Below are 170,545 nucleotides of genomic sequence, written 5' to 3'. Positions count from 1 at the left end.
TGCCGTCCTGACCCTGCAACATGACGCCGTGGATGGGGTGCGCGTGCGGCGATTGGCGCTGGAGGCTCGCCCGTAGCACGCATCACCACGGCTGCTCATGCCGCGGCCGCGCCGATCATCAGGCGGCGGATTCGGCGCTGGGCGTCTCCAGCTCGTCGAAAGCGCGCATCAGATCGGTATGGCTGATGATGCCGACCAGGCGGCCGTGTTCCATCACCGGTATCGGGTTGGCGTTTTTTTCCACCATCAGGGTGGCCACCTCTTCCAGGTCAGTATCGGGATGGCAGGTCTTGACCGGCGTTGACATGATGTCGCGCGCGGTGGTGCCCAGGATGCGGCGCACCATCTCCTGATACTCACGTTGACCACCGAGCGGAATTTGGGCGTCAAGCAAGGGGAGGTAGCGCGGGTAGTGCGGCCGGGCATGGCGGGCAATCAGGTCAACTTCTTTGACAATGCCTACGAGCGTGTCCCCCTCGAAGACCGGAACACCGCTGATGGCCAGGGTGCGCAGGATGCGCGCAATATCGGCGATGGGCGTGCTCGCCTGAACAATGACAACATTGGTTGTCATAACGTCGCGGGCTTGCATGATGTCCTCCTTGTGTGTGGTTGTTGCATCTATCAGACCGCGATTCACTATGAGTATGATACCAATCAATTGTGATTTGTGCAAGGTCACTGGGCGAGGCGCGGCGCTCTACTGCAAGCGGGCACAAATTGCGCCTGTTTCCTTGGGCGGAGCAGTGGGGCCTATTCCCGCTTGCAGTCTATTTGCAGGCGGCTTGACAAAAGGCGTATCGGCGGGTACGATGAACGCGAAGGAAACACCGATGCGACGAACAGGACTTTGGATGGCTTGCCTGCTGGCTCTGTTGCTGGCCGGCTGTGCCAATGAGCAAAAGACAGCTACCCCGGACCCCGCGCCGACGCTGACGCTGACACCGGCGCCAACGGCCACGCTCAGCGCGGCCGCGGCGCAGGAGAACCTGGCGCTGACTCCTGCACTGGAGCTGGCGCCCGATGTCGAGGCGGCGATGGCGGCCATGGATCGCCTGGCGAGCTATCGCACCTACACCCGCTACGATTTCAGCGAGAAAGCCAGCGCCAGCGCGGTCGCTTCCGGCACGATCAGCATCACGGTGGAGTATGTGCGCCAACCGCAGGAAGCGCAGCGAATTTTGATGGAAGGCACCGGGCAGGGCGCCGAGGATGGCGCGGCAGGGCGGATGGAGACCATCCGCATTGGCGACACCACCTGGACCAACCTGGGTGACGACAACTGGATTCAGACCAGTGAGGAGGCAGGCACGCCTTTTCAGTCGGCCGGCCTCATCTACGACACACCGGAGCTGTTGGTCAGCATCAGCGCGGCGCGCCGTCTGGGCAGCGAGATCATCAACGGCCTGGAAACGGAGCATTATGCGTTCGACAAGCGCCAGTTGAACATTGTCAACGTCGGCGACATGGATGAGGCCCGCGGCGAGTTTTGGATCGCGGCCGACGGTGGCTTCATCGTGCGCTATCGCCTGGAAGCGCATGGCCGTGATATCGAGCTGAGCGAAGGCCAGCGCGGTGAAGGCGCCATTGCGCTGGCCTTCGATGTGCTGGCAAGCAACCGGCCGCTCACTATCGTACCGCCGCCAGTGGAACTGGGGCCGCCGGGCTTTACCGCCGGCGGGTTTCCCCTGCCACCCGGTACCCGCACCACCTTGACCAGCCGCAACTTTTCTTCGTTCCTTGCCAACCAGTCACCCGCCGATGTAGTGGCCTTCTACAAGGACAAGCTGCCGGTCACAGGCTGGAGCCTGCTGCCCGCTGAGGGATTTGCCTCCGGCGAGATCACCAGTTTGGTGTATCAAAAGGGCAGCGACAAGATTGCCATCAGTATCACGATTGATCAGGACAGCGGTCAGACGCAGATCCTGGTCTCGGTTGAAGCCGCGCCGTAGCGGCGTTCTGCCAGCAGGCGCTAATGACTTGCAAAAGTTGCGCTTGCCTGGTAAAGTATCCGACAAAGGAGGTCGGTCGTGCCAATGATGTCACCGCGCCGCACCAAACATCGCGTCCCTCTCGGGTCGAGCCGCTGCGCATCCCAGCCTGCAGGCTGCCAGTATCGTGCTGGCGGCGCTCATTTTGGAATTAATGTCGTGTTTCGGCTTGAACGATAGAGGAGACGCAAATGACAACTCAGACACAAGATTCGACAACGATGGCGCCCGCGCGAGAGTATCCGCATGTGTTGCCGGGGCCGCAGTCAGCTATGTTTGTGGCGCGCGACCATATGGCGCTGTCGCCATCATACACCCGATCCTACCCCTTCGTCATTGATCACGGTCGCGGGGCCGAGGTGTGGGATGTAGACGGCAACCGTTTCATTGATTTCAACGCCGGTATTGCCGTGAACGCCACGGGCCATTGTCACCCAAAGGTGGTGGAGGCAATCAAGGCGCAGGCGGACAAGTTCCTGCACTATTCGGGCACCGATTTCTATTACCCTGTGCAGATTGAACTGGCTGAGAAGCTGACGCAGTTGGTGCCGATTGCAGAGCCTTCACTGGTGTTCTTTACGAACTCCGGCGCGGAGGCGGTGGAAGCGGCCCTCAAGTTGGCGCGTTACACCACCGGCCGCCAACGCTTTCTGGCGTTTCGCGGCGCGTTTCACGGCCGCACGATGGGGGCGTTGTCATTGACCGCCTCGAAGTACGTGCAGCGTCGGGGCTTTGCGCCCCTGATGCCGGGCGTGGAGCATGTGGATTACGGTTACTGCTATCGCTGCCCGGTCAACTTGACCTATCCGGGCTGCGGTATCGAGTGTGTGCGGCGCATTGAAACTGAGGTTTTCCGCACGAATGTGCCACCGCAAGAGGTGGCCGCCATTTTCATGGAGCCGGTGCAGGGCGAGGGCGGCTATGTGGTTCCGCCGCTGGAATGGATGCAGGCGCTGCGCGCGCTGTGTGACAAATACGGCATCCTTCTGGTGGCCGATGAGGTGCAGAGCGGTTTTGGACGCACGGGCAAGATGTTCGCCATGGAGCATTTTGGCGTGGAGCCTGACATCATCTGCCTGGCGAAGGGGATCGCCAGCGGATTGCCGTTGGGAGCCATGGTGGCGCGCAAGCGCCTGATGACCTGGCCGCCGGGGGCACATGCCAGCACGTTTGGCGGCAACCCCCTGTCGTGCGCGGCGGCCCTGGCCACGATTCAGTTGATCGAAGATGAGTTCATGGAGAATAGCCGCGTGCAGGGCGAGTACCTGAAGGCGCGTCTGCAGGAGATGGCCGGGCGTCATCCGACGATCGGGGATGTGCGTGGCCTGGGCTTGATGGTGGGCGCAGAACTGGTCAACGATAAGCTCACTAAGGAGCGCTTCGGAGAACTGCGCAACGAGTTGGTAGATCAGTGTTACTTCCATGGTCTGCTCATCCTCGGCTGTGGCCCCAACACGATTCGCTTTGCGCCGCCGCTGATGATCCCGCGTGACCTGATTGATGAGGGTCTGATCATCTTCGAGCGGGTGTTGAGCGAACTCGAGGAAGTGCATGAATTGGCGTGACGCCGATATACTGCAAGCGGGCACGAATTGCGCCTGTTTCCGTAGGCGGAAAAGTGAAGTCTATTCCCGCTTGCAGCATAGTAAGAGTTCGTAGAAATATGACGTTGCAGAGTGCGAGCGAATCAAGAAAGGACGGACTGAATGAACCATAATCACGATCACGATCACGACCACGATCACGATCACGACCAGGACGACGAGGGTATGGAGATCATCGTGCTAAGCGATGAGGACGGCAATGAACAGGAATTTGTCCTGGTGGAGGTCATCACGGTGGCCGGCAGCGACTATGCGGTGCTGACACCGCTGGATGACGACGAAGCCGATGATGAGGAAGAGGAAGACGACGAGGACAAGGACGAAGACGAGGACTCGGAGACGCCTTTGATGATTCTACGCATCGAAAAAGAGGGCGACGAAGAGGTTCTGGTCGAGATCGAAGACGAAGCGGAGTTCGAACAGGTGGTGGCGGCCTGGGAAGAAAAGGCTGAGTAGGATCAGAGCATACACCGGGTTTCGGGCAGAGACCCGGTGTGTGCTTTTTCATCACCGCTCGCCGTGGACAGCCATGCCCTTGAGAATTTTCGAAGGAGAACCTTTCATGCAGGAACCCATACAGAATCGGTCGCAGGATCATCAATTCATGTCCGCCATCGCGTCGGCGCCGCACGCAGGTGGTCGCCTGCGCAGAGAGGTCAGAGGGGTTAATTTAACTGCCATGACCCTCATCGCCGGGTTGTTTCTGCTGCTGACGGGGCGACCCGTGGCCGCACAGGTCGCGCCAGGCGGCTGCCGGGAGCTTGTGGTCAATGGGGGTTTCGAGGCAGCTACCCTGGCTCCCTGGCAGGAATCCTCGGCGGCAGGTTTTCCATTGCTCGATGGCTTTTTTGTTCACAGCGGCAGTCAAAGCGCCTGGTTGGGCGGATACACGAACGCCAGCGACTACCTGACGCAGACGCTGACGTTGCCGGCCGGCGCCACCCAGGCCGCGCTGCAACTGTGGGTGCAGATTGACACCACGGAAGCGAACAATGCCGCGGCCCTTGACATCTTCACTGTGGAGATCAAGGACGCGGCGGGTAATCTGCTGGGCACTGTGGCCAGCCTGAGCAACCAGGACCACAGCGCGGCCTGGAGCCTGCGCACCTACAATGTGCTGGCGTATGCGGGTCAGACTGTGCAGTTGGTCCTGCACGGCGCCGGCAGCGTGGATAACAACGTCACCGATTTTCATGTGGACGACATCAGCCTGGCCGTGTGCGCCGCCGATCAGAAGGTTTTCCTGCCGTGGCTGCGCAAGTAAGAGGGCGCCAGCGAATCCAACAGTCGCCGTGATCGAGGATCGCCCGGCGCCGGGCGATTTCGGCACGCCTCTGCTGCCAATGAAAAACCAATGAAAAAGACGCCGGGTGAATCACCCGGCGTCTTTTTCATTTTTTCTTCTTATACTGGCTGGGGGATAGGGACTCGAACCCCAACACGCAGATCCAGAATCTGCTGTCCTGCCAATTAGACGATCCCCCATTGCGATAGCAGCGAGAGAATTTTAGCACAAGGGCCGTGCTGTGACAAATCTACGGGGCGCGTGAACCAGATCCTGGCCGATCAGGCAAAGCGCCCCAGGAACGCTTCACAGACGGTGACGAACTGAATGGGGGTCTCCTGCATCGGATAGTGGCCGGAGTTGGACATGACGTGCAGCTCGGCGTTGGGCAGCCACTGCATGACGGTAGCCTGCACGAACGCGGTCGGCACGCCACCATCATACTCGCCGGTCATGGCCAGAAATGGCGTCTGGCAGCCAGGCATGTCCGCAGCAAAATCCTCGCCTGCCCACATCGTGAAGTAGTCGCGGAAGGCCTCTGGCGTGGTCGTGCGCAGCGACTCGCGAATCATGTATTGTTCCCAGACCGGCGTATTGCGGTTGCCGGTGGTGACCATGCAGATGATGCCGCGGTTGGCGGGGATTTCCCAGGCGGTGGAGAAGAGCTGGTGACCGCCCGCGTCCAGTTCGATGTGACAGGCAGGCACGGGGCAGACGCCCACGACCGCCTTGAGGCGATCGCCATGATGGGCGCACAGGTACTGCGCCACTTTGCCCATCATCGAATGACCGATGAAATGGAACTTGTCCCAGCCCAGCGCCGCGGCCAGGGCGACGACATCGCCCGCCACTTCCGCGTTGGTGTGCTGGCCGGCGATGTCCATCGAACCGCCGTAGCCGCGCGGGTCGGCGAAGCAATAGGTGAACTTGTCCTGATCCAGCAGATGCTGAATCGGTTGGAATACGCCGCGATCGCCGAGCCAGCCACCCAAAACGATGACTTTTTCGGCGCCGCTGCCGATCACTTCGTGTGCGAGAATCGCTGCTGTGGTCATGTTGAAACTCCTGATAGAAAATAGTTCAAGGCGGCCAATTTCGCCAGCGCCACGTCGAGGCGACGCAGGACGGTGGTTGCGCCCAGCGCCTTCATGCTGGTGAACAGCGGCGGCGTCACCGGTTTGCCGCTGATGGCGATGCGCAGAATGCCAAACAACTGCCCGGCGCTGAGGTGCAGGGTTTCTGCCAGGCCGCGCAGGGTGGATTCGACATGCTCTGGGTCCTGCAGGTCGCCCAGGCTGACGAGCGCGGCGCGTGTGGCGCTGAGCGCCTGCTGCGAAGCGGCCGCGTCGAGCTTCTTAGCGATGAGCAGTTTGCTGTCGTAAGCGGGCAGCGCTTCGATCAGAGCAAAGTCCAGCATAGCGGCAGCCTCAGAGAGCGTCTTGATGCGCTCCTGCACATCCACCAGCAGGATGTCGAGCACGGGGTTTTCGGCCAACGTCGCGGCATCCAGGTTGAGCGCCGCGGCCAGGAAGGGAATCAAGCGGCGCTTGAGTTCGGCCGGCGCCAGGTTGCGCACGTAGACGCCGTTGAGCCACTCCAGCTTGCCATAGGGCAGCGCGGCCGGCGCGGCGTTGATGCCGGTCAGATCAAAGCCGGCGATGGCTTCCTCTTTGGTGAAGACCTCGCGGTCGCCGCCCATGGACCAGCCAACGTTGGTGAGCAGGTTGAAGACGGCTTCGGGCAGGTAGCCTTCGCTGCGCAGCTCTTCGACGAAGACCGGGTATTCCTTATCGCCCACGCGCACCTTGCGTTTGCTCATCTTGCCCTTGCCGCTGGGGTCGAGAATGACCGGCAGATGGGCCATGACCGGGATTTCCCAGCCAAAGGCCTGGTAGAGCAGGACGTGGCGCGGGGAGGACGCGATCCACTCATCCGCGCGCAGGATGTGGCTGATTTCCATGAAGTGGTCGTCCACCACCACCGCCAGGTGATAGGTGGGCAGGCCATCGGACTTGAGTAGCACCACGTCATCCAGGGTGCTGTTGCTGAAGATCATCTCGCCGCGCACGGCATCGTGAACCGCGGTGTCGCCTGTCCGCGGCGTGGCGAAGCGCACGATGAAGGGCGCGCCCGCGGCCTCGATGGCGCTCCGTTCGGCCGCGCTGAGGTGGCGGCAGTGGCGATCATAGCCGGGCGGTTGCTTGTTGGCTGTCTGCTCGGCGCGCATCGCTTCCAGGCGTTCCGCGCTGCAATAACAGTGGTAGGCGTGCCCGTTGTCCACCAGCCAGTTGGCCCACTGCTGATAGAGAGCGGCGCGTTCGGTCTGCGTGTAGGGGCCATAGGGGCCGCCCACATCGGGGCCTTCATCCCAATCGAGGCCGAGCCAGCGCAGGTTGGTCATCAGGTCTTGCACCGAATCGGCCACGAAGCGCTTCTGGTCGGTGTCCTCGATGCGCAGCAAGAACTGGCCGCCGTGGTGGCGGGCAAAGAGATAGTTGAACAGCGCCGAGCGGGCGCCGCCGATATGTAAATAGCCGGTGGGGCTGGGGGCAAAACGCACACGAACAGCACGATCGGTCATACAGAACATTCCTCCCTGAGAAATCAGAAAGCGATTGTAGCATAGACAAGGCCCGTGGCAAGTTTTTGATGCTGCCGGGGCGTTTCTATCTCAACACTCCATCCCCCCTTGACCTTGCCCGTTTGCCCGGCCTCGTTTACAATGAAAGTGCAACACTGTTCAGGCATCCTGCGCCGACTACAGCCGCCGAATGAATTCGGGGCGCAAGGGCGTGCCGCCGCAAGGTCGGCCTGCGCCGACCAGGATTGCGTCCACGCAGGTGGACGCCCGGCCGTCACGCCCATCAGGTGCGATTTCAGTGGCTTGCTTGCGACGGCGCACCGCCTGAGCAGTTGCTGGTCGTGAACCTAGCTGACGGAGAACTGTTATGCAAAACCTGTCTCACCTGCTGGCCGGAATTCCCCTTCGGCCACGGTTGCCATTTCGGATAAGGCACGGGCGCTTGAAGGCGCAGGGCCGCGATATCATCGCGCTGGCCGGCGGCGATCCTGATTTCAAGACGCCGCAGCACATCATTGACGCCGCGGTCAAGGCGATGAACGCCGGCGACACCAACTACCCGCCCGCGCAGGGTAAACCCAAGCTGCTGGAAGCCATCGCGGCCAAGCTGGAACGCGAGAACCGCGTCAAGGTCAACCCCGGCCAGATCATCGTCACCCCCGGCGGCAAATGGGCGCTCTATCTCGCCATCGCTGCCCTGGTCAACCCCGGCGATGAGATCATGATCCTGGAACCGGCCTGGGTCAGCTATGATCCCATTGTCACCGTCAACGGCGCGGCGCCGGTGCATGTCAGCCTGCCCAGCGACCAGAATTTCCTGGTGACAGAAGAGATTCTGCGCCGGCACCTGTCGCCCAGGACCAAAGCGATCATGGTCAACAGCCCCAGCAACCCGACCGGCCGGGTGCTGACACGGCCCGAAATTGACGCCATCGTCGCGGTGGCGAACGCGGCCGATCTCTATGTCATCAGCGATGAGATTTATGAGTACCTGCTGTTCGACGGCGCGCTGCATTACTCATTGGCGGCTGAGCCGGGCATGGCCGCGCGCACGATCACGGTCAACGGCTTCAGCAAGGCCTTGCCATGACCGGCTGGCGCCTGGGCTGGCTGGCGCGCCGCAGCCCATCGTCAAGCTGGCGATGAAATTGCAGACGCACAGCGTCACGTCCGCGGCCTCGTTTGTCATGGCCGCGGGGATCGCGGCGCTCAACGGCCCGCAGGACTGTATCCAGGAAATGGTTGCCTCCTATGCCGCGCGCCGGCGCTTCATGCTGGACGCGCTGGAGGAGATTCCAGGCATCGCGTGCGCTCCCATCGAAGGCGCGTTCTACCTGTTTCCCACCTTCCCAAACACCGCTCTGAACAGCGCAGGTGGCCGATGCCCTGCTGGAAAAGGCCGATATCGCCTGCACCCCGGCATCGAGTTCGGCGCCGGCGAAGGGCATGTGCGCTTCAGCATCGCCACCGCCATGAGCGACCTGGAACGCGGTGGAACGGTTGGCGCGTGGCGCCGGGGCTGTAGGTTGAGGAGATTCGGGCAGATTGCACAAAGGAGCGGGGCGCCGGTTTGGATAGTTCTGTTGTGAATGCACAAATGGTCGAAAACAGCTTTTGTACAGGCTGAACGTGGCAAGTTGGCCCGTGACTGTGATAACCCTCCTGCGTTGTGCGTGAACACGCACCTGATTCGCAGGGAGGATTTTTGTGCGATGAAAGAGAAACTGTTTCGTTTTGGGGTGCGCGTATCCGCGCTCCTGGCCACTCTGGGGGTTTTTAGCATGCTGGCGCCCCGTGTCTTTGCCGGCGATGGCATTGATCCGCTCAATGATCCTGCGATCGGCCTCAATGTGATGTGGATGCTGATCGCCGGTTTCCTGGTCTTCTTCATGCAGGCCGGCTTTGCCCTGGTGGAGGCTGGTTTCACCCGCGCCAAAAATGTGGCGCACACGATGATGATGAACATCATGGTGTTCTGCATCGGCGCCCTGGGCTACTGGCTGACCGGCTTCGCCTTACAGTTTGGCGCGGTCAACTTCACCTATCCGGCCGTCGGCGCGGCGGCCGCCTGGGCGCACTCCCCCACAACCCTGGGCGACATGGCGGGCCTGTTGGGCACGCCGCTGCTGCGCTTCGGCCAGGTGGGCCTGCTGGGCGGCAGCGGTTTCATGCTCATGGGCGTCGGCGCCAACGTGGCCGTGCTCTCCTTCTTCCTCTTCCAGATGGTCTTCATGGACACCGCGGCCACCATCCCCACTGGCTCGATGGCCGAACGCCTGAAGTTCAGCGGTTTCGTCCTGATGAGCCTCTGGGTCAGCATGTTCATCTATCCGCTGGTCGGCGGCTGGGTGTGGGGCGGCGGCTGGCTGCAAAACCTGGGCCGCTTTGCCGGGCTGGGCAACGGCGCGGTGGATTTCGCCGGCTCTGGCGTGGTTCACATGATCGGGGGCACTCTGGCGCTGGTGGGCGCGATCGTCATCGGCCCGCGCATCGGCCGCTTCAACAAGGATGGCAGCGCCAACGCCATGCCGGGTCACAACATTCCAATGGGGATCCTGGGCACGATCATCCTTTTCTTCGGCTGGTTTGGCTTCAACCCCGGCTCATCGCTGGCCTTCATGGGCGCAGGCCGCGTGCTGGCGGTCAACGCGGCGATCAACACCCTGCTGGCCGGCGCGGCCGGTGGCGTAGCCGCCATGACCCTGATGTGGCTGGTGGGGCCAAGCAAGAAGCCAGATCCGGGTCTCTCGGTCAACGGTGTCCTGGCCGGCCTGGTTGCCATCACGGCATCGTGCGCCTTCGTTGACTCACCGGCCGCCGTGTTGATCGGCCTCATCGCCGGTGTGCTGGTGTGCGCTGTGACCTTCGGCCTGGAGAAGCTGCAGATTGATGATCCGGTGGGCGCTGTGCCCGTCCACTTTGCCAACGGCCTGTGGGGCGTGCTGGCGGTGGGCATTTTCGCCAATGGCAACCCTTTCACCGATGGCTGGAACGGCGTGGCCGGCCCAGTGCGCGGTCTCCTCTACGGCAGCTCAAGCCAGATAGTGGCGCAGGGGTTGGAAGCGGTCTCGGTGATTGTGGTTGTGGGCGGGCTGTCCTACGCCTTCTTCAAGGTGTTGAACGCGCTCAAGCTGCTGCGCAGCGAGCCGGCGCATGAGCTGCACGGTCTTGACCTGCCGGAGATGGGCGTGCCCGGCTACACCAACGTGGACGTACTGATGCCTGGCGGCAACTTCCGCACCCCGCGGCCCGCCATCCGCCCGGCCGGCGGCCTGGCAGGCAAGTAGGCTGAGCGCCATATCCAGCGGCTGGCGCGGGGCGCAGGCAAAGAGCAAAGGACAGACTGATGACAAAGAAAATCGAAGCGATCATTCGCGAAGAAGCACTGAACGATGTCATGGACGCGCTGCGCGCGATCGGCATCATGGGCATGAACGTCATCGAGGTGCGCGGGCATGGTCGCCAGGGCGGCATTGAGCTTTCCTGGCGCGGCACCTCCTACCACATGGACTTGCTGCCCAAGGCGCAGGTCAACATCGTGCTGAGCGATCACAACGTGGAGAAGACCATCGAAGCGATCATGGCCGCGGCCCGTACCGGCAAGGAGGGCGACGGACTGATCTTCATCTATCCGGTGGATGACGTGGTGCGCATCCGCACCGGCGAGCGCGGGCGCGAGGCGCTGATGTATCCAGATGACATTGACACCCGCCGCGGCGTCAGGAACGGTCGCTAAGCAGCCTGACGGCGCAGCCAGAAGCTGGACAGGATTTACAGGATGAACAGGATGCCGCGGTTCATCCCGTGAATCCTGTCTTTTTGTCCGGATTCCCGAAGCCGGGCGCAGACCGGCCTTTGCTTTGCCGTTGACCTCATGCTATACTGCAAGCGGGGATAGACTTCACTTTTTGGAGAGATTTTCTTGATGACGCGGCCTTTGATTTTGCTGACTAACGATGATGGGATTCATTCGCCGGGCCTGATGGCGGCGATCGAGGCGGTGCATGATCTGGCCGATTTGGTGGTGGTGGCGCCGAAGGATCAGCAAAGCGCCATGGGGCGCAGCCTGCCTGGCGGCATCAGCGGCGCCATTTTTGTGGAAGAGCTGCGTCTGAACGGCGACCGTCTGCCGGCCTACTCAGTGCCTGGCTCTCCGGCTCAGGCGGTCCTCTATGGCCTGCACGAAGTCTGCCGCCAGCAGCGGCCGGACCTGGTCCTCTCCGGCATCAACTATGGCGAAAACCTGGGCACCAGCGTGATGGTTTCGGGCACGGTGGGAGCGGCTTTGCAGGCGGCGGATATGGGCGTGCCCGCGCTGGCAATTTCGCTGGAGACCGATCCCGCCTACCATGCTCGTTTCGGTTACGACGTTGATTGGCGCACGGCGGTGCATTTTACCCGCTGGTTGGCAGGCTTGGCGCTCTCCCAGCCCTTCCCGCCTGACGTGGATGTGCTCAAGATGGACATTCCCGCAGCCGCCACGCCGCAGACGCCCTGGCGTCTGACGCGGCAGTCGCGCTTGCCCTATTACGAGACGATCCCGAGTGATCGCCTGCGCTTCGAGGACGAGGTGCGTTTGCCCTATCAGATCAAGATTGACCGGGCGCGCCTGGAGTCCGACTCCGACATCTACGCGCTGCGGTGGATCACATCGTGTCGGTGACACCGCTCAGCCTTGACATGAGCTCACGCACCCTGCTCAGCCAGTTCGCGGCACAGCTAGGGTCGTAGCATGCGCCGCGCATAGCGCCCCGCCCAGGCGCGCAGCGGGCGCATGCGGGTGATCAGCCGGGGAGGCGCCGCGACCGGCCGCATTTGCCCCTGCGCCTGGTATCCCGCATCGAAGGCCAGGCCAGCCACATCATCGGCCGCCTGCGCGCGTCCCAATGCTCGCGCCGCGTCGGTGTAGCGTCGCCACTCCTGCGGGTCCTGCACCAACCAGCGCCTGAGCGTGCGCACAACCTCGGCCGAGGTCGGCGCCCACACGCCGGCGCCATGCTCCACCACATGCTCCACATTGCCGGTCTCCTGGCCCTGAATTGCGCTGTGCAGAATGATTGGCAGCCCCGCGGCCAGCGCCTCGCTCACCGAAAGGCCGCCGGCTTTGGTCAAGACGATGTCCGAGGCATGCATCAGCGTGGGCACCTCGCGCGTAAAGCCGTAGATGTGGGTGGGATTGCGCCAGGCCACAGCGCGCAGATGCTCTTCCAATTCTTCGTTACGACCGACGACCACAACCAACTGCGCAGGCAGGCAGGCTGCATCAATTGCAGCCGCCAGGTCGGCCACATGACCGATGCCCGCGCCGCCGCTCATCAGCAGAATGGCCGGCGTATCGGCCTCCCAACCCAACTCCGCTCGCAACGTGCTGGCCGGGGCCGTCGGTTGACCAAAGCGCCGATCCACAGGGATGCCGGCGACCACGATATGCGCGTCGTCCATGCCGCAGGTGAGGGCTTTGCGCCGCACGACCTCCGACGGCACCACGCAAAGCGTATCGTGCGGCGAGAACCAAACCGCATGGACGGTGGAACCGAGGTCGGTGATGACGGTGATATGTGGAATCGGGCGGCCCAGGCGGGCGCTGGCCGCGGCCACCGCTTCGCTGTAGAGCATGTACACCGAAACGACCACATCGGGCTGCCAACGCACCAGGAGCCGCGTCATGGTGCGCGTCAGCAGCAAGCGCGCAGACAGGCCAAACAGCGCAGCCGACAGCGGCGAATCGGTCGCCTCGTGCTGTAACTGGTAGAGAGTGGGCGTGGCTTGCACCTGGTTGAGGTAATTTTCCTCGGCCAAACGGAACGCCATCGGTGCATGAGGCTCGTGCAGCGGATTGACAATCGCAGTGACGACACGGTCGCCATAGCGAGCGCGCAACGCTCCATCCAGCGCGTTAGCGGCGCTGCGGTGCCCCGCGCCTGCATCCGCGGTCAAGATGAGAATCCGTACCGATTGCGATTCAGTCATAGTTACCTGCCCGTGACGATGCTCAACACGAAATCGAGTTTGATGGCAGTGTTATCCCACGGGGTCGAAAATTTGTCAAGCAGCAGGGCGGAGATTGGAGATTGGAGATCGGAGATTGGAGATCGGAGATTGGAGATTGGAGATTGGAGATTGGAGATCGCCTGGTGGTGGGTGAACTTGGCAGCAGGGGATGCCATGTGCTATGATTGGCCCTATGATGAAAGACCTTGTTTGGACATGCAGGCCCCCGATCGTGGACGATCGGGCTACGAAATGAAAGCCTCCGGCCTGGCGCCGCGACGATGATTGCCGGTATGGTGCTGGCGGCCGGGCGTTCCTCGCGCATGGGCCGGCTCAAGCCACTGCTGCCGTGGGGCCAGAAAACGGTCATCGAGCAGGTGGTGACCACCCTGCTGACCGCGTCATTGGCGGATCTGCTGGTGGTGACCGGGTACGAGCATGAGGCGCTGGCGGCCGTGCTGCAAGGCTATCCGCTACGTGTCGTTTTCAACCCCGATCACGCCGCCGGCGAGATGATTTCATCCATCCAGGTGGGGCTGCGCGCCCTGGGGCCAACGGTGAACGCGGCGCTGATTGCGGTGGGGGATCAGCCGCGCATCCAGGCGGGCACCATCGCCGCCGTGATGGCGGCCTGGCGCGATGGCCCGCCGCAGCGCATCATCATCCCCAGCTACCGGATGCGGCGCGGGCATCCCATCTGTTTACCGCGTGCGGTATGGCCGGCCGTGCTGGCGCTGAGCTGGCAAGACAGCCTGCGCTCCCTCTGGACCTCGCTGGCTGGACAGATCGAGCATATCACGTTGGACAGCCCGACGATTTTGAGCGACATGGATACCCCGGACGATTATCTGCGGGAGGTAGGCGCAAGCGTAACCGATGGACACGATTTATCACCGACTGAACGACCTGCTTGACCAGGGCGAAACCGTGGCCCTGGCGACCATCACCGAGGTGCGGGGATCGGTGCCGCGTGAGGTGGGGGCCAAGATGATTGTTCATCCGCTGGGCCAGCACGTGGGCACGATTGGCGGCGGCTGCGGCGAGGCCGATGTCATCCGCGCGGCGCTGGATGTGATCCAAACCGGCGAACCGCAGAATATCCATGTGGATCTGACCGAGGACATCTCCATGCAGAGCCTGGGCGTCTGCGGCGGCATCATGAATGTCTTCATTGAACGTTGGGGCCAATGACCGATCCGATTCTCACGGCACTGCTTGCCTCTCTCGACGACAAACGCGGCGTGGCCCTTGTCACCGTGATCGCTGCGGCCGGGCCGTACCAGGCCAGCCAGGGGCGCCGGGCATTGGTCTGGCGAGATCAACCACCGCTGGGCGACCTGGGCCTGGGTGAGCTGGACGCGCGCGTCCTGACTGATGCGGCCGCGGTGCTGAGCGGCAAGCAGCATCGCACCCTGGATTACAGCCAGGAGATGGGCGCGACGCTGCGTGTCTTCGTGGAGGTGCAGCGCCAGCCGCCGCATCTGGTCATCGTGGGCGCGGGCCACATCGCCGTGCCGCTGGCCAGCCTGGGGAGTTTGTGCGGATTCACCGTCACTGTGCTGGACGACCGGCCGCAGTTTGCCAACCGTCAGCGTTTTGCGCAGGCCGATCAGGTTCTGGCCGCGCCGCTGCGCGAGACGGTGCATGCCATGCTGACCGACGGCCGCCTGGACAAGGACTCCTACATCGTCCTGGTCACGCGCGGCCATCAGTACGACATTGATTGCCTGCTCGAAGTACTGGACGCGCCGCTGGCCTACATCGGCATGATCGGTTCGCAGCGTCGGGTGAGCGCCGTCTTCCAGCTTCTCAACCAGGAGCAGGGCATCCCGCCAGAGAAATTCAGCCGTATCTACGCGCCCATCGGCCTGGACATTGGCGCGCGCACCCCTGCGGAAATTGCCGTCTGCATCATGGCCGAAATGATCAACGTCCTGCGCAGCGGGCCCGCGCGTTCATTGGCCGCTGCCCGCCGCGTCCGGGACGAGCAGCGCCTCCTGCGGGTGACTGTCTGAACGGCGCCAGCCTGCGCATTCAGCAATTCAGCAGCCAATATTTTGCCGCTTGACAAACCGCCGCGCGCGTGCTATGCTGTGATTAGCCACAAGCTTGCCCCCCGCCTTTCGATCCGCCTCCCGATTTCGGAAGTCCTCGGCGAGAAACCGCTCCCGGCTGCCCCGAGACATCCTTCAGCAGTCAGGAACTGTCCCTGACCCCATCCGTTTCGATCGCTGCACGAAAGGAGTCCGTTGTCATGTTGCGCTGGTGTTCTGCTCTCTCTTTTCTCTCTTCTATTTTCTCTTTTCTATCTTCACCACACCTTCCTGTCTCGCGACTGACGGCGCGTCCGCTGCTGGTCGTCCATCTGCTGGTGGTTTGCAGCCTGCTGTTCTCAGCCGTGGCTGCTGCTACCCCCCCCCCCACCCCCAGATAAATACCGCTACTAAACCCATGTCCCCTGATCCCAATTTCGATCTCATTTCCGATCCCGATGCGACGCCCGCCTGCGGTCGTGCAGTTGACGCTGGCCGCGGCGCGGCAGGTCGAGCCGGCGGGGGTGGTCACCTACACCGTGGTCATCACCAACACCCTGGCCGACCGCGGCTTGAGCGGGCTGGTGGTGAGCGATACCCTGCCGCTGGAACTGGCCTACTGGCCGGCCGGGGAGAGTGAGTTCAGCTACCTGGAGGCCGAACGCCGGCTGGAGTGGGCCATCGGCCAACTGGCCGCGGGCGCCACGCTGACCGGCACGTTCCAGGCGCAGGCGCTGGGCGCGGTCAACGGGCAGGTCATCACGAACACGGTCGCCATCGTGGGCGAGGAGGTGGGCGCAGGGGTGGCGGCCAGTGCGGCGATCACGATCACCGCGGCGCCCTGCCTGGGCGAGGACTGTGCGCCAACGCCGACGGCCGAGCCGCCGACGGCCACGCCGACGGTCGAGCCGCCGCCCTGCCAGGACGAGGAGTGTACGCCAACGCCGACGGCCGAGCCGCCGACCGCCACACCGACGGCGACGGTCGAGCCGCCGCTTTGCCAGGACGAGGAGTGTACGCCAACGCCGACGGCGACTTGGACACCGACGGCCACACCGACGCCGACGGCCACACCGCCGACCAGGGGCCGGTTGAAAGAGGTGTGGCAGGCCAAGACCTGCGATAGCGCCAACCAGGCCGACTGGGCGCGGCCGGCGCTCTACAGCTACGATCTCTACGGCAACCGCACCGGCGAGACCAACGCGGCCGGCGCGACGGCGACCACAGCGTACGATGCGACCTTCAAGACGTACCCGGTGACCCAGACGACCACCCCCGGCGCGGGCGGCGGCGCAACCCTGATGACGAGCAACACCTATTACGGCGTGAGCGGGGCCGAGGCGAACGGCAGCGGGTTGGCGGGCCAGTTGCAGCGCAGCACCGACGCCAACAGCGCAGCGATCCGTCTGACGTATGACGTGTTCGGCCGCGTGACCGAAATCCGCAAGCCGGGCGCGGGGTGGGCGAACCCGGCCACCGAGAAGTACGCCTACACTGACAGCCCTGCGCCGCTGGCGGTCAGACACAGTTTGCGCGACGATCAGAACGGCGACGCGTCGGGCACAGTGACCTACCTGGACGATTGGGCATTTTACGACGGCCTGGGGCAGGTCATCCAGACGCAGCAGGAGGCCGCGTCCGACAGCCAGAGCATCGTGGCCAGCACGCAGTATCACCCGTTGGGCGGGGTCAAGCAACAGAACGTCCCCTATTTCTATGCGGCCGCCGGCGGCGCGTATCGGCCGCCGGACTGGGGCCAGGCCAAGACGCAGACGACCTATGATGCGCTGGGCCGGCCGCTGGTGGTCACGCAGCCTGACAGCTCGACCACCGAGACCCGCTACGCAGTCGAATACAACCCGGCCGACCCGGATTTCAGCGCCCCGCGGCCTGTGGTCTACACCATCGACGCCAACCGGCGCTTCGTGCGTCGTGCGTCCGACGTGTTCGGCAACCTGCGCAGCGTTTCGGAGAGCACCGGTTCGTGGCCGGCTGGCCAGGCCAATCCCACCTGGGGCAGCGAATACCGCACGCGCTACAGCTACGACGTGGCCGGCCGGCTGCTGACGGTGCAGGATCACGCCAGCAACCAGACGACGCTGACCCACGACCTGTTGGGCCGCAAGACGAGCATGAACGATCCGGACATGGGCGCGTGGCAGTATCGCTACGATGCGGTGGGCAACCTGGTTCCCAATCCAGAAAATCCGCAGAATCTGAATCGTTACAGTTATGCCCTGAATAATTCTATCAGGTTCAGCGACCCCAGCGGACACGCAGCGGTATGTGGTACAAGCGTAGATGGTGGTTGTGGTACCATGCCGCTAATTGTACGATCTTTGCCTGCCACTGGCGATTTGATTCTATTACTGGTTGTCGCTTTTGTGTTTACCACTATTGGTGCGATAGGCGCTGGAAGCAATTTGAGCTATATTGTGGCATCGAGACGCTGGGAACAAGAGCATGGCAAACCGATACTTGTCAAGAAAAACATGACTTCGTCATGATGCTCTTTGCTGTGAACCGATTACCTGATAGCGCCCGAAATCGGTGATGATCACGCGGCTATTACGGACGGAAGTTGCGCAATCAGCCGGGATTTCGACCACGAATCGCCATGAAAAGCCCCTGGAATTCGTGAAAATTCGTGCCATTCGTGCCATTCGTGCCATTCGTGGCTGATTCTGCCCTGCAACGGCAACATGACCGGGCGCACGGTGGGCGGCGTGACCTACACCCTGGTCTACGATGCGGAGAACCGGCTGCAGCCGGTAAAGCAGGGAAGCACGGCGCTGGCCAGCTACACCCATGACGCGGACGGCAACCGGGTCAAGGCGGTGATGGGGAGCAGCACGACGGGCGGATTTTTGCCACGAATTGCACGAATTGCCACGAAGGCAGAAGCTCAATTCGTGCAAATTAGTGAAATTCGTGGCAGGGAAATCTGGTCGGACTTTTGCCACGAATTGCACGAATTGACACGAAGACAGAAGCTCGATTCGTGTAAATGAGTGAAATTCGTGGCAGGGAATTGAGGCCCATCGAGACCGACGCGCATCGCCGAGATTCGCTCATGCCCCCAGTCCGCTTCAGCGGACTTCCCATAACAGCCTGAACTTCAGTTCAAGGCTTGGCTTTGACGAATTGCCCGGCCTCAGGTACAATAGTCCGGCGCCTGCTTACAGGCGCCTTTATTTGCGCGGTATGAAGAATGCATCCACATCAAGCGCCAGCGCAGACAACGCCGATGGTGCAAGAAACGAAATGATTAACGAAAAATACGTGGCAAGACGTTCATCGTAAGATAGTAAAGTAAGATAGTAAAAAGGAGATCGTAGAATCGTGGCTCAAATTTCATTAGCGGCGCAGCAGCGCGACCCATCTGCCCATGTCAACCAACTGCGCCAGCAGGGCCTGGTGCCTGCGGTAATGTACGGACACAATATCCCGGCCGAATCCATTCAGATCGAACGGATCAGCCTCGATAAGGCGGTCAAGCAGGGCGCTCTGACCCACCTGACCACGCTCGATCTGGGCACCCGCCAGGTGGCCGTGCTTATCAAGGAACTGCAGCGCCATCCTGTCAAGCGCAATCCATTGCACGTGGACTTCTACCAGGTCTCCATGACGGAAGTGATTGAGATTGCGGTGCCGATCAGGCTGGTTGGCGCACTACAATCTAGCCTGGGCAGTGATTATGTGCTGGTGCATAACCTGGAGGCCGTCATGGTCTCCTGTCTGCCCAGCAACATTCCCAATGCGCTGACGATTGACATCAGCCAACTCACAGCCGAGCACCACATCCTGCACGCCAGAGACCTCGTCATTCCGGCCAACGTTAAATTGGCAATCTCGGCTGACGATGCCGTGGTGATGGTCAGCCGTACCCGCGCCGCCGTCTCTGAAGATACCGGTGAGGCCGCCACGACGAGCACGGCTGCCGAACCGGAAGTCGTGATCAAGGGCAAGGCCGCCAAGGGCGAAGAACTCCCGCCCGAGGATACGAAGAGGAAGTAAGCAACCTCGCTGCTTGTTGGCCGATTCTGCTTATGCTGAAACCGGGTTTCATCACTGAAACCCGGTTTCTTAGTGCTTTTTTATGTTAGAATTCAGCCTTTTGTGCGCGTGAAGTCCACGCTCGACACGACCGCAAGGATCAATGCAACAAAGCGCCGGGTCATGCGACTGCGCGTGGCGCGCGCTGTCAGGAGAACCAGATCATGGCTCATGACAAATTGATTGTTCGCGGAGCACGCGAACACAACCTGAAGAACATCACCGTCGAGTTGCCGCGCGACCAGCTGGTGGTCATCACCGGCCTCTCCGGTTCGGGCAAGTCGTCGTTAGCCTTCGATACGATCTATGCCGAAGGCCAGCGCCGCTACGTCGAGTCCTTGTCGGCCTACGCACGCCAGTTCCTGAGCGTGATGGAAAAGCCTGACGTGGACCACATCGAGGGCCTCAGTCCGGCCATTTCGATTGACCAGAAGGGCGCCAGCCGCAACCCGCGCTCCACCGTGGGCACCACCACCGAGATCTACGACTATTTGCGCCTGCTCTATGCCCGCGTGGGCACACCGCACTGCCCCAACTGCGGCCGCGAGATTGCCCAGCAGAGCGCTCAACAGATTGTGGACTCGATCCTGGAGATGCCAGCCGGCAGCCGTATCCTGATCCTGGCGCCGTTGATCCAGGCGCGCAAGGGCGAGCACAAAGGCATCTTCGAGGATGTGCGCAAGGCCGGCTTCGTACGCGTGCGCGTCAACGGCGAGGTGCATGATGTGGATGAGGAGATCGAGCTCGATCGCTACAAGAATCACACCATCGAAGCGGTGGTGGATCGCCTGGTAGTGGTGAAGGACGGCGAGGGCGCGCTCGATCTTAGCCGCCTGACCGACTCGGTGGAGACCGCGCTGCGTCTGGGCGGCGGCGCCATCCTGGTCAGCGATGTCAGTCAGCGGGACGCGGCTGCGACCGATCGCCTCTACTCCGAGCATTTTGCCTGCGTCCACTGCGGCATCAGCCTGCCGGAGATCGAGCCGCGCACCTTTTCGTTCAACTCACCGCACGGCGCCTGCCAGACCTGCAGCGGCTTGGGCGTGCAGATGGAGTTCGACCCTGAGATGATCGCGTCGAATCCTGATCTGTCGCTGGCAGAGGGCGCGCTCAATGTCAGCGGCTGGGGCAAGCAAGGGCAAAAGGACGAGGAGAATCACTATCGCCAGCTCCTGCGCGCCCTGTGCGCCAAGCACCATATCCCCTTCACGGTTGCGTGGAAGGAATTGAGCAACCGCCAGCGCGAGATCATCCTCTTTGGCGCCGGCCAGGCGGAGTCGGTTGCGATTACGTACCACAACACCGCCGGCCAATTGCGCACCTACGAAACGACTTACGAGGCGGTCATCCCGCACTTGCAGCGGCGCTACCGTGAATCCACCTCTGACTATATCCGCTCCGAGATGGAAGAATTGATGACCTCGCGCCCGTGCCCGGTCTGCGGCGGCAAGCGCCTGCGCCCCGAAGCCCTGGCCGTGACGATCATCAATCAGAACATTGATGTGGTGACGCAGTTCTCAGTGATCGAAGCCCTGGAATGGGTGCGCCTGCTGCAAGGAGAGACGGCGCCGGTCATCACGGTCGCGGCCAATGGCCGCGACGGCGCGCCCGAGAGCCAGCGCGTGGCGAAGTATGGCGATGCCCTGGAGGTGCCTGCGGCCTCACCGCTGACGCAGCGCCAGTGGACCATCGCGCGCCAGATTCTGAAGGAGATTCGCGCCCGGCTCGGCTTCATGGCCGATGTGGGCCTGAACTACCTGTCGCTCAAGCGCGGCACCGCCACGCTGTCTGGCGGCGAGGCGCAGCGCATCCGCCTGGCCACGCAGATCGGCTCGCAGTTGATGGGCGTGCTCTACATCCTGGACGAGCCGTCCATTGGCCTGCATCAGCGCGACAACGCGCGCCTGATTCGCACGCTGATTGCCATGCGCGACCTGGGCAACACCGTGCTGGTGGTTGAGCATGATGAAGAAACGATGCGCGCGGCCGATTGGATCGTGGATATGGGGCCAGGCGCGGGCGAGCACGGCGGTCAGGTGGTCTGCTCCGCGCCGCGCGATCGCTTCATCGAGTGTCCCGACTCGTTGACGGCCCGCTATCTGCGCGGCGAAGAGCGGATCGAGGTGCCGACCAAGCGCCGCGACGGCAACGGCAAGACCCTGCTCATCAAACACGCCACGGAGAACAACCTGCAAGGCGTGGATGTGCGCATTCCCCTGGGCAAGTTCATCTGTGTGACCGGCGTCTCCGGCTCCGGCAAGTCGAGCCTGGTGATCGAGGTGCTCTACAAGCGCCTGGCGCAGAGCCTCTACCGGGCCAAGGACAAGCCGGGCGCGCATGAGACGATCCTGGGCATCGAGCAGTTGGACAAGGTGATTGACATTGACCAGAGCGCGATCGGACGCACGCCGCGCTCCAATCCGGCCACCTATACCGCTCTCTTCGGCCCGCTGCGCGATCTCTTTGCCCGCCTGCCGGACGCCAAACTGCGCGGTTATGGGCCGGGGCGCTTCTCGTTCAATGTCAAGGGCGGGCGCTGTGAGGCCTGCCAGGGCGATGGCACCATTCGCATCGAGATGCAGTTCCTGCCCGATGTTTGGGTGCCATGCGAAGTGTGCCACGGCAAGCGCTACAACCGGGATACGCTGCAAATTTTGTACAAGGGCAAATCCATCGCCGACACGCTCGACATGACGGTGGAAGAGGCGCACGAGTTCTTCAACAACATCCCGGCCATTCGCAACAAGCTCAAGACCCTGGAAGCGGTGGGTCTGGGCTATATCCGCCTGGGGCAGGCAGCCACCACCTTGAGCGGCGGCGAGGCGCAGCGCATCAAGCTGAGCAAGGAGCTGAGCCGTCGCGACACCGGCGATACGCTCTACATCCTGGACGAACCGACGACCGGCCTGCACTTCGCGGACACGCGGCGCCTGCTGCAGGTGCTGCACGACTTGGCCGACCGCGGCAACACCCTGGTGGTCATCGAGCATAACCTGGATGTCATCAAGTCGGCCGACTGGGTGATTGACATGGGGCCGGAGGGCGGCAACGGCGGCGGCCGCATCATCGCCGAGGGACGCCCGGAAGAGGTGGCGCAGGTGTCGGCCTCCTACACCGGCCAGTTCTTGCAGCATGTCTTGCCGCAGATCGGGCGCCTGCCAGTCTCGGCAGCGTTCGACCCGTCCACCCCTGTGAACTAGCCGCTCCTCGGAGGCCGCTGATGGCGCTGTTTCGTGCTCTGACGCACCGATCGTTTGCCCTCCTCTGGGTCGGGCAGACGATCTCGCGCGTCGGCGATCATCTCTATCAGGTGGCACTGGCATGGTGGGTGCTGGAAAAGACCGGCTCCGCGCTGGCGATGGGCACCGTGCTGACCTTTTCGATGGTGCCGATGCTGCTCTTCGTCCTCATCGGCGGCGTGGCGGTGGATCGCCTGCCGCGGGTGCGCCTGCTGCTGATCTCTGACCTGGGCCGGGGCATCGCGGCGGCGGGCGTGGCATGGCTGGCCCTCAGCGGGCGCCTGGAAATCTGGCACATCTACGGGGCCAGCCTGCTCTTCGGCCTGGCCGACGCCTTCTTTCAACCGGCGTATCTGGCCCTGGTACCGGAGTTGACCCCGGTCAGCGCGCTGACCAGCGCCAATTCACTGACCAGCCTCAGCATGCAGGCCGGCCGCATCGTGGGGCCGGCCCTGGGCGCGGCTCTTGTGGGCCTGGGTGGCACCACGCTGGCCTTTGCCGGCAATGCGCTCTCGTTTTTTGCCGCAGCGCTTTTGGTGCTGCCGCTCCTGCGCCTGTCCACCGCGCCTGCGCCGTCTGCGTCCCAGGGCGTGCATGGGATCGGGCGCGATCTGCGCGAAGGGCTGGCGGTGGTCGCCGGCAGTCCCATTCTGTGGGTGACAATCCTCTTGTTTTCCCTGACCAACATCACGCTGGCCGGGCCGTTTGCGGTGGCGCTACCTTTCCTGGTCAAAGATCACCTGCACGGTGATGTGCGCACCCTGGGCCTGCTTTATGCTGTCTTTCCCATCGGCTATGTCCTCGGCGGGCTGTGGATGGGGCGTTACCCGCGCTTACGTTGGCGCGGTTTGGTGTCCTACGGCGGCGCCATCGTGGCGGGCCTGGGGCTGGCCGTGCTGGGCGCCAACGTGCCGCTGGTCGTCATCTTGCTGGCGGCCCTCATCAACGGCGCGGCGCTGGAGGTCTTTGGCCTGATCTGGACGAACATCCTGCAAACTGTGGTGCCGGGCGACAAGCTGGGCCGTGTGGCGAGCTTTGACATGCTCGGCTCCTTCATGCTGCTGCCGATTGGCTACGGACTGACCGGCTGGGCCACCGAGGCGCTGGGGCCGGCCCTCGTTTTCATCGCTGGCGGTCTGTTGACGGCATTGATTACCGCGCTCGGCCTGTTGCATCCCGCGGTGCGCCGTTTCGATTGAGTGCGACCTCACCCCCTTCTCCTCTCCGCAGAGCGGAGAGGAGAAGGGGCAGGGGATGAGGTGAGGTCACTGGCAGGCGCCGTAGGCGAGTGAGGTCACGAGTTTTCCGTCCGCGCTGAGCAGGTCGGCGCGATCGCCGCCGTTGTTCCAAACGGTATCTTCTGTCCATTTGAGATCGGTCGGCGGTTTGTTCAGCGCCTGCGGGCCGCTGTGGATGCGCACGCTGGCGCCAGACGCCAGGGTTAGATCAGCCGGAAGAACAAAGACCTGCTCAGGGATCAAGCGACAAGGAGTGCCGCCGTAGCTCTGCAAACGCCAGCCGGCCAGTGACTGCGGCGCGGTACTCTGGTTCGTCACTGTGACCACCTCATCGTCGCCGGCGTACATCATGCCGGTGATGGCGATCGAGCTATTGACGCTGCGCGTGGCCGCCGGCGCCGGGGTGGGCGTACGCGTCAGGGCAGTGGCGGCAAGTGTCGGCCGTGCAGTAGGCGTGCGCGCCACGGTCGTGGCTGACAGCGGCGGCCGTTTGATGTCACCAGCGCAGGTTTGCGGTGACCAGAGGCCACGCCCTTGCTCTTGCGCCAGCTGCTGCGCCTCACGAAAGACACGATTCAGAGAATAGGGCCGGTCCCTGTAGTAGGTGTACTCCAGCGCAAAGCCCTGCGCAATCGCCTCCAGATTGAACAGACGGCCATCGCTCAGCCACACATAACGCAGCCAGCGCCCGTACTGATCTTTGTCGTCCTGCTGCGGGTCATCCTGCAGATAAACGGTTGCGCCGGCGAGAAGGCGCTTGGCGTTGGCCGAAGCCTCATTGCCGAAGCACTGCGCCGTCCGATAGGGTCCCACCACTTCAGGCGTGTTGATGCCCAACAGGCGCACGCTGACCGTCTGACTGTCAATGCGTACATCAATGGTGTCGCCATCAATCACGCTCAGCACCTTCCCTTGCGGCAGGTTGAGTGGCTGGTCAGGATAGTTGGGCAGGCGCAGCGGCGTTGGCGTGACCACGCTTATCGTCGCGGTTGGCTGCCTCGTTGGCGTCCGCGTGACCACGCTCACCGTCGCTGCCAGCGACGCCGTTGGCGTTGGCAATCCCTTGGGGGCCGGGGTGCGCGCCTGACAGGCGCTGAGCGCCACAATCAACACCACCGGCGCCCATCGCCGCACAAAACCGATCAAATCCACAACCAAACTCCTATCTGTTCTTTGCAGAGATTAGAGATCAGAGAATAGAGACCAGGTTTGTGGAAAAAGGGAGTTGTGTGAACTGGAGTTTCAGGTCGCCAGTCTTCAATCTCCGGTCTCCAATCTCCGGTCTCCGCTCCCTGCCACGAATTTCACCAATTTCCACGAATCTCCAATCTCCGGTCTCAAATCTCCGCTCCCTGCCACGAATTTCACCAATCTCCACGAATCTCCGGTCTCCGGTCTCCAATCTCCGGTCTCCAATCTCCAACCCCAGCAGCCTCTCCTTTCTCCACAACCCCCAACGAAATCCCCCCAGGCCGCCATCGCTGCGCTGCGCCCGGTGACAGGGAATGACCAGTGAAACTGGATTTGTGGCGCAGGCGTGCCCCACTGCGCGGGCGCCATTCTTCATCTGCAATGCGCTGGCGATCTCGCCATAGCTCGAAGTGGCGCCGTAAGGAATCGCCTGCAGCGCCCGCCAGACGCGCCATTGAAAGGGCGTGCCGGGGATGTCGAGCGGCAGGGCGATGTCTTGCACGGCGCCGGTCAGGAAGGCGACCAGGGTTTGCGACCAGGCTTCCAGGGTATCTGTGGCCGGTGACAGGGTGGCCGTGGGATACTCTGCCTGCAACGCGGCAAGCAGGGTGGCGTCATGAGCGCCGAGGGCGACGAAACTCAGACCGTTGCTCGTGCCGGCCGTCAACAGCCGCCCCAGGGGTGAATCTACACAGTTCCAGGCCAAATTCATGGAATGAACCGACTGCCTTTCAGTTGACTGATTCGGGTCCGAAAACAGATGATAGCCTGGCATGCGCGGCTAGTCAAGTTCATCTTCTTCCAAAATCATTCCGAGGGCGTGGCGGTTGCACGCAAGGTGCTTTGACATGTGTGTGCTGTGCGCTACAATAGAGGCGCCCGGCGACTGCAAGTCGCTGCAACGGCTGCGAAGCCCACCAATTTGATAACTCAGTATAACCTGCGTGGGCTGTTGCCCCAAGTCGGGACACGAGGAGACTTTCTACAGTATGACCATGGGCGTGAGCGATTTGTTGGCACACATTCCGTCCGCCGGCTGTGCGGCGCCTGGCCTTGCGGGTCAGGCCGGCTGCGCAGCGCGCCCTGCGGCAGGGGCATCCCTGGTTGTTCGAGCAAGCGGTGATCCAGCAGCCGGACACGCCGGGAAATCCAGGCGATCTGGCTGTCATCTTCGACGATCAGCGGCGCTTCCTCGCCATCGGCCTCTATGACCCCACCTCGCTGATTCGGGTGCGTATTTTGCAGCGCGGCGCACCGGCCACGATCAATCAAACCTGGTTTGCTGCCCAGTTGGCCGCGGCCGCGGCCCGCCGCGCCGCCTTGCCCGGTCAGGGCACCACCGGCTATCGGCTGCTGCACGGCGAGAACGATGGCCTGCCCGGCCTGGTCATTGACCGTTACGACGCGGTTCTGGTGCTGAAGATCTACACCCTGGCCTGGATTCCCCACCTGACGACTGTGCTTGCCGCGCTGGCGGAGGTCATCCCGGCGCAGGCCGTGGTGTTGCGCCTCAGCCGCGATCTGCAACGCCAACCGGTGTGGCTGCACGGCCTGGCTGATGGCATGACCCTGGCCGGCGATCTGCCCGATGCGGCTGTACGCTTTCATGAGAATGGACTGTGCTTCGAGGCCGATGTGCTGCGCGGCCAGAAGACCGGCTTCTTCTTCGATCAACGCGAAAACCGGGCACGCGTCGCCACGCTGGCCGCGGATCGCCGCACGCTGAACGTCTTTGCCTACACCGGCGGTTTTTCGCTCTACGCCGCGTCCGGCGGCGCGCCGGAGGTGCTGAGCCTGGACCTCAGCGCGCCGGCCCTGGCCGCGGCCGTGCGCAACTTCGAGTTGAACCGGCATCTGCCGGCCGTGGCCGCGGCGACGCACACCGTGCTGGCGGCCGACGCGTTCGATGCCCTGGCCGCGCTACGGGAACGCGGGCAGCGTTTCGACCTGGTGATCGTGGACCCACCGGCCCTGGCGAAGCAGGAGAGTGAGGTGAACGGGGCCTTGCGTGCCTATCGGCGCTTGACCCACCTGGCCCTGGGGGTGCTGGAGCCCGCGGGCACGCTGGTCATGGCCTCGTGCTCCAGCCGGGTCAGCGCCGCGGACTTCTACGCAACCGTGGAGCCGGCCGCGGTCGAAGCTGGTCGTCCACTGCAACCCTTTGCGCATTCCGGTCACGCCGTGGACCACCCCATCGGCTTCGCAGAGGGCGCGTATCTCAAATGCCTGTTTGCCACGGTGCGGTGAGCCCGAGGCATGCCGGCTTTTCTCCAAACGTAGATGCACTTCCGTAGCTCCTCGCGCCCGTGTTCACCCATCTGCTGACTGCTGTTGCCTTTGCCGTTGGGTAATATCAGGATCTGATGGATGCCAAAATCCAGTTTTTCCGCAATGGCGGAAAGTATCATGTCCACGGCGATGCTGGCGCCCGCATATCTGACGTTGTCATTGACCATGAACAAGGCGCCACCGGGCTTCAGCACGCGTGAACACTCAGCAATAATACAGGCCATCTCGTAGAAATAGCCCCTGACCATGCGTGGAATGCCGTTGTTGTTCAGCAGGCCGCGCGCTTTCTGATCTTCAAGGTATTCCAGAATGGCTTGCAGGAGTTCCGTGCCATCGGCGGCAGCAACAGCCGCCGTCCAGCCCGGGTTCATCGCCAGCAAGTCCTTGGCTCGGTTTTCGACGGTGCAGCTCAACATCTCCTGGCGCAAATGAGATAGCTGCTTTTCATCCGTTCCCAGTAATGCCAACTCCAATGCATAGGTGCGCGTGTAGTCATACCGGTTGCAGTAAGGCGGAGATGTCATGATCGCATCGTAAACGCCCCGGCCAAGGGTGGGCATCACGTGCAAACATGAGCCATCGTATAGGTGAATTCCACCTTGCGCCGTTGTGGTTGGGAAAAAACTCATTTGCGCTGTGACCGGCTGCAGGTCCTCAACCATCTCGTTGATTTTTTCGGCAATCGCCTGGTCAAAACTCAGGATGATGCCTTTGTCGAATGGCTTTGCGCCCTGCTTGCGGCCGGAACGATAGTCCCAGCGCAAATACTGCCCGTCTTTGCGCGTATAGCTAATGGCTTCGAGGATGCACAGTAAGGCGAAGCGTAGAACAGTTTGCACCTGAGGGTTTTCGCACCGGCTGACGGCAAGGTATTTTTCAATAGCTGTCTTGGTGCTATCTGGATAAGCCCCTTTTGTAATCCGCAATTCGGGTAAAGGCGTGTGGTTTGCGTTCGCTTGCCAAACGCGATCTGTCACCCACCGGCGCAATGTCTCGAAATCCTCCGGTGTAAAATCGGCTTCCAGCAAAGTCTTGGTGGCAATAATCTGCTGACCGATGGGCAGAAGTTCAATGCCCTCTGAATCAAGCCCGAGCGCGCTGGCTGCAAACAGCGTAGTGCCGCTGCCCGCAAAGGGATCGAGGATTTTTCCCTGCATGACGCCGTATTTCTGAAACAGGTATTCGACCAAAGCGGCTGAGAACGCCTCTTTGTACTTGTACCAGCGATACACCGGGCGCGTCTTATTGGCCTGAAAACTAACCAACGCGCGCGTGAGTGCCGGCTGAACCTGAAACTTCTGCCTGAAATGGTGCTCCAACTCGTGATCGAGCCGTGCAATGTCGTCCAGGATGATCGTCATGTTTGCTGTCTGATGTGGGCTTTCTTTGTTCATTGCCAAGTTGCTTTGTCAGTTGAATCCATGTACCCAGAGTATACCACACGATCTGCCTGTCAAACCATTGCGCTCCGTCGTTCTGATTGAAAACGATCATTTGACAACGGCCATGTTGTCTGGTACACTAGATTTAGTCTTGACTAAAATTAGTTTTTGCTAATGAGAAACTATGGAGGAACCTATGTCTGAACCGGCGAGAGCCTTGTTGTTTGCCGCCGTTCTGATGGCGCTGGCGTCGGGCTTGTTGTGGCCGCAGCATGGTCTGATCAGCCGCTGGCGGCAGGCACGTCGCGCCACGACGCGCGTCTTGACCGAAGATGCCCTGAAGCATTTGCACTGGTGTGCAGTCAACCAGCAGCAGCCCACCATTCACAGCCTGGCGGGCGTCCTGCAAATCTCCGAAAACCGCACCGCCGACCTGTTGACGGCGATGCAGAATCGCAACCTGCTGGAGGTGCGGCCTGACGGCCTGCAGTTGACCACCGCCGGCATGGAGTACGCGCTGCACATGGTGCGCGCCCACCGTTTGTGGGAGCGCTATCTGGCCGATGAAACCGGCTACCAGCCGTTGGCCTGGCATGAGCTGGCCGACCAGATGGAACACCGCCTGACGCCGGCCGCGGCCAACGCGTTGGCCGCCACCCTCGGCAATCCAACCTACGACCCGCACGGCGATCCGATTCCGAGCGCCGAAGGTGATGTGCTGGTCAATCGCAGTCAACCGCTGACCGCGATGCAGCCGCAGCAGGCCGTGCGCATCGTACACCTGGAAGACGAACCGGCTGTGGTCTATGCGCAGTTGGTGGCCGAAGGCTTCTACCCCGGCATGGAGGCTCAAATTCTGGAAATGACGCCGCAGCGCGTGCGTCTGTGGGCCGACGGCAATGAGCACATCCTGGCGCCCATCGTGGCGGCCAACATCAATGTGCGGCCGCTGGAGGTGGCGCTGACTGCCGCGGTCGAACCAACCCTGGCCGATCTCAAGCCTGGCGAGCAGGGCCGCGTGGTGCGCATCTCCGCACGCTGCCGCGGGGCCGAACGCCGGCGCTTCCTTGACCTGGGCATCCTGCCCGGCACCTTGATCGGGGCCGAGATGCGCAGCCTGAGCGGCGACCCCACCGCGTATCGCATTCGTGAGGCGCTGATTGCGCTGCGTCGTGAACAGGCCGCGCTGATTGCCATCAGCCCGGCCGCGGAGGCCACACTATGAGTGAATCGTCCAACTATCGCCCCACGCCCATCCCGCCCATGCCGGCCGCCCACGCCAGTTGTGAGGCGTGCCCTGTGCATAACGCGGCCAATCTGCTCAAACTGGGCGTGGACATGACCAATTGGGATTTCGTCGTCGCCCTGGCGGGCAATCCCAATGTGGGTAAAAGCACCGTTTTCAATGCCTTGACCGGCTTGCGTCAGCACACCGGCAACTGGCCTGGCAAAACCGTGACGCGCGCGGAGGGCGGCTTCGATTACGGCGGGCAACGCTTCAAGCTGGTAGACCTGCCCGGCGCCTATTCGCTGCTGGCCACGAGCCTGGATGAAGAAGTGGCGCGCGACTTTATCCTCTTTGGACAGCCGGACGTGACCCTGGTGGTCGCGGATGCCAGCCGCCTGGAGCGAAACCTGAACCTGGTGCTGCAAGTGCTGGAGATTACCGATCGGGTGGTGGTCTGCCTCAACCTGATAGATGAGGCGCAGCGGCACGGGGTCAGCGTGGACGCCCGTCACCTGGCGCGACGGCTGGGAGTGCCGGTGGTGCCCACGACTGCCCGTTATGGCAAGGGTCTGCAAGACCTGCTGCAGGCCATGAGTGAGGTGGCGACAGGACGCACCGTTTGCCGACCCCATCGCATCACAACCGAGCCTGCAGAGCTGAAAAATGCGGTGGACGCGCTCGTCGCGCAGATTCACACCCTCTACCCGGCCCTGCCCAATGCACGTTGGGTGGCGAGGCGCCTGCTCGATGGCGATGAGCGCATCATCCAGGCCCTGCGTCGCGGTGAGTTGGGCGATTTGACCCGCACCGAGGCCGAAGCCATGACCGGTAACCTGCAATTACGCCTGGAGGCCGCATGAACAGCACGATGCAACTGACAGCCGAAGAGATCATTGCCAATGCCAATCGGCTGCGCTGGCAGATTGGGAGTGATTTTCACGAGAGGGTTGTGGAGGCCACGTTCACCGAGGCTGCCAACCTGGCCGATAGTGTCGTGACGCGGCCGGACCGGCAGGCGCGCCCCACCCTGGACAAGACGATTGACCGCCTGGTCACCAGTCGCATGTGGGGTCTACCCATCATGTTCTTGCTTTTTGCACTGGTTTTTTGGATCACGATCACCGGCGCGAACGTCCCTTCCAAGATGCTCGATTCGCTCCTCATCGGCCAGGTCTACCCCTGGCTGCACCAGGTGGCCGATGCCATTCGCCTGCCGTGGTGGCTCAGCGGGCTGCTGCTGGACGGCATGTACCTGGCGACGGCCTGGGTAGTCGCGGTGATGCTGCCGCCGATGGCGATTTTCTTCCCGCTCTTCACCCTGCTGGAGGATTTTGGCTATCTGCCGCGCGTGGCGTTCAACCTGGACAACATCTTCAAGAAATCGGGCGCGCACGGCAAACAGGCGCTGAGCATGATGATGGGCTTTGGCTGCAACGCGGCCGGCGTCGTCGCCACTCGCATCATTGACAGCCCCCGCGAGCGCCTGATCGCCATGCTGACCAACAACTTCGCCCTGTGCAACGGTCGTTGGCCCACGCAAATCCTCATCGCCACCGTCTTCATCGGCGCGCTGGTGCCCGCCTATCTCGGCGGCATCATCTCTGCGCTGGCGGTGATGGCAGTCGCCACCCTGGGTGTTCTGTTCACGTTTGTAGCGTCGTGGAGCCTCTCGCGCACCGTGCTCAAGGGCCAGGTCTCCACCTTCAGCCTGGAGCTGGCGCCCTATCGCCCGCCGCGTATCCTGCAAACGCTGTACACTTCGATGATTGACCGCACGATGTCGGTGCTGTGGCGCGCGGTCGTCTTCGCCATGCCGGCCGGCGCGGTCATCTGGCTGGTGTCGAACATCCACCTCGGCCAGCCCAGCCTGGCCGAGCACCTGGTCAACCTGCTGAATCCGCTCGGGCTGCTCCTGGGCCTCAACGGCGTCATCATGCTGGCCTATATCGTCGCCATTCCGGCCAATGAGATCGTCGTGCCCACCATTCTGATGCTGACCGTCCTGGTCACCGGCATGACCGGCGCAGGGCAGGGCGCAGGCGTCATGTTCCAGACCGACACGGTGGAGTCAACCGCTGCGCTTTTCCAGGCCGGCGGCTGGACCCTGCTCACCGCGGTCAACCTGATGCTTTTTAGCCTGCTGCACAACCCGTGCAGCACAACCATCTATACGATCTACAAGGAATCGGGCAGCGTCAAATGGACCGTCATCGCTTCGCTGCTGCCGCTGGCCATGGGCTTTGGCGTGACCTTCCTGGTCGCTCAGGTCTGGCGTTTGCTGGGCGGAGGATAAGCCGGGAAAGACTCATGGCGGGCGGATGTACAACTCGGCGCCGCCCGCCATGGTGTCCTGTTGAGCGTAATTGTGCTGTTTGGCGTAATCGCGCAGCGACGCGTCCAGGTCGCCCTCGAAGCCAACCAGGATCGCGACCGGGGGATCAGCGTCCAGCAGCTCATGCACCGTCTGCGGGGAGGCGCCGACGAAACGTTGGCGCTGGGCCGGCGTGAGCAGATCGCCCACGCGAAACAAGAACGGCCCGGTAGCCAACTGCGGATAGATCGGCAGATTGGCTTCGATGACGTAGACGGGCGACAGGGTAGCTATCTTGCCGGTTGGGCCAACGCCAGCCGTTTCCAGGGCCTGGCGTATGCTCATGGCGACTTGGTGTACGTAGACACCGCTCCAGGTCTGAGGATCAAGCAGGCGCGTGATTGACCGCTGCAAGCCAGGTCCGCTGAAGGCAACAGACACCAGCACCAGCATGGGCAGCAGGACGCGGCGCCAACGGAAGTCAGCGGCGGCGTGTGGCGCCCAGGCGTAGATCAGGAGCAGAAACAGGCAACTGACGGGTAGCGCAAAATATTGAAAGAAAGAGGGCGCCGGCGCCAGCGCCGTCGGCACGGCCACCAGGAATAGTAGCATTGCCAGCAGCGCGCCCGACGGCAGGCGTCTGCCGGTTGGTCGTTGGCCGGCAAAGCGGCCGAGCGAGAGTCCGATTGCCAGCAAAACCCCCGCGATCAAGATCAGGTTATCGGTGCGTGTCAGAATCTGGCGGGCGAAGTCCAGCCTGGCCGCAACCGACATGGCTCCGGCATAACCCGTCAGCAGGCGCCACTGTGTGTTGAGCGCATGGTAGCCCAGGTTGTTGAAGAGAAACCGATCCCAATCGAAAAGGTAGCCCACCAACGGCAGCAAGCCGAGCGCAAGGCCGCCCATGAACGGCGCCAGGCCGTGTGTGAGCCGGTATCTGAGCGCGGCGGCCGGCGTGCCATTTTCCACCGGCAGCCGGCTCATGGCGATCAGGAATGGCACGACGGTCGGCGCGTAGGTCAGCTTGCTGCCGATGGCTAATGCCAGGCAAAAGCCGGAGAGCGCCAGACCGAGGGATTTGACCCGCGCCTGGTCGGTTGACACGAGAAAAGCGTAGAAGCTGAGCAGTGACAGGGCCAGCGGCGCGATGTAGTTGGACACCTCCGCGGCCGGCCCGATGATGGTCATGTTCAACAGGAACAGGGCGACGATGCCGAGCGCCGGCGCAAGCTGCCCCAGGACACGGCGGCCGATCAGAAACAGGGTCGCGGCCGACAGGCCCAGGAAGAAACAACTGACCACCTTGCCGGCGAGCAGATAGTAAGCCTGGATGGGCAGCCACTGCAAGAGCTTGCCATACAACAGGGGCAGATAGGGCATCTGCAGATAGGCGAAATCGCGGTAGATGACCTTGTTCTGCGCCACCTGGACGCCGGCCGCGAGGTACATGTGCTCGTTATGGTCGAACACGGTCAGGATGACGCCGATGGCGCCGGCAAACGCCACCGCGACGCACAGGGCCATGCCCCAGATCAACAGACGACTGCCCTTCACATCATCCTCTTCGCCGCGGTCACCGCGGCCCAATTCCGCAGGATGCCATGACGGCCCGCACCGGGTTCGGAATGTGTCATAACCACGTTACCAGCCAGCCTCTTTGAGAATAGATCGCCGCGCCCCGCCTGACGGTTTAGCGCTGGCCCATCATAAACCGTTTGCCGCGCAATGCCAAATGGGAAGATCAAGATTGCGAACGCAGATATGCTGCAAGCTGTGCGCGTCCATTATTGATGACTTTAGCGTTTCGTTGTATGATGCAAGCCGAGCAACCTCTGTGACCCAACCCTGCCTGCAACAGGGACACTCTGTGCGATGGTGCATAAGGAGCGAACAATGCGTGTGCGCAAACTTTTTTCTTTGACCGTTCTCCTGGTTCTGTTGACCGCCCTGACCGGCGCGGCCGGCGGGGCGCCGTTGGCCGGGGTCTGCATCCCTGGCGGCGCCTACGACCCCGCCTGTGATGTGGACCATGACGGCGATGTAGACATCTTCGATGTCCAACTGACCGCTGGCCATTGGAGTCAGAATGGCGTCTATGTGAGCGACAACAATCACAACCATCTGGGGCAAACCTGGACCGGCGCGGACAATCCCATCACGATTCAAGGATCATTTGCCGGGCCTGCCCTGACCGTGAACAACAGCGCTGGCCTTGGCCTGCGCGTGGGAACGGGCGGCCTCAACGTGAGTTCGGCCGTTGACGACGGCGTATTGGTGGGCACAGTCGGCGGCGATGGCGTTTACATCTATTCTGCCGGTGAGAACGGCGTGCGTATCAGTTCGGCGGGCGGCTACGGCTTGATCGTTGGCCATACCGCGTACGATGGTGTGTTCATCGTCTCGGCGGACAGCACTGGCCTGAATGTGCAATTGGCGGAAACCGGGGCCTATGTCGCGTCGGCCGGTTGGAACGGCATGGTGGTAGAGGCAGCCGGCGGCGACGGCATGCGGGTTGTGTCGGCGACCTATAATGGCGTCTACGCCAATACGACGCAGGCCAGTGGTGAATGGGGCTTCTACACGCCGGATAAGATTCATGGCAGTAACGTGCTCCTGGAGTCCGTCTCGCTGGTGGCGCAGGTGAGCGGCGCCGAAAGCCTGACGGCTGGCGACCTGGTGATGGCGGCCGGGATAGCCGACCCGCTGCCGGGCAGCACGGTGCATCTACCCCAGGTGAAGCGCGCGGCCGGCGCCCCTGGCGGCGTGATCGGGGTTGTGGAAGGGCGCCTGGCCCTGACATCCCGCCCCAGACCGGCGTCCGCGCTGGGCGAAAGCGCGGCGCAGGCGTCCGAACTGCATCGCGCCGAAGGGCCGGCTCAGCCGGGCGACTATGTGGCGCTGACGGTGGCAGGCGCGGCGCGGGTGAGGGTTTCGGCTGCGGATGGCCCGGTGACGGTGGGTCAACGGCTGACCGCCGCGGACCTGGCCGGCCACGCGCGCGCCCTGCGCACCCGCACCCTCGACGGTATGATCGTTAGCGAGGGCGCGCCCGTCATTGGGACGGCGCTGGAGCCGCTGGCCGCCGGCGAAGGGTTGATCTGGGTGCTGGTCAACGTGCAATAGGCCCTCTTGTCAGCGGCGCCAGATTGTGATACTATGGGCATCGTCGAAAGGAGTACGAGCGATGAACGCAACCCAGGCAAGTCCTCAGAACCTGACATCTCAATATCTGCAGCGCCTGGCTGAACTCTATCAATCAGGTCCGACAAGCCTGGTGTTGGAGCGCGGCCTGCGTAAACTCCTGGATTATGAGGCCGAGGAGAATCGCCGGTTATTGATCCAACTGACATCTGACTTGCGTGCGTTCGAGGAAGAGCATCATCTCACTTCTTCGACATTCTACCATCGTTACATGACCGGCCAGACTGATGATCGCATGGACTTCGTTGAGTGGGCATCGCTGGTGCAGATGGCGGAGAATGCAAAGCGTCGCCTGAACATCTTGGGCCAACCGGTCCCCGCATGAGTCCGGCCGAATACCTTGTCGCCTTCAAGGAATACATCCTGGGCGATAGCCGTGTTGAACGCTTTTCCGTCATACGCGAGCGTGTGAGCGTCGCGGATGCCCACTTGCGAGCCACTGTGGTATTTGCCGATCGCAGCCAACTTGAGTTCTCCGAGTATGTCCAGCGCACGCCCGACGGGCGACTTGAGGTGGTGACCTACAGCTACCATTGGGCCAGTCAGGAAGACCATCTCATTCGTCGTTGGGATAATACGCCACACTACCCCGATCTACCCGGATTTCCCCATCACATCCATGATGGCGCGGACAACTCGGTGGCACCAGGACGTGCCCTGAATATCCTGGATGTGCTTGCGGAGATATTGGACCATATGTGATCCTAAAGTTGTCGGTACTGCTCCAGCCTGAGATACGCCTGTTGGGACAAACGGCGATCACAGTGCGCCCGCGAGCCAAAAGTTAGTACCAGTGAGCTTCAGCCCCTCGCTGGCCCCCCAGGCGTAGCCGTCTGGCTAGCGGCCTCAGGCTGTTGATATAATACGCAACGCTGAGCTACCACAGGCAGCACTGAAAGGAGAGAACTACTATTCACACCGGCTGCAAGTCTCGTTGACCCACGCAGATCGCCATCCATTGGCATCCGTTTTCCTCTGTCAGATGAGCCGGCATCTACGCCGGCTTCCGCCCATCGGTTGCACCACGCTCAACTGATCATTCAGGCAACAGTCCCGATCTCGGGCGGCCAAGGCCGGCCGGGCAGTCAGCTGCATCTGGCTCGTTCTGGCGACGACGCCTCCCCGTCCCGATCATAGGTGGTCTGGGCCGGCCGGGTCAACCCGCCGACATCAGGCGACCGCCTGCGCGCGTTCTTAAGGGCGCGGCCTTTGGCGAGCCAGATTCCGGCCGGCAATGAACGGCAACCCAGGTTGGGGGCGCGCCACGCGCAGGCGGCGCCCTTAGCGGATTCTGCCGGCCAAACAACCATCCTGCGCCACGAAAAAGAAGGAACAAATCATGAACGCTCGTAGACTCTTCTCCCTGATTCTCGTCCTGACCCTGCTGTCCACCCTGACCGGTACGACCAGCAGTGCGCCGCTGGCTGGGCCCTGTGTCCCTGGCGCAGCCTACGATCCGGCTTGCGACGCCAACCAGGATGGTACCATCACCGTAAACGACATCCAGCTCACCGCCGGCCACTGGAACCAGACCGGCACCTTTGTCAGTGACAGTAACCACACCCACCTGGGCCAGACCTGGACGGGCGCGAACAACCCGATCAAGATCCAAGGAGCATTCGGCGCGCCCGACTTTGCACCGCTGGTGTTGAGCAACAGTACCGGTACGGGCTTGCGTATCACCTCGGCTACGAACAATGGCGTGCAGGTGGACTCGGCGGGGGACGCTGGCGTGCAGGTGAGCTCGGCGGGCATCAATGGCGTGGCTGTGTTATTGGCGGGTAGCAGCGGCGTCTACGTGGAGTCGGTGGCAAGCACCGGCGTGTATGTGGACTCGGCGGGCGATGACGGTATATACGTGCGCGCGGCGGGTAGTCCGACTACCCAGTTCTCTTCCGGGAACAACAACGGCTTCGAGGTGGCGGGGGCCCAGGGTGATGGACTGTATGTAGGCCGGGCTGACCACTACGGCGTGTACGTGGCCTCGGCGGGCTGGGACGGCGTGCAAGCACAATCGGCGTCCGCAGGGCATTTCGGCGGGCACTTCCTCAACCAGGTGAACGGCGGGGGCGGCGTCCGCGCGGAAGGCGGCAGCAATGAGGCGCCGGACCTGGTCTTGGGTGGGTTGGGCGCCGAGGATGATGGCCGTATCTACTCAGAGCCGAGCCTGTCCGGCAGCGACATTCTGTTGTACAGCAACGATGTGGTGCAGATTGACCTGGATGAGGACAACAACAGTACGAGCGCGTTCAATATTCGCAACGGCGCAAACACAGTCGTCTGGACGGTGAGCGAAACAGGCCTGGCGGTGGCAGGTGGCGTCAGTGCGACGGCGGTCACGACCGGCGAGCACGACCAACGGCTGCTCTACGCCGTTCATAGCCCGCAGCCCTGGTTTGAGGATTTTGGCTCAGGTCAACTCGTGGACGGCGAGGCCGTGGTGTTGCTTGAACCGATCTACGCAGCGACGATTGAGACCACCCCATCCTATCATGTCTTTCTGACGCCCTTGGGTGACTGTGCGTTGTATGTGGCCGATAAGACGCCGGCGGCGTTCACCGTGCGCGCCGTGGATGACAAGCCGTGCGCGGTCGCCTTCGATTATCGGATCGTGGCGCTACGCAAGGGGTCGGCGGGTCAGCGCCTGGAGGCATTTGCTGCGCCGGCGGACTGACGAAAAACGTCGCGGCTGTCATTCGGAAGGCCGCATGGCCTGGGTGCTGGTCAATGTGCAGTAAGCAGCACGAAGACACGAAACCCTGACCCGATCGTCCACAAGACCATCCTGCGCAATGATCCATAAGGAGCAAACCATGAACGCACGTAAACTCTTCTCACTCGCCCTCGTCCTGCCCCTGCTGGCCACCCTGACCGGTGCCGCCGGCAGCGCACCGCTGGCCGGCCCCTGCATCCCCGGTGCCGCCTACGATCCGGCCTGCGATGCCAACCAGGACGGTACCATTACCGTGAACGACATCCAACTGACCGCCGGCCACTGGAGCCAGAGCGGCGCCTATGTCAGCGACAACAACCACAACCATCTGGGTCAGACGTGGACGGGAATGGACAATCCGCTCAAGATCCAGGGTTCATACGGCGCGCCGGATTTTGCTCCGCTGGTGTTGAACAACTCAACTGGTGTGGGTCTTCGCATTGCCGCCGCTGACAGCGCCATCTTCATCGACTCGACGGGCTACCACGGGCTATGGGTATACTCGGCGGCCCACGATGGCCTGCGAGTGAGCACAGCCGGCACAGATGGTGTACACGTTGATTCAGCGGGCGGCACCGGTTTATTCGTGGCCACAGCCGCCGTCCACGGCGTGGATGTGGCCGGTAACCTCTACGCCGGCGTGTTTGCCGGCAACATCTATGTCGGCGGCAACTGCGTCGGCTGTCTGCAGGCCAACTTCGCTGTCAATGTCGGGGATCGTGCCCTGCAACCCGGCGACGTGGTGAGCATCCAGGCCGTCACGCCCACCGACTTCGACACCGGGCCAGCCCTATGGCAGGTGGTTCAGGCTCAGCCGGGCCAAGCCATTGTCGGCGTGGTAGCCGGGCGGGCTGAGCTTGTCACCGAAATAGAGCATCGGCCCACCGAAACCGGCAAACGCCTGGTGCCACGTGACGGTGCAGCGCAGCGAGGTGAGTACGTCACTGTCGTCTACAGCGGGCCGATGCAGGTGAGGATTGCGCCGGGTGAGAGCGCCATCGCCGCCGGGACGCGCCTGACCGCAGCAGCCGGTGGCCGGGTGCGGCCGCTCCAGACCCGCACCGTCGAGGGCATGGTAGTCACCGAGGGAACTCCCGTTATCGGGACGGCGCTGGAGTCTCTGGCGGCTGGCGAGGGGTTGATCTGGGTGCTGGTCAACCCGCAATAGTCATCACGAAGACGTGAAGGTGACGAAGGCACGAAGGGCATTGGGCGGATTCGTGTCTTCGTGCCAGTCTTCATGGATGGCAGGTGATGACGGTGTCGCCCACGCAATGCTGAATGCTGATCAAGGCTCCAGAATCAGACTTTCGCCGAGCGCCTCCAAGTCAGCCACGAACTTTTGTGGCGGCGGTGCCTGAATCCAGCGCACCAGTTCCCAGTCCGCGACGGTCACCGAGGAGAGAATACGTGCGATATCGAGCACGAAGATGCCGGCGGCCTTGCTGCCTGCATTCTCAATGGCATCTACCAGCGAAAGACCCATTTGGCAGCAGAATCCCCAGATGTCCGCCAGGTCCTTGGGTTCTTCACGATCGACCACGGCGGTGATCTTGTTCGCCAGGATGTTCTCGGCGCTGTCCAGGCGTCCCAGTTGCGGGTGCTGTCGAATAAGACCTGTATGCGCAGGGACATCGTTGATGAGTTCGATTTTCAGTGTCGCATCTGGCCGGAGAACACTGAGACGTGTGAAACGCTGCTCGCGCAGCGTAACGCTAACTTGCCAGGCTGGTTGTGTTAGCAATGCCTGGATCACGCGCGCTGACCACAGACCAAAGCGCTCGTCGTCGTTGACGAAGAGATCAAGATCGTCCGAAAATCGGTGATGGAGGTAGCCGCGCGAGGCCGCGGTACCACCACTGAGATAGAAGCCGGTGTCCAGCCCAGTGGTGAGCCGTAAGACTTCGTTCTGCAACGGATAGAGGTGTTCGAAGTAGAAGGTGCTGTTTTCAGAAGCCACGGTTCATCATTGGAGCAGATCTGGGTGCTTGTGCAGCAGCCAATTGGCTAGAAAATCGAACGCACGCTGGCGCGTCTGCGCGCGAATACGTTGACGCCAGGCCGGCCATCCCTCCACAAATGGCCCAAACCCTAATAGCTGCACGACTTCTGCGTAGGAGGCATATTCAAGCAGGCGTACGGCAGCCCAGTCGCGATCGAGCCGACCCAGCGTCAATTCACCTGCGAGCAGCGCACGGAATTGCGCCTCATCAATATCATAATCCCAGAGATACGGTAAACGTGTGGTCATAGGCTGATTTTACTGCCTTCTAGCAACCCTGGCAAGAAAGGTCGCAGCCGAAAGACCGCTTTCACCCTCCAGAACATCCTCACGTTGACGCGCGCGCTGTCGTGTGCTACAATTCTCCAGTTAATTTGTGCATTACTTGTACCACACTTGAGCTAGGAGAACACACGTGAACACTCGCAGACTACTCGCGCTGACCCTGATCTTTGGGTTGCTCGCTTCTACCGCGGCGGCGGCACCCCTGGCCGGCCCCTGCGTGCCCGGGGCTGCCTACAACGCCGCGTGCGACGCGAACCAGGACGGACAGATTACCGTAACCGATATCCAACTCACTGCCGGCCACTGGAACCAGAACGGCGTCTTCGTCAGCGACAACAACCACAACCACCTGGGGCAGACGTGGACGGGCAGTAACAACCCGCTCACGATCCAAGGGGCCTTTGGTGCGCCGAGTTACGCGGTCATGACGCTGAACAACAGCGTCGGCCATGGCCTCGCCATCAATTCGGTGGCGATTGACGGCATCTACGTGGGCAGTGCGGGCTACTACGGGATGGTCGTGAACGCCGCGGGTCAAGACGGTGTCTATGTGGGCGCCGCGGGTAGTCCATCATCCGCTGTGGCCTCAGCGTCATCGAACGGCTTCGAGGTCGCGGGCGCCCAGGGTGACGGATTGTACGTCGGCCGAACGGATCGTCATGGCGTGAATGTGACCTCGGCCGGCGAGTATGGTTTTTACGTGGGTTCGGCCTTCCTTACTGGCCTGTATGTAAACTCAGCCGGCTCATCGGGCGTGGTTGTGCATCAGGCGAATGTAGGTTTCGTCGCGGCTACGAATGTCAACACGGGTGCTTGGCTTTCGACGAACAACGACGCTGTTTACGTCGCACACGCAGGAAATGACGGGATAGATGTGTATGATGCGGCCTACAATGGCATCAACGCCTACGGTGCTCAATATGCCGGTTACTTTTCGGGCAACATCAACGTCACCGGCAACTGCGTCGGCTGCCTGCAGGCCAACTTCGCCGTCAACGCCGGGGATCGTCCCCTGCAGCCCGGCGACGTCGTGAGCATCCAGACCGTCACGCCTACCGATTTCGACACCGGGCCGACCCTGTGGCAGGTGGTTCAAACTCAATCAGGCCAGGCCGTCGTCGGCGTAGTGGCCGGCCGCGCTGAGCTGGTCACCGATGAAGACCACCGACCCACCGAAACCGGGAAACGATTGGTGCCACGCGAGGGTGCGGCCGAGCCGGGCGAGTACGTCACGATCGTCTACAGTGGGCCGATGCAGGTGAGGATTGCACCGGGCGAGAGCGCCATCGCCGCCGGGACGCGTTTGACCGCGGCCGCCGGTGGCCGGGTGCGACCGCTGGGCACGATCAAGGTGCAACTGGCCGGCGACGCAGGCACGGCCGACCTTCCTGAGAATGCACCGTTTCTCGGCGTGGCGTTGGAAGCCGCCAAGGATGGCCTGGTCTGGGTGTTGGTCAATCCGCAGTAGTTAGCACGAAGGCGCGAAGGTGGCGAAGACACGAATGGCGTTTGTGCGCATTCGTGTCTTCGCGCCTTCCCTGCGCAGGGGTGTTACAGGTCAGACGTACGATTCATAAATTGGGTCGTACATCTGGGCACGGACGGCCTTGAGTAAATCGTCCGGTTCGGGGATGGTAGCCAGGTGATTGTCATAGGCTACGCGCGCCACGGCCGCGCCGATATGGGCGGACACCTGGCGAATCTGGTCGAGCGCCGGGTAGATGCGCCCCAGCGCCAGGTCGCCCTCGCTCACCAGGCCGGCCAGGGTCTTGGCGGCCGCGTAGAACATCTCGTCGGTGATGCGCGTGGCGCCACAGGCGATGACCCCAGGCCAACGCCGGGGAAGATGTAGGCGTTGTTGCCCTGCCCGGGCACGAAGGTCTGGCCCGCAACCGTCACCGGGTCAAACGGGCTGCCGCTGGCAAACACGGCGCGGCCGTCCGTCCATGTGTAAGCTTGTTCGGCGGTACATTCCGCCTTCGACGTGGGGTTGGAGAGGGCAAAGATGATTGGCCGTTGATTGATGCGTGCCATCGTCTCGACGATCGGCCGCGTGAAGGTGCTGCCAACGCCGGACACGCCGATCAGCGCGGTGGGCCTGAACGCTTCCACGGCCGCTTGCAGATCGGGTATGAACGCATGATCGTGTGCGAATGGGCGTTTGTGCTCCGCCAGGTCGCCACGCGACGCGACGACCAATCCTTTGGAATCCACAAACCAGCAGCAGCGCCGGGCTTCACTCTCTGACAAACCCTCATTTTCGAGGGCCGTCACGATCAGATCGCCGATGCCGATGCCGGCTTCGCCTGCACCCAGGAAGACGAAGCGCTGGTCAGCCAGACGGCCGCCGGTCAGGCGCAGCGCCGAATAGACGCCGGCCAGGGCGACCGCGGCGGTGCCTTGAATGTCATCGTCGAAGGTGCAGATGCGATCGCGGTATTTGCGCAGCAGGCGGAACGCGTTCATGTTGCCGAAATCTTCGAACTGCACAATCGCGCGCGGGTAAAGGTACTGCGCCGCCAGAATGAACTCCTCGACGAAGGCATCATAGGCCTCGCCGCGTTCACGTTTTTGCGGCAGGCCGATGTAGAGCGGATCGTCGAGCAGGGCCTGGTTGTTGGTGCCGACATCCAGGGTGATGGGCAAGCAGGATGCGGGATGCACGCCCGCGCACGCGGTGTAGAGCGCCAGTTTGCCGATGGGAATCCCCATGCCGTTGGCGCCCAGGTCGCCCAGGCCAAGAATGCGCTCGCCGTCGGTGACGACGATGATGCGCACATCGGTGTACGGCCAATTGCGCAGAATGTCCACCACACGCCCGCGGTCGTTGATGCTGATGAATAGGCCGCGGGCCTGGCGAAAGACGTGCCCGTACTGCTGGCAGGCCTGACCCACGGTCGGTGTGTAGATGATCGGCATGATCTCATCCAGATTGTCAATCACCAGCCGATAGAACAGGGTGGTGTTGCGATCGAGGAGGCCGGTGAGATAGCGATACTTGCTCAGCGCGGTGGGCTGGCCGCGCACGTTACGCAAGACACGTTCTGTCTGTTGGGCAAGCGTCGCCACACGTGAAGGGAGGAGACCGCGCAGGTCGAGTGCCTCGCGTTCAGTCTCTGTGAAACCGGTACCCTTGTTGAGGAGCGGATTGTGAAGAAGGTCCGCGCCACGCGGATACAGACGAGGTTTTGTAGGATTCATCGCTGTTTTCCTCTGACTGCCTTTGCATTTTCATGGGCGCGCATGAAGTTTTCAGGGTGCTGCCAAGCCGGCACGGCGGCCACGGCATTTACTCGCCATCACACTCTTTATTTGCTTTCATTGAGATTATAGCACAAAAACGCGTTTCTGGACACTTACGGACCTTTCGCCAGCGGCAATTTCATCGGTCGCCAGCCCAGGCGGGCAGGCGCAAGGCCATGCCCCTACCCCGGATCAATTTGTAGGGGCGCACCCTTGCGGTCGCCCAGGCGGGCAGGCGCAAGGCCATGCCCCTACCCCGGATTATTGAAGGGATACGGTGACCTGAGCGACGGGCGAAAAGCCGCGCCGCGCCCGGCATCTTTTGACAGGTCAAAAGTCTTTGTGCTAAACTACGGCCCTTGCGGGTTGGCGGAGAGACTGCACCAGTGCATGATCGGTTGTGGCTTCTGCCCTCCATATTGCACCACCGGTCTTGACCGCTGCACCTGGCGGTCGTTCTGGCCAGGCGCCTATCCCACCTCTGCGTGTCGCGTACGTTGTAGAAGAGAGAAAAGCATGAAAAACAGGATCAGTAACCGTCCGTCGTTTCGCGTTCATCTGTCGGCTTTTGTCGCTGTGCTGGCGATCTTGAGTAGTTTCTGGCTGCCGGCCGCCGCCGCCGCGAATAGCCCCATCACGCCCCTCAACCCGGCCGAACAGGCCATGACGACTCAGGAACAGGCGGCCCAGACCCTGGCGATGGCATCAACCCGGGTGCAGGAGCTTGTCGCCGGTCACCGCGCCGAGGTGTTCGAGATTTTCCCCTTCTTCGGCCCCTATGCGCCTGGCTATCGCGCGTGTTCTGACGGCACCTGTTACCAGGTAGATGTTTACGATTTCGACCGCAACGCTACGGTTACGGCACTCGTGCATCAGGGCCAGGGACTGGTGTTGGACGTGTTCGAAGTGGCGAACACCTTCCCGCTGATCAACAAGCGTCTCTACAATCGGGCCGTTGAATTGATTCGCACCAGCGCAGACGTGGAGGCGGCCCTGGGTTTCGCTCCTGCGGTGGACCAGATCGGCGTGATGGATCAACACAACATGGGCACGGCTTGCGACGGCAGTCATCTCTGCGCCGGTACAACCTTTTTCACCGATAGCGGCACGGTCTGGGTGCTCGTGAATCTGACCGAGGACAAGATCGAGAAAATTTGGTGGTCGGAGCGTCCGCAGGACTTGCGCAGCTCAGCCTACAGCCTCAGACCGCAAGAGGTGCCGACCGACTGTAACACCACCATTCACGTCAATCGTAACGGTTGGAACCTGGATTACCGCACCACGCCGACCGACGCGCTGGAAATTACCAGCCTAACCTATGACGTGAACGGCGCGCCGCAAGCCGTGGCCACGCGCATGAAGCTGATCGAGTGGCACGCTCACTATCCAGGCAATTGGGGCTACCGTGACTACACGGGCTGCGGTGGCGGCGGCGGCGGTTTTCCCATCTACCCCTACGGCGTCACCCAGGTACGCGACCTGCTCGATCAAGCGAACGCGATCATCGGTTTTGCGGTGGTGCAGGACTTCCGCATGTCCAATTGGGGCGCATCGTGCAATTATCGCTACGAGCAGCACTTCCAGTTCTTCAACGACGGACGCTTTCGTGTCGTGACCGTTTCCTACGGCCAGGGCTGCGGCAACAACCAGGATCAGGAGGCCACCTATCGGCCGTTGGTGCGTATTGACATCGCCGTCAAGGGTGACAGTAACGATACCCTGGCCCTGTGGGACGGCGCGCAGTGGGTTGATCAGACTACCGAAGGTTGGTGGCTGCAGAGCGCGCCCTACACGCCCGAAGGCTACCGCTACCGGGTCATGGATCAATCTGGTTCCGGCTACTACATCGAGCCGGCGAGGGGTCAGTACAATGACGGCGGCACGGGCGACAATGCCTGGCTCTACGTGACGCAGCACAAAGCAGCGGAAGGCGACGCGGATATGCCGGCCATCGGCCAGTGCTGCACCGGCACCTACGTGCAAGGCCCTGAGCAGTTCATCAACGGCGAGGCAGTGAACAACCAGAACATCGTGCTTTGGTACATTCCGCAGAGCGAGACGATCACCACCTGGCGCCACAACCTGCCGCCTTACCCCATGCAGTACTGCTGGACCGACAATGTGAACGCGACCTGGCCTTGCTTCTCCGGGCCGATGTTCGTACCGACCACGCTGACCTCCTGCTCACGCTATGATCTGAATTGCGATGATATCGTGGACACCAATGACCTGATCGCCGTGGCCAGCCACTGGAACTGCATGGATGAGGTGTTAAACAGTTGCTATGAAGCGCGCTTCGACTTCAACGGTGATAGCATCATTAGTATCAAGGACATCGGAATGAACGCGGCGCGTTGGGGCTGTGCGTTGGGTGAGTTATGCTACTCCCAGTAAGCACTGGTGCTTCTGTACCCTGGATTTTCGCGTTGCGCGGCGGAGGTGATAACGCATGAAGAACGTACTCATCCTGACGCTCCTGGTCATCGGCGGCTTGTTTGCCCTGCCCTGGCTGGCAACGCCCACTTGGGCTTCCGGTACCGGGATATCCGGCCATTCTGGTAACCCGGCCACCAACTTTGGCATGTCGTGCAACGCTTGCCACGGCGGCGGCAGCGAGCCGGTCGTTAGCCTCACCGGCCCACAGACGGTACTCGCGGGTGAAAGCGTAGTCTACACGTTGCACGTGCAGAGCACCGCCCTGACGCTGCAGACCGCAGCCGGGCTCGATGTGTCCGCGACCGGCGGCACGTTGGCCAGCCTGGGGGGCGACACGCAGGTCATGGACGGTGAGGTGACGCAGACCAGCCCTAAAAACAATACGGGGGCGGGTATGGCTACCTTCAGCTTCGGATGGACGGCGCCGATGTCCGCACCGCAGACCGTGGTGCTGTACGCCGCGGGCAACTCTGTCAACCTGGACGGGACGCCTGGCGGCGACCATCATGCCAACACGATCCTGAGCGTTGATGTCGTTGATCCCTCGGCCGTCGAGTTGACGAGCCTCGCGACGACTACCCCAACCCCATCGGCTGCCCGCGCCGTCGCTGTCGTCCTGCTCGTCGGGTTGGTTGGCCTCGGTGTGGCCTGGCGGCGCCGAGCGCAGCCCCTGCGCTGACCCCGCTGTCGGCGGCGATACCCGTTGCCGGAACCTGAAACAAAACGAGCACTGCCAACTTGGCAGTGCTCGTTTTATTCAAGGCCTTTGGTCGAAGCGTGTCAGCGCTACTGTTGGCGCTGTATGGTCGGCAGGCCGGAGAGCGCCGGCGAGGGCGCGACCGGCAGCCGGCTCTCGTCAGTCAACGCCTGCAAAAAGGCTACCAGGTCAGCCTGCTCCTGATCGCTCAGCTCGAAACCTTTGAGCAAAGGATCAACGTAGGGCACGCCGCGTGGCCGGCCGGCGCCCGCGGCGTAGAATTCGATCACCGCGTTCAACGTTGCCAGGGAGCCGTTGTGCATGTAAGGCCCCGTGGTGGCGATGTTGCGCAGCGTGGGCACCCTGAATGCGCCGCGGACGCCGTCGGCAGTCACGCCAGCACGCCCGGCATCCACACTGTCCACGCCCACCACGCGAAAGGTCTCCATGGCAAAGGTGGGTGGCTGATGGCACTCCGCGCAGTGCGTTCGTTCTCCAAAGAACACCGCCAGCCCGCGCTGCTGTGGCGCGGTCAGCGCGGTGGCGTCGCCGGCCAGAAAGCGGTCCACGGGGCTGTCATCGCTGATCAGGGTGCGTTCGAACGCCGCCAGCGCGCGCGTCACATTGTCGAAAGTCACCGATTCTGGGCCGCCGCCAAACGCCTGGCTGAACAACGACACATACTCAGGAATCGCGCGCAGCTTGGCCTCCACCTCGGCGGGGATGGCAGCCATTTCATGGGGCAGGGTCAGGGGCAGCCGCGCCTGTGATTCCAGGGCCGTCTCGCGACCATCCCAGGTCAGGAAACGCTTGAAGCCCGCATTCCACAAGGTCGGCACATTGCGGCCCGGTGCGCCCGGCCGCGCCGTGCTGACCACTTGCCCGTTGGACAAGCCAAGATTGAGCTGATGGCAGGTCGCGCATGACATGGCGCGGCTGGTCGAGAGCACCGGGTCGAAGAACAGTTGTCGGCCCAATTCGACCGCGGCCGGCGTCGTGGGATTATCGGTGGGGATGGCCTGGATCGGAAACGGACGAGCCTGGGCCGCACGCGGCAGCGCCAGGGCCACCTCAGTCGCCTGGACGGTGGCGGTGGGGGGGTCAGGCAGGGTCGGCGTAGGCGTGGGGCGCGGCGCGCACGCTGTCAGCAGCGCAAGCAGCGACAGCGTCGCAAGCAAAGTTGCCAACTTTTGCGAAAGTTGGCAACTTTGGTCGCTTATTCGTGTGATGTTCATCCTTGTTCTCCCTTGAGTTGGCAACCGTGGTCCCCGATGGCCCCCGATGGCCCCCGATATAAATGAAGCGATGCGTTGCCCGTTTGTGTACGACGACAACATTCTTACGACAGTCAAACTCACTCACAACATGGGCGGCTTCTCTGATTATATGCCCCGCTGACCGCGGCGTCAACTGCATTTAACGCGCGCTTAACGCGTTCACCCTGCGCGCTTCACCCACGAGGCCGCCGTTGGGAGTATCATCAGCACATGCAAGGCTGAGGCGCCTGTCACGAACCTGCTGCTGACAGCAACCAGGCGCCACCCGTGCAAAACGATGATGACCCTCAGGAGGTAAACCGATGCGATCTCAGACGAACCGTAAAGCGATTATCATCTCTGCCCTGCTGACCGCCTTTGTGCTCACCCTGGTCACCGGCGGGATACTGCTGTCCGACCGGTTGGCGGCCAGTGCTGCTGCCCCTGTGCAGGCGCTGCCCGTGGCCGCCGCCGTGACACCAGCCGCCGATCCCGCCGTGCAGCCGGCCGACAGCAATGCAACCATTGCGGCCTACGAGGCGCAGTTGCAGGAGGCCTACCAGGCGCTGCAGGATGCCTACGCGCAGATCAACGCGCTGCAGGCCGGCCAGAATCAGCCGATCTCTGGCTTTGGGTCCGGGTACGAACACGAGCATGAGAGCGAACACGAAGGGGAACATGACCATGACTGATCCGCAGAAGTCCCCTGCGAATCAACGTCAGCCGTCGGCCAGCGCCAGTCTGACCTGGAAAAGCGGGCTGCTGGCTGTCAGCTTGGCTGTTGTGATGGCCGGCAGTGCGCTTGTCGCTCGTTTCGACCAATCGGCCCAGGGCGCCCAGACCGCCCGGACCGTAGAAGCGACGAGCACCCCAGCGCCGACCCAAACTGAGGTGCAGACCCAGGGCCAACAGCCCGCGCGCCTGGCGCCGCTGCCCGCCAGGCCTTTGTTTCAGCAACCGGTCACCCGCACGCGGCGGTCGTGAAGATGCTGCATCAAATCCACTTGCGCGCCATGAACACCGAGGTCGGTATCTGGCTGTGGCAACCTGCCGCCCAGGCCGCCGAGTGGTTGCAGCAGGCGTCGCAACGCTTCACCGCCATCGAGGCTGAACTGAGCCGCTTTCGGCCTGATTCGGGCCTGAGCCGCTTGAACGCCGCCGCGGGCAGCGGACCGCAGCCCGTCTCGCCGCTCTTGTGGGCCGTGCTGACTGCCGCCCTCGAGGCCGCGCGTCGCAGTGACGGCCTGTTCGACCCGACGCTGCTGCATGCGCTGCGCCGGGCCGGCTATGATCGCAGTTTTGAACAACTGTCGTCGCCATCCCCCGCTGCGCCGGCGGCGCCCGCGGCGCCCGCGGCGCTGGATTGGGGCTATCAACGTGTGCGTACAGATCCCGCCGCCATGATGGTGGAGTTGCCGGCCGGTCTGGGCCTTGACCTGGGCGGCATCGGCAAAGGCTGGGCGGTGGACGATGTCGCGCAGACGCTGGCTGCGCATGGCCCGGTGCTCGTGGATGCCGGCGGCGACATGCGTATCGTCGGCGCCGTGCGCGGGGAGCCGTGGCCCATCGCAGTGCAGAATCCGTTTCACGCGCAGCACGACCTGTTCACCCTGGCTGTGAGCAGCGGCGCCGTAGCGACCAGCAGTATCGGCGGACGGCGCTGGGCCAGCAACGGGCGCGCCATGCATCATCTGCTCGATCCGCGCACCGGTCAACCAAGCGTCAGTGACCTGCACAGCGTCACGGTGTTGGCGCCCACGGCCGCCAGCGCCGAGGTGGCCGCCAAGGTCGCGTTGATCCTGGGCAGCCGGCAGGGCAGCGCTTACCTGGCGAAGCGCAACTTGCGCGGCCTGCTGATCGGTCGCGAGGGTCAGCAACAGACAGTCGGCCGCTTGCCGCTCAGCCATCTGAACCCCCGGCCAACAACAATTTTGCAGGAGTACGCATGATGACCACAAACATCGAACGTCAGCCGGCTTATCCCGCGCTGCGGCCTGGGGAATCGGCCGCCGGCGCTGCGCCGCACCGTCAACAGCAGGCCATCGTGCCCGACGACTCTGAGACCTTCTGGAGCGCCGTGCTTGGATCGCTCGCCGGCCTGGGCCTGGCAACTGCTGGCCTGGCCATCGGCTTGGGCGCGACCGGATTGGCGGCAGATACCAAGTCGTACTGGTACCTGAGCCGCGCGGCCGGCTTTGTGGCTTACCTGCTCCTGTGGGGTTCGGTGGTCTGGGGCATGCTGCTCAGCTCCAAAATTGGCAAGGGCAAGCTGCGACCGCCTGTCCTGCTCGACGCCCATCAATTCCTGAGCCATGTGGCCGTGGGCTTTACTCTCTTTCACGGCCTGATCCTGATGGGCGATCGCTACCTGAGCTTTCCCCTGCGGGCGGTGTTAGTCCCCTTCGCCGGGACCTATGAACCGGCCCTGGTTGCAGCCGGGCAGTTGGGCTTCTGGCTGTTGCTGCTCTTGGTGCTCAGTTCCCATACGCGCAAGCAATTGGGCCAGGCCCAGTGGCGGGCGCTCCATTACACCAGCTTCATCGCGTACTGGGGAGTGCTCCTGCATGCTGTCATGCTCGGCAGCGACTCGCAGCAGAGCAGCGTGCAGGTTCTCTACCTGGTAACGGCCGGCGCGGTGCTGTTTCTGACTCTCTACCGGCTGCTGGCCACGGAAGGCCGGTCGCGCAAGGCGGCGGCGGGCTGAGCCGGGCCGCTTCGCAGCCTGGGGAGATCGCACGCTGTTGCATCCGCGTCCCCGATTGGTCGAAGGCAGGCGCAGCGTGCTACAATGCCTGACACAGGCGTGCGAAAGTTCCGCGTGGCGGAGGGGGTTTCAGACCCGCTTTGGCCGCGGACGTTGTGGATGCCGATTTGTGGCGCTGAGGTGAGGGTGCATGGTGCAGGCGAGCAAGACGACTATTCTGCTGGCTGACGATGACGAGATGATCGTGGAGGTGCTGCAGCGCCAGTTTATGCGCGAGGGCTACGCCGTCGAGGTGGCCTTCGATGGCGCGGAGGCGCTGAGTAAGGCGCGCACCACCTCACCTGATCTGATCCTGCTCGATGTCATGATGCCCCGGCTGCAAGGGTGGGATGTGGTGCGTGAATTGCGTCGGGAGAGCGCGGTGCCGGTTCTGATGTTGACCGCGCGTGGCGAGGAGATGGACCGCATCCTGGGGCTGGAACTGGGCGCTGATGACTACATCGTCAAGCCCTTCAGCTTTCGTGAGCTGTTGGCCCGCGTGCGCGCTACGCTGCGCCGGGTCTCGCTCGATCAGGCCGCGCCTGTGCCGCCAGCCGCCGCCCTGGTGAATCTGGGGCGCCTTTGCATTGACCGGCGGCGCCGCCAGGTGACCCGCGACGGCCGGCCGCTGGCGCTGACCCAGCGCGAGTATGATTTGCTCATGGTACTGTTGGATGCGCAGGGCGCCGTCGTGTCGCGGAGCGATCTCCTGGATCGCGTCTGGGGTGAAACCTGGTTTGGCGATCCGCGCACGTTGGACGTACACATCCGCTGGCTGCGTGAAAAGTTGGAGCAGGACCCGAGCCGACCGGTCTTGATCCTGACCGTGCGCGGGGTTGGCTATCGTCTTTTGTCGCCTGATGAGATCCAGAGCCATGACTAGTCCGGTGTTGTCACCCGTTCAGCAGACGGCTGCCCGCTGGCCCTGGCAGCGCAATCTGCAGACGCGCATCGTTCTCACCTTCACCCTGCTCTTTCTCGTTGTCCTGGCCCTGCTTATGCTGCGCGTCAGTCAGTCCATCTACCAGGCGCAGCTCGAAGCCTCCACGCACAATCTGGAGATTGCCGCTTTTCTCGCTGCTAACGCGCTGGAGGACCCGCTCAGCGGCTACGAGGCCGAATTCGAGCGCTTTGCCAACTGGGAAGCTGAGCAGGGGGACGAGAAGAGGGAGAAGCCTTCTGCCGGGACAGATGACCACGAGGGCCAAGAGGATCAGAAGGACAAAGTTGGGACACAAGCGCCCATGTCAGGTGTCGAGCCGCCCCCGTCGAGTGCGCGTCTTCAGCAAATAGCCTCGGTGTATGCGGCTGACACAGGCACACGCGTCACGATCCTCACCCCGCTGGGCAACGCGCTGGCCGATAGTGCGCTGTCTATCACGCAGATTGGCAATCAGTCTGCACACATCGAGGTGCAGGCTGCCCTGCAAGGCCATACGCAGCATGATGTGCGCACCGATCCACACGACGGCCAACCGACCTTGTATGCGGCGGCGCCCATTCAGCAGAGTGGTAGGACCGTGGGGGTGGTGCAGTTGGCGCAGCCGCTGGAGATGATCTTGCAGCCGATCCGCACCTCTCTGCTCGGCTTCGCCATCGCTGGCCTGCTGGCCCTGGTCCTGATTGCGCTGCTCTCTATGTGGACGGCGCGCCGCTTGGTGCGGCCCATCCGCGCGCTGGAACAGGCAGCGTTGGCCATTGCGACCGGTGATTTGAACCAACAGGTGCCCACGGAATCGGCCGACGAATTGGGCGCGCTGGCCGCTGCTTTCAATCACATGGCCGCGCAGTTACGCCAGACCCTGGAGCAGCAGCGCCAATTTGTGGCCAATGCCAGCCATGAACTACGCACGCCGCTGACCAACATCAAGCTGCGCAGTGAGCTGCTGTTGGAAAGCGGCCTGGATGATCCAGAATTGGCTGGTCGGTACCTGGCCGAGATTGACAGCGAGGCGGACCGCCTGGGGCGCCTGGCCAGCACCCTGCTCGATCTCTCACGCCTGGAGAGCAGCCAGGCGGTGCAGCACCAGCCGCTGACGCCCATTGACGTGCGACCTGTGCTGTCGGCCGTCGTCGCCACCATGACGCTGCGGGCGCGGGTGCAGGGTTGACCCTGCAGGTGCAACTGTCGCCATCCCTGCCGCCATTGCGCGTCTGGCCCGAGCAGATCGAGGCAATCCTGCTCAATTTGCTGGACAATGCCATCAAGTACACGCCGGCGGGCGGCCAGATCTACTTATCGGCTGCGGCCATGCCTGACCGCTGTCAACTGCGGGTGGCCGATACCGGTAGTGGCATTCCCCAGGCGGATCTGCCTCATATCTTCGATCGTTTTTACCGCGTCGACAAGGCGCGCAGCCGGCGGTCGGGACAGCACGGCGTCGGCCTGGGTCTCTCCATCGTGCAGGCGCTCGTGCTGCAAAATGGGGGCCAGATCAGCGTGACCAGTGCGGTTGGTCAAGGCACGACCTTTACCCTTGAATTCCCCGCTTCCGCGCCGTTGACAGCAAACACGACAGTGGTCACGACCAGCGAAGCTAAGGGGCTTCCATGACGATGTGGCCACGCGCGGCCCGCGTGGCTGCATCGCCGTACCAGTTGACGAAGAAATCGTGTAACTGCGTCGCATTAGTCACGCCTGACAGATCCCAATCCACGCCCGGCGCTGTGATGAAAAACGGGTAATCCTGCGGCCCGCCCAGACCGCCGTGCGTAGCCACGTGCTCCTCGAAGCCCACCACCGACCCATCCGCATACCAGGTACCCAGCAGCACCAGGTCGCCGCTGTGCGGAAAGCGTACCAGGCGGTCAACTTGCTGCAGCGCGGCCTGCGGGTCGGACAGATGCGGCAGGGTGGCCGCCAGCTGTGGGCTATCCAGGCGCAGCACGCCGCGCGGCGTCACGCAGACCGCGTTGCCTTGCTCACGCCCCAGCACCAACCCAAAGCCACTGTGGGCGCGCAGGGCGCTGAGCAGGTCGGGATAGAGGATCGCGATCTCGCTGATGTCCATCTGCGCGGGGGTGACTTTGAAATAGATGTGCGCCAGGCTGCCGGCCACGCGTACGATCACATCACTGCGCCGGGTCAGGTCATAGTCGGCTTGAATCTCCGGGTCTTGGGGCAAGCCACGACGCAACGCCCGCCGCAAGAGGCGCAGCAGGCGCTGACTGCGCGGCGACGCCCGCGCTTCTGCGGCCTGCAGTTCGCTGTGCAGCAGTTCATCCTGCATGGAGGCCCAGGGCGCCTGCCCGCCTTGCACATCCACCACGGCCTGGCCGACATGCGTGCGCACGAAGTCCCCCAGCGTCTGGTGAAAAAGCTCTGCGAAGGGCCGGCAACGGCTCATCCCATGATCGGAAAAGATGAACAGATCGTAGGCGCGGCGGTGGCGGAACTGGCGGCGCACCTGGTCAAGCTCGCGGATGCAGGCATCAATGCTGCGCAGGGCAGCCAGGGCTTCATCGGACAGAGGGCCATGATGATGGGCGCGGTCATCGTAGCCGTAGTAATCGGTGTAAATGGACGGGACGCTGCGATAGATGTCCAGCGCCACTGCGAAGGTCTGAATCTCGCGAAAGATGACGTTGAGCGTCACGGGCGCCAGGGGTGAAAGCAGGGTTGCCAGGGGCGCGGTCAGGCTGGCGCGCAGGCGGCGCAGGCGCGCGACGGGCGGTCCTGGCTTGGACGTGCCATGCAGGCGCGACCGCAGGGTGCGGGCATATTCGCTCAGGGACAGCCACAGGGCGCGCAGCGAACGGTGCGGGGTCAGGAGAAAGAGCAGGAAGAAGAACGAACCGCACATTTTGGCTAAAATGTTGGCGATCGAGCGCGGACAGGGTCAGGAAAGAGGTGCGCGTGACCGTCGAACAGGTTGAAGTAACTGGAGCCGCCGGTCAGAATGCCGTAGCGCCCGGCGCTGAGGCGTTCTTGCAGGCGCTGCAGGTGCGCTGGCACCTTGCAGACAATGGTTTGGCCGCTCTCTTTTTCATACCAGCGGAATGACGGGATGTCCCAGTTGTTGCCGAACAGTAAACCGGCCTGCACGGCCGGCGTGCTGCTGGGCAGACCGCAGCGCCAGCGCTGCACGCGCCAGCCCTCGCGCTCGATGAGCCGTTGGAGATAGGGCGTCGCGCCGCGTGCCAGCGCATCCAACAGATAGCGATGCGCCAGCCCGTCAATCTGAACGATGAGAAATCCACGCCGGCCATCGCCCGGCATCACGCCGCCGCCAAGACGCGAGGCCAGCGCACCGTATTTACGGTTGTAATACCACGTGGCAAGCGCAGTCAACCAGTCAATCAGGCGTTGTACGAGCCAGGCCACTTGCATGAGTGGCATTATGGCGGTAAACGCCTTTTTGAGCAAAACCGGCCTTTGCAACTGGCATGACGAAAAGGGGCATGATCTGCACTGGTCAGACACCTGTGTAAAGATCGTTATGCAACGCAAAGGCGCAGAGAAAATCCCAAAAAAGCCCTTTTGCCAAAACGGTTTGCCAATGGTAGAATAACGCGCTCCTCACCGCTTGAGCCGCCGAACCGGTCATGGTTTGGAAGTATACCTCATTGCAGGATGTGCATGGACGCCATTCGCCTGCCGGGTCTGGTGGATGTGCATGTCCATCTGCGCGAACCCGGTTACGAACACAAAGAGACCCTGGCCAGCGGCACCCGCGCCGCATTGGCCGGGGGCATCACCACTGTTCTCGACATGCCCAACACATCGCCGCCGACGGCGACGCTCGACCGTTTGGCCGCGAAAGCCCGCCTGGCCGCGGCCGCGGCCGTGTGCGATGTCGGCCTTTTCCTGGGCGCCACGCGTGACACGGACCCGCTGATCACCGCGGCTGCGCCTACGCCTGCGGCCTGAGAGATCTACGTCAGTGAGACGTTTGGCTCCCTGCGCCTGGAAGACCTGGCCCAGTTGATGGCCTTTTTCGCACCTGGCCCGGCCCCGGCCCCATCGCCGTGCATGCCGAAGGGCTGCTGCTGGCAACCTGCCTGGCGCTGGCACAACTCTACGGCCAGCACCTGCACGTCTGCCATGTCAGCCGGCGCAGCGAGATCGAGCTGATTCGCCGGGCCAAGCAGCATGGCGCGGCGGTCACCTGTGAGGTCACGCCACACCATCTGTGGCTGTGCGAGGATGACCTGCCCCGCCTGGGTGCCCGGGGTCAGATGAAGCCACCCCTGGCCACGGCCGCCGACCGGGCCGCGCTCTGGGCGAACCTGGATGTCATTGACTGTTTTGCCACCGATCACGCGCCGCACACCGCGGCTGAAAAGGCCGGCCCCCAGCCGCCGCCCGGCGTGCCCGGCCTGGAGACCATGCTGCCCCTGCTGCTCACCGCGGTGCATGAAGGCCGCCTGACCCTCGACGATCTCGTCGCCCGCTTGCATCACAATCCGACCCGTATCTTTCATCTCCCTGCCGGCGGCCAGCAAGCGCAAACCTGGGTCGAAGTGGACGCCGCTGCTGCTCTCGATCTGCCTGCCAGCGGCTACCAGACCCTGTGCGACTGGAGTCCGTTCAGCGGCTACACGGTGCATGGCGCGGTGCGCTGCGTCGTCCTGCGCAACCAGGTGGTTTTGCTGATGGCGTTGTGCTGGCCGCGCCCGGCGCCGGCCGGGTGCTGGCGGCGCCGGTTGTCGAATGAAAGAAATCGAGAGAATGAAGAGGTTTTTTCATGCCGCACTCATCCAACGGCTGGTTCGGCCAGCATGTGTTATCGGTCAAACAGTTCAATCGCCCCAAGCTGGAGCACATCTTCGAGGTGGCCCACAGTATGCGCTCGATGGTGGAGCGCTTTGGCACGGCTGACATGCTGCACGGCCATGTGCTCGCCAACTTGTTTTACGAGCCAAGCACCCGCACCTCGTCCTCCTTTGCTGCGGCCATGGTGCGCCTGGGCGGTCGCGTGCTCAGCATCAACGAAGTGGTCTACTCCTCGGTCAGCAAAGGGGAGTCACTGCCCGACACCGTGCGCACCCTGGAGTGCTATGCCGATGCCATCGTGCTGCGTCATCCTGAGGTGGGCGCTGCGGCCACGGCCGCCCGCTACGCACGTCCCGATCATCAACGCCGGCGACGGCGTGGGCGAGCATCCGACTCAGGCCCTGCTTGATCTCTTCACGATTCAAGAAGAGTTGGGCCGTGTGGACGGACTGAAAGTGGTGATGGTCGGTGACCTCAAATATGGGCGCACGGTTCATTCCTTGACCCGCTTGCTCACGCAGTATCAGGTGGAACTGGTTTTTGTTTCGCCTGACATGCTGCGGCTGCCGGGCGAGATCGCCGCAGAAGTACACAGCGCCGGCCTCTCCTTTCGTGAAACCGATGATATTCATAACATCATTGGCGAGGCCGATGTGCTCTATGTGACGCGGGTGCAGAAGGAGCGCTTTACCGATCTGGCGCTCTATGACTCCGTCAAGGAGCATTACGTGGTTGACGATGCGCTCATGGCGCGGGCCAGGGAGCGGATGATCGTCATGCACCCGCTGCCGCGCGTGGGTGAAATTGCCTACACCGTGGACGATGATCCCCGTGCCGCCTATTTCCGCCAGATGCGCAACGGCATGTACATCCGCATGGCGCTGCTGGCCGCGGTTCTGGGCAAGGCGTAGGGCAAAGTTCGATGACGCATGACCCCCAGTCAATCGTTTGCGCAGAGAGGATACGACGATGCCTAACCGACAGAAGACCATCGGTATTTTAACCGGTGGTGGAGACGTTCCCGGATTGAACCCCGCACTGAAGACCCTGGTTTATCGCGGCAGGCACGATAACTGCCGTGGTTGGTGCGCCATGGCTGGGGCGGCCTGCTTCACTTCGACGCCAACGAGCCAGCCAGCCGTGAAAAACACCTGATTCCCCTCGACCGCCAGACCGTGCGCACGGTAGATCGCACGGGCGGCACCTTCCTGCACACCAGTCGCACCAACCCGGCGCGGGTCAGCAACAATGAAGTGCCTGACTTCTTACGCGGCGCCAACTACGACCCCGCGGCCACTGGCAAACATGACTACACGCCGCATGTCTTGTCGAACCTGGAGAAGCTGGGCATTGATGCGCTGATCCCCATCGGCGGCGATGACACCCTGAGCTACGCCGAGCGCCTGCATCGCGAAGGTTTCCCGGTGGTGGCTATTCCCAAGACGATGGACAACGACGTTTATGGCACCGACTACTGCATTGGCTTCTCCACGGCGGTCACGCGCAGCGTCAACTTCATTCACAACCTGCGCACCAGCGCGGGATCGCACGAGCGCATCGCCGTTGTCGAACTGTTCGGTCGCAATTCGGGCGAAACGTCACTGATCTCGGCCTACCTGGCCGGCGTAGACCGCGCGCTCATCTCGGAGGTGCCGTTCGATATTCAGCGGCTGGCGCAGATGCTGGCGCATGACAAGGCGTCCAATCCAAGTAACTACGCGATGGTCACGATCTCTGAGGGCGCGACGATGCTCGGCGGTCAAGTGATCGAATACGGGCAGGAGGATGCCTACGGTCATCGCAAGCTAGGCGGCATTGGTGAGATGATGGCCGAGGCCCTGCAGGCGCTCACCGGCTCGCACATGATCTATCAACCCCTGTTATACCTGATGCGCTCCGGCGCGCCTGACTCGCTCGATCTGATGGTCGCCTTCAACTATGCCAACATGGCTATGGACCTGGTGGCCGAGGGCACGTCGGGTCGCATGGTGGCCTTGCAGGGCGGCACCTACACGCACATCCCCATCAGCACCATCATGCAGGGCAAGAAGCGCTGGATGTGGACGAACTGTATGACATCAACGAATATCGCCCCAAAGTGCGCCACGTACTGGGCAAGCCAATGTTCTTGTATTAGGAATACGGAAGCATAATTCGATATGGCGACTGACTTCTTTTCTAAACTGACCGCCGCGGCACGCAAGAACGACTCTCTGCTCTGCGTCGGCCTTGACCCCACGCCGGAAGCGGTTCCGGCCGCGTTTCGCCAGGCCGCCAATCCGATCCTGGCCTGGAATCGGGTCATTATCGAGGCCACGGCTGACCTGGTCTGCGCGTTCAAGCCTAACATCGCTTTCTACGAGGCCCTGGATGACGGCCTGGCGACTCTCAAGGCCACCCTGCGCCTGATCCCGCCTGACACCCCGGTCATTCTGGATGCCAAGCGCGGGGACATTGGCTCCACCGCGGCCGCGTACGCCCGTGTGATCTTCGACCAGTTGGGCGTGGATGCGGTGACGCTCAGCCCCTACCTGGGCGCAGACAGCATCGCGCCATTTGCCGCCTACGCGGACCGCGGGCTGTTCATCCTTTGCCACACCTCCAATCCCGGCGCGGCCACCATCCAGGAGCTGCCCACGGCAAACGGCACGCCGCTCTATCTGCAGGTGGCGCAGCAGGCGCTAACCTGGTCGAAACACCAGAACATCGGGCTGGTCGTCGGCGCCACGTTCCCCGCTGCCTTGACGGCCGTGCGGTGGGTCGCGCCGCAGGCGTGGTTCCTGGTGCCCGGCGTCGGCACGCAGGGCGGCGACCTGACCGCGGCCGTGCAGGCGGCCATGCGCCCCGATGGGTTGGGGGCCATCATCAATGTCAGCCGTGGAGTGTCGGGTGCGAGCGATCCGCGCCAGGCGGCCGCGGCGCTGCGCGCGGCCATCAATGCGGCCCGAACGGCCAAGCCAACCGGCGTAGCCAATTCTTCTGATCCCGACGCGGCCCTTGAGCACCAATCCCTCCTGACCGGCCTCTATCAGCTCGGCGCCATCCGTTTCGGGCAGTTCACCCTGGCGAGCGGGTTGCCCTCGCCGCTCTACATTGACCTGCGCCTGCTCGTCAGCGATCCCGCGCTCTTGCAGCAGGCCGCGGCCGCCTACGCCCGGGCGTTGACCGGCCTCTCCTACGACCGCCTGGCCGGTGTGCCCTACGCGGCGCTGCCCATCGGCGCCGCGCTGAGCCTGCACGTGGGCAAACCGTTGCTCTACCCGCGCAAGGAGGCCAAGACCTATGGTCTGGGCAAGTCCATCGAGGGCGCCTGGCAGCCAGGCGAGCGCGTCGTCGTGATCGAAGACCTGGTCACCAGTGGCGGCAGCACCCTGAAGACGGTGGAACTGCTGCGCGCGGCGGGCCTGCTGGTTGAAGATGTGGTGGTGCTGATTGATCGTGAGCAGGGCGCGCGCGCCAATCTGGCGGCCGCCGGCCTGAATTTGCACGCCGTGTTTTCTCTGAGCCAGGTGCTGGACAGCCTGCACCGCGCCGGTTTGCTTGACGCCGCTGTGCTGGCCGAGGTGCGGGCCTATCTCAACGCATGAATGCTCCTGATCTGACCACCACCTTCTGCGGCATCACCCTGCCCAACCCGCTCGTCCTGGCTTCCGGCATTCTGGGCACCAGCGCGGCGCTGATGGCGCGGGTGGCCGCGGGCGGCGCGGGCGCGGTCACGGCCAAATCGTGCAGTCGCGCGCCGCGGCCCGGTCATCCCAACCCGACCGTGCTCGCCTGGGGCGCGGGCTTCATCAATGCCGTGGGCCTGGCCAACCCTGGCGTGGATGAGGAAATTGCCGTGCTGCAAGAGACGCGCCGTCGCCTGGCGCAAGCCGGCCAGGGCGTCAAACTGGTAGCGTCCATCTTTGGCACCGCGGTCGAGGATTACGCGTACCTGGCGGAACGAATGAACGAGGCGCGGCCCGATTTTCTGGAGATCAACATCTCCTGTCCCAATGTGCATGATGAGCTGGCACGCCCGTTCGCGGCCAGTTGCCCGGCCGCCGCCGCGGTCACACGGGCGGTCAAACGGGTATCCGCCGCGCCGGTGATCGTCAAGCTGTCGCCCAACGTCACCGATATCGCCGAGATTGCGCGCGCCGTGGAAGATGCCGGCGCCGATGCCATTGCGGCCATCAACACCGTGGCCGGCATGGTGATTGACATCCGCGCGCGGCGCCCCATCCTGGCAAACCGTGAGGGCGGCCTGAGCGGCCCGGCCATCCGACCCATTGCGGTGCGCTGCATCTATCAGTGCTACCAGGCGGTCAAGATTCCGATCCTGGGCATCGGCGGCGTCAGCTGCGGCGAGGACGCGGCCGAGCTGTTGCTGGCCGGCGCCACACTGGTTGGCGTGGGGTCGGCCGTCCACAGTCGCGGCATCGCTGCCCTGGGGCAGATTCGTGATGAATTGGCGCAGTTCATGCTGGCAGAGGGCTTTGGCCGGGCCGCTGAACTGGTCGGCCTGGCACACTGGCCCGCAGGGATGGCAGGATCATGATCCACCAGGCGGCTCGCATCACCGGCATCAGCGAAGAGAACTATCGGGTCAAGACCCTCACGCTCGAACTGGCCCTGCCGGCGGCGCGGCCCGGTCAATTCGCCATGGTCTGGCTGCCAAATGTGAACGAACGTCCGCTTAGCCTGTTGGACGCTGACCCCGTGCGCTTCACGGTGGCGCGCGTGGGCGCGTTCACCGCCGCCCTGCACGATCTGCGGCTGGGGGACCGCCTGTGGGTGCGCGGCCCCCTGGGCCAGGGCTTCACGGTGCGCGGCCGCCATCTGCTGCTGGTGGGCGGCGGCTACGGTGTCGCGCCCCTGCATTTTTTGGCGCGGGCTGCGCTGGCTGCCGGCGCGCAGGTCAGCGTGGTCATTGGCGCGCGTACCGCCGCGGACTTGCTTTTTATGGATCGCTTCGCTGCCCTGGGGGTGCCGGTCATCACCACCACCGATGATGGCTCGGCCGGCCGGCCGGGTTTGGTCACCGCCGGCGTGGAGCATCTGCTCGCCACGGCCCCCACACCGATAGATCAACTGGCTGCGTGCGGGCCAGGCCCGATGCTGACAGCCCTGGAACGCCTGGCGGCCGTGCATCATCTGCCTGCGCAGCTCAGTTGGGAGAACCGGATGCGCTGCGGCATGGGCATTTGCGGCACGTGCGCAAAGGATGGCTGGCTGGTGTGCAGCGAGGGGCCGGTGCGAAGGACTTGAACAGGCGTGACCTACGACTCCGCAGCTCTACCCAGCTCGACCAGAAAGCCCGCGGCATGGGCCAGTTGTGCGAACAGCAGCAGCGGACGCGCCGCGGCGACCGGCATCTGACTGCCTCTCAGACCGAGCAATCCCACATAGAACGCCCATGACTCGGCGGCCGGCGCAAGATCCACGCGCCGGCGCAGGCGCCTGGCGCCGCGGCCATAGTTGAACTGTTGCTGCCAGAAGCTGCGCGCGGTCAAGGCCTGGGTGTGATAGACGATCGCCTGTGGCGCGTAAATCATGCCGCCCCCGTGCGCCAGCCAGCGCGCGCAAAATTCACGATCTTCACCTGCAGCCCAGGGAAAAGCGGTATCGAAGCCACCGCGCTGGCGAAAGCGCCGGGCGGATACGGCCAGATTGTTGGAGGCCAGGAAGCGGGCGCGCGTTGGATCGGCGTTGTAATGGGTGTAGAGGTAGCTGACAATGGCCTGGCTGGTCGAGGCAAACCGGTTGTCGGCCAGCGCATTGACGGTGCGCCCGCCCACCAGGTGGTCGGGCATGGCGGCCAGTTGCGCGGCCAGCGCGGCCAGCCAGCCGGGGTCAGCCTGACAGTCATCATCCACGAAGGCGAGAAAATTGCCCTGCGCGTGACGCGCCCCCAGGTTGCGGGCGGCGGCCGGCCCGGCGTGCGATTGCGCGAGCAGCCGCAGGTTGAGCTGCCCTGACCACGCGGCCGCCAGCGCAGGCGCATCCCATGGCCCACCATCGTTGACCACAATGACCTCGCAAATGTCGCGCGCAGCATCGAGCCGGGCGAGCGCTTGCAGGCAAGCACTCAAAGCCTGCTGGCGTCCAAAGGTGGGGATGATGATCGAAAAGGTGAGGTTGCGCATGTCATTGCCAGGCGGTTCTGCCGCGGCTCAGAGGCTGGCGACCGCATGACGCACCGCTGCCGCCACCTCATCTACCTGAGCGTCGGTCATCTCCGGGTAGAGCGGCAGGGAGAAGATTTCCTGCGCGATCTGTTCGCTGACAGGCAACGCACCGGCCGCGGCCAGGTGCGGATAGGCCGGCTGCAGATGGATAGGCGCCGGATAGTGAATCAGCGTGCCGATGCCAGCCGCCTTCAGCGCCTCCTGCAGGTCATGGCGCCGCGCATGACGAACCACGTAGAGATGATAAACATGGCTCCGCCCCGGGCCGGTCCGCGGCGTTGCGATACCGCTGCCCGCCAGCAGGCGATCATAGCGCGCGGCCAGCGCCTGGCGCCGCGTGTTCCAGGCGTCCAGGTGCGGTAATTTCACCCGCAGCAGCGCGGCCTGCAGTTCATCCAGGCGACTGTTGAGGCCATGCTCCTGGCTGATGTAACGGGCGCCGGGCTGCCAACCATACTCACGCAGGCTGCGTACGCGGGCGGCCAGCGCCGCGTCCGTGCTGACCACCATCCCGCCATCGCCGGCCGCGCCCAGGTTCTTGGTCGGATAGAAGCTGAAGCAGGCCAGATCGCCCCAGACGCCCACCGGACGATCCTGATAGCGGGCGCCGTGGGCCTGCGCACAGTCTTCGATCACGCGCAGATTGTGCTGGCGGGCGAAGGTCAGGATGGGCGCCAGGTCGGCCGGTTGACCGTAGAGATGCACGGGGATGATGGCGCGGGTGGCCGGCGTCAGCGCCGCGGCCAGCCGCGCCGGATCCAGGGTGAAAGTATCCGCTTCGATGTCCACCAGCACAGGCTGCGCGCCGCTGTTGACAATGGCCGTCACGGTGGCCACGGCCGTGTGCGTGACGGTGATGACTTCAGCGCCGGGGCCGATGTCGCAGGCCAGCAAGGCCAGGAGCAAGGCATCGGTGCCGGAATTGACGCCGACCGCATTGGCCGCAGCGGGTAAGCCTAACCAGGCGGCAAATTCGGCCTCGAACGCACTCACCTCAGGCCCCAAAATGTACCAGCCCGCGCGCAGCACGCGCAAGGCCGCGGCCTCCAGGTCCTTTGCCAGCGCCGCGTGCTGAGCCTTCAAGTCGTTGAACGGTATGTGCATGATCGGTATCTCATCAAGGAATTCTCACACAAAGCCTCGCAGCCTCGCAGCAATCGGTTTACTTCTTTGTGTTCTTGGTGTCTTAGTGTGAGCCATTGTTACCAATAGTGGTGTCCGTACTTTTCGTAGTAATCCACCATGCGGCGCAGACCCTCGCGCAGGGGAACCGTCGGCCGCCAACCGAGCGTAGCCTCGATCTTGGCGTAGCTCGAGTAGACATCGCCAATGTCAATCTTCTGGCGATCGGCCGGCCAGGGCGCCAGGCGCACGCGGCCGCGCCCAGTAATCTCGACCAGCATCTGCGCCAGGTCTCCCAGCGCCACCGGCTCCAGCCCACCCAGGTTGAAGACCTGCCCGGCCGCGGCCGGATTGGCGCCCGCCAGCAAGAAGGCCTCTACCACATCATCCACGTAGGTCAGATCACGGCGCTGGCGGCCATCCCCGTAGACCTGAATCTCCGCGCCCTCCAACGCCAGGCGCACGAACCAGGCGATGAAGCCCTGCCGGTTGTGGCGCAAGAGCTGCCGCGGGCCGTAGGTGTTGGTCAGGCGCAGCGAGCTGGCGGTCAGGCCGTAGACCTGGTGATAGATGATGTGATACCACTCGCCCGCCAGTTTGTTGACTCCGTTGATATCGGTGGGGTGCTGCAAATGCTGTTCGTCCAGCGGCAGGTAATCGGGCTTGCCGTACTGCTGGCGTGTGCCCGCGTAAACGATCCTGATCGCGGGGTTGTGCAGGCGACACGCTTCCAGGATGCTCAACTGACTGCGCGCGTTGATCTCCAGATCGGTGAACGGATCGCTCATCGAATCGAGATGGCTGACCTGGCCGGCCAGGTTGAACAGGTAATCATGCCCGGGAACCAGCGCGTTCATGGCATGAGCGTCGCGTACATCGGCCAGGTTGACATGCACCCGTTGGCGCACCGGCTCGATGTTGAACCAATTGCCGCCATACGCGGGGATCAGCGAATCTACCAGCGTGACCGCCGCGCCCAGGTCCAGCAGGCGCAGCGCCAGGTTGGAGCCGATGAACCCCAGGCCGCCGGTGATGAGCACGCGCGCGCCGTCGTAATGCCGGGCGAAATCTGGCTGATTGGCGCCAGAGAAATCCGGTTTCTGGCCCCCTGGCTGGCTGTTGACGGTTGTCAATTCCTCACCTCTTTTCTATTTTACGGCGATGGTCCCGACCACAACCTCGTCGCCGCCCGCGGCCAGGGGCAGCCGCTGGCCCGTCTGAGGGCTGTAAAGCCCGATCAGCAGTGTGTAGACGCCGGCTTTCAACGCTGCCGGCGCCTCCAGGTTGCGCCGGTCTGCACCCGCTTGGCCCGGCGCCCAGGCGCTGAACGGCCGTGGGCCAAACCAAACCGGCTGGCCGTCGGCCTGCGCCACGTTGTGCCCCGCGGCGTCACGCAGATGCAGGAAAACGTTGAGATCGAGAGCCGCCGGCGCGGCCAGTTGCCAGGTCAGCGTCAATGGCAGGGTGATGGTGATCCCCTGGCGGCTGAGCGTCGGCGGTAGGCCGGCCACGCGGCGCAGGTCGCCCCAGGTCGTGCCCGCGGGCGTGTTCCAGGTGGCGATGGGCGGCGCATTGGCGGGCGCCGGCGGGTCGTCAGCCAGGGGAATCAAGTGACGCCCGACGCGGCGCACGGCGGCCAGGCGCGCCCAGGTGTCTTGCTCGAACAACGTCGCCGCGCCTTGCACACGCCAACGGCGCTGCAGGTCCGCCCAGGTGCTGCCCTGAAACAGTCCGACCGCTGGCGCCCAAGTTTTCGGCAGGTACCAGGGCAGCGTTTCGACCACAATCAGCTCGCCTGGCTGCCAGCGGCCTGGCGGATACCAGAGGGTTGCGATGGCCGGGCGCTGGCTGGGATCATCGGCCAGGCTGCCATCCGGCGTCACGGCAAACGGCCACAGATGCAGGTCGGCGGGCAGTGGCGTTTGCGTCTGCCAAAAGCTGCGCCAGCGTGTCAGGCCCCATTTGCCGTCATCCACCAGCTCATAGCCGAGCAAACTCACGCGTTCGCCGAACACCAGCGGCACGGATTGCAGGGCGGGTGGTTGGGTGAGCAGCCCGGAGCGGTCGGCGCGGGCAAAGTCGAAGAAAGCGTCCGGGAGTACACATTTCGCATAGTCTGGTTCATGGGAAGGCAATGAACATTCGGTGCGAGGGGGTGCGTCGGGCGCGGGCTGCTGCAGGAGAACGAAGCCATCGGCTGCGTCTGTGACGAGCCAGCCCTGCGCGATCAGGCCGAGCACCGCGCGTTGAATTTCGGCCGGGTGGCGGTCGGTGGCGCCGGTGACATCCACCAGCGCCCAGGCGGCGTCGCCCAGGATGGGGAACTTGTAGAGCTTGGTGCGATGGCTGAAGTGCGGGTAGAGCGCGGTGGTGACGCTGCCGGGCGCGGCGGTTGGCGCCTGTGCGCTGAAGCGGGCGAGCAGGGCCGCGTGCGGCGTCACATCCGGCCAGCGGAACTCACGGCCCAGGGGGGTGTAGCCCGCCATGATCTGGTAGGCGAATGCCCACAGCAGCAGCCAGGCCAGGGTCAGGCGTCCGGCACGGGGGCGAACGGCGAGCAGGCGGCGCACGCCCACCAGGGCAGCCATCGCCACAAAGGGCACGAGCGGCGCCGAATAGTGAAATTCTCCGCTGAACTGGGCCGGATACGCGCTGAAGAGATTGGCGATCAACAAGGGGCGCTGAGCAACAGAATTTCCGGGGCCAGCAGGCTGAGAAAGCCAAACGGAGCCAGGAGGCCGGCCAGGTAGGTCAGCCGTGACGGTTCGGCGGCAATTTCCCAGACCAGGGCCGGCTGCGTGAAGAAGCTCCTGACGATGGAAAGGGGGGAATCGCCCAGGGCGCCGTAGCGGGCAAAGTAGACCGACTGATCCACGCCGTAGACCTGCGCGGCGTAGCGGGGGATGATGACGAAGGTGGCGAGATAGAACCAGCCCAGGCTGAGCAGCATGACCAGCAGACCGGCCGTGGTCGCGGACAGGCGCGGCAGGCGGGCGCCATCCAGGTTGCCGGTCGCGGATGGCGGGTTTGGACGATCGCTTCAGGTCGCGCCGCGCCAGCCAGGCCTGGCTGAGGACATACAGCCCCAGCATGAAGGCCAGCAGAGCCGCTTCTTCCTTGACGCTCAGAGGACGAGGCAGGCGAGGACGAATCCCCCACCAGTGACGGCGCTCATTGCACCAAAACGCCAGCAGAACGGGCGTGACGGCGAGGGGAATGGCGTGAAACTCGGCCAGGTTGGCGGCCTGCAGGCCGGAGAAGAGCAGGTAGGCCAGGGCCAGGACTAACGGCGCCCAGGTAGCCAGTCCGGCGCTCGACGAGCGCAGCATGGCGCGGGCCAGGGCAAAGATGACGAGGGCGCCGCTGCCCAGCGCCAGCGTTTGCACGATCAGCAGGGCGCGCACATCGTTCCACAGGTGAAAAACGAGCGAGAGGGGCAGGAAGATCGGTTCGACGTGATCGGTCAGGCGGGTGCTGACGAAATCGTCCTTGATTTCTTGCACGAAGCGCCCCTGACTCGTGTTCCAGATCGCCAGGTCCATCTGGCCCAGGTCAGCCATGTGGGTACGCAGCGCCTGGTGGGGGCGGATGGACAGTAGGGAGAAGCCGACGACGTAGAGCACGAACAGCGCGAGGACGGCCGCCCGTACCTGGTCCCTGCTCAGGCGGGAACTGTGCCGGCAGATGATGGGCGGGAACTGACGTTTGGCGGCGGTCCCCGCTGCGTCGCCCATTGCCAGGTTGCGACCGCGGCGCGCCGCCGATTTCACCGATGATCATCCACAGACGGGCCACGATGGCGATGATGGCGGGCAGCGGCGCGCTGAAGAGGCCCTGCAGCAGGAGGACCAGCACGCCTTCGCGCACGCCGAGGCCGCTGGGCGTCAACAGGCTGAGGTAGCCAATCACGTAGGCGGCCGCATAGCCGGCAATCAGCCAGGGCGCCTCGCGGATGCAACCGGGGCCAGTCCGGCCGCCAGGGCGCTGAAGCCCAGGCCAAAGCCAAGCCAGACCAGGCCGTAGGTGAGCAGGAGGCGCGCCAGGTCAACGACGGTCAGGGTGATGCGCAGAGGCGGGCGCTTGAGGCGGGTCAGCGCCCAGTTCAAGGCGGTTTCGAGCACGCGCGGGTGCAGAAAGATCAAACCGAGCGGCGCCAGCCAGAGCGCCGGGCGCAGGCGATCGAACCAGGCGCCCTGCCCGGCCAGGGCAAAGTAGACCGCGGCCAGCAGCAGCCCGGCCAGGGTGGAGATGGCCTGATGCAGCGCGATGCTGGTGAAGGTGGCGGTGCGCGCAATGCCGAGCCGGCTGCACATTTCGGCCATGCCCAGGAACTGCCAGACGTTGCCGGGGATGTAGCGGATGATGTTGGACAGGAACCAGATGCGGGCCGCCTCGCCAAAGCGCAGCGATCCACCGAGGCGCCCCAGGATGAAGCGCCACTGGTTCAGTTCCAGGAGCCAGGTGAGCCACAGCAAGGCGAGGGCCAGCAGCAGCCAGCCAATCTCGATCTGCCAGGGGTAGGCCTGCAGTTGCTGCCATTGGGTTGCGATCAGCGCGCCCAGAAACACGACAGCCAGGACAAAGATGCCCGTTTGCAGCCAGGGACGGAGGCGGGCCAACCGCCGTCTCCGCCCCGGTTCAGGCGGAGACGGAAAGAAACCAGGTTCCGCAGCCGAAACCTGGTTTCCGTTGGTTGATACTGGTGGCTGACTCATGCCGGTCAGTATAACACCGCCCTGACGCCGTCAGCAAATTGGCCGGGGAATGGCTTTTTGCTCACTGCCCTGGCGTCTGGCGCATGGGCATGGTGATGAAGGTGAGGCCCAGGTACGGCTTGGCGGCATCGTCCGGGTGCTGGCCCAGCGTCACCGTGACCGTTTGCTCGTCCGTACTACGACGGAAGGTGATTTCGACCTGATCGCCCGGCTTGTACGCGGCGATGGCTTCGGCCAGGGTCAGGCCCTGATCGAGCTTCTTGTTGCCGACTGCGGTGATCAGATCGCCCGCCTGCAGGCCGGCATTGGCGGCCGGGCCGTCGGCGACGACCTCGCGGATCATGGCGCCGTTCATGCCCATCACGCCTGGCCCCATCGGCATCTGATCGCCGGGTATCACGGGCACGTAGGGCAAACCGGGGATCGGCGTTTGCTGATTCGGCCGCCGTGAATCGTCCGGCGTCAGTGTTCGTTGAATCTCGATGGTTTGCCGATTTCGACCGATGGCGAAGCCGGCCACGCCGCCAATGGCGGCGGACACGGCAGCCACCAGGCACAACGCAATCACCGCCACTGCTGCGATGAGCACAATCCTGTTACGCGAACTGTTATTCTCGTTCATTGTGAATCTCCTTTTCTTGTGCTGTATCTTCTCAATTTGTCGGGGCGCACCCTTGCGGTCGCCCACGCAGAGGCGCAAGACCATGCCCCTACTGGTCACAGCCAGATTTGTCGAATGTTCTACCGTCAACTATACTCAAAGCCTATGATACGTGTCAATAATTGGTTTCGCTCTCATTGTTTTCCCGGCGTTCGGTCAATCCAGGACACCTCCCGCTCGGTATGCGGACCTCAGCGCCGCCTGGTTGCCTCCATATTCAGCCTGACTCTACTCGCGCTCAGCGTGCTGACCCCGGCGGCCCAGGCTGATCCACACGGCTGCACCGGTGCGGATGTCAACTACAACTGCAATTTCAACAATTTCTATTCGACGCCCTATGGCTCCGCGCCCGACGGCTGGGCGCCTTTTGTGCTCAGTGGCTCGGCCGCGTTCGTCGAAGCGGTGGATACCTACTTCGGCCCGCCCTCGCTGCAGATCTGGTCCGACGGCGGCACGTTTCAGGCCGGCGTTTTTCAACAGGTGCGCAATCTCACGCCTGGCGCCACCTACCTGGCCTCAGTCGGCTGGGCCGCGCCCAATGAGCCGGACGCGTTCGGTCGCAAACTCGGTCTCGATCCCAGCGGCGGCACCGATCCTACCTCGGCCAACGTGATCTGGGGGGTGACGCACTACGGGCCGGGGCGCTTTGGCAACTATTCGACGCCCGGCGATCCCAACCTGGATGTACGCGCGGTGGCCAGGAGCGATACGCTCACGATCTTCTTCTTCGTGGATCACAACTACAGCACAGGCGCCAACATGATCTTTGTGGACGCGATCAGCCTGGTGCGCGACGACAGTCAGCCGGTCGCGCCGCCGGCCCCCACCGATACCCCGCGTCCTCCGGCCCTGGCCGAATCACGGCCTAAGGCGGTTGCAGCCACCAACACCCCCGCGCCGACGGTGACGCCGACGCCAACCGCGTCAGCCACGCCCACGGGCACCCCAACCGCCACGCCGACGCCAACACCCACAGCAAGCCCCAGCGCCACCCCTTCAGCGACCGCGACGCCCACGGCCACGCGGCCTCAGCGCGCTACGGCCACCCCAACCATCGCGCCGACCGGGCTTAGCGCCATCGCCCGCGCACGACGTCCGTTACTGCTGCCCGTTGGTTTTACCGCCCTGGTCGGTTCCGTTGGCGTGGGCGGCCTGCTCAGGCGACGGCGCTTCCTGCGTTGATTCCCATGATCTATTCGCCTTCGACGTATTGCCGAATCATATCCGCAAACACCAGCAGATCGTTTATATTGCGTAGGCTTTCCCCGCCTCACGGAAGACCTGGAGAATCGCGGCACGTTCCTCGTTCAGTTTTTGATAGTACGAGAGCGTCAGCATTTCGAATTCAGCAACGGCGTTATCGTCAGCGGTGTAGATCCTGCGCCCTGATCTGATGATCTCCTTCTGGAACACAGTCGAGACTTCACGACCATTGACCAAGTCCACCGATCTATTGAGCGCACCCTCCAGGGCGTAATGACAGGGCGTTAGCATTAACTGAGACTGATGTCGAGCTTCTGTCGGAGGGAGCAACACCGCAATATCCACGTCACTCGTGGGCCATTCATCGGCGGTGCCGAATGACCCAAAGAGATAGATCGCCTGGGTGGTAGGGTAGTGTTGTAGAATGATGCGCACAATGCTATCATATTTGTTCACATTTGCACCTCTCCGCTCGCTATTTTGGCATGGTTGAAAACTGCCGCCACCCTGACCCTCTGTATCCGATGTCGCGTGGGTGCCCATCACTTTACATAAATTGGGTTGCTAAAGACCCAGCCGCGGGCTTTGCCCCAGGCGCGGCGCCAGGCCTCGACGCGGTAGATGCCCGGCTGCGGCGATGCGTAGCTCAGGCTGGTTCCGCGAGCTTGCGCCACAACCTGCCCGTTGCGCAGCAGCTTGAGGTGCGCCTGGCCGGGCGTGACGATCTCGAAGCGCACCGCCTGCCCATTGGCCGCCAGGGCATCGCCCATGATGGCTGTCTCCTGCCCGTTGCTGGCCGTGAAGCGGAAGCCGCGTGTGGCGCCCGGCAGGTCATAGCCAACCCAGGCATGGCCGGCACGCAGCGCGTCGTAGATCAGCGCCCGGTCATGCGCCACATCGCGGTTGAGCGGCGCCGTCACCAGCAGGTGCGTGTTGACCGCGGCGAAGCAGTCCCTGTACGAGAGAAACAACCGCTGCAACGGGCCGAGGTGATAGGTGTGCGCATGAGCGTCGGAGCCGCCGATGGCGACGATGGGCTGCGACCGCGTGGCCAGCAGTTCGTCCCATTTTGCCAGCATCTCCGGCCAGGGGCCGGTGGTGAAGAAGCGTGGCAGATAGAGCATGGGCAAAGCATGCAGCTTGCTCCAGGCGTAGTAGCGAAATTCCGACATGAAATTCCACAGTTCGATGCCGGTGAAACCGTTGACCTCCCAGGCATGCCACTCGTAGGTGTCTGACAGCAAGGGCGATGCGCGTTCGATGGGATGGGCCAGGAAGGTGACCGCGCCCTGACTGTGCGCCGCGTTGATCAGGGCCTGCGGTTCGGCCGCGTGCGCGCTGACATCGGTCTGCACGCCCATGACCAGGCAGTGGTTGATCTCTGGCTGCAGGCTGGCGTCGTTGACTTCTTCGCCCACCAGCAGCAGCACGCGGCCGTGCCAGCCTTCTTCCTGCGAGACCAGGACATTGTGGTCGGTGGCGATGATGAAATCGAGTTGGTTGGCCTGCGCGGCCGCCACCAGGTCCTGATGCGTACCCGTGCCATCCGAATGAATGGTGTGCATGTGCAGGTTACCCACCAACTCCTGCCAATCGGTCCCTGCCCGAGATGTTCCTACGTCACTCACGATTTCCTCCTACACCTTCTGCAAGGCGATGGCGATCTGCTCATCACCGATCTTGACCATCTGATGCACCGCGGCCTCCGGGGCGTTGCCTGGCGTCAGCGAGACCGCCAGCGTCTCACGCTGAATGAAATCGGCGAAGAGGACGAAGGCTGCTGCGCTTTCTCCTGCGGCTTCATACGCGATCTGCACTCGATCATCAATCGCGAAGCCGGCCTCCTTGCGCAGGGTGTTGATGGCGCGCACCAGATCGCGCGCGTAGCCTTCCGCCACCAGTTCTGCGGTGAGATGGGTGTCAACCGCCACGGTCACGCCCTTGTCGCTGGCAACCGCCAGGCCGCCGCGTGATTCGGTCTGCACCAGGATGTCATCGCCGGCCAGGCTGATGGGAACGCCGCCCAGGTCAAGGGTGATGGCGCCGCCATCTTGCAGGGTCGTTGCCGCGGCCACCGGATCGAGCGCGGCCAGGGCGCCGCGCACCAGTGGGAAGAGCTTGCCCAGGCGTGGCCCCAGCACCCGGTTGTTCGGCAGCAATTTATAGGCGACTAATGCGCCCACCTCGGCCACCACCTTAATCTGTTTGACGTTGATCTCCTCCGCCAGCACGTCGAGCAGTTCGATCACATCGCGGCGCGCCTGCTGGGAGGCGACGTGGACCTGCGCCGTCGCCAGCGGCTGGCGCAGCTTGACGTCGGCGCTGCTGCGCGCGGCGCGCCCCAGCGCGGCGATGGCGATTGCCAGGCCCATCTTGTCGAGCAGGTGTCGGTTCACCCGCTCGGGATCAGCGACCGGCCAATCGGTGTGATGCACGCTGACCGGCGCGTCTGTGTCCACGCTGCGCACCAGGTTTTGATACATCGCCTCGGTGGTGAAGGGCACGAATGGCGCCAATAACTTTGTCAGCGTCACCAGCACCTCGTAAAGGGTCTCCAGGGCCGCCAGCTTGTCCGCGTCGCGTTCGCTCTTCCAGAAACGGCGACGCCCCCGGCGCACGTACCAATTCGAGAGATCGTCCAGGAAGGCCTCGATGACCAGCGTGGCTTGCAGCGAGTCAAAAGCCGCCAGCGACGCGGTGACTGCGACCACGGTTTCGTGCAGGCGGGCGCTGATCCAGGCGTCCATCTGGGCGTTGGCCGTAGAAGAAGATGTCGGTGACGCTGCTTGCCCGGGCTGCCAGTCATCCAGGTTGGCATAGGTGACGAAGAAGCTGTAGACATTCCACAGTGGTATGAGGAAGCGGCGGCGGGTTTCATCGCCCAATTTGTAGCCGAAGAGCATATTCTGTTCCGGCCGGTGATGAAGATAGAGCCAGCGCATGACATCGGCGCCCATCACGTTGGCCGCCTCGTTGAACTCGATCGCATTGCCCCACGACTTGTGCATCTCGCGACCGTCTTCGGCCAGCAGGGTGGCGAAGCCCAGGACGTTCTTGAAGGGCGGTCGGCGCACCAGCGCGGCGCTCTGCGCCAACAGGCTGTAGAACCAGTTGCGGAACTGGCCGGGGAAGCTCTCGGTGATGAAATCGGCCGGGAACCAGCGCGCCCATTCCTCCGGCTTTTCGCGGTAGTGCATGGTGCTGAAGGCGACGATGCCGGCGTCGAGCCACGGGTTGCCCACGTCTTTGATGCGCGCACTCAGCGCGCCGCATTGCGTGCAGCGAATCTTGATGGCGTCAATGTAGGGACGGTGCGGCGTGTGGCCCTCGAAGACCTCATAGCCTTCGACGGCGCGTTCCTGCAGCTCATGGTCACTGCCGACGACATCGAAATGACCGCAGTCAGCACACTCCCAGATCGGCAGCGCCAGGCCCCAGTAGCGCTTCTTGCTGATCATCCAATCGTGCATGTTGCGCAGCCAGTCCATCTCCCGGTCGTAGCCGAATTCAGGGTGCCAGTTGATCTCATCCACCACATCCATGATCTGGTAGCGCAAACTGGCGTCCTTTTCGGCCGCAGTCACTTCGCTGCGCGGTTTGTCGTAGAGCGCGCCCATGCTGATGAACCACTCATCCACCAGGCGGAAGATCAGCTCTTCGCCGCAGCGCCAGCAGGTGGGGTAACGATGGCTGTAGCGTTGGGTGCGATAAAGGACATTTTTGGCACGCAGGCTGTCGAAGATCGGCGCGGCCACGTTGGCCACATGACTGCCCGTCAGCCAGGCGAAGCCATCCAGGTAGATGCCGTTTTCATCCAGGGGCGCAATTACCGGCAGGCTGTGCTCCTTGCTCAGGTGAAAGTCCTCCGCGCCGCAGCCCGGCGCAATGTGTACGATGCCGGTGCCTTCTTCTTCACCCACATCCTTCCAGGCAATGACCCGATGGCGATACGCGCCGCTGAGCGCCGCCTCCGTCGCCGGCAGTTCGTCGAAGGGGCCGCGGTACTCCCAGCCGAGCATCTCTGCGCCCTTCAACTCGCCCACGATCTCGAATTTGCCCTTGAGCGTGCTCTTGACCGCGCCCTGGGCCAGGTAATAGGTCCAGCCGTCATCCTGCGTCACCTTGACGTAGGTCAATGTGGCCCCCACGGCCGCGGCCACGTTGCTGGTCAACGTCCAGGGCGTGGTGGTCCACACCAGGAGCGCTTCTTTCTCGCGGCCCACCAGCGGGAACTTGAGATAGACCGACTCGTGTGTCACTTCCTTGTAACCATCGGTGACGATCTCGTGCTGGCTGATGCCGGTGCCGCAGCGGTGGCACCAGGGCATCACGTCGGTGCCCTTTGTAGAGCCAGCCCTGGTCATGGCACTTCTTGAGGAAGCTCCAGATCATGTAGTTGTTTTCGTCGCTGAAGGTGTAGTAGGAGCCGCCCACGTCCGGCATGCCCAGGCGCCCCACCACCTGTTCCACCGTGCCGGTCACAGGGCCGTTCGCCCCCTGGATGGTCACCGGCTGTTCGGCATCTTCACTGAGCAGGCTGCGCAGGCGACGCAGCTCGGCCGGATCGTTCCAGTCCATCCAGTAGCCCAGGCGGATGGATTGGTCGGTCTGCACCGCGGAAAATTCGAGCACGCGCATCTTGCACAGCTTGACGAATTCGGCCAGGCCAAAGGACTCAATGTCGCGTTTATTCTTGAAGCCCAGCTCCTTTTCGACGTTCACCTCAACCCACAGGCCCTGGCAGTCGAAGCCGTTTTGCCAGCGCTGATTGTAGCCCTGCATCGCGTGAAAACGTTGATAGAGGTCTTTGTAGGTGCGTCCCCAGGCGTGATGCACCCCCATCGGGTTGTTGGCGGTGATTGGGCCATCGAGGAAGCTCCAGCGCTTGTCGCTGGTCGCGCGCAGGCGGCGCAGCGCATTGAACGCGTCGGTCTCCCGCCAAAACTTGAGGATCTCTTGTTCCAGGGCCACGAAATCTACCTGGTTTGGTACGTCTTTGAACGCCATTCTTTCTCTCCCCAAAAGCATTGTATCAGGACATAAGAAAAGTGAAATCAAACGTGCAGGTTGAGACCGACAGCTTTCGGTAACTTCGATAGCGGTCTGCAACAATCTGCGATATTCTTATCTTGAAGCAGACCTCTATTCAGTTTCCGGCTGTAAATGTGTGGGCGCTGCATGCTTGGGATAGAACTCCGCAAGCCGAAAATAGCGAAAAGCTCTTGCGTCGGCCGAGCAGATAAGTCTACAACCGGATGCAATGATGATTGCCACAATGTGAGGGTCATCGAAATCCGAATGAGATAGCGTTTGTGCCAATCGTTGTTCAATCTCACCCACTCTAACGCTATCTATCTCAACGATTTTTGACACTTTCTTCAACTCAACGAGCAACCTGAAGTATTTGGTTGCCTGGGCAAGCTCTCGTTTGTATGTCGTCCCGCCGTAAACGATCTTCCCGTTTCCAAGAACAATCCACTCGAGGACCGGTCTGAATTCAGCATGATGTTCAGATTTCTGGTCGAATACCGAAGCAAGGGAATTTGTCAATCACAATACACATATTACAGTCCCAGAATCCTCATTTGCTCACGAACAAAGAATTCCCGAAAATCGCTTGGTTGATCCTCTGAGTACTCTCCGTTTTTTTCTATCGGGATCGGAGTAACTTTGTTACCATCGCGGTTCCTGCTGAAGAATAGGATTTGCGAGTCTGGACAGGAATCGCCGTTGATGCTGCGATAATTCAACCGAAACCTGTCAATCAGATAGTCGCTATGGGTTTCAACATAAAACTGTTTTTTTTCAGAGACGACTAACCGGAAGATTACGTCGCCGAGAGCTGCTTGAGCTCTTGGATGCAAATGCACTTCTGGCTGTTGGATAGCGAATTTGCTGCCTTCTGGGCGCGCAAACATCTCGACGACAACTGGAAGTGCCTGTGAAACGCCGTAGCCAACGTTTACCAGGGCTATATGTAGGTTGCTCAACACCACTCTTAGTTCGAAGGGAGATGCTACCTCCTTGCCAAAACCCTTGATTTCCAGTTTTTCGAACAGACCACTTTCCAGGCCGAATCTCAATGAATTCTCGAAACTCAGTAGACCCCTTGCTCTTGAGCAATCTTCGAATCAGGTATGGGGTGTGTTCGCCCTCTGGAGTGAAGTCCAGTTTATATTCATCGTAGGTACGCTTAGGTTTGCTCCTTATAGGGGCCAACCAAGTCATGTTGTGAGTGATTCTTGGCATACGAATGCTGAATTGATGCTTGTCGTATTCTATGGCGCTTTCATCATGTATTTGTTGTATCAATTGGTCAACGAACATGAGGGCCATCCGCCGATTGAAGGAGTCCTGCCTTTGCAATTGCTTGAAATCCTTGTCCTCCGTCAGGGCCGATATCCATCTCTGGAAAACCCCCATAACGAATTCGGGAAGTAAACTCTCTTTCTCTACGTGCCGGAACTGGTAACGAATTCCCTTACCATTGAACTCGATTCTAGCTTCTCCCTGCCATCCAATGTAGTCGTATTGACAAATGAGAGGGTTGTTGTCTACTTCTTCGAAAGTCATTAATACTGCTTCATAGTATTGAGAGTATTGAGACCTGTTTTCATCGCTCGCCGAGTCAGGTACAATATATCCAACCCTAAAGCGCCCTCTTGTTCCAGAATGCGCACTGGCAATGTCCCTACAAACGGCCCAGGTTCACGACGTCGCTATTGAAATTTTGGCTGAACCAGGATTGGGGTGATCCAAGTAGAGAAATCAATGACAAGACGATGTCTTTCCGTGCTGTTTTCTCCGACGAGAAAATTGACGTTCGTGAGCGGAATCAGCGTATTTTGGAAACCCCGGAAATTGTCTAGATATAGCCAATTACTCACTGATGCTTTCCTCCTGCTTGCTCGACAAGGCACAGGAGTTGATCTGTGTGCTCACGCGGATTGACCGGTCCCAGTGTGTTGAACTCGCGTATGACTGTCTCTTTTCCCATTCTGCACAGAACTTTGCTCTGTGTGTGGTCACAGACCAGGCAAGTATAGCACAATTGCGCTGGTTTGCCAGAAAAAAACAGGCCGGAGTCTCATAGACTCCGACCTGTTCAGCAGGCGAGCGATTGAGATCGCGCCTGATGGGCGCAAACGCTACTGCCACTTCTCCAGCGCCGCTTTGACCGCCGCAGAAGGCGTCGGCCGTCCGCCGTCCAGGATGCGGTGGTCATAGCTGAAGCCCAAGGTGGTCATGGGCAGGGAAGGCCAGGTAGTCGCCCGCGCTGGCCTCCAGGGGACTACCCTTGCTCACCACCACCGGCCGCTTCTCGATCGCGCCGACGCCCAGGATGCCGGCCTGCCCATTGACGATGACCGGCGTCTGGAAGCGGCTGCCGGAGGTGCCATAGTTGGTCAGGGTGAAGGTGCCGCCCTGCATCTCATCCGCGCGCAGTTGATTCTTGCGCGCCCGCTCGGCCACATCGTTGACCGCACGCGCCACGCCGAGCAGGTTCAGATCGCCGGCATTCTTGATGACCGGTACGATCAGGCCGCCAACGCCATACGAGTCCGCGGGCAGGGCCACCGCCATGCCGATGTGGTAGGCGCGCTTGATGATCAGCCCGTCGTCGGTCCAGGTCGAGTTTGGCGGCCGGCACAGCCTTGAGTCCGGCCAGGATGGCCTGAATCAAATAGGCCGTGACCGTCAGGTTGACGCCCGCGGCCGCAAATTCGGCCTTGTGCGCCTTGCGGTGTTCGAGCACCGCGACCATGTTGACATCCCACATGGTGGTGACATGCGGAATGCTGAACGCGGCCTGCGTGGTGTTGCGGGCCACCAGTTGGCGCATGCGGTTGTGCGCCACGAACTCCTCGCCGGCCTGCAGTTTGGCTGGGCCGGGCGTCGGGGCGGCGGCCGGCTTGGGCGGCGCCGCCAGCGGTGGCGGTGAAGCAACCGGCGCTGCCTGCTGCTTTTGGGCCGCTGGCGCCGCCACCGGTGCGCTGGTCGGAGCCACGCGCGGCGGCACGACCACCGGCTTGCCCGCGCTGCGGCTGGCAATGGCGCTGAGAAGATCATACTTGGTCAGCGCGCTCAGCGGCCGTCCCAGGCCACCTCTGCGCAGGTTGATGCTGTTCTCCGCCGCCAGGCGCCGCACGGTGAGCGATGCCAGGTCGCGCAGATCGGCATCGGCGCTGACAGCCGTGGCTGCGGGATCGGCCCAGGCGCAGGCATTGGGGCGGAGCCAGCGCAGCCGCCGTTGCTTCTTGCGCCGCCTGCTGGGCCAGGACATCCTCTTTCGTGACGTGACCGCGCGGGCCTGAGCCTTCGACGCCGCTCAAGTCAACGCCCAATTGCTCAGCCATCCGTCGCGCCACGGGAGTGGCGGGGGGCGCCTCCGGCGCGGTTTCGGCCGCGGGCGCTGCAGAGGGCGCCACAGTTTCTGCCGACGCCGCGACCGCAGATTCCACCACGGCTTCGCCTGGCTGTCCCACAATCCCCAGCAGCGGATTGGCCGGCAGAATCTCGCCGTCGCTGTAGTTCAGTTGCAGGATGACGCCACCCACCGTGGCCGGAACCTCGGTATCCACCTTGTCGGTCGCCGCTTCCAGCAGAATATCGCCCGGCTGCACCGTGTCTCCCACCTTCACCAGCCAACGGGTGACGATGATGCCATCTACGCCTGACAGATTCTCAGGAAATCGCAGTTCTGTCGCCATTGCCTTACTCCTTGCGCCGCGGCGGACACGCCCAACATTTCCAGGATCATCGCCTTGATCTGGCGCTTACGCGGCAGCATCTCTTCTTCCAGCGTCATCGAGACCGGGATCGAGACCGGCGGCGCGCCCAGGCGCCGCGCCGGCGCTTTCAGCAATTCCGGCGCCTCTTCGTACATGCGCGCCACCAGTTCCGCGCCGATGCCGTTCATGGCATGCGACTCATGCACTGCCAGCAGGCGTCCGGTCCTGGCGACCGAATCGAGGACCGTCTCCATGTCCAACGGCACGATGCTGCGCAGGTCAACCACTTCGACCTCGATGCCGTACTGCTTGGAAAGCTCGGCCGCGGCTTCGAGGGCCTGCAGCACGCAGAAGCTGAAGGTCGCCACGGTGATATCGCGGCCGGGCCGTTTGACCTCAGCCTTGCCGATCGGCACGACATATTCCACGCCAGCCGCGGGCACGTCGCCCTTGGTGAAGTAGAGCAGCTTGTGTTCGAGGAAGACGACCGGGTTGTTATCACGGATGGACGCCAGCAGCAGGCCCCTGGGCGTCGTAAGGCGTGCATGGCGCCACCACCTTCAGCCCAGGATACTGCGCCAGCGTGCTTTCCACCGACTGACTGTGCTGTGAGCCATAGCGCTTGCCGCCGCCCTGCTGCCCGCGAATGACCATCGGCATCTTCCACCAGGCCGCCGTACATGTAGTGCATCTTGGCGGCCTGGTTCAGAATCTGATCCGCGCAGACCAGGAAAAGTCCATGTACATCAGTTCGCAGACCGGTCGCAAGCCGGCTATGGCGCCACGGCCATGCCAATGAAGGCCTGCTCGCTGATGGGGGTGTCCAGCAGGCGCTTGGGGCCGAATTCATCGAATAAGTTACGTGTGACGCGGAAGAGGCCGCCGTACTGCCCCACGTCTTCACCCATCAGGAAGACGTTGCTGTCACGCTGCATCTCTTCGCGTAAGGCTTCGTTGATCGCTTGAATATAAGTTGTTGTTCGCATCGCCATTTTTGGTATACTCCTTACGCCGCCTTCAGGGGCAAAGACGTTGGTGTGGGCTCGGATAGATCGGGCCACGGGCTTTTCTCGGCAAATTCCACGGCCGCCTTGACCTCTGCCTCCACCTCGTCGCGCACCTGCTGCATCTCAGCCTCGCTGACCCTGGTGCGACCAGCTTCTGCGTCAGCACCACCAATGGCTCATGCTGACGCTGATACTCGATCTCCTCAGGCGTGCGGTAGGTCTCCAAATCGCCCGCCATATGCCCTGACAGCCGATAGGTCAGACCTTCGATGAAGGTGGGGCCTTCGCCGGCCCGCGCCCGCGCCGCGGCCTGCGAGATCGCGGGTGGTAGACCACCTCGACATCGTTGCCGTCAATCTGCACGCTGGCCATGCCATAGGCGCGGGCAAACAGATAGAGTTCGGGCGGCGAGGCGGTGCGATAGGTCGGCGTCATTTCGGAGTAGCGGTTGTTCTCGCAGTAGAAGATGATCGGCAGCTTCCACTTGCTGGCGATGTTGAGTGTCTCGTGCATGACGCCCTGGAAGATGGCGCCTTCACCAAAGAAGGTGATGGCGACGCGGTCCTCGCCGCGCAGGTAACTGGCCAGAGCCAGGCCGGCCGCGTGCGGCACCTGTCCGCCCACGATGCCGTTGCCGCCATACAGGCCCAGGCTCGGCTCGATGAAGTGCATGGAGCCGCCCTTGCCACCGGCAAAGCCGGTGGCGCGGCCCAACACCTCGGCGATGGCGACCGTCGTCTTCATGCCGCGCGCCAGGGCGTGATGGTGGCCGCGATAGGTGTGAGTGATGTAGTCGTCAGGGCGCAGGGCCGCGGCCATGCCAACCCGCTGCCCCTCATGGCCAATGGCGGTGTGCATGGCGCCGCCAATCTTGCCTGAGACGGCCATCTCAAGCAGCGATTCCTCGGTTCGCCGGATGAGCACCAGGGTGTGGAACATCGCTTTCAGTTGCTCGGTGGGCAACTGGATGACCTCCAGCTTGGTGTCCGCCAGATGACCAAAGATTCGTGGTCAACGAATTGGACATAAACATTTCCTTCCCGTTCTGTGACATGGGTTCGTCGCGCATCGGGTGCGCGGTGATTCAAGTTTGACGGTTGATTGCCATCAGACGTAACTGGATCGGCAAACAAAAAAAAGACACAGGCGTCTATCATTTGCATCGAGTGCGTCAAGACGCCTGTGTCTTCACGACAATGATTCGAAGTTGGGGACTATTATACACACGCCGGGCCGGATGGCAAATGCACCTACCCGTTCGGGTAGGTAGGTAGCTACCCGGTGGCATGTTTGCATTGCCGTAGGTCCGACCTCCTGGTCGGACAACGTTGGACGCGAGAAGCAAGCTCTGCGCTCTCATGCCCGCGCTTGACGCGAGTCACGCGCCCGGCTATCATACACCGGTATGGCAAAAACCACGGACTCGCCTAACTCGCTGCTCATTCGGCCGGAGATTCGTCTGCGTCCGGTCGCGGACCTGACCATAGACCCGCGCGCCGACCTTGCCCTCTACCAATTGAAGCTCATGGCCGCGCACCTGCAACTGGTGACGGGGTTCGAAGAGCTTCTCGCGCTCGCCGTGATTCCCTTCCAGCCCTTCGATTACCAGATTCGCGCCGCACGCACCGCTTTGCGGCGTTTGCGCGGCCGCGGTCTGCTGGCCGACGAGGTGGGCCTGGGCAAGACGATCGAGGCCGGCCTGGTGCTGAAGGAATACCTGCTGCGCCAGATGGTGTCTCGGGTCCTGATCCTGACCCCGCCCGGTCTGGTGGAGCAGTGGCAGGAAGAACTGGCGGTCAAGTTCGATCTGACCGATTTTGTCACCAGCAACAGCCCGGAGTTTCGCAGCCTGGGGGCGGGCGCCTGGGAACGCTACCCCCGCGTCATCGCGTCGCTGGCCACCGCGCGCCGCGCCGAACATGCCAGCGCCATCACGGCCAAAGAATACGACCTGGTGATTGTGGACGAGGCCCATCATCTCAAGAACCGCTCATCGGCCTCCTGGCAGCTAGTCAACGCGCTGCAGAAGAAATACATCCTGCTGCTCACCGCGACCCCGGTGCAAAATCGGCTCACGGAGCTGCATAACCTGGTCACGGTGCTCAAGCCGGGCCAGCTCAAAAGCCCCAAGGAGTTCAGCCAGCAGTTTGTGGTGCGCGGCGATCCGCGCCTGCCCAGGAACCGTGCGCTGCTGCGCGATCTGCTGGCCGACGTGATGGTGCGCCACACCCGCAGCCAGATCAGCCTGAAGTTGCCGCCCCGCCGCGCCCACACCATTCGCTTCAAGCTGCATCCCGACGAACAGGCGCTCTACGATGGCATCGCGACCCTGGCCCGCCAGATGATCGCGGACCAGATCACGGCCGCGCACCGCTTCGGGGTGATGACCCTGTTGCGCGAGGCGGGCAGCAGCGCCGCCGCGACCATTTCCACCTTGCGCTCGCTGGCCGGCAGCGCGTCCCTGGCGCCCTACCGGGCCACACTGCTGCACCTGATCGCGCAGGCCGAAACCGTGGTCGCCGCGGCCAAGGCGGACGCCCTGCACAAGCTGTTGACCGCTCAGCTGGCTGACGGTCGCGGGGACAAGGTGATTATCTTTACTCAGTTCCGCGCCACGCAGGAGATGCTGGCTGAGCGCCTGCGCGGGGAGAACATGCCTTGCGTGGTCTACCACGGCGGCCTCAGCACGGCGCAAAAGAATGCGGCGATTCGCGAATTTCAGGACAACCAACCGATCTTGCTCTCGACCGAGGCGGCGGGCGAGGGGCGCAACCTGCAATTCTGCCGGGCGATGGTCAACTTCGATCTGCCCTGGAACCCGATGCGCATCGAGCAGCGGGTCGGTCGCATTCATCGCGTGGGGCAGGACCGCCCCGTGGACATCTTCAACCTGGCCGCCGAAGGCACCATCGAAGATTTCGTGTTGGATATCCTGGATCGCAAACTGAACATGTTCGAGCTGGTCATTGGCGAGATGGATATGATCCTGGGGCAGATGGGTGACGAGCGCGATTTCGAGGAGATCATCCTGGAGATTTGGGCGCAGGCGCGGTCACACCAGGACCTGCAGCAGGGTATGACGGGTCTGGGCGAGGACCTGGTGAAAGCGCGCGCGGCCTATCGGCACGCCCAGGAGTACGATGAAGCCTTGTTTGGAGAGGATTTCAACTCGGAATGAGTGATCAGAGCACGGCCGAGCACTTCGATCTGGCTCGCTTTGTGTTAGGTTATCTCGAACACGAAGGCAGCATTCTTGCCGCGCCCGCCTACGGCATGCATGAGGTGTTGTTGCCCGATGCACTGGCGGCGGGACTGCACGTCGAAGCCTATCTGAAACTGATCTTCGATGCCAGTGGAAACGCCGAAGCCCTGCGCGTTTCGGTGAACCATCCCCTGGTGGAGGCGATTGCCAGCCGTCTGTTGGGCGAAGTTGGCTACGCCCAGGTGGCAGTCAACCACGTGCGGTTGGAGAAGCGGGGCCTCTTCGACATGGCGGCCAAGTCCTGGGGCTTTCCCAACGCCCGCCTCAGCCCGCAGCGCGACGCGGCGGAGCAGGCCGCCCTGCATCACTATCTGCGCTTCAATTTCAAGGCCACCTTTCTCAGCGACGAGAAGCAGGAGCAGATTATTTCCGTGGTGCTCGATGTGCAGGGTGGGTATGCGGTGCGTGACGCCGAGCTGCTGGAGCGGCTGGTATCCTTCGAGACCGAGACGGCTTTTCCCCGTCTGGCGGTGGCGCAACCCCACTGGCAAGGCGCCGGCGACGCGCCGGCTCCTGCCACCTTGCGGGCGCTGCTTTCTCGTGCCACGGTCGCAGCCGAGGCTTCCCTGGCCGACCGGCTGGCGACCTTGCAGACGCGCACGCAGCGCTTTCTTGAGTTGGATCGGGCGCGCCTCGAAGACTACTACGATTCGTTGGAGCATGATCTGAAGCAGCGCCTGGCGCGGACGGAGACCACCGAGGTCGAGCGGCGCCGAAACGCCGAATCCAAGCTCGAAGCCCTGGCCGCAGAACGCAGCGCCAAGCTGGCCGACGCCCTGGCCCGCCACCAGATCCGGGTTGAGCTGGATCTCATCAACATGCTGCTCATCGTGCAACCCAAGGTGGTGCTGCCAGTGACCATCGCCAATCGCCGCGCGACGGTTACCCGCTTTGCCGTTTGGAACCCATTGGTGCATCGCCTGGAGCCATTGCTGTGCGATTATTGTGGCCAGCCAGGCGAGAACCTCCATCTCTGCACCGGCGGCCATCTCGCACATGACCACTGCCTGGCCCCTCGCTGCATCGAGTGCAATCGCACCTACTGCCAACTGTGTACCGATCAGATGCAGACTTGCGTGGTGTGTGGGCAGGCAGTCTGCCGCGCCAGCCTGCGCGTGTGCCCGGTGTGCGGACGTGGCGCCTGTGGAGAGCATCAGACGCTGTGCCACGCGGATGCCGGCCAGCCGGCGACGCTGAAAGGGACGCCTCCTCCTCCTCCTCCTCCGCCGCCGCCGCCTCCCCCGCCGCCCAAAGCGAGCGCCAAACCTGCGGCGTCAGGCCCCGTTGGGCAGAAGCGCCCCGCCGCCAAGCCGACGCGGCCAGCCGCGCCGGCCGTCCCTGTGCTCAAAGCGGTCGAGATCAACCTGGAGATCTACGAAGATACGCCGCGCATCGTGGCCTTCGTGATGCGCTCAACCAGTCGGGTGCTGGCGACCCGCGAGATCAGCCTGATGGAACGAGGCATTCTCATCCAGTGCCAATGTGAGAAATCGCCCTGCCCGGCCAACGGCTGGATACACCGTCCAGCGCTGGTCGCTGGGCTTCAACAGCAGATCGCGGACTTCCTGTCGGCGCTGCAGCATGAGTACTTTCTGCCATCGAAGCGCGTCAACTACTACTACCTGCGCGGCCAGCAGGTGACGAAACCTGCTGTGTTCATTCTGCCCTCGTGCTGGCGCGATGAGACGCTGCTCGCCCAGGCGCGCCAGGAATTCGACCGCAACCAACGGCTGCGCTGAGACCCGCGAACTCTTCGACATTCGGCTCTGATTCGTGTATAATAGGCGCCAACGCATCCGCCTCGGTGCGACGATTACATCGAACACTCAACCACAGCGGCGCCTTGTCGGGCGCCGGGGAGGCAGCAGTCATGCCCAGCGATTCCTATCAATCGGATTTCATCTACGGTCTCCATGATCCCGGCGGCGAATGGGTGATGGAGCAGGCCGGCGCTAAAGGCTGGATTCTCTTCACCGAAGCGATCGGCGCGGATCCCAACGACCGCGGCGGGCGCGACTACAGCGACTACGGCAACCGGGGCTTCGGCGTCATGGTGCGCTTGAACAACGGCTACGAGCCGGCCGGTACGATCCCGCGCTCGGATCGCTACAACGATTTTGCCCGTCGCTGCGCCAATTTCGTGCAGAACTCGCGTGGCTGCACGATCTGGATCATCGGCAACGAGATGAATCACCCGGTGGAACGGGCCGGCGGCGCGGGCGGCGAGGTCATCACACCGGAGTTGTATGCCCGCTGCTACCGCCAGTGTCGCGAGGCCATGCACCAGGTGCAGCCTCAGGCCCAGGTGCTGGTGGGCGGCGCGGCGCCCTGGAACCCTTCCACGACCTATCCCGGCAACCCCAACGGCGATTGGGTGCTCTACTTTGCCGACATCCTCAAGCTGATTGGCCCGACCAACTGCGACGGCTTTACCCTGCACGCCTACACGCACGGCGATGACCCCAACCTGATTGCCAGCGACGCAACGATGAACGCCCCCTTCCAAAATCGCCGCTACAACTTCCGGACGTACCAGGATTTTCTCAATGCCGTGCCTGCTTCCATGCGCAGCCTGCCCTGCTACATCACCGAAACGGACCAGGGCGACATTGCCTGGACCAATCGCAACACGACATGGGTGCAGCGCGCCTACGGCGAAATTGATTGGTGGAACCGGCAGCCCGGCAACCAGGTGATTCGCGCCCTGATCTTGTATCGCTGGCCGCAGGTGGCCGGCGACCGCTGGGGCATAGACGGCAAGCAGGGCGTCATCGAAGACTTCCGTGAGACGTTCAAGTGGCGCTACACCTGGCCCGATAAATTGCAGCAACGGCCGGAAATCCAGGCCCGCTTTGTGGAACACACCGTGCCCGCGGCACTGACCGCGGGCAGCGTCAGCAGCGTCAAGCTGCGCGTACGCAACGAGGGCAGTAAGACCTGGCCCAAAGCCGGCGCCAACCCGGTGCGCCTCGGCTACCATTGGCTGAACGCCAGCGGCGCCGAAGTCTCCTTCACCAACGGCGATCTGCGCACCGAACTGCCCAACGATGTGCCGGCGAATGGCGAAGTCACCTTTGCGGCCGCGAAATTGGCCGTGCCCACGCAAGCCGCCAAGTACACCCTGCGCTGGGACCTGGTGGAGGAAGGTGTTGCCTGGTTCCGGTCACGGGGCAGTCAGCCGCTGACCGTGGCGGTGGAGGTGAAGGCCGGCCAATCTGACCAGGCGCCGCCGGTCGAGCAGTTCTTCCCGGAGACCAAAAAGACGGTGCGTGGCCCCTTCCTGGATTGGTTCCGACGCTTTGGCCTCGATGTGGCCGGCTATCCCATCACCGATGAATACCGGGACACGCAGAGCGGACTGCAGACGCAGTATTTCCAGCGGGTGGCGCTGGAACTGCAACAGAACACCGTGCGCCTGCGCCTGGCCGGCGTCCAGGCCCTGGAGGCGCAGCAGCAGATCGGGCAGTTGCAGGCGCGCATCAAGCAACTGGAAGAACAGATCAAGCGGAACGGCGGCGTGGGCGTCCGCATTCCGCAACCGACCATCCAGGACATCGCCAACAGCCTGCCACGTGATGCCAGCGCGCTGATTCAGCGGCCGCAGAGTGACATTCAGTACCTGGTGGTCAATCACACGGCCGTGCGGCCGGAGATCGGCGCAGACCGCGTGGCCGAGGCGCAGCGCAAACGTTGGCCGGCCATCGTCCATCAGTATTTCATCACGGTGGACGGCGCGATTCAGCAAACCAACCCGCTGACCGAGGTCGTGTCGCGCGCCGAGTCCTACATCTACAACGCAGTCAACATTGCCATTGCCGGCAATTTTACCGACGTGGCGCCCAATGAGGCGCAACTGAATGCCGCGGCCGCGTTGATGGCCTGGCTGCTGCAGGAACTCAAGCTGCCCGTGGAGGCGATCAAGGGGGTCAGCGAGTTCATCGTCACCGGGTCGCCGGGCCGCCAATGGCTGAGCGGACAGAATTACAAACAGACCCTGCTGACCAGGATTCAGGCCATCAAGCCGGAGGGTGACGGCGCATCGCCCATCCCCAGCGCGGAACTGGAGGCGCTGCGCAACCAGGTCAAGGAACTGAACCTTCAACTGGCGACGCGGCAGGCGCAGCTCGATGGCCTCAATCGCCAGGTGACGGATCTGTCCGGCCAGATCAAGGCGCGGCAAGACCAGGTGGATGCCTTGACGCGCCAGGTGCAGGAGCTGGCCGGCCAGATCAAGGCGCGGCAGGACCAGGTGGATGCCTTGACGCGCCAGGTGCAGGAGAAGGATGGCCTGGTTGATGAACTGAACGGCCAGATCATCAGCCTGCAGATGGAAACGGACGACCTGCGCGCCCAACTGGAGGCGGCGTTGGCGGCCGGCGGCGGCCCGCATGGCCCTGGCCTGCTGCCCGCGCCCATCATCAGGGACGTGATCGCGCAGTTGCCGCGCAAAGAGGGTTTCAAGTCACGCGATCTGGCCCAGGTCAAGCTGGTGGTCATCAATCACACGGCGGTAGACCCGTCGGTGACGGCGGAACGGATTGCGCAGGCGCACATGGGCCGTTGGCCCGGCATCACCTACCATTATTACATTCAGGCCGATGGCGCCATTCTGCAGACCGGGCGCCTGACCGAAAGCGTGGACGACCTGCAGGCGTGGCTGTTCACCGGCGTGCAGGTCTGCTTTGCCGGCAACTTCAAAGTCGTGACGCCCACCGATGCGCAGCTCGACGCCGGCGCGCGGCTGTGCGCCTGGCTCCTGCAGCAGTTCAAGCTGCCGATCGAGGCGCTCAAGGGCGTGAGCGAATTCGTCGCGACCGCGTCCCCCGGCGCGCAGTGGCTGCAGGGCGCCGTGTACAAGAACACCCTGGTGGCCAAGGTCAAGGCGGTGCAGGCCAGCGCCCCGCCCGACGGCGGCGGCGCGGACACGGCCGCGCTGCGCGGCCAGATCGAGCGCCTGAAGCAGGACCTGGCCGCTACGCAAACGTCGCTCAACACCGCGCAGACCACGCTCAACACCACGCAAGCGACGCTCGACACCACGCAGGCGCAGTTGACCGCGGCGCAGCAGAACGCGGCGCGCCTGCAAACCGCGCTGACGCAGTCCCAGGCGCAGGCGCAGACGTTGCAGGGCCAGGTGACGACCCTGCAAGGTCAGGTTGGCCCTCTGCAACAGGACAAAACCGCTCTGCAGAAGCAGGTTGGCGGCTTGCAGCAGGACAAGACTACGTTGCAACAGCAGGCTGGCGTGCTGCAGCAGGACAAGACCACTCTGCAGAAGCAGGTTGGCACGTTGCAGCAGGACAAGACCACGTTGCAGAAGCAGGTTGGCGGCTTGCAGCAGGACAAGACCACGTTGCAACAGCAGGTGGGCGCGTTGCAGAAGCAAATTCAGGACCTGCTGGCTGGCGGTGGGGGCACGCCCAAGCCGGTTGGCGTCGAGAAGCCGCAGTTCGAAGTTCTTGCGGACAAGCTGCCTTTGAGCACGACGCCCGGCAATGTCTACGGTAAGCGTCAGAAGTCGGCCATCACGCACATCGTGGTGCATCACACGGCCGCGCCGGCCGAGGTAGGACCGGACCGCCTGGCAGCCTATCACGTCAACAGCCGGAGCTGGCCGGGCATTGGCTATCATTTCTTCGTGGGTGCGGATGGCACGCTCTATCAGACGAACCACCTGGAGACCGTTTCCTATCAAACCGGCGGCCAGAACAACCACAGCATGGGCATTGTCTTTGCCGGCAACTTCACCGACGTGCCACCGACGCCGATTCAGATCGAGCGCGGCGCGCATCTGATCGCCTGGCTGGCGCAGGATCTGAAGGTGCCCAACAGTCAGATCATGGGGCACAAGGAAATGCCCGAACAGCAGACCGCCTGCCCCGGCAATCAATGGACGGGCGGCCAGCAGTGGAAGAAGCTGTTGTTCCAGCGCATCCAAAGCCTGCAAAGCGGCGAGAGTGAGGCGCCGGCCAAGTTCATCCGCCATTACCTCCTGCTGTGGTGGCGCAGCCCGACCATGTGGGCCGAGCCAGATTACCAGGGCGCGGCGAAGTACATTGCACGCTTCGAACCGACCGTCGGTTTCTCACCGGATGAGGCCAAGCTGGCCGACTATGTCACCATCATCGGCGGGCCGGGCGGCACACCGGGTGATGTGGACGACAAGCTGCGAGCCGCGGGCGTCAAGGTGGAGCGCATCGCCGGCGCCGATTTCACCGATACCAAGCGCCAACTCGACAGCCTGGCCGAGAGCGGACGCCGCTTTCGCAGCTTCGATGTGGGGGATGTGGGGTAAGAGGAGTGCCGAATCCTTCGTATCACGTGTCGCTGTCTGTCTTTGCCGGTCCGCTCGATCTGCTGCTGCATCTGATCGAGCGTGATGAACTGGATATCACGGCTGTTTCGTTGGCCCAGGTCACCGGACAGTACCTGGAATATCTGACTCAGATGCAGTCGGCCCTGGATGAGGCGCAGGGCGATGCGCTGGCCGATTTTCTGGTGGTGGCCGCCAAGCTGCTGTGGATCAAGTCACGGGCCTTGCTGCCCAAACCGCCGGCGCCTGAACGAGATGAGGAAGATCCGGCGGAGATGCTGGCCCAACAGTTGCGCGAGTACCGACGCTTCAAGTTGGCTGCACAGGCGTTGCGTCAGCGCGAAGAAGCGCACCAGCCGATGTATGCGCGTGCTGCGCTGGCGCCGGTGCTGCTGCGGCCGCCGGGGCCAGGCGCATGAAACCTGGCGGCGCTGCTCAAGGCGGTGCAGCGGGCGCTCGTCAGCCTGCCGCCCACCCAGCCGGCGGGCACAATCGTCACGCCGCTGCTATTCACCGTGCATGACAAGATCACTCTGATTCTGGCACGCCTGGACGCGCTCACCCCGGCTTCGCACGGCATCACCTTCGGCGAACTGCTGGAGACCGCCAACTCCGCGGTGGAAATCGTCATCACCCTGCTGGCCGTGCTGGAATTGATGAAACGACGCCAGGTGCGCGTCGAACAAGAGAGCTTGTTTGGGCAAATTACGATCAGATTTGCCACAGACCCCCTGCCGGCGCTATAATGCGGCTATCTTCAGCAAAGGAGGGTGTGCCCGGCGAATCAACGCCATGTTAGACCCAACGTAGGAAAGAGAGCGCATGGACTGCACGACGCCCGACAGCGCGCAGTTGACGAGGAAGAGGTTCTCCTCCGCGAGGAGGAGCTAACCAGGCGCACAGCGCCTGGGAAAATCGAAAGATCAGCGGATGCCTCCAGAGCCTGACCACGGCTCTGCGGCCAGGTTTCTACATTAAGGAAGTACTTCTTGAAGAAGTACCCCTTTTCACCACGAAACCGGCCAGGATTCTTTCCTCCTGTAATCCATCGCGTACCCACACAAACTCCGGCGGCGACGGCGGCCACAAATGGGAAGCGCAGTGGCAAATCCGGCTCGCCAGGGCCATCGCGCCCTGGGCGGGTCAACGCACGTTATGCACGCTGCGTTTTCGGAGAAAGCGCATTGCATTCAGGAGGACTCTCACCATGTGTGGAATTGTTGGCTATGTAGGGTCGCGCGCGGCCACCCCGATCGTCATCGAGGGGCTGAAGCGGCTGGAGTATCGCGGGTATGATTCGGCCGGCCTGGCCGTCCTGACAGACGGTCACATTGAAATTCGTCGCGAAGTCGGTAAGTTGAGCGGCCTGATCGAGATGCTGCACACGCAGCCGGCCGATGGCTGTGTGGCGCTGGGGCATACGCGTTGGGCCACGCACGGCAAGCCCAGCCGCCGCAACGCCCATCCGCATCCCAACCGCAACGGCGACATCGTCGTCGTGCAAAATGGCATCGTGGAAAACTTCCGCGAACTGCGCGCCGAGCTGGAGAGCGAAGGGGTCGAATTCCGCTCTGACACCGACACCGAGGTCATCGTTCATCTCATCAGCCTCTATTACCAGGATGGCCGCGATCTGGCCGAGGCCACGCGCCTCGCGCTTACGCACCTGCGCGGGCCGAGCGCGCTGGTCGTTCTCAGCAGCCGTGAGCCAGACCGGCTGATCACCGCCCGCCTGGGCAACGCCGGCGGCGTCAGCATCGGTTATGGCGAGGGCGAGATGTTCATCGCCTCCGATATGACGGCCATCCTGGAGCACACGCAGCGCATCGCCTTTCTCGAACCGCGGCAAATGGCGGTGGTGACGCAGCACGACGCGCACTTCTTCGACCTGGACGGCGTCCCGTTGACCGTGCAGGTTCACAGAATGGCCTGGGACCCCGTGTCCGCGGCCAAAGGCGAGTATCGCCACTTCATGCAGAAGGAGATCTACGAGCAGGCCCAAACGCTGACCGATACGATCCGCGGCCGCGTAGACTTTAGCACGGGTGATGTGGAACTGCACCAGGTGACGCTCACTGCCGCGCGCGCGCAGGCGCTCTCGCAGATCATCACCGTTGCCTGCGGCACGTCGTACTTTGCCGGCCTGGTCGGCCAGTTCATGTTCGAGGAACTGGCAAACCTGCCGGTGCGAGTGGACTACGGCTCAGAGTTCCGTTATCGCAACCCGGTGATGGATGACAAGACGCTCTTCGTTGCCATCACGCAGTCGGGCGAGACGGTTGACACGCTGGCCGCCCTGGAGGAAGCGCGCAATAAGGGCGCACACCTGGCCTCCATCGTCAACGTGATTGGCAGCCAGGCCGCGCGCCTGGCCGACAGCCTGATTACCATGCAGGTAGGGCCGGAGATCGGCGTCGCTTCGACCAAGGCGTTCACGGCATCGCTGGTGGATCAGTATCTGCTGGCCATTCACCTGGGCACCCTGCGCGGCGCACTGGGCGCCCGCCGCCGCCGCCAACTGCTGGATGACCTGGCGCGCCTGCCTGCGCTGGTCAGCCGCGTGCTCGACGTGGCGCAGCAACCTCATTACGAGCAGTTGGCGCAGCGCTTTCATGACTTCAATAATTTCCTTTTCCTGGGCCGCGGCATCAACTATCCGATCGCCCTGGAAGGCGCGCTCAAGCTCAAGGAGATCAGCTACATCCACGCGGAGGGCTACCCGGCCGGCGAGATGAAGCACGGGCCGATTGCCCTGATTGACGAGCGCATGCCGGTGGTGACGATTGCCGTGCAGGATCGAGTGTATGACAAGATGGTCAGCCAGATCGAGCAGGTCAAGGCGCGCAATGGCATTGTCATCGCCGTGGCGACCGAGGGCGATGAGTTCATCAGGACCAAGGCGGACTATGTGCTCTATGTCCCGCCGACCCCGCCGCTGTTGGCGCCGATCCTCAGCGTGATCCCCTTGCAGTTGCTGGCCTATCATATGGCCGTCTGGCGCGGCTGTGACGTGGATCAACCGCGCAATCTCGCGAAGAGCGTAACGGTGGAGTAAAGCAGTCACCAGAAAGGACAAATATGGGCAGTTTCAGTGGTTTTTGGCGCACTCTCAAGGTGCTGTGGACGTGGGGCGATCAACTGGCGCCCTTTTTCGAGGCATTACCGCGCAACCTGGCCGTCGCCGGCGATGCCATGGTCATCGGTGGTGAGGGCGCGCTGCGCGCGGGCCAGGCCTTCAACGGCGCCGCGGCGACCAGCGTGCAGCAGATGCTCGAGGCAGTGGCAGCGGCCGTGGCCAGTTGCAACCGCGAACTTGACGCGGTGGCCGGGCAACTGGAGTCGGCCGGCAATTTCCTCAACCAAGTCGCCATCCCGGTCATCGAACCAACCACGACCAAGATTCTGGGCATTGACGTGGTGACGGGCCTCAAACCGACGACCATGCGCCCCTTTGGCTCGGTGGATCATGAACTGGAAGCGGCGGCCGGCAGCCTACGCAACGCAGGCCAGGCGCTCGACACCAGTGCCACCCATCTGCGCAGTCTGCGCAGCGCCCTGCAAGGCGCGGGTCAGGACCTCGATCACCTGGGCCGGGCGCTGCAGGACAGCGGGCAGGCGTTGCAGCGGAGCGGAGACTAGCATTCAGCACTTTCTTTTCGTCGGTACGTTTGGGCTGCGGCCGAAGGGGACGATGAGCCGCCGCGCGCTGCCGTGGGCGCAGGCATTGGCGCGGCAGGGACATACCGTCACCCTGCTGGCCCCGCCGTGGGACTGGCCGGCCGATGCCGGACGCCGCGCATGGGTTGGCGGCGTCGAGATCGTGCAGGTGCGCGTGGACGGCGGCCCGCTGGCGATTCTGATCCGCTTGCTGCTGGCGATCTGGCAACGCCGACCGACGGTGCTGGTTGCCTGCAAGCCAAAGGGTTACAGCGGCCTGGTGCTCTGGTGCCTGTGGTGGTGGCGACGGTTGGGCGGCTGGCGCGGGCAGTTGTGGCTCGACATGGACGATTGGGAAACCGGCTGGAATGAGCGTCTGGCCTACCCGCGGCCGCTGGCGCGCTTCTTCGCCTGGCAGGAGCCGTGGTGCCTGGCGCACGCCGATCGCGTCACCGCGGCCAGCCGTTGGCTGACCGCCTACGCAACCGCCGCTCGCCGGCAATCCCCCCGTTCTCCGGACTGCCGAACTCGTTCGGCTTCTGCGCCGGCTCAATCGGACCGCCGAATTCATTCGGCGCCCGCCCCCATCGTGCATCTGCCCAATGGCATGGATCGCGCCGCCCTCACCGGCGACCTGACCGTCGCGCCACATGGCCCGCCGACCGCCCTCCTGTACACCCGTTTCGTGGAAGTGACGCCGGCCCGCATCGTGCGCGTGTGGGCGCAGGTGGTCCATCAGGTGCCGTCCGCGCGCCTGATCGTGATTGGCGACGTCGGATTTCGCCGGCTCAATGGCCCCGGGCTGACAGGGTTCTCAAGCCATTCGGGCTAAAGCCTCCATTCCAGATGTCTTCAGCGACCACGTTTGGAATTTCCGGGCGTTTCGAGCGCCCCTTGACCCTTTCCCCGGCCGCGGCCCTGCAAGCCCTTGCGACCGCCGCCGGGCTGGCGAGTTCGATCGTCGTGTTGGGCTGGACGCCGGCCGCCGCGCTGCCCGGCATCTTTGCCGCCGCGGACGTGGCCTGGGCGCCCGCGGCCGACACCGCCATCAACCGGGCGCGCTGCTCCGTCAAACTGGTGGAGATGCTGGCGGCCGGTCTGCCCCTGGTGGCCGATGACGTCGGCGAGGCCTCCACCTACGTGACCCCTGGCGTCAACGGCCTGTTGATCTCGCCCGCTGCGGACGCGCTGACGGCACAGGCGCTTTGCCAGCTCCTGACCGATCGCCCGCTTGCCCGCAGCCTGGGACTGGCCGCGGCAAGGCGCGTGGCTGGCAGCTTTCTTTGGGACACGCTGATCGAAAGGCTTTTGAGAGCAGAGATTAGAGATCAGAGATCAGAGATCGGGTACGTGGAAGGCGGATGATCTCCGGTCTCCGGTCTCTGGCTCCGGCTGCTCTGGTGACTCACCAACGTCTTTCGCTGGCGGCCGCATGGCTGGCCGTCATTGCCTGGGCTGCGCTGATCTTTGGGTTTTCGGCGCAGTCCACGCTGCCGGACCTGACGCACGGCCTGCCTGATCTGCAGGACATTGCCGGGCACCTGGCCGCGTACGCCGGATTGGCCTTTTGGCTGGCGCTGGCCCTGCGTCGCACGCCTGGGGTGCGCCATCCCTGGCGTTGGGCCTTTGCTCTCGCGGTGCTGTACGGCCTGTCGGACGAGTTCCATCAGTCCTTCGTACCCAACCGTCACCCCGACCTGTTCGATGTCGCGACCGACATGGTCGGCGCGGCGCTGGCGCTGTGGCTCTGGCGTCGCCGGTTGCGCACCAGGGCGGCGCAGCCCGATGTCATGCCTAACCCTGCGGAATGATCAACCCTGGGGCATAGCCCACGAAGGTGGGCTTCGCAATCGTAGCAGCGACTTGCAGTCGCCGGGCCTGTGGTCTCAGGACCACATCCAATTTACGAATCAATGAGGACTTATGCTTCACAAACTGCGCGAACCGGTCAACGGTCTGACCCACCTGGGCGCCGCGCTGGTGGCGGCCGTCGGTCTCGGCGTCCTGGTCTACCTTGCACGGGACAATGCGGCGAAAGCCGCCTTTCTCAGCCTGTACGGGTTGACCCTGATTTTGATGTTCTCTGCCAGCGCGGCCTATCACATGGCCCAGGTCAGCCCCAGGGCGCTTCTCTTCTTGCGCAAACTGGATCATTCTGCCATCTACCTGCTCATCGCGGGAACCTACACACCCATCTGCCTGTACTTCTTCACCGGCTTCTGGCGCGGCGGTATGCTGGCGATCATCTGGTCGCTGGCCCTCATCGGCATTGTTGTCAAGATCTTCGTCATCCATGCGCCCCGTTGGCTGACGGCGGGCATCTACCTGCTGATGGGGTGGCTTTCCATCGCCGCCATCCGCCAGATTCTGGCCGCGCTTCCCGCCGGCGGCCTGTTCTGGCTCGTGTTGGGCGGGCTGTTCTTCACGGTTGGCGCCGTGATCTATGTGCTCAAGAAGCCTGACCCCTGGCCCGGCGTCTTCGGGTTCCACGAGATCTGGCACATCTTCGTCATTCTGGGCGCGTTCAGCCATTTCGTGCTGATGGCGGCCTATGTCGCGCCGTGAAGCGGGCTGAGCAAAAAACGTTGGACTGTCTGTCAAACTCGGCTATTCCCTCACCACGAAGCGCACCTTCTGCACACCCTCGGCCATCTGCAGCGCGAACTGGGCCGAAGTCCCGCTCTGGGCCGCTTCGTTGAATTTGACTTCGAAGTCCGTGACGCCCTGCTCTCCCACCGCATCTATCGCGATCTTCTCCAGTTCGTCAGGGGGGAAGTCTCTGAGTTTCTTCTGGATCATGCTGCTGAGACCACTGACGGCTATCACTCGCTTCGAAGTCTCCCGCTCTTCCTTCTGACTGCCTTTCTGGCTTCCCTTCTGGCTGCCCGCATCCTGCCCCCAGGGAATATCTACTTCGCATTTCGGTAATTCCCCGCCCCTATGGCTCTTGAGTTCTCTGGAGTAGCGGATGCTGTCGCCTTCGCCTGAATGATTCAGGCCAAAGTGCAGCGCCTCTGGTTTCTGGTGAATATCCACGGTCTTGACATCTCCGGCAAACAGGCAGAGAAGCACGCTGGGTGACAATCGTTCCATTCTGAGCATCGGCAGCTTGTTTTCGATACTGAGCTGCAGGCCGTCTTTGGTCCCTGCGATCAGGTACAAGGTCTCGTTCTCGTTGACATTCACGAGCCAGCGGCTGTCTGCCACGATCGGGCTTACCGCAACCGAGGAACCCGTGGCGAGGCCGAACCGCAGGGCGAGCAGACTGGCGTCGCCGTGATTCATGGCTTCCTGCAATGCCCGATCGGAAGCGATGCTCGCTTTGACCGGACTGGGGGGAGACAGCGTCTCGTGCTCGTAATTTTCATGCGGCACGGCCTCGTCGTAGCCATCCACCTGCAGGTCAGGCCAGCCAGAGACGACCTCAGAACGGAGCAGAAAGCCGGTCACAATGGCGTGCGGTTTGGCGAGCGCATGCTGATCGTGGGCAGCGTCGCGCTCGTGGTCTGACGGCAGCACGCGACCGACACTGAAGGCGCCGTCGTGCAGGCAGCGAATCCACTCTGGATCAATCCAGAAAAAGCGCAGCGATTCCTGGGGCAGCATGCGTTCGCTGGGCGCCAGATAGTTGAAGGGCACACCCCGAAGCAGAGCCAGGCCCTCGAACCAGCGCCGCACATCAACGGGAAGATCAGTCGCGACGGGCTGACCGACGATCGGCAGGTGTTCCAACGCCTTCATCGCCTGCTGCCTCTCCTGCGCGTGCCGGTGCCGCCGCTTCCAGTCCAGCAAGCTGACGGCGACCTTCTCGTTCTGCAACGTAAGCAGGCGACCCAGTTCCCAAGCGGCTGCGTAGGAGACATCGAACATGGCGTTGGCGGGGTTGTAGCGCACCAGTTGATCGGCGCTGCGGGCGCAGAGGCTGCCCTCGGAGGCCTCCACGCGTCCGGGAGCCAGCGGGCCTCGGTACCACGACACGGAACGATTGCCCTGGCGCATCTCGTGGGGCAGCGCCACGTAGCCCTGTTCGGCGTATGGCCTGGCGGCATCGAGCTTGTCCGCGGGGAGACGCAGCGTACTTGGAGAGCGGCCCAGCCCATTGAGCAGGCCCTTGAAGCTGTGCTCCTCGGCCAGGCAGGTGAAGCGCCAGCTTTGCAGGCTGACAAGGCGGACAAAAGCTGGCGCCTGCGTCGGCGAAGCCGCCCTCCACCTCTCCACCAACGACCAGATGTCGCTCTTTTCCTGGCCCTCTTCTTCGTACAACCCCTCCAGGGACACCAGGTGCACAACACTCATGTGACCGGCTCTGGGCAAGCGGTTGGCGAGTAATGTGGCCACTTGGTCTCCGACCAGCGTGCCCAGATCGTCGGTGGGCTGGCGCACGTGACCCAAGAGTCGCACGTCTTCCAGCGACGGCAGGATCGCCTGGAGCAGGTCTCCCGCGACGTCAATAACGGCCACCGGATCGCCTTCCTGCTGTCCGGATTCGTGGGTGAACAGCGGCGAAAGCAGCCCATCGGGCGTGCTGGCCTGGGCGCCCGGCGCGAGGGTCCAAGTGTCTCCATCCCCGTGCAACGTGCAGGCCTTAGGCCCTGAAACCTTGCCCGGTGTGAGTTCTGCTTCGGTGATCCCCTGATTCTCAGCACTCATCTGTTTCTCGACCAACTCGTCCTGGTCGAACAGAAGCAGCGCCAACCATGGGGTCTTGAGCTTCGGCGAGTCTGCCAGTTCCTTTTCCGTCTCGCTGCGGTTCTCGGCTCGCGTTTCCAGCGCCTGCCTCTCCGCTGGGGTGAGTGGGTTCGAAACTCGCTCCCAAGGCAGGGTGCTGCGGTTGAAGTTGATATGGGGCAGGACGTTGGAGTGCTCGCCGAGGCTGCCGGCCGGTGGGAAGACCGCCCGGATCACCTGCGGCTCCACGGTGAAGCGCGGTCCCAGCACAGAAAATTGCCGTGTCTGCGAGGCGAATTCCTCGTGTACAAGGACGGTCGGCTGCTTCCCAGCGGCGCTGTCCTGGCCGGCGGGCGCCGCGGGCGGCGGTTTCGTCGCTACAATTGATTGCGTGACTGTAATCTCGTAATCGCCGCTCGGCAGTGCCGGCCGATGATTCTCGATGAACTCGATCTTGCCGGTTGGTTTCGTTGGTTTGCTATCTTCAGACATAGGTGAAAATCCTCACACCATCTCGATTTGGGGCGCATCGAGCGCATATTGATCGGCCGGTTGGCCAAAGATAACCGTCTCACCGCCAAGGCCCAGTTCTCTGAGGAGACGCTGGCGCACTTGCCAGGGCTGCTCCCTGTGCGCGCTGCCTGCATCTGTTTCTGTCGTCTTCTGGATCGTTTCGTTGACTTTCCGCCAGCCCGCCTGCTCGTCGGCCCTGAACATGGGGATCGACTGCCACTGGTAGGCGTCCGCAATGCGGTCGGTGTCGTATTGCAGCTCCCCGCGCTCCACCGGCAGCGTCACTGAGGGATGGAGGAGCACAGCCGGCAGCACCTCAAGCCCACCCAGCACGCCAGGCACAAGCTGCCGCTCCGGGTTGACCTCCGGCTTCCTGAGAAATTCCTCTCCCGGACCCTCGAACCGCGGCTCATCCCACAGGGCCGACGGCACTTTCTTGAAAACCGGCTCGCAGCGGAAGAAGACCTCAGCGCCCGCATTGCCGTCACGTGTCATCCTGATCGTGTGAACGGTGGTCAACTCTCCGGGGTTGACGCCCATGGGAGCAATGCCAAAATCGGTGGCGACCTCGTATGCTTTGGCTGCACCCTGGCCCCCGGGATCTGAAAATCTGGTCCCACGAACGAGTGGCATCTCACCCCGGTTTGCTTGCTTGATTGGGATCACTGAGTCGGTCACCAGGGAAAACTCCCTGGCGTTGATGACCCAGCGGTCCCCGCTCGCGCGAATCAGCCCCCGCTTCACCGACACCCCGCAGATCGCGTGAGGGTCCGTCTTCGCCGGGACGGGCGTGGCTGCCGTGTCGGCCGCTTTTCCCTTGTCGTCGGCAGGCGGCGCTATCTGCGGCAGGAATGCCGTGCTGAATTTCTCCCAGGTGATCGGCCGCAACTGCGGCTTTCCGGCGCCGAAGGTGACATCCAGCGCGTGGCTGATCCCCAACACCTTGAGATAAATCCGCGCCTCCCCGGCAAACTCCGGCCCCCAGATGTGCATGTCCCCACCCACGTTCAGCGAGAAGCTCGTGGAGTAGAAGAGCAGATGCGCCGAAATGGCGATGTTCAGGTCGAGTTTGACCGCAGCATCGTAATGGTAGGGCTGCCAGGTGATGAGGAAATCGGCGGCGATGTGCAGGTCGGCGCTAAAATCAACTCCGGCGATGCCAATGTCGAAACCGCCCTGGATCGAGGCGTCGAGCTTGCCGCCAGCCATGAAGGCGTGAGCGGTGAGCGCGTAATAGAGCTGACCTTTGAGACTCAGGTTTGCTTTTTCGATAAACCAGTTGAGGGCGAGGGGCGCCACGATCGGATAGTGGTCGGGCTTGTGGAAGTCTGGGTGGTAGCCGCCCACCGTGTAAACGAAGTCGCCGGCATGCTCGCCGCCGAACCAGGCGTAGTAGGCGAATCCGCCGGTCAGATGGCAGTCGGGGCTGAAGACATACGACCCCGGGACCAGGCTGGCGCTAAGCCCCACAACGCCCTCGTCCGCGGGAATTTCGCCTCCCAGTTCATGTAGATTTCCGCCAGCAGGGAGCCAGGCTTGCCGCCAGCCTTCTGGGCCGGAATCTGCAGGTGCGACACACCCACCAGGTCGAACTGGTTGTGCTCGCCAAATTGGGCGATGATCAGGCCGAAGGAATCAATCAGCTCGAAGGACGTGAACTTGACCCCCACGGCGAGGAAAGATCCCGCCCAGCTCCGGCGGGACGTATGCTGCCAGCGCCGCCAGTTCAGCGGCCAAATCGGTCTTGGCCCCCGCCGCTCCTTTTGCGGCCGGCCCCGCAATCGCCTTGGTTACCAGCGGATAGGTGTGGATCTGTTCGACTGGCGGCACGATCGCCCGCCGGTTGTAGCCGAAACCGGCCGCCAGACCGGTCACAAAGAAGAACGGCGGCCCCCCCAGCGGGTACTCCAGCAAGGCGTAGACAAAGAGCGAGGATTCACCCCGGTATTTGAAGAACGAGCCGATGGCCGACAGCGACAGTTGCTCTGTCTTGAGAACGGCCTGGCCGGGCATAGGCGGTGTAGCTCTCGCCTGTGTCCGGATCCTGCATTTCCTGCTGCAAAAATGCGCCGCCCAGTTCCACCCCGCCACCCTTGTAATCAAGCCCGATGCCGCTGAGGTGGAAGTGGGGGTCGAATTTGGTGAGCGGCGTGTCAACGCCTAGCCCCTGCAGGGAGACGGTGAACCCGGCAGCCGTCAGACCGCCGTCCAGAAAGATAAAGAGCTTCCCTTCCTTGTTCTCCTCCTTGTATTTGAGACCGACACGTTCGATGTGGATGGGGCCGAAGTTCTTTTGGATATTCACCCACTTCGTATCGTCGGCCGTGACCGCAACCCCGGGCGTCACCGCAACCGCCTGTTCAGCACCTGCCACCGCGGGCGTCTTGATCGCGGGAGGTGTGGGATCATGATCAAAGGCTGCCTGGCCTTCTGCCGGACTCGGATTTGCTTTGATGGGCAGATTCAGGGTCACGGTTTGGCCGTCCAGGAGCAGCACGGTGGCTACCGCCACGGCTTCCACGGCATGGCTCGGCACGTTGACGCCGCCGCTGGTGTTCAGTCGGCTGATGATTGCCACATCCGCTTCGCCGAACGATTCCGTCGGCACCAGAATCTGAAGATCCAGCTTGAGCGACTTGGGCGGGCCGCCGGAACCCATCAGCGGCAGATTGGGCAACTGCACATTGGAGAGATCCAGGCCGGCCTCGAGGCTCAGGCCGATTAACCACTTCGAGGACTCGCCTGCCCGTTTTCTTCCACTGCTTGGCGAGGAAGGCGCCGCGGGTTTTGATGTCCGGCACAGTCCTTGTAGCCGCTTGGCGCCAGATCGCGCATGCTGGGCGGATCGCCGGCCGTGCTGCGGTAGGCGGCCAACAGCGTGCTTACCTCAACCTGCCCCTGATCGGCCAGCATCATCTTCTCGTCGGCGAAGACCACATCGAATTCGTGCGTCGTGTCCCCTGTGCTGAATGTGATGACCCCGCTGAACCGCTTCTGCGCCAGGCCGTTGCTGTCGTGCGCAATATCAACTGCGACCTCGATGGCCACCGGCGTATCTTGAATATCAAAGTCCGCCTCCCCCTTGAACGTGAAGTCCTTGGTCGCCGAGTTGAAGGCAACGTGGAGATTCTTGAAGACCAGGCTTTCGAGAGCAGCGGGGTGATCCGCCGCGACGCCAAACTTCTTGCCCAGATCGCTGAGGAGCTCGCCGATCGCTATCTCCTGGCCTGGCCCTGTGCTGCCTTCAAACTGCCAACCCTGATCGTAGAGGGCGGCCAGATAGACATGGACCCCAGCGATCTGCAAACTGGCGGCAAGCCCCCCAGAATAGGACTCCCCGCCCTGGATACGGAATTGCAGGTTGCCGACATCAAACCCTTTGACGATTGTCCAACTTTCCGGGACATCAAATTGGAGGGCCAGGTGCTTGCGGCGATAGTTGTATTCCAGGCGCAGATCTTCGACCGTCAACTTCTCCAACGCGCTGCTTGGCCCGACCATTTTCTCCAACAGGGCGCCGACCGGGATAGTGTTACTGGCCTGCAAATAGAGATCCCCGCTCGGATAGGAACCGCCGCACACCAGTTGAAGCGCGTGCCCCCGTTGCTGTCGTCACCGAAGGCCGCTTGGGCGGCAATTTGGGCCATGACCATGCGGTTTGTTCCAGGGGATCGTACGTCCACATGGAAGGAGAGCCCAATGTAAGCCGAACCGGTGCGGGCAGGAGGATCCACTCCTTCTCGCGCAATTCGAGATCGAAACTCAGCAGGGTCAGGGTTTTGCGGGACTTGGAGAATTCGAGTTCGAGGGAGATCTCGGTGTCAGCCCCGAAGGAAGGGGCGGGACCGGGCAATCCAAAGGAGGCCGAATCGCCCAACAGATGTTCCGGGCCGCCGATATACTTGCCGTTCGCCCGGATGACATCGCCGACAATGGGGTAATCTAGTTCGACATGAATCCGTTTGTCATCGGATAGGTGGAAATCACCGGTGATGCCGATCTCGGACCCTTCGGCCGCGAATTGCAGTGGTGATGTAAAGAAAACGTTCGCATTCTTGAGGAATCCAAAATCCCAGCCTCGAGGCGGCATCTGCACGACCAAATCGGGAAACGGACTCTCATATCTGACACTGGCCTTGACCATCAGCGCACCGGTTAAGGATTCGCCTTCTTGCCCGGTCTTCAGAAATGAATCGAGTTGATCGAAGACGCCCAGCCCGTTGCCCACGTCTGGCATCAGCCGGCCCCACATGGTCAACCCGCCTCTGACGATACTGTTCGCATTGTCCTTGCCCGGTGAGCTGCGTCGGGCAAACGCTTCAATCCTCAACGTCGAGGCGAGGGGGCCTGCAAACGGATCGTCGACCAGTGTCACGCCGAGTTCGTCGTACGATTTTCCCGAAGCGCTCAGCCATCCTGCAAACAGGGAAATCTCTTTGAGCCGATCCTGGACCTTATCCAGATTACCGTCTGCGCTATAAACAAACACCCACAAGGGATCTACCAACGTCATGAAGCGCAGGTGGAAGGCCCCATCCGCGTTCCCATCCGGCTCCCAGGCCCCTGGCATACGAGGGAAACAGCCCCCAAAACTCCAGGATTCTTTGGGCTGAGCGCAGATGATGACCAGGGGAGAATTTTTTGTCGCCCCAGAGACCTCGATGTTGCTCATTACGCCCAGCAACGTCGTCTCGCCGGTCAGAGCGCCCAAATCGAGCGCGCCATCTCCGCTTCCGTCAACCGTGACGGGAATCTCCGTGGTCTGCAAATAGGCGCGCATCAACCGCACGCAACCGTCCGGCAGACAATCTGAATTCAAGATATTCAAACTCATACGTGATCTCGCTTCTGGTTACCCGCTTGCGGGTTTAGTCCGGGGCGAATTCGTGCCTCCAGCAGGCGGAGGGGACGCTGGTGGCGTCGGAAGGACAACCTGCATGAGCATGAGGGCGGCTACCTGTTCGGTGGCGTTCTCAAAATCACGGATGGCCAGGGAGACAAATGTGTCCACTAGTGTGTTCCACACATTCTTCCAAGGCTGGCTGCCGGACGCTTTGTCAAGCATTTTTTGTGCCCGCGTCTTCCCCAGAAAGAGCGAGGCCAGTCCCTTATTGATGGCAGCAATCTCACTTTGCCCCAACTTCTTCTTTTCCTTGACGCGGTCTTTCAGAAAGTCCTTGCGCTTCTTGACAATCTTAGTCGCTTTGTCGAGTTTATCGGCTTCTTTCTTCGTGGTGACAGTTTCACCCAAGGTTGCCAGGGTCGGATGTAGCATTGTAAATAGATGGTCAGCCAAACGTGATTTAGCATCACGAAACAGTGGTCAGCCAAGAGTCCGATCAGTTCTACAAACTGGATGTGGTTGGTGATCAACAGGGCCGATATCGGCCCCCCGGTCGCCTGCTTCGGTAGCAGGCTTTCTGCAAGATCGGACGGCAGGAAGACGGCAAAGTCGTAGTCAATCTCGTCAATGCCGGGCCGCCCGCCCTCATCGCTGTGGAACGATGCGTTCGCAGAACGGAACCCTCGTTTGGACTGGATGGTGACGCGATCGTTCAAATACTGGGAAACCGTAATGGTGCCGTTGGTAATGTTACCGATTTCCTGGTTCTCGTAGGGGTCGATCTCGGTGAAGCCGGGAACGACTTCGATATACACATCGGGCGTTGCTCGGATCTCCAGGGCAAAGGGTTTTGCCCCGACGGGTAAGAAGATCGACGTGGCAGGAGCAGGCGTCGCCCGCATATCGTTCAACCTGACCAAATCTCGCCAACTGACCACCGGCTGCACCGGCCAAATAGCGAATAGATCGTAGTCGCCCGTCACGGCATTCTTGTATAATTCCAGTTCTTTTTCGTCACGCTCCTTGTAGGCCTTGTACGCATCGTCACTCTCGTTCTTCGCCTGATCTCTAACAAAGTACGGGGGGAACGGATTCTGGGCGACATTGACCGGATAGAACGTGCGGTTGGCAACGCTCGGCCTGTTATAGGGCGCTTTGCTAAGCGCTTCATTGAGATAGTCATCGCCCCCCACGGGCGGACTGATCGTCGCCGGGACAGTGGGCGCGACCAGCGAAGCAGGGGGAGTCTCTAGCAGTTCCGCAACGGTGCGTCCTTGGTCCTTTGTCTTGTCTCTTACCTCAAGCTTCCCCTCGGCATTGCGGTCAAGATAGGAGAGTTGTTCGTTTGCAAAGTCAGTCCACTCCCCATAGGTCACTGCACCGCCTTCCCCCGAGTCAGCGACTGTTCGAAAGAAGACGCGGCCATGATAGACACCCCATATCGGCTCGGCTCCAGTTCCTTGCTCCTTGTTGAGCAAGAATTCCATCAGCACTGTCTTGTCTGTGTCGAGGGCGTACCCAACGATCTGCGTCGGATTACTTTCATCGGGTAGCGATCTCCATTGATTGGGGATGAGCTTCAACTGCTCGTCTTTCCGGGTGCCGGTGATTTTTAATGGGATGAACGGTGTCTGCCCAGCTTCCACAGCCTTAGCCAATTCCGAGTCAAATTTTACGGCATTCGGCTTAAGCGGGGATTTGGGGTCGCATTTGTCGCGGATATAATTGAAATACTTCACAAAATTCTCGTCGTTGTAGTCTATCTTCTTGCTGCCTTTTTTGTTGAAGCAAGTCAACTGGCACAGGAAGCCGGCCATAGGCCCACAGTCACACGACTTGGGCTTGATCAGGAATGATTTCAGATCGTAGCCCGCCTCAATGACGGTGGTCTTGTCGGCTCCAGGGACACGACAGGCGATGACACAATTTGTGCGGTCTGCCGTGTCCTGGAACGCCCTGGCATGCAGTTCGGGAAAGCCCTCTTTCCGAAGTGTTTCCAAATCAGCAATCAAGCCAGGTGAGAACTTCTCCGCCGTAGCGACCAGCCAGCGGTCCACGATCTCTTCGGTCACCTCCATCCCGATAAAGGCGGCCAACTGGGGCGAATGAGTCAAAGGAATGAGCCCGCGCTGGGGGCTTCGTCGTGTTGGCGGCGACTTCTGTTCGGCAAGCATCTTTGCTAACTTTGCTTGTTCTTCTGGCGTTGGCATTAGTTTATGCTCCTTTCGCTGTATGTATTACTTCTTGAGCTACTTCCATACCATCAACCTGACCTGCCCAGATGCGAAATGGTTACCGGCGCGAGTACCGTGAAAGAGTCCGGCGTTTCCTGTGCTAAAAACGACTGTGTCTGTGCCTATCTTCTCTATGACCACACCATAAGATGCTCCACCCTCCCAAAGAGACAATACACCGGCCATTTTCCATTCCTGGACATCTTCTTTATAGACTCCAGTTGAGTCATTCTTCCCGTCGCTCTTCACCCAGATCTGCACCAAACTAGGCAGGTGGCCAAAGTTATGCGTATGAGTCCATTGTTGATTGCATATAACATTATCGAAAACCGTAATGTAATCCGCAGTCGGAAATCCATGATAATTGGATATTGTCTTGCCATGAATATCCAGATCGCCTTCGATATCCACAGGCCCCACAAACCAGGCGGCCTTGCCCTCGCCGTCCTGCTTGACTTGCAGGTCGGCTCCAGGGCCGTTGTTGCCAACGGTCAAGGTTGGATCTGAAGTATTGCCAGAGATGTTCAGTGCATTCTTCGCACCGGTGACGCCAGTGATAGCCACGCCACCTCCGCTCTCGAATTTGCAGCAAGGCCTGCGCCTTCCTGCTTGGCATACAGGACATCTCCAGCGCCGTTGTTGACAACGCCCACGGTTGGAACTGAAGTGGTATTGCCAGAGATGTTCAGTGCATTCTTCGCACCGGTGACGCCAGTGATAGCCACGCCACCGCCACCCTCGAATTCCGCGGCCTTGCCCGTGCCTTCCTGCCTGGCATACAGGGCGGCTCCAGCGCCTTTGTTGACTACGGCCAAGGTTGGAGATGAAGTGGTATTGTTATAGATGGTCAGCGCATTCGTCGCGCCTGCGACGCCCCCGATGGCTACGCCGCTACCACCCTCGAATTGTGCGGCTTTGCCCTCGCCTTCCTGCTTGACGTGCAGACTTGCCGATGGCTGGAATGTCCCAATGCCCACGTTGCCCTGAACCAACAGCCCGTCAACCGGCGCTTTATACAAATGCGCCCAATCACTGCCGATGGTCAGCCCATCGGTCACCGCCAGCCTGCTGGCGGGCTGGTTGGTGCCAATGCCGACATAGTCGAGACCGCTGCCCGCATGATGGAAGACGAGCGGCGATTTCTGGATCGTGCAGGCGCGGCTGCCGTCCCAATAGCCGGGGATGTGGCGGTAGTACAAATGCACATCCGTAGGCCCGGTGCGCAGCCCGGTCTGGACGGTGAGGCGCAGATAGACCGAGTCGTTCGGCTGCAGCTTGTCGGCGCCCAATTGCTCCCCGTCAATCACCCATTCGACCATGCGACCGTTCGGGGACGCCATGATCGGATCGCTATGCCAGTTGTCATCTACATCCGGATCGGGTTCCACCGACCCGACGCCCGCCACGGCCTGCACCTGGACGGTAACTTTGCCCGGCTCATCGGTCAGCGCCCACTCCTGATGCCCGCCCTGGTCCGTGATCTCGCAGGCCAGGATCAAGCGCGTCTGCAGGTTGCCGGCCCGAACGATGGGCAGCGCAACCTCGCGATCAACGTTGGTGATGCGCAAGAGCAGCGCCGTCTTCGATGAGCCGTCATTGAGCACGATGTCGGAGCCGACGACATCGAAATGCAGGGGAATGCTCTTTTGTCCCCGCTGGCTCAGCACCTCGACGGTGCGGATGCGTGGGCCGAGAAGGGTCGCCGGGTCACCCTGGCGTTGCGCCAGCGGGCCAGGCCGTAGCTCGACCGGTAACACCTGCGCCTCGGCCTCAGCATCGGCCGCGATGCGGCAGGACGATTTCAGAGCAGGGGCGTCATTCGCTGCGTCGCTCATCTCGATCGTCTTCTCGGCCGGGGAGAGCAGGTAGAGCGATTCGGAGTTCGCATCCGGATCGTCCTGATAGTAGATGTACCAGATCTCCTCCCCAACGGCCCCTTTTTCGCCAGGTGGCGCGCCAGGTCGGCGTTCAGGCCGGCGCTCGCATGCTTCGAGAGCGTACCCGTGGGGAAACGCAGTTCCAGGTGATGGTTGCGGCGGAAAAAGTCATTCCGTTCATTCTCGTCGGCTATTTTGGCGATTTCCTCAGGTGCATTGAAAGTCACCGGCCGTCTGTGCGCATCCTTGTTCCAGATCGCCACGGTCAGCTTGTGCGCGATTTCGCCGCCTGCGACATAGATTGCCGGCGTCTGCTGCTCGTCCCAGAGGGCAAACTCCAAGGGAGAACTGACGCGAAAGTCCTGAGTCGGCGCCCAGTCGAGCGAGCCGCTGCCGTTGAATCTCCGCCGTGCTAAGCGCCTTGCCATACAACCTGACGTGAGCCAGATTGCCGGTAAATATCCAATTCGTATCGTCGTCGGCATAGCGCCCCACTCGCCAAACTGCGGGATCGGGAAGCGTGGCCGCCCCGATGTTGCCTTGCCCCGCCAGGCGTCCGTCTATCCAAACCGATGCATCCCCGCTGGCCTGGACGGCGACCGCCACATGAACCCACTGGTTGCGCGTAACTGAAGGCTCACATTTCAGTGCTTCGCCCACATTCCTCAGCGTGAGAACGCTCCCGTCGAGGTAGAAATCTGCAACGCCGTTGGCGTAGAGGATCTGCGCCTTGTCTGACTCAAGAAATAGCCAGCTCGAAAAGGTCCAGCCTTGTGTGGAGATGTCGCCGGCCATCGGCAGTTCCAGATAATCGCCCAATCCGGAGACACCGCATTCAAGCGCAGGCACCGCCAAACTGCTCGTCCACCACCAGTTTCGGACTGCCGTGAATAACGGCTCCACGGCTGTTGCCCGAAGCATCTGGAGTCGTGGCCGGATGGTCGGGTTTGGCGGATTCCCCGAACCGAGTCCAGCTTCAGATGGACCATGAGTGTATTCATAGTTAGTTGGATCGTTGGCGTTTGATTCATGGTCTATCCTCTGCCTTCCGCAGTTTGAGCCAGCCCTCGACGATCCGCTGCTGGCCAGGAAATGTGGCCCGTGTGTCGGTGCGGCCGATCGTATCAGTCTCGATCCAGGCCTCGCCCTGGCGCCTGAGCCAGGCCCACTCGTAGCCGGCCTCCGCGGCCAGAGGCAGTCGCGTCTTCTCGCGCTCGGTCAGGATCGGCGTCGAGAGGAAGGTGACCTCGAAGTTTGCGCAGGACCCGCGGCGTACTGGTCCGTGGGGATGGTAATGGACTTGGTCGGCAGAATCCCGGAAACCGCATGCACCGATCCCTGGGGATCAACCAGCATGGTCAGTTTCTGGGGCGGGTCGTCGAGCGACTGCATCAGATTGATAGGCTCTTTCCAATGGATCTGGGATCTTGCTCGGATGAGGAATTGAGCATCTCGAATAGCTCGATGGCGCTCTCGCCTCGCACGAGGGTGTAGACATGCCCCTCTGTGTCAATCCGCCAGCGCTGCCCGGACTCCTCGATGGTGACCGCAGCGCTCCAGGGACGCTCCAGATGGTCGCCAATTTCTGCAGGCGCCACCCGCATGTCCAGTTGGTCGGCCAGACTCTGGACAGAAGCAGATGGTGTCGCAAGGTTCAACGGCAGCGGGGTTGCCGCTTGAGGAGCGAAGAAGATGTTGTTCTTGTAGTGGTAGTCCTCGCCGTCGCCCTCTTCCAGGAAATAGCCCACAAGCCCGTCGTTGAGCTGCTGATCCTCGCCGATGCGGATGGGAAAGCGCACATGGGTAAAGTCGTCGCTGGTGCGGTCGCCCTGCAAGTCTACGCCGGCCAGCATGTCCGGCAAGAACGCGCTGAGCGGCTGGTTCACGGCAGGTTGGCCGCGCAGTTCGAGGTTGACCAGGGCGCGCACCACGGCGATGGGCCGCCCCATGAGCAGCGCCAGGCTTTCGTGGTGAGAAAAGTCGCTCAGGTGCGATGTTTTCAAGCGCGCTGGTCAGCGTGGACAGGAATTGATCGAAGAACGCCGCGTCCCGTTTGCCCAGATCGTTGACGATAGTGTTGACCAGCTTGCGCAGATGCGGGTTCATCGTTGATTCGGCTCTCTCGATCTCCCAGTGGGGCAGCCCGCTGCCTGGCGCCGGCTGCCAGGCCGTGCGACCGTTGACGCCAAGAATCGTGCCCAGGGCCTCGCCCGTGTTGTCGTAGACCAGCAGGCTGCCGTCGAGGTTGTTGGGCAGAATCCAGCCGCAGACGGGCGTATAGCAGGATGGGCGTTCGTCTCAGGCTCATTCATCGCCGTGCCAGGGGCATGATCAGCCGACAGCCAGCGGAAGTTGAGCCGGGCCGGTTGCAGCAGGCGGGGCGGCAGGTTGATGTCGTTCGGCGCGTCCGCCACACGCAACAGTTCGCTGGTGATGATCGGCGTCTGTTGGTCCGGGCCGAGCACCGATTTGGCGCGGCCAAAGGTATCAACGAGACGCAGTTGGCGCAGCTTCATCCTGCCGGAGCGGATCGGCGTAAAATCGTTATCACGCAGCGGTGAACTGGCATGGCGGCCCTGGGTCGCCTCGCGCACGGCCTCGGTCAGCGGTTTCATGTCGGAAAAACCGATCGGGTCAGCGATAGGCAGTTGCAGGATCTGATGGCGCTGCAGCAGCGCTTCGTGAAAGCCGTCCAGGGCCTGGGACAAGGTATTGGGCCTGGCAGACAGGAAGTCCCTGGCGGCCCGTAGTGTTTCCACGGTTTCCGCCAACACCTCTGTCTGCCCGTCCCTGGACTCTTCGACCCGCTGCAGATACCGATCCAGTTTGTCCAGGAGCAAGTCCGAAGCATGGTCGGTCAGCACGCAACTCCCGCTGTAGATGCCCGTGTCCGCGCAAAGCGGCCCTGCGCTTGCCCCAGGCTTGAGATCGAGATCCTGGCCGTTTCCTGCAGATTGTAATTCTGCGCCACGAAAGAAGCGGCATAGGACTGGCGATCTCCTCCCGATTGCTCCCTGCGCTGATCGGAAGCATCTCGACCTGCCACTCCAGCATGAACGGATGCCAGGGCTGCGTGCGCCAAAGCCGCGCCCCGATCTGGTCATCGTCCAGCGCCTCTTGGAGGAGCGTGGTGCGGATCGTCGCGAGCGGTTCGGGCGCCGAGTTCGTCCACTGGCTGACCGCAGCGAAATCCGCAATCGAGATGATCTTGCACCAGCTTACCGTCTTCGCTGTTCTTCCCATCCATCCCGTGCCGCTCGGTGGGCTTCAGGTCGCTCGCCGCCAGCAACACAACCGGGTCGGTGGGCTGGTAGTAGCGTGGCGCATCCATCTGTCGCAGGACGTAGCGCATCCTGGCTACTTGCGGTTGGCTATCGCGGCTCGGGGGCAAGCTCTCGAGCAGGCCGGCGAGATCATCCCGGAAGGCTTTGTGCTGATCCGCTGCGGAGAATCCGGCCGTTTCCCGATGGATGCAGTTGCGCAACGCTTGCAGGCTGTCCCGCTTGTTGAAGGGAATCCTGCGGCGATCGAGGAAGGCCCTCAGCGCCGCCTCCAGGGAGACAGGCAGCATTTCCAGGGCGTGCTCCCCATCCGATCCGACCCCTCCCGCACCGGACTTGTGGGCTTCAGCGATGACCAGGTCGAGACGCCTGAGCGCGTCGAGGACATCGTTGGTGGTCTTCAGGCCGTCAATCACGTCATTGATGCAGACCCGGATCGGGGCCGCGGCCAAACTGGTGTCTCGTTCCAGGCGGACGTTCCACAGGATGCCGGCCCGCAGCGATTTGAAGCCTTTGCCGTGTCGCGCCTCGCGAAACTTGGGGCCGATGTCCAGGCGACGGTGTTCCAGGCGATCGCCCAGGTCGAGTCCTTCCAACTGTTCTTCGATCAGCGCCTTGTCGCCGGAGATTCTGTGGGCAAGGTAGGCGGAGAGAGCTTCACTGGCGCTGTTACCGACCGCGATATCAACAGGGCCGGAAGTGAGCGCGGGATCGTTCTCGAAATCCGCCTCGGCGTCAGGGGTCAGCCTGGCGTAGCAGAAGATTCGCTCTGCCTCCTGCTTCTCGGCGTTGGGCTGCCGGGACACAGTCCAGCCAAAATGATGGGCAACGGCCTCGTCCCAAACCTCCACCGGGGCACTGTTGGTTTCGTGATCGTGACCGCTCGCCTCGTACTCGTGATGGATTCGCTGCGCGATGGCCTCGCGGGTTTGCTGCAGAGGCGTATGGCGCAGGCAATCCCGTTTTTGCGGTTGGTCATACCATCCAATCACGTCATAGCGAACGCTCTTGAATGCTTCACGACTGGTAATCTCATCATCGTGCAGGCCGAACACACTCCGGCAACTCGGATAGAAGGCCGCGAAGGCAGGCTCGCCATAACCCAGCGCAGTCAATCCGGCCGCGACGACCCGGTGCCAGTTCGTCTTCTCTTCTTCCGCCACATCATCCACCAGGGCGTTCAGGTATTCGGCGCCTGGCGCGTCTGCGGGCCTCCCTTCGCCCACGACCCATTTGCGGCCCAAGTAGCGATACGGTTGCCACTTCCCCTCATGCGGCCGTGGCGGCAGCGGAAAACTGACCGTGCCAGCCGGCTTGGCGCCTTCCGGATGCAAGTAATCGCTCTCGATCATCCACTGCTTTTGCGGCACACCATCGGGGCCACAGCGCGTCACCAGCCATCGGTCGGGCGCCGGTGGAAACACCACCCCTGTGGCGCTGTTCACCCCCTGGGTGAGCGCGTCGGGTAACGCCCAATGCAGGTGTACGCCACGGCTGAGTCGCAGGCTCTGGTCACGAAACGGATGGGAAACGATCTCTTCGCTGATGTAGGGGACGTCGGCGTTCTGTCCCTTCTCGCCGTCGTAATACGGCAGTTTGGAGAAGTCGGCCATCGCCTCGAGCACGGTCTGCGCGGATTCCAGAAAGAGTGCATCGAGATGGATGGGTACAAACAAACCGTTAGCTTCTTGCAACTTATGCCTCTTTTCGAGTTGCGATCATCGGCGAGCAGGTCACAATCTCACACCTTTATCTTACGTCCATTTTACGCCCATTCTCCCTGCGGCGATAGACAAGAATCAATCTGCTTTGGGGGTAGTTTCACTCACAATAATTTGTAACCCGTGAAGTAACTGCTCAGGCGGCCCCCTGCCCCCAATCCTGGGGGGAAAAGCATTCGAGCTCCCCCACGATTGGGGGCACTCGGGGCGCTATCGAGACCATTGAAAACGCCGTTGAAACCGCTGGAAAACCGGTGAAAACGCCGGTGAAAACGCCGGTGAAAACGCCGGTGAAAAACGCCGGTGAAAACGCCGGGAAGGATCCTTTCGCTGCTCAAGGAGAATCCGCATTTGGCCATTGCTGATCTTGCAGTCAGCATCGAAAAATCAGAAAGCGCAGCCGAGCGCGCCATCCGCAAATTGCGCGAACAGAATCGCCTGCGCCGCATCGGCCCGGACAAAGGCGGCTACTGGGAAGTCGTCGGATGATCTTGCCCAGCGGGCCAATTGCTCGAATCCAGGCGCGATGATACAATCGGATTGTGTTCGAGTGCGAAGCCAATCGCCGGCATGTGAGGAGTTGAGCGATGATCGTAAGATCAGATGATGATCCTCTCCAACGACAAAGCCAACCCGACCTTGCGTCAGCAATGTTGCGCCTGAGATCGGAACGGTTCGTCAGGAGACTGTTGCTATGAATCTGAACGACCTCAAGTCCCAAGCAGCCCTCGGTGAGGACAGCCGCCGCCAGTTCAAGCGCGACGTGACCAACGCCGACAGCCTGGCGGCCGAGATGGCGGCCTTCGCCAACTCCGAAGGGGGCGTGATTTACCTCGGCGTGGCCGACGACGGCAGTTTGCCTGGCCTGAGCCGGGCCGATGTGGCGCGCATCAACCAGTTGATCAGTAATACAGCCTCCCAGCACATTCGCAGCCCGATCACAGTGCTGACGGAGAACCTGGAGCTCGACAGCAACCGGCTGGTGATTGTACTCACCGTGCCGAAGGGGATTGACAAGCCCTACTTCGACCGTAACGGCGTCATCTGGTTGAAGAGCGGCGCAGACAAGCGCCGCATCAACTCCAAAGAGGAACTGCGCCGCCTGTTTCAGAGCGTGGATCAGTTTCACGCTGACGAGTTGCCCACCAAGGCCGGCATTGACAAACTGGACCGGCTGCGCTTCCGCGACTTCTTGCGCGATTTCTACAAGCAGGAGTTTCCCGACGCGGCCGAGGAGCGGCTGACGCTGCTGCAAAACATGAACCTGGCCACCGACAGCGGCATGCTCAACCTGGCCGGGGTGCTGCTCTTCGCCGAGCGGCCGGAGTGGATCAAACCGCAGTTCATCGTCAAGGCCATCCGCTACCCTGGCAACGCGATTCACGTCAGCGATTACCTGGACAGCGAGGATTTCGTCGGGCCGTTGCCCCAGCAGTTTACCGGGGCCCTGGCCTTTGTCATGCGCAATCTGCGCAAGGTGCAGGCCGGGCGGGGGGTCAATGCGCTGGGGACGCCGGAAATTCCAGCTTCTGTCTTCGAGGAACTGCTGGTCAATGCCCTGGCGCACCGCGACTACTTCATCAACGCGCCCATCCGGCTGTTCATCTTCGACAACCGCATCGAGATCATCAGCCCCGGCCACCTGCCCAACAACCTGACGGTGGCGAAAATCCGCACGGGCAATTCCATCATCCGCAACCCGATCCTGGTGTCGTACATCGCCAAAGGGCTGCTGCCCTACCGGGGACTCGGTTCGGGGATCAAACGAGCGCTGGAAGACTGGCCGGAGATTGATTTCACCGATGATCGAGATGGGTGCTTGTTCACCGCTACGGTTCACCGAAAGGAGGATATTGGTTTGGTTGAACTCGAGATTAGTTCACAGAAAAGTGCGGTCGAAACAAGAAGTGCACAGAAAAGTGCACAGAAAAGTGCACAGAAAAGTGCACAGAAAATCATCGAACTCATGCGGGTTGACCCGACAATCACCATTGCACAACTTGTTGAGAACGTAGGCGTCAAGGATCGGGCTATCAAGAAACAGATCGAGAAGCTGAAAGCACAAGGGCGCATCCGGCGCATCGGCCCGGACAAGGGCGGCCATTGGGAGGTGATCGAATGATCCTCTCCAACGACAAAGCCAACCCCGCCATGCGCCTGGATGAGAAAAGACAGCCATGCACGGTGTGAATTTCTACGGCGTCAGTGTCTTACCACGAATTGCACGAATTTCTCGAATTCTACTTGTCGGCCAACGGCGCCTGGCTGACGGCACACATGTCGCCGGCGTACCGGCTGGTGCCGTAGGCGCGCCACGGTCGCCCTCACAGCACCATGACCATATAAATTGTTCATGTTGGATGGTCATGGCAAAGATGTGGTAGAATTAGGAGCACCCAACTGAGCGGGGCCATCACGGCGAAGGCGGATTCACCACGAATACGACATCCATCTTACAGGAGACTGTCATGTCTGTTCCCTCCTATGAAGAACTTCTACAGCCAATCTTGGAAGCCCTTCGCCAACTGAGCGGTTTTCAATCTATCACGGCGATCAACAGACACGTTATCTCCTTTTTGCCGCTGGCAACTGAAGAGATCGCTCTGCGCCACGGCGACACGAAGCAGACAGAGTTGGAGTATCGTTTGGCCTGGGCGCGTACCTACCTCAAGCACTATGGGCTGATCGACAACCCCAAACGCGGCGTATGGACACTAACCGAGCAAGGGCGAGCAACCGAGCAGGTGGATCCCAAGATGGTATCTACCTTCGTTCAAGAACTCATTAAGCAGGGGAAGATCGATACCAAAAAGCCAGACGACGAACTCAGCGACGAACCCAATCTGGACATAGCTCAGCGGCTAGCTCGGTGGCGCCAGGAAGCCACTGATACTGCACACCCCAACCACCATCACGCCGACCTGGACCATGCGGCTCACATCTATGCTAAGGTTTCCCCACTGTTACAGAAATTGCGCACAACCCCTGACGAATTCAGCAGCGGTGATGTCATCGCCTTGTTCGGCATGCTTAACAGCGGCCACCGCATGAAAAATCGGGTAGCCGACAAGAACCCGCTTCCGGTGTTGCGAGAGGCTCTGCTTGCCCTGATCGATGGGCCGGGAACGCCAGCAGACAAGATCGCCGTAGCCGATCAATCGCTCAAGTTTGCCAGTTACAACATGTTGGGCGAACTCTACGGTTGGGCCAACGCCGAAACTGCACCGCTCTACAACGGTTGCGCCACGGCGGCCTTGCACTATCTGGGCTATACCTTCAACGATAAGGATTACGCAGCCTTTGTCGCCGCCCATGAGCAGTTCAAGCAGGTCTATCAGCAGCAGGTGGGCTATTTACGTCCAGATTTGCCCCTCAACCTGGAGATCGACAAGCTCTACAATGTAATTGATAAGGTGGATTTGAAGAAGGATACTCAGCGTACCCTGGCAAAGCCATTCAGCGAGATGTTCGCAAGTTGGGAGGAGGCGGAGTCGGCCTTCGATACCCTGGCCGTTGCCGCGCACCAACTTGGTATCACCGACCCGGCGGATGAACGCATCGCTGTCAATCTACGCTACAAAGACGGGAAGCATCAGCTGCGCCTCAGCTATGGCTGGTGGCTGTTGCTTGGGTTTGCCGGTGCTGATGGGGCGCTGCAAGAAGTTATCCTGGCGTTGTTCAGCGGGCAGTCGCTGCTTCAGCCACTTCGCGTAGAACAGTTCAAACAAGGGCCTGATGAACAACCCGTTTCGCTCTACTGGTATTCAGTATCGCAGCTCAGACCGTTTGATGGCGAAGTTCGACCAATTTTTGAGGCAACCCTTCAGCATGTAAAGGCAAAGTTTGCCCACTGGGTACGCTGTCCGTATCGCATCCACACGAAAGATGCCATCATCGCTGCGGTTTTCGATCCCACAGCCCGAGCCAAATTGCTCGGTCAAGGGTGGCCGCCCAAGGACGCTCAATTCGAGGATGTCATTGACCAGGGTAAAGACGAATTGGATGCGTTGGTGGATCAACCGGAGGCGCATCCACCGCAGCCTGGAGTTGTAGGCTCCCCCTTCACCTCACGCACCTTTGAATTGCTCGAAGGCATCCACGCCACACCGACCAAGGGCTACTACCAGGCGAACAAGGAGGCGTTCAAAAAGTTCGTCGAGGAACCATTCCAGCGCGTCATGCATCAAGTGGCCGAACGGTTGCGTGCTCCAGTTAAGGCGGTGATGGAAACCGAGAGCCATATCTTTGCCCGTTTTCTCAAGAACGATTGGGGACAGGGGGGCGCCTGGGAGTTTTACTGGGGCGCGTTCTATCCCAAAGAGGGTAAACGCACTGAGGATGCCCAGCTTTCTATGTGGATAGATTACCGTCTGCTAGAGTATGGCTTCTTCATCGGGGACTATGCCAGCACGCAGCGCCAGCGCTTTCAACGCAATTGCCAGACATTCGGCTCCGCGTTACTGCCCTACCTGCGTCACGCCCTGCCGGAGACCCTCGTCCGTTTTGCGGATCGCGACGATTTCCAGGTCAGTGCAGACGGTGCGATCACCATCAAGACGCCACTGACCTGGGAAGAATTCTTGAAAGACCCGGCGCAAGCCAAAAACGATGTGTCTGTCATCGTGCCTCGCCAACAACTCCTGGCGCTTTCCGAAGAGGAACTGGTGACCCGGATTACGGAGACGTACGCCAAGCTCTTCCCGCTCGTGCTGTTAGCGACCGACGACGATCCACTGCCGGCCATTCATCGTTATCTGCAGGCAGTTGGTTTTGCCACGGACGAACCGGATATCGAGCCGCCTGCATCGTATGATCTTCAGAAGTTCCTGGCCCGTACCTACTTGCAAAATAAACAGGCCGACGATCTGTACCATCTGCTGCTGGACAAGAAGCAGATCATTCTCTACGGCCCGCCGGGCACGGGTAAGTCCCACGTGGCCCAGGAGCTAGCCAAATGGATCACTGGCCTGGCTCAGCCGCCTGCAGATCGGGTGGAGATGGTGCAGTTTCATCCTGCGTACAGCTATGAAGACTTCATCGAAGGCATTCGCCCGGAGAGCAAGCCGACCGGCAACGGCGGCTTCACGGTGGACTATCCGCCGCGAGCCGGCGTCTTTCGCCGTTTCTGCAAGGTTGCCCAGGCGAATCCAGATCAGCCCCATGTTTTTATCATTGACGAGATCAATCGTGGCAACATCCCGCGCATCTTTGGCGAGCTGATGCTGCTCCTGGAATATCGCAAGCGGGACGTGCCTCTGCCCTATTCCGGTGAGCGTTTCCGCATTCCGCCCAACGTCTACCTGATCGGCACGATGAACACCGCTGATCGCTCCATCGCCCTGGTTGACTTCGCCCTGCGCCGCCGCTTTCATTTCTTCCACTTCATGGCCGATCCCGACCTGCTGGATCGCTGGCTGGTCCAGAACCCTTTGCCCACCATCCCCTATCTGGCCAATCTCTATCGCCGGCTGAGCCAGGAAGCGATTGATGATCCGGACTATGCCGTGGGCTTCAGTTACTTCATGGATAAAGAACTGACCCCAACCAAGCTGGCGCTCATCTGGCAGTACAGCATTCTTCCTTACCTGGCCGAGTACCATGTGGAGCAGCGGGCGCGAGTGAAGAATTGGGAGTGGGATAGCGACTTCATGCGGGAAATCCGGAGGGAGACGTGAGCGACTGCCGTTTCATGGCCGCCAACGCCGAGGGACCGGCGACGATCTATCTGCGAGAGTACGAAAAGTGCCAATGCAATAACTTGAGCGTTGAGCAAGCCACAGCGTTGAGTGAACGGTTTGCTCGTCAGCTAACCATGGGTTGGAACTGGCAGCTGCAGACCTGGGAATTATCGGCCAAACAGTACGTAGGCATCATCGTGCTGGACGATCTGCGCATCCACATCGAGCCAAAAGTCAACCTGCAAAATCTTTTCTACATGTTGACCTATGCATACGATCTGGCCGACTTTCGTCGAGAGGCCGTGGCGCTGGCGTCTAGCGAGAATATCTTCGAGTTCATCGTGGTCATCTTCCTGCGCCAGGTGGAGCAGCTCGTGCGACGGGGCATCTACCGCGCCTACGTCACCGAAGAGGAGAACCAGCCCTATCTTCGCGGACGACTGCTGCTGGCCGACCATCTCCAGCGCAACGCCCTGCATATGCAGCGCTTCTACCAACGGATCAGCGAGTTCACGGCCGACGTGCTGGAGAATCGTATCCTGCGCTATACCCTGGGGTTGCTCGCCCGGCTGGAATACCGGGAGCCGGGCCTGCGTCAGCAGATTCGCCGAGTGGCATCAGCCTTTGCCGAGGTCAGCCCTGCGCCCATCGCGTCGGCCGACTGTGATCGTTTGGTCTACACGCGCCTGAACGCCGCCTATCGTCCACGCATCAACCTGGCTCGCCTGTTGATGCAGCACCTCTCTCTGGAAGGGCAGGCCGGATCGACCCAGTTCGCCGCCTATCTGTTGGACATGAACAAGGTTTTTGAGTTGTTTGTGCTTGCTTTTTGGCCGGCCATTTTGCCGACGATCCGGCCATCCAGGTGGAAATCCAGCCCGATATCTGGTTGGACATGGACCGCCAGGAGAAGGGCATTCCCGACATCGTGCTTCGACGGGATGGCCGCCCCTATCTGGTGTTGGATACCAAGTACAAGACCTTCCAGGGCAAGCCCGAGGAGGCAGACCGTAATCAGATGGTAACCTACTGCCACACCCTGGGCCTGCCTCGCGGCATCTTAATCTACGCCGACGACCACACCATCAATCACCGTGCTGACTTCAAAGGCATCGTCTTGCGCGCACAGTCCTTGGCCCTGCATGGCAGTCTGGACACGTTCAAGGAACGCTGCCAGCAGTTTGCTTTGCAGTTTGCGGAAGGGATTTGATGAACAAAAGCCGTCTGCAAGACCTGCTCAGCGGATGGCGGTGGCGAGATTGGTTGATGAAGCTGACAAAACATCGGAGAATCAGTACAATGGAAGAAACCACATGTGTGTCAAACAACTGCTGCAGGATGCAGCCTTCGATTACGCGACCCAGATAGAGGTTCTTATGCAACAACCCAATCGCCTTGTCCAGGCCATCGTGCCGGCGCGTAGCCCGGCCCGTATCGAATACGTGCGCGTGGAAAACTATCGGGCGCTGAAGACGGTAGAACTGAAGGAATTGACGCCGTTGACCGTGCTGCTCGGCCCCAACGGCAGCGGCAAGTCCACCGTTTTCGACGTCTTTAGCTTCTTGGCGGAGTGTTTTCAGTATGGGCTGCGTCACGCCTGGGATCGGCGGGGCAAGGCCAGGGAGTTGAAGACGCGTGGCGGCGTCGGCCCAATCGTCTTCGAACTAAAATATCGGGAGCGGCCAACGCTCCCGGTGATCACCTATCACCTGGCTATTGACGAAGGGGGCAGAGGGCCGCTGGTCAAAGAAGAGTGGCTGCAGTGGCGGCGCGGGTCTACGGGTAAGCCGTTTCGCTTCATGGAATATCGAGAAGGTCAGGGGCGCGCAGTCAGCGGTGAGATGCCGGATATCGAGGACCGGCGCGTTGAAATCCCCTTGCGCTCGCCGGATCTCATCGCCGTCAACACGTTAGGTCAGTTTGCCGAGCACCCGCGGGTGGCTGCATTGCGTGAATTCATCACCGATTGGTATGTGTCCTATCTCTCCATCGAAGAGACGCGTGGTCAGCCGGAGGCTGGCCCGCATGAGCGGCTTTCACGCACCGGAGATAACCTCGCCAACGTCATTCAGTATTTGAAGGAACAGCACCCCAATCGCCTGGAACGAATCTTTGCGCAGTTGCGCCAACGCGTGCCACGCCTGGAGCGTGTCGACGCCGAGCTGATGCCGGACGGCAGGTTACTGTTGCAGATCAAAGATGCTCCGTTTGAGCAGCCGGTGCTCTCGCGTTTCACCTCGGATGGCACCCTCAAGATGCTGTCGTACCTCGTGGTGCTGTATGACCCCGAACCGCCGCAGTTCATTGGCATTGAGGAACCGGAGAACTACCTGCACCCGCGCCTTTTGCCGGAATTGGCCGAGGAATGTCGGGCCGCCAGTGAGCGCACCCAACTGCTTGTGACGACACACTCACCCTTCTTCCTCAACAGCATACGTCCCGAGGAAGTGCGCGTGCTTTATCGTGATGAACACGGCTATACCCAAGTCGTGCGCGCTGCTGACATTCCTGGGATACCGGATTTCATGAAGGCAGGAGCTTCTCTCGGTCACCTATGGCTGGAGGGGCGCTTTGGATTGGGAGACCCGCTCACCAATGCTGGGCCATGAGTGCGCCAGAGGGGTCATGTGAACATCCTTCACCTCTACAAAGACTACTTCCCGGTCCTCGGCGGGATGGAGAATCATATCAGGTGGCTGGCGGAGGCGCAGGCGGCGGCTGGGCACCGGGTGGGCGTGCTCGTCACCAGCCTCGATCGCCGCACGAGCGTGCGCTGGGAAAACGGGGTGCGCGTGATTCGCGCGGCGCGCCTGGCGAACATCGCCTCCACGCCGCTCAGCCTGGCCTTTCCCTGGCTCCTGCGCCGTGAACAGCCCGATGTGGCCCACCTGCATTTCCCCTATCCCCTGGGCGAGGTGAGCAACTACCTGCTCGGCCGCGGCCGCCGCACCGTCATCACCTACCACAGCGATGTCGTGCGCCAGGCCGGCATCCTGCGCCTCTACGATCCGCTCCTGCGCCGTGTGCTGCGCCGCGCTGACCGCTTGATTGCCACCAGTCCTCAGTACGTGCAAAGCTCGCCTTACCTGCAGCCGCTGGGGGACCGCGTCAGCGTCATCCCGCTCGGTCTGGATCTGGCGCGCTTTCAGCAGCCTGACCCGCAGCAGGTGGCCGCGCTCAAGGCGCGCTTCCCTGGCCCGCTGCTGCTCTTCGTCGGCCGCCTGCGCTACTACAAGGGCGTGCAATTCCTGCTCGATGCCCTGCCCCAGGTCCCCGCCGCGCGGCTGCTCATCATCGGCACCGGCCCCATGGCCGAGCCGTGGCAGGCCCAGACCCTCGGCCTGCATCTGGCCGACCGCGTCCACTTCCTGGGCGACATCAGCGACGCCGATCTGCCCGCATACTACGCCGCGGCCGATCTCTTTGTCCTGCCGGCCTGCGCGCGCAGCGAAGCCTTCGGCGTTGTGCAGCTCGAAGCGCTTGCCAGCGGCACCCCCATCCTCAGCACCGAAGTCGGCACCGGCACCTCGTATGTCAACCAGGATGGCGTGACCGGCCGCGTCGTCGCGGCCAGCGACAGTCAGGCCCTGGCCGCGGCCCTGCGTGCATTGCTGGCCGATCCCGCTCGCCTGCAGGCCATGAGCGCAGCCGCCCGGCAGCGCGCCGCGGCCGAATTCAGCCTGCCCCTCATGGTGACGCGCATCGAAACCCTCTACCGGGAATTGCTGGCTACTTGATCTTTTGGACTATGTCGGGTAAGATACGCCCCTGGTCAAGGCTGTCAGGGCACCGGGTCAGTTCGAGCTACGTCTGCAGAGTGCCTAACTCAACGCCACACCACAGGAATTTTCATGTCGTCGAAAATCAGCCGCTTGTGCGAAGCGATCATCGAGGCCGGCTGGCTGGCCGCCCTCATCATCGTGCCGGTCTTCTTCAATGTCTACTCCAGCCGCGTCTTCGAGCCTGACAAGATCAGCCTGCTGCGCTCCATCGCCCTCGTCATGATCGGCGCCTGGCTCATCAAGCTGATTGACGGCGGCGGCGCGGCCGCTCCCCTGCCAGCCTCAGCCACCCAGACCCCGCGCGGCAATCTGTGGCGTCAGATTCGCGAGACGCCCCTCATCATCCCCGCCCTGTTGCTTGTCAGCGCCTACCTCATCAGCACCGCCCTGTCGGTGGCCCCGCGCATCAGCTTCTGGGGCAGCTATCAGCGCATGCAGGGCACCTACTCGACCTTCTCCTACATCGTCATTTTCTTCCTGACGCTGACTCATCTGCGCTCGCGTGTGCAGCTCAACCGCTTGCTGCACGCCATCGTCATCGCTTCGCTGCCCGTGGCGCTCTACGGCATCCTGCAGCACTACAGTCTCGATCCGCTGCCCTGGGGCGGCGATGTCAAGCTGCGCGTGGCCGGCAACATGGGCAACGCCATCTTCATCGCAGCCTACCTGATCATCGCGTTCTTCGTCACCCTGGAGCGCTTTCTGCGCTCGGCCGGGCGCCTGCTGGCCGAACAGGGTGGGGAGATTGCCGATGCGCTGCTCGTCGGCTCGTATGTGTTCGTGCTGGTCGTGCAAAGCGTCGCCATCATCTTCTCGCAGAGTCGTGGCCCCTGGCTCGGTTGGTTTGCCGGCATCTACATCTTCGTGCTCTTGGGCTTGATCGCGCTGCGCAGCCGCGCGACGCGACGCGGCGCCGGCTTCTTCCACTGGGCCTGGCTCGGCTGGATCGGTCTGGCCGTCGCGGGCGTGGCATTCCTCATCAGCTTCAACCTGCCCAACTCGCCGCTGGCCGCCCTGCGCAGCGTTCCCTACGTGGGCCGCCTGGGCCAGATCTTTGAAACCGAAGAAGGCACCGGCAAGGTGCGCGTCCTGATCTGGGAAGGCGCCAGCCAGATGATCCTGCCCCACGCGGCCGTCACCTACCCCGATGGCACGCCCGATCCGCTCAACGCCCTGCGCCCCATCTTCGGTTACGGCCCGGAGGCGATGTGGGTGGCTTACAACCCCTTCTACCCGCCCGACCTGGCGCACTACGAGGCGCGCAACGCCTCGCCCGATCGTTCGCACAATGAAACCTTCGACGCCCTCATCATCACCGGCGCCTGGGGCTTCATCGCCTATGTCGTCCTCTTCGGCAGCATCTTCTACTGGACCCTGCGCTGGCTGGGCTGGGTGCGCAATCGTCAGGATGCCATCCTCTTCCTGGCCCTGACCCTGCTCGGCGGCCTCGGCGGCGCGCTCATTCCCTGGCTGGCCCTGGGCGATCTGCGCTATCTGGGGGTAGCCATCCCGGCAGGCTTGATTCTTGGCTTCATCGTCTACCTGACCATCAGCGCGTTTCGCAGCGACTTCACCTTGCAGATGACCGGCAGCCGGGCGCTCCTGCTGCTCGCCATCCTCTCGGCCATCGCCGCGCACTTTGTCGAAATCCACTTCGGCATCGCCATCGCCGCCACGCGCACCTACTTCTGGACGTTGACCGCCGTCCTGCTCGTCACCGGCCTGGGCTGGCTCGACCTTTCGGACGAGGAACCGGTCGAGGCGACGTCTGCCGCGGCCGCCATGCCGTCGTCTCAACATGCCTTCTCCGTCTGCGGCGCCCATGCGCACGGCCGCGACCCCGCGTAAGCGGCGCAGCGGCGCCTCGCTGACGCGTGAACTGCCCGGCGCCCGCTCACCCGCAGCGCGCAGCGGCGTAACCACCTCCTGGATTGACCACCTGCTGCCCTATGCCTTCCTGGCGGCCATCGTCTTTGTCACCCTCATCTGGAACTTCATGGCCAACCAGGGGCGCGACACGAACGCCTTCGATGTCATCTTGAACGCCCTGTTCTTCAAAAATCGCAACGGTCAGCCCGCGGTCAGCCTGGGCATCTGGTGGCTGCACCTCTTCACCTGGCTCGTCGCGGGGATCATTGCCCTGGGCGATGTGGCCGCCAATCAACGCAAGGCCCCAACCGGCGCCTGGTGGCTGCGCGGCCTGGGTCTCTACAGCGCCGTCGTCTGGGGCATGTGGCTCATCTTCAGCTTGATTCACGGCGCACGCGTGGCGCAGGGCGCCGTCTTGCAGGGCAGCCGCGTCAGCGTGGAGCAGTTGAGCGATTTCGTGGCCAGCTACATCGTGGATTACTACGTGGCGGCCTTCGTCGTCATTCTGATCCTGGGTTGGGCACTCTGGCGCAGCAGCAGCCGGCGCTTGCTGACCTGGACCAGCCGCGGCCTGGTGACCGGCTTCAGCGCCGCGCTGATCGGCGTGATCGTGATCACGTTCGTCAGCACGGTCAACATTGGCCTGGTGCGCGCAGACACCTATTACAAGCAAGGCCAGGCTTACGATGGCGTGGGGCAATGGCAGGGCGCTATCTTTCTCTATCGGAAGGCGCTTGCCATCGCACCCGATGAAGATTACTACTACCTCTTCCTGGGCCGCTCTGCCCTGGAGCAGGCCAAAGTGGACACCGATGCCACGGAACGGCAGCGCTGGCTGGACGACGCGCTCAGCGTGCTGACGCGCGCGCAGACGCTGAACCCGCTCAACACCGATCATACCGCCAATCTGGCGCGCTTCTATCGCTCGCGCGGGGAGCTGCAAACCAGCACGACCGAGCGCGAAAGGGATTGGCAGACCGCGCTCACCTACTACCAGGCCGCCACGCGACTCAGCCCCAACGCGGCCCATCTGTTCAACGAGAAGGGACTGGTCTATTTCCTGCTCGCCAACCTCGCGCGCGATCAGCAGCAGCCGGAGGTCGCCGATGACTACTTCGAAGATGCCCTGATTGCACTCAGCCGCTCGCTGGAACTGGATCAAATCTACCCGCAGACCTACCTCTTCCTGGGCGACGTCTACCGCTCACGCGGCGACAACGCAAAGGCGATCGAAGCCTACCAGCAGACCCTCAAGCTCAGCCCGGGCCAGGCGCTGGCCTGGAGCGCGCTCGGCTACATCTACGCGCAGCAGGGCAATCTCACCGAAGCCATCAGCGCCAATCAGAAGGTGACGCAGCTCTCCCCGGGTGACGCCGCCAGTTGGCGCAATCTGGCCATCCTTTACCAGCAGACCAATCAGATTCAACTGGCCCTGGCCGCGGCGCAGGAGGCGTTGAAATACGCGCCCGATGCCGACAAGCCGGCATTGCAGGCCCTCGTGCAACAGTTACAGGCGCAGTTACCCCAATGACGCGTGAAATTTTGATCGTGGCCGCGGCCCTGGTTCTGGCCCTGGGCATCACCCCCGTCGCTCGGCGCATGGCGCATCAGTTTGGCGTGCTGGACCAGCCCAACGCCCGCAAGGTCCATGTCAAACCGACGCCGCTCCTGGGCGGTGTCGCCATCTACATCGCGTTTGTGCTGGCGTTGCTCTTCCTCGGCGACCTCTTCTATGTCAACCAGGTCATCGGCATCTTCATCGGCGCGTCGTTCGTCTCTTTCCTGGGCCTGGTGGATGACAGCCGCGGGCTGCGCCCGCTCATCAAACTGGGCGGCCAGGTGGTGGCCGCGTTGATCCTGGTGCTCTCTGGTGTGACCGCCGACGTCTTCCCTGGCGACGGCCTGGACATCGCCCTGACCGTCGTTTGGGTGGTTGGTATCACCAACGCCATGAACCTGCTCGACAACATGGACGGGCTGTCCGGCGGCCTGGCGGCCATCGCGGCCGCGTTCTTCATGGTGCTGGCCAGCCTGAGCCGCCAGTACCTGGTTGGCGCGCTGGCCGCCGCGCTCTTGGGCGCGTGCATCGGCTTTCTGCGCTACAACTTCAACCCGGCCAGCATCTTCATGGGCGATAGCGGCAGCCTTTTCCTGGGCTTCGTCCTGGCCGCAACCGCCATCAAGCTGCGTTTCCCCAGCAATGTTGTTTTTGTCACCTGGATGGTTCCGGTGCTGGTGTTGGGACTGCCCATCTTTGACACCACGCTGGTCTTCGTCTCACGCCTGCGGCGCGGCCTCAACCCGTTGACCACGCCCGGCAAGGATCACATCTCCCATCGCCTGGTGCGGCTGATGCACGGCTCACGGCGGGAGGCGGTGTTGACCTGTTATCTGTTGGCCGGCGCCTTCGGCCTGATCGCCATCTTCCTCACGCAGGCGGCGGTCGCCGAAGCCTATGCTGTGGCCCTGGCTGTGCTTGGCATCTGTCTGTGGGCGCTTTGGCGCCTGGAACAGGTGCCGGTCAGCGACCCACCGGCGCCCTAAGGCGCCCATTCACATCAAAACCGCGTGCGGCGCCTTCGAAGCGCCGCGCCTGGTTGAGTTTCCGCAGACAGGCGCCGCGGCGCCTGAGATTTTCAAGGAGAAGTTAGTTCATGCAGATTCATCGTCGTATGCAGACCGCCCTGTCGCTAACCCTGGTTGGCGTCCTGTTGGCCGTTCTACTAGCCGCATGCAGCGGAGTTCCAGCGCCTGACATCACGGTCGCGACCCCGACCGGCCCCGCCATTGCGACCCAGCCCGCGCCGCTGACTCCGGTGCTGCCACCGGTGGATGGCGGCACGCCTGCGGTCCCGCCGGTTCCGTCCCAGCAGTGGACTGTGGCCCCGGCCATGACCATTGATCCCACCAAGCTCTACTTTGCCACCTTCAAGACGGCCAAGGGCGATATCAAGGTTGAACTGTTCGCCAAGACCGCGCCCATCACGGTCAACAACTTCGTCTTTCTGTCCAAAGAGGGCTTCTACGATGACACCACCTTCCATCGTGTGATCGCGGACTTCATGGCGCAGGGCGGCGATCCCACCGGCGCCGGCACCGGTGGCCCCGGCTATCAATTCGAAGACGAGATTGACATCTCCAAGCAGTTCGATGAGGCCGGCTATCTGGCCATGGCCAACGCCGGCCCCAACACCAACGGCAGCCAGTTCTTCATCACCACCGCGGCAACCCCCTGGCTCAACGGCGCGCACACGATCTTCGGCAAGGTCGTCGAAGGCATGGATGTGGTCAAATCGCTCACGCTGCGCGACCCGCAGCAGGATGCCGCCACCCCGGGCGATGCCCTGGTGACCGTGGAGATCAGCGAGGGCGCGGTCAGCCTGCTGCCGCCGCCCACCGCCACCCCCACGCCCTACCCACCGGTCATGGAGAACGGGCGCCCGTTAGCCAAGAAGGCCGTGGCCGACCGCGAGAAGCTGTACAACTCAGCGCCCGCCCTGCTGATTGACAAGGCCAAGAAGTACAGCGCCACCATCAAGACCTCCAAGGGCGACATCGAGGTTGAACTGTTTGCCGACAGCGCCCCGCAGAGCGTCAACAGCTTCGTGCTGCTGTCCAAACTGGGCTACTACGACGAATTCCCGATCAACTTCACGCAGCCGGGCGCGTTCGTGCTCACCGGTTCGCCGGCCGGCCAACCGGCCAGTGATGTGGGCTACACCCTCCCGCTGGAGGCATCCACCACGGTCACGCACACCCTGGGTGTCATGGGTCTTTACTACCTGGCTGACAAGAAAGGCTCAAGCGGCAGTCAGTTCTACTTTGCCCTGGGCGACCTGCCGGAGTATGACGGTCAGTTCAGCGTGATGGGTAGGATCACCAAAGGCACCGATGTCGCGATCGCGCTGACGATGGAAGACAAGATCGTCATGATCGAGATTACTGAGAAGTAAAGGATCGCAACCAAAGAAACCCGGTTTCTCCCAGGAACCGGGTTTCTTTCAAGAATTGGGGAGTCACTATGACAGCCGGCAACCAGCCTCCGCACGGCGATGCGGCTGCGGCGCCCTCGCGTTGGCGACGCTGGACGCCGCGCGTGCTGGCGCTGCTGCTGGCTCTGGCAATCAGCATCACCATCTTCGCCCTGCGTGATCGCATCGCACAGATCGGCGCCTATGGCTACCCCGGTGTCTTCCTCATCAGTGTGCTCGCCAGCGCCACCATCGTCCTCCCGGCGCCTAGTCTGGCCGTTGTCTTTGCCCTCGGCAGTTCACTCAATCCTGTGCTGGTCGGCCTCGCGGCCGGGTTGGGCGAGGCGCTGGGCGAGTTGGTCGGCTACCTGGCCGGCTACAGCGGCAGCGCCGTCATCGAGGACCGCGCACGCTATGCCCAATTGGAGCGCCTGGAGCGTCGCTATGGCGTATGGGTCATCTTCATACTCTCGGTGATCCCCAATCCGTTTTTCGACCTGGCGGGCATCGCCGCAGGTATGTTGAAGTTTTCAGTTCTACGTTTCTTCATCGCCTGCTGGCTGGGCAAGACGATCAAGACCATCCTGGTGGCCCTGGCCGGCGCCGGCGCCTGGGGCGCTGTCACCCAGTGGCTGCGCTGAAAGTGGGAACTGCTGGGGTGCTTGACCAGGTGGTGCGACGGTGCTAAAATGGCCGCACTGTGGCCGCAGAAGGCCTTTTGCCCCTGGTTTGTGGTCAGAATGTCACCCTGGCCGGCGCCCAAGCGCGCACAATAGGGTTCAATCTGTGCTGCAACGGCAAACGTGGCAATTAATCTGTTCGATTAGGAAGAAGGACGTATGACGAGCGAAGCGCCCGATTTCTCATTTTCTTCATTTTCTTCATTTCCCTCATTTCCCTCTTCATTACCCAAGACCTACGATTTCAAGGCCACCGAAGAACGCCTCTATGCCTGGTGGGAGAGCAGCGGCTGGTTCAAGCCTGAAAACGCGCCCCAGCCCGACGGCGAACCGTTTGTGATTTCAATTCCACCACCCAATGTGACCGGTGAACTGCACCAGGGCCATGCCCTCTTTGTCACCCTGGAAGACCTGATGATCCGCTATGCCCGCATGTCTGGCAAGGCGGCCTTGTGGGTCCCTGGCACCGACCATGCCGGTATTGCCACCCAATTGCAGGTGGAGCGCAAACTGCGCAGCGAAGGCACGAGTCGTCAGGAAATCGGCCGCCAGCGCTTCGTGCAGGCCTGTTGGGACTGGAAAGCCAAATACCACGGTCGCATCACCGGTCAACTGCGCCGCCTGGGCGCCAGTTGCGACTGGGAACGTGAACGCTTCACCATGGATGAGGGACTCAACGCGGCCGTGCGCGAAGCCTTCGTCCGCCTCTACCGCATGGGCCTGATCTACCAGGCCGAATACCTGGTCAACTGGTCGCCGGGCTTGCAGACCGCGGTGTCAGATGTCGAGGTGGAGTACAGCGAAGAACAGGGTACGCTCTACTACTTCAAGTACCCTATTGCCGACGCGCACCTGGACGACGGCCCTGGCATCGGTTACATCCCCGTCGCCACCACGCGGCCGGAGACTATTTTGGGCGACAGCGCGGTGGCCGTGCATCCAGAGGATGAACGTTACCGCCACCTGATCGGCGCCACCTGCCTGGTGCCCATGCTCAAGCGCACCATCCCCGTGATTCATGACACCTACGTGGATCGCGAATTCGGCACCGGCGCGCTCAAGATCACTCCCGGCCATGATGTGAACGACTTCAGCATCGGCCAACGCCACGGCTTGCAGATCATCAATGTCATGAACAGGGATGCGACCCTCAACGAGAATGGCGGCCCTTATGCCGGCCTGGACCGGTTCGAGTGCCGCAAACGCCTGTGGGCCGACATGCAAGCCGCGGGGCTGACGATCAAGGCCGAACCCTACACCATGCAGGTGCCCCGCTCGCAGCGCGGCGGTGAGGTGATCGAGCCGCTGGTCAGCAAACAGTGGTTTGTCAACACCAGGGCCATGGCCGAGTTGAGCCTGGCCGCGGTGCGCAGCGGCCGCATCCAGATTGTGCCGGAGCGCTTCAACAAGGTCTTCTACCACTGGATGGAGAACCTGCGCCCCTGGTGCATCAGCCGCCAGCTTTGGTGGGGGCATCGCATTCCCATCTGGTATGGCCCGGACGGGCAGCCATTCTGTGCGCGTGATGCGCAGGGCGCGGCCGCGCTCGCCCGTCGCCACTACGGCTACCCGGTTGACCTGACGCAGGACGAGGATGTGCTCGACACCTGGTTCAGCTCCGGCCTGTGGCCCTTCAGCACCCTGGGCTGGCCCGCGGACACCGATGACCTGCGCCGTTTCTATCCCACCGCGGTGCTGGAGACCGGGTATGACATCCTGTTCTTCTGGGTGGCGCGCATGATGATGATGGGCCTGCTGTTGACCAACGAAGTGCCCTTCACCACGGTCTATCTGCACGGCTTGGTGCGCGATGAGATCGGCCGCAAAATGTCCAAGACCTTCGGCAACGTGATTGATCCCATCGAAGTGATGGATGAGATGGGCACCGACGCCTTGCGCTTCACCCTGCTGACCGCCTCCTCGCCCGGCAACGACATGAACCTGAGCATCGAGCGCGTGCGTGGCAACCGCAACTTTGCCAACAAGATCTGGAACGCGGCCCGCTTTGTGCTCAGTAACCTGGAACGCCTTCCCGCCAGCGCGCTGTCCGTCGCGCCGCAAACCACGCTGGCGCAGCGCTGGATTCGTGGCCGCCTGCAGATGGTGGTTGCCGAGGCAACGCGCCTTTTTGAATCGTACCAATATGGCGAGGCCGGGCGTCAGGCCTACGATTTCCTGTGGGGCGACTACTGCGACTGGTACATCGAGATCGCCAAGAATGAACTGAACGATCCCGCGACCGCGCTCAGCGCCGGGCGCACCCTGCTGGATGTGCTGGAAAACGCCCTGCGCCTGCTGCACCCCTTCATTCCCTTCGTCACCGAGGAGATTTGGCAGCATCTGCGCACCTTCAGCCTGCAGCAACCGGCCTTTGGGCTGACGGCCTGGCCTCCTGCGCTGATCGTGCAGGCGTGGCCGCAGGCCGACCCGGCGCAGATGGATGCCGCGGCCGCCGATCACTTTGCGCACTTGCAAGAGGTGGTGCGCGCCATCCGCAACGCGCGGGCCGAGGCCGGGGTGGAGCCGGGCCGGCGCGTCACCGCGCTCCTGGCCGCCGGCGAGTTCAACGAACTGTTCAGCGCGCAGCGCGACGTGTTAGTCAACCTGGCGCGCTTGCAGGCCGACACGTTGGTGATTGCGCCCACTCTACCCGTCCCCGCGCAGGCCGTCACCCTGGTGGCCGGCGGCATCACCTGCTACCTGCCGTTGGCGGGCCTGGTTGACCTGGGCGCCGAACGGGCGCGCCTGCAGGCGGAGTTGGAACAGGTGATGGTCAATGTCGAGCGTGTGGAGCGTACCCTGGCGAACAGCGGCTTTGTCAGCCGCGCCCCGGCCGACGTGGTGGCGCGTGAGCGCGCCCGCCTGGCCGAATTACAGCAGCAGCAGGCCAGCCTCACCGCCCGCCTCGCAGCCTGGGCCTCGTAGGTCCGGCCTCCTGGCCGGACGACGTGGTCAGAGCGGAACGATGAAACCAGACGAAAAACGTAACTGCTCACCCTGCAGGCAGATTTGGACAGGATGAACAGGATGTACAGGATTCTTGCTCTGTGGTGTGCAAAACTATCGGCACGAGAGCTCGAATATCCTGTCAATCCTGTGAATCCTGTCTGAATTCCAGGCAGACCCAGCAGTTACCGAAAAACACGAAGGGTCAGGTGTATCGAAGTTGGGTGTCATCGTCCAGGTGAAGGCGGCTGGCGTCGCGGGCGCTCAGCACATCAAAACCACGCTGGCGAAGGTTTTCAACGATGCTGGCCGACACATCTTCGTCGAAGTAAAGACGCAAGTAAAGCGCCTGCAACTCCGGGTCGCTGCGCTCAGTCATCGGCTGGCATCCGGTTCAACGCAATCGCACGCTCGATCTCGCTCCGGTGGTCGTCATAGTAACCTAGCGCGTCGAAGACCTGCGCCAAACGCAGGTGCGGCAGCTTGCGGGCGATTTCTTCTGGCGCATCACCGAATTTCCAGTACTCGACGATCGCACGTACAGGCGTGCGCGTCCCTTCGATGATCGGCTCACCGCTCAGGATGTTCTCCACTCGCGTCACATACGGATGGTCAACAGAGGTCGCAGGCGTCGTCGGCCGCCACTGCGATGACACCAGGTTGCGCAGTTGGCGCAACTCGTTTTCCAGGGCACCCAGACGACCCACGACCGACTGAACATCGGCGACTAGTTCAGACATGGCAAAGCTCCCGCGCATCGAATTCGGGAGTTGTTCCAGCAAGATCAACTCCGTTCGATTGGATTCTAGCACAAGCAACTAACTCAAGCAAGGAGGGAACCCATACGGAAACAGCCCTCACAGGTTAGTCGAAACCTGTGAGGGCTGTTACGGGTGTTAGAACAGACCCACCACGCGGCCCTGTTCGTCCAGGTCCACGTTCATGAATGCGGGCTTGGAGGGCAAACCGGGCATGGTGCGCATCTCGCCGCACAGTGGATAGATGAAGCCGGCGCCGACAGAGGCGCGCACTTCGCGGATCGGCAGGGTGTAATCCTTCGGCACGCCCTTCCAGGTCGGCTCGTGCGACAACGACAGGTGCGTCTTGGCCATGCAGATCGGCAGATTGCCGAAGCCGGCCTCTTCGTAGGCTTTCAACTGCTGCTCAGCCTTTGGTTCATAGGCCACGTCCTGCGCACCGTAGACTTTGGTCGCAATCGTTTCGATCTTCTGCTTGAGCGTCATCTCCAATGGATAGAGGAAGCGGAAGTCCTCCGGATTGGAATGGTTGCACGCTTCGATGACTGCCTGCGCCAGTTCTTGCGCGCCTTCGCCACCTTCGGCCCAGTGATTGCTCATGACCGCGGCGACCGCGCCGGCCTCCTGCGCAGTCCGCTCGACCATCTCGACCTCCGCGGCCGTGTCATAGGTGAAGCGATTGACCGCCACCACCACCGGTACGCCGTACAGCCGCGCAATTTCGATGCAGCGCTGCATATTAGCCACGCCCTTCGTCAGCAGCGGCAGGTTCTCGTCGGTGTAGGCCTTGTCCAGCGGGCGTCCGGCCACCACCTTTGGCCCGCCGCCATGCATCTTCAGCGCGCGGATGGTGGCGACCAGCACGACGCAGGTGGGACGCAGGCCGGAGGTGCGGCACTTGATGTCCATGAACTTCTCCATGCCGATGTCCGCGCCGAAGCCTGACTCTGTGATCACATAATCGCCCAGCTTGAGCGCAATCTGGTCGGCCAGGATGGAGGAATTGCCGTGCGCAATGTTGGCGAATGGCCCGGCATGGACAAAGGCCGGTTGTCCTTCCAGCGTCTGCATCAGGTTGGGCATGATGGCGTCCTTCATGATGACGGCCATCGCGCCGGCCACGCCCAATTCTTCCGCGGTGACCGGCTTGCCTTGCTTGCTGTAGCCGATGACCATGCGCCCCAGGCGCTGGCGCATGTCCTTGAGGCTGGTGGTGAGGGCCAAAATCGCCATGACCTCCGACGCCACCGCAATGTCGAAGCCGGTCTGGCGCGGGCGTCCGTCAGCCTTGTCGCCCAAGCCGATGATCACGTCACGCAGCGCCCGGTCGTTGACGTCCAGGACGCGCTGCCAGGTGACGGCGTAGGGGTCAATCGCCAGGCGTCGCAGCCCCATGCCCGCCAGCTTGGCATCATCGTAGTTATCTTCGTGCAGGATGCGTGCATCAATGGCCGCGGCCATCAGGTTGTTGGCCGCGGTGACCGCATGAATGTCACCGGTCAGGTGCAGGTTGAAATCTTCCATCGGCACAATCTGCGAGTAGCCGCCGCCCGCGGCGCCGCCCTTGATGCCGAAGGTTGGGCCCATCGAAGGTTGGCGGATGCAGGTAATGGCGCGCTGGCCCAACAGGCCGAGCGCCTGCGTCAGACCGACGGTGGTGGTGGTTTTGCCCTCGCCCAGCGGCGTGGGCGTAATGGCGGTCACATCCACATATTTGCCGTTGGGGCGATTCTTGAAGCGTGGATCGTCGAGGACGCTGAGATGAACTTTGGCTTTATACTTTCCGTACAGATCAATATCATCAATCGTCAAGCCCAGCGATTCGGCAATATCGAGAATGGGCAGCATGGTGGCCGACTGCGCAATCTCAAGATCGCTCGGCACCGGTTTTACTTTTCGAACTGGCATTCTGTCCCTCCGTGGACGCTCGCGTCGTTGCGTTGTGATGTGCGAAAAGGTTGTCTTGTCAGCCTACGGCTTCTGCATGACACGTCTCCTGCACAGGTCATCATACGACATGGGGGGAATTGTCTGCCATGACCTACATCAGTCAGCGCCGCAACCGCGCCCCCCGCTTATCAAGCAAGGAGAGCAGGGTCGGGCTGATGCGCTCCAGTGGAAGCACGAAATCGGCCGCGCCCAATTCTACCGCAACTTTCGGCATACCAAAAACAACGGCGCTGGCTTCGTTCTGGGCAATCGTCGGCGCACCTTGCTCGTGCAAGTGGGCCAGGCCGATCGCGCCGTCATCGCCCATCCCGGTCAGGAGAACGCCGATCGCCTCGCTGCCATACACGCGAGCCGCTGAGTCGAAGAGCCGGGTGACAGAGGGGCGCACGTGGCTGACCAGCGGCCCGCGGTTGAGGCCCATGACATCACGGGCCGCAAATTCCAGGTGCTGGTCGTCAGGCGCAAAGTAGATTTCGCCTGGCCGCACGCGCTGATTGTGCGTGGCAAGCACAATCGGCAGGTGACTCTCCTGGCGCAGCCAGGATACCAGGCCCTCGGTGAAGCCGATCGTCATGTGTTGCACCACGACGACGGGCGCCGGCAGACTGGACGGCAGCATCTTGAAGAGGGTGTTGAGAGCGGCTGGCCCGCCGGTCGAAGCGCCAATGACGATCACCGCTACACCGGGGTGAGCGCCAGGCGCGATGGGCTGACCGTTGTGCTGCACAGGTGCGGTTCCAGATGATGGCAACACGGAGCGACGCCGCACCACTTTGACCCCGGCCATCAGCTTGACCGTGTCAATGAGGCGGCTGCGCATAGGTTCGAATTCATGGTACGCTTGCCCCACGGGCTTCGCGATCACGTCCAGCGCGCCGGCCTTGATGGCATTGAATGTGGTGTTGAGTTCCACCGAATCTACGTGACTGGTGACGACGACAATCGGCGTTGGATTTTCTGCCATGATGCGCCGCGTGGCTTCGAAGCCGTTCATGACAGGCATCAGAATGTCCATCGTGATCACGTCTGGTTTGAGCAGGGCGGTCTGTGCGGCTGCTTCGACGCCGTTGCTGGCCATGCCGACCACGAGCATCTCAGGATCGCTCTCGAAAATGGCTTTCAGGAGCGTGCGGATCGTCGCAGAGTCGTCAACAATTAAAATCCTGATCATCGGTGTTTGCCTGCTCAAAGCAGCCGTCGAATGGCTGCCAACAGGCTCTCCTCATTGAAAGCACTCTTGATGAAATACGCATCGGCGCCCGCCTGGATACCGCGCTCACGATCCTCGCGTGAATCGAGCGATGTAATCAGGATGGCCGGTAGATGTTTGAACCGCTCGTCCTGACGCACGCGCGTCACCAACTCGAAGCCGTCCATGCGTGGCATGTTGATGTCAGACACCAACAGGTCGGCATGCTCACTCTGCAGCAGCGTCCATGCTTCCATCCCATCGGCCGCCACGCGTACCCGATAGCCCGCCGCTTCCAGGATATTCTTTTCCAAAGTACGCGTGGTGAACGAATCATCGGCCACGACGATCAGCGGCGCCTCTGGCCGCGGGTTGACCTGGGACGCACGCCCGGTCGCGCCCGGGGTCGGCGCCGGCGCCGTGGCGCGTATGCCGTCGCGTACCAGGTCGGTCACATTCAGCACGACGACGATTTCTCCGGTGCCAAGAATGGTTACGCCAGCCACATGGCGCACGCGCAGCAGCGGTTTGGGCAGGCTCTTGGTCACAACCTCTTGTACACCCATCAGGCTGTCAACTTGAAACCCCAGGCGGCGCTCGGCAATCCCCAGGACGATAATGGCCAGGCGCCGCGGCGCGCCGTTGCTGGGCGTTGCGGCTGCGCCTGGCAGACCGAGGATGTCTGCCAGGTGGTGCAAGGCCAGCGGCCGCCCATCTACCACCAGGGCCTGGCGCCCCGCCACCTGCGCAATCTGATCGCTGGCACTGCGCACGACGCGCGCAACATTGGCGACGGGGATGGCAAACGTCTGCTCACGGCATTGCACCAACAGGCACAGGGTCGTCGCCAGGGTCAGCGGCAGTTGCAGCTCGAAGCATGTCCCGGCGCCCATCTGACTCTCTACCTCCACCATGCCACCGAGGCGCTCCACATTTTCCCGCACCACATCCAGCCCCACGCCCCGCCCTGACAGGTCGCTGACGCGGGTGGTGGTGGAGAAGCCAGAACGAAAGATGAGCGCCAGGGCCTCGCGATCATCCAGGGCGGCTGCTTCGTCGGCGGTCATCAGGCCGTGGCGCACAGCACCGCCGCGTACGGCCGCCAGGTCAATCCCGCGACCGTCATCGGCGACAGAAATCACGAGCCTGTTCCCGCGCTGGGCAGCCACCATGCGAATCACGCCTTCCACCGGCTTACCGGCCGCCTGGCGCTGCTCTGGCCGTTCGAGGCCATGGTCTATGGCGTTGCGCAGCAGGTGGGTCAGCGGGTCTTTGATCTGCTCGAGCACGGAGCGATCCACTTCGGTGTCAGCGCCTTCGATCACCAGCGTGACCTGTTTCTGCATCGCGCGGGCCAGGTCTCGCACCATGCGCGGGAACAGGCTGAGAACCGCCTCAACCGGCAACATGCGCGTGCGGCGCACATCCTCCTCCAGGCTGTCCACCACTTGGGTCATGCGGCGATTGTCAGCCTGCAAGCGCCGGCGCACGTCGCGCAGGCCGGAAGCGGTGCGGTGCAGATGCGCCTCCTGCCGCTCCAGATAGGCATTGACGCGCGTGGCTGCCTGTGTGGTGATCTGCTGAGCCTCTCCTTCTTCGTGCAGGCATCTACGCACAGCGGCCATGATTTGGGACCGCTGCTTGCGCCAGTCATTCTCCCAGACCTCGATCTCCTGCAGGACTTGCGTCAGCTCGGCCAGCCGCTGTTCCGTGCCGAGGCGCGCCGCCTGCAACTCGCCCACTTCGTTCAACAGGGTGTCGAGCTTGGAGACGGCCACGCGCACGGTGTCATCACGTATGACACTACCGGCGGCTACTTCGGCGGCTGGCGCAATGACTGGCGGGTTCGTTTCCGGTGCTGCGCTGGAGGGTGCGGCCGGTTCGAGCAACGGCCCAGGCGTCCCTACCCCCGCTGAGCGTGCGACCGGCGCCGGCTGCAGCGCCAGCGTCTCGATGCGCGTGAACAGGTCCATCAGGTTGACAGGCGCAGGCGTGCCATTGACGACCTCATCCAACAACAAGCCCGCCGCGTCGAGCGCCTGGTAGCTCAGGTCGAACAGCGTGGGAGTCGGTTGCACATCCCGATTCTTGACCCGGCCAAACAGCGTTTCCAGGTGATGGGCCAGCGTGCCGATGCGTTCCTGGCTGACGGCTTGCGCCGCGCCTTTGAGGCTGTGCGCGGCGCGAAAGATGTCTGCCCAGGTCTGGGCGTCCGCGGCGGGGTCCTGGCGACGCTCCACAACCAACAGGAGACGAACGATAGTCTGCAGATGCTCGCGCGCCTCCTGGGTAAAGGTGGCAAGTAACTGCTGCATGAAATCGGCGGGCAGCGGCATGGGCGTTTTCCTCTCGCGTGTCCTGGATCAGCGGGGAACCTTCGATGGCTCACCCGTGTGCCTGCAAATCAACGTGGCCCAGGCGCCCTCACCCCGGTGGGATTTGGTGAGGGCCTGGTGCATTCCCCGGCCTGGCAGGCGCCTGCGCAGGCGGGTGCGCTCAACCGGCGCTGACCTGAAAGCGGCTGGTCATTGACTGTAACTGGCGGGCCAGACTGGTCAATCCTTCGGCTGCAGCCTGCGATTGGCGCGCGCCTGCCACTGATTGCATGGTTGCCTGGTTGATTTCCTTCATGGCCTGGGCAATCTGATCCATGGCCGCGCTCTGCTGATGTGCGGATGCGGCGATCTGCTGCGCGGCCTGCGCCGCGTTGCGAATGTTGTCGGCCAACTGCCCGATCACCTCGCCGGCGCGTTGAGCCAACGTCATGCCGCTTTCCACCCCGCGCGTGCCCTGCTCCGTAGCCATCACCGCCGCGTTGGTGGCTTTCTGAATGTCTCCCAAAATGATGCGCACTTTGGCCGTCGCCTGTTTCGACTGATCGGCCAGGTTCCGCACTTCCGTCGCCACCACGGCAAAGCCCTTGCCCTGTTCGCCCGCCTTGGCCGCTTCGATGGCCGCGTTCAGCGCCAGGATGTTGGATTGATCGGCCAGGTCATTGACGGTTGCGGTGATTTCGCCAATCTGTTGGGTCTGCTCGGACAGGGCCAGAATGTCCTGGGCGATGGTCTCGACCCGCGCTTTGATCTCCAACATGCCCTTCAGAATTGCGGCCACGGCCGCGCTGCCATCTTGCCCGACATGCACCGACATCTGCGCCAGGGCTGCGACATCTTCGGCGCGCTGCGCCGTCTGCTCTGCGGTGGCGCGCACCTCGTTGACGGTTGCGCCCGTTTGGTTGACCGCGGCCATCTGCTCATTGGCGCTGGCGGTGTGCTGGCTGACCGACGCCAGGATCTCGGTGCTGGCCGCCCCCATGCTGTGTGCGCCCGCGCCCACCTGGCTGGACATCTCCGCCAGGTTGCCCGCCATGTCATTGAGGGTGGCTGCCAGGACGCCCAACTCATCACTGCCGGCGACTTTCAGCCGGGCGGTCAGGTCGCCCTGCGCCACTCGACGCGCAAACTGTACGGAGGCGTCGAGGGCATGGACAATCGAGCGCGCAATTAGTACACCCGCGATCATGCCGAGTAGGATGGCTATGCTCACAACGATCACGGTCGTGTTCATCGAGCGGTGCGCCAGGTCGTCGGTCATCTGTTGCCCTTCGTCAATCTGCACCCAACCGGCATCCTGTACCTCACGCACCCGCAACTGCACCTCCTCGGCTGCGCTATCCAAACTGCCGAGCAGCGTGGTCAACTTGTCGCTGTTTGTGGCAAGCTCTCGAACCATGCGACGATAGTCTTCAGTGACTGAACGGAGGCGCGTCACCTGCTGGCGGTCCGCGGCCGAAGTCGCGCCTTCCTCCAGGCTATCGTATAACTTACCCAGGCTGATGATGGCGTCCTCTACTGCCGCCAGGTCGGCCGCATTGCGCGAATTGACATACTGCAGGGCGCGCACGCGCATGTCGGTGATGGTTTGCCAGACATCACCGATGATCGTGAGCGTCTCTTTCGAATTGGATCCGGTACCGGCCACCACCCCATCGAAGAAGGTGATGGTTTCATCCACCAGGCTGTCGGCCAATTCGACCATGCCGGCTCGCGCCTTCTCGGCTGCAGTCACGGTTGCGAGGGTGTCGTCATACAAACCCTGATATTCGTTCAGCGATTCGCGCGCGGCCGTGACGGGCTTGTTCAGGTCATGGTCATCATAGGTTTGCACCAGGGTGTCTACGCTGTTCAGCGCCGCAAGAGCCTGATCAAGATTGTCCTTGACCGCGCTTGATGCCGCTGCCTGGTCGAGAGACGCGTCATGCAGCGAGAGGAGATAGTTCTTCGTCTCCACAAGGGAGCGCAGCGTGCTGCGCTCAACGACGGTGGCCTGTTTGACCGTTGGTATCCGCCGGACTGCCAGATCATCAATGACCTTGTTGATTTCTTCCACGCTGAAATAGCTGGTGAGGCCAACCAGACTACCAACCCCTATCGCCAGGCCGAGGAACGCAGTCACCAGTTTGACCATCAATTTGGTGTTCTTGTACCAGGAAAACATGACTATCTCCTCCCTCTTGTCCTTATCTTGTCCTTATCGTTCGCGCCGGCCATGTTCTCTGCCGGTCGCGGTTTTGACACTCACTGACTGAAGGCTTCCTGCACGACCAGGCGTGGGTCGCGCAGGAGTTTGTCCACATCCAACACGGTCAACATGTCCGCGGTGATTCCGATCAACACGCCTGGCTGGCCGGAGGAGGGTTCGACTAACGGGGCGCTAAGATCGGCCAGGCTCACCTGGCGCACCTGCGGCACATCGTCTACGACAAACCCGATCTCCAGGTCAGCGCCTTCGCCGGTGCCGGCCACAAGCACCAGGCGGCGCGCGGCCGCGGCCTGTACCGGCCGGTCAAGCGCCAGGTAGCGGCACAGGTCCAGCACGGGGTAGAGGCGACCACGCAGGTTGGTCAGGCCGAGCCACATGGGGGGCACGCCCGGCAATCGTGTGATCGGGCCAGCCGGTTGAATCTCGACAACGGCGCGAATGTCAACACCGTAACGCTCCGTACCGAGCGTCAACACGACCAGGCTCATCACATCATCCGCGGACGCGGTCGGCGGCGGTTGGGCCAGCGCACGCGCGCGCGCCTCCAGAATCTCCTGCGTGTGGGGATCGAAGATGTCTTGCTGGCTTTTCATATGCTCTTCCCGCTCTTCCTGCTCTTCAGGCTGGCGAGACTGACGTACGTTATGCTTCTGCATGTTTCTGCTGCCTTTCGTGGCTACGCTTGCGTCAGTTGACAGATCAGCTCAGCCTGGGATGTCATCATCTCACGCAAGCGGCCGACGGTCAAGCCGTCGCCTTCTGGCACGATCTCATGACCTGCACGGGTGCGTGCCCACTGCGCCACGAGATCAAGCTCTTTGGCTGCGCGTGGCGCCTGGCCGAGACGTACACACAGGTTGGCCAGGGCAAAATGCCCCAGTACGAACTCCGGGTCGGCGAAAACGCAGCGCCGTAGAGCGGCCAGGGCTGCGTCCAGGCGGCCATCCGCTTGCAGGACCAAGCCGTGCAAGTAGTGTCCCGGGGCAGACAGCGGCGCCTGCTGTAACACCAGGCGTAGCCATGAGTCGGCCAATACGATCTGGCCCTGGTCCGCGTACCATTTTGCAATGGCGAAGGCGGTCTGATGATCTTTCGAGCCGGCGCTGGCATGCGCCTCCAGCAACCGCAGCAGGTCGCGGTTGGTCGCGGTCGCGTCGGCTGCGCCCTGCGGCGCAGCTCGGGCCGGCGCACGCGGGGTTGGATCGCGTCGCGCGGCAGCCGGCGCTGACTCCGCGCCGGGATGGTTCGCTGACCGCGGCAGCGCGATCGGCGCCCTGGGCGACGTGACCGGGGACGATCGGGCCACACTCACGGGCTTGGCCGGCCTTCGATACACCACCGTGTCTGGGAAGTTGTGGGTCTGAAATTGTTGAAAAACGGTCTGGTTCGGTTCCGAATGACCGACCATCAGCCAACCCTCTGGCGTCAGGCTGTCATGCAGGCGCTCTACCACGGCACGCATGGCGGATGCCTCGAAATAGATCAAAACGTTACGACAGAGAATCAAATCCATATCCTGGAAGTCAGACCAGGCGGTTTGATCGGCCAGGTTCAGGTGGCGCAACGTGACCATGTCGCGCACGGCGGGCGCAATTTCCCATTGCCGCCCTTGTCGCGTGAAGTAGGTCTGTTGCATACCCGCCGGAACCTCGCGGAAGGACCAGTCGCCGTAAAGCCCGTGCGCGGCTTTGTGCAAAGCGTCGCGGTTGATGTCCGTGGCCAGGATGAGGACATCCCAATTTGGCAAGTCAGGTAGCAGCCGGCGCACGAGAATGGCCAGGGAATAGGCCTCTTCGCCGCTGGCGCAGCCTGCGCTCCACAAACGCAGACGCCGGCGCGACTGCTGGCGGGTAATCAGTTCCGGCAAGATGACGCTCTCCAGCGCGGCAAACTGTGGGCGATTGCGGAAGAAATGGGTTTCACCCACGGTGAGCTGCCTGACCAACAGATCGAGCACGGTCGGCCCCCGTAGGACATCGTTGAGCGCCGTGAACAGGTCGTCCGTCGCTGTGATGCTTAGGGAGCGCATGGCGAGTGCCGCTGCTGCTTCCAGGTCAGGCCGGCGCGGGGCCGGAAATTCCAGACCAGCCTGGGTTTGCATCACGTGGCGCAAGCGGTTGAATTCGGGATCGGTCAGGGTTCTCATCGGGCTGCCTCCAGGGCGAGGGGCAAATCTAACGCGTGGGTCAACAGGAGCCGTTCGAGGTCGAGCAGGGCCACCAGGCGCTCGCGCACTCGTGCGATGGTTGCCACCACCTGCGCCTGTCCCGTTAGCGTATCAGGAGCACGGACAGCCGCGACCGGCAGTGAGATCACTTCACGTACCACGTCGGCGATCAGGCCGGCCATGCGTTCGCCGGTCGTCACGACCATGATCGGTGTATTCAAGTCTGGCTGCGGCCGCGGCGCACCGAGCCGTGTGCGCAGGTCCATCACGGGGATGACCTGGCCGCGGAAGTTGAGCATGCCGGCCAGCCACGGCGGCGTGTCTGGCAGCGGGGCGATCGCCACCATGCGCAGCACCTCGATCACCTGCTCGACCCGCAGGGCATAGGCGCGCTGACCGACTTCGAACACGACGAGTTGAACTGCTGCGTCCTGGTTGTGCATGGCGTCAGGCCTCATGGGCCAGGGGAAGGCGAACGATGAACTGAGTGCCGTGACCGGCAATCCCATCCGACTCGGCCGTGACGGTGCCGCCGTGTGCTTCGGCAATTTCCTTGACGATCAGCAGTCCCAGGCCGGTGCCGCGTATGCCGCGCACAGCCTGCCCTGGCACCCGATGATACTTGGTGAAGAGTGACCCCACTTGGGTGGGCGGGATACCGTTGCCGTCATCAGAGACACGAAAGACGGCCATGTCGTTTTCCATCCGCAACTGCACGCCAAGATGACCCCCTTCTGGCGTGTACTTGATGGCGTTCGAGATCAGATTGTCCAGCACCTGCTTCAAGCGTTCGGCATCGGCGAAGGCGACGATCGGTTTTTCGGGCAGATCAAAGGTCAGCGTCTGATGGCGTGCGTTGGCCTGAATGGAGGTCAGGCGGGCGCTTTCTTCGACGATGGCGCACAGATTGGTCTCGCTGCGATCCAGGCGCAGGTACCCGGCATCAATCTTGGCAAAATCGAGATAGTCGTTGATCAGGGATAGCAGTTTTTGGCTGGCACCCTGGGCCAATTCGATCAGTTCGCGCTGGTCCGCGTTGAGTGGGCCGGTGGATTCCTCTGTCAGCAGTTGCAGTGACAACCAGACAGCGCTGGTCGGGTTGCGCAGGTCGTGCGTCACCATCGAGTAGAAGTCAGCCTTGACCTCTTGCAACTGTTTCTGTGCCACCAGGCCGGCCCGGTGTTCGAGCGCCTGCTCCAGGGCATAGAAGAACTCGGTAAAGTCACCACCGAACGACAAATCCTGCTTCTCGATGTAGCCGTCGGCCCCACGGCTCACCGCGGTGGTCGCCGATTTGATGCCGCCCATGCCGGTGAGCATGACCACCGCGGTCTCCCCATCGCGCTCACGCAGGCCGCGCAACACCTGGATGCCATCCACATCAGGCAACAGCAGGTCCAGGAGCACCAGGTCATACTTGCCCTTCGCCAACATTTCCAGCGCCTCACGGCCGCTGCCGGCTTCCTCTACTTGAGCGCCGTGCAGGCTCAGCAGGCCATGTAGAAAAGTTCGAATCGTGGGCGAATCATCCACCGTCAGTACACGCTTGTTGCTAAACATCCGTTCACCTACTCCTTGGCTGTCACGAACTTGAAATGGGAACAACGATGGATGGGGTGAGACCCTGTTGTGACTGACCTCATATTCTACGTAAGAATTATCTGGCCCTAGCTTAGCCGCGGTCAGAGGTGCAAACAATCATACCAAAAGCCTATTTTAGCGCGCAGTTTACAGGAAAATGACGCGTGACATTTGGGATTGCAGCCTTTGTCTGCCAATTTCGTCAACTTTGGCGCGCTGTGGTAAAATCGCCTCTCATGAAAGCCGAAATCGTCACCATTGGCACGGAACTGCTGCTCGGACAGATCGTTGACACCAATGCTGCTTACCTGGCACAGCAATTGGCGGCCATCGGCGTTGATCTCTTCTTCAAGACCACGGTCGGCGACAATATCCCGCGCATTGCCGGCATCCTTCAGCAGGCCAGCCAGCGCAGCGATCTGATCATCACCAGCGGCGGCCTGGGGCCGACCGTGGATGACATGACGCGTGAGGCCATTGCGCTGGCCACAGGCCGTGGTCTGGAATTTATGCCCGCGGCCTGGGACGAGATCAGCGCCATGTTTGCCCGCTGGGGGCGCCGGCCCGATGAGAACAATCGCCGGCAGGCGTTGTTGCCCGCCGGCAGCCTCAAGGTGACGAATCCAGTGGGCACAGCCCCCGCCTTCATCCTGGAAACAGGCGCTTGCACGATCATCAGCCTGCCCGGCGTACCCCGCGAGCTGAAGCACCTCATGGAATTTGCGGTCATTCCCTATCTGCGCCAACGCCTGGGCGATCAGGCGCCCATCATCAAGTCGCGTGTCCTGCGCACCTGCAGCATCGGCGAGAGTAATGTAGATACCCTCATCGGCGACCTGGAGACCCTGACCAACCCAACCGTCGGCCTGCTGGCCCATCCGGCTCAGACCGATATTCGCATCACGGCCAAGGCGACCAGTGCGGCTGAGGCTGACGCCATGATCGCGCCCATTGAGACCGAGATTCGCCAGCGCCTGGGCGTTTACATCTATGGCGTGGACGACGAATCGCTGGAAGAGGTGACGGCTCGCCTGCTGTTGCAACATAACCACACCCTGGCTCTCGTCGAAACGAACACAGCCGGCGCAGTGGCCGCCTGGCTGCGCGCCACGCCCTTTGCCGCGGCCTTGCACAGTGCCCTGGTTGCCGCAGACCTGCCGCATCTGCAAAGCGCTTTGCCCGCCCTGACTGCGGACGGCGCCTGGCCGTCGGCCGCCCTGGCCCTGGCCGCTGCCCAGGCCATGCAGGCCGCGTCGGGCGCCGATTTCACCCTGGCAATCATCGGCACCATGCAGGGGCACGAAACCATGTACAGCGATGAGCGCGGGGAGTCGTTCATCGCCCTGCTGCACCCGGAGGGCCGGCTGACGCGGCGCTTCCCCTTGGGCGGCGCCGGCGAGGTGACGCAGCGTTGGATCGGCAATCGCGCCCTTGATCTGTTGCGGCGGGTCATCCTGGGTCTTGCCACAGAAAGCGTCGGCTGACATGAGCACCATTGCTGTCACCCAAGCCGCGGCGCCCCTGGGCCTGGCCCTGCTGCGCCTGTTGGACGCTGACCCGGCGGTGACACGTATCGTCGCCCTGGACACGCAGCCGCCCAGCCTGCAATCGCCCAAGCTGAAGTTCTTCGAGGCCGACAGTCAAGGCCCGCTGCGCAGTGGTTTGGAAAAGTACAAGGTGACGCGTGGTTCATCTTGATCTGCTCTGCGCGGCGCCCACTGAAGCAGCCCTGCGCCGTCACAACGTGGGCGGCAGCGTCAGTTTTCTGACCGCGTGCCTGGCCGCACAAACCGTGGAGATGGCGATCCTCCTGTCCAGCACCCTGGTCTACGGCGGACAGCCTGGCGACCCGATCCCCGTGCGCGAAGACGCACCGCTGCGCCCGCACGCGCTGCCGTTCGCGCAGCATTGCCAGGAGATCGAGCGCCAGTGCCAGACCTATCGCGACCGCTACCCCCAGATGAAGATCAATGTGGCTCGCCTGGCCCCGGTGACGGGCGCACAGCCGGAGCATTTTGTCTGGCAGGGCTTGCGCACACCGGCGGCCGCCCTGGGGCAGATCAACCCGGCTTTGCAGTTCGTGCATGTGGAAGATGCCGCCCGCGCCCTGCATTCCCTCATCGGGAGCGATGCCAGCGACACCTACAACATCGCCGCGGACGACAGTATCTCCCTGCGCGAGGCCTGGCAGCAGTTGGGAACCAGGCCGCCCGGTTTGGGCGCGGCGCTGCTCCAACTGGCGCAGCGTCTGCCGACCGGGCAACTTGAGACCTGGCGCAGTGGGTGGCTGGCCCACAATGGCAAGTTCAAGCAAGCGTTCGACTTCACCTACCGGTACACATCGGCCCAGGCGCTGACAACCCTGGCGCCTACGGCCTAGTCAAGCGAGGTTTCATGCCGCCATCATCAGCATCACCCCATCCGCAGTCCCGTCAACCACAGCGCAGCGCGCGGCCGCCGGCCAAACGTGCAGCGGTCCCAGGCGCCAGGTCGCAAGCGGGCGCAACGCCTGCCCGCCGCCTGGGGCGTAACCTGCCGATTCCTCCGGCCTATCTGCAGCGCTTCGGCCTGGTCTTGGCGCCCCTCCTGGTGGTGATCGGTTTCCTGCTCGTGGTGGGCAGCGCCCGCGCCCTGCTTGACGCCGCCCCTGGCCGGACGGCGACCGGCGTCAGTGTGGATGATGTGGCGCCGCGTCAATTCTTGCACGCCACCGCGTACCTCACCAGCACCCAGAACATCTTGATCCTGGGATCGGACAAGCGCCCGGATGAGGCCATGTGGCGTACCGATGTCATCATGCTGGCGGCCATTGACCGCAGCAGCGGCCACGCGGCCGTCATCAGCCTGCCCAGGGATCTCTACGTTGACATTCCCGGCCACGGCAAAGGGCGCATCAATACGGCTGACTTCATCGGCAGCGGCCAGGGCCAGTCGCCACAGACCGGTATCCAGACGATGCAAGACATCATCGAGCGTGACTTTGGCGTTGAAATTGACAACTATGTGCGCATTGATTTCGATGGCTTCGAACAGATCATTGATGCGCTAGGCGGAATTGACGTAGAAGTTGACTGCCCCCTGCAGGACCCGTATCTGCAAGAGGCCATCGGTGTGGATCGCATCGAGGCGGGCAAGCAGCATATGGATGGCGACATGGCCCTGGCCTACGTGCGCACGCGACGACAGGGCGGTGATTTCGATCGCGCCCGCCGCCAGCAGCGCCTGCTGATGGCCGTGCGCAACCGCGCCGTCTCCGCGAACCTGATCACACGCCTGCCACAGTTGCTGCCCGCGGCTCTGAACACGGTTGAGACCGACATGAACCCGTTGGAGATGGCTTCGCTTGCACGCTGGCTGGTCAATATGGATCTGGCCAAGCTCAAGGGGTTCGTCATAGACGCCAACATGACCTCGTTCGCCACATTGCCACTCGGCGATCAGGTGCTCATTCCAGACTGGGTCTCCATTCACCAGGCTCTGGCCACGCTGTTCAGTCCGGCAACCCAACCCCTGTTGGAGAGCAGTGATCGTTCGTGGTATTGCCCGGGCATCGAAGAAATGACACCCACACAATGACCGCGCCCACGCTCCAGGCGCGACGGCTGACCGGCCCGGCCGCTCGAGAGGCGCAGGGGTTCGCCAGGCAGACGGCCGGCCGCCGCTGGTTGCTGCTCTGGGTTGCGCTGCTCCTGCTGACAAGCTGCGTCCAGCCCGCGCCGCCGCCCCTCGCGCTCACCCTCACGCCCGCGGACGCGACGCCAGGCGATCAGTCCGGCATCCCGGCGCCGCAGGCGACAGGGACGCTGACCGCGCCGGCAACGCCCACGGCCACGCGTCCCTTCCTGCCGACCTTCACGCCCACGCCAGGCGCGACCCCGCGCCCCTTGCAGCAGACCACCAATCTCCTCATCCTCGGCTCGGACCGGCGCGGCGGCAAGGGCGCCGGGCGCACCGATGTCATGATGCTGGTGGCGGTTGATTTTGCCCAAAAACGGGTGGGCGTCATCAGCATCCCGCGTGACCTGTACGTGCAAATTCCGGGCGTGGGCCGCGAGCGCATCAATACTGCGGACGTCTACGGCGAACGTCAGAAGCCAGGCGGAGGCATTGACCTGGTCAAACGCACCGTTCAGGACAACTTGGGGCTGCCGGTTGACAATTTCGTGCGGGTTGATTTTGGCGGTTTCGTGCAGATTGTGGACACCCTGGGCGGCATCACGGTGACGATGGACTGCCCGCTGCACGAACGCTGGGCGGACCCGGCCGCGCCCGACGGCGTTGTTACCCTCGACTATGAGCCGGGCGACCATGCCCTGGATGGCGAGCACGCCTTGTGGTACGTGCGCACGCGACGTCGCGGCAATGACCTGGACCGCGCCCGCCGCCAACAACGCGTCCTGCTGGCGCTCAAGGGGCGGGCAGAGGAGGTCAATCTGCTGCCCAAAGTGCCAGACTTGTTCAGCGCCTTGCACGACAATATAGATACCGATCTGGGCCTGCTCGATGTCCTGGCCCTGGCGCGCCTGGGCGTTGAACTCGATCGTGCGGACATCCACAGCCGTGTCTTTGACTTTCACATGGCTCAGCCGTATACTACGCCCGGCGGTGCAGCCGTGCTTCTGCCCAACAAGGCGGCCATTCAAGCGGCGTTCGACCAGATCTGGGAGGCGCCGGATGTCATCACGTCAACCGATCACCAACAACGCTGCCCATGAACGGCCGCCGGGCGGGCTGACATGGGTCGCACGGACGTGACTCGCAGCCTGACAGTATTTTTTTGACGAAGGAGCGCCGCGTTGCGTAACCTGCACCCTCCGTCATTCGTTTTTCAGGGGGACGGTGTCTTCCCTGTAGCATGACCGGGAATGAAGATAGCATGATGAGTTTTTTGCAAAACAGGCACGCGGCCATCACACGCCTCGTGCCATTACTTTGGGTGGTGACCCTGTTGGTTGCCTGCGTGCCTGGCATTGGCCCCACGCCAACCGCTGTGCCGACGGCGACGATGATGCCGGAACCAACGGCGACGATGACGCTGGCGCCGGCCACGGCGATCCCTTCGCTTACACCCACCGCGGCCACTCCGGCTACGGCGACGCCTACCCTGGCCCCGACGGACACGCCCACTACACCACCACCACCCACCGCCACGAGGCCGCCGCAGCCAGTTGCCACCGCCCAGATCTCTGCCACCGTGGATATTACCGCGACGACGGTCATAACCGACGGCTTGCGGCCACACGCGCTTGACGCCACGTTCAACATCCTGCTGCTCGGCTCTGATCAGCGCCCGGGCGAACACGCCTGGCGCACCGACACGATCATGATTGCCGCGGTGGATTGGGAGCACGACCGCATCGGCGTCCTCAGCATCCCGCGTGACCTGTGGGTAGACATTCCCGGCTACGGTGAATCGCGCATCAATATGGCCGATTTCGTCGGCGAGAAAGAGATCAAATACCCTGGCGGCGGGCCGGCCCTGCTGGGTCGCGTCATCTCAGAGACGTTGGGCATCCGCACCGACCGTTTTGCCCGCATGAACCTGCTGGCCTTCGAGCAGGCCATTGACACGATCGGTGGAGTCACCGTCACCCTGGATTGCGCGTTTCGCGAAGCCACACCAGACCCGAACAACCCCGATCAACTGCTTGAGGTGAATTTCGAGCCGGGGTCCTATCACTTCGACGGGCATGAGGCTCGCATGTACGCCTCCTACCGCTACTACACCGGTGACTGGGACCGTTCGCGGCGTCAGCAGCAGGTGCTGTTAGCGATCCGGCAACAGGCGCTGTCGTTCAATATCATTCCCAAAATCCCCTCGCTGTGGCTCACCTTCAAAGGCGCCATTCAGACCGACCTGGGCTTCAAAGAGATCATTGACCTGGCGACGTTTGGCTTGCGCCTCGACATGAAGAACGTGCATGGTCGCGTGCTTGATTACCGGCTGGTGACACCCTACACCACCAGGGGCGGCGCGCAGGTATTGAAGCCCAAGACGGCCGAGATTGCCGCCGCGATCAATGGGATTTTTGACACACCGCCCATGCAGGAATCGTCCGCGCGGCCGATTGCCGGCTGCAGAGCCACGCCCACACCCAAGCCGCCGGCCACCCCGCTCCCGTCGGCGACCATCACCGCGACGCTAACCCTGACGCCCACGCTGGCAAATTGAGCAGAGAGACCGACGGTATGACCTACTACGAAATCACGATCCGCCCCACCTATCTCAGCAACACGGACGAAGTCGCGGTGCGCCTGGGCAGCGGACGCCGGCCACGAGTCGCGGCAAGCACGCGCAACGGCGATGTGCAGGCCTGCCTGGACACCGGCGGACGCCTGGTGCGCTTGCTGTTGGCTGACAGCAAGGTGTTGCACCTGGGCCAGCGGCTGGCCGGGTTGCCCGTTGTCGGAAATCCCCCACAGCCCGTGTCGAGCGGCCTGATCGGGTATGACCTGGCGACGCGGGTCGCCACGATCTTCCTCTTTCCCACACCGGACAGCGCGATTGCCCAGAACCTGGTGCGTACCGCCAGCTTTGATTTCGACGCCAGCGACCACCTGCTGGCCGTGCGTATCCCCGCCGGTCCCACCGCCCGCCGCGAACCAGACCTCTACCGCGCCCTGGCGTTCTTGAAGTAAGGGCGATTTTTGATCTTCTCAATTTGTAGGGGCGCACCCTTGCGGTCGCCCACGCGGGCAGGCGCAAGGCCATGCCCCTACCCTGTCGCCTGCGGCAGATCAACCAGCAGCAGGCTGGCCAGCACGAACCCACCACCGATCCATTGCATGGGCGTCAGCGTTTCACCCAGGAAACCACGCGCGACCGCCACGGTCATCAGCGGTTCGACCACTCCAAGCAAGGCTAACTGCGTGCTGCCCACGCGCTTGATGGCGGTGAACATCGCCAGGCGCGCCACCACGGTGCCCAACAGGCCAATGCCCAGCACCGGCCACCAGCCGGCCCACGTCACCGGCGGCGGACTGCCGCCCATGACGAGGCGCACGCCGGTCGCCAGCAGCGCCATCGTGCTGATGACATACAGCACCACCGTGCGCGCGGCCACGTCACGCACCACGAACTGACCGATCACCAGGTGCAGGGAATAGGTGAAGATGGTGACGAACACCAACAGAACTCCGATCGTGTCTACGCTCCCGCCGCTGATGTCCACCAGCAGGGCCACACCGATCAACGCGACGCCCAAGCGCGCCAGGCGGCGTGTGGTCATGGCCTCGCCGCGCAGGCGCAACAGCAGAATGACGACCGCCGGGTAGAGATAGAAGATCAGCGTGGCGATCGAGGCGTTGATCCGGGTCAAGCCCCAGTAGTAGCTGATTTGCGCGACAAAATTCGCCGCGCCCATGATGATGCAGCCCAGCAGCGCCCGGCGCGGGATCGGAATCAACGCCCGCCAGCGCGTCAGGAAGATGGCCCAAAGCACCAGCGCGGCCACGCCCAGGCGCAGCATCGTCAAGGTGTTTGGGTCCAGGCCGGCGCGGTAGGCGAACTTGGCAAAGGCCGAATTGAGACCCAGCGCCATGTTGGCGGCCAGGGCGATGAGGAGACCGCGCGGCGCCCGGTTACGCATCGGGCGCCCGTTCTGACCAGGCCAGCAGCAGCGCACCGGCGGTCAGGGCCATCCCGCCCAGCAGCAGCGCCCAGCCGCCCCAGCCCAGGCTCGATGACCGCTGGTAGACGACCTCGATGGCCGGTCGCACGCGTGACCACTGCCACAGGGGCAGGAGCGTTGCAGCCAGCGCCAACACGGCCAGCAGGATGGCGAGCGCCTGGCGTCCGTACCGCTGCCGCCACCCTGGCGTCAGCAGCCCGATCAGCGCCAACACCAGCGCCACGATCAGCATGCGGATCTGAGGTTGAAATTCAGCCTGGCCGAAGGTCGCGGGTGACCAGGCGGGCGGTAGCAGGGCCAGGGCGCAAGGTACGGCCAGCAAGGCCAGCAGCAGGCGCGCAGGACGGTAGTGGAGCCAGGGCGCGCCGAGCAACGACAGCAGACTCAATCCCACACTCAGGGTGAAGAGCGGCAGGTAGAACTGCTCGCGCGCCACGTGTAACGCGCCGCTGCGCACCTCGGGCAGGAACTTGACATATTCCGCCAGGTCAATCCCCAGCAGGGTCAGACCAGGGCTGGCGAACGCCACCCACGGGCCCCAGGTCGCACCGGCCAGGCCGATCGAACCGAGCAGAAGCAGCAGGCGGGCGAGCAGCCGTTGCCGCGGCGGTGGTCTCATGATTCCTTGTCACGGCGCGCCCGCGCCAGGCGCTCCTGTTGGCGCGCGCGCCCCTGATCGAAACGCCGCTTCTCCTGCTCGCTGACCAACAACAGCGGCGCCACCTCGGTCGGCCGCCGTTGATCGTCCAGCGCCACGTAGACCACGAAGGCAGTGTTGGTCAACATGCGCTCACCGGTCAGGATTTTTTCCGCGTAGACTGTGACCATCGCCTCGATACTGGTGCGTCCCACGTAGGTGACGCACGCTTCGAGGACGACCAAATCGCCCACCAGCATCGGCGCGTCGAAGGTCATCGAATCAATGGCGACGGTGACGCAGGGGCGACGGGAATGGCGCATGGCGGCCAACGCGCCGGCTTCATCCACCAGTTTCATGATGGAGCCGCCGTGGACGTTGCCTTGCGAGTTGGCATCTTCCGGATGCATGAAACTACTGAGTTCAGTTTGCGAATCTTTGGGTGAGCGTGGGTCCATGAATTTTCCTGTTCAAGGCTTGTTAGCCCGGGCGTAGGCGGCCAGGAGTTGGGTGGCCGAGGCGTGCCAGGTGAAGCGCGCCGCTTGGGCAAATCCCTTGTGCTGCGCGGTCTCCCGCCAGGCGCGGTCGGTCAGCCCGCGTTCCAGGGCCGCGGCCAAGCCGGCGGTGTCATCGGCGTTGATCAGGAGGGCGGCATCGCCGGCTGCTTCCGGCAGCGACGAGTTATCTGCGCAGACCACCGGGGCGCCACAGGCCATCGCTTCGATGACCGGGATGCCGAAGCCTTCGTAACGACTGGGAAAGGCGACCAGATCGGCCAGGCTGTAGAGCGTGGGCAGGTCGTCCTCATTGACATAACCGAGAAAGCGCACAAACGACGCCACTCCCTCCCGTTCAACCTGGGCGAAGATGCTCTCCGTCAACCAACCCTTGCCGCCGCCGATGACCAGGGTGTGCGGCGCGCCACTTTGGCGGCGCAGTTGTGCAAATGCGCTGATGAGACGCGGGTAGTTCTTGCGCGGTTCCAGCGTGCCGACGCTCAGGATGAAGGGGCCGTCGAGTTGGTAGCGTGCGGCCACGGCGCGGCGTTGATCCCCATCGGTCACCGGCCGGTAACGCGGGCCGATGCCGGGATAGACGACATCAATGCGCGCCGGGTCCACATCCAGCAGCGCGCTCAGGTCACGCTGCGTACTTTGGGAATCGGCCAGGATGCGGCTGGCGCGGCGTAGCGCGTGCGGCACGGCGTGGGTGAGATAGGCAACGAGGCGCGCATCGGCGCACTCTGGCACGCGCAGGAACGACAAATCATGCACGGTGATCACGCCCTGCGCGTGGCGCAAGGGTGGGAGGACGAAATCGGGCGCATGGAACAGATCGAAGCGGCCAGCCAGCCATTCGAGCGGCAGCGGCACGTGCAGCCGGTGCCAGAGAATGGCCTGCTGCCGGGAAGACAGCGGCAGGCGGCGCTGAGCAAAGGGCAGCGCGGGGTTGGCGCGGTCAGGCGCGGGCGCTGCAACGTCGGCTGCCAGCAGCAGGGTGATGTCAGGCCGGGGCGTCAGCGTAGCCAGCCCGGAAACCAGCCCCTGGGTGTAGCGGCCAATACCGGCGCCCTGGCGCAGGGCCGGTGTGTAGTCAAGCGCGATACGCATGATGATGGCTTTCGTCGCCGCTCAGATATCGCGGTAGGTCCACAGCCGGTTGACTCCAAAGTTCCAGAAGAGCACGACGCCGATGGCAAAGGCTTTGGCGAAGTTGTAATCCCAGGGATGCGGGATGAGCGGCTCGACCAGGTGCAGCACGACGCCCAGCACCAGTTGGTTGATGCCGAGACCGACCAGGTTGACCAGGATGAACTTGGGCAATTGGGCGCGTTTCTTGAATTTGCGGCTTTCGGGGTAGGTCCACAGGCGATTCCAGGTGAAATTACTGATGACGGCCGCGCTGAAGCTGAACGGGTTGGCCTGCAAGGGGGCCAGGCCCGCCACGAGCACCAGGAAATTGAGCACGCCGAAGTCAACGACCGCACCAATGGCGCCGACCACGGCGAACTTGAGAAAGCGTCCCATTTCCTTGCGGTTGGCACGCGCCAGCAGAGTTAAATCAGGAACCATGCATACCCTCGAACACGCAGATCATCGGTCAGAATACATGCAGGCGCTAGTATAGGGTTTCTCGATGGCTTGTCAAACAGACCGCTGACGCGTTGCGGTGTCCGCTGGCCCCTGATCGCGGGGCGCGGCCGGCGGCGAGGCCAGCAAGGCCAGCAGCAGGGCCATGTGCAGATAGAGGCGTTGCACGAGGAGATTGTCGAACAGGTTGTGGATGGAGAGGTGAACGATGGCGCCGAGGACGCCCAGCGCCACGGCGCGGCCCAGGGCGTCAGTCTGGCGATCGTAGGCCAGGCGGACGGCTTGCCAGGCCGCCAGCAGCCACAGCAGGACGTAGGTCAGCAGACCGGGCAGACCGGCTTCGGCCCAGGTGTTGAGGTAGATGTTGTGCGCATGGCCCAGCGGGTCCTGCCAGCGCGGCAAGGCCACCTGTGGATAAACCGCGGCGTAGTTACCCACGCCGACGCCTTGCCAGGGCGCCTGTGCGATCATGCGCTGGGCGGCGACCCAATGCGCAACCCGCTCGACGACGGCGAAGTTGTCATCGTTGACCTCTACGGTCGCTACGTCGAAACCGCCGAGATAGTCGCCGACCTGCGCCAGGCGCCCACCGAGCGCGCCCGTGTCGAAGCCGCCGCGGGCCAGCAGCAGCACGGTCAGCGCGCCGGCCAGGGCCAGGCTGAGGCCAAAGGTGCGGCGGCTGCGCAGCGCGGTGACCGTCACAACCCCGGCGCCAATGCCCAGCCAGGCCCCGCGTGACCAACTGGCCAACGCGCCGGCCGCAATTAGGGCCGTCACGACGAGGGCTGCAGCGGCCAGTGCGCTGGCTGCCGCGAATGAACGACGCGGTGATTCAGCGCGGGGGGACGGCGTGAAGCGACCTGGCCAGGCTGCGACCATCTGTGCCAACGCCCACCAGAACAACGAAAGCGCCAGCGGCAAGATCAGCCCCAGGTAGCCGGCGTAGGGGTTGGGCTGGCGGAAGGTGCCGTAGGCGCGTAGAAAGCGTCCCAAGATCTGAAAGGCCGGCGGCCCGCTCTGCGTGATGAACTGATAAAGCCCCAAGGCGGCCTGCAGGACACCGGCCAGCAGCAGCGCGACGATCAGAAGAACGCCGAATGAATTCGGGGCGACCGGGCCGCCGAATGAAATGAATTCGGGGCGATTTCAATCGCTTCTTCAACCGCTCTGTGGCCGATCGGGGTCAGGAGGTCAACGGCGACCAGGTAGAGAATGAGGGTTTCAAGCCATTTGAACAATTCAGGCGCGGCGTCAGCCAGGGAGGTGGCCGGCAGCAGCGAGAAGGCCAGCGCGGCGCAGTACAGAAGTAGGGGCAGCAGCAGTGGTGCGACCGCGGCCTCACCGGTGGACGCCGCGCGAGGATCAAGGCGACGCCAGGGGCGCGGCAGAACCAGGCGGCCGGCGGCCAGGCGCTGCGCCAGCCACGCGGCCAGGGTCAGCGCCAGCAGGGCTTCGCTGGGGCCAACGGCCGCGCCGGCCAGGGTGATCTCACCGACCGTGCTGAAGGGCACGCTGAACGCCAGCAGGAGCAGTCCCAGCGCCGGGCGTATGAAAACGGCCAGGCCGAGGCTGAGAGCGACCAGCGCCACGCTCAGCCCGGTCAGCGGCGCCCGCGCCAGCAGAAGCGCCAACAGCGCCAGCAGGCCAATGATCGAGACACGTCGTGCAACCGAGTGTAGCATGAGATTTCTTCTGGAAAGGCGCCCCTTGCCGCGCGGTCTGCATTCTACTCCGATGGTGAGCTTCCCGTCAAAATGCCTGCGGGGTCGCAGTTTAAGTTTCTCTCATTTTTTGGTCTCTGCTTTCGTTGACGAAGCTGCCGTTTGACGGTATACTGTGCGCTGTGGGTCATGACCGTGTGGTCCTGACCGCAAACACGAAACAAACCAGGTCTTCCTGCTGCTCATTCCCACGCCCCCTGCCCAGGAACCCGGTTGCTCGTGGACATCAAGACGGGAGAGAGAATCGAATGGCGAAGAAATCAACCATTGGCAAACAGAGCAGCGAGGGCGCCGTGCGTGCAGGCAGCGCGGGTGGACTTTCGCGCAATGCGTTGCTGCTGATCGTAACCGGGGTCGTCCTGGCCGTTGCGCTGATCATCATCCTGCAGCAGACACTCCTGCGTGGGAGTAACGCGGCAGTCAGCGGCGGGCCTGCCACCCAAGCGGGATCAGAAGCCGGCCCGGCCGACGCCGCGGTGACCGTGGCCGTTTACTCTGATTTCCAGTGCTCGCACTGCAAGTCCTACATGCAGGCCGTGGAGTCATCGCTCCTGCCTGAGTTTGTGGATACCGGCAAGGTGCGTTATGACTATCGGCATTTCATCGTCATCAGCCGGGAATCGTACGACGCGGCCAATGCGTCGGAGTGCGCCGGCGAGCAGGGCTTCTTCTGGCCCTACCACGACCTGTTGTTCGAGCAGCAGGGGCTGCAAGGCCGCGACACGGTCAGCAAGACCAATCTCAAAGCCTTGGGCAAGCGTATCGCAGGGCTGGACCTGAGCCAGTTCGACGCCTGTGTGGATACGGGCAACTACGTCGAGCAGATCTACCGCGAGATGCAAGAGGGCACGGACAAGGGTGTGACCGGCACGCCGGCGGTTTTTGTCAACGACAAGAAGCTGGACAACGGGCAAGACTATCAGCAGGTCAAGGCGGCGATCGAAGCCGCGCTGGGCAATTGAGGCCACAGGAGTGCAATGTCAGACACAGCAATTGTAACCGCCCGGCGTTGGGGCCTGGCGACGCCGATCCTCGCCCTGCTGGGCGCGGGCATTTCTGGCTACCTGGCCTACGTCAAGCTCAGTGCCACGCAGGCGGTCTGCCTGGGCTTGGGCGAGTGCGAAGCGGTGCAGAACAGCCCCTATTCGGTCATCCTGGGCATTCCGATCTCTATCCTGGGCCTGCTGAGCTACCTGGCGATCATCGCTCTCTGGTGGTGGAGCCAGGATGAGCAGCGACCGTACGCGGACCTGGCGCCGATGCTTAGCTTCGGCATCATCCTGTTTGGCTTTCTCTATTCGGCCTATCTGACCTACCTGGAACTGTTCGTTCTCAAGGCGATCTGTCCCTGGTGCGTGGCCTCGGCCATCCTCATGACCGTGCTGGTGTTCATCAGCGCACGCCAGGCTTTGACCAGCGCCAGCTAAAGGAGCAGGAACCATGGCCAACGCAAACGACCCTGCAGGACTGAGAAAGCTCATCGGTTGTCTCGTGAAAGGATAGCAGGCTAATGATCAGCGTGGACACCATTGTACACGGCGGCATCGTGGTCACGATGAACGCCAAAGAGGAAATCGTGGCCGATGGCGCCGTGGCGGTGCGCGAGGGGCAGGTGGTCGCGGTGGGGCCGGCAGCGACGATTTTGAGCCGTTACGTGGCGCCGCAGATGGTGGACTGTGCCGGGCAAGTGATCATGCCGGGGCTGATCAACGCGCATACGCACGTGCCGATGAGCCTGCTGCGCGGCCTGGCCGATGACTTGCGCCTGGATGTCTGGCTGCTCGGCTACATGATGCCGGTGGAGCGGGAGTACGTGGGCGAGGACTTCTGTCACTGGGGCACGTTGCTCTCGTGTGCCGAGATGATTCGCTCCGGCGTCACCTGTTTCAACGATATGTACTACTACGAGGATGCCGTGGCCCGCGCGGTGGACGCGGTCGGCATGCGCGCCATTCTGGGGCAGACGATTCTGCGCTTCCCGTCGCCCGATGCAGCCAGCTACGATGAGAGCCTGGCCTACTGCCGGCAGTTCATCGAACGTTGGCGCCACCATCCGCGCATCGTGCCGTCGGTGGCGCCGCACGCGCCGTACACCTCCACGCCGGAAATGCTCGAGGCCTGCGTCAACCTGGCGGTAGAGTTCAACGTGCCGCTGCACATTCACCTCTGCGAGACGTCGCTGGAGGTGATGAACAGCCGCAAGGAGCATGGCGATCCGCCTATCGCCTATGTCAATCGCCTGGGCCTTTTCCAGGCCAAAGTCATCGCCGCGCACTGTGTACACCTGGACGATGGCGAAATGCGCATCCTGGCGAACACACGCACCGGCGTCGCGCACAACCCGTCGAGCAATATGAAGCTCGCCAGCGGGGTGGCGCCTGTGGTGCGCCTGCGCAGCCTGGGCGTACACGTGGGTCTGGGCACCGATGGTCAGGCCAGCAACAACGACCAGGATATGTTCGAGGAAATGCGCCTGGCGGCCTTCCTGCCCAAAGGAACGATGGGCGACCCCACGCTGCTGCCGGCGCGTGATGTCTTTGCCATGGCCACAATCGAGGGCGCGCGCGCAGTCCATCTCGATCATCTGATCGGCTCGTTGGAAGTAGGCAAGCGCGCAGACCTGACCGTGGTGGACATGAAGGCGCCACACCTCAACCCACGCTACCAACTCAGCCCGGCTCACATCTATTCGCACCTGGTTTACGCGGCCAAGGCCAGCGATGTCTGCCACGTGATGGTAGATGGTCAATGGCTGCTGCGTGACGGCCAGTATCTGACGATTGACGTGCCTCTCGTGATCGAGAAGGCAACCGAGTTTGCCGCCCGCATCAACACCTTCATCAGCCAGCGCGAGCAGAGCCTGCTCGATAAGCTGCTGGCGGTGAGCGATCTCGACATGCAGCAGTCCTTGCAGGAGTCGTTCGAGGTGCAGGTGAAAGTGGAAGTGGATGACCTGCGCCCGCTCGAGGAGCTGCTGCACCAGGCGCCGTTCGAAATCATCCGGCGCAGCGTACGCCAGCAGTTCGACACCTATTTCCTGTTCGACCAGGGCAAGATGGGCGGCTATGTGCGCTACCGCGAGGACAACAAGATCGTGGAGCCGGAGGATGGGCGCCAGGGCATGGGGCCAGGGCCATCCATCGAGCCGCACTACTACCTGACGGTGATTGGGGAGACGAAGGAGCGCGAGTATGCCGATTCGGTTATTCTCTCGCGTTCGCATTACCTGGCGGCCGCGGTTCATTCCCTGCGTTTCTACCAGGAGTATTTCCAGCCCGACCGTGTGCGTGAGATCATCAAGTGGCGCACGCGCTACTGGGTGCGCTACAAGGGTGAGGAATTTGCGCTGAACTTCGACCGCCTGAGCAAGCCGATGGTCAGCACACCGTTTCTGGAGATCAAGAGTCGCACCTGGTCACGCGCGGACGCGGAAAAGAAGGCCGATCTGATCGGCGAGATTCTGCGCCTGCTCAAGATCAACCTGCGCAGCCGGCGCCTGGGCGAGTACACCTCCCTGGCCTGGTGAGGTCGCCCACGCGGGCTCGGTAACCTGCTCACGGCGGCGCGGGGGCGACGATGAGGCGCACCGGGTTGACGGCTTCGTTCGGAATTTTACGGATGAGGACATTGAGCTGCGTGTCGAAGACGAAGATGTTGTGCGTGTAGGCGTTCAGGGCAATAGTGGCGTCCAACGCGTACAGGCGTTGACCGTCCTGGCTGAGGCCCAAATCAATGAAGGTGCGCTCCATGCCGAGCCGTGTCTTGAGCCGCCAGTTCTGCGTGTCCACCGCCCAGGCCGTACCCAACAGGGTGTTGAACGCCAGCGGATCGGCCGGGAAGGTCAGCGCCAGGTAGAGCGTGTTGCCGTCGGCGCTCAGCACCGGCTGGCCCAACGGCCGGCCCACAATGTCAAAAATGGCGAGAGGGACCGGTGCGTCAGCCAGCAGCGGCTCCAGGTGAATGGGCAACACCGCCGGCCCATCGGCCAGCGCGTAGAGGATGGATTCATCGGGTGAGAGCACACCGCTGCGCACTTGCAGCACCGCGGGCAAGGTCAGCGTCTGCATCGGGCGGCGGGTGTCCAGCGGCAGCACGGTGAGCCGCGCCGGGCCTGTCTCTGGCTGGCACAGCACCAGCAGTTGCTGGGCCGACGCGCGCCACAGCAAGTGCGACGGCCCGCACAACGGCGTCTTGTACCAGAAGGGCACCTCCACCTGTTGACTGATTCCTGGCGGCATCGCCAGGTAATTCTCCAGCCACACCGCCGAACTGACCGGCGTGGCGTGCTGCACCATGACATGGCTGCCGAGATCGCTGCTGATGAGCGGCGGCCAGCCGCCCGCTGTGCGTCGCGTCAACCGATTGAGTATCGTCATCTGCGCCAACTCAAGACCGGATGCTGTGTCGAGCAGATGCAGGCGATTCTGCCCCGCTTGCTCTGCCCCGTCCAGCAGCCACAGCCGATCGCCCATCAGGGTGACGGCCACCTCAGGCGCTTGCATCGCCGCCGCGTACGTGACGGTGATGGCGTACATTTGCTGGTTGCTGTCGGCGTCAATCACATGGACGCTCGCCCCCAGCTCCGGACCGCCGGCATCCACCAGGTACAGGCGCTCGTGCGAAGTAGCCTGGGCTGACTGCGCTGTGGCCGGTGCGGGCGCCAGTACCAGGCTGGACCACGCGCTACCGCTGTCGGTGATGGTGCGCAGCTTGGCGCCGGTCAGCAGGTTGTATACCACCAACTGTTGTCCGTACGGGTCGCTGGTCACCAGCACCTGGTCGTTACTGTGCAGGGCCAGGCTGGAGAGAGGAGTCTCCACTTCCCACAAATCGGGGCTGACGGCCAGGTTGGCGAACGGGGGGTCAACCACCCACTGGTTGGCAAGCTCCCGCGTCTCCAGGTTGTAGAACCAGATTTCGCTGGCCAGCCCCGCCTCGCCTTCGCTGCCATGACTCAAGCCCAACACCAGGCTGTGCGGCGTCTCCAGTTGTGCCACCTGGAAGGGCATCACGCGATGCCCGGCCTGCAGCGGCAACAGCACCTCACTCACCACCCGGCCAGCGCTCAAATCTACCTCGGTCAGGATGCCATCTTCGGTCACGGTGTACAAAAATTGGCTGTCGGCCGACATCACCGCGCCGGCCAGGCTGTGCGTCACCGGCGCCTGACTCTGTGGCGACGGCGCCAGCGGCAGGCTCAGGCTGCGGCTCACGGTGCGGCGCTGCAGATCGTTGAAGTGCAGCACCCCGTTGCGACACAGGTCATACAGCCAGCGGCCGTTGGCTGCGGCAAAGACAAAGCGCACCTCGCTGCAGGTTTCGGTGCTCGCCAGCGGCTCCACGACGCCAGAAGCGGCCAACTCCCCGGTCGTGGGATCAAGGCGGTCAACGGTATAGGTCTGGCTGATCAGACGCTGGGCATAAATGGCCAGGCCATCGGGCGCCATAATCAACGCGGGCGGGCCGGCGTTGCGCGGCCAGCGCACGCGGTTGGGCAATTCGGTCTGGCGCAGCATGGACCACGAACGGGTGTCGAAAATGCGCAGGCGGCTCGTCGTGCCGCCGGTTGTGGTGACAAAATCGGCCAGATAGAGCGTGGCGCCGTCAGGCGAGAGGGTGAACTGCGGCGTATTGCCGACCGGCAGCCGGCGCACCACACTGCCCAGGAGGGGATTGAACACCACCAGGCTGCGCGTGCCTTTTTCGGTCTGTAGAATGTGGTATAGACGGCTGCTGGCCCGCGGCAGCCGCGTCGGCGTGGCGACCGGAGTCGGCGTCGTCACCGTGGCCGGCAGCGGCGTGGACGCGGGGTACACATCGGCCGGGCGAATCACGCGCCACCAGCCCCAAACCAATGCAACCGCAAGCAGGATCAGCAGCCAGGGGCGGAGAGGCGGCAGGCGGCGTCGCGGCGCTTCCGTCACGCGCTGTCCCCAGGTCTCTTCACCAATTTGCCAGTCCAGGTGCTTGGGTGTGGGCAACGCTTCAACCCTCAGACTTCCGAAGTCTCCCGGACTCTGGAAGTCAATTTCCCTCAGACTTCCGAAGTCCGTTCGCGTCTACAAATACTTCCCGATCAGCATCTCCAGGCGTGTTTTCGTCTGCGCCGGAATCCGGCTGCGGTCGGTGATGATGGCATCCTTGAGCGCGTCAGCCTGCGGACTGGGGCCGGCCGTGGATAACAGACGCACGGCATTGCGCACCGCGGTCTTGGCAACCTCGGCGTTGTGCAGCAGCACCCGGATGACCGCGTCCACCGTGACCGGCTCTTCCGTCTCGTGCCACACGTCGTAATCGGTCACGTGCGCCATCGTGGCATAGCTCATGCCGGCCTCACGCGCCAACTGCGCTTCGGGCACGGCCGTCATGCCGATGATGCTGCAACCCCATTGGCGGAAGATGCGGCTTTCGCCTTTGGTGCTGAAGCGCGGGCCTTCGATGGTGATGAACACGCCGCCCTGGTGTACCGGATTGCCGGTCTCATGCACTGCGGCCAAACACACGTCGCTCAGGAAGGGGCAGAAGGGGTCCGCCAGCGAGACATGCACGACCAGGCCACCGGTGCCGGCCGTGGGGTCATCGAAGAAGGAAAGCGGGCGCAGATGCGTGCGGTCGAAGAGCTGATCCGGCACAACGATGTGGCCGGGGGCGATCCCTTCCTGCAAGGAGCCGCAGGCCGAAATGGAGATCAGGTACTCGACGCCAAGCGCCTTGAAGCCCCAGATATTGGCGCGAGAGTTGAGTTGGGTCGGGGAGATGCGATGCCCGCGACCGTGGCGGGCCAGAAAGGCCACCGGCGTGCCATCCAGCACCCCGGTGATGTAGGCGTCCGAGGGGGCGCCGAACGGCGTGTCCAGGGTGATCTCGCGCACCTCTTGCAGTGCTTCCATCTGATAAACACCGCTGCCGCCAATGATGCCAATGCGAAATGAGTCAGTCATTGATCTTGATTACCTCTCGAATGTTGATTGCCGGTCTCATTTTGTCAGGCCTAGAAATTTTCGTGAAAAACGGCGCACGGCTTTGGCGACCGTTAGCGCGTCACGCGCCTCCTCCAGAGTTGGTGCATCACCGGGATAGCGGGCAGTGATCGCATATTCTGCCAATGTGTTCAATCTTTCATCGTCCATACCGACCAGAATGCCGACATTAGCACACAACTCGCTCAATCGAATCAAGTCATGTGTCTTGGGGACAACAACGTCCCTGGAAACGAGTAAGGCTTTGAGGTACTTTTCAGCGCATTGTTGACTGCAGAAACAGGCGTGGTTATTCAGTGGTCGGCGACGACGCAGCATGGCGCAGGCTGCGTCATAATCTGCCTCAGCAAATTCAACCCAGGCGCGTATGTCAGTTTCGATGCTCATGAAGGACTCTACCTTGTGACAGGATCTCCAGGATGAAATAGTCGCGCTTGAGGACCGATTGTTCTATCTCAGCGGGAGTACGAACCAAGATGTCAACTGGAAAAGGGCGTGGAATGAGTAAGCGCGAGACACTCCAACTGCGCTCGCTGCGCGACGCTGTTGTGTCAAGGATTACGAGCAGATCTACATCGCTGTCTGGCGTTGGTTTGCCGTAGGCGTACGAACCAAAAAGAATGATCTTTTCTGGGTGCAGGCTTTCGACGATACGGCGTACCGCCAGCGGCAGCGCGCGCGCCACCGGCAGTGCGCAGCCGATCGGCGTCATGACCAGATCAGTGACATCGGCCAGTTCAATCGTTGTTTGCTCGTTTGTCGCGGTTTGCGTGTCCATACGCTAAACGCCCTGGTGCATTCAGATTGTGTTTGTTCAGTGAAGTTCTGAGGATGACGATTATAACCGCTTCTCCAGTTCCGCCAAAATCGCAAGTCTGGCGCGGCGTACAAAAAGATGTCCCCGACCCTGACGGGCGACTTGTGCGTGGCAAGATGCGCAATCGCCAGGGCCGGGGACAGGATGGGGCTAGGGCGGTGGCTCAGACGCGTTCGATGATGGTGGCAGTGGCCATGCCGTGGCCGATGCACATGGTTTGCAGGCCATAGCGGCCGCCGGTGCGTTCGAGGCGGTGCAGCATGGTGGCCATCAGCTTGGCGCCGGTGGCGCCCAGGGGGTGACCGATGGCAATGGCGCCGCCCGTGGGATTGACGCGTGCCGGGTCCGGCTGGATCTCCTTTAGCCATGCCAGTACCACCGAGGCGAAGGCCTCGTTGATCTCGATGGTATCCATGTCTTCGATGGTCAGGCCGGCCCGGGCCAGAATCTTGCGCGTGGCCGGGATGGGGCCATCCAGCATGATGAGCGGGTCGCTGCCCACGACCACCCGCGCGACGATGCGCGCGCGCGGCGTCAGGTTGTGGCGCTTGAGGCCCTCTGCGCTGGCCAACAGCACGGCCGCGGCGCCATCGCTGATCTGGCTGCTGCTGGCGGCGGTGATGCGACCATCGGCGCGAAACGCGGGGCGTAGTTGGCCCATCTTCGCCAGATCCACGTTGCTGCGAAAGCCCTCATCGTAGTCCAGGGTGACCTGGCTGCCGTTATGCGCCACCGTTACCGGCATGATTTCAGCCTTGAAGTAGCCGGCGGCGGTGGCGGCGGCGGCCTTCTGGTGACTTTCATAGCTGTAGCGATCGAGATCCTCACGGCTGAGGTTCCATTTGTCGCATATCAACTCGGCCGAGATGCCCTGCGGAATCAGGTCGTAGGGGATGCCAGCATAGAACTGCTCCGGATAGTCGGAGCCCATGGTCACGCGGCTCATGCACTCCACGCCGGCGCCCACGGCTATGTCCATGTCTCCGGCGGCAATGGCCTGGGCCGCAAAGTGGATGGCCTGTTGACTGGAGCCGCACATGCGGTTGAGTGTGACCGAAGGCACGGAGACGGGCCAGCCTGCGTTGAGGACCGCCAGGCGGCCGATGTTCGCGCCCTGCTCACCGATGGGGGTCACACAGCCCATCACCACATCTTCGACGGCGGCCGGGTCGAGGTCCACCCGACGCACCACCTCTTGCAGGGGCAGGCTGGCTACGGCCACCGGATGCAGACCGCTCAAGGCGCCATTTTTGCGACCGACCGGTGTGCGCACGGCGGAGACAATGTAAACGTCACGCATTATTTCCTCCCGCTATCTTTTCGTTTGGCCTGGGCGTTGATCTACTTGAACAACTCAGTTGATCTACTTGAACAACTCACGGGCGATAATGGTACGCTGAATCTGCGATGTGCCTTCGTAGATCTGGTAGATCTTGGCGTCGCGCATCAGTTTTTCCACCGGGTATTCGGCGCTGTAGCCGTAGCCGCCAAAAACCTGCACCGCGTCGGTGGTGGTCTTCATCGCCATGTCGGCGCAGAACGCCTTGGCAAACGCCGATTCCTTGGCGTTAGGCTGGTGCTGATCGGCCAGCCAGGCTGCTTGCCAGGTCAACAGACGGCCAGCATGGATGTTCATCGCCATATCGGCCACCATGAAGCTGATGCCCTGGTAGCTGGCGATGGCATGACCAAACGCCTTGCGCTCCTTGGCATACTTGATCGCTTCCTCCATGGCCCGGCGTGCCACGCCGACCGCGCCGGCCGCCACGGGCGGGCGTGATTTATTGAAGACCTCCATGGCCACCTTGAAACCGGCGCCCTCAGGCCCGATGCGGTTGGCCGCCGGCACTTCCACATCTTCCATAATCACTTCGCTCGTCCAACTGGCGTGCTGGCCCATCTTCTCGATCGGCTTGCTCGTCTTGACGCCCCAGCCGCGTTCGACGATGAAGAAATTCAGCCCGCGGTGACCGCCGGATGGGTCCACTTTGGCCAGCACCACGAACAGATCGGCCACCGGGCCGTTGGTGATCCAGGTCTTGGTGCCGTTGAGGACATACGTGTCTCCGCGCCGCGCGGCCACCGTCTTGATGCCGGCCACATCAGAGCCGGCGCCTGGCTCGGTGACGCAATAGGCAGGCATTTTTTGCTTGTCCATCACCCAACCGCCCAGGTACTGCATCTTTTGCTCTTCACTGCCGCCGATGATGATCGGCAGGCAGGCGAGTTGGTTGAGCATGGTTGCCGTCTGAATCCCGGAGCAGGCCCAGGCCAGTTCCTCGGCCACGATGCACTCCTCCAGGACGCCCACGCCCGGCCCGCCATAGGCTTCGGGCACGTTCAGGTTCATGAGACCGATTTCCTGGGCCTTCTTGATGATCGGCCAGGGAAATTCGCCGCTCTTATCGAAGTGTTCGACAACGGGCAGAATGTCTTTGACCGCAAAGTCGTGCGCCAGGTCGCGCAGCATGCGCTGCTCATCGGTCAGGGTAAAGTCAATCATGGTGAAGCCTCCACAACTGTGTCATAGATCGCCGTTGATCGCAAGATCACACGGTGGGCAAAAAACGAAGGGTAACACGCGGCATTTTGATGACGCCCCGCGTCATCAGTTTACCATACAACGCGCGCATTTGGCAACTTCGGGCCGCCAGAATTCCAAAGGTCATGATCTGCGACACTCTGCCCGCCGACCTACGGCCTATTTTTACTTCTGGGCAAACATGCTACAATACGCCTCACCATCTGCGCAGAGCGGACGACTGCAAGTCGCTGCGACGATTGCGATGCCCACCTTCGTGGACCAGGCATCCAAATTGAAACGCACCCTGTTGTGACTGCGGATGGGCGGCTCCCAGCTGGATCATCGTTGTCGGAAGGTTGTCGAAAAGGAAAACCTATGTTGAGGAAATCTGCTTTCGTTGCGCTCGGAGCCGTCTTGGCTGTCGCCTGCGTGCTCACCTTGTTCGCCCTTTGGTCTGGCCTCTGGTCGCCGCGTTCGCCAATGTTGTTGGCTGCCGCGCCCCACGCTCTCTCCATCGGCCTGCAACCGGCCGTCACCACCACCTCGCTCAACGCCTCGATCACAGTGGATGTGGTCATCACCGATGCCGCTGACCTGGGCGCGTTCGAGTTCACTCTGTCCTATGCACCGGCCGTCGTTGCCGTCACCGATGTGCAGCTTGGCGCCTTCCTGGGCAGCAGCAGCCGCCCGGCCTATGCCCTCGGCCCGCACATTGACAATAACGCCGGCACGGTCTCCTTCGGCGGTTACACGCTGGGCGCAACGCCGTCTGGCCCCAACGGCGCTGGCATACTCGCCACCATCACCTTTCACGCGTTGGGCCTCGGCAGCAGCGACCTTGTCTTTACCCACAGCCTGATCACCGATCGCCTCGCGACTGTTCAGGCGGTGACGACGCAGCCCGGCCAGATCATTGTGTCTGGCGCGACGCCAACGCCAACGATACCGCCGACATCCACCCCAACACCAACGGTCGCAGCCACGGCCACGCCGACGCCAACGAGCACCCTCACGCCTGCGCCGAGCGCGACGCCAACCCGCACGCCAACGCGCACGCCTAAACCGACCAAGACCAGGACGCCGACGCGCACCCCCATAGCGACCGCTACAGCGACTCCGGGCACCCCCCCGCCGCCCACCGCGACGTCAACAGCCACGCCATCGCCGGCGCCGTCGGCCACGCCCACCCTGACCCCCACGGCCGGGCCATCGCCCACGCCTACGGTCACGCCGACGCGCACGCCCAAACCGACCAAGACCCCCACCCGCACCGCGACGCCGACGGCCACCCCCACCGACGGGCCGACGCCCACGCCGACCGCCACGGTGCCGGTGCTGAACACCGGTTTCCTCAGTCCGACGGCCAATCAGCCCACGGATGGTGGCGACGCGAACGGTTTCGAGGTGAGTCCGACCAACGCTTACGCCGATGACGGTTTGTTCGCCGCCGATATGGACAGCGGCACCGGTACCAGCACGAGCTGCACGTCGCCGCGCAAGGATCGGCACCTCTACTACAACTTCGATGTGGCATTGCCCGGCGGCGCGACCATCAGCGGCCTGGAGGTACGCCTGGACGCCAAGGCCGATAGCAGCGTGGGTGCGCCCTTCCTGTGCGTGCAGTTGTCAGCCGATGGCGGTGTCACCTGGACCACGCCGCAGGGTACTGGCACGCTGGGCGCGACGGAGGCGACATTCACCGTCGGCGGCAGCGCCAACACCTGGGGTCGTACCTGGACCGTAGCCAACCTGAGCAACGCGAGTTTCCGCATGCGCCTCACCATGGTGGCCGCGGCCGTGGATCGCGACTTCAGCCTGGATTACGTGGCCCTGCGGGTACATTACCATTGATTCGTAGGTCCGGTCTCCTGGCCGGACGACGTTGGCTCAGGGAAGCGACCTCTGTGGCAGAGGACGTCGTCACGCCGGAGGCGTGACCTACTGGTTTCCAGCCTTACCCCGTGACCGGCAGGCCGCTCTCGCGGTCCCAGCCGCGCGCGGCGTAGTATTCATCCATGATCAGGGCAAAGTCGGGCAGCGATCCGGCCGCGCCGCCGCTGGGGCGCGCGTGCGTCAGCAGGCGCGCGGGCAGGGTGTCGTCGGCTGCGCGGATGCCGTAGCGGGTGTTGATCTGCCGCTTCAGGTTGAACAAACGCGCACCCGCGGCCATCACATCGTCCGCTGTCCAACTCCAGCCGGTGGCAGGATTGACGATCGCGGCAATCTGCGCTGGCCCCACGTGTCCCTTGATGATGAACTTGCACAACCCCAACGGATTGTAGACGCTCACATAATCCTGGTAGCGGACAGCAAGGGCGCCTGCGCCGACCTGGCTCAGGCGGTCGGGGTCGTCAGGGAAGTCCAATCCCTCGATGCGCTGCCCGTAGCCCGGCCAGTAGGAGCACGATTCCATATGACAGGCGCCGCGATTGGCGGTGGCGTAGTTCGCCGCCATGGAAAGAAAGGCGCGGGGATCATGGTAGGGCAGCTCCAGGCCTTTGACCGTGATATCAAGATCGGGTGCGGCCAGCGCCGCGGCCAGGCGCTGCACCCCTTCGGCCAGGCGGTCGCCGCAGCCGGTTCGCTGCGCAATGGCGTGGACACAGGCGACGATCGCCGGCGCGTTGCCCCATGCGAGCCGCAGGCCATCGGTGTCAGCCAGGGTGAGCAGGCCGCGCTCGAAGGCCTCGACCGCACAGGCAATCACCGCCGAGGTGGAAATGGTGTCCAGACCGTAGTCATTACACAGATAGTTGATGTGCGCAATGCTGTTCAGGTCGCCATTGAGCAGCAGGCCGCCAAAGCCGCCCAGGGTTTCGTATTCAGGCCCGTGACCCACGGTGCCGGCATAGGCGCCTTCCTGGATGTTTACCGTCTTACCGCAGCCGATGGGGCAGGCGAAGCAGAAGGTGTGTTTATCGTGGATCGTCTCGGAGATTTTCTGGCCGCTGATCTGCGCCGCATCCGGCCAGGTGCCATCCCGCCAGTTGCGCAGCGGCAAATCGCCCACTCGCTCCGCGCCTGGCACCCCGCCCGCTGTCCCCAGTTTGCTCAGGCCAATGGCAAACTCTTTGATGCTGGCATTCTGCGCCTTGACCGTCGCCCTGAAGCCGGCCTCGTCTGCATAGCCGGGTCGCGCCTTGCCCCGTGTGACGATGGCCTTGAGGTTCTTGGAACCCAACAGCGCGCCCATGCCGGTGCGGCCGGCCGTGCGCGCATGTTCGATGCCGCCCTGCATCACGCCGGCAAAACGCACCCGGTTCTCGCCGGCCACGCCAATGCTGGCTATCTGTGCCTTCGGGTCGGTCTCTGCCCGCAGGAGGTCATAGGTTTCATAATGGTTCTTGCCCCACAGGTGGCCGGCAGGCCGAATGTCAGCCCCACCATCGTGGATGTAGAGATAGACCGGTTGGTCGGCGCGGCCGCTGATCACCAGGCCATCCAGCCCGGCAAAGCGCAGCTCCGCACCCCAGTGTCCGCCCATGTTGGCCTCGCCCCAGATGCCGGTCAGCGGTGAGCGACCGCACCAGGAGGATCGGCAGCCGGTGGGCGCAAAGGTGCCGCTGAGCACACCGTTGAAAATATAGAGTGGGCTGTGCGGGTCATAGGGGTCGCGTGTGGGGTCCATCTCCTGGCTGAAGAGCCAGGCTGCGTAGCCGCTGCCCAACAGCCATTGACGCACGTCGGTCTCCGCGATGGGATGGCGACTGATGCTGCCCGCGGTCAGATCAATGCGCAGATACTGCCCGGCGTAAGGTTGAGTCATGTTGGTTTTCCTCCTGCTGTCATCATGGTAGCCCCTGAACAAGCTTCGGACTCCTGAACGCGCCTGAACGGAAAACGTCATCTGCGCCTGCGGTCAGATTACGCTCGCACCCCACGCTTCCCCGCCACAGGCGATCAGGTGGACGTGGTGTTAGGCCCCGAGCCGTACTCGACCACCCGCTGCCGCAACACACCGCGTGTGTTAGGCGGAGGCGAAGGCAGGCGCTGATGCGAACAATGGCACCACGCGCAGATCGTTAGGCTGCTGCTCAAGCTCCCACAGATCATACACGGCTTGATGCCCCAGCCAGCTTTCAGCACTGCTGCCCAGAGCGATAGACAGGCGCAACGCAATCTCCGGCGTCACGCGCCCGCGGCCGTTCACGATCTTCGATAAGGTCTTGCGGCTCACGCCCATCGCCTGTGCCGCATCCGTGATGCTGGCACCCATCGGATCGAGCCACAACCCCTTGATGATCTCGCCGGGATGGGGGGGATTGACCATTTTCATCATCTCTCAACCCTCAATGATAGTCCTCGTAATCCACAACTTCGGCATCACCCGCCGCAAAACGAA

Annotated in this window: 141 protein-coding genes, 1 tRNA gene and 7 pseudogenes; 77 read left to right on the top strand and 72 right to left on the bottom strand. The window is 62.6% G+C overall.

Annotated elements, in window-relative coordinates:
* Nucleotides 1–118: 118 nt before the first annotated feature.
* Nucleotides 119–592, bottom strand: coding sequence for a CBS domain-containing protein (locus IPF85_RS16780; protein ID WP_343409219.1), 474 nt, complete (start codon nt 590–592; stop codon nt 119–121).
* A gap of 241 nt (nt 593–833) precedes the next feature.
* Here IPF85_RS16780 and IPF85_RS16775 point away from each other — a divergent pair, with 241 nt between their 5' ends.
* From IPF85_RS16775 to IPF85_RS16760, 4 genes are all read left to right on the top strand, one after another.
* A complete protein-coding gene (locus IPF85_RS16775) occupies nt 834–1,952 on the top strand; it encodes a hypothetical protein (protein ID WP_343409218.1) in 1,119 nt (372 codons plus the stop codon).
* A gap of 230 nt (nt 1,953–2,182) precedes the next feature.
* Nucleotides 2,183–3,556, top strand: a complete 1,374-nt coding sequence (locus IPF85_RS16770) for an acetyl ornithine aminotransferase family protein (protein WP_343409217.1) — start codon at nt 2,183–2,185, stop codon at nt 3,554–3,556.
* Between the two features lie 141 nt (nt 3,557–3,697).
* Nucleotides 3,698–4,051: a DUF1292 domain-containing protein gene (locus IPF85_RS16765; RefSeq protein ID WP_343409216.1), complete on the top strand. Its 354-nt coding sequence runs from the start codon at nt 3,698–3,700 to the stop codon at nt 4,049–4,051.
* A 106-nt stretch (nt 4,052–4,157) separates the two neighbouring features.
* Entirely contained in the window at nt 4,158–4,859 is a 702-nt protein-coding gene (locus IPF85_RS16760; protein ID WP_343409215.1) for a hypothetical protein, read from the top strand.
* A gap of 146 nt (nt 4,860–5,005) precedes the next feature.
* Here IPF85_RS16760 and IPF85_RS16755 read toward each other — a convergent pair.
* The 3 genes from IPF85_RS16755 to gltX form a co-directional block, all read right to left on the bottom strand.
* A tRNA-Gln gene (locus tag IPF85_RS16755) sits at nt 5,006–5,080 on the bottom strand.
* Nucleotides 5,081–5,161: 81 nt separating this feature from the next.
* Nucleotides 5,162–5,935 (bottom strand): alpha/beta hydrolase, encoded by a 774-nt coding sequence (locus IPF85_RS16750; protein WP_343409214.1) that lies wholly within the window; start codon nt 5,933–5,935, stop codon nt 5,162–5,164.
* The gene (gltX, locus tag IPF85_RS16745; protein WP_343409213.1) at nt 5,932–7,461 is read right to left on the bottom strand and encodes a glutamate--tRNA ligase; all 1,530 of its coding nucleotides are present in this window, start codon (nt 7,459–7,461) and stop codon (nt 5,932–5,934) included. Before gltX ends, IPF85_RS16750 begins: the two co-directional genes overlap by 4 nt.
* 367 nt (nt 7,462–7,828) lie before the next feature.
* Here gltX and IPF85_RS16740 point away from each other — a divergent pair, with 367 nt between their 5' ends.
* The 5 genes from IPF85_RS16740 (at nt 7,829) to surE (ending at nt 12,124) form a co-directional block, all read left to right on the top strand.
* Entirely contained in the window at nt 7,829–8,551 is a 723-nt protein-coding gene (locus IPF85_RS16740) for an aminotransferase class I/II-fold pyridoxal phosphate-dependent enzyme (RefSeq protein ID WP_343409212.1), read from the top strand.
* 52 nt (nt 8,552–8,603) lie between these two features.
* Nucleotides 8,604–9,050 (top strand): aminotransferase class I/II-fold pyridoxal phosphate-dependent enzyme, encoded by a 447-nt coding sequence (locus IPF85_RS16735; protein WP_343409211.1) that lies wholly within the window; start codon nt 8,604–8,606, stop codon nt 9,048–9,050.
* 123 nt (nt 9,051–9,173) lie between these two features.
* On the top strand, nt 9,174–10,748 hold the full coding sequence (locus IPF85_RS16730; RefSeq protein WP_343409210.1) for an ammonium transporter: 1,575 nt from the start codon (nt 9,174–9,176) through the stop codon (nt 10,746–10,748).
* A 59-nt stretch (nt 10,749–10,807) separates the two neighbouring features.
* Nucleotides 10,808–11,197 carry a P-II family nitrogen regulator gene (locus IPF85_RS16725; RefSeq protein ID WP_343409209.1) on the top strand — a complete coding sequence of 130 codons (390 nt, stop codon included), beginning with the start codon at nt 10,808–10,810 and terminating at the stop codon, nt 11,195–11,197.
* Between the two features lie 189 nt (nt 11,198–11,386).
* The gene (gene surE, locus IPF85_RS16720; protein ID WP_343409208.1) at nt 11,387–12,124 is read left to right on the top strand and encodes a 5'/3'-nucleotidase SurE; all 738 of its coding nucleotides are present in this window, start codon (nt 11,387–11,389) and stop codon (nt 12,122–12,124) included.
* Nucleotides 12,125–12,180: 56 nt separating this feature from the next.
* Here surE and IPF85_RS16715 read toward each other — a convergent pair whose 3' ends face one another.
* Complete coding sequence (locus IPF85_RS16715) at nt 12,181–13,431, bottom strand: glycosyltransferase (protein WP_343409207.1); 1,251 nt, start codon at nt 13,429–13,431, stop codon at nt 12,181–12,183.
* A 302-nt stretch (nt 13,432–13,733) separates the two neighbouring features.
* Here IPF85_RS16715 and IPF85_RS16710 point away from each other — a divergent pair, with 302 nt between their 5' ends.
* From IPF85_RS16710 to IPF85_RS16675, 8 genes are all read left to right on the top strand, one after another.
* A complete protein-coding gene (locus IPF85_RS16710; RefSeq protein ID WP_343409206.1) occupies nt 13,734–14,366 on the top strand; it encodes a nucleotidyltransferase family protein in 633 nt (210 codons plus the stop codon).
* Nucleotides 14,329–14,643 (top strand): XdhC family protein, encoded by a 315-nt coding sequence (locus IPF85_RS16705; RefSeq protein ID WP_343392859.1) that lies wholly within the window; start codon nt 14,329–14,331, stop codon nt 14,641–14,643. The genes IPF85_RS16710 and IPF85_RS16705 overlap by 38 nt, the downstream gene beginning before the upstream one ends.
* Nucleotides 14,640–15,467 (top strand): XdhC/CoxI family protein, encoded by an 828-nt coding sequence (locus IPF85_RS16700; RefSeq protein ID WP_343409205.1) that lies wholly within the window; start codon nt 14,640–14,642, stop codon nt 15,465–15,467. The genes IPF85_RS16705 and IPF85_RS16700 overlap by 4 nt, the downstream gene beginning before the upstream one ends.
* Before the next feature lie 476 nt (nt 15,468–15,943).
* Entirely contained in the window at nt 15,944–17,992 is a 2,049-nt protein-coding gene (locus IPF85_RS16695) for a hypothetical protein (RefSeq protein WP_343409204.1), read from the top strand.
* A 195-nt stretch (nt 17,993–18,187) separates the two neighbouring features.
* Nucleotides 18,188–18,496: a hypothetical protein gene (locus tag IPF85_RS16690; protein WP_343409203.1), complete on the top strand. Its 309-nt coding sequence runs from the start codon at nt 18,188–18,190 to the stop codon at nt 18,494–18,496.
* Nucleotides 18,497–18,827: 331 nt separating this feature from the next.
* Nucleotides 18,828–19,502, top strand: coding sequence for a 50S ribosomal protein L25 (locus tag IPF85_RS16685; protein ID WP_343409202.1), 675 nt, complete (start codon nt 18,828–18,830; stop codon nt 19,500–19,502).
* Between the two features lie 203 nt (nt 19,503–19,705).
* The gene (gene uvrA, locus IPF85_RS16680; RefSeq protein WP_343409201.1) at nt 19,706–22,741 is read left to right on the top strand and encodes an excinuclease ABC subunit UvrA; all 3,036 of its coding nucleotides are present in this window, start codon (nt 19,706–19,708) and stop codon (nt 22,739–22,741) included.
* 20 nt (nt 22,742–22,761) lie between these two features.
* Nucleotides 22,762–23,979 (top strand): MFS transporter, encoded by a 1,218-nt coding sequence (locus tag IPF85_RS16675; RefSeq protein WP_343409200.1) that lies wholly within the window; start codon nt 22,762–22,764, stop codon nt 23,977–23,979.
* Between the two features lie 66 nt (nt 23,980–24,045).
* Here the strand turns inward: IPF85_RS16675 and IPF85_RS16670 are convergent, their stop codons facing one another.
* Nucleotides 24,046–25,170: a thermonuclease family protein gene (locus IPF85_RS16670; RefSeq protein WP_343409199.1), complete on the bottom strand. Its 1,125-nt coding sequence runs from the start codon at nt 25,168–25,170 to the stop codon at nt 24,046–24,048.
* A 37-nt stretch (nt 25,171–25,207) separates the two neighbouring features.
* Nucleotides 25,208–25,921, bottom strand: coding sequence for a methylated-DNA--[protein]-cysteine S-methyltransferase (locus tag IPF85_RS16665; protein ID WP_343409198.1), 714 nt, complete (start codon nt 25,919–25,921; stop codon nt 25,208–25,210).
* Nucleotides 25,922–26,262: 341 nt separating this feature from the next.
* Here IPF85_RS16665 and IPF85_RS16660 point away from each other — a divergent pair, with 341 nt between their 5' ends.
* The gene (locus IPF85_RS16660) at nt 26,263–27,456 is read left to right on the top strand and encodes a class I SAM-dependent rRNA methyltransferase (RefSeq protein WP_343409197.1); all 1,194 of its coding nucleotides are present in this window, start codon (nt 26,263–26,265) and stop codon (nt 27,454–27,456) included.
* Here IPF85_RS16660 and IPF85_RS16655 read toward each other — a convergent pair.
* Entirely contained in the window at nt 27,384–28,859 is a 1,476-nt protein-coding gene (locus IPF85_RS16655) for a DNA methyltransferase (RefSeq protein WP_343409196.1), read from the bottom strand. The genes IPF85_RS16660 and IPF85_RS16655 overlap by 73 nt on opposite strands.
* Nucleotides 28,860–29,076: 217 nt before the next feature.
* On the opposite strand from IPF85_RS16655, the gene IPF85_RS16650 reads away from it, so the two are divergent.
* Together IPF85_RS16650 and feoB are read left to right on the top strand one after the other, a co-directional pair.
* Nucleotides 29,077–30,105: a metal-dependent transcriptional regulator gene (locus tag IPF85_RS16650; RefSeq protein ID WP_343409195.1), complete on the top strand. Its 1,029-nt coding sequence runs from the start codon at nt 29,077–29,079 to the stop codon at nt 30,103–30,105.
* A 38-nt stretch (nt 30,106–30,143) separates the two neighbouring features.
* Nucleotides 30,144–32,401 (top strand): annotated as a pseudogene (gene feoB / locus IPF85_RS16645) (ferrous iron transport protein B).
* A gap of 12 nt (nt 32,402–32,413) precedes the next feature.
* Here feoB and IPF85_RS16640 read toward each other — a convergent pair.
* Complete coding sequence (locus IPF85_RS16640) at nt 32,414–33,973, bottom strand: hypothetical protein (protein WP_343409194.1); 1,560 nt, start codon at nt 33,971–33,973, stop codon at nt 32,414–32,416.
* Between the two features lie 339 nt (nt 33,974–34,312).
* Here IPF85_RS16640 and IPF85_RS16635 point away from each other — a divergent pair, with 339 nt between their 5' ends.
* The 5 genes from IPF85_RS16635 (at nt 34,313) to IPF85_RS16615 (ending at nt 39,501) form a co-directional block, all read left to right on the top strand.
* The gene (locus IPF85_RS16635; RefSeq protein ID WP_343409193.1) at nt 34,313–35,542 is read left to right on the top strand and encodes a hypothetical protein; all 1,230 of its coding nucleotides are present in this window, start codon (nt 34,313–34,315) and stop codon (nt 35,540–35,542) included.
* A 61-nt stretch (nt 35,543–35,603) separates the two neighbouring features.
* Complete coding sequence (locus IPF85_RS16630; protein ID WP_343409192.1) at nt 35,604–35,945, top strand: hypothetical protein; 342 nt, start codon at nt 35,604–35,606, stop codon at nt 35,943–35,945.
* Nucleotides 35,942–36,322, top strand: coding sequence for a DUF6516 family protein (locus IPF85_RS16625; protein WP_343409191.1), 381 nt, complete (start codon nt 35,942–35,944; stop codon nt 36,320–36,322). Before IPF85_RS16630 ends, IPF85_RS16625 begins: the two co-directional genes overlap by 4 nt.
* Before the next feature lie 637 nt (nt 36,323–36,959).
* Nucleotides 36,960–38,294, top strand: coding sequence for a hypothetical protein (locus IPF85_RS16620; RefSeq protein ID WP_343409190.1), 1,335 nt, complete (start codon nt 36,960–36,962; stop codon nt 38,292–38,294).
* Between the two features lie 139 nt (nt 38,295–38,433).
* Entirely contained in the window at nt 38,434–39,501 is a 1,068-nt protein-coding gene (locus IPF85_RS16615; RefSeq protein WP_343409189.1) for a hypothetical protein, read from the top strand.
* Nucleotides 39,502–39,621: 120 nt separating this feature from the next.
* Here IPF85_RS16615 and IPF85_RS16610 read toward each other — a convergent pair whose 3' ends face one another.
* Both IPF85_RS16610 and IPF85_RS16605 read right to left on the bottom strand, forming a co-directional pair.
* Nucleotides 39,622–40,293, bottom strand: a complete 672-nt coding sequence (locus IPF85_RS16610) for a nucleotidyl transferase AbiEii/AbiGii toxin family protein (protein ID WP_343409188.1) — start codon at nt 40,291–40,293, stop codon at nt 39,622–39,624.
* 6 nt (nt 40,294–40,299) lie between these two features.
* Nucleotides 40,300–40,584 carry a hypothetical protein gene (locus IPF85_RS16605; RefSeq protein WP_343409187.1) on the bottom strand — a complete coding sequence of 95 codons (285 nt, stop codon included), beginning with the start codon at nt 40,582–40,584 and terminating at the stop codon, nt 40,300–40,302.
* Nucleotides 40,585–40,750: 166 nt separating this feature from the next.
* On the opposite strand from IPF85_RS16605, the gene IPF85_RS16600 reads away from it, so the two are divergent.
* The gene (locus IPF85_RS16600; RefSeq protein WP_343409186.1) at nt 40,751–42,088 is read left to right on the top strand and encodes a hypothetical protein; all 1,338 of its coding nucleotides are present in this window, start codon (nt 40,751–40,753) and stop codon (nt 42,086–42,088) included.
* A 90-nt stretch (nt 42,089–42,178) separates the two neighbouring features.
* Here IPF85_RS16600 and IPF85_RS16595 read toward each other — a convergent pair.
* A pseudogene (locus IPF85_RS16595) lies at nt 42,179–43,821 on the bottom strand (NAD-dependent malic enzyme).
* Between the two features lie 558 nt (nt 43,822–44,379).
* Here IPF85_RS16595 and IPF85_RS16590 point away from each other — a divergent pair.
* Both IPF85_RS16590 and IPF85_RS16585 read left to right on the top strand, forming a co-directional pair.
* Nucleotides 44,380–46,257, top strand: coding sequence for a hypothetical protein (locus IPF85_RS16590; RefSeq protein ID WP_343409185.1), 1,878 nt, complete (start codon nt 44,380–44,382; stop codon nt 46,255–46,257).
* 55 nt (nt 46,258–46,312) lie between these two features.
* The gene (locus IPF85_RS16585; RefSeq protein WP_343409184.1) at nt 46,313–46,978 is read left to right on the top strand and encodes a choice-of-anchor V domain-containing protein; all 666 of its coding nucleotides are present in this window, start codon (nt 46,313–46,315) and stop codon (nt 46,976–46,978) included.
* A 107-nt stretch (nt 46,979–47,085) separates the two neighbouring features.
* Here the strand turns inward: IPF85_RS16585 and IPF85_RS16580 are convergent, their stop codons facing one another.
* Nucleotides 47,086–48,231, bottom strand: a complete 1,146-nt coding sequence (locus IPF85_RS16580) for a cytochrome c peroxidase (protein ID WP_343409183.1) — start codon at nt 48,229–48,231, stop codon at nt 47,086–47,088.
* Nucleotides 48,232–48,575: 344 nt separating this feature from the next.
* On the opposite strand from IPF85_RS16580, the gene IPF85_RS16575 reads away from it, so the two are divergent.
* The 7 genes from IPF85_RS16575 (at nt 48,576) to IPF85_RS16545 (ending at nt 53,549) form a co-directional block, all read left to right on the top strand.
* Entirely contained in the window at nt 48,576–48,944 is a 369-nt protein-coding gene (locus IPF85_RS16575) for a hypothetical protein (RefSeq protein WP_343409182.1), read from the top strand.
* Complete coding sequence (locus tag IPF85_RS16570; RefSeq protein ID WP_343409181.1) at nt 48,937–49,236, top strand: hypothetical protein; 300 nt, start codon at nt 48,937–48,939, stop codon at nt 49,234–49,236. Before IPF85_RS16575 ends, IPF85_RS16570 begins: the two co-directional genes overlap by 8 nt.
* Before the next feature lie 2 nt (nt 49,237–49,238).
* The gene (locus tag IPF85_RS16565; RefSeq protein ID WP_343409180.1) at nt 49,239–50,201 is read left to right on the top strand and encodes an FAD:protein FMN transferase; all 963 of its coding nucleotides are present in this window, start codon (nt 49,239–49,241) and stop codon (nt 50,199–50,201) included.
* Nucleotides 50,198–50,956: a hypothetical protein gene (locus IPF85_RS16560; RefSeq protein WP_343409179.1), complete on the top strand. Its 759-nt coding sequence runs from the start codon at nt 50,198–50,200 to the stop codon at nt 50,954–50,956. The genes IPF85_RS16565 and IPF85_RS16560 overlap by 4 nt, the downstream gene beginning before the upstream one ends.
* Nucleotides 50,957–51,146: 190 nt before the next feature.
* Complete coding sequence (locus IPF85_RS16555) at nt 51,147–51,878, top strand: response regulator transcription factor (protein WP_343409178.1); 732 nt, start codon at nt 51,147–51,149, stop codon at nt 51,876–51,878.
* Nucleotides 51,871–53,106 carry a HAMP domain-containing sensor histidine kinase gene (locus IPF85_RS16550; protein ID WP_343409177.1) on the top strand — a complete coding sequence of 412 codons (1,236 nt, stop codon included), beginning with the start codon at nt 51,871–51,873 and terminating at the stop codon, nt 53,104–53,106. The genes IPF85_RS16555 and IPF85_RS16550 overlap by 8 nt, the downstream gene beginning before the upstream one ends.
* Nucleotides 53,103–53,549: an ATP-binding protein gene (locus IPF85_RS16545; protein WP_343409176.1), complete on the top strand. Its 447-nt coding sequence runs from the start codon at nt 53,103–53,105 to the stop codon at nt 53,547–53,549. Before IPF85_RS16550 ends, IPF85_RS16545 begins: the two co-directional genes overlap by 4 nt.
* Here IPF85_RS16545 and IPF85_RS16540 read toward each other — a convergent pair.
* Nucleotides 53,533–54,798 (bottom strand): alkaline phosphatase family protein, encoded by a 1,266-nt coding sequence (locus tag IPF85_RS16540; protein ID WP_343409175.1) that lies wholly within the window; start codon nt 54,796–54,798, stop codon nt 53,533–53,535. The genes IPF85_RS16545 and IPF85_RS16540 overlap by 17 nt on opposite strands.
* A 5-nt stretch (nt 54,799–54,803) precedes the next feature.
* A complete protein-coding gene (locus tag IPF85_RS16535) occupies nt 54,804–55,334 on the bottom strand; it encodes a hypothetical protein (RefSeq protein WP_343409174.1) in 531 nt (176 codons plus the stop codon).
* Nucleotides 55,335–55,574: 240 nt separating this feature from the next.
* On the opposite strand from IPF85_RS16535, the gene IPF85_RS16530 reads away from it, so the two are divergent.
* The gene (locus IPF85_RS16530; protein ID WP_343409173.1) at nt 55,575–55,865 is read left to right on the top strand and encodes an amidohydrolase family protein; all 291 of its coding nucleotides are present in this window, start codon (nt 55,575–55,577) and stop codon (nt 55,863–55,865) included.
* Nucleotides 55,866–55,870: 5 nt separating this feature from the next.
* On the opposite strand, the gene IPF85_RS16525 is transcribed toward IPF85_RS16530, so the two are convergent.
* Nucleotides 55,871–56,545 (bottom strand): hypothetical protein, encoded by a 675-nt coding sequence (locus IPF85_RS16525; RefSeq protein ID WP_343409172.1) that lies wholly within the window; start codon nt 56,543–56,545, stop codon nt 55,871–55,873.
* Nucleotides 56,546–56,682: 137 nt separating this feature from the next.
* On the opposite strand from IPF85_RS16525, the gene IPF85_RS16520 reads away from it, so the two are divergent.
* From IPF85_RS16520 to IPF85_RS16495, 6 genes and pseudogenes are all read left to right on the top strand, one after another.
* Nucleotides 56,683–57,120: a hypothetical protein gene (locus tag IPF85_RS16520; protein WP_343409171.1), complete on the top strand. Its 438-nt coding sequence runs from the start codon at nt 56,683–56,685 to the stop codon at nt 57,118–57,120.
* Nucleotides 57,089–57,622, top strand: a complete 534-nt coding sequence (locus IPF85_RS16515; RefSeq protein WP_343409170.1) for a hypothetical protein — start codon at nt 57,089–57,091, stop codon at nt 57,620–57,622. The genes IPF85_RS16520 and IPF85_RS16515 overlap by 32 nt, the downstream gene beginning before the upstream one ends.
* Nucleotides 57,623–57,680: 58 nt before the next feature.
* Nucleotides 57,681–58,848: pseudogene (locus tag IPF85_RS16510) on the top strand (6-phosphofructokinase).
* A gap of 22 nt (nt 58,849–58,870) precedes the next feature.
* Complete coding sequence (gene pyrF, locus IPF85_RS16505) at nt 58,871–60,298, top strand: orotidine-5'-phosphate decarboxylase (RefSeq protein WP_343409169.1); 1,428 nt, start codon at nt 58,871–58,873, stop codon at nt 60,296–60,298.
* Entirely contained in the window at nt 60,295–61,251 is a 957-nt protein-coding gene (locus tag IPF85_RS16500) for a dihydroorotate dehydrogenase (RefSeq protein ID WP_343409168.1), read from the top strand. Before pyrF ends, IPF85_RS16500 begins: the two co-directional genes overlap by 4 nt.
* Nucleotides 61,248–61,961, top strand: coding sequence for a dihydroorotate dehydrogenase electron transfer subunit (locus tag IPF85_RS16495; RefSeq protein WP_343409167.1), 714 nt, complete (start codon nt 61,248–61,250; stop codon nt 61,959–61,961). The genes IPF85_RS16500 and IPF85_RS16495 overlap by 4 nt, the downstream gene beginning before the upstream one ends.
* Nucleotides 61,962–61,972: 11 nt before the next feature.
* Here IPF85_RS16495 and IPF85_RS16490 read toward each other — a convergent pair whose 3' ends face one another.
* The 6 genes from IPF85_RS16490 to IPF85_RS16465 form a co-directional block, all read right to left on the bottom strand.
* Nucleotides 61,973–62,839, bottom strand: a complete 867-nt coding sequence (locus IPF85_RS16490; RefSeq protein WP_343409166.1) for a glycosyltransferase — start codon at nt 62,837–62,839, stop codon at nt 61,973–61,975.
* Nucleotides 62,840–62,866: 27 nt separating this feature from the next.
* Nucleotides 62,867–63,985, bottom strand: a complete 1,119-nt coding sequence (locus IPF85_RS16485; protein WP_343409165.1) for a DegT/DnrJ/EryC1/StrS family aminotransferase — start codon at nt 63,983–63,985, stop codon at nt 62,867–62,869.
* A 98-nt stretch (nt 63,986–64,083) separates the two neighbouring features.
* Nucleotides 64,084–65,043: an NAD-dependent epimerase/dehydratase family protein gene (locus IPF85_RS16480; RefSeq protein WP_343409224.1), complete on the bottom strand. Its 960-nt coding sequence runs from the start codon at nt 65,041–65,043 to the stop codon at nt 64,084–64,086.
* Between the two features lie 108 nt (nt 65,044–65,151).
* On the bottom strand, nt 65,152–67,773 hold the full coding sequence (locus IPF85_RS16475) for a DUF2079 domain-containing protein (protein WP_343409164.1): 2,622 nt from the start codon (nt 67,771–67,773) through the stop codon (nt 65,152–65,154).
* 162 nt (nt 67,774–67,935) lie between these two features.
* Entirely contained in the window at nt 67,936–68,622 is a 687-nt protein-coding gene (locus IPF85_RS16470; protein ID WP_343409163.1) for a hypothetical protein, read from the bottom strand.
* Nucleotides 68,623–68,779: 157 nt separating this feature from the next.
* Nucleotides 68,780–69,340, bottom strand: a complete 561-nt coding sequence (locus IPF85_RS16465) for a PDZ domain-containing protein (protein ID WP_343409162.1) — start codon at nt 69,338–69,340, stop codon at nt 68,780–68,782.
* Nucleotides 69,341–69,622: 282 nt separating this feature from the next.
* Between IPF85_RS16465 and IPF85_RS16460 the strand changes: the two genes are divergently transcribed.
* On the top strand, nt 69,623–70,561 hold the full coding sequence (locus IPF85_RS16460) for a hypothetical protein (protein WP_343409161.1): 939 nt from the start codon (nt 69,623–69,625) through the stop codon (nt 70,559–70,561).
* 63 nt (nt 70,562–70,624) lie between these two features.
* On the opposite strand, the gene IPF85_RS16455 is transcribed toward IPF85_RS16460, so the two are convergent.
* The 12 genes and pseudogenes from IPF85_RS16455 to IPF85_RS16400 all read right to left on the bottom strand — a co-directional run bounded on the left by IPF85_RS16455 (nt 70,625) and on the right by IPF85_RS16400 (nt 81,284).
* Nucleotides 70,625–71,038: a nucleotidyltransferase domain-containing protein gene (locus tag IPF85_RS16455; RefSeq protein WP_343409160.1), complete on the bottom strand. Its 414-nt coding sequence runs from the start codon at nt 71,036–71,038 to the stop codon at nt 70,625–70,627.
* Nucleotides 71,039–71,124: 86 nt separating this feature from the next.
* On the bottom strand, nt 71,125–72,210 hold the full coding sequence (locus tag IPF85_RS16450; protein ID WP_343409159.1) for a CehA/McbA family metallohydrolase: 1,086 nt from the start codon (nt 72,208–72,210) through the stop codon (nt 71,125–71,127).
* A 9-nt stretch (nt 72,211–72,219) separates the two neighbouring features.
* Nucleotides 72,220–74,910 (bottom strand): DUF5915 domain-containing protein, encoded by a 2,691-nt coding sequence (locus tag IPF85_RS16445; protein ID WP_343409223.1) that lies wholly within the window; start codon nt 74,908–74,910, stop codon nt 72,220–72,222.
* 241 nt (nt 74,911–75,151) lie between these two features.
* A pseudogene (locus IPF85_RS16440) lies at nt 75,152–75,589 on the bottom strand (class I tRNA ligase family protein); the annotation flags it as partial.
* 557 nt (nt 75,590–76,146) lie between these two features.
* Entirely contained in the window at nt 76,147–76,665 is a 519-nt protein-coding gene (locus IPF85_RS16435; RefSeq protein WP_343409158.1) for an AAA family ATPase, read from the bottom strand.
* 1,138 nt (nt 76,666–77,803) lie between these two features.
* On the bottom strand, nt 77,804–78,166 hold the full coding sequence (locus tag IPF85_RS16430) for a 2-oxo acid dehydrogenase subunit E2 (RefSeq protein ID WP_343409157.1): 363 nt from the start codon (nt 78,164–78,166) through the stop codon (nt 77,804–77,806).
* A 67-nt stretch (nt 78,167–78,233) separates the two neighbouring features.
* Nucleotides 78,234–78,440 (bottom strand): annotated as a pseudogene (locus tag IPF85_RS16425) (2-oxo acid dehydrogenase subunit E2); the annotation flags it as partial.
* 208 nt (nt 78,441–78,648) lie between these two features.
* Nucleotides 78,649–79,293 (bottom strand): E3 binding domain-containing protein, encoded by a 645-nt coding sequence (locus IPF85_RS16420; RefSeq protein WP_343409156.1) that lies wholly within the window; start codon nt 79,291–79,293, stop codon nt 78,649–78,651.
* Nucleotides 79,251–79,730: a transketolase C-terminal domain-containing protein gene (locus IPF85_RS16415; protein ID WP_343409155.1), complete on the bottom strand. Its 480-nt coding sequence runs from the start codon at nt 79,728–79,730 to the stop codon at nt 79,251–79,253. Before IPF85_RS16415 ends, IPF85_RS16420 begins: the two co-directional genes overlap by 43 nt.
* 82 nt (nt 79,731–79,812) lie before the next feature.
* The gene (locus IPF85_RS16410; RefSeq protein ID WP_343409154.1) at nt 79,813–79,968 is read right to left on the bottom strand and encodes a hypothetical protein; all 156 of its coding nucleotides are present in this window, start codon (nt 79,966–79,968) and stop codon (nt 79,813–79,815) included.
* Nucleotides 79,969–80,087: 119 nt separating this feature from the next.
* The gene (locus IPF85_RS16405) at nt 80,088–80,306 is read right to left on the bottom strand and encodes a hypothetical protein (RefSeq protein WP_343409153.1); all 219 of its coding nucleotides are present in this window, start codon (nt 80,304–80,306) and stop codon (nt 80,088–80,090) included.
* A 273-nt stretch (nt 80,307–80,579) separates the two neighbouring features.
* Nucleotides 80,580–81,284 carry a thiamine pyrophosphate-dependent dehydrogenase E1 component subunit alpha gene (locus tag IPF85_RS16400; RefSeq protein ID WP_343409152.1) on the bottom strand — a complete coding sequence of 235 codons (705 nt, stop codon included), beginning with the start codon at nt 81,282–81,284 and terminating at the stop codon, nt 80,580–80,582.
* Between the two features lie 442 nt (nt 81,285–81,726).
* On the opposite strand from IPF85_RS16400, the gene IPF85_RS16395 reads away from it, so the two are divergent.
* The 10 genes and pseudogenes from IPF85_RS16395 to IPF85_RS16350 all read left to right on the top strand — a co-directional run bounded on the left by IPF85_RS16395 (nt 81,727) and on the right by IPF85_RS16350 (nt 96,118).
* Nucleotides 81,727–83,499, top strand: a complete 1,773-nt coding sequence (locus IPF85_RS16395; RefSeq protein ID WP_343409151.1) for an SNF2-related protein — start codon at nt 81,727–81,729, stop codon at nt 83,497–83,499.
* Nucleotides 83,496–85,322: a hypothetical protein gene (locus IPF85_RS16390; protein ID WP_343409150.1), complete on the top strand. Its 1,827-nt coding sequence runs from the start codon at nt 83,496–83,498 to the stop codon at nt 85,320–85,322. The genes IPF85_RS16395 and IPF85_RS16390 overlap by 4 nt, the downstream gene beginning before the upstream one ends.
* Before the next feature lie 131 nt (nt 85,323–85,453).
* Complete coding sequence (locus tag IPF85_RS16385) at nt 85,454–89,878, top strand: N-acetylmuramoyl-L-alanine amidase (RefSeq protein ID WP_343409149.1); 4,425 nt, start codon at nt 85,454–85,456, stop codon at nt 89,876–89,878.
* Between the two features lie 5 nt (nt 89,879–89,883).
* Nucleotides 89,884–90,642, top strand: a pseudogene (locus IPF85_RS16380) (segregation/condensation protein A).
* A gap of 461 nt (nt 90,643–91,103) precedes the next feature.
* Complete coding sequence (gene glmS / locus IPF85_RS16375; RefSeq protein ID WP_343409148.1) at nt 91,104–92,951, top strand: glutamine--fructose-6-phosphate transaminase (isomerizing); 1,848 nt, start codon at nt 91,104–91,106, stop codon at nt 92,949–92,951.
* A 23-nt stretch (nt 92,952–92,974) separates the two neighbouring features.
* Nucleotides 92,975–93,535 (top strand): hypothetical protein, encoded by a 561-nt coding sequence (locus IPF85_RS16370; RefSeq protein ID WP_343409147.1) that lies wholly within the window; start codon nt 92,975–92,977, stop codon nt 93,533–93,535.
* Between the two features lie 52 nt (nt 93,536–93,587).
* Nucleotides 93,588–94,385 (top strand): glycosyltransferase, encoded by a 798-nt coding sequence (locus tag IPF85_RS16365; protein WP_343409146.1) that lies wholly within the window; start codon nt 93,588–93,590, stop codon nt 94,383–94,385.
* Between the two features lie 62 nt (nt 94,386–94,447).
* Nucleotides 94,448–94,918, top strand: a complete 471-nt coding sequence (locus tag IPF85_RS16360) for a glycosyltransferase (RefSeq protein ID WP_343409145.1) — start codon at nt 94,448–94,450, stop codon at nt 94,916–94,918.
* Nucleotides 94,919–94,953: 35 nt separating this feature from the next.
* Entirely contained in the window at nt 94,954–95,364 is a 411-nt protein-coding gene (locus IPF85_RS16355) for a VanZ family protein (RefSeq protein WP_343409144.1), read from the top strand.
* A 112-nt stretch (nt 95,365–95,476) separates the two neighbouring features.
* Nucleotides 95,477–96,118: a hemolysin III family protein gene (locus tag IPF85_RS16350; RefSeq protein WP_343409143.1), complete on the top strand. Its 642-nt coding sequence runs from the start codon at nt 95,477–95,479 to the stop codon at nt 96,116–96,118.
* 42 nt (nt 96,119–96,160) lie between these two features.
* On the opposite strand, the gene IPF85_RS16345 is transcribed toward IPF85_RS16350, so the two are convergent.
* The 13 genes and pseudogenes from IPF85_RS16345 to IPF85_RS16285 all read right to left on the bottom strand — a co-directional run bounded on the left by IPF85_RS16345 (nt 96,161) and on the right by IPF85_RS16285 (nt 112,663).
* The gene (locus IPF85_RS16345; RefSeq protein WP_343409142.1) at nt 96,161–98,713 is read right to left on the bottom strand and encodes a hypothetical protein; all 2,553 of its coding nucleotides are present in this window, start codon (nt 98,711–98,713) and stop codon (nt 96,161–96,163) included.
* A gap of 12 nt (nt 98,714–98,725) precedes the next feature.
* Nucleotides 98,726–100,404, bottom strand: a pseudogene (locus IPF85_RS16340) (DUF6603 domain-containing protein).
* On the bottom strand, nt 100,370–100,747 hold the full coding sequence (locus IPF85_RS16335; protein ID WP_343409141.1) for a DUF6603 domain-containing protein: 378 nt from the start codon (nt 100,745–100,747) through the stop codon (nt 100,370–100,372). Before IPF85_RS16335 ends, IPF85_RS16340 begins: the two are co-directional and overlap by 35 nt.
* Nucleotides 100,671–101,417, bottom strand: coding sequence for a DUF6603 domain-containing protein (locus IPF85_RS16330; protein ID WP_343409140.1), 747 nt, complete (start codon nt 101,415–101,417; stop codon nt 100,671–100,673). The genes IPF85_RS16335 and IPF85_RS16330 overlap by 77 nt, the downstream gene beginning before the upstream one ends.
* Nucleotides 101,418–101,455: 38 nt before the next feature.
* Nucleotides 101,456–102,205 (bottom strand): hypothetical protein, encoded by a 750-nt coding sequence (locus IPF85_RS16325; protein ID WP_343409139.1) that lies wholly within the window; start codon nt 102,203–102,205, stop codon nt 101,456–101,458.
* Between the two features lie 61 nt (nt 102,206–102,266).
* Entirely contained in the window at nt 102,267–103,568 is a 1,302-nt protein-coding gene (locus tag IPF85_RS16320; RefSeq protein ID WP_343409138.1) for a hypothetical protein, read from the bottom strand.
* Between the two features lie 332 nt (nt 103,569–103,900).
* On the bottom strand, nt 103,901–105,787 hold the full coding sequence (locus tag IPF85_RS16315) for an anthrax toxin-like adenylyl cyclase domain-containing protein (RefSeq protein WP_343409137.1): 1,887 nt from the start codon (nt 105,785–105,787) through the stop codon (nt 103,901–103,903).
* Between the two features lie 39 nt (nt 105,788–105,826).
* Nucleotides 105,827–106,375 (bottom strand): hypothetical protein, encoded by a 549-nt coding sequence (locus tag IPF85_RS16310; RefSeq protein WP_343409136.1) that lies wholly within the window; start codon nt 106,373–106,375, stop codon nt 105,827–105,829.
* On the bottom strand, nt 106,336–107,646 hold the full coding sequence (locus IPF85_RS16305; RefSeq protein ID WP_343409135.1) for a hypothetical protein: 1,311 nt from the start codon (nt 107,644–107,646) through the stop codon (nt 106,336–106,338). The genes IPF85_RS16310 and IPF85_RS16305 overlap by 40 nt, the downstream gene beginning before the upstream one ends.
* Before the next feature lie 249 nt (nt 107,647–107,895).
* Nucleotides 107,896–108,537 carry a LamG domain-containing protein gene (locus IPF85_RS16300; RefSeq protein ID WP_343409134.1) on the bottom strand — a complete coding sequence of 214 codons (642 nt, stop codon included), beginning with the start codon at nt 108,535–108,537 and terminating at the stop codon, nt 107,896–107,898.
* A gap of 542 nt (nt 108,538–109,079) precedes the next feature.
* On the bottom strand, nt 109,080–109,691 hold the full coding sequence (locus IPF85_RS16295) for a hypothetical protein (RefSeq protein WP_343409133.1): 612 nt from the start codon (nt 109,689–109,691) through the stop codon (nt 109,080–109,082).
* Between the two features lie 99 nt (nt 109,692–109,790).
* Entirely contained in the window at nt 109,791–110,552 is a 762-nt protein-coding gene (locus IPF85_RS16290) for a hypothetical protein (RefSeq protein ID WP_343409132.1), read from the bottom strand.
* A gap of 236 nt (nt 110,553–110,788) precedes the next feature.
* Nucleotides 110,789–112,663 (bottom strand): hypothetical protein, encoded by a 1,875-nt coding sequence (locus IPF85_RS16285; protein ID WP_343409131.1) that lies wholly within the window; start codon nt 112,661–112,663, stop codon nt 110,789–110,791.
* A gap of 330 nt (nt 112,664–112,993) precedes the next feature.
* Here IPF85_RS16285 and IPF85_RS16280 point away from each other — a divergent pair, with 330 nt between their 5' ends.
* The 13 genes from IPF85_RS16280 to IPF85_RS16220 all read left to right on the top strand — a co-directional run bounded on the left by IPF85_RS16280 (nt 112,994) and on the right by IPF85_RS16220 (nt 131,595).
* Entirely contained in the window at nt 112,994–113,179 is a 186-nt protein-coding gene (locus tag IPF85_RS16280) for a winged helix-turn-helix transcriptional regulator (RefSeq protein WP_343409130.1), read from the top strand.
* A gap of 205 nt (nt 113,180–113,384) precedes the next feature.
* Nucleotides 113,385–114,812 (top strand): RNA-binding domain-containing protein, encoded by a 1,428-nt coding sequence (locus IPF85_RS16275; protein ID WP_343409129.1) that lies wholly within the window; start codon nt 113,385–113,387, stop codon nt 114,810–114,812.
* Nucleotides 114,813–115,158: 346 nt separating this feature from the next.
* On the top strand, nt 115,159–118,365 hold the full coding sequence (locus IPF85_RS16270) for an AAA family ATPase (protein WP_343409128.1): 3,207 nt from the start codon (nt 115,159–115,161) through the stop codon (nt 118,363–118,365).
* The gene (locus IPF85_RS16265; protein WP_343409127.1) at nt 118,362–119,393 is read left to right on the top strand and encodes a hypothetical protein; all 1,032 of its coding nucleotides are present in this window, start codon (nt 118,362–118,364) and stop codon (nt 119,391–119,393) included. The genes IPF85_RS16270 and IPF85_RS16265 overlap by 4 nt, the downstream gene beginning before the upstream one ends.
* Nucleotides 119,387–119,578, top strand: a complete 192-nt coding sequence (locus IPF85_RS16260; protein ID WP_343409126.1) for a hypothetical protein — start codon at nt 119,387–119,389, stop codon at nt 119,576–119,578. The genes IPF85_RS16265 and IPF85_RS16260 overlap by 7 nt, the downstream gene beginning before the upstream one ends.
* Before the next feature lie 166 nt (nt 119,579–119,744).
* Entirely contained in the window at nt 119,745–120,977 is a 1,233-nt protein-coding gene (locus tag IPF85_RS16255; protein ID WP_343409222.1) for an AAA family ATPase, read from the top strand.
* A gap of 18 nt (nt 120,978–120,995) precedes the next feature.
* The gene (locus IPF85_RS16250) at nt 120,996–122,105 is read left to right on the top strand and encodes a glycosyltransferase (protein ID WP_343409125.1); all 1,110 of its coding nucleotides are present in this window, start codon (nt 120,996–120,998) and stop codon (nt 122,103–122,105) included.
* A gap of 114 nt (nt 122,106–122,219) precedes the next feature.
* Nucleotides 122,220–123,998 (top strand): O-antigen ligase family protein, encoded by a 1,779-nt coding sequence (locus IPF85_RS16245; RefSeq protein ID WP_343409124.1) that lies wholly within the window; start codon nt 122,220–122,222, stop codon nt 123,996–123,998.
* Nucleotides 123,949–125,550, top strand: coding sequence for a tetratricopeptide repeat protein (locus IPF85_RS16240; RefSeq protein ID WP_343409123.1), 1,602 nt, complete (start codon nt 123,949–123,951; stop codon nt 125,548–125,550). The genes IPF85_RS16245 and IPF85_RS16240 overlap by 50 nt, the downstream gene beginning before the upstream one ends.
* The gene (locus tag IPF85_RS16235) at nt 125,547–126,563 is read left to right on the top strand and encodes an MraY family glycosyltransferase (protein WP_343409122.1); all 1,017 of its coding nucleotides are present in this window, start codon (nt 125,547–125,549) and stop codon (nt 126,561–126,563) included. Before IPF85_RS16240 ends, IPF85_RS16235 begins: the two co-directional genes overlap by 4 nt.
* 110 nt (nt 126,564–126,673) lie before the next feature.
* Nucleotides 126,674–127,972 (top strand): peptidylprolyl isomerase, encoded by a 1,299-nt coding sequence (locus IPF85_RS16230; RefSeq protein ID WP_343409121.1) that lies wholly within the window; start codon nt 126,674–126,676, stop codon nt 127,970–127,972.
* A gap of 68 nt (nt 127,973–128,040) precedes the next feature.
* Nucleotides 128,041–128,631, top strand: a complete 591-nt coding sequence (locus tag IPF85_RS16225; RefSeq protein WP_343409120.1) for a VTT domain-containing protein — start codon at nt 128,041–128,043, stop codon at nt 128,629–128,631.
* Between the two features lie 198 nt (nt 128,632–128,829).
* Nucleotides 128,830–131,595, top strand: coding sequence for a valine--tRNA ligase (locus tag IPF85_RS16220; protein ID WP_343409119.1), 2,766 nt, complete (start codon nt 128,830–128,832; stop codon nt 131,593–131,595).
* Between the two features lie 226 nt (nt 131,596–131,821).
* Here IPF85_RS16220 and IPF85_RS16215 read toward each other — a convergent pair whose 3' ends face one another.
* From IPF85_RS16215 to IPF85_RS16170, 10 genes are all read right to left on the bottom strand, one after another.
* Complete coding sequence (locus tag IPF85_RS16215; protein WP_343409118.1) at nt 131,822–131,995, bottom strand: DUF5615 family PIN-like protein; 174 nt, start codon at nt 131,993–131,995, stop codon at nt 131,822–131,824.
* Nucleotides 131,988–132,218, bottom strand: a complete 231-nt coding sequence (locus IPF85_RS16210) for a DUF433 domain-containing protein (protein WP_343409221.1) — start codon at nt 132,216–132,218, stop codon at nt 131,988–131,990. Before IPF85_RS16210 ends, IPF85_RS16215 begins: the two co-directional genes overlap by 8 nt.
* A gap of 294 nt (nt 132,219–132,512) precedes the next feature.
* Nucleotides 132,513–134,282: a formate--tetrahydrofolate ligase gene (locus tag IPF85_RS16205; protein WP_343409117.1), complete on the bottom strand. Its 1,770-nt coding sequence runs from the start codon at nt 134,280–134,282 to the stop codon at nt 132,513–132,515.
* 142 nt (nt 134,283–134,424) lie between these two features.
* On the bottom strand, nt 134,425–135,495 hold the full coding sequence (gene cheB, locus IPF85_RS16200) for a chemotaxis-specific protein-glutamate methyltransferase CheB (protein WP_343409116.1): 1,071 nt from the start codon (nt 135,493–135,495) through the stop codon (nt 134,425–134,427).
* Between the two features lie 14 nt (nt 135,496–135,509).
* Nucleotides 135,510–137,849, bottom strand: coding sequence for a hybrid sensor histidine kinase/response regulator (locus tag IPF85_RS16195; RefSeq protein ID WP_343409115.1), 2,340 nt, complete (start codon nt 137,847–137,849; stop codon nt 135,510–135,512).
* 160 nt (nt 137,850–138,009) lie between these two features.
* The gene (locus tag IPF85_RS16190; protein WP_343409114.1) at nt 138,010–140,010 is read right to left on the bottom strand and encodes a methyl-accepting chemotaxis protein; all 2,001 of its coding nucleotides are present in this window, start codon (nt 140,008–140,010) and stop codon (nt 138,010–138,012) included.
* A gap of 80 nt (nt 140,011–140,090) precedes the next feature.
* Complete coding sequence (locus tag IPF85_RS16185) at nt 140,091–140,648, bottom strand: chemotaxis protein CheW (protein ID WP_343409113.1); 558 nt, start codon at nt 140,646–140,648, stop codon at nt 140,091–140,093.
* Between the two features lie 83 nt (nt 140,649–140,731).
* A complete protein-coding gene (locus IPF85_RS16180) occupies nt 140,732–142,201 on the bottom strand; it encodes a CheR family methyltransferase (protein WP_343409112.1) in 1,470 nt (489 codons plus the stop codon).
* Complete coding sequence (locus IPF85_RS16175; protein WP_343409111.1) at nt 142,198–142,665, bottom strand: chemotaxis protein CheW; 468 nt, start codon at nt 142,663–142,665, stop codon at nt 142,198–142,200. The genes IPF85_RS16180 and IPF85_RS16175 overlap by 4 nt, the downstream gene beginning before the upstream one ends.
* A gap of 4 nt (nt 142,666–142,669) precedes the next feature.
* Complete coding sequence (locus IPF85_RS16170; protein ID WP_343409110.1) at nt 142,670–143,782, bottom strand: ATP-binding protein; 1,113 nt, start codon at nt 143,780–143,782, stop codon at nt 142,670–142,672.
* A gap of 257 nt (nt 143,783–144,039) precedes the next feature.
* On the opposite strand from IPF85_RS16170, the gene IPF85_RS16165 reads away from it, so the two are divergent.
* The 7 genes from IPF85_RS16165 to IPF85_RS16135 all read left to right on the top strand — a co-directional run bounded on the left by IPF85_RS16165 (nt 144,040) and on the right by IPF85_RS16135 (nt 150,442).
* Nucleotides 144,040–145,287, top strand: coding sequence for a CinA family nicotinamide mononucleotide deamidase-related protein (locus tag IPF85_RS16165; RefSeq protein ID WP_343409109.1), 1,248 nt, complete (start codon nt 144,040–144,042; stop codon nt 145,285–145,287).
* Nucleotide 145,288: 1 nt separating this feature from the next.
* Nucleotides 145,289–145,501, top strand: a complete 213-nt coding sequence (locus IPF85_RS16160; RefSeq protein ID WP_343409108.1) for a hypothetical protein — start codon at nt 145,289–145,291, stop codon at nt 145,499–145,501.
* Complete coding sequence (locus IPF85_RS16155) at nt 145,488–146,183, top strand: NAD-dependent epimerase/dehydratase family protein (RefSeq protein ID WP_343409107.1); 696 nt, start codon at nt 145,488–145,490, stop codon at nt 146,181–146,183. Before IPF85_RS16160 ends, IPF85_RS16155 begins: the two co-directional genes overlap by 14 nt.
* Before the next feature lie 14 nt (nt 146,184–146,197).
* Nucleotides 146,198–147,379, top strand: coding sequence for an LCP family protein (locus tag IPF85_RS16150; RefSeq protein WP_343409106.1), 1,182 nt, complete (start codon nt 146,198–146,200; stop codon nt 147,377–147,379).
* Nucleotides 147,376–148,518 (top strand): LCP family protein, encoded by a 1,143-nt coding sequence (locus tag IPF85_RS16145; RefSeq protein WP_343409105.1) that lies wholly within the window; start codon nt 147,376–147,378, stop codon nt 148,516–148,518. Before IPF85_RS16150 ends, IPF85_RS16145 begins: the two co-directional genes overlap by 4 nt.
* Before the next feature lie 161 nt (nt 148,519–148,679).
* The gene (locus IPF85_RS16140; protein ID WP_343409104.1) at nt 148,680–149,975 is read left to right on the top strand and encodes an LCP family protein; all 1,296 of its coding nucleotides are present in this window, start codon (nt 148,680–148,682) and stop codon (nt 149,973–149,975) included.
* Nucleotides 149,976–149,992: 17 nt separating this feature from the next.
* Nucleotides 149,993–150,442 carry a hypothetical protein gene (locus IPF85_RS16135; protein ID WP_343409103.1) on the top strand — a complete coding sequence of 150 codons (450 nt, stop codon included), beginning with the start codon at nt 149,993–149,995 and terminating at the stop codon, nt 150,440–150,442.
* Nucleotides 150,443–150,519: 77 nt separating this feature from the next.
* Here IPF85_RS16135 and IPF85_RS16130 read toward each other — a convergent pair whose 3' ends face one another.
* The 7 genes from IPF85_RS16130 to IPF85_RS16100 all read right to left on the bottom strand — a co-directional run bounded on the left by IPF85_RS16130 (nt 150,520) and on the right by IPF85_RS16100 (nt 155,843).
* Complete coding sequence (locus IPF85_RS16130) at nt 150,520–151,392, bottom strand: DMT family transporter (RefSeq protein WP_343409102.1); 873 nt, start codon at nt 151,390–151,392, stop codon at nt 150,520–150,522.
* The gene (locus IPF85_RS16125; RefSeq protein WP_343409101.1) at nt 151,385–152,053 is read right to left on the bottom strand and encodes a hypothetical protein; all 669 of its coding nucleotides are present in this window, start codon (nt 152,051–152,053) and stop codon (nt 151,385–151,387) included. The genes IPF85_RS16130 and IPF85_RS16125 overlap by 8 nt, the downstream gene beginning before the upstream one ends.
* On the bottom strand, nt 152,050–152,529 hold the full coding sequence (locus tag IPF85_RS16120; protein WP_343409100.1) for an acyl-CoA thioesterase: 480 nt from the start codon (nt 152,527–152,529) through the stop codon (nt 152,050–152,052). Before IPF85_RS16120 ends, IPF85_RS16125 begins: the two co-directional genes overlap by 4 nt.
* A gap of 12 nt (nt 152,530–152,541) precedes the next feature.
* The gene (locus IPF85_RS16115) at nt 152,542–153,681 is read right to left on the bottom strand and encodes a glycosyltransferase family 1 protein (protein ID WP_343409099.1); all 1,140 of its coding nucleotides are present in this window, start codon (nt 153,679–153,681) and stop codon (nt 152,542–152,544) included.
* Between the two features lie 21 nt (nt 153,682–153,702).
* Nucleotides 153,703–154,143, bottom strand: coding sequence for a GtrA family protein (locus IPF85_RS16110; protein ID WP_343409098.1), 441 nt, complete (start codon nt 154,141–154,143; stop codon nt 153,703–153,705).
* Nucleotides 154,144–154,215: 72 nt separating this feature from the next.
* Nucleotides 154,216–155,205 carry an O-antigen ligase family protein gene (locus IPF85_RS16105; protein WP_343409097.1) on the bottom strand — a complete coding sequence of 330 codons (990 nt, stop codon included), beginning with the start codon at nt 155,203–155,205 and terminating at the stop codon, nt 154,216–154,218.
* Nucleotides 155,206–155,243: 38 nt separating this feature from the next.
* Entirely contained in the window at nt 155,244–155,843 is a 600-nt protein-coding gene (locus IPF85_RS16100) for a hypothetical protein (protein ID WP_343409096.1), read from the bottom strand.
* 287 nt (nt 155,844–156,130) lie between these two features.
* Between IPF85_RS16100 and IPF85_RS16095 the strand changes: the two genes are divergently transcribed.
* The 3 genes from IPF85_RS16095 (at nt 156,131) to IPF85_RS16085 (ending at nt 159,408) form a co-directional block, all read left to right on the top strand.
* Complete coding sequence (locus IPF85_RS16095; RefSeq protein WP_343409095.1) at nt 156,131–156,844, top strand: thioredoxin domain-containing protein; 714 nt, start codon at nt 156,131–156,133, stop codon at nt 156,842–156,844.
* 15 nt (nt 156,845–156,859) lie between these two features.
* Nucleotides 156,860–157,309: a vitamin K epoxide reductase family protein gene (locus IPF85_RS16090; RefSeq protein ID WP_343409094.1), complete on the top strand. Its 450-nt coding sequence runs from the start codon at nt 156,860–156,862 to the stop codon at nt 157,307–157,309.
* Nucleotides 157,310–157,392: 83 nt separating this feature from the next.
* The gene (locus tag IPF85_RS16085; protein ID WP_343409093.1) at nt 157,393–159,408 is read left to right on the top strand and encodes an amidohydrolase; all 2,016 of its coding nucleotides are present in this window, start codon (nt 157,393–157,395) and stop codon (nt 159,406–159,408) included.
* A 28-nt stretch (nt 159,409–159,436) separates the two neighbouring features.
* On the opposite strand, the gene IPF85_RS16080 is transcribed toward IPF85_RS16085, so the two are convergent.
* From IPF85_RS16080 to IPF85_RS16055, 6 genes are all read right to left on the bottom strand, one after another.
* A complete protein-coding gene (locus tag IPF85_RS16080) occupies nt 159,437–161,863 on the bottom strand; it encodes a hypothetical protein (protein ID WP_343409092.1) in 2,427 nt (808 codons plus the stop codon).
* 78 nt (nt 161,864–161,941) lie between these two features.
* Nucleotides 161,942–162,823 (bottom strand): S-methyl-5'-thioadenosine phosphorylase, encoded by an 882-nt coding sequence (mtnP, locus tag IPF85_RS16075; RefSeq protein WP_343409091.1) that lies wholly within the window; start codon nt 162,821–162,823, stop codon nt 161,942–161,944.
* A 36-nt stretch (nt 162,824–162,859) separates the two neighbouring features.
* Entirely contained in the window at nt 162,860–163,249 is a 390-nt protein-coding gene (locus IPF85_RS16070; protein ID WP_343409090.1) for a HEPN domain-containing protein, read from the bottom strand.
* The gene (locus IPF85_RS16065; RefSeq protein ID WP_343409089.1) at nt 163,233–163,640 is read right to left on the bottom strand and encodes a nucleotidyltransferase domain-containing protein; all 408 of its coding nucleotides are present in this window, start codon (nt 163,638–163,640) and stop codon (nt 163,233–163,235) included. The genes IPF85_RS16070 and IPF85_RS16065 overlap by 17 nt, the downstream gene beginning before the upstream one ends.
* 202 nt (nt 163,641–163,842) lie before the next feature.
* Nucleotides 163,843–164,979, bottom strand: coding sequence for a thiolase family protein (locus tag IPF85_RS16060; protein WP_343409088.1), 1,137 nt, complete (start codon nt 164,977–164,979; stop codon nt 163,843–163,845).
* 63 nt (nt 164,980–165,042) lie between these two features.
* Nucleotides 165,043–166,182 (bottom strand): acyl-CoA dehydrogenase family protein, encoded by a 1,140-nt coding sequence (locus IPF85_RS16055; RefSeq protein WP_343409087.1) that lies wholly within the window; start codon nt 166,180–166,182, stop codon nt 165,043–165,045.
* A gap of 435 nt (nt 166,183–166,617) precedes the next feature.
* Between IPF85_RS16055 and IPF85_RS16050 the strand changes: the two genes are divergently transcribed.
* Nucleotides 166,618–168,054 carry a cohesin domain-containing protein gene (locus IPF85_RS16050; RefSeq protein WP_343409086.1) on the top strand — a complete coding sequence of 479 codons (1,437 nt, stop codon included), beginning with the start codon at nt 166,618–166,620 and terminating at the stop codon, nt 168,052–168,054.
* 103 nt (nt 168,055–168,157) lie between these two features.
* On the opposite strand, the gene IPF85_RS16045 is transcribed toward IPF85_RS16050, so the two are convergent.
* Entirely contained in the window at nt 168,158–169,969 is a 1,812-nt protein-coding gene (locus IPF85_RS16045) for an aldehyde ferredoxin oxidoreductase family protein (RefSeq protein WP_343409085.1), read from the bottom strand.
* A gap of 201 nt (nt 169,970–170,170) precedes the next feature.
* Entirely contained in the window at nt 170,171–170,479 is a 309-nt protein-coding gene (locus IPF85_RS16040; RefSeq protein ID WP_343409220.1) for a HigA family addiction module antitoxin, read from the bottom strand.
* Nucleotides 170,480–170,545: the final 66 nt, after the last annotated feature.

Origin of the sequence: Candidatus Amarolinea dominans, assembly GCF_016704685.1 — a bacterium.
In the GTDB taxonomy this organism is placed as follows: Bacteria; Chloroflexota; Anaerolineae; order SSC4; family Amarolineaceae; genus Amarolinea; species Amarolinea dominans.
This window is presented reverse-complemented; position numbering and strand designations above follow the sequence as displayed.

What these genes read in the sequence shown, in the direction of transcription:
- IPF85_RS16780 (WP_343409219.1), bottom strand. Translation starts at nt 592, where the DNA reads ATGCAAGCCCGCGACGTTATGACAACCAATGTTGTCATTGTTCAGGCG.
- IPF85_RS16775 (WP_343409218.1), top strand. Translation starts at nt 834, where the DNA reads ATGCGACGAACAGGACTTTGGATGGCTTGCCTGCTGGCTCTGTTGCTG.
- IPF85_RS16770 (WP_343409217.1), top strand. Translation starts at nt 2,183, where the DNA reads ATGACAACTCAGACACAAGATTCGACAACGATGGCGCCCGCGCGAGAG.
- IPF85_RS16765 (WP_343409216.1), top strand. Translation starts at nt 3,698, where the DNA reads ATGAACCATAATCACGATCACGATCACGACCACGATCACGATCACGAC.
- IPF85_RS16760 (WP_343409215.1), top strand. Translation starts at nt 4,158, where the DNA reads ATGCAGGAACCCATACAGAATCGGTCGCAGGATCATCAATTCATGTCC.
- IPF85_RS16750 (WP_343409214.1), bottom strand. Translation starts at nt 5,935, where the DNA reads ATGACCACAGCAGCGATTCTCGCACACGAAGTGATCGGCAGCGGCGCC.
- gltX (WP_343409213.1), bottom strand. Translation starts at nt 7,461, where the DNA reads ATGACCGATCGTGCTGTTCGTGTGCGTTTTGCCCCCAGCCCCACCGGC.
- IPF85_RS16740 (WP_343409212.1), top strand. Translation starts at nt 7,829, where the DNA reads ATGCAAAACCTGTCTCACCTGCTGGCCGGAATTCCCCTTCGGCCACGG.
- IPF85_RS16735 (WP_343409211.1), top strand. Translation starts at nt 8,604, where the DNA reads ATGAAATTGCAGACGCACAGCGTCACGTCCGCGGCCTCGTTTGTCATG.
- IPF85_RS16730 (WP_343409210.1), top strand. Translation starts at nt 9,174, where the DNA reads ATGAAAGAGAAACTGTTTCGTTTTGGGGTGCGCGTATCCGCGCTCCTG.
- IPF85_RS16725 (WP_343409209.1), top strand. Translation starts at nt 10,808, where the DNA reads ATGACAAAGAAAATCGAAGCGATCATTCGCGAAGAAGCACTGAACGAT.
- surE (WP_343409208.1), top strand. Translation starts at nt 11,387, where the DNA reads ATGACGCGGCCTTTGATTTTGCTGACTAACGATGATGGGATTCATTCG.
- IPF85_RS16715 (WP_343409207.1), bottom strand. Translation starts at nt 13,431, where the DNA reads ATGACTGAATCGCAATCGGTACGGATTCTCATCTTGACCGCGGATGCA.
- IPF85_RS16710 (WP_343409206.1), top strand. Translation starts at nt 13,734, where the DNA reads ATGATTGCCGGTATGGTGCTGGCGGCCGGGCGTTCCTCGCGCATGGGC.
- IPF85_RS16705 (WP_343392859.1), top strand. Translation starts at nt 14,329, where the DNA reads ATGGACACGATTTATCACCGACTGAACGACCTGCTTGACCAGGGCGAA.
- IPF85_RS16700 (WP_343409205.1), top strand. Translation starts at nt 14,640, where the DNA reads ATGACCGATCCGATTCTCACGGCACTGCTTGCCTCTCTCGACGACAAA.
- IPF85_RS16695 (WP_343409204.1), top strand. Translation starts at nt 15,944, where the DNA reads ATGCGACGCCCGCCTGCGGTCGTGCAGTTGACGCTGGCCGCGGCGCGG.
- IPF85_RS16690 (WP_343409203.1), top strand. Translation starts at nt 18,188, where the DNA reads ATGACCGGGCGCACGGTGGGCGGCGTGACCTACACCCTGGTCTACGAT.
- uvrA (WP_343409201.1), top strand. Translation starts at nt 19,706, where the DNA reads ATGGCTCATGACAAATTGATTGTTCGCGGAGCACGCGAACACAACCTG.
- IPF85_RS16675 (WP_343409200.1), top strand. Translation starts at nt 22,762, where the DNA reads ATGGCGCTGTTTCGTGCTCTGACGCACCGATCGTTTGCCCTCCTCTGG.
- IPF85_RS16665 (WP_343409198.1), bottom strand. Translation starts at nt 25,921, where the DNA reads ATGAATTTGGCCTGGAACTGTGTAGATTCACCCCTGGGGCGGCTGTTG.
- IPF85_RS16655 (WP_343409196.1), bottom strand. Translation starts at nt 28,859, where the DNA reads ATGACGATCATCCTGGACGACATTGCACGGCTCGATCACGAGTTGGAG.
- IPF85_RS16650 (WP_343409195.1), top strand. Translation starts at nt 29,077, where the DNA reads ATGTCTGAACCGGCGAGAGCCTTGTTGTTTGCCGCCGTTCTGATGGCG.
- IPF85_RS16635 (WP_343409193.1), top strand. Translation starts at nt 34,313, where the DNA reads ATGCGTGTGCGCAAACTTTTTTCTTTGACCGTTCTCCTGGTTCTGTTG.
- IPF85_RS16630 (WP_343409192.1), top strand. Translation starts at nt 35,604, where the DNA reads ATGAACGCAACCCAGGCAAGTCCTCAGAACCTGACATCTCAATATCTG.
- IPF85_RS16625 (WP_343409191.1), top strand. Translation starts at nt 35,942, where the DNA reads ATGAGTCCGGCCGAATACCTTGTCGCCTTCAAGGAATACATCCTGGGC.
- IPF85_RS16620 (WP_343409190.1), top strand. Translation starts at nt 36,960, where the DNA reads ATGAACGCTCGTAGACTCTTCTCCCTGATTCTCGTCCTGACCCTGCTG.
- IPF85_RS16615 (WP_343409189.1), top strand. Translation starts at nt 38,434, where the DNA reads ATGAACGCACGTAAACTCTTCTCACTCGCCCTCGTCCTGCCCCTGCTG.
- IPF85_RS16605 (WP_343409187.1), bottom strand. Translation starts at nt 40,584, where the DNA reads ATGACCACACGTTTACCGTATCTCTGGGATTATGATATTGATGAGGCG.
- IPF85_RS16590 (WP_343409185.1), top strand. Translation starts at nt 44,380, where the DNA reads ATGAAAAACAGGATCAGTAACCGTCCGTCGTTTCGCGTTCATCTGTCG.
- IPF85_RS16585 (WP_343409184.1), top strand. Translation starts at nt 46,313, where the DNA reads ATGAAGAACGTACTCATCCTGACGCTCCTGGTCATCGGCGGCTTGTTT.
- IPF85_RS16580 (WP_343409183.1), bottom strand. Translation starts at nt 48,231, where the DNA reads ATGAACATCACACGAATAAGCGACCAAAGTTGCCAACTTTCGCAAAAG.
- IPF85_RS16575 (WP_343409182.1), top strand. Translation starts at nt 48,576, where the DNA reads ATGCGATCTCAGACGAACCGTAAAGCGATTATCATCTCTGCCCTGCTG.
- IPF85_RS16570 (WP_343409181.1), top strand. Translation starts at nt 48,937, where the DNA reads ATGACTGATCCGCAGAAGTCCCCTGCGAATCAACGTCAGCCGTCGGCC.
- IPF85_RS16565 (WP_343409180.1), top strand. Translation starts at nt 49,239, where the DNA reads ATGCTGCATCAAATCCACTTGCGCGCCATGAACACCGAGGTCGGTATC.
- IPF85_RS16560 (WP_343409179.1), top strand. Translation starts at nt 50,198, where the DNA reads ATGATGACCACAAACATCGAACGTCAGCCGGCTTATCCCGCGCTGCGG.
- IPF85_RS16555 (WP_343409178.1), top strand. Translation starts at nt 51,147, where the DNA reads ATGGTGCAGGCGAGCAAGACGACTATTCTGCTGGCTGACGATGACGAG.
- IPF85_RS16550 (WP_343409177.1), top strand. Translation starts at nt 51,871, where the DNA reads ATGACTAGTCCGGTGTTGTCACCCGTTCAGCAGACGGCTGCCCGCTGG.
- IPF85_RS16540 (WP_343409175.1), bottom strand. Translation starts at nt 54,798, where the DNA reads ATGTGCGGTTCGTTCTTCTTCCTGCTCTTTCTCCTGACCCCGCACCGT.
- IPF85_RS16535 (WP_343409174.1), bottom strand. Translation starts at nt 55,334, where the DNA reads ATGCCACTCATGCAAGTGGCCTGGCTCGTACAACGCCTGATTGACTGG.
- IPF85_RS16530 (WP_343409173.1), top strand. Translation starts at nt 55,575, where the DNA reads ATGGACGCCATTCGCCTGCCGGGTCTGGTGGATGTGCATGTCCATCTG.
- IPF85_RS16525 (WP_343409172.1), bottom strand. Translation starts at nt 56,545, where the DNA reads ATGCACCGTGTAGCCGCTGAACGGACTCCAGTCGCACAGGGTCTGGTA.
- IPF85_RS16520 (WP_343409171.1), top strand. Translation starts at nt 56,683, where the DNA reads ATGCCGCACTCATCCAACGGCTGGTTCGGCCAGCATGTGTTATCGGTC.
- pyrF (WP_343409169.1), top strand. Translation starts at nt 58,871, where the DNA reads ATGGCGACTGACTTCTTTTCTAAACTGACCGCCGCGGCACGCAAGAAC.
- IPF85_RS16500 (WP_343409168.1), top strand. Translation starts at nt 60,295, where the DNA reads ATGAATGCTCCTGATCTGACCACCACCTTCTGCGGCATCACCCTGCCC.
- IPF85_RS16495 (WP_343409167.1), top strand. Translation starts at nt 61,248, where the DNA reads ATGATCCACCAGGCGGCTCGCATCACCGGCATCAGCGAAGAGAACTAT.
- IPF85_RS16490 (WP_343409166.1), bottom strand. Translation starts at nt 62,839, where the DNA reads ATGCGCAACCTCACCTTTTCGATCATCATCCCCACCTTTGGACGCCAG.
- IPF85_RS16485 (WP_343409165.1), bottom strand. Translation starts at nt 63,985, where the DNA reads ATGCACATACCGTTCAACGACTTGAAGGCTCAGCACGCGGCGCTGGCA.
- IPF85_RS16465 (WP_343409162.1), bottom strand. Translation starts at nt 69,340, where the DNA reads ATGAACGAGAATAACAGTTCGCGTAACAGGATTGTGCTCATCGCAGCA.
- IPF85_RS16445 (WP_343409223.1), bottom strand. Translation starts at nt 74,910, where the DNA reads ATGCCCTGGTGCCACCGCTGCGGCACCGGCATCAGCCAGCACGAGATC.
- IPF85_RS16430 (WP_343409157.1), bottom strand. Translation starts at nt 78,166, where the DNA reads ATGGCGGTGGCCCTGCCCGCGGACTCGTATGGCGTTGGCGGCCTGATC.
- IPF85_RS16420 (WP_343409156.1), bottom strand. Translation starts at nt 79,293, where the DNA reads ATGGCGACAGAACTGCGATTTCCTGAGAATCTGTCAGGCGTAGATGGC.
- IPF85_RS16410 (WP_343409154.1), bottom strand. Translation starts at nt 79,968, where the DNA reads ATGGTCATTCGCGGGCAGCAGGGCGGCGGCAAGCGCTATGGCTCACAG.
- IPF85_RS16405 (WP_343409153.1), bottom strand. Translation starts at nt 80,306, where the DNA reads ATGGCGATGCGAACAACAACTTATATTCAAGCGATCAACGAAGCCTTA.
- IPF85_RS16395 (WP_343409151.1), top strand. Translation starts at nt 81,727, where the DNA reads ATGGCAAAAACCACGGACTCGCCTAACTCGCTGCTCATTCGGCCGGAG.
- IPF85_RS16390 (WP_343409150.1), top strand. Translation starts at nt 83,496, where the DNA reads ATGAGTGATCAGAGCACGGCCGAGCACTTCGATCTGGCTCGCTTTGTG.
- IPF85_RS16385 (WP_343409149.1), top strand. Translation starts at nt 85,454, where the DNA reads ATGCCCAGCGATTCCTATCAATCGGATTTCATCTACGGTCTCCATGAT.
- glmS (WP_343409148.1), top strand. Translation starts at nt 91,104, where the DNA reads ATGTGTGGAATTGTTGGCTATGTAGGGTCGCGCGCGGCCACCCCGATC.
- IPF85_RS16370 (WP_343409147.1), top strand. Translation starts at nt 92,975, where the DNA reads ATGGGCAGTTTCAGTGGTTTTTGGCGCACTCTCAAGGTGCTGTGGACG.
- IPF85_RS16365 (WP_343409146.1), top strand. Translation starts at nt 93,588, where the DNA reads ATGAGCCGCCGCGCGCTGCCGTGGGCGCAGGCATTGGCGCGGCAGGGA.
- IPF85_RS16350 (WP_343409143.1), top strand. Translation starts at nt 95,477, where the DNA reads ATGCTTCACAAACTGCGCGAACCGGTCAACGGTCTGACCCACCTGGGC.
- IPF85_RS16345 (WP_343409142.1), bottom strand. Translation starts at nt 98,713, where the DNA reads ATGTCTGAAGATAGCAAACCAACGAAACCAACCGGCAAGATCGAGTTC.
- IPF85_RS16335 (WP_343409141.1), bottom strand. Translation starts at nt 100,747, where the DNA reads ATGCCCGGCCAGGCCGTTCTCAAGACAGAGCAACTGTCGCTGTCGGCC.
- IPF85_RS16320 (WP_343409138.1), bottom strand. Translation starts at nt 103,568, where the DNA reads ATGAGTTTGAATATCTTGAATTCAGATTGTCTGCCGGACGGTTGCGTG.
- IPF85_RS16315 (WP_343409137.1), bottom strand. Translation starts at nt 105,787, where the DNA reads ATGCCAACGCCAGAAGAACAAGCAAAGTTAGCAAAGATGCTTGCCGAA.
- IPF85_RS16305 (WP_343409135.1), bottom strand. Translation starts at nt 107,646, where the DNA reads ATGAGCGACGCAGCGAATGACGCCCCTGCTCTGAAATCGTCCTGCCGC.
- IPF85_RS16275 (WP_343409129.1), top strand. Translation starts at nt 113,385, where the DNA reads ATGAATCTGAACGACCTCAAGTCCCAAGCAGCCCTCGGTGAGGACAGC.
- IPF85_RS16270 (WP_343409128.1), top strand. Translation starts at nt 115,159, where the DNA reads ATGTCTGTTCCCTCCTATGAAGAACTTCTACAGCCAATCTTGGAAGCC.
- IPF85_RS16260 (WP_343409126.1), top strand. Translation starts at nt 119,387, where the DNA reads ATGGTAACCTACTGCCACACCCTGGGCCTGCCTCGCGGCATCTTAATC.
- IPF85_RS16255 (WP_343409222.1), top strand. Translation starts at nt 119,745, where the DNA reads ATGCAACAACCCAATCGCCTTGTCCAGGCCATCGTGCCGGCGCGTAGC.
- IPF85_RS16245 (WP_343409124.1), top strand. Translation starts at nt 122,220, where the DNA reads ATGTCGTCGAAAATCAGCCGCTTGTGCGAAGCGATCATCGAGGCCGGC.
- IPF85_RS16240 (WP_343409123.1), top strand. Translation starts at nt 123,949, where the DNA reads ATGCCTTCTCCGTCTGCGGCGCCCATGCGCACGGCCGCGACCCCGCGT.
- IPF85_RS16235 (WP_343409122.1), top strand. Translation starts at nt 125,547, where the DNA reads ATGACGCGTGAAATTTTGATCGTGGCCGCGGCCCTGGTTCTGGCCCTG.
- IPF85_RS16230 (WP_343409121.1), top strand. Translation starts at nt 126,674, where the DNA reads ATGCAGATTCATCGTCGTATGCAGACCGCCCTGTCGCTAACCCTGGTT.
- IPF85_RS16225 (WP_343409120.1), top strand. Translation starts at nt 128,041, where the DNA reads ATGACAGCCGGCAACCAGCCTCCGCACGGCGATGCGGCTGCGGCGCCC.
- IPF85_RS16220 (WP_343409119.1), top strand. Translation starts at nt 128,830, where the DNA reads ATGACGAGCGAAGCGCCCGATTTCTCATTTTCTTCATTTTCTTCATTT.
- IPF85_RS16215 (WP_343409118.1), bottom strand. Translation starts at nt 131,995, where the DNA reads ATGACTGAGCGCAGCGACCCGGAGTTGCAGGCGCTTTACTTGCGTCTT.
- IPF85_RS16205 (WP_343409117.1), bottom strand. Translation starts at nt 134,282, where the DNA reads ATGCCAGTTCGAAAAGTAAAACCGGTGCCGAGCGATCTTGAGATTGCG.
- cheB (WP_343409116.1), bottom strand. Translation starts at nt 135,495, where the DNA reads ATGATCAGGATTTTAATTGTTGACGACTCTGCGACGATCCGCACGCTC.
- IPF85_RS16195 (WP_343409115.1), bottom strand. Translation starts at nt 137,849, where the DNA reads ATGCCGCTGCCCGCCGATTTCATGCAGCAGTTACTTGCCACCTTTACC.
- IPF85_RS16190 (WP_343409114.1), bottom strand. Translation starts at nt 140,010, where the DNA reads ATGTTTTCCTGGTACAAGAACACCAAATTGATGGTCAAACTGGTGACT.
- IPF85_RS16185 (WP_343409113.1), bottom strand. Translation starts at nt 140,648, where the DNA reads ATGAAAAGCCAGCAAGACATCTTCGATCCCCACACGCAGGAGATTCTG.
- IPF85_RS16180 (WP_343409112.1), bottom strand. Translation starts at nt 142,201, where the DNA reads ATGAGAACCCTGACCGATCCCGAATTCAACCGCTTGCGCCACGTGATG.
- IPF85_RS16175 (WP_343409111.1), bottom strand. Translation starts at nt 142,665, where the DNA reads ATGCACAACCAGGACGCAGCAGTTCAACTCGTCGTGTTCGAAGTCGGT.
- IPF85_RS16170 (WP_343409110.1), bottom strand. Translation starts at nt 143,782, where the DNA reads ATGTTTAGCAACAAGCGTGTACTGACGGTGGATGATTCGCCCACGATT.
- IPF85_RS16165 (WP_343409109.1), top strand. Translation starts at nt 144,040, where the DNA reads ATGAAAGCCGAAATCGTCACCATTGGCACGGAACTGCTGCTCGGACAG.
- IPF85_RS16160 (WP_343409108.1), top strand. Translation starts at nt 145,289, where the DNA reads ATGAGCACCATTGCTGTCACCCAAGCCGCGGCGCCCCTGGGCCTGGCC.
- IPF85_RS16150 (WP_343409106.1), top strand. Translation starts at nt 146,198, where the DNA reads ATGCCGCCATCATCAGCATCACCCCATCCGCAGTCCCGTCAACCACAG.
- IPF85_RS16145 (WP_343409105.1), top strand. Translation starts at nt 147,376, where the DNA reads ATGACCGCGCCCACGCTCCAGGCGCGACGGCTGACCGGCCCGGCCGCT.
- IPF85_RS16140 (WP_343409104.1), top strand. Translation starts at nt 148,680, where the DNA reads ATGATGAGTTTTTTGCAAAACAGGCACGCGGCCATCACACGCCTCGTG.
- IPF85_RS16135 (WP_343409103.1), top strand. Translation starts at nt 149,993, where the DNA reads ATGACCTACTACGAAATCACGATCCGCCCCACCTATCTCAGCAACACG.
- IPF85_RS16130 (WP_343409102.1), bottom strand. Translation starts at nt 151,392, where the DNA reads ATGCGTAACCGGGCGCCGCGCGGTCTCCTCATCGCCCTGGCCGCCAAC.
- IPF85_RS16125 (WP_343409101.1), bottom strand. Translation starts at nt 152,053, where the DNA reads ATGAGACCACCGCCGCGGCAACGGCTGCTCGCCCGCCTGCTGCTTCTG.
- IPF85_RS16120 (WP_343409100.1), bottom strand. Translation starts at nt 152,529, where the DNA reads ATGGACCCACGCTCACCCAAAGATTCGCAAACTGAACTCAGTAGTTTC.
- IPF85_RS16115 (WP_343409099.1), bottom strand. Translation starts at nt 153,681, where the DNA reads ATGCGTATCGCGCTTGACTACACACCGGCCCTGCGCCAGGGCGCCGGT.
- IPF85_RS16110 (WP_343409098.1), bottom strand. Translation starts at nt 154,143, where the DNA reads ATGGTTCCTGATTTAACTCTGCTGGCGCGTGCCAACCGCAAGGAAATG.
- IPF85_RS16100 (WP_343409096.1), bottom strand. Translation starts at nt 155,843, where the DNA reads ATGCTACACTCGGTTGCACGACGTGTCTCGATCATTGGCCTGCTGGCG.
- IPF85_RS16095 (WP_343409095.1), top strand. Translation starts at nt 156,131, where the DNA reads ATGGCGAAGAAATCAACCATTGGCAAACAGAGCAGCGAGGGCGCCGTG.
- IPF85_RS16090 (WP_343409094.1), top strand. Translation starts at nt 156,860, where the DNA reads ATGTCAGACACAGCAATTGTAACCGCCCGGCGTTGGGGCCTGGCGACG.
- IPF85_RS16085 (WP_343409093.1), top strand. Translation starts at nt 157,393, where the DNA reads ATGATCAGCGTGGACACCATTGTACACGGCGGCATCGTGGTCACGATG.
- mtnP (WP_343409091.1), bottom strand. Translation starts at nt 162,823, where the DNA reads ATGACTGACTCATTTCGCATTGGCATCATTGGCGGCAGCGGTGTTTAT.
- IPF85_RS16070 (WP_343409090.1), bottom strand. Translation starts at nt 163,249, where the DNA reads ATGAGCATCGAAACTGACATACGCGCCTGGGTTGAATTTGCTGAGGCA.
- IPF85_RS16065 (WP_343409089.1), bottom strand. Translation starts at nt 163,640, where the DNA reads ATGGACACGCAAACCGCGACAAACGAGCAAACAACGATTGAACTGGCC.
- IPF85_RS16060 (WP_343409088.1), bottom strand. Translation starts at nt 164,979, where the DNA reads ATGCGTGACGTTTACATTGTCTCCGCCGTGCGCACACCGGTCGGTCGC.
- IPF85_RS16055 (WP_343409087.1), bottom strand. Translation starts at nt 166,182, where the DNA reads ATGATTGACTTTACCCTGACCGATGAGCAGCGCATGCTGCGCGACCTG.
- IPF85_RS16045 (WP_343409085.1), bottom strand. Translation starts at nt 169,969, where the DNA reads ATGACTCAACCTTACGCCGGGCAGTATCTGCGCATTGATCTGACCGCG.
- IPF85_RS16040 (WP_343409220.1), bottom strand. Translation starts at nt 170,479, where the DNA reads ATGAAAATGGTCAATCCCCCCCATCCCGGCGAGATCATCAAGGGGTTG.